This is a genomic window from Peribacillus sp. NPDC101480, assembly GCF_050277335.1.
Classification (GTDB): domain Bacteria; phylum Bacillota; class Bacilli; order Bacillales; family DSM-1321; genus Peribacillus.
This window is the reverse complement of the sequence record NZ_JBNNSB010000003.1, coordinates 1-220,254: the sequence shown is the minus strand read 5'-3', so window position 1 is coordinate 220,254 and position 220,254 is coordinate 1. Positions and strand designations below refer to the sequence as shown.

At 42.0% G+C, this 220,254-nt stretch carries 207 protein-coding genes, 5 tRNA genes, 1 rRNA gene, 5 pseudogenes and 1 riboswitch; of the genes and pseudogenes, 47 read left to right on the top strand and 171 right to left on the bottom strand.

All coding sequences use genetic code 11. The features are described from left to right. The 34 genes and pseudogenes from ACQKMF_RS12355 to ACQKMF_RS12190 all read right to left on the bottom strand — a co-directional run. Positions 1–502 (bottom strand): annotated as a pseudogene (locus ACQKMF_RS12355) (NADH-quinone oxidoreductase subunit C); the annotation flags it as partial. Further along, positions 503–979 (bottom strand): NuoB/complex I 20 kDa subunit family protein, encoded by a 477-nt coding sequence (locus tag ACQKMF_RS12350; protein ID WP_170946902.1) that lies wholly within the window; start codon positions 977–979, stop codon positions 503–505. 26 nt (positions 980–1,005) lie between these two features. Beyond that, complete coding sequence (locus tag ACQKMF_RS12345) at positions 1,006–1,380, bottom strand: NADH-quinone oxidoreductase subunit A (protein WP_427573431.1); 375 nt, start codon at positions 1,378–1,380, stop codon at positions 1,006–1,008. A 344-nt stretch (positions 1,381–1,724) separates the two neighbouring features. Next, positions 1,725–2,126 carry a F0F1 ATP synthase subunit epsilon gene (locus ACQKMF_RS12340; RefSeq protein WP_034315803.1) on the bottom strand — a complete coding sequence of 134 codons (402 nt, stop codon included), beginning with the start codon at positions 2,124–2,126 and terminating at the stop codon, positions 1,725–1,727. 25 nt (positions 2,127–2,151) lie between these two features. Then, positions 2,152–3,549, bottom strand: coding sequence for a F0F1 ATP synthase subunit beta (gene atpD / locus ACQKMF_RS12335; protein ID WP_352924052.1), 1,398 nt, complete (start codon positions 3,547–3,549; stop codon positions 2,152–2,154). An 87-nt stretch (positions 3,550–3,636) separates the two neighbouring features. Then, positions 3,637–4,497: a F0F1 ATP synthase subunit gamma gene (locus ACQKMF_RS12330; RefSeq protein ID WP_034315808.1), complete on the bottom strand. Its 861-nt coding sequence runs from the start codon at positions 4,495–4,497 to the stop codon at positions 3,637–3,639. A gap of 37 nt (positions 4,498–4,534) precedes the next feature. Beyond that, positions 4,535–6,043, bottom strand: a complete 1,509-nt coding sequence (gene atpA, locus ACQKMF_RS12325; RefSeq protein ID WP_034315812.1) for a F0F1 ATP synthase subunit alpha — start codon at positions 6,041–6,043, stop codon at positions 4,535–4,537. Between the two features lie 24 nt (positions 6,044–6,067). Then, complete coding sequence (locus ACQKMF_RS12320; protein ID WP_096339142.1) at positions 6,068–6,604, bottom strand: F0F1 ATP synthase subunit delta; 537 nt, start codon at positions 6,602–6,604, stop codon at positions 6,068–6,070. Beyond that, a complete protein-coding gene (atpF, locus tag ACQKMF_RS12315; RefSeq protein WP_057278186.1) occupies positions 6,601–7,119 on the bottom strand; it encodes a F0F1 ATP synthase subunit B in 519 nt (172 codons plus the stop codon). Before atpF ends, ACQKMF_RS12320 begins: the two co-directional genes overlap by 4 nt. 150 nt (positions 7,120–7,269) lie before the next feature. Continuing rightward, positions 7,270–7,494, bottom strand: a complete 225-nt coding sequence (atpE, locus tag ACQKMF_RS12310; RefSeq protein ID WP_034315818.1) for a F0F1 ATP synthase subunit C — start codon at positions 7,492–7,494, stop codon at positions 7,270–7,272. A gap of 73 nt (positions 7,495–7,567) precedes the next feature. Beyond that, complete coding sequence (atpB, locus tag ACQKMF_RS12305; RefSeq protein ID WP_402943338.1) at positions 7,568–8,284, bottom strand: F0F1 ATP synthase subunit A; 717 nt, start codon at positions 8,282–8,284, stop codon at positions 7,568–7,570. A gap of 22 nt (positions 8,285–8,306) precedes the next feature. Beyond that, a complete protein-coding gene (locus ACQKMF_RS12300) occupies positions 8,307–8,675 on the bottom strand; it encodes an ATP synthase subunit I (protein ID WP_402943335.1) in 369 nt (122 codons plus the stop codon). A gap of 286 nt (positions 8,676–8,961) precedes the next feature. Continuing rightward, positions 8,962–11,187 (bottom strand): S8 family serine peptidase, encoded by a 2,226-nt coding sequence (locus tag ACQKMF_RS12295; RefSeq protein ID WP_402943332.1) that lies wholly within the window; start codon positions 11,185–11,187, stop codon positions 8,962–8,964. An 86-nt stretch (positions 11,188–11,273) separates the two neighbouring features. After that, positions 11,274–12,416 carry a non-hydrolyzing UDP-N-acetylglucosamine 2-epimerase gene (gene wecB / locus ACQKMF_RS12290; RefSeq protein WP_427573423.1) on the bottom strand — a complete coding sequence of 381 codons (1,143 nt, stop codon included), beginning with the start codon at positions 12,414–12,416 and terminating at the stop codon, positions 11,274–11,276. Between the two features lie 23 nt (positions 12,417–12,439). Then, positions 12,440–13,069 (bottom strand): uracil phosphoribosyltransferase, encoded by a 630-nt coding sequence (gene upp, locus ACQKMF_RS12285; protein ID WP_101223839.1) that lies wholly within the window; start codon positions 13,067–13,069, stop codon positions 12,440–12,442. 237 nt (positions 13,070–13,306) lie between these two features. Further along, positions 13,307–14,548, bottom strand: a complete 1,242-nt coding sequence (glyA, locus tag ACQKMF_RS12280) for a serine hydroxymethyltransferase (protein ID WP_101223840.1) — start codon at positions 14,546–14,548, stop codon at positions 13,307–13,309. A gap of 370 nt (positions 14,549–14,918) precedes the next feature. Beyond that, positions 14,919–15,512: a TIGR01440 family protein gene (locus tag ACQKMF_RS12275; protein ID WP_427573418.1), complete on the bottom strand. Its 594-nt coding sequence runs from the start codon at positions 15,510–15,512 to the stop codon at positions 14,919–14,921. 69 nt (positions 15,513–15,581) lie between these two features. After that, positions 15,582–16,028 carry a ribose 5-phosphate isomerase B gene (gene rpiB, locus ACQKMF_RS12270; RefSeq protein ID WP_101223842.1) on the bottom strand — a complete coding sequence of 149 codons (447 nt, stop codon included), beginning with the start codon at positions 16,026–16,028 and terminating at the stop codon, positions 15,582–15,584. Positions 16,029–16,112: 84 nt separating this feature from the next. Then, entirely contained in the window at positions 16,113–16,238 is a 126-nt protein-coding gene (locus ACQKMF_RS12265; RefSeq protein WP_260358792.1) for a hypothetical protein, read from the bottom strand. Positions 16,239–16,403: 165 nt separating this feature from the next. Next, on the bottom strand, positions 16,404–16,847 hold the full coding sequence (locus ACQKMF_RS12260) for a low molecular weight protein arginine phosphatase (protein WP_260358793.1): 444 nt from the start codon (positions 16,845–16,847) through the stop codon (positions 16,404–16,406). 144 nt (positions 16,848–16,991) lie between these two features. Continuing rightward, entirely contained in the window at positions 16,992–17,558 is a 567-nt protein-coding gene (locus ACQKMF_RS12255; protein ID WP_101223844.1) for a manganese efflux pump MntP family protein, read from the bottom strand. 75 nt (positions 17,559–17,633) lie between these two features. Beyond that, positions 17,634–18,683: an L-threonylcarbamoyladenylate synthase gene (locus ACQKMF_RS12250; protein ID WP_427573413.1), complete on the bottom strand. Its 1,050-nt coding sequence runs from the start codon at positions 18,681–18,683 to the stop codon at positions 17,634–17,636. 290 nt (positions 18,684–18,973) lie between these two features. Continuing rightward, entirely contained in the window at positions 18,974–19,915 is a 942-nt protein-coding gene (spoIIR, locus tag ACQKMF_RS12245; protein ID WP_427573410.1) for a stage II sporulation protein R, read from the bottom strand. Positions 19,916–20,065: 150 nt separating this feature from the next. Beyond that, a complete protein-coding gene (gene prmC, locus ACQKMF_RS12240) occupies positions 20,066–20,935 on the bottom strand; it encodes a peptide chain release factor N(5)-glutamine methyltransferase (protein WP_402943319.1) in 870 nt (289 codons plus the stop codon). Then, the gene (gene prfA, locus ACQKMF_RS12235; protein WP_402943316.1) at positions 20,928–21,998 is read right to left on the bottom strand and encodes a peptide chain release factor 1; all 1,071 of its coding nucleotides are present in this window, start codon (positions 21,996–21,998) and stop codon (positions 20,928–20,930) included. Before prfA ends, prmC begins: the two co-directional genes overlap by 8 nt. Before the next feature lie 160 nt (positions 21,999–22,158). Further along, positions 22,159–22,614: a hypothetical protein gene (locus tag ACQKMF_RS12230; protein WP_101223847.1), complete on the bottom strand. Its 456-nt coding sequence runs from the start codon at positions 22,612–22,614 to the stop codon at positions 22,159–22,161. A 210-nt stretch (positions 22,615–22,824) separates the two neighbouring features. Further along, positions 22,825–23,430 (bottom strand): thymidine kinase, encoded by a 606-nt coding sequence (locus ACQKMF_RS12225; RefSeq protein ID WP_101223848.1) that lies wholly within the window; start codon positions 23,428–23,430, stop codon positions 22,825–22,827. Positions 23,431–23,568: 138 nt separating this feature from the next. Then, positions 23,569–23,769 (bottom strand): 50S ribosomal protein L31, encoded by a 201-nt coding sequence (gene rpmE / locus ACQKMF_RS12220; RefSeq protein WP_034315847.1) that lies wholly within the window; start codon positions 23,767–23,769, stop codon positions 23,569–23,571. Positions 23,770–23,918: 149 nt separating this feature from the next. Further along, positions 23,919–25,208, bottom strand: a complete 1,290-nt coding sequence (gene rho, locus ACQKMF_RS12215; protein WP_034315849.1) for a transcription termination factor Rho — start codon at positions 25,206–25,208, stop codon at positions 23,919–23,921. A gap of 318 nt (positions 25,209–25,526) precedes the next feature. Continuing rightward, entirely contained in the window at positions 25,527–26,489 is a 963-nt protein-coding gene (gene glpX, locus ACQKMF_RS12210) for a class II fructose-bisphosphatase (protein ID WP_101223849.1), read from the bottom strand. Positions 26,490–26,588: 99 nt separating this feature from the next. Next, positions 26,589–27,872, bottom strand: coding sequence for a UDP-N-acetylglucosamine 1-carboxyvinyltransferase (locus ACQKMF_RS12205; protein ID WP_101223850.1), 1,284 nt, complete (start codon positions 27,870–27,872; stop codon positions 26,589–26,591). A gap of 209 nt (positions 27,873–28,081) precedes the next feature. Then, positions 28,082–28,732, bottom strand: a complete 651-nt coding sequence (fsa, locus tag ACQKMF_RS12200; RefSeq protein WP_063234171.1) for a fructose-6-phosphate aldolase — start codon at positions 28,730–28,732, stop codon at positions 28,082–28,084. A gap of 172 nt (positions 28,733–28,904) precedes the next feature. Further along, entirely contained in the window at positions 28,905–29,762 is an 858-nt protein-coding gene (locus ACQKMF_RS12195; RefSeq protein ID WP_101223851.1) for a class II fructose-bisphosphate aldolase, read from the bottom strand. A 246-nt stretch (positions 29,763–30,008) separates the two neighbouring features. Then, the gene (locus ACQKMF_RS12190; RefSeq protein ID WP_101223852.1) at positions 30,009–30,380 is read right to left on the bottom strand and encodes a response regulator; all 372 of its coding nucleotides are present in this window, start codon (positions 30,378–30,380) and stop codon (positions 30,009–30,011) included. A gap of 300 nt (positions 30,381–30,680) precedes the next feature. Here ACQKMF_RS12190 and ACQKMF_RS12185 point away from each other — a divergent pair, with 300 nt between their 5' ends. Beyond that, entirely contained in the window at positions 30,681–31,208 is a 528-nt protein-coding gene (locus ACQKMF_RS12185; RefSeq protein WP_101223853.1) for a DUF2529 domain-containing protein, read from the top strand. 47 nt (positions 31,209–31,255) lie between these two features. On the opposite strand, the gene ACQKMF_RS12180 is transcribed toward ACQKMF_RS12185, so the two are convergent. The 10 genes from ACQKMF_RS12180 to ACQKMF_RS12135 form a co-directional block, all read right to left on the bottom strand. Further along, positions 31,256–32,863 carry a CTP synthase gene (locus tag ACQKMF_RS12180; RefSeq protein ID WP_101223854.1) on the bottom strand — a complete coding sequence of 536 codons (1,608 nt, stop codon included), beginning with the start codon at positions 32,861–32,863 and terminating at the stop codon, positions 31,256–31,258. Positions 32,864–33,265: 402 nt separating this feature from the next. Further along, a complete protein-coding gene (rpoE, locus tag ACQKMF_RS12175) occupies positions 33,266–33,856 on the bottom strand; it encodes a DNA-directed RNA polymerase subunit delta (RefSeq protein WP_402943309.1) in 591 nt (196 codons plus the stop codon). 210 nt (positions 33,857–34,066) lie between these two features. After that, the gene (locus ACQKMF_RS12170) at positions 34,067–34,228 is read right to left on the bottom strand and encodes a hypothetical protein (protein WP_157831069.1); all 162 of its coding nucleotides are present in this window, start codon (positions 34,226–34,228) and stop codon (positions 34,067–34,069) included. A 138-nt stretch (positions 34,229–34,366) separates the two neighbouring features. Next, on the bottom strand, positions 34,367–37,633 hold the full coding sequence (gene icmF / locus ACQKMF_RS12165) for a fused isobutyryl-CoA mutase/GTPase IcmF (RefSeq protein ID WP_402943305.1): 3,267 nt from the start codon (positions 37,631–37,633) through the stop codon (positions 34,367–34,369). Between the two features lie 11 nt (positions 37,634–37,644). Continuing rightward, positions 37,645–38,295, bottom strand: a complete 651-nt coding sequence (locus ACQKMF_RS12160; protein WP_101223857.1) for a TetR/AcrR family transcriptional regulator — start codon at positions 38,293–38,295, stop codon at positions 37,645–37,647. Between the two features lie 113 nt (positions 38,296–38,408). Further along, entirely contained in the window at positions 38,409–39,548 is a 1,140-nt protein-coding gene (locus ACQKMF_RS12155; protein ID WP_101223858.1) for an acyl-CoA dehydrogenase, read from the bottom strand. A gap of 27 nt (positions 39,549–39,575) precedes the next feature. Continuing rightward, a complete protein-coding gene (locus tag ACQKMF_RS12150) occupies positions 39,576–40,712 on the bottom strand; it encodes an acyl-CoA dehydrogenase (protein ID WP_402943301.1) in 1,137 nt (378 codons plus the stop codon). 35 nt (positions 40,713–40,747) lie between these two features. Further along, the gene (locus ACQKMF_RS12145; protein ID WP_427573397.1) at positions 40,748–41,599 is read right to left on the bottom strand and encodes a 3-hydroxybutyryl-CoA dehydrogenase; all 852 of its coding nucleotides are present in this window, start codon (positions 41,597–41,599) and stop codon (positions 40,748–40,750) included. A gap of 36 nt (positions 41,600–41,635) precedes the next feature. Then, positions 41,636–42,826 (bottom strand): acetyl-CoA C-acetyltransferase, encoded by a 1,191-nt coding sequence (locus ACQKMF_RS12140; RefSeq protein ID WP_402943295.1) that lies wholly within the window; start codon positions 42,824–42,826, stop codon positions 41,636–41,638. A gap of 200 nt (positions 42,827–43,026) precedes the next feature. Beyond that, entirely contained in the window at positions 43,027–45,156 is a 2,130-nt protein-coding gene (locus tag ACQKMF_RS12135) for a heterodisulfide reductase-related iron-sulfur binding cluster (protein WP_230176264.1), read from the bottom strand. Between the two features lie 293 nt (positions 45,157–45,449). On the opposite strand from ACQKMF_RS12135, the gene cls reads away from it, so the two are divergent. Both cls and uvsE read left to right on the top strand, forming a co-directional pair. Continuing rightward, a complete protein-coding gene (gene cls / locus ACQKMF_RS12130) occupies positions 45,450–46,652 on the top strand; it encodes a cardiolipin synthase (RefSeq protein ID WP_427573393.1) in 1,203 nt (400 codons plus the stop codon). 29 nt (positions 46,653–46,681) lie between these two features. Further along, positions 46,682–47,635, top strand: a complete 954-nt coding sequence (uvsE, locus tag ACQKMF_RS12125; RefSeq protein WP_101223862.1) for a UV DNA damage repair endonuclease UvsE — start codon at positions 46,682–46,684, stop codon at positions 47,633–47,635. Positions 47,636–47,685: 50 nt separating this feature from the next. Here the strand turns inward: uvsE and argS are convergent, their stop codons facing one another. The 4 genes from argS to speE all read right to left on the bottom strand — a co-directional run bounded on the left by argS (position 47,686) and on the right by speE (position 51,801). After that, entirely contained in the window at positions 47,686–49,356 is a 1,671-nt protein-coding gene (argS, locus tag ACQKMF_RS12120) for an arginine--tRNA ligase (protein ID WP_101223863.1), read from the bottom strand. Positions 49,357–49,359: 3 nt separating this feature from the next. Then, the gene (locus ACQKMF_RS12115; protein ID WP_402943286.1) at positions 49,360–49,800 is read right to left on the bottom strand and encodes a DUF1934 domain-containing protein; all 441 of its coding nucleotides are present in this window, start codon (positions 49,798–49,800) and stop codon (positions 49,360–49,362) included. Between the two features lie 280 nt (positions 49,801–50,080). Next, on the bottom strand, positions 50,081–50,959 hold the full coding sequence (gene speB / locus ACQKMF_RS12110; protein WP_101223865.1) for an agmatinase: 879 nt from the start codon (positions 50,957–50,959) through the stop codon (positions 50,081–50,083). A 14-nt stretch (positions 50,960–50,973) separates the two neighbouring features. Further along, positions 50,974–51,801: a spermidine synthase gene (gene speE / locus ACQKMF_RS12105; protein WP_101223866.1), complete on the bottom strand. Its 828-nt coding sequence runs from the start codon at positions 51,799–51,801 to the stop codon at positions 50,974–50,976. Between the two features lie 207 nt (positions 51,802–52,008). Here speE and ACQKMF_RS12100 point away from each other — a divergent pair, with 207 nt between their 5' ends. Beyond that, on the top strand, positions 52,009–54,078 hold the full coding sequence (locus tag ACQKMF_RS12100; protein ID WP_402943283.1) for a transglycosylase domain-containing protein: 2,070 nt from the start codon (positions 52,009–52,011) through the stop codon (positions 54,076–54,078). 150 nt (positions 54,079–54,228) lie between these two features. Here ACQKMF_RS12100 and ACQKMF_RS12095 read toward each other — a convergent pair whose 3' ends face one another. Together ACQKMF_RS12095 and ACQKMF_RS12090 are read right to left on the bottom strand one after the other, a co-directional pair. Continuing rightward, a complete protein-coding gene (locus ACQKMF_RS12095) occupies positions 54,229–54,738 on the bottom strand; it encodes a YwhD family protein (protein WP_230176101.1) in 510 nt (169 codons plus the stop codon). A gap of 38 nt (positions 54,739–54,776) precedes the next feature. After that, a complete protein-coding gene (locus ACQKMF_RS12090) occupies positions 54,777–55,451 on the bottom strand; it encodes a site-2 protease family protein (protein WP_230176100.1) in 675 nt (224 codons plus the stop codon). A 140-nt stretch (positions 55,452–55,591) separates the two neighbouring features. On the opposite strand from ACQKMF_RS12090, the gene ACQKMF_RS12085 reads away from it, so the two are divergent. Then, positions 55,592–55,777 (top strand): 2-hydroxymuconate tautomerase, encoded by a 186-nt coding sequence (locus tag ACQKMF_RS12085; RefSeq protein WP_061465772.1) that lies wholly within the window; start codon positions 55,592–55,594, stop codon positions 55,775–55,777. A 29-nt stretch (positions 55,778–55,806) separates the two neighbouring features. Here the strand turns inward: ACQKMF_RS12085 and ACQKMF_RS12080 are convergent, their stop codons facing one another. The 3 genes from ACQKMF_RS12080 to ACQKMF_RS12070 form a co-directional block, all read right to left on the bottom strand. Next, positions 55,807–56,316, bottom strand: coding sequence for a YwgA family protein (locus tag ACQKMF_RS12080; protein WP_098185024.1), 510 nt, complete (start codon positions 56,314–56,316; stop codon positions 55,807–55,809). Positions 56,317–56,348: 32 nt separating this feature from the next. After that, positions 56,349–57,656, bottom strand: coding sequence for an HD domain-containing protein (locus ACQKMF_RS12075; RefSeq protein WP_101223869.1), 1,308 nt, complete (start codon positions 57,654–57,656; stop codon positions 56,349–56,351). Between the two features lie 236 nt (positions 57,657–57,892). Then, complete coding sequence (locus ACQKMF_RS12070) at positions 57,893–58,114, bottom strand: DUF1450 domain-containing protein (RefSeq protein ID WP_048683566.1); 222 nt, start codon at positions 58,112–58,114, stop codon at positions 57,893–57,895. A 269-nt stretch (positions 58,115–58,383) separates the two neighbouring features. On the opposite strand from ACQKMF_RS12070, the pseudogene ACQKMF_RS12065 reads away from it, so the two are divergent. Continuing rightward, positions 58,384–58,663 (top strand): annotated as a pseudogene (locus ACQKMF_RS12065) (RsfA family transcriptional regulator); the annotation flags it as partial. Between the two features lie 167 nt (positions 58,664–58,830). Then, positions 58,831–59,130, top strand: a pseudogene (locus tag ACQKMF_RS12060) (hypothetical protein); the annotation flags it as partial. A gap of 237 nt (positions 59,131–59,367) precedes the next feature. Here ACQKMF_RS12060 and ACQKMF_RS12055 read toward each other — a convergent pair. Beyond that, complete coding sequence (locus ACQKMF_RS12055; RefSeq protein ID WP_402943277.1) at positions 59,368–60,216, bottom strand: lipoate--protein ligase family protein; 849 nt, start codon at positions 60,214–60,216, stop codon at positions 59,368–59,370. Positions 60,217–60,251: 35 nt separating this feature from the next. Further along, positions 60,252–61,238 (bottom strand): phosphate acetyltransferase, encoded by a 987-nt coding sequence (gene pta / locus ACQKMF_RS12050; protein WP_427573383.1) that lies wholly within the window; start codon positions 61,236–61,238, stop codon positions 60,252–60,254. A gap of 254 nt (positions 61,239–61,492) precedes the next feature. On the opposite strand from pta, the gene hemQ reads away from it, so the two are divergent. Then, on the top strand, positions 61,493–62,242 hold the full coding sequence (gene hemQ, locus ACQKMF_RS12045) for a hydrogen peroxide-dependent heme synthase (RefSeq protein ID WP_101223873.1): 750 nt from the start codon (positions 61,493–61,495) through the stop codon (positions 62,240–62,242). A gap of 409 nt (positions 62,243–62,651) precedes the next feature. Next, a complete protein-coding gene (gene gerQ, locus ACQKMF_RS12040; protein ID WP_230176097.1) occupies positions 62,652–63,182 on the top strand; it encodes a spore coat protein GerQ in 531 nt (176 codons plus the stop codon). A 110-nt stretch (positions 63,183–63,292) separates the two neighbouring features. On the opposite strand, the gene ACQKMF_RS12035 is transcribed toward gerQ, so the two are convergent. The 3 genes from ACQKMF_RS12035 to ACQKMF_RS12025 all read right to left on the bottom strand — a co-directional run bounded on the left by ACQKMF_RS12035 (position 63,293) and on the right by ACQKMF_RS12025 (position 64,893). After that, on the bottom strand, positions 63,293–63,661 hold the full coding sequence (locus ACQKMF_RS12035; RefSeq protein ID WP_137017372.1) for a DUF423 domain-containing protein: 369 nt from the start codon (positions 63,659–63,661) through the stop codon (positions 63,293–63,295). Positions 63,662–63,684: 23 nt separating this feature from the next. Then, on the bottom strand, positions 63,685–63,942 hold the full coding sequence (locus ACQKMF_RS12030) for a YwdI family protein (protein WP_427573378.1): 258 nt from the start codon (positions 63,940–63,942) through the stop codon (positions 63,685–63,687). A 273-nt stretch (positions 63,943–64,215) separates the two neighbouring features. Beyond that, positions 64,216–64,893 carry a uracil-DNA glycosylase gene (locus tag ACQKMF_RS12025; RefSeq protein ID WP_427573375.1) on the bottom strand — a complete coding sequence of 226 codons (678 nt, stop codon included), beginning with the start codon at positions 64,891–64,893 and terminating at the stop codon, positions 64,216–64,218. Between the two features lie 150 nt (positions 64,894–65,043). On the opposite strand from ACQKMF_RS12025, the gene ACQKMF_RS12020 reads away from it, so the two are divergent. After that, a complete protein-coding gene (locus ACQKMF_RS12020; RefSeq protein ID WP_402943263.1) occupies positions 65,044–66,477 on the top strand; it encodes a phospholipase D family protein in 1,434 nt (477 codons plus the stop codon). A 135-nt stretch (positions 66,478–66,612) separates the two neighbouring features. Further along, complete coding sequence (locus ACQKMF_RS12015; protein WP_053536921.1) at positions 66,613–66,960, top strand: general stress protein; 348 nt, start codon at positions 66,613–66,615, stop codon at positions 66,958–66,960. Between the two features lie 62 nt (positions 66,961–67,022). Here the strand turns inward: ACQKMF_RS12015 and ACQKMF_RS12010 are convergent, their stop codons facing one another. Genes ACQKMF_RS12010 through mobA form a run of 4 tightly spaced genes read right to left on the bottom strand, consistent with a single transcriptional unit; the run spans position 67,023 to position 69,382 of the window. After that, positions 67,023–68,042 carry a MoeB/ThiF family adenylyltransferase gene (locus ACQKMF_RS12010; protein ID WP_402943260.1) on the bottom strand — a complete coding sequence of 340 codons (1,020 nt, stop codon included), beginning with the start codon at positions 68,040–68,042 and terminating at the stop codon, positions 67,023–67,025. A gap of 24 nt (positions 68,043–68,066) precedes the next feature. Further along, positions 68,067–68,300 carry a molybdopterin converting factor subunit 1 gene (gene moaD, locus ACQKMF_RS12005; protein ID WP_402943257.1) on the bottom strand — a complete coding sequence of 78 codons (234 nt, stop codon included), beginning with the start codon at positions 68,298–68,300 and terminating at the stop codon, positions 68,067–68,069. After that, positions 68,293–68,757: a molybdenum cofactor biosynthesis protein MoaE gene (locus ACQKMF_RS12000; RefSeq protein WP_427573370.1), complete on the bottom strand. Its 465-nt coding sequence runs from the start codon at positions 68,755–68,757 to the stop codon at positions 68,293–68,295. Before ACQKMF_RS12000 ends, moaD begins: the two co-directional genes overlap by 8 nt. After that, positions 68,747–69,382 (bottom strand): molybdenum cofactor guanylyltransferase, encoded by a 636-nt coding sequence (mobA, locus tag ACQKMF_RS11995; protein ID WP_101223879.1) that lies wholly within the window; start codon positions 69,380–69,382, stop codon positions 68,747–68,749. The genes ACQKMF_RS12000 and mobA overlap by 11 nt, the downstream gene beginning before the upstream one ends. Before the next feature lie 371 nt (positions 69,383–69,753). Here mobA and pdxK point away from each other — a divergent pair, with 371 nt between their 5' ends. The 3 genes from pdxK (at position 69,754) to bshB2 (ending at position 71,816) form a co-directional block, all read left to right on the top strand. Beyond that, on the top strand, positions 69,754–70,581 hold the full coding sequence (pdxK, locus tag ACQKMF_RS11990; protein WP_230176092.1) for a pyridoxine/pyridoxal/pyridoxamine kinase: 828 nt from the start codon (positions 69,754–69,756) through the stop codon (positions 70,579–70,581). 124 nt (positions 70,582–70,705) lie between these two features. After that, complete coding sequence (locus ACQKMF_RS11985) at positions 70,706–71,053, top strand: YojF family protein (protein ID WP_096339115.1); 348 nt, start codon at positions 70,706–70,708, stop codon at positions 71,051–71,053. 97 nt (positions 71,054–71,150) lie between these two features. Beyond that, complete coding sequence (gene bshB2, locus ACQKMF_RS11980) at positions 71,151–71,816, top strand: bacillithiol biosynthesis deacetylase BshB2 (RefSeq protein WP_402943248.1); 666 nt, start codon at positions 71,151–71,153, stop codon at positions 71,814–71,816. Positions 71,817–71,967: 151 nt separating this feature from the next. On the opposite strand, the gene ACQKMF_RS11975 is transcribed toward bshB2, so the two are convergent. The 23 genes from ACQKMF_RS11975 to ACQKMF_RS11865 all read right to left on the bottom strand — a co-directional run bounded on the left by ACQKMF_RS11975 (position 71,968) and on the right by ACQKMF_RS11865 (position 90,980). Continuing rightward, positions 71,968–73,173, bottom strand: a complete 1,206-nt coding sequence (locus ACQKMF_RS11975) for an MFS transporter (protein ID WP_402943245.1) — start codon at positions 73,171–73,173, stop codon at positions 71,968–71,970. An 18-nt stretch (positions 73,174–73,191) separates the two neighbouring features. After that, entirely contained in the window at positions 73,192–73,611 is a 420-nt protein-coding gene (locus tag ACQKMF_RS11970; RefSeq protein WP_427573363.1) for a MarR family winged helix-turn-helix transcriptional regulator, read from the bottom strand. Positions 73,612–73,952: 341 nt separating this feature from the next. Then, entirely contained in the window at positions 73,953–75,041 is a 1,089-nt protein-coding gene (locus tag ACQKMF_RS11965) for a PQQ-dependent sugar dehydrogenase (protein ID WP_427573360.1), read from the bottom strand. 27 nt (positions 75,042–75,068) lie between these two features. After that, positions 75,069–75,935, bottom strand: a complete 867-nt coding sequence (locus ACQKMF_RS11960) for a Cof-type HAD-IIB family hydrolase (protein WP_101223882.1) — start codon at positions 75,933–75,935, stop codon at positions 75,069–75,071. Between the two features lie 166 nt (positions 75,936–76,101). After that, on the bottom strand, positions 76,102–77,220 hold the full coding sequence (locus tag ACQKMF_RS11955) for a PRK06851 family protein (RefSeq protein WP_101223883.1): 1,119 nt from the start codon (positions 77,218–77,220) through the stop codon (positions 76,102–76,104). Positions 77,221–77,309: 89 nt separating this feature from the next. Continuing rightward, positions 77,310–77,786 carry a Cys-tRNA(Pro) deacylase gene (gene ybaK / locus ACQKMF_RS11950; protein ID WP_101223884.1) on the bottom strand — a complete coding sequence of 159 codons (477 nt, stop codon included), beginning with the start codon at positions 77,784–77,786 and terminating at the stop codon, positions 77,310–77,312. 97 nt (positions 77,787–77,883) lie between these two features. Beyond that, entirely contained in the window at positions 77,884–79,428 is a 1,545-nt protein-coding gene (gntK, locus tag ACQKMF_RS11945; RefSeq protein ID WP_427573355.1) for a gluconokinase, read from the bottom strand. A gap of 22 nt (positions 79,429–79,450) precedes the next feature. Next, positions 79,451–79,549, bottom strand: coding sequence for a hypothetical protein (locus ACQKMF_RS11940; RefSeq protein WP_402943234.1), 99 nt, complete (start codon positions 79,547–79,549; stop codon positions 79,451–79,453). A 9-nt stretch (positions 79,550–79,558) separates the two neighbouring features. Continuing rightward, complete coding sequence (locus ACQKMF_RS11935) at positions 79,559–79,768, bottom strand: hypothetical protein (protein WP_427573755.1); 210 nt, start codon at positions 79,766–79,768, stop codon at positions 79,559–79,561. Between the two features lie 128 nt (positions 79,769–79,896). Then, positions 79,897–80,112 (bottom strand): hypothetical protein, encoded by a 216-nt coding sequence (locus tag ACQKMF_RS11930; RefSeq protein WP_427573352.1) that lies wholly within the window; start codon positions 80,110–80,112, stop codon positions 79,897–79,899. A gap of 39 nt (positions 80,113–80,151) precedes the next feature. Further along, positions 80,152–80,850 (bottom strand): ATP-binding protein, encoded by a 699-nt coding sequence (locus ACQKMF_RS11925; protein ID WP_427573350.1) that lies wholly within the window; start codon positions 80,848–80,850, stop codon positions 80,152–80,154. Beyond that, positions 80,847–81,341, bottom strand: a complete 495-nt coding sequence (locus ACQKMF_RS11920; RefSeq protein ID WP_427573347.1) for an ECF transporter S component — start codon at positions 81,339–81,341, stop codon at positions 80,847–80,849. Before ACQKMF_RS11920 ends, ACQKMF_RS11925 begins: the two co-directional genes overlap by 4 nt. Before the next feature lie 2 nt (positions 81,342–81,343). Next, a complete protein-coding gene (locus tag ACQKMF_RS11915) occupies positions 81,344–81,928 on the bottom strand; it encodes a cob(I)yrinic acid a,c-diamide adenosyltransferase (protein ID WP_101223890.1) in 585 nt (194 codons plus the stop codon). Between the two features lie 14 nt (positions 81,929–81,942). Further along, positions 81,943–82,317, bottom strand: a complete 375-nt coding sequence (locus ACQKMF_RS11910; RefSeq protein ID WP_230176086.1) for a bifunctional adenosylcobinamide kinase/adenosylcobinamide-phosphate guanylyltransferase — start codon at positions 82,315–82,317, stop codon at positions 81,943–81,945. Positions 82,318–82,322: 5 nt separating this feature from the next. Continuing rightward, complete coding sequence (locus ACQKMF_RS11905) at positions 82,323–82,940, bottom strand: histidine phosphatase family protein (RefSeq protein WP_427573338.1); 618 nt, start codon at positions 82,938–82,940, stop codon at positions 82,323–82,325. Then, complete coding sequence (cobS, locus tag ACQKMF_RS11900) at positions 82,898–83,689, bottom strand: adenosylcobinamide-GDP ribazoletransferase (RefSeq protein WP_427573335.1); 792 nt, start codon at positions 83,687–83,689, stop codon at positions 82,898–82,900. The genes ACQKMF_RS11905 and cobS overlap by 43 nt, the downstream gene beginning before the upstream one ends. Next, the gene (locus tag ACQKMF_RS11895; RefSeq protein ID WP_427573332.1) at positions 83,686–84,261 is read right to left on the bottom strand and encodes a bifunctional adenosylcobinamide kinase/adenosylcobinamide-phosphate guanylyltransferase; all 576 of its coding nucleotides are present in this window, start codon (positions 84,259–84,261) and stop codon (positions 83,686–83,688) included. Before ACQKMF_RS11895 ends, cobS begins: the two co-directional genes overlap by 4 nt. After that, positions 84,234–85,307 (bottom strand): threonine-phosphate decarboxylase CobD, encoded by a 1,074-nt coding sequence (gene cobD / locus ACQKMF_RS11890; RefSeq protein WP_101223894.1) that lies wholly within the window; start codon positions 85,305–85,307, stop codon positions 84,234–84,236. Before cobD ends, ACQKMF_RS11895 begins: the two co-directional genes overlap by 28 nt. Beyond that, positions 85,282–86,247: an adenosylcobinamide-phosphate synthase CbiB gene (gene cbiB / locus ACQKMF_RS11885; RefSeq protein WP_427573329.1), complete on the bottom strand. Its 966-nt coding sequence runs from the start codon at positions 86,245–86,247 to the stop codon at positions 85,282–85,284. The genes cobD and cbiB overlap by 26 nt, the downstream gene beginning before the upstream one ends. Next, the gene (locus tag ACQKMF_RS11880) at positions 86,244–87,716 is read right to left on the bottom strand and encodes a heme ABC transporter ATP-binding protein (RefSeq protein WP_427573326.1); all 1,473 of its coding nucleotides are present in this window, start codon (positions 87,714–87,716) and stop codon (positions 86,244–86,246) included. Before ACQKMF_RS11880 ends, cbiB begins: the two co-directional genes overlap by 4 nt. 6 nt (positions 87,717–87,722) lie before the next feature. Beyond that, positions 87,723–88,778 (bottom strand): FecCD family ABC transporter permease, encoded by a 1,056-nt coding sequence (locus tag ACQKMF_RS11875; RefSeq protein ID WP_402943207.1) that lies wholly within the window; start codon positions 88,776–88,778, stop codon positions 87,723–87,725. Continuing rightward, positions 88,741–89,712: an ABC transporter substrate-binding protein gene (locus tag ACQKMF_RS11870; protein WP_402943204.1), complete on the bottom strand. Its 972-nt coding sequence runs from the start codon at positions 89,710–89,712 to the stop codon at positions 88,741–88,743. Before ACQKMF_RS11870 ends, ACQKMF_RS11875 begins: the two co-directional genes overlap by 38 nt. Positions 89,713–89,870: 158 nt before the next feature. Beyond that, positions 89,871–90,045: riboswitch (cobalamin riboswitch) on the bottom strand. A gap of 86 nt (positions 90,046–90,131) precedes the next feature. After that, positions 90,132–90,980, bottom strand: coding sequence for a polysaccharide deacetylase family protein (locus ACQKMF_RS11865; RefSeq protein WP_402944029.1), 849 nt, complete (start codon positions 90,978–90,980; stop codon positions 90,132–90,134). A 227-nt stretch (positions 90,981–91,207) separates the two neighbouring features. Between ACQKMF_RS11865 and ACQKMF_RS11860 the strand changes: the two genes are divergently transcribed. Further along, positions 91,208–91,281 (top strand) — tRNA-Arg (locus tag ACQKMF_RS11860). A gap of 177 nt (positions 91,282–91,458) precedes the next feature. Here the strand turns inward: ACQKMF_RS11860 and ACQKMF_RS11855 are convergent. After that, positions 91,459–93,447, bottom strand: coding sequence for an acyltransferase family protein (locus ACQKMF_RS11855; RefSeq protein ID WP_427573321.1), 1,989 nt, complete (start codon positions 93,445–93,447; stop codon positions 91,459–91,461). 521 nt (positions 93,448–93,968) lie between these two features. On the opposite strand from ACQKMF_RS11855, the gene ACQKMF_RS11850 reads away from it, so the two are divergent. After that, on the top strand, positions 93,969–94,133 hold the full coding sequence (locus ACQKMF_RS11850; protein ID WP_156404392.1) for a hypothetical protein: 165 nt from the start codon (positions 93,969–93,971) through the stop codon (positions 94,131–94,133). 214 nt (positions 94,134–94,347) lie between these two features. On the opposite strand, the gene ACQKMF_RS11845 is transcribed toward ACQKMF_RS11850, so the two are convergent. Continuing rightward, positions 94,348–96,540 carry a DNA topoisomerase III gene (locus ACQKMF_RS11845; RefSeq protein WP_402943198.1) on the bottom strand — a complete coding sequence of 731 codons (2,193 nt, stop codon included), beginning with the start codon at positions 96,538–96,540 and terminating at the stop codon, positions 94,348–94,350. A gap of 232 nt (positions 96,541–96,772) precedes the next feature. Here ACQKMF_RS11845 and ACQKMF_RS11840 point away from each other — a divergent pair, with 232 nt between their 5' ends. Continuing rightward, positions 96,773–98,323 carry an ABC-F family ATP-binding cassette domain-containing protein gene (locus tag ACQKMF_RS11840; protein ID WP_034316019.1) on the top strand — a complete coding sequence of 517 codons (1,551 nt, stop codon included), beginning with the start codon at positions 96,773–96,775 and terminating at the stop codon, positions 98,321–98,323. Between the two features lie 106 nt (positions 98,324–98,429). On the opposite strand, the gene ACQKMF_RS11835 is transcribed toward ACQKMF_RS11840, so the two are convergent. From ACQKMF_RS11835 to ACQKMF_RS11825, 3 genes are read right to left on the bottom strand one after another with little or no spacing between them, the layout of a single operon-like run. Further along, positions 98,430–99,617, bottom strand: a complete 1,188-nt coding sequence (locus ACQKMF_RS11835) for a class I SAM-dependent methyltransferase (protein ID WP_427573317.1) — start codon at positions 99,615–99,617, stop codon at positions 98,430–98,432. A gap of 33 nt (positions 99,618–99,650) precedes the next feature. Further along, on the bottom strand, positions 99,651–100,559 hold the full coding sequence (locus ACQKMF_RS11830) for a phosphotransferase (RefSeq protein WP_402943192.1): 909 nt from the start codon (positions 100,557–100,559) through the stop codon (positions 99,651–99,653). 15 nt (positions 100,560–100,574) lie between these two features. Next, positions 100,575–102,176, bottom strand: a complete 1,602-nt coding sequence (locus ACQKMF_RS11825; protein ID WP_402943189.1) for a DEAD/DEAH box helicase — start codon at positions 102,174–102,176, stop codon at positions 100,575–100,577. Between the two features lie 295 nt (positions 102,177–102,471). Here ACQKMF_RS11825 and ACQKMF_RS11820 point away from each other — a divergent pair, with 295 nt between their 5' ends. Beyond that, on the top strand, positions 102,472–103,764 hold the full coding sequence (locus ACQKMF_RS11820; RefSeq protein WP_101223911.1) for an NCS2 family permease: 1,293 nt from the start codon (positions 102,472–102,474) through the stop codon (positions 103,762–103,764). 84 nt (positions 103,765–103,848) lie between these two features. Here the strand turns inward: ACQKMF_RS11820 and ACQKMF_RS11815 are convergent, their stop codons facing one another. The 12 genes from ACQKMF_RS11815 to ACQKMF_RS11760 all read right to left on the bottom strand — a co-directional run bounded on the left by ACQKMF_RS11815 (position 103,849) and on the right by ACQKMF_RS11760 (position 116,951). Beyond that, positions 103,849–104,385, bottom strand: a complete 537-nt coding sequence (locus ACQKMF_RS11815) for a serine O-acetyltransferase (RefSeq protein ID WP_427573312.1) — start codon at positions 104,383–104,385, stop codon at positions 103,849–103,851. A 10-nt stretch (positions 104,386–104,395) separates the two neighbouring features. Beyond that, positions 104,396–105,517 carry a glycosyltransferase family protein gene (locus tag ACQKMF_RS11810; RefSeq protein WP_427573309.1) on the bottom strand — a complete coding sequence of 374 codons (1,122 nt, stop codon included), beginning with the start codon at positions 105,515–105,517 and terminating at the stop codon, positions 104,396–104,398. Then, positions 105,514–106,797, bottom strand: a complete 1,284-nt coding sequence (locus ACQKMF_RS11805; protein WP_427573306.1) for a hypothetical protein — start codon at positions 106,795–106,797, stop codon at positions 105,514–105,516. The genes ACQKMF_RS11810 and ACQKMF_RS11805 overlap by 4 nt, the downstream gene beginning before the upstream one ends. Next, positions 106,794–108,065 (bottom strand): oligosaccharide flippase family protein, encoded by a 1,272-nt coding sequence (locus ACQKMF_RS11800; RefSeq protein ID WP_402943176.1) that lies wholly within the window; start codon positions 108,063–108,065, stop codon positions 106,794–106,796. Before ACQKMF_RS11800 ends, ACQKMF_RS11805 begins: the two co-directional genes overlap by 4 nt. 34 nt (positions 108,066–108,099) lie before the next feature. After that, positions 108,100–108,831: a WbqC family protein gene (locus tag ACQKMF_RS11795; protein WP_427573303.1), complete on the bottom strand. Its 732-nt coding sequence runs from the start codon at positions 108,829–108,831 to the stop codon at positions 108,100–108,102. Then, on the bottom strand, positions 108,832–109,458 hold the full coding sequence (locus ACQKMF_RS11790; protein ID WP_427573300.1) for a PIG-L deacetylase family protein: 627 nt from the start codon (positions 109,456–109,458) through the stop codon (positions 108,832–108,834). After that, positions 109,458–110,435 carry a Gfo/Idh/MocA family protein gene (locus ACQKMF_RS11785; RefSeq protein ID WP_427573297.1) on the bottom strand — a complete coding sequence of 326 codons (978 nt, stop codon included), beginning with the start codon at positions 110,433–110,435 and terminating at the stop codon, positions 109,458–109,460. The genes ACQKMF_RS11790 and ACQKMF_RS11785 overlap by 1 nt, the downstream gene beginning before the upstream one ends. Then, positions 110,425–111,549, bottom strand: a complete 1,125-nt coding sequence (locus ACQKMF_RS11780) for a DegT/DnrJ/EryC1/StrS family aminotransferase (protein WP_230176061.1) — start codon at positions 111,547–111,549, stop codon at positions 110,425–110,427. Before ACQKMF_RS11780 ends, ACQKMF_RS11785 begins: the two co-directional genes overlap by 11 nt. Positions 111,550–111,648: 99 nt before the next feature. After that, entirely contained in the window at positions 111,649–112,821 is a 1,173-nt protein-coding gene (locus ACQKMF_RS11775; RefSeq protein ID WP_427573293.1) for a glycosyltransferase family 4 protein, read from the bottom strand. Positions 112,822–112,994: 173 nt separating this feature from the next. Continuing rightward, the gene (locus ACQKMF_RS11770) at positions 112,995–114,713 is read right to left on the bottom strand and encodes a right-handed parallel beta-helix repeat-containing protein (protein ID WP_427573290.1); all 1,719 of its coding nucleotides are present in this window, start codon (positions 114,711–114,713) and stop codon (positions 112,995–112,997) included. A 493-nt stretch (positions 114,714–115,206) separates the two neighbouring features. Beyond that, positions 115,207–115,749: a hypothetical protein gene (locus ACQKMF_RS11765; RefSeq protein ID WP_427573287.1), complete on the bottom strand. Its 543-nt coding sequence runs from the start codon at positions 115,747–115,749 to the stop codon at positions 115,207–115,209. A gap of 8 nt (positions 115,750–115,757) precedes the next feature. Beyond that, on the bottom strand, positions 115,758–116,951 hold the full coding sequence (locus ACQKMF_RS11760) for a ParM/StbA family protein (protein WP_048680510.1): 1,194 nt from the start codon (positions 116,949–116,951) through the stop codon (positions 115,758–115,760). Positions 116,952–117,293: 342 nt separating this feature from the next. Here ACQKMF_RS11760 and ACQKMF_RS11755 point away from each other — a divergent pair, with 342 nt between their 5' ends. After that, positions 117,294–117,608 carry an FAD-dependent oxidoreductase gene (locus ACQKMF_RS11755; protein ID WP_427573284.1) on the top strand — a complete coding sequence of 105 codons (315 nt, stop codon included), beginning with the start codon at positions 117,294–117,296 and terminating at the stop codon, positions 117,606–117,608. Between the two features lie 94 nt (positions 117,609–117,702). Here ACQKMF_RS11755 and ACQKMF_RS11750 read toward each other — a convergent pair. After that, positions 117,703–118,016, bottom strand: a pseudogene (locus ACQKMF_RS11750) (ParM/StbA family protein); the annotation flags it as partial. A gap of 364 nt (positions 118,017–118,380) precedes the next feature. Here ACQKMF_RS11750 and ACQKMF_RS11745 point away from each other — a divergent pair. From ACQKMF_RS11745 to ACQKMF_RS11735, 3 genes are all read left to right on the top strand, one after another. After that, positions 118,381–119,901, top strand: a complete 1,521-nt coding sequence (locus ACQKMF_RS11745) for an FAD-dependent oxidoreductase (RefSeq protein ID WP_427573281.1) — start codon at positions 118,381–118,383, stop codon at positions 119,899–119,901. Between the two features lie 111 nt (positions 119,902–120,012). Further along, positions 120,013–120,207, top strand: coding sequence for a YwbE family protein (locus ACQKMF_RS11740; RefSeq protein ID WP_260358825.1), 195 nt, complete (start codon positions 120,013–120,015; stop codon positions 120,205–120,207). Between the two features lie 138 nt (positions 120,208–120,345). Next, the gene (locus ACQKMF_RS11735) at positions 120,346–121,005 is read left to right on the top strand and encodes an SIMPL domain-containing protein (protein ID WP_402943151.1); all 660 of its coding nucleotides are present in this window, start codon (positions 120,346–120,348) and stop codon (positions 121,003–121,005) included. 384 nt (positions 121,006–121,389) lie between these two features. Here the strand turns inward: ACQKMF_RS11735 and purU are convergent, their stop codons facing one another. The 3 genes and pseudogenes from purU to ACQKMF_RS11720 form a co-directional block, all read right to left on the bottom strand. Further along, the gene (purU, locus tag ACQKMF_RS11730) at positions 121,390–122,289 is read right to left on the bottom strand and encodes a formyltetrahydrofolate deformylase (protein WP_427573753.1); all 900 of its coding nucleotides are present in this window, start codon (positions 122,287–122,289) and stop codon (positions 121,390–121,392) included. A 170-nt stretch (positions 122,290–122,459) separates the two neighbouring features. Further along, complete coding sequence (locus tag ACQKMF_RS11725) at positions 122,460–122,789, bottom strand: hypothetical protein (RefSeq protein ID WP_427573277.1); 330 nt, start codon at positions 122,787–122,789, stop codon at positions 122,460–122,462. A 43-nt stretch (positions 122,790–122,832) separates the two neighbouring features. Continuing rightward, positions 122,833–122,931, bottom strand: a pseudogene (locus tag ACQKMF_RS11720) (DUF2599 domain-containing protein); the annotation flags it as partial. A 594-nt stretch (positions 122,932–123,525) separates the two neighbouring features. On the opposite strand from ACQKMF_RS11720, the gene ACQKMF_RS11715 reads away from it, so the two are divergent. From ACQKMF_RS11715 to ACQKMF_RS11700, 4 genes are all read left to right on the top strand, one after another. Then, the gene (locus tag ACQKMF_RS11715; protein ID WP_230176058.1) at positions 123,526–124,305 is read left to right on the top strand and encodes a transporter substrate-binding domain-containing protein; all 780 of its coding nucleotides are present in this window, start codon (positions 123,526–123,528) and stop codon (positions 124,303–124,305) included. Positions 124,306–124,331: 26 nt separating this feature from the next. Then, positions 124,332–124,997 (top strand): amino acid ABC transporter permease, encoded by a 666-nt coding sequence (locus ACQKMF_RS11710; protein ID WP_048685680.1) that lies wholly within the window; start codon positions 124,332–124,334, stop codon positions 124,995–124,997. An 11-nt stretch (positions 124,998–125,008) separates the two neighbouring features. Continuing rightward, entirely contained in the window at positions 125,009–125,749 is a 741-nt protein-coding gene (locus ACQKMF_RS11705) for an amino acid ABC transporter ATP-binding protein (protein WP_095390614.1), read from the top strand. A 299-nt stretch (positions 125,750–126,048) separates the two neighbouring features. Next, positions 126,049–127,701, top strand: a complete 1,653-nt coding sequence (locus ACQKMF_RS11700) for a glutamine--tRNA ligase/YqeY domain fusion protein (RefSeq protein ID WP_230176057.1) — start codon at positions 126,049–126,051, stop codon at positions 127,699–127,701. Positions 127,702–127,765: 64 nt separating this feature from the next. Here ACQKMF_RS11700 and ACQKMF_RS11695 read toward each other — a convergent pair whose 3' ends face one another. From ACQKMF_RS11695 to ACQKMF_RS11655, 9 genes are all read right to left on the bottom strand, one after another. Further along, positions 127,766–128,620 carry an STAS domain-containing protein gene (locus tag ACQKMF_RS11695; RefSeq protein ID WP_427573270.1) on the bottom strand — a complete coding sequence of 285 codons (855 nt, stop codon included), beginning with the start codon at positions 128,618–128,620 and terminating at the stop codon, positions 127,766–127,768. Between the two features lie 22 nt (positions 128,621–128,642). Next, a complete protein-coding gene (msrB, locus tag ACQKMF_RS11690) occupies positions 128,643–129,602 on the bottom strand; it encodes a peptide-methionine (R)-S-oxide reductase MsrB (protein ID WP_402943140.1) in 960 nt (319 codons plus the stop codon). Between the two features lie 146 nt (positions 129,603–129,748). Continuing rightward, complete coding sequence (locus ACQKMF_RS11685; protein WP_101223930.1) at positions 129,749–130,933, bottom strand: NupC/NupG family nucleoside CNT transporter; 1,185 nt, start codon at positions 130,931–130,933, stop codon at positions 129,749–129,751. 264 nt (positions 130,934–131,197) lie between these two features. Then, positions 131,198–131,647, bottom strand: coding sequence for a hypothetical protein (locus ACQKMF_RS11680; protein ID WP_427573265.1), 450 nt, complete (start codon positions 131,645–131,647; stop codon positions 131,198–131,200). A gap of 125 nt (positions 131,648–131,772) precedes the next feature. After that, positions 131,773–133,011, bottom strand: a complete 1,239-nt coding sequence (locus tag ACQKMF_RS11675; RefSeq protein WP_427573262.1) for a sensor histidine kinase — start codon at positions 133,009–133,011, stop codon at positions 131,773–131,775. A gap of 10 nt (positions 133,012–133,021) precedes the next feature. Beyond that, positions 133,022–133,693, bottom strand: a complete 672-nt coding sequence (locus tag ACQKMF_RS11670; RefSeq protein ID WP_101223933.1) for a response regulator transcription factor — start codon at positions 133,691–133,693, stop codon at positions 133,022–133,024. Positions 133,694–133,803: 110 nt separating this feature from the next. Continuing rightward, complete coding sequence (locus ACQKMF_RS11665) at positions 133,804–134,994, bottom strand: ABC transporter permease (protein ID WP_427573258.1); 1,191 nt, start codon at positions 134,992–134,994, stop codon at positions 133,804–133,806. Further along, a complete protein-coding gene (locus ACQKMF_RS11660) occupies positions 134,921–135,661 on the bottom strand; it encodes an ABC transporter ATP-binding protein (protein ID WP_101223934.1) in 741 nt (246 codons plus the stop codon). Before ACQKMF_RS11660 ends, ACQKMF_RS11665 begins: the two co-directional genes overlap by 74 nt. 1 nt (position 135,662) lies before the next feature. Then, positions 135,663–136,631, bottom strand: a complete 969-nt coding sequence (locus ACQKMF_RS11655; RefSeq protein ID WP_402943126.1) for an efflux RND transporter periplasmic adaptor subunit — start codon at positions 136,629–136,631, stop codon at positions 135,663–135,665. 273 nt (positions 136,632–136,904) lie between these two features. Here ACQKMF_RS11655 and ACQKMF_RS11650 point away from each other — a divergent pair, with 273 nt between their 5' ends. Next, on the top strand, positions 136,905–137,225 hold the full coding sequence (locus tag ACQKMF_RS11650; protein ID WP_402944024.1) for a DUF485 domain-containing protein: 321 nt from the start codon (positions 136,905–136,907) through the stop codon (positions 137,223–137,225). Positions 137,226–137,238: 13 nt separating this feature from the next. Then, on the top strand, positions 137,239–138,777 hold the full coding sequence (locus tag ACQKMF_RS11645; protein WP_101223936.1) for a solute symporter family protein: 1,539 nt from the start codon (positions 137,239–137,241) through the stop codon (positions 138,775–138,777). A 106-nt stretch (positions 138,778–138,883) separates the two neighbouring features. Here ACQKMF_RS11645 and ACQKMF_RS11640 read toward each other — a convergent pair whose 3' ends face one another. The 3 genes from ACQKMF_RS11640 to ACQKMF_RS11630 all read right to left on the bottom strand — a co-directional run bounded on the left by ACQKMF_RS11640 (position 138,884) and on the right by ACQKMF_RS11630 (position 141,188). Beyond that, positions 138,884–139,333, bottom strand: a complete 450-nt coding sequence (locus tag ACQKMF_RS11640) for a threonine/serine exporter family protein (RefSeq protein ID WP_170973997.1) — start codon at positions 139,331–139,333, stop codon at positions 138,884–138,886. Positions 139,334–139,349: 16 nt separating this feature from the next. Further along, complete coding sequence (locus ACQKMF_RS11635; protein ID WP_230176051.1) at positions 139,350–140,105, bottom strand: threonine/serine exporter family protein; 756 nt, start codon at positions 140,103–140,105, stop codon at positions 139,350–139,352. Between the two features lie 276 nt (positions 140,106–140,381). After that, positions 140,382–141,188 (bottom strand): alpha/beta fold hydrolase, encoded by an 807-nt coding sequence (locus ACQKMF_RS11630; protein ID WP_402943121.1) that lies wholly within the window; start codon positions 141,186–141,188, stop codon positions 140,382–140,384. 166 nt (positions 141,189–141,354) lie between these two features. On the opposite strand from ACQKMF_RS11630, the gene ACQKMF_RS11625 reads away from it, so the two are divergent. Beyond that, positions 141,355–142,617, top strand: a complete 1,263-nt coding sequence (locus ACQKMF_RS11625; RefSeq protein WP_230176049.1) for a dicarboxylate/amino acid:cation symporter — start codon at positions 141,355–141,357, stop codon at positions 142,615–142,617. 114 nt (positions 142,618–142,731) lie between these two features. Next, positions 142,732–143,403 carry a lysoplasmalogenase gene (locus tag ACQKMF_RS11620; protein WP_427573248.1) on the top strand — a complete coding sequence of 224 codons (672 nt, stop codon included), beginning with the start codon at positions 142,732–142,734 and terminating at the stop codon, positions 143,401–143,403. 82 nt (positions 143,404–143,485) lie between these two features. Here ACQKMF_RS11620 and ACQKMF_RS11615 read toward each other — a convergent pair whose 3' ends face one another. The 3 genes from ACQKMF_RS11615 to ACQKMF_RS11605 form a co-directional block, all read right to left on the bottom strand. After that, on the bottom strand, positions 143,486–144,685 hold the full coding sequence (locus ACQKMF_RS11615; protein WP_427573246.1) for a class I SAM-dependent rRNA methyltransferase: 1,200 nt from the start codon (positions 144,683–144,685) through the stop codon (positions 143,486–143,488). 110 nt (positions 144,686–144,795) lie between these two features. After that, entirely contained in the window at positions 144,796–145,788 is a 993-nt protein-coding gene (locus tag ACQKMF_RS11610; protein ID WP_101224027.1) for a PTS transporter subunit IIC, read from the bottom strand. A gap of 406 nt (positions 145,789–146,194) precedes the next feature. Next, a complete protein-coding gene (locus ACQKMF_RS11605; RefSeq protein WP_101223942.1) occupies positions 146,195–147,100 on the bottom strand; it encodes a LysR family transcriptional regulator in 906 nt (301 codons plus the stop codon). 160 nt (positions 147,101–147,260) lie between these two features. Here ACQKMF_RS11605 and gdhA point away from each other — a divergent pair, with 160 nt between their 5' ends. Then, positions 147,261–148,643, top strand: coding sequence for an NADP-specific glutamate dehydrogenase (gdhA, locus tag ACQKMF_RS11600; RefSeq protein WP_427573244.1), 1,383 nt, complete (start codon positions 147,261–147,263; stop codon positions 148,641–148,643). A gap of 183 nt (positions 148,644–148,826) precedes the next feature. On the opposite strand, the gene rbsB is transcribed toward gdhA, so the two are convergent. The 12 genes from rbsB to ACQKMF_RS11540 all read right to left on the bottom strand — a co-directional run bounded on the left by rbsB (position 148,827) and on the right by ACQKMF_RS11540 (position 163,169). Next, the gene (gene rbsB / locus ACQKMF_RS11595) at positions 148,827–149,747 is read right to left on the bottom strand and encodes a ribose ABC transporter substrate-binding protein RbsB (RefSeq protein ID WP_230176045.1); all 921 of its coding nucleotides are present in this window, start codon (positions 149,745–149,747) and stop codon (positions 148,827–148,829) included. A gap of 15 nt (positions 149,748–149,762) precedes the next feature. Beyond that, positions 149,763–150,707, bottom strand: coding sequence for an ABC transporter permease (locus ACQKMF_RS11590; RefSeq protein ID WP_101223945.1), 945 nt, complete (start codon positions 150,705–150,707; stop codon positions 149,763–149,765). 1 nt (position 150,708) lies between these two features. Next, positions 150,709–152,190: a sugar ABC transporter ATP-binding protein gene (locus ACQKMF_RS11585; protein ID WP_427573241.1), complete on the bottom strand. Its 1,482-nt coding sequence runs from the start codon at positions 152,188–152,190 to the stop codon at positions 150,709–150,711. Positions 152,191–152,208: 18 nt separating this feature from the next. After that, a complete protein-coding gene (rbsD, locus tag ACQKMF_RS11580) occupies positions 152,209–152,601 on the bottom strand; it encodes a D-ribose pyranase (protein ID WP_427573239.1) in 393 nt (130 codons plus the stop codon). Then, positions 152,598–153,482: a ribokinase gene (gene rbsK / locus ACQKMF_RS11575; RefSeq protein ID WP_101223947.1), complete on the bottom strand. Its 885-nt coding sequence runs from the start codon at positions 153,480–153,482 to the stop codon at positions 152,598–152,600. Before rbsK ends, rbsD begins: the two co-directional genes overlap by 4 nt. Then, positions 153,479–154,465 (bottom strand): LacI family DNA-binding transcriptional regulator, encoded by a 987-nt coding sequence (locus ACQKMF_RS11570; protein WP_402943110.1) that lies wholly within the window; start codon positions 154,463–154,465, stop codon positions 153,479–153,481. Before ACQKMF_RS11570 ends, rbsK begins: the two co-directional genes overlap by 4 nt. 319 nt (positions 154,466–154,784) lie before the next feature. Further along, positions 154,785–156,596, bottom strand: coding sequence for an IucA/IucC family protein (locus ACQKMF_RS11565; protein ID WP_427573236.1), 1,812 nt, complete (start codon positions 156,594–156,596; stop codon positions 154,785–154,787). 22 nt (positions 156,597–156,618) lie between these two features. Then, positions 156,619–157,947 carry a lysine N(6)-hydroxylase/L-ornithine N(5)-oxygenase family protein gene (locus ACQKMF_RS11560; protein ID WP_427573234.1) on the bottom strand — a complete coding sequence of 443 codons (1,329 nt, stop codon included), beginning with the start codon at positions 157,945–157,947 and terminating at the stop codon, positions 156,619–156,621. Then, positions 157,922–158,506, bottom strand: coding sequence for a GNAT family N-acetyltransferase (locus tag ACQKMF_RS11555; protein ID WP_230176039.1), 585 nt, complete (start codon positions 158,504–158,506; stop codon positions 157,922–157,924). Before ACQKMF_RS11555 ends, ACQKMF_RS11560 begins: the two co-directional genes overlap by 26 nt. Further along, positions 158,496–160,298 carry an IucA/IucC family protein gene (locus ACQKMF_RS11550; RefSeq protein ID WP_427573232.1) on the bottom strand — a complete coding sequence of 601 codons (1,803 nt, stop codon included), beginning with the start codon at positions 160,296–160,298 and terminating at the stop codon, positions 158,496–158,498. The genes ACQKMF_RS11555 and ACQKMF_RS11550 overlap by 11 nt, the downstream gene beginning before the upstream one ends. Positions 160,299–160,300: 2 nt before the next feature. Next, complete coding sequence (locus tag ACQKMF_RS11545) at positions 160,301–161,809, bottom strand: pyridoxal phosphate-dependent decarboxylase family protein (protein ID WP_427573230.1); 1,509 nt, start codon at positions 161,807–161,809, stop codon at positions 160,301–160,303. A gap of 7 nt (positions 161,810–161,816) precedes the next feature. After that, positions 161,817–163,169 (bottom strand): aspartate aminotransferase family protein, encoded by a 1,353-nt coding sequence (locus ACQKMF_RS11540; RefSeq protein ID WP_101223952.1) that lies wholly within the window; start codon positions 163,167–163,169, stop codon positions 161,817–161,819. Between the two features lie 256 nt (positions 163,170–163,425). Here ACQKMF_RS11540 and ACQKMF_RS11535 point away from each other — a divergent pair, with 256 nt between their 5' ends. The 5 genes from ACQKMF_RS11535 to pepT all read left to right on the top strand — a co-directional run bounded on the left by ACQKMF_RS11535 (position 163,426) and on the right by pepT (position 169,762). Continuing rightward, a complete protein-coding gene (locus ACQKMF_RS11535; RefSeq protein ID WP_230176037.1) occupies positions 163,426–164,109 on the top strand; it encodes a polyphosphate polymerase domain-containing protein in 684 nt (227 codons plus the stop codon). A 32-nt stretch (positions 164,110–164,141) separates the two neighbouring features. Beyond that, positions 164,142–164,837, top strand: a complete 696-nt coding sequence (locus tag ACQKMF_RS11530) for a DUF4956 domain-containing protein (RefSeq protein WP_260358844.1) — start codon at positions 164,142–164,144, stop codon at positions 164,835–164,837. 69 nt (positions 164,838–164,906) lie between these two features. Further along, positions 164,907–166,628 (top strand): CotH kinase family protein, encoded by a 1,722-nt coding sequence (locus ACQKMF_RS11525; protein WP_427573227.1) that lies wholly within the window; start codon positions 164,907–164,909, stop codon positions 166,626–166,628. A 293-nt stretch (positions 166,629–166,921) separates the two neighbouring features. Beyond that, the gene (locus tag ACQKMF_RS11520; RefSeq protein ID WP_101223956.1) at positions 166,922–168,385 is read left to right on the top strand and encodes an alpha-amylase; all 1,464 of its coding nucleotides are present in this window, start codon (positions 166,922–166,924) and stop codon (positions 168,383–168,385) included. Between the two features lie 141 nt (positions 168,386–168,526). Continuing rightward, positions 168,527–169,762 (top strand): peptidase T, encoded by a 1,236-nt coding sequence (gene pepT, locus ACQKMF_RS11515; protein ID WP_101224030.1) that lies wholly within the window; start codon positions 168,527–168,529, stop codon positions 169,760–169,762. A gap of 59 nt (positions 169,763–169,821) precedes the next feature. Here pepT and ACQKMF_RS11510 read toward each other — a convergent pair whose 3' ends face one another. Then, a complete protein-coding gene (locus tag ACQKMF_RS11510) occupies positions 169,822–171,891 on the bottom strand; it encodes a catalase (RefSeq protein WP_427573225.1) in 2,070 nt (689 codons plus the stop codon). A gap of 339 nt (positions 171,892–172,230) precedes the next feature. After that, complete coding sequence (locus ACQKMF_RS11505; RefSeq protein WP_402943082.1) at positions 172,231–173,679, bottom strand: DEAD/DEAH box helicase; 1,449 nt, start codon at positions 173,677–173,679, stop codon at positions 172,231–172,233. Between the two features lie 293 nt (positions 173,680–173,972). Here ACQKMF_RS11505 and ACQKMF_RS11500 point away from each other — a divergent pair, with 293 nt between their 5' ends. Continuing rightward, complete coding sequence (locus ACQKMF_RS11500) at positions 173,973–174,305, top strand: heme oxygenase (protein ID WP_230176032.1); 333 nt, start codon at positions 173,973–173,975, stop codon at positions 174,303–174,305. A gap of 61 nt (positions 174,306–174,366) precedes the next feature. Here the strand turns inward: ACQKMF_RS11500 and rlmN are convergent, their stop codons facing one another. The 25 genes from rlmN to ACQKMF_RS11375 form a co-directional block, all read right to left on the bottom strand. Continuing rightward, complete coding sequence (gene rlmN, locus ACQKMF_RS11495) at positions 174,367–175,434, bottom strand: 23S rRNA (adenine(2503)-C(2))-methyltransferase RlmN (RefSeq protein ID WP_101223960.1); 1,068 nt, start codon at positions 175,432–175,434, stop codon at positions 174,367–174,369. A 79-nt stretch (positions 175,435–175,513) separates the two neighbouring features. Then, positions 175,514–175,993 (bottom strand): 23S rRNA (pseudouridine(1915)-N(3))-methyltransferase RlmH, encoded by a 480-nt coding sequence (rlmH, locus tag ACQKMF_RS11490; protein WP_427573222.1) that lies wholly within the window; start codon positions 175,991–175,993, stop codon positions 175,514–175,516. 361 nt (positions 175,994–176,354) lie between these two features. After that, positions 176,355–176,516 carry a CxxH/CxxC protein gene (locus tag ACQKMF_RS11485; protein WP_101223962.1) on the bottom strand — a complete coding sequence of 54 codons (162 nt, stop codon included), beginning with the start codon at positions 176,514–176,516 and terminating at the stop codon, positions 176,355–176,357. A gap of 176 nt (positions 176,517–176,692) precedes the next feature. Further along, entirely contained in the window at positions 176,693–177,913 is a 1,221-nt protein-coding gene (locus ACQKMF_RS11480) for a S1C family serine protease (protein WP_230176031.1), read from the bottom strand. Between the two features lie 272 nt (positions 177,914–178,185). Next, positions 178,186–178,980, bottom strand: a complete 795-nt coding sequence (locus ACQKMF_RS11475) for an MBL fold metallo-hydrolase (RefSeq protein ID WP_402943075.1) — start codon at positions 178,978–178,980, stop codon at positions 178,186–178,188. A gap of 6 nt (positions 178,981–178,986) precedes the next feature. Then, on the bottom strand, positions 178,987–179,784 hold the full coding sequence (locus ACQKMF_RS11470; protein WP_427573219.1) for a two-component system regulatory protein YycI: 798 nt from the start codon (positions 179,782–179,784) through the stop codon (positions 178,987–178,989). Further along, positions 179,771–181,102, bottom strand: a complete 1,332-nt coding sequence (locus ACQKMF_RS11465) for a YycH family regulatory protein (RefSeq protein ID WP_427573217.1) — start codon at positions 181,100–181,102, stop codon at positions 179,771–179,773. The genes ACQKMF_RS11470 and ACQKMF_RS11465 overlap by 14 nt, the downstream gene beginning before the upstream one ends. Then, positions 181,099–182,931, bottom strand: a complete 1,833-nt coding sequence (walK, locus tag ACQKMF_RS11460) for a cell wall metabolism sensor histidine kinase WalK (RefSeq protein ID WP_427573215.1) — start codon at positions 182,929–182,931, stop codon at positions 181,099–181,101. The genes ACQKMF_RS11465 and walK overlap by 4 nt, the downstream gene beginning before the upstream one ends. Positions 182,932–182,936: 5 nt before the next feature. Continuing rightward, a complete protein-coding gene (gene yycF, locus ACQKMF_RS11455; protein ID WP_034316131.1) occupies positions 182,937–183,644 on the bottom strand; it encodes a response regulator YycF in 708 nt (235 codons plus the stop codon). A gap of 281 nt (positions 183,645–183,925) precedes the next feature. Next, complete coding sequence (locus ACQKMF_RS11450; protein ID WP_427573213.1) at positions 183,926–185,344, bottom strand: peptidoglycan DD-metalloendopeptidase family protein; 1,419 nt, start codon at positions 185,342–185,344, stop codon at positions 183,926–183,928. A gap of 412 nt (positions 185,345–185,756) precedes the next feature. Next, positions 185,757–185,829: transfer RNA gene (locus ACQKMF_RS11445), tRNA-Phe, on the bottom strand. Between the two features lie 29 nt (positions 185,830–185,858). Then, positions 185,859–185,934: transfer RNA gene (locus ACQKMF_RS11440), tRNA-Asp, on the bottom strand. Positions 185,935–185,957: 23 nt separating this feature from the next. Beyond that, positions 185,958–186,029 (bottom strand) — tRNA-Glu (locus ACQKMF_RS11435). Between the two features lie 8 nt (positions 186,030–186,037). Further along, positions 186,038–186,113, bottom strand: a tRNA-Lys gene (locus ACQKMF_RS11430). A 273-nt stretch (positions 186,114–186,386) separates the two neighbouring features. After that, entirely contained in the window at positions 186,387–187,679 is a 1,293-nt protein-coding gene (locus ACQKMF_RS11425) for an adenylosuccinate synthase (RefSeq protein WP_076368493.1), read from the bottom strand. Between the two features lie 279 nt (positions 187,680–187,958). Next, positions 187,959–189,323: a replicative DNA helicase gene (dnaB, locus tag ACQKMF_RS11420; protein ID WP_034316139.1), complete on the bottom strand. Its 1,365-nt coding sequence runs from the start codon at positions 189,321–189,323 to the stop codon at positions 187,959–187,961. A 140-nt stretch (positions 189,324–189,463) separates the two neighbouring features. After that, positions 189,464–189,913: a 50S ribosomal protein L9 gene (gene rplI, locus ACQKMF_RS11415; protein ID WP_352924327.1), complete on the bottom strand. Its 450-nt coding sequence runs from the start codon at positions 189,911–189,913 to the stop codon at positions 189,464–189,466. Further along, on the bottom strand, positions 189,910–191,880 hold the full coding sequence (locus ACQKMF_RS11410; protein WP_063595549.1) for a DHH family phosphoesterase: 1,971 nt from the start codon (positions 191,878–191,880) through the stop codon (positions 189,910–189,912). The genes rplI and ACQKMF_RS11410 overlap by 4 nt, the downstream gene beginning before the upstream one ends. 41 nt (positions 191,881–191,921) lie before the next feature. After that, positions 191,922–192,869 carry a YybS family protein gene (locus ACQKMF_RS11405; RefSeq protein WP_427573210.1) on the bottom strand — a complete coding sequence of 316 codons (948 nt, stop codon included), beginning with the start codon at positions 192,867–192,869 and terminating at the stop codon, positions 191,922–191,924. Positions 192,870–193,106: 237 nt separating this feature from the next. Beyond that, a complete protein-coding gene (rpsR, locus tag ACQKMF_RS11400; protein ID WP_053348323.1) occupies positions 193,107–193,346 on the bottom strand; it encodes a 30S ribosomal protein S18 in 240 nt (79 codons plus the stop codon). A 48-nt stretch (positions 193,347–193,394) separates the two neighbouring features. Beyond that, the gene (ssb, locus tag ACQKMF_RS11395) at positions 193,395–193,919 is read right to left on the bottom strand and encodes a single-stranded DNA-binding protein (protein WP_057278276.1); all 525 of its coding nucleotides are present in this window, start codon (positions 193,917–193,919) and stop codon (positions 193,395–193,397) included. Between the two features lie 68 nt (positions 193,920–193,987). Continuing rightward, a complete protein-coding gene (gene rpsF / locus ACQKMF_RS11390) occupies positions 193,988–194,272 on the bottom strand; it encodes a 30S ribosomal protein S6 (RefSeq protein ID WP_034316153.1) in 285 nt (94 codons plus the stop codon). Positions 194,273–194,466: 194 nt separating this feature from the next. After that, on the bottom strand, positions 194,467–195,567 hold the full coding sequence (ychF, locus tag ACQKMF_RS11385; RefSeq protein WP_034316156.1) for a redox-regulated ATPase YchF: 1,101 nt from the start codon (positions 195,565–195,567) through the stop codon (positions 194,467–194,469). A gap of 169 nt (positions 195,568–195,736) precedes the next feature. Beyond that, complete coding sequence (locus tag ACQKMF_RS11380; protein ID WP_034316158.1) at positions 195,737–195,934, bottom strand: DUF951 domain-containing protein; 198 nt, start codon at positions 195,932–195,934, stop codon at positions 195,737–195,739. A gap of 20 nt (positions 195,935–195,954) precedes the next feature. Next, complete coding sequence (locus ACQKMF_RS11375) at positions 195,955–196,791, bottom strand: mechanosensitive ion channel family protein (RefSeq protein ID WP_101223972.1); 837 nt, start codon at positions 196,789–196,791, stop codon at positions 195,955–195,957. A gap of 390 nt (positions 196,792–197,181) precedes the next feature. Between ACQKMF_RS11375 and yyaC the strand changes: the two genes are divergently transcribed. Beyond that, on the top strand, positions 197,182–197,817 hold the full coding sequence (yyaC, locus tag ACQKMF_RS11370) for a spore protease YyaC (RefSeq protein ID WP_101223973.1): 636 nt from the start codon (positions 197,182–197,184) through the stop codon (positions 197,815–197,817). A 54-nt stretch (positions 197,818–197,871) separates the two neighbouring features. On the opposite strand, the gene ACQKMF_RS11365 is transcribed toward yyaC, so the two are convergent. The 11 genes from ACQKMF_RS11365 to rpmH all read right to left on the bottom strand — a co-directional run bounded on the left by ACQKMF_RS11365 (position 197,872) and on the right by rpmH (position 208,269). Further along, entirely contained in the window at positions 197,872–198,573 is a 702-nt protein-coding gene (locus ACQKMF_RS11365) for a DUF554 domain-containing protein (RefSeq protein ID WP_427573207.1), read from the bottom strand. A 53-nt stretch (positions 198,574–198,626) separates the two neighbouring features. After that, complete coding sequence (locus ACQKMF_RS11360) at positions 198,627–199,487, bottom strand: ParB/RepB/Spo0J family partition protein (protein ID WP_101223975.1); 861 nt, start codon at positions 199,485–199,487, stop codon at positions 198,627–198,629. Continuing rightward, a complete protein-coding gene (locus tag ACQKMF_RS11355) occupies positions 199,480–200,241 on the bottom strand; it encodes a ParA family protein (protein WP_034316249.1) in 762 nt (253 codons plus the stop codon). The genes ACQKMF_RS11360 and ACQKMF_RS11355 overlap by 8 nt, the downstream gene beginning before the upstream one ends. A 263-nt stretch (positions 200,242–200,504) precedes the next feature. Further along, the gene (gene noc / locus ACQKMF_RS11350; protein ID WP_101223976.1) at positions 200,505–201,365 is read right to left on the bottom strand and encodes a nucleoid occlusion protein; all 861 of its coding nucleotides are present in this window, start codon (positions 201,363–201,365) and stop codon (positions 200,505–200,507) included. A gap of 378 nt (positions 201,366–201,743) precedes the next feature. Then, positions 201,744–202,460 (bottom strand): 16S rRNA (guanine(527)-N(7))-methyltransferase RsmG, encoded by a 717-nt coding sequence (gene rsmG / locus ACQKMF_RS11345; RefSeq protein WP_101223977.1) that lies wholly within the window; start codon positions 202,458–202,460, stop codon positions 201,744–201,746. 30 nt (positions 202,461–202,490) lie between these two features. Continuing rightward, a complete protein-coding gene (gene mnmG / locus ACQKMF_RS11340) occupies positions 202,491–204,377 on the bottom strand; it encodes a tRNA uridine-5-carboxymethylaminomethyl(34) synthesis enzyme MnmG (protein WP_402943051.1) in 1,887 nt (628 codons plus the stop codon). A gap of 21 nt (positions 204,378–204,398) precedes the next feature. Further along, positions 204,399–205,784, bottom strand: a complete 1,386-nt coding sequence (gene mnmE / locus ACQKMF_RS11335) for a tRNA uridine-5-carboxymethylaminomethyl(34) synthesis GTPase MnmE (protein WP_101223979.1) — start codon at positions 205,782–205,784, stop codon at positions 204,399–204,401. Between the two features lie 332 nt (positions 205,785–206,116). Then, positions 206,117–206,737 (bottom strand): RNA-binding cell elongation regulator Jag/EloR, encoded by a 621-nt coding sequence (gene jag, locus ACQKMF_RS11330; RefSeq protein WP_101223980.1) that lies wholly within the window; start codon positions 206,735–206,737, stop codon positions 206,117–206,119. After that, positions 206,734–207,522, bottom strand: coding sequence for a YidC family membrane integrase SpoIIIJ (gene spoIIIJ, locus ACQKMF_RS11325; RefSeq protein WP_098185086.1), 789 nt, complete (start codon positions 207,520–207,522; stop codon positions 206,734–206,736). The genes jag and spoIIIJ overlap by 4 nt, the downstream gene beginning before the upstream one ends. A 175-nt stretch (positions 207,523–207,697) precedes the next feature. Then, positions 207,698–208,054: a ribonuclease P protein component gene (gene rnpA / locus ACQKMF_RS11320; RefSeq protein ID WP_101223981.1), complete on the bottom strand. Its 357-nt coding sequence runs from the start codon at positions 208,052–208,054 to the stop codon at positions 207,698–207,700. A gap of 80 nt (positions 208,055–208,134) precedes the next feature. Then, entirely contained in the window at positions 208,135–208,269 is a 135-nt protein-coding gene (gene rpmH / locus ACQKMF_RS11315) for a 50S ribosomal protein L34 (protein WP_034316183.1), read from the bottom strand. Positions 208,270–209,200: 931 nt separating this feature from the next. Here rpmH and dnaA point away from each other — a divergent pair. The 9 genes from dnaA to ACQKMF_RS11270 all read left to right on the top strand — a co-directional run. Beyond that, the gene (gene dnaA, locus ACQKMF_RS11310) at positions 209,201–210,550 is read left to right on the top strand and encodes a chromosomal replication initiator protein DnaA (RefSeq protein ID WP_057914144.1); all 1,350 of its coding nucleotides are present in this window, start codon (positions 209,201–209,203) and stop codon (positions 210,548–210,550) included. Between the two features lie 192 nt (positions 210,551–210,742). Then, entirely contained in the window at positions 210,743–211,879 is a 1,137-nt protein-coding gene (gene dnaN / locus ACQKMF_RS11305) for a DNA polymerase III subunit beta (RefSeq protein WP_427573202.1), read from the top strand. A 220-nt stretch (positions 211,880–212,099) separates the two neighbouring features. Next, a complete protein-coding gene (yaaA, locus tag ACQKMF_RS11300) occupies positions 212,100–212,312 on the top strand; it encodes a S4 domain-containing protein YaaA (RefSeq protein WP_034316192.1) in 213 nt (70 codons plus the stop codon). Between the two features lie 21 nt (positions 212,313–212,333). Next, positions 212,334–213,452 (top strand): DNA replication/repair protein RecF, encoded by a 1,119-nt coding sequence (gene recF, locus ACQKMF_RS11295; RefSeq protein ID WP_048687943.1) that lies wholly within the window; start codon positions 212,334–212,336, stop codon positions 213,450–213,452. 12 nt (positions 213,453–213,464) lie between these two features. Further along, the gene (gene remB, locus ACQKMF_RS11290; protein ID WP_101223983.1) at positions 213,465–213,728 is read left to right on the top strand and encodes an extracellular matrix regulator RemB; all 264 of its coding nucleotides are present in this window, start codon (positions 213,465–213,467) and stop codon (positions 213,726–213,728) included. Positions 213,729–213,802: 74 nt separating this feature from the next. After that, positions 213,803–215,728 (top strand): DNA topoisomerase (ATP-hydrolyzing) subunit B, encoded by a 1,926-nt coding sequence (gyrB, locus tag ACQKMF_RS11285; protein ID WP_063577547.1) that lies wholly within the window; start codon positions 213,803–213,805, stop codon positions 215,726–215,728. Positions 215,729–215,823: 95 nt separating this feature from the next. Further along, positions 215,824–218,376, top strand: a complete 2,553-nt coding sequence (gene gyrA, locus ACQKMF_RS11280; protein WP_101223984.1) for a DNA gyrase subunit A — start codon at positions 215,824–215,826, stop codon at positions 218,374–218,376. Positions 218,377–218,767: 391 nt separating this feature from the next. Beyond that, the gene (locus ACQKMF_RS11275; protein ID WP_427573749.1) at positions 218,768–219,835 is read left to right on the top strand and encodes an HD-GYP domain-containing protein; all 1,068 of its coding nucleotides are present in this window, start codon (positions 218,768–218,770) and stop codon (positions 219,833–219,835) included. Positions 219,836–220,163: 328 nt separating this feature from the next. Then, positions 220,164–220,254 (top strand): 16S ribosomal RNA (locus ACQKMF_RS11270); the annotation flags it as partial.

Genomic DNA, 220,254 nt, shown 5'->3' with positions numbered 1-220,254 from the left:
TCGCCTGTTTTCGGGCCAATGCTGCCGCTTTCGCCTTGGCCGCTGCCGCCGCCTTTTGCTTCGCTATATCCGTTTCATCTTCCGGCTTCTCCGCACTTTCAGCTTTCGCCTGTTTTCGGGCCAATGCTGCCGCTTTCGCCTTGGCCGCTGCCGCCGCCTTTTGCTTCGCTATATCCATTTCATCTTCCGGCTTCTCCGCAGCTTCCTCTTTCGACCGTTTTCGGGCCAATGCCGCCGCTTTCGCCTTGGCCGCTGCCGCCGCCTTTTGCTTCGCTATATCCATTTCATCTTCCGGCTTCTCCGCAGCTTCCTCTTTCGCCCGTTTTCGGGCCAATGCCGCCGCTTTCGCCTTGGCCGCTGCCGCTGCCTTTTGCTTCGCTATATCCGTTTCACCTTCCGCATCCGCACTTTCAGCTTTCGCCTCTTTTCGGGCCAATGCTACAGCCTTCGCCTTGGCCGCTGCCGCTGCCTTTTGCTTCGCTAAGTCTTCCTTTTCACTCATCTATATCACCCGCTTTCCGGTTTTCGCCTCGTAACGGATTTTTTCTTTTAACTTATTGATCCCATAAATAAGTGCAGCTGGGTTTGGGGGACAACCCGGTATATATACATCGACAGGTACAATTTGATCTACCCCTTTGACCACTGAGTATGAGTGAACATAAGGCCCACCAGCGGTTGCACAGGATCCCATTGCAATTACCCATTTAGGTTCTGGCATTTGTTCATATAATCTACTTATTATTGGAGCCATTTTTTTCGTTACCGTTCCGGAAACAATCATGACATCCGATTGTCTGGGTGATGTACGAAAAAATGACCCGAATCTGTCCAAATCATAATGTGATGAGCCGACACCCATCATTTCAATTGCACAGCATGCCAAGCCGAAAGTCATTGGCCAGAGTGAGTTACTTCTAGCCCAGCCTTTTATTTGTTCAAGTGTGGATAAAAAAATACTGTGTCGCATTTCTTCCATTTCTGCGGGGGTAAGTTCATCCAATTTCAATTCCACTTTAACACCTTCTTTTTCCAAGCGTAGATTAACCCTAGCATAAGGATCAGGACAAAAAACAGCATTTCAATCAATGCAAACAGTCCGAGTTCATCATAAGCGACCGCCCATGGGTAAAGAAAAACCGTTTCCACGTCAAATATGACGAACATCAATCCGAATAGATAATACCTGACATTGAATTGAACCCTTGAATCCTGAAAAGGCTCGATTCCACTTTCATAAGTCGTATATTTCATATCTGTCGGTTTAAAAGGCCTTAGCAGTCTACCAAGATATAAAGCGATCACAGGCAATAAAATGCCGAGACAAAGGAAAACAAATACAATTAAATAATTATTTTGGTAAATATGCAGCTGTCCCATGTTCATCTCCTTTATGGATAAATCATGTTAAATGGGTTCAATTTAGATTTGCTTGTCTTCTTTTTGGATACCTTTTAAATATTATGCAGGGTGACATTCTTTTAGAAGCAACGTGAAAGGAGGGGTATGAAGCAATAATTGTAAGCGTATACATTATAGCATTAGGCTAAAAGCATGTCGACGAGTTGAGGATTAAAATGGAAAATACTTTACTCTATAATTCGACTTTTTTTTCATCCTACAACCTTTTTTATTAAATATTACTATCCTCAAAAACCTTTTGGTTTAAAAAAACACCTAATCATACCACGAATGGCTTGATCAGGTGTTTTCATCAATTAAAGTTATCGCATTTCTGCAATTTGGATTCGGTTGATTGCACGTTTAAGCGCTAAATCAGCTCTTTTGGCATCATTTGATCCATCATTGTTCTGCAATCTTTGTTCAGCACGGGCTTTTGCTGCTTGAGCACGTGCAAGATCGATAGTTTCAGCTCTTTCAGCAGATTGAGCCAAAATGGTTACCACATCAGGGCGAACTTCCAAGAAGCCACCATTTACAGCTACATAGTCTGTGTTGCTTCCATTTTTAAGACGGACAGCACCGATGGTAAGAGGAGCTACAGTTGGAACGTGTCCAGCCATAATTCCAAGCTCACCGCTTTTAGCTTTAGTGCTTACCATTTCAACTTCTGCATCATATACTGGGCCATCGGGAGTAACAACATTGACTTTAATGGTCTTCATTTCATTCCCTCCTAGGTCCCTTTAATTAAGCCATTTCTTTTGCTTTAGCAACAACTTCTTCGATGCGGCCAACTAGACGGAAAGCATCTTCAGGAAGTTCGTCATATTTTCCAGCTAGGATATCTTTGAATCCTTGGACTGTTTCTTTAACTGGTACGTAAGATCCTTTTTGACCAGTAAATTGTTCAGCCACGTGGAAGTTTTGTGACAAGAAGTTTTGAATTCTACGAGCACGGGCAACGATTACTTTTTCGTCCTCGCTTAATTCGTCCATACCCAAGATCGCAATAATATCTTGAAGTTCTTTATATTTCTGTAAAGTTGATTGAACTTGACGAGCCACTTTATAGTGCTCAGCTCCAACGACTTCTGGGCTAAGGGCACGAGAAGAAGAAGCCAATGGATCAACTGCAGGGTAAATACCCATTTCAGAAAGTTTACGCTCAAGGTTAGTTGTTGCATCCAAGTGAGCGAAAGTTGTAGCTGGAGCCGGATCCGTATAGTCATCGGCAGGTACATAGATCGCTTGAATGGATGTAACAGAACCTTTATTGGTAGATGTAATACGTTCTTGTAATTGACCCATTTCTGTAGCAAGGGTTGGTTGGTAACCTACCGCTGAAGGCATACGGCCTAGAAGGGCAGAAACCTCAGAACCTGCTTGTGTGAAACGGAAGATGTTATCGATGAAGAAAAGAACGTCTTGTCCTTGTTCGTCACGGAAATATTCAGCCATTGTCAAACCACTTAGAGCTACACGCATACGTGCACCTGGTGGCTCGTTCATTTGTCCGAATACCATCGCTGTTTTCTTAATAACACCAGAATCAGTCATCTCGTAGAAAAGGTCATTTCCTTCACGAGTACGCTCACCTACACCAGCGAATACAGAGATACCGCCGTGCTCTTGTGCGATGTTATTAATAAGTTCTTGGATAAGTACAGTTTTACCAACACCGGCTCCACCGAAGAGACCGATTTTACCACCTTTGATGTAAGGAGCAAGTAAATCTACTACTTTAATACCAGTTTCAAGAATTTCAACTGTTGTTGATAAATCCTCAAAAGTTGGTGCTTGTCTGTGAATTGGATCACGGCGCACCTCTGCTGTAAGTGGTTCAAATAGGTCAATGTTTTCCCCTAATACGTTGAAAACGCGGCCTAGTGTTACTTCACCTACAGGAACGGAAATTGGAGCTCCTGTATCAACAGTCTCTGCACCACGGGTTAAACCATCAGTGGAAGACATTGCTACAGTACGAACTGTATTATCACCTAGTTGAAGGGCTACTTCAAGAGTTAGTCCTGTACCAGACGCTGTATTTTCGATTCTTAACGCGTTATAGATCTTAGGAAGTTGTCCGTCTTCGAATTTCACGTCAACAACCGGACCCATAACTTGAGTAACGCGTCCTATATTCATCGTTTTCCCTCCTAACGTTGCTTATAACGACAATCTAGTTTATGGAACGGCCAAGCATCGTCCGGTCCGACCGTCCCTTTAATGATTTTATTCTAAAGCTGCTGCACCGCCGACAATCTCAGTAATTTCTTGAGTAATTGCGGCCTGACGTGCACGGTTATATTGCAATGAAAGTGAATCAATCAATTCTTTAGCATTATCGGTCGCATTTTTCATTGCAGTCATACGTGCAGAGTGCTCACTTGCTTTACCATCTAACAAAGCACCATAAATTAAACTTTCTGCGTACTGAGGCAGTAATACCTCAAGAATTTCTTCTGCATTCGGTTCAAATTCATAAGAAGTCATTGCTGCATTGGAAGTATTAAAGTCAGCTAACGGAAGGACTTGCGTTTCCGTTACATCCTGCTGGATTGGGCTGACATAATGGTTATAGTACATGTAAAGCTCATCACACAGTTCATTTAGATACAAATTCACTGTTGATTTAGCAAGGGAGCTAATGTCAGCGAAAGAAGGCTGATCAGGAACTCCAGTTACTTCAAGCTCTACGTGCATGTTACGGCTGACAAAGAAATCACGGCCAACCCTTCCGATTGCGATAATGACGAACTCATCATTGGATTTATGGCGTTCAAGAATGGTTTTATGAACGTGGCGAAGGATACTACTATTGTATGCTCCTGCCAATCCGCGGTCCGATGTGATTACCAGGTAACCGGTCTTCTTCACTGGACGCGAGACAAGCATTGGATGAGATGCACCCGTACTTCCGTTCGCAATACTTGATACTACTTCTTGAATTTTATCCATATATGGAACATATGCTTTAGCATTAGCTTCAGCACGGTTCATTTTAGAAGCAGATACCATCTGCATCGCTTTTGTAATTTGACTCGTCTTTTTCGTTGAAGTAATCCGAGACTTAATATCGCGTAAAGAGGCCATTCATTCTCACCACCCTTTATAAATTAGTTAGACCTTATTATTCAGAAATAACGAAGTTCTTTTTGAATTCGTTAATTGCAGCAACGATAGCAGCATCTTCAGGAAGACCTTTAGTTGTGCGAATGTGATCTAATAATTCCGGATGAGAACGATCTAGGAACACATAGTATTCTTCTTCAAAACGAAGGATATCCGATACTGGAATATCATCTAAATGACCTTTAGTCAATGCATAGAAAATCATGACTTGTTTTTCAACTTTGATCGGTTTGTTTAGATCTTGTTTTAGAACCTCAACTGTACGAGCACCACGGTTAAGTTTTGCTTGAGTTGCAGCATCAAGATCAGAACCGAATTGAGAGAATGCTTCCAATTCACGATAAGAAGCCAAGTCTAGACGTAAAGTACCAGCAACTTTCTTCATCGCTTTAATTTGTGCAGATCCACCAACACGGGATACGGATAGACCAGCGTTAATCGCAGGACGTACACCCGAGAAGAACAAATCGGATTGCAAGAAGATTTGTCCATCAGTGATGGAAATTACGTTTGTTGGAATGTAAGCAGAGATGTCGCCTGCTTGTGTTTCAACAAATGGAAGCGCAGTGATTGAACCGGCACCTAAAGTGTCATTCAATTTAGCTGCACGCTCAAGTAAACGGGAGTGCAAGTAGAATACATCCCCTGGGAATGCTTCACGACCTGGAGGACGGCGAAGTAGCAAGGAAAGTTCACGGTATGCAGATGCTTGTTTAGAAAGATCATCATATACCACAAGAACGTGCTTGCCAGCGAACATGAACTCTTCACCCATAGTCACACCAGCATATGGCGCTAAGTATAAAAGTGGTGCTGGTTGAGAAGCTGAAGCAGATACAACGATTGTGTAATCCAATGCACCATTTTTACGTAGTGTTTCAACAGTTCCACGAACAGTTGATTCTTTTTGACCGATAGCCACATAGATACAAATCATATCTTGGTCAGCTTGGTTAAGGATTGTATCGATCGCAACTGATGTTTTACCAGTTTGACGGTCACCGATGATTAACTCACGTTGTCCACGTCCGATAGGTACTAGCGCATCGATTGCTTTAATTCCTGTTTGTAATGGTTCATGAACAGATTTACGGTCCATAACACCTGTAGCAGGGCTTTCGATTGGACGAGTTTTTGTTGTAGCGATCGGACCAAGACCATCCAAAGGTTGTCCTAGCGGATTCACGACACGTCCGATTAATTCTTCTCCAACTGGTACTTCCATGATACGGCCAGTACGGCGTACTTCACTGCCTTCTTGAATGTCTCTGAATGGTCCAAGAATAACAACACCTACGTTATTTTGCTCAAGGTTTTGTGCTAATCCCATTGAACCATTAGAAAATTCTAAGAGCTCCCCAGCCATTGCATTGTCTAAACCATGAACGCGAGCGATACCATCACCAACAGTGATTACTGTACCTACATCGCTTACTTTAATTTCCGACTGATAGTTTTCAATCTGCTTTTTAATCAGCGCACTGATTTCTTCAGCTTTGATGCTCATGAATTTCACCCCTATCTGTGAATATTAACCTAATAGTTGTTTGCTAAGGCGATCAAGCTTCCCACGTATCGTTCCGTCATAAATACGGTTACCGATTTGAAGTTTGATACCGCCAAGAATATTGCTATCCGTAACATTAGTGATACGCAAATTACGTTTGCCGATCTTTGCAGCAAAAGCTGAAGACACAGCTTCCGCTTCAGCTTCAGTTAATGGATTTACTGTATAAACAGTCGCATCCGCAACTGAATTTTCTTCATTCGCAAGTTCAATGAACTCTTGTGCCATGGCAGTCACTTCACTTGTACGATGACGCTCCACCATTAACATTACAGTGTTTCGAACGGAAGACGAAAGACTTGCAAATGCATTTGCAAGCATTGTATTTTTTGCATCTCTAGTCATTTTAGGATGAGCCAAGAAGCTTAATAGATCTTTATCATTTGTGAAAACTTCATTCACTATGCGAAGCTCTTCTTCAAGTTGGTTAATGAGATTTTGCTCTTTCGCAATTTGGAAAAGAGCTACAGCATAACGTCCTGCTACAGTTATATCGCTCATTTACCTTCTCCTGCCTCTTGAATATATTCATTGATTAGTTTTTCTTGATCAGCTGATGAAAGTTCTTTCTCAATCACCTTAGAAGCGATCATGACAGATAATGAAGCTACTTGCTCGCGTAAGGCGGCAACTGCTTTTTCTCTCTCTTGAACGATTTCACGTTTTGCTGATTCTTTAACACGTTCAGCCTCTGCACGCGCTTGATTAATAATATCTTCGCGTTGTGCTTCGCCTTGTTGCTTAGCATTCTCTATAAGTTGTCCCGCTTCAGTGCGAGATTGTTTTACGATTTCACGCTGTTCTTCTAAATATTTCAGTGCTTCTTTTCTGCTAACTTCAGCTGCTTCAATTTCATTCGCAACATGCTCTTCACGTTCTTTCATGATGCCCATTAGCGGACCCCATGCAAACTTCTTAAGCAACGCTAACAAAATAATAAAGATTACAAGCTGGTATATGATATCCCCACCATTAAAGTGGACTGCTTGACCAAGAACAAAATTGCTTGTTAACACGCTCGGTTCACTCCCTTCATGAGATTCACTATTGAAGTTCTGTATTTTCGATTGACAGTATCACTGCCATAAATGTTCACTTTAACACAGAGCAATGGCGAAGGGTCTCCTTGGATCATCTTCGCCATTATTGAACTTTTTCAAGTTATCTTATTTACCCATTACAATAAACGCGATAACTACAGCGATGATTGGAAGTGCCTCAACTAATGCAATACCAACGAACATTGTAGTTTGAAGCATACCACGAGCTTCTGGCTGACGAGCCATTCCTTCAATTGTACGCCCAACGATAAGACCGTTACCAATACCCGCACCTAGTGCACCTAATCCAACTGCGATAGCAGCAGCTATAAGACCTAAAGAACCTGTCATGATAAATTTCCTCCTTGAAATGTTGTTTTATTTTTTTCATCAATATAATGTTCTAAATGAACAATATTTATAATTAATGGTCGTCACTTACTTTATGGGAAAGATAAACCATCGTTAACATAGTAAAGATAAAAGCTTGAATGGAGCCGACAAAGATACTAAATCCTTCCCAAGCTAACATCGGTAATGCAGCAGTGGCCGCACCCACAACACTACTTGTTCCTAGTCCAGCAAGTAAAGTTAATAGTAACTCACCCGCATAAATATTCCCGTAAAGCCGCAATCCTAGAGTTAACGTATTAGCGAACTCCTCAATAATCTTTAACGGAAACAAGAAACCCATTGGTTGGACATAAGTTTTGGCATAATTTTTCATGCCTCTCATCTTGATACCATAATAATGAGTTAAACCCATTACCATAACTGCCAAGGTTAAAGTTATTGCTGGATCTGATGTAGGTGATTTCCACCAAAGTTCATGCCCTATTACAATCGAGAACGGCAATCCTAACATGTTTGAAACAAATACGTACAATATTAATGTCATTCCTAACATAAGGAACTGACCACCCGTACGCCAATCCATATTGCTGTTGATGATGTTTTTCACAAAATCCATAACCCATTCGATAAAGTTTTGGATTCCTGTTGGCTTCATCGCAAGTTTTCGAGTTGCTGCTACAGCAATAATGAAGACAATGAGACTTGCGATAGTCATCATAAGAACATTAGCCAAGTTGAAATGTATTCCAGTATCCATAAATTCCCACATAGGAGCTTCATGATTCAACAGTATTCACCTCTCTTCTTTACTACCTACGTATGTTTTGCATAAAATAATCTATCATAATGACAAAGTAAACTGTCATTAATCCCATTACCACGCAGACCACTTGAAACTCGTCAGGATATCTCAATGCAATAATTGCAGCTAAACCCGCTACAGACATTCTAGTTAAACTACCAAGGGAGCGCGTTTTCTTACCTTCGGCAACCTCTTGAGCGAACTTTTTGTTTTTTTTGACCATTGACCAGAATATAAATAGGCTGAAGGCAGTTCCAAGCAATAATCCCTGGAAGACTGAATCATGTGAAGTGAAGCCCACCCCAAGTACATAAATACCCATTAAATACAACATGTATTTTAGCTGCCTATTGAACATTTTTTCCAATTCTAGCATTTTGTCATGTAATCTCCCTAGAAATATTGTAGTATCTGTGTTTAGCTAGGAGAATTTGCCCGTAACAAGTCCAAATAGAAGGTCAAAAACTCACTTCTATTTGACACGTTATTAACGTATGAAACCCCTCTCATTTTACATCCTTAGTTAGCATACAATAGGCTAGAATCAATGTCAATGAGTGGTTAGTGAAATTTGTCACAGGTTTGTAATTATTAACGAATTGTTCACAAATTATCTTTTTTCTTCTATTGACATCCGTTTTATTTTACTTATTGTCCTCTGTTCACTCAATAAGTAACGTCTTTTCTATCCGATCTTCCCTTCCGCCCCTTCTCGCAAATATTATCGCTTTATACACTCCTTTAGGCGGCAAGTCCTTTTTCAATACATCTTTTTTGATCAAACCGGAAGGTGCCGATCTCGACCAATCCAAATATCCAGCGAATTTCAAGGTATCCTCCTCATATAGGGCAATACCGAATTCTTCAGCCCCCAGCGGAAGGTACATTTCGTATCGATATGTGCCAGCCTGGTCCCCTTGGCCAAAATCAAATCCCATTACCCTTGGATAATCAGGCTCTTCTTTTACATATAAATAAGGAAGTGATATTCTTTTGGTTCCTTCCATTATTATGAGGTATCCATCAAAGACTCCCTTTTTAAGCTCGGCTGGGTTGACCTGCAGTCCCACTTTAATCTGTTTCTTTTCCTTTGGATTTAATGTAAGGGATTTCGGCAATTCCCAAGTGAGCCCTGTCTCTTTTAATGGGACCATAAAAGAGTACTTCCTCATTTTCGTTCCGGTATTTTCTATGACTATCGTTTCATGATGCTCTTCAATTCCTTCTTTCTTTGTGTACATTCCAAAGGACAATGAGCTAGGATTCAAGAGCGTGTCCGCTTTTAATGCTTCGTCGACCTGAATGCGTCCAGCCCCCTGTTCATATGTGTGATAAAATTGATTCGCAGATTTCCTCAATGGCTTTGAAGTGCTCATCAATGCAGATTTCACTTGATCAGGAGTCCAATCCGGGTGTTTTTGCAGGATTAACGCGACTGCTCCTGCAACATGCGGTGCGGACATACTTGTTCCATCCAAGGACATATATCCTTTAGGAACGGTGCTTTCAATTTCCACTCCCGGTGCCAATACGTCAGGCTTTATTCCCCATGATACAGTTACCGGTCCCCTTGAGCTAAAATCAGCGAGCCTATCCTGCTCGTTCTTATAAACAAATTGAACGGTTTTGCTTTGCCCTTGCTCCATGATTTGCTTAAGCTGCATTCCATCTCTTCTATTAATAGAAGCAGCTGGGATGTTCATTTCCTTTTCCAAGCTTCCAGTAAAGGTACCGCTCGTATTATTATAAACAATTACCCCCTTTGCACCTGCCTTTTCTGCATTGGATACTTTCTGCTGGAAGGTAAGTGTGCCTCGTTCCATCAAAACAATCTTATCCCGAACATGTTTCAGGTCCTTTTCATTACCCAGTCCCCCATATATGACATCCTCGGAAAACGTCAGGTTCCATTTTTTAGAGCCTTGAAACAAGGTTAAATGCGATTGATGCTTTTTCGATCCAAGTCCGTAAATCATATACGGAACCCTTAAGGGAGGAGTCGATGCCCCAACGGAAATCGCTTTTTCCGCTGTTCCGGGTGAGCCGACGGTCCATACAGCCGGACCGGAATTCCCATTTGATGTCACGGCAACTATTCCGCTTTCCACAGCCTTATTCAATGCAAGGGAGATAGGCAAATCAGGGCCATTGACGTTATTGCCAAGAGAGAGGTTCAATACATCCACCTTATCCTTCATGGCTGACTCAATAGCCGTCAAGACTTGATCCGTATCTCCTGCTCCACCTGGTCCCAAAGCTCGATATGCATATATCTCCGCCTCTGGTGCGACACCTTTCATTTTTCCATTGGCTGCAATGATGCCTGCCACATGAGTACCGTGTAATGTATTCAGGTCGCCTTGATTTTTGGTTTCCATCGGGTCTTCATCACCATCAACCAGATCCTTGCCACCTTTATATGCTCGTTGCAAATCTGGATGTGTATAATCAATGCCAGTATCGATTATCCCTACTTTTACCCCTTTCCCGGTTATCCGGTGATTCTCCTTATCAAAGAAACCCCTGACCCTGCCTCCTCCTATGTACGGGACACTTTCATCCAACACGGCTTGATAAACGGATACTTCCGTTACAGCCTGAATTTCGTCCTCCTTTTTAAGTTGTTCTATCTCATTCATCTTCCCATGAAGGGAAAATCCATTCAGGGCAACCGAATAAACATTCCGTAATTGAAGGGATGGGTATTTTTCAAGCAGTTTTTCGATCTTTTCCCGTTGAAACGCCTTATCCATCGTGACAACAACCGTTACTTCCTTAGATTCTGATAGTTTTGGTAAAGGCGGCAGAATGACGGATGCCAATCCCTTTTCATTTTGATAAATAAATACAAAAAGGAAAACAAACACTAGAAACGTTTTCTTTCCCAACATAATCATCCCCTTAGCAGTTATCTTTTCTCAACAACCTTGGAGTATGCAAATAAAAAAAGGAAAAGCGCATGGCTTTTCCTTTTTTATGAGTCAAATCTAGTTGGTGGCATATTTATTTGCTTAAAATAGTAACGGATGGCTTCAGCTATGCGGACCGAAGCGTTTCCGTCCCCATATGGATTTGAAGCTTTGGACATTTTTTCGTGCACCTCTTGATCCGTGAGCAATTCATGTGCCAAATTATAAATGGTTTGTTCATCAGTACCCGCCAACCTTAAGGTTCCAGCCGCAATCCCCTCAGGACGTTCCGTCGTATCCCTTAAAACCAGGACAGGTACACCAAGTGACGGTGCCTCTTCCTGGATTCCTCCAGAATCAGTCAAAATCAGATAGGCTCTTGAAGCGAAGTTATGGAAATCCAGAACATCCAGCGGCTCGATCAAATGAATCCGCGGATCGTCGCCGAGAATTTCGTTCGCCAATTCCTGAACAAGAGGATTTAAATGGACAGGATATACCACTTGAACATCATCATGCTCAGCAATGATTTTCTTCACGGCCCTGAAGATATTCCTCATGGGTTCACCTAGATTTTCCCTGCGATGGGCGGTAAGCAAAATGAGCCTGTCTTCTCCAAGTCCATTTAAAACCGGATGTGAATAAGTGGACCGTACAGTCGTTTTTAAAGCATCGGTTGCCGTATTTCCCGTCACGAAAATATTATCCTTCTTGTTTTCGTTAAGCAGATTCTCCTCCGCCTTCGAAGTCGGTGCAAAATGCAAATCCGCCAGCGTACCGGTAAGCTGTCGATTGATCTCTTCCGGATAAGGGGAATACTTATTCCAGGTGCGCAGCCCTGCTTCTACATGCCCAATGACAATCTGATTATAAAAGGCAGCCAGACTTGCGACGAACGTTGTGGTTGTATCTCCATGTACAAGAACAATATCAGGCTTAGCTTCCTTCATTACGGAATCAAGACCATTTAATGCTCTTGTTGTAATGTCAGCAAGCGTTTGCCTTTCCTTCATTATGTCCAAGTCATAATCCGGCTGAATGGAAAATAGTTCGAGAACTTGATCTAACATTTGACGATGCTGAGCCGTAACAGCAACGATCGGCTTGAAATGTTCTGGGTGTTTTTGAAATTCGAGTACTAAGGGAGCCATTTTGACAGCTTCTGGTCTCGTCCCGAAAATGGTCATGACTTTTATCGGTTTGTTCATTCGTGACACCTCAGCTTCTTTCCTTATTTTGTGCCGAATAAACGATCTCCTGCGTCTCCAAGACCTGGAACGATATAACCATGTTCATTCAGTTTTTCGTCAAGGCCAGCAATATAAATATCAACATCTGGATGGGCTTCTTTTAATGCGTCCACACCCTCTGGAGCTGCAATCAAACACATGAATTTAATATTCACTGCACCGCGCTTTTTAATGGAATGGATCGCTTCGATTGCTGATCCGCCAGTGGCTAACATCGGGTCAACAACAATGCATTCCCTTTCTGCCAAATCACTTGGCATTTTCGCATAATATTCAACAGGTTTCAAAGTTTCAGGATCACGGTAAAGGCCAACATGTCCGACCTTTGCAGCAGGAATCAGCTTAATGATTCCGTCCACCATCCCGATGCCTGCACGTAAAATCGGGACGATTCCCACTTTTTTACCAGAAAGCATTTTCACTTTCGCCGTGCTTACAGGCGTTTGGATTTCCACCTCTTCGAGCGGCATATCCCTCGTGATTTCAAATGCCATCAATGAAGCGACTTCATCCACTAGTTCACGGAATTCTTTTGTTCCTGTATTTATATCACGTATATAGGCTAATTTGTGTTGAATTAACGGGTGATCGAAAACATAAACTTTTCCCATTTAGCATCTCTCCAATTCCATTGCTTAGTTTTGCGCTTTTTTATGATTTCCCTAATCGAATAGAAAAATTTTCGTGTCTTTTTAAATTCACTTCAACCTATTTTACAGAAAAACGATTCAATCTTCAATAAAGGTTTAGATGTCAGACCTATTTTCACTATTCGGATTCTTCTCACATACTGACTCCCATAAGGTATAAAAAAACCGCTCCCTTTAGAAGGAAGCGGCTCAAGAATATTACAATGAAGGATATAATTCAAATTTGTTCGCTAATGTTTCAACACGCTGTTTTGCTTCTTCAAGTTTAGCTGCGTCCTCATTATTTTTCAAAACAAGTCCGATGATTGCAGCTATTTCATCCATGTCATCCAATCCGAAGCCACGTGATGTCACTGCCGCAGTCCCAATACGAATACCACTTGTAACGAATGGTTTTTCCGGGTCATAAGGAATCGCATTTTTGTTAACGGTAATACCGATTTCATCCAAAACATGCTCTGCGATTTTTCCCGTTAATCCAGTAGAGCGAACATCAAGAAGAATCAAGTGATTGTCCGTTCCATCAGAAACAAGTGTGAACCCTTCTTTCTTCAAACCTTCGCCCAAACGTTTAGCATTGTCGATGATTTGTTGTGCATACACTTTAAAATCATCTTGAAGCGCTTCTCCGAATGCAACAGCCTTAGCTGATATGACATGCATCAATGGACCGCCTTGAATTCCAGGGAAGATGGATTTATCGATCTTCTTACCGAATTCTTCTTTACAGATGATCATTCCGCCGCGTGGTCCGCGAAGTGTTTTATGAGTAGTTGTCGTTACAAAGTCAGCATAAGGAATTGGGCTTTGGTGTAAACCAGCCGCAACCAAACCTGCGATATGTGCCATATCGACCATTAAATAAGCACCGACTTCATCTGCAATTTCGCGGAATCGCTTGAAATCAATTTCCCGTGGGTATGCACTTGCACCCGCTACGATCAATTTCGGTTTGTGCTGACGAGCTTTTTCCAAAACATCATTGTAATCGATACGGTGATCTTTTTCGTCTACACCATATTCAACGAAGTTGTAGTTAACACCACTGAAGTTAACTGGGCTTCCATGTGTTAAATGACCTCCATGCGAAAGGTTCATTCCAAGCACTGTGTCGCCGGTTTGAAGCACTGTAAAGTAAACGGCCATATTGGCTTGAGCTCCAGAGTGCGGCTGTACGTTCACATACTCCCCGCCGAAAATTTCTTTCGCACGCTCACGTGCTAGATCTTCAACGATGTCTACATACTCACATCCGCCATAGTAACGTTTTCCAGGGTATCCTTCTGCATACTTATTAGTTAAGACCGACCCTTGTGCTTCCATGACAGCTTCACTCACGAAGTTTTCAGAAGCAATAAGCTCAATTTTACTTCTTTGACGCCCTAATTCCAGTTGAATTGCGTTAAACACTTGCTCATCTTGCTTTGCTAAACGATTCATTCCGTAATTCCTCCTCAAATTGTGCGTGATTCGCTTTTTAGTATTTATGTGCAACATGCCTTCAAAAAAGCATGAAAAAGCCTTACCAATAATTATTAGAAAATTCTACTCCATTTTAACATGTCTAATTTAGAAGTGATAGTCTAATTTTATCGAACATTAAATGTTTTTTTATTTAAAAATGTTCGTATTTGACATCAAAATCATGGTAAATAGCCCTTTCACCCTATATTTAACAAGCGAAAACTCCATTCTATTAGCACTCCCAAATAGAGATTTTTCTTGTGAACCTTAGCTTTAGCTTTACGATTTTGAACAGATTCTATTAAAAAACAGCATTCCCCATCCGAGAAATGCTGTCTCACTTACCTTAAGTACAACTCTTGTTTTCAGAGATGTCCTGATAAACGGCCCGTTCCCCGCCAATCAGTTTCGGGCGGGTTTTGGCCATGGTCACATGTGCATGTCCTATTTCTTTAATGGCAGAGCGGATTGGAACCGCCACATGCTTCAGATGCATGCCAATGAAGGTGTCCCCAATGTCTATCCCCGCATCCGCTTTAATATGTTCAACGACGACAGCATCTTTCCATTGCTGATAGGCGTACGTCGCCATCGATCCCCCAGCTGTCCTTACAGGTACAACCGAAACTTCTTCATAATCATATCGAATCGCGGTTTCCCTTTGCAAAACCAACGCCCTGTTAAGATGCTCACAACATTGATATGCAACCTGAACACCCGTTTTCACTTGAAAATCCCTCACTACGGAAAAAATCATCCCTGCAACATCGAGCGTCCCATCAGTACCGATCCTTTTCCCGATCACTTCACTTGTACTGCAGCCTATTACCAGTAGCTGTTTCTCTTTTAAAGCCGTCTGTTCTTGAAACTCATGTAAAAGCTCCCGAAACTGGTTTTCCCATATCTCAAGCTCATTTGAGAATGTAGCATCACTTATCATGAAAACGCATCCTTTCAAAAAGAAAACTTGCTATCAAAAGAAAAGGGGTCTCTCCAAAAACCATAAAAATTAGCTTTGTTTACCTTCATACTCCGCAATCTTCCCAATCCTGTTTTGATGACGTCCGCCTTCAAATTCCGAAGTCAGCCATGTTTGTGCAATTTCCCTGGCCAGACCCGGGCCAATGACACGTTCCCCCATCGCTAACATATTGGTATCATTATGCTGGCGGGTCAACTTCGCACTATAGACATCATGAACCAACGCACATCTAATTCCTTTAACCTTATTAGCAGCGATGCTCATTCCGATTCCAGTTCCACAGATTAAAATGCCCCGATCGAACTCACCGCGTGCCACTTTTTCAGCAACCGGCAAGGCATAATCAGGATAATCCACCGAAGTAGTGCATTCACAGCCAAAGTCCTCAAATGGAATCTGTAACTCATTCATTAAATTCTTTATTTCTTCACGGATATGTATACCACCATGATCAGAAGCAATCGCAACTTTCATCATAATCCTCCTCTAGCTTTTTCAATTGATTTTATTGTGTCACAAAATTATGAAAAGATAAAGGATGTCCATCCTTTTTCCCCCTCAAAGAAGCAGGAAACCGCCTTGGGTTTCCTGCTGTAAAATGTCAAGAGTGAAGCGGGTAATGATCCTGTTCAACTTTTCCGCTTGTACTTTAAGTTCCATTGCCGATTTTTCGACATTTCCCATGACTATGAGCTTGTTCGCTTGTCAGCTGTCACTTCTTCCGCTCCAGCAGATGTTTCTTCTGCAATAGCAGCAACTTCTTGTGCTGCCTTGATCGTACACTTTCCAATTGACGGTCAACAAGCTTAGTAATATCTTTTACTGCAGCGACCACATTATGTACCCTGTTTACTTTTTAAGCCTTAAGACTAATTCTTCAATTAATTCCTGCAGCTCCCTGAACGTTTCCCGATAAATGCCTTCAGAACCGCCAAACGGATCTATTATGTCCTTATCATAATTATCATCAATAATGAATTCTTTTAAAGTAAAAGTCTTATCGGCCATCTGGGGATATGCACGGGTAATGACCGATTTATGCCCTTCCGTCATGGTGAAAATATGAGTCGCCCATTCCATTTCCTTCTCGGATAAAGGCGTTGAATGATGATTATGCACTATATCATTTTCAACCAATACATTTTTTGCATGCGTTGAAGCATCCTGGCCTGATGAAGCATACACGCCAGCGGACTTCACTTCAACGCCCGCAATATTTTTATTTTTCAATATCGCTTCTGCCATCGGGCTTCTGCATGTGTTGCCTGTACATACAAATAATACACGGATCATTTATGACGCCTCCTTTTTTATTCATTATAAGCTATCGCCCGTTTATTATAGTCAAAAAAATCACTCTCAACATGTCTTAGGAAAAAATAAAACCGCCCCGGTAATCGGAACAGTTGAGGAAGGATAGATATGAAGTCAAGCGGCTCAAAAAGAGAACAATAATTTCAATCCAAACGCACATAGAATGCTTCCGCCAAGAATCTCACTATACACGCCTAGCAAACCCTGAATTTTTCTACCCAGCAAAAGCCCTGCCCACGTTAATAGGGTGGCAGCAAACCCAAAGCAGAGAATGGTTAAAATCGTTTTTGCACCGTAGATCCCCAGGGTCAATCCTACCGAGAAGCTGTCCAGGCTTACCCCTAAAGCAAAAATGAATAGACCTTTCCCGACAGGAGCCAGCATCTTATTTTCCCTGATACCAGCTCCATCCTTTTTACCAGGGATAAACATCTGTATACCAAGAATGATCAACAATAGACCGCCGGCGTATGTAGCGAAGGTCCCGAATTTTTCTGAAATGAAACGGCCTGCGCCCATTCCAAGCAAGGGCATCCAAATATGAAAAAAGCCAACTGTCAGCCCTATAAAAAGAATTTGCCTCAACCTTAGCTTAAACATTCCCATTCCAAGGCCGACTGAAAAGGCATCCATTCCCAACGCGAATGCCATTAGCAATAAGGTGATGATTTCTCCAGCAAATGTATTCATTCCAATCCTCCCTCGGACGTGCCTACTACATGTTATGCATGTCCGAAAAGAAATAGAAGAATAAATCAGTCCTTATTACAGATGTTCCTTGATGATTTGATGACCTGCAGCCTTCTCAAGCCGGTTCATGACCGCTGCTCCTATTCCATGGTCAGGAAACATTTCACTAAAAATGACATCGACCTCCAGCTCATCAAACTGTCTTAAAGCATCATATAAGCCTGTCGCAACAGTATGTAAATCAGCTAATGAACCTGGGACGACCACATAATCGGCCTCATAATCCTGTTGATGTTCATAAGCAGTTATGATGCCCACCTTTAACCCGTCACTTCTTTTCTCATCCACAAGCTTCTGAAGGAAAGCTTGATTACCCTTGACTAAATATAAAGGGGCCTTCGGAGCATAGTGGGTATATTTCATGCCCGGGGCTTTTGGCGCCGTTTCCTGATTCTTCAAAGCGACATCTTGCCGGACTTCCCCTATCACAGCTTCCAGCTGTTCCAGGGTCACTCCGCCGGGCCTTAATATAACAGGGATTTCAACAGTGCAATCAAGTACTGTGGATTCTACGCCCACACCGGTAGTCCCGCCATCGACTATGCCTGCAATCCGGCCCATTAAGTCAGCTTCAACATGTTTAGCTGAAGTGGGACTCGGTTTCCCAGAAGTATTTGCACTTGGAGCCGCAATGGGCAAATCACTCGCACGAATAAGGCCGAGGGCAACCTGGTGATCCGGCATCCTGACAGCCACCGTTTCCAATCCAGCTGTCACAAGATTTGATAGCTGGCCCGGTTTTCGTTTCATGATCAAAGTCAAAGGACCCGGCCAAAATTCTGCCATTAGCTTCCTGGCCTGTTCCGGAATCTCTTCTACAATACCTGACAGCTGTTCTTCAGAGGCTATATGAACGATTAAAGGATTATCACTCGGACGCCCCTTTGCTTCGAACACTTTTTTGACCGCATCGTCATTTTTGGCATTTGCACCTAGTCCATAAACAGTCTCTGTAGGAAAAGCAACCACTTGGTTAGCCTTTAATAATTCAGCTGATTGTGCAATCTGGGGATAACTTTGTAAATTATCCACATTTTTATCCACTGACCAAATTTTCGTTTTCATTTTGAACATCATCGCCTTTTAACATTTCTTATTTTATATAATCGCTTTAATATGAACGATATTTTCAATTTAACGTACTAATTTCACTTAAAAGATACTTTGAAAGTATAAAAGAAGTATACACATAATTCAAGTGTTATCCACAAATTGGGGATAACCATATCGAATCCGTGGATAAGTTTGTGGATATTAAAGATTAATGACAGATTTTTTTGATTTTTTGTTAATAACCCTGTGGATATGTTTTTATAATTATCTGAAAGTAAAAAAAAAGGGCCGCTGCCCCCTTTTTAAAATAGATCATTGAAGATTTCCGCAAACAAGGATTTCACTTCCACCTCAGGCTCCTTTTCCCCTTCATATAATTGCTGAGCTTGTTCATTGGATGCCGCAAGTTCAACCTTGTTATCTTCAACATTCCCATCATTGACTTCCTTCGCCACTTGTTCCTTATCTTTTACTGCCATCACTTCTTCTTTTACCTCTTGCTCAGCAACCTCGTCTTTTACCGTTTCTTCCGTTTCTTCCGTTTCTTCCTCTTTTACATTCTCCTCCATTACCTCTTCTTCAACTTCTTCCTCGGGCCCTTTTTCTTTTTCAGCCAACACTACTTCAGTTTCTCCCTCTGCAACAGGTTCACTCTCTTCATTCGTTGCTGCATACGCCTTCCCATCCGAAGTCAGGGATCCTTCATCTTCTTCCTCGACAATCGGACTTTGACTTACAGCCGTCCCATTTGAAAAATCCAAGAAACATAATGGCGGAAATAGAACACACCACCAATTAGCGCCTTCCCCTTCACCAAGTGTGATAATCACCGCTTCATAATCCCCTGCCGGATATAAATACTGCCCGTAGAGTTTTGTCGGAAATTCCGCTTGTCCAAAATCGACTTTTACTGACTGCTCCAAACCCTGTTCCTTTATAACTGCCTCAGCTGTCGCCTGGATATCCGGTAGATGCGAGGTGATCACATCCCTCGCTTCATCCAAAGAAGTAAGCTCCTCGACCCACTTTGTGATATCTTCATTTACCTCATCCCTAATAAGACGTTTAACCGCTTGATCCTTTTCTGCATCACTATTAGCAAGTATCCGCAGACGAATCGCCTCATCCGGGATCACCTTCGTATCTTCTGCACCGACCATCTCCGCTTTAGGCATATATATACTTACGATCGTTCCTATAGTTAAGATTAATAGATAGATAATGGCTAAATGTTTTGTTTTCATCGCCTTCGCCCCCTCACATGAATTAGTCTCACCATTTTCAAGCTATCTTAAACTAGTAAAAATAAAAAAAGTTGATAGCTGGAAATATAGATTCCAAAGGATAATGAGGGTGGTGCCCATAAAAAAATCCGTCTCACGGAAGGAGACGGATCACTTTAATGCAGCAAAGACCATTCGATCTTTTTCATTTATGTCATTTACAATGGATACTTCTGCGGCAGGAAAGGTTCGCTTCAATAAATCGGCAACCGCCTTACCCTGTCCAGTGCCCACTTCAAAACCGATCAGTCCAGGCACCTTCATGATCAAAGGTAACTGCTCCATAAAGCGGCGGTAAAAATCCAGCCCATCGATACCGGCAAATAATGCACGATGCGGTTCATGTCCTGTCACGACTACTGACATGGATTTATGATCATCATCTGGTATATATGGCGGATTCGATAAAAGGATGTCCACCTTCTGGTTCATGTTCACGAAAGGCAAAAGCAAATCACCTTGCATGAACTGCACTTCGGCACCAAGTGATTCTGCATTTTTCCTCGCCACCTCAAGTGACGTTTCCGCTATGTCCGTGGCCGTCACCAACAGGTTTGATTTTTCAAGTTTCATCGTTATGGCGATTGCGCCGCTGCCGGTCCCAATATCAGCTAAATGAAGCTTCTGTCCCTCCATAAAAATGGCTGGGAGTTTACGTAATGTATAATAAATCAATTCTTCTGTTTCAGGTCTCGGTATGAGCACTTCTTCATTAACAAAGAAGGTCCGTCCATAAAATTCTTCACTGCCGATTATATATTGGATTGGCATCCCCTCAGCATGCAGCTCAATAGCGGCCTTAAATTGCCCAAAATCCGCTTCACTAAGCTCATCATGAAGGTTGGCCAGCATTTGGGAACGGGTTTGGTTTAAAAAGTGCTGTAACAGGATTTCCCCAGCATTGGCATCACGATCATTTTCCTTTAAAAAAGAAGAAGCCCATTTAAGGGCTTCAAACACTTTCACGGCAGAATTACTCATCTGCATTTTCCAACCTTGAAGATTGGTCTTCCATGATTAATGCATCAACCACTTCATCCAGCTTACCTTCCATGATTTGATCCAGCTTTTGAATCGTTAAACCAATACGGTGATCGGTAACGCGGTTTTGCGGGAAGTTATAAGTGCGAATCCTTTCAGATCGATCGCCCGTTCCAACAGCAAGCTTCCTATTTTGATCATACTCCGCCTGTACTTCGCGTTGGATTTTATCGTACACCCTGGCACGCAAAACCTTCATTGCTTTTTCTTTGTTCTTGATTTGCGATTTCTCATCTTGACAGGATACAACCGTATTCGTCGGAATATGAGTCAAGCGCACCGCTGACATTGTCGTATTGACACTTTGCCCTCCAGGACCGCTCGATGCAAAGGTATCGACACGAATATCCTTATCATGAATTTCAACTTCCACTTCCTCAGCTTCGGGTAAAACAGCAACCGTGGCTGTAGATGTATGAATCCGTCCGCCTGATTCAGTTTCAGGTACTCGCTGAACGCGATGTGCCCCATTTTCGAACTTCAATTTTGAATAAGCGCCATTGCCATTAATCATGAATATGATTTCCTTATAGCCGCCAAGCCCTGTAGGACTTGCTTCAATGACTTCAGTCCGCCAACCCTGCACCTCGGCAAAACGACTATACATGCGGTATAGACTACCAGCAAATAAGGCTGCCTCATCTCCGCCTGCCGCTCCGCGGATCTCCATGATTACGTTTTTATCATCGTTAGGGTCCTTCGGAATAAGCAATATTTTCAGTTTATCCTCAAGGCCTTGTATGGTATCTTCAAGTTCATTGATCTCTTCTTTTACCATTTCACGCATTTCCGCATCAAGCTTCTCCTCAAGCATCGCCTTCGCTTCCTGGAGTTGCTCACGAACCTCTTTATATTCTTTATAAGTCGAAGCAGTCTCTTGTATGCTGGATTGCTCCTTAGAATATTCCCTTAGCTTCTTGGAGTCATTAATGATCTCCGGGTCACTTAATAGTTCATTCAATCTTTCATATCTATCTTCTACTGCTTGCAATCGATCAAACAAATTATTCACCTCATAAATTTCCCAAAACATCTGAAACGAATTGGAAGTAATCCATCTTTTCTAACTATAAATAAGTAGTTCAGTGCCCCAGCTCAGTTCACTTCTAGGTTAATTATAGTATAGGTGAATAATCAACGTCAAAGAGGATTCAAAAATGTCGTTATTTCTTTAATTTTACATCTATATTATATTGAGGCACAGCCCTGTTTATAATGCCTTGTATTCGCTGCATTTCCTTATGTCTCTCTTTTTCCGTCTTGATTTTGCCTTTATCATGGACCGTAACATGTATGGTATTTCCATTAAACCAAACGGAGCCCGCCTCATAATTGGTTTCCGATTCAATGGCCCCGCGGATATCATCAATTTGCTGCCCCATGGATGGTGAATTATTGGATGTATGATGCGGTGTATTGAGGATTTGATCTGATGGCCGTTCCGCTTCATTGTCCCAATCATTATTGGATACACGTTTTAAACCATTGCCAACAAAATCCTTGCCATCCCGGGATTGATCCCCATATTCCGAATCATTATTTATCGCATTGTCATTTTGACCGCATGCCGTTAGTGCAGCAAGTAAAAAGGCTGTCATGATAAGCAGTTTTGATTTCATATTTTTTCCCTCCATTTTGACTGGTTAAGAAGAACATTTCCTCGTTAGCCTGCCCAAAATGGGGCAATATTTATCTTTTATTTCGCTTCCATGTATTGGTCATACCACTTGAATAACTCCAGCAGTTTTTCCACCCTTATTATAATTCCCAACCATTTCTACATAAAAAAAAGCACCCTACGACCACATTGGATCATAGGGCACCATCATTCAAATACGTTCTTTAATCCCAACAGGCTGCTTACCCGGAACTTCGTGATGATGGCGGCAGCGGGGCTCGTATGATTCCGATGCACCCACAAGGATGATCGGCTCATCATAGGAGGCCGGCTCCCCATCTATCAAGCGCTGTGTCCTGCTTGCAGGTGATCCGCACACTTCACACACAGCCTGCAGCTTAGTCACCGATTCTGCCAGCGATAATAGAACAGGCATAGGACCGAATGGTTCACCTCGGAAATCTTGATCGAGTCCAGCCATAATCACTCGATAACCGCTGTCCGCAAGATGCTGGGCAACCCCGATAATTTCATGATCAAAAAATTGCACTTCATCTATTGCAATAATATCCAGGGGCTTGTCCAAATACTTAAAGATATCCGTTGAATGGGCAATCGGTTTTGCCATCACAGAAGAGCCATTGTGTGATACGACAGCCTCTTCCGCATAGCGATTATCAATAGCTGGTTTAAATACAGCTATTTGCTCTTTAGCAAATTGAGCACGGCTGACTCGTTTAATCAATTCCTCGGATTTACCCGAAAACATGCTTCCGCAAATAAGCTCGATCCAGCCTGTTTGTTTCATTACATACATGGAAACAGCTACTCCCTTCCACCTGTCGATCCCTTGGCCATAATTGAAGTCGACCCGGCTTTATATAAATTCTTACTTGTTTATGGAAAAGAAAAAACAGGCAAGAAAAATACTTGCCTGTTTTTTAAAAAGTCCGGCTTATTTAATACCGTATTTTTTGTTGAAACGATCAACACGTCCGCCAGCTTCAGCGAATTTTTGACGACCAGTGTAGAATGGATGGCATTCTGAACAAGTCTCAACTTTGATCTCTTCTTTAACTGAACCAGTTTCAAAAGTGTTTCCGCAAGAGCAAATTACTTTTGAAAGCTTATAATTTGGATGAATTCCAGTTTTCATTCTTTTCAGCTCCTTATGCCCTGAATCATTCGAAACAGAGTTATATACTTCAAGTTGAGGGAAAAACACCCTCACATTTATTGTAAAAACACATGAACTCATTATAACAACTTAAGACTAGTTGTGCAACTGTTTGTTTCTTACAGGGTTTAAGAACGTTTTACGCTCGCCGGCCCCTTTTTCATTTCTGACATCTCTTCATCCAGCTTACTGAAAAATTCTTCATTACCCTTTGTCTGTTTTAGACGGCGAAGGAATTTCTCCGAGAAATCAGGCGAATCCGACATTGTTTTCCTGATGGCCCATAGTTTATCCAGGCGATCTTTCGGAATTAACAATTCTTCTTTACGAGTGCCTGAGCGGCGAATATCGATTGCCGGGAAGATGCGTCTTTCGGCAAGGGCACGATCTAAATGCAGCTCCATATTACCCGTACCTTTAAATTCTTCATAAATGACATCGTCCATTCTTGAACCCGTATCTACCAATGCTGTAGCAAGGATCGTCAGGCTGCCGCCTTCCTCAATATTCCTCGCCGCACCGAAAAAGCGTTTTGGACGGTGGAATGCAGCCGGGTCAATCCCCCCTGATAGTGTACGTCCGCTCGGCGGAATGACAAGGTTGTAAGCTCGGGCAAGTCGAGTGATGCTGTCCATTAAAATGATGACATCACGTTTATGCTCCACAAGGCGCATGGCTCGTTCTAACACTAGCTCAGCCACCTTGATATGGTTTTCCGGCACTTCATCAAACGTTGAACTTACCACGTCCCCAGCAACGGACCGTTCAATGTCAGTCACTTCTTCCGGGCGTTCATCAATCAACAGCACGATCAATTCCGATTCGGGATGGTTTGTGGTTATTGCATTGGCAATTTCCTTGATGAGCATCGTTTTACCGGCTTTTGGCGGTGCGACGATTAGCCCACGCTGTCCAAAACCTACCGGTGCCAGGACATCCATAATCCTGGTTGATAAGTTCTTCGGTGTCGTTTCCAGTTTAATTTGCCTGTTTGGATACAGCGGTGTTAGACCTGGAAAGTGGACACGCTCTTTTGCTGATTCCGGATTATCGCCATTGACTGCTTCAACATGCAGCAATCCATAATAGCGCTCGTTTTCTTTTGGCGGCCTTACCTTACCGGACACTTTATCTCCATTCCGCAAATCGAATCTGCGGATCTGTGAAGCAGAAATATAAATATCCTCCGAGCTTGGAGAATAATTAATTGGACGCAGGAAACCGAAGCCCTCTGAAGGGATGATTTCTAAAACGCCCTCCATGAATAGGAGACCATCCTGCTCAGCTTGTGCTTTCAGGATAGCGAAAATAAGTTCCTTTTTTGAAAGTTTGCTGTAATAGGAAACTTTATATTCACGCGCGTGCTCATAGAGATCCTTTAGTTTCATGTTTTCTAAATTAGAAATAGTTAAATTCATTATGACACCACACTTTTATTAATTAAACGTTTTCACCCATACTGAAAAAGAAATGGTTTGTTAGATGGAAGAAAAACCGCAATCCATGTACCCGACCAGAGTTTTCTTAGAAAGGATGATACATTTTTACATGTAAAGAAGAAAATTAATTGAAGGCTTCTTGAAGTTTGGAGTGAAAGGGCAGATTCTAAATTATTAATAGTAGACCAAGCTTTATTTTACTTTTTTTATTTTAATTATTCAACTTAAATTTTTTAAAAGAGAAAGCGAGCGATGAAACCGCTCGCTTTTTAAAAGTGATTTTTCTAAAAAACGCTATCAGTCAATCAAACCATTCGGTTTAATCTTAAGACTGTGACGACCATCAATGAAACGAACTGTACCAGATTTAGCACGCATTACTACGGATTGTGTTTCGCCGTAATGCCCTTTGAATTGTACGCCGCGTAAAAGTTCTCCATCTGTCACACCTGTTGCTGCAAAAATTGCATCATCTCCGCGAACAAGGTCTTCCATTCTGAGGACTCTTCCTAATTCAAGGCCCATTTTTCCACAGCGCTCCACTTCTTCATCACTTTGAGGAATGAGCTTGCCTTGAATTTCCCCTCCAAGGCATTTCAGGGCAACGGCTGCAATAACTCCTTCTGGAGCTCCGCCAGATCCGAATAAGATGTCAACACCGGTAAGATCGAAGGCAGTATTTATGGCTCCCGCTACATCTCCATCGTTGATCAACTTGATACGTGCCCCTGCCTCACGAAGTTCATGAATGATCTTCGAATGACGATCGCGGTTCAATACTGTTGCAACCACGTCTTGGATATCTTTATTTTTTGCCTTGGCTACCGCTTTCAGGTTGTCCAACACAGAGGCATTGATATCAATCTGACCGACAGCCTCTGGTCCGACAGCTATTTTATCCATATACATATCCGGGGCATGAAGCAAGTTCCCCTTATCGGCTATCGCCAATACAGCCAATGCATTCCAGCCGCCGGATGCAACGATGTTCGTTCCTTCTAATGGATCAACCGCAACATCCACCATTGGCCCAAGACCGGTACCAAGTTTTTCGCCAATATAAAGCATTGGCGCTTCATCCATTTCCCCTTCACCGATTACAACCGTTCCTTGCATGGGAATAGTATTGAAAACATCCCGCATTGCAGTTGTTGCTGCATCATCTGCTTCGTCTTTCTTTCCTCTTCCCATCCAACGAGCTGAATTCAGTGCCGCCGCTTCTGTTACGCGGACAAGCTCCATCGATAAACTTCTTTCCATTTCCGGTTCCCCCTCATGTACACTAGCATGATTTATTTATATATTAGTATAACACATTATATCATATATAGTAACACAATGAGGTAACAAGAAAAGGGATCAGCTTTTAAGCTGCTCCACTTCTTCTTGCGTCATTTCTTCACGCCAAATCGTTGCTCCCAAACCTGAAAGTTTTTCAACAAGATGGCTATATCCGCGATCTATATGTTCAAGCCCGGTCACTTCTGTAATCCCTTCAGCCATTAAACCGGCTATTACAAGAGCCGCTCCGGCACGTAAATCGCTTGCCTTCACTTTTGCCCCATGAAGTTGGACAGGACCATCGACGATGCCCGCTCTGCCCTCGACCTTTATCTTCGCATTCATGCGTCGCAGTTCATCAATATGCTTAAAGCGGGCCCCGTATATCGTATCGGTGACCATGCTAGAACCGGTTGCTTTTGTTAAGAGGGAAGTGAAAGGTTGCTGAAGATCCGTTGGGAATCCAGGGTAAACCAATGTCTTGATATCAACGGATTTATATTGTTCTCCCGGTGAGACAAATATCTGGTCATCACCCGCTTCAATATTAATCCCCATTTCCCTCAACTTGGAAGTCAATGACTCCAAATGCTGGGGAATGACATTATCAATCAGAATTCCTTCTCCGACAGCAGCCGCTAGAATCATGAAAGTGCCGGCTTCAATCCGATCCGGTATGATCGTATGCTTGCACCCGTGCAAACTTTCCACACCATCAATACGAATGATATCCGTCCCTGCACCCTTTATTTTCGCTCCCATATTGGTCAACAATGTGGCAACATCGATGATTTCAGGTTCTTTCGCAGCATTTTCTATCACAGTGCGGCCTTTGGCCAAAACGGCGGCAAGCATGATATTGATCGTTGCCCCTACACTAACGACATCCAAATATATGCGTGCTCCCCTTAGCTCGTCCGCCCTAAGGTAAATGGCTCCTTGTTCATTCGTCACCTGTGCGCCCAGTGCTTCAAACCCCTTAATATGCTGATCTATCGGGCGAGGTCCTAAATGGCAGCCACCAGGCAAGCCGATCACTGCCTTTTTGAATTTACCAAGCATTGCCCCCATTAAATAATAAGAGGCACGTAACTTCTTGACCCTTCCATTGGGAAGAGGCATTGAAATCATCCTGCTGGGGTTGACTGTCATTTCTCCTTCATCAAAGGATACCTCGCCGCCAATCTCCTCCATTAACGCTTTCAGCATCTGTACATCCGAGATATCAGGCAGGCCTTCAATCGTTACGGGAGAGTCCGCTAAAATTGTTGCAGGAATAAGGGCGACCGCACTATTTTTTGCTCCACTGACACGAATGCTTCCCTTTAGAGGATAGCCACCGGCAATTTTAAGTTTTTCCATAATAAACTCCCTTCCACGCTAAGCACTTAGAAGCTACTTCCAAAAAGTAATATTTTACCACAAGAAAATTGCATAATCCGACAACATTTACTATCTAGTTCTTTAGTTTACACAAAAGTAGAAAATTCATGTAAAAAAAAGAGAAAAATTTCTAATTTATGTTAATTTTATTTAAACGGTGCAATCTATAGCGACTTAGCGGCAAGGCATTATGCTTCAGTACGTGAATTCCAATCGTTCAAAAAAGCTTCAATTCCTTTATCCGTTAATGGGTGGTGGAATAATTGTATTAAAACTTTATAAGGGATCGTTGCAATATGCGCCCCTTTAAGAGCCGCTTCAGTAATATGCATCGGATGGCGGATGGAAGCTGCGATGATTTCGGCATTGATATCATGGATCGCAAAAATGTCAGCAATATCCGAAATTAGATCCAAACCATTTTGGCCGATGTCATCCAAGCGACCTAAAAATGGCGATACATAAGTTGCTCCTGCCCTAGCTGCCAATAATGCTTGGTTTGCACTGAAAATAAGGGTGACGTTTGTTTTGACACCTTGTTTTGTAAGTGCTGAAACAGCCTTCAGGCCGTCCGGAGTCATTGGCACTTTAATCGTGATATTCGGTGCAATCGCAACTAGTTCCTTGGCTTCAGCCATCATTCCTTCAAAATCAAGCGCAATGACTTCAGCAGAAACGGATTCCTTAACAAGGCTTGTGATTTCTTTTAGCCGATCATGGAAAGAAACTCCCTTTTCCCTAGCAACAAGGGATGGGTTAGTCGTAACACCTGCTAAAACGCCAAGTTCATGCGCTTGTTTGATTTCTTCCATGTTTGCTGTATCTATAAAGAATTTCATAAAATAGCCTCCGTATGTAATCGATTTTTATTTTCCTATATGCATCTGAATTCTAATTGTTCTAAAAATAGAGCCCGGATTCAGCCCTGCATCTAAAAGAAACCATTAGGGGGGAGCCCCCCAATGGGAATATTGCCTTTATCATCTTACATTTAAAGGGATGGAACCCTTATTATGCTTTGCCGTTTGAACCGAATTCACGTATTTTGCCGATGACAGTTTCTTTAATCGCTTCACGGCCAGGAACGATGTATTTACGAGGATCGTACACTTCAGTATCGTTATTCAGAATTTCACGAACCGCTTTTGTGAATACAATTTGATTTTCCGTATTCACATTGATTTTTGATGTTCCAAGCGAAATCGCTTTTTGGATATCTTTCGTAGGGATGCCTGTACCACCATGAAGAACAAGAGGTTTTTTCGTTAAATCACGCACTTCTTCCATTTCTTTATACCCAAGGTTAGGTTCACCTTTGTATGGTCCGTGAACGGATCCCAAAGCTGGAGCAAAGCAGTCGACATTTGTTTCTTTAACCAACTGTTCACATTCTTGAGGGTCTGCATATACGACTCCATCAGCAATTACATCATCTTCTTGTCCGCCAACCGTGCCCACTTCCGCTTCAACAGAAACATTCCGTGCGTGAGCGAATTCGACAACCTTCTTGGTTGTTTCGATATTTTCTTCGATCGGATGATGTGAAGCATCGATCATTACTGAAGTGAATCCGGCTTCGATAGCTTCCTTACATTTATCATAACTTGAACCATGGTCAAGGTGAATGGCCACAGGAACAGTGATTTTCATGTCTTCCAACAATCCTTGAACCATCATCACAGTCGTTTTAAAACCACCCATATGGCGGGCAGCACCTTCGGAAACACCAAGGATGACTGGAGATTTTTCTTGTTCTGCAGCAGCTAGAATAGCTTGAGTCCATTCAAGGTTGTTGATATTGAATTGACCTACTGCATATTTTTCATCAAGGGCTTTATTCAGCATATCTTTCATAGAAACTAAAGGCATTTGATTTCCTCCTACTAGTGGATGTTATTATTTTAAAGTTAATTCTTTCTAGATATTCCCTAAAACGAAAGTAGCATACGCTTATAAATCAGAATATCTCTCCTCTTTTAGCATATCAATACATCAAAAAAACAGCAACAAATACACTATACCGAGCCTCAAATTTTATTCCAAAAAAACACGGCCCATCTAAAAAAAGATAGCCGCAGCAATTACTCCATCAGTAATATTAAATTTTCAAGACATTTAACTTGATTGAATCGGTAAGTATTCACGAACCGCTTTTCTAATATCATCAATATCAAACGGCTTTGCAAAGTGTGTCATGGCACCTAAATCCTTTGCTTCTTGAATCATATCAAGTTCACCATATGCCGTCATGATTATGACCCGGATGTCCGGATCGACGACTTTCATTCTTTTCAAGATCTCAATGCCATCCATTCCCGGAATCTTCATATCCAGCAATACAAGATCAGGTGAATGATTATTCAGCACATCCAAGGCTTGAATTCCATTAGCGGCTTGAAATGTTTCATACCCTTCTTTATGTAAAACCTCGTTCAATAAAATACGAATCCCGAACTGATCATCAACAATCAATATTTTCCCTGGCATTTTATCACCTCTCCCCTTCCCGATTCATCCATTAAATATACTGGCCTATACGGCCATATTACCCGAAAAAGGGTAGTTACATAGATTGCGTCATATGACTTTTAGGTCCAACGCATTTATTGTTCATATTCGATAATTGTAACAAAATTCCTGCTGTATGGCTAAGAGGAATTTTAATTTTTTTGTTTTTTCGACCGATTTAGTAAATTCGAACCTTCCGGATCAAAATCCCAGAAACCTGTCATTGCAAAGGAAAGTCCTTTATAATGGGTATATTATTTTTTAAAGGAGTCCCTGACCATGTTAAAAATTTTTTCGACACAGATAAGCGGTTTATTTAAGAAAATGATTGAAAATGAAGCCTTTGAAATGGAGGATGCCGGACGCTTGCTGGCTCAGGCTGCGGTTGGGGACGGTGCGGTGTACATTCACGGTTTTGGTGAAATGCAGGGTGTCACTGCCGAGGCTTTGGATGGGGCAGAACCCTTTCCGAAGGTAAAAAGATATGAATCAGGAGAAACTATTTCCAGGGAAGATCGGTTTCTAATATTCAGCCGCCATTCGGATGATGCAGAAGCATTGTTGCTGGCAAAACAACTCAAGGAAAAGGATATCCCATTTGTTGCGGTTTCTACATCCGTCCCTTCTGAAGGGGATTCTCTTTTGGAGTTGGCAGACGTTCATATTGATTTACGTATCCAACGGGGCTTGATTCCTGATGAAACCGGAAATCGATATGGGTATCCTACCCTCATTGCCGCTCTTTTCGCTTATTATGGGATTAAATTCACTCTTGAAGAAATCATAAAAGAGTATGAAGAAGAATGATTATTCATCTAAAAAAAAACAGCCACATTGGGCTGTTTTTTTGTTTATTAAAGTTTTTCGCTGCGCTTTAAAGACATGCCGACAAAATCACGGAATAGTGGCTGCGGACGGTTAGGACGTGACGTGAATTCCGGATGGAATTGAGAAGCCACAAACCAAGGATGATCCTTCAATTCAACGATTTCAACTAGACGGCCATCCGGACTAGTACCAGAGAAGATGAATCCTGCCTCTTCCATTGCTTGACGGTAGTGGTTATTGAATTCATAACGGTGACGGTGACGCTCATAAACAACCTCGTCATTATACGCTTCGTATGCTTTAGTTCCTTCGATAAGCTTACATGGATACAGACCAAGACGCAGTGTACCGCCCAAATCTTCTACATCCTTCTGTTCAGGAAGAAGATCGATGATTGGATCTGGAGTATCTTCATTAATTTCAGCTGAATGAGCTTCTGGCAATCCCAGGACGTTGCGAGCATACTCAATTGACGCCAACTGCATGCCTAAGCAAATTCCGAAGAATGGTTTTTTCGTAGTGCGGGCAAATTCGGTAGCAGCAATTTTCCCTTCGATTCCACGATCTCCAAAACCGCCTGGAACAAGGATTCCATCTGCATCTTGCAGAAGTTCAGCAACATTTTCTTTTGTTACATCTTCGGAATTCACCCAGTCGATTTCTACATCTGCATCAAATGCGTAACCTGCATGCTTAAGTGCTTCCACTACAGAAAGATAAGCATCTTGCAATTCAACATATTTTCCGACTAAAGCGATTTTTGTTTTCTTTGATAAAGAAGTAACCTTTTTGACTAGTTCCTTCCAATCTTCCATATCCGCTTCGCCGCAGTCCAATTGCAAGTGATCACAAACGATTTGGTCCATATTTTGTGCTTGAAGCGCAAGTGGGATGGAGTAAAGAGTATCCGCATCAAGACATTCGATAACGGAATTTTTATCGATATCGCAGAATAAAGCGATTTTATCCTTCATATCTTGTGAAATTGGACTTTCTGTACGTGCAACGATGATATTCGGCTGAATGCCTAGACTGCGTAATTCTTTTACACTATGCTGTGTCGGTTTTGTTTTCATTTCACCAGCAGCTTTGATGTAAGGAACCAGTGTACAGTGGATATACATAACATTATTGATGCCGATATCACTCTTGATTTGGCGAATCGCCTCAAGGAATGGAAGAGACTCGATATCCCCTACAGTACCGCCGATTTCAGTAATGACTATATCGGCATTCGTTTCATTTCCTGAACGGAAAACCCGTTCTTTAATTTCATTCGTGATGTGCGGAATGACTTGAACTGTTCCACCTAGATAATCGCCACGGCGTTCTTTTCTCAGGACCGTTGAATAAATTCTGCCCGTAGTCACATTGCTGTGTTTGCCAAGGTTGATATCAATGAAACGCTCATAGTGCCCCAAATCCAAATCCGTTTCAGCACCATCATCCGTTACAAACACTTCACCGTGTTGGTATGGACTCATCGTACCTGGATCCAAGTTAATATAAGGGTCAAACTTCTGGATCGTAACATTCAATCCCCTATTTTTTAATAATCTACCTAAAGAAGCGGCCGTTATCCCTTTTCCCAAGGAAGAAACTACTCCACCTGTCACAAAAATATATTTTGTCATTTTATATCCTCCTATAGAATGTTTTCTTCCAATTCTGTTCTTAATCGGAACTGAATCAAATCTTCCGCCACATGAGCGGTTAAAAGCTAAAAAATCGTAAACCAGTACAAACCATTAATCACTTAAAGGTCTTTAGTGAGAGTCATGCAGGATACATGAACAAGAATAAATTTCCTTAAATGACAGTAAACAAAAATATGTTCTCTATAGTTTTTACAATTCTACGAGAAATCATTTTTAAAAATAAAAAAATGATGTCATTTATTCATTCCATCATTAAAAACAAAAACGCTCCGCTTACAATAAAAGTAAGGGAGCGATATAATTTAATCATTGTGTCCTTTTTTAAGGAGCCCAAAAATGATTCTACAAATTTCGCCTCAAAAAGTCAAGGGCGATTATTTATTTCTCAGCCTCTTCATCCAAGTCATCCAAGTCATCTTCATCTTCGTCTTCGTCCTCATCATCTTCCAGGACAAATGCATCATCTTCGATTATTTCTTCTTCCAGATCATCGTCATCATCCACGTCATCATCCAAAAGCACTTCGTCGATGACTGGAGAACCTAGAATATCATCATCGTCATCATCTTCATCCTCGTCCAGATCATCGATATCTTCTTCAAAGTCAAGATCTTCGTCTTCAAGTTCATCGAAATCGTCGATAACTGCAGCAGCCTTTTTGGCTTTCTTTTTCTTTTTAGGTTTTACAACATGTACGACTTCTTCCTCGATTTGGTCAACCGGGTACCATGTTTTCAATCCCCAGCGGTTGTCCCCAAGTGAAGTGAAGCGGCCATCCACATTTAAATCCGTATAGAATTGTGCAATTTTCTTTTCCACTTCCGCTTTAGATAAATGGTGCAGCGAAGCTAATTCACTTATTAAGTCTTTAAATGGAATCGGTTCATTTCTTTCCACTAACAAATCATATGCCATCTCTATTAAGGACATTTCCAATAACTGCTCTTTTGAGTATTGTTTTAAACTCAAATTCCGCACTTCCCTTCTCTATTCAAACACTGAATTCCGTGTTTTTTCACATAAAAAAATAATCTAAAACAGTAGTTCGATAAAATAACGACAATTCCTGCTAGACATATACTCCATTATAAACAATCTAAATGGGTTTATGCTAGTTCTATCTGATACTTTCACAGATTTACCTTATTGTCTATCATTCAGGAAACCAAAAGCTAAAAATCATTCACTTTCCTTTTTCGATTTCTGTCGATAGGCTGCCGTAAAAAAGACAATAGTCAGGATAAAAAAAGAGATGGCACCCAATTGATGCTCATACAGCTCAAATAAAATAATGATGGCAAGAATGTACCCTATGATCGATCCAATCATTTTCAGGTTCATTTTCTCAACTCCAATAGGGCTGATTCTTCATTTTTGCCCCTTTTCCAAATAATTATAAGGTAAAATCTTCATTTTGTTAAAAAATGCGGAAATTATTTTAAAAAGGGGCCCCTAAACGTTCGGAGCCCCCTTCTCAGTTTACATATTCCTTCGATATTGACCGCCTACATCATATAGCGCCCTCGTTATCTGACCAAGACTGGCCACTCTGACGCAGTTCATGAGTTCAGCAAAGATATTTTCCCCATTCATGGCTGCCAATTTCAGTTTAGTTAGCGCCTCATCCGTGAACTCCTTATTTCTTTCTTGGAATGCCCGGAGATTTATGATTTGCCCTTCCTTTTCTTCCTTTGTTGCACGGGCAATTTCCATGCTGTTCACCGCTTCTTCGGAAGGAGGATTTGGATTCAAATACGTGTTGACACCAATGATCGGCAATTCTCCCGTATGCTTTTTCATTTCGTAATGCATCGATTCATCCTGGATTTTCCCGCGCTGATACTGCGTCTCCATTGCACCCAGCACACCGCCCCGATCATTGATGCGATCGAACTCTTGCAGTACGGCCTCTTCAACGAGATCCGTCAATTCCTCTACGATGAAGGCTCCTTGCATCGGGTTTTCATTTTTTGAGAGCCCATGCTCCTTTGTAATGATCATTTGTATGGCCATTGCCCGGCGCACGGATTCTTCAGTAGGCGTCGTGATGGCTTCATCGTACGCATTAGTATGCAAGGAATTACAGTTGTCCTGCAGCGCCATTAAAGCCTGAAGTGTCGTTCTGATATCATTGAAATCAATTTCTTGCGCATGAAGTGAGCGCCCTGAAGTCTGTATATGGTATTTGAGCTTCTGGCTGCGGTCGTTCGCACCATATTTATCCCGCATGACCGTAGCCCAAATCCTTCTTGCCACTCTCCCGATAACCGTATATTCCGGGTCGAGCCCATTTGAGAAGAAGAACGACAAATTCGGGGCAAAGTCATCAATATTCATTCCGCGACTTAAATAATATTCGATGTAAGTAAAGCCATTCGCTAATGTAAAAGCAAGCTGTGAAATGGGATTGGCACCCGCTTCTGCAATGTGATAGCCGGAAATGGATACAGAGTAGTAGTTCCTGACTTTTCGATCGATGAAATATGCTTGAATGTCCCCCATTAGCCTTAAAGCAAATTCCGTAGAGAAGATGCAAGTATTCTGGCCTTGGTCCTCTTTCAGAATATCCGCTTGAACAGTTCCGCGTACCGTTTGAAGGGTATAAGCCTGCACTTCTTCAGCTTCTGCGTCCGTAAGGGGACGGCCTAACTCTTCTTCTTTCCGTTGAATCTGCTGATCGACTGCCGTATTCATGTACATGGCCAAAATGATTGGTGCCGGTCCATTGATGGTCATCGATACAGAGGTTGAGGGGTGGCAAAGGTCAAAGCCTGCATACAGCTTTTTCATGTCATCCAACGTACAGATGCTGACTCCGCTTTCCCCTACCTTTCCATAGATATCAGGCCGGTGATCGGGATCCTCGCCATATAAAGTTACCGAATCGAAAGCCGTACTTAGCCGTTTTGCATTATCATCCTTTGACAAATAATGAAAACGCCTGTTGGTTCGGTCGGGTGATCCTTCACCGGCAAATTGCCGCTTCGGGTCCTCTCCTTCACGCTTGAATGGAAAGACTCCCGCTGTGTAAGGAAAGAAGCCCGGAACGTTCTCTCGGAATACCCATCCTAAGATCTCTCCATAATCCACATATTTAGGCAGTGACACTCTCGGAATCATTAAACCTGATAAACTTTTAGTTTTCAGCTTTGTGACGATTTCCTTATCCCTGACTTTCGTTACAAACTGCTCTCCTGCATACTTTTCTTTTAATTCCATCCATCCAGAAAGTATTTTTTTAGATTCAGGTGATAAATTCGAAGCGGTTTCCTTTTTCAGTTTTTCTAAAGAAGCCACCATATCTTCGTTGTTATCATTTTCCTTAATTGCATCAATTGCTCCTTCAAGCTGGAAAAGCCTGCGGGCAATACGTACTTGTTCAGCCGCACGCTTATGATAAGATCTGACCGTATCACTGATTTCACGTAAATAATACCGACGGTCAGTAGGGATGATGACATTTTGCTTGTAAACATCCGCTTCCTTCGAAAAGGCGGTACTCCAAACCGTCCCTGATTTTTCATTAAGCTTTTCAATCAGTGCAGCGAATAATGCATTGGTGCCTGGATCATTGAATTGAGAAGCGATGGTACCGTATACCGGCATTTCAGATGGATCTTGATCAAAAAGTGTACGGCTTCTTTGGTATTGCTTTTGAACTTGGTTTTTTGCATCCTCTGAGCCTTTGCGCTCGTATTTGTTAATGACTATCAAGTCTGCATAATCAATCATATCGATTTTTTCAAGTTGCGAAGGTGCTCCGAATTCACTCGTCATTACATACATGGATACATCGCATATCTCAGCAATTTCTGCATCTCCCTGACCAATTCCGCTCGTTTCAACGATGATTAAATCGAAGCCAGCTGCCTTCACGACTGAAATGGCATCTTTTATCGCCAAAGACAACTCACTTTTTGAATGACGCGTGGCCAGGCTCCGCATATAAACACGCTCTGAAAAAATCGAGTTCATTCTAATCCTGTCACCAAGCAGGGCACCGCCCGTTTTCTGTTTGGTCGGGTCTACAGATAAAATGGCGACTCTCTCGTCTGGTATTTCGTTAATGAACCTTCGTATCAATTCATCAGTCAATGAACTTTTTCCAGCACCGCCAGTTCCCGTAATCCCTAGAACAGGAACCTTCTTTTCGGAAGTCTTGATCTGCTCAAAAAGACTCTCAACCGCTGCCGCTGATTCCTGTGAAGCATCGAGTCTGTTTTCGGCAAAGGTAATGAATTGGGCAATGGCATTTGTTCCCCCAGCAACCAATTCATCAAAACGTTCCTGTAAAGATGGTTTGACTGTCGAGAAATCACACTCCTCCATCAATACGTTTATCATTCCTTGAAGCCCATATTCCCGCCCTTCATCAGGAGAAAAGATCCGGGCTATCCCATAATCATGGAGTTCTTTAATTTCCCTTGGGATGATGACCCCGCCGCCGCCGGCAAAAATACGAATGTGCCCGGCTCCCTTTTCCTTCAGCAGGTCATACATATATTTAAAATATTCCACATGTCCGCCTTGGTAAGATGACATGGCTATGCCTTGAACATCTTCCTGGATGGCCGCATTCACGATCTCTTCCACCGAACGATTATGACCTAGATGAATGACTTCTGCACCGCTGGACTGAAGGATTCTCCTCATAATATTGATAGATGCATCATGTCCATCAAATAAACTCGAAGCAGTAACGAATCTAATATGGTTCTTCGGTTTATACACCTCAACTGTACCCATTGAGCTCCTCCTTATTGAAACGAATTTAACTCAGTATTTTTCTGAAGCGATATATTTTGAATCAATAATTGCGTCTGCAGTTCAACATATTCTTGAAGCGTATACTCTTTGTGTAAAGCCCATCTTCTAAAACTCCACATTTGTCCCTGAACGAAAATATTATGAGAAACAAGGCTTATTTGTTTTGCCGTCAACGATAGCTCCCCATTCTCAACACATTTCGTAATCACCTTTTCAAACATGCCGACCATCCGAAGTTCTTTATTCAATACATAAGGTAAAGCATCTTTCGTCAGTGCCTTCACCTCTTGATACATGACCAGCACTTCGTCCTGCATATCATCCATCACTTTATAAAAATAGGCGATCGTAAGCTTCAAGCTTTCAAGTGTCCCATCGCTCTGATCTATTTCTTTCTGAAGCTTTTCCTGTACTTCATCGTAGATAAAGTCGCAAACGAGATATAATATATCTTCCTTTGTTCGGATATACTCGTATAACGTGCCGATACTAAAGCCGGCCGCTTTGGCAATTTCCCTGGTAGTCGTACGATGAAATCCCTTTTCCTTAAAAAGGGTCACCGCCCCTTTAATCATTTGTGTACGCCTTTTTTCAACCAGGCGTTCATCCTTTACAGATGCAAGAACCTCTCTTTTTTCCATTTTTCAAACTCCTTTTAAAAAGCCCATCATTTAATTGCCAAAGACATTCTAAAGAAATTGAAAAGGGAATTCCGGTAAAGGCAATGCCTCATCGGAAAACCACAATTTCAATCCTATTTAGTAATCATCCGTGAGATGACCAGCTTTTGAATTTCCTGTGTACCTTCATAGATTTGGGTGATTTTCGCATCACGCATATACCGTTCTACAGGATAATCCTTTGTATATCCATAACCTCCAAAGACCTGCACGGCTTCTGTCGTCACTTTCATGGCTGTATCTCCAGCAAAAAGTTTGGACATGGCCGACTCTTTTCCATAAGGAAGGCCCACTGATTCCAACCAGGCAGCCTGATAGGTTAATAGCCTTGATGCTTCAACACCCGTTGCCATATCCGCCAATTTAAAACCGATTCCTTGCTGTGCAGAAATCGGCTTGCCGAATTGGACGCGCTCTTTTGCATAATCAACTGCGGCATCCAATGCACCTTGGGCTATGCCCACTGCCTGGGCTGCAATCCCATTACGGCCGCCATCTAGCGTCATCATCGCTATTTTAAAGCCCTCTCCTTCTTTTCCAAGGAGATTTTCTTTAGGCACTCGGCATTCATCAAAAATGATTTCCGTGGTCGGTGATGAACGGATTCCAAGCTTCTTCTCTTTTTTGCCGACACTAAAACCCGGGAAGTCCTTTTCAACGATAAAGGCACTCGTTCCTTTTTGTTTGGATTCTGGATCCGTCAATGCAAAGACGACATATGTATCCGCAATCCCGCCGTTCGTAATGAAGATTTTTGAACCGCTGATAATATATTCATCACCTACAAGCTTAGCAGTCGTTCTCATACCGCCTGCATCAGAGCCTGAGCTAGGCTCGGTCAGCCCATATGCACCGATTTTTTCACCCTGTGCCATTGGACGAAGGTATTTTTGTTTTTGCTCTTCAGATCCAAACTTATATATTGGCCATCCTGCAAGGGAAGTATGGGCTGATAAAGTCACCCCAGTGGAAGCGCAAACGCGGGAAAGTTCCTCAATCGCTATGCAATACGCTAAATAATCACTTCCAATACCGCCGTATTCCTCAGGCCAAGGAATCCCAGTCAATCCAAGTTCGGCCATTTTATCGAAGATTTCACGGTCGAATCGTTCTTCTTCATCCCTCTCGGCAGCTGTCGGAGCCACTTCATTCTGGGCAAAATCGCGCACCATTTTCCTGATCATTTCATGTTCTTCCGTTAGTTTAAATTGCATGTCTATGCCTCCTAAGCATTTCGTGAATTAGAGATTCTTACTGATGACCATCCTCTGTATTTCGCTGGTACCCTCATAAATTTCAGTTACTTTTGCATCCCTGAAATAGCGTTCGACAGGATATTCCGTCGTGTATCCATAGCCTCCGAACACCTGGACTGCTTCTATCGCCACATCAACAGCCGTCCTCGAAGCGAATAGCTTAGCCATTGCCGCCTCTTTACCGCACTTCAATCCCTGTGAGCGTAAATACGCCGCTCGATAGACAAGTAACCTTGAAGCTTCTATACTCGTTGCCATTTCAGCAAGCTTGAAACCAATCCCCTGTTGTGCTGCAATAGGTTTGCCGAATTGAACTCTGTCTTTTGCATATTTGACAGCATGTTCCATGGCGCCTTCTGCAATTCCCAGCGCTTGAGCAGCAATGCCTATCCTTCCAGCATCCAAGTTGGCCATTGCGATCTTAAAGCCTTCTCCTTCTTTTCCAAGGAGATTGGCTGCAGGCACTTTCATATCCTCGAACGTCACCTGTACGGTGCTCGAGCCATGAAGGCCCATTTTACGTTCATCTTTACCGATGATTAAGCCTGGCGTCCCTTTTTCTACAATAAAAGCAGAGATTCCCTTGCTTCCCTTCTGAGGGTCGGTTGAAGCAAAAACAATGAATACATCCGCTTCCCCGCCATTGGTGATAAAAACCTTGGACCCATTTATTCGATATCTTCCGTCTTCCTTTACTGCCACTGCCTTCGATTTCAAACTCGCAGCATCGGAACCTGAGCTTTGCTCAGTCAAGCAAAAGGCGCCTAAATATATACCAGCGGCTAACTTAGGCACATACTTCCGCTTCTGCTCTTCCGTTCCAAAATAAACGATTGGATTTGTTCCAACAGAAGTATGAACGGAAAGTATGACACCGAGAGTTGGACTAACTTTGGAAATCTCATTAATGGCGATTATATAAGACATGAAGTCCATACCCGCGCCACCGTATTCTTCTGAAATCGGGATTCCCATCAAACCAAGCTTACCCATTTTTTGCAGAATCTTTTTTGGAAACACGCCTGTTTCCATTGCCTCGATATGAGGGGTAATCTCATTCTCCGCAAAAGCGCTTACCATTTTCCGCATCATTCCCTGTTCTTCTGTAAACTTGAAATCCATCCTTCATCCCTCCCTAGCTGCACATCTTTCTAAGATTAGTTATATTCGTAAAAGCCCCGTCCTGATTTCTTGCCTAGCCATCCAGCCTTTACATATTTCCTTAACAGCGGACACGGTCGGTATTTATCGTCTCCGAGACCTTGGTGAAGCGTTTCCATTATATACAGGCATGTGTCCAGTCCAATGAAGTCAGCTAGCGTAAGCGGGCCCATCGGATGGTTCATTCCCAGCTTCATCACGTCGTCAATCGCCTCTTTAGTGGCGACGCCTTCATAAAGGGTATAGATGGCCTCATTGATCATCGGCATCAAAATCCGGTTCGCTACAAAACCTGGAAAATCATTAACTTCCACCGGTACCTTGTTCAAGGATTCAGCCATCTCTTCAACTTCTTTATAAACCTCATCCGCTGTAGCCAGGCCACGGATGATCTCAACCAGCTTCATGACTGGAACGGGGTTCATAAAGTGCATGCCAATTACCTTTTCCGGCCTTTTCGTGGCAGCGGCTATCTCGGTAATCGGAAGCGAAGAAGTATTGGATGCAAGAATGACGTGTTGTAGCGTGATTTCATCCAAATTGGCGAATATTTTTGTTTTTATTTCCATGTTTTCCACTGCAGCTTCAATCACTAAATCCACCGCAGCCGCATTATTTAAATCCGTCGATGAAGTCAGCCGGGAAAGGATTGCACCTTTTTCTTCAGCTTCCATTTTTCCTTTTTCAACCTGCCGGGAAAGGTTCTTGGTAATTGTCCCTAACCCCTTTTCTACATATTCATCTTTTAAATCATGTAAAAGAACTTCATAACCGCTCATTGCACAGACCTGGGCAATGCCAGATCCCATCTGTCCAGCACCAATGACCATCACTTTTTGAATGCCCATGAAAAATCCCTCCTCATGTATCTATCTATGAAACTATTATCCTTGCTTAGGCACTTCAATTAAAATGGCATCTCCCTGACCGCCGCCACTGCAGATCGCTGCGATGCCCAATCCCCCTCCGCGGCGTTTCAGTTCATGCATCAGCGTAATGATGATGCGGGCACCACTCGCCCCGATCGGGTGACCTAATGCTACAGCCCCTCCGTTTACATTCACTTTTCCCGGCTCGATGTTGGCAATTTTCCCACTGGCCAGCGCAACCGCAGCAAATGCTTCGTTCACTTCAAACAAATCAATTTCCTCTATCGATTTACCTGTCTTCTTCAGGAGTTCATTTATGACCAAACCTGGCGTTTTAGGGAAGTCCTTTGCTTCCACTGCCACTTCTGCATGAGCTAAAATATAGGCAAAAGGCGTTTTCCCTTCCTTTTCCGCACGTTCCTCACTCATCAATACGAGTGCACCTGCCCCATCATTGACACCTGGTGCATTACCTGCCGTAATGGTCCCCTCATTACTGAAAGCTGGACCTAATTTAGCTAACTTCCCGGCAGAGGTATCTTTTCTTGGGGCTTCATCATGTTCAACGGTAATTGGCTCGCCTTTCCGCACAGGCACCTGTACGGAAATGATTTCTTCTGCAAGGATACCGCCATCGATTGCTTTTATCGCTTTTTGATGACTTTCGTAAGCCCAGCTATCCTGTTCCTCACGGGTGATTTCAAGGTCCTCGGCAGTACTGTTTCCGTAAGTCCCCATATGCACGCCCGTAAAGCTGCAGCTAAGTCCATCCGAAATCATCGTATCCTTAAGCTCTCCATCACCCATCCTTAGGCCCCACCTTGCTTTCGGAAGGATATAAGGAGCATTGCTCATCGATTCCATTCCGCCTGCAACAATGATTTCTTCTTCACCTAAACGAATGATCTGATCAGCCAATGTCACACTGCGAAGTCCTGATGCGCATACTTTATTAATGGTTTCCGTTTTCACTTCCCATGGCAATCCAGCATGGCGGGCTGCCTGGCGGGACGGTATTTGGCCTTGGCCAGCCTGAAGCACATTCCCCATGATGACCTCATCTACTTGGCTGCCTTCAATCCCTGCCCGAACAAGTGCCTCTTTGATTGCTATTCCACCAAGTTGTGATGCCGTCAAACTGCTAAGGCCACCGCCAAATTTACCAAAAGGTGTTCTCACACCGCTAATAATCACTGTTTTCGCCATCATTATTTCCCCCTATAAGTAACATTGATTGAACGCTCGCTCAATTTGGAGTTAAAAAAATAGTGTTGTAAGCGCTTAATATTATAATATATTACACATTTTTCTCAAAAATGAAAATATTTAGTTTATAAATATTGAAAAAAATTGCCTGCTCCCTTTTGTTTCATCTTTTATAAAAGAAGCAGGCAATTCAATTTAAATTAAGAGGCAATCGATTTGTTTTCACCAATGACCGCTTTTTCGAGCAGTTCTGCTACATCATACGTTTTAACATTTTCCTCAACCTCTTTTGCTTTCGTCCCATCGGATAGCATGGTCAGGCAATAAGGACATCCTGAACTGATCACTGTTGGACTGACGGCCAAAGCTTGTTCGGTACGGGCCACATTAATGCGATTTCCTGTTTCCTCTTCCATCCACATCAAACCGCCTCCTGCTCCACAGCACATACCCTTTTCACGGTTACGCTCCATTTCAATAAGTTTCACACCAGCAATGGATTGCAAGATTTCACGCGGCGGGCTGTAAACTTCATTGTACCTTCCCAAGTAACAGGAGTCGTGGAATGTAATCGTCTCATTAACAGGATACTGAGGGACCAACCTGCCTTCACTGACAAGTTTGGCTAACAATTCAGTATGGTGATACACTTCAGCTTCCAAGCCAAAATCCGGATACTCATTCTTAAAGATATTGTATGCATGCGGATCGATGGTAACGATTTTCCTGATTTCATTCTTCTGGAATTCTTCTATATTTTTCATTGCAAGCTCCTGGAAAACAAACTCATTACCCAATCGACGCGGAGTATCCCCTGAGTTTTTCTCCTTATTTCCGAGAATTGCAAATTTAACGCCTGCTTCATTCAACAATTTAGCAAAGGAAAGGGCAATCTTCTGGCTCCGGTTATCATACGACCCCATTGAACCCACCCAAAATAAATACTCGAATTCTTCGTCTGCCTTTTTTAATTCCTTTACGGTTGGGACGCTGACATCTTCCCGAAGGCTTCGCCAATCTTCTCTCTCTTTACGATTCAGTCCCCACGGGTTCCCTTGACGCTCAATATTCGTCATGGCACGTTGCGCATCAGGATCAAGTCTGCCTTCCGTCAACACTAGATAACGGCGCATATCGATGATTTTGTCAACATGTTCATTCATTACCGGGCATTGATCTTCACAGTTCCGGCATGTGGTACAAGCCCAAAGTTCTTCTTCCGTAATGACTTCGCCAATCAGGCTCGGACTGTAAGCTTCTGTTGCTGCAGCTGATTCCTGCGCCCCCTGCGCGGCACCAGCCAAAGCGATCTTATTTCCTTTCGTATTCCCAAAAACAAAAGATGGCACCCATGGCTGCTTCGTAGTAACGGCAGCGCCTGTATTTGTTAAATGGTCACGCATCTTGATTATGATATCCATCGGTGACAGCATTTTACCGGTACCTGTAGCAGGGCACATATTCGTACAGCGTCCGCACTCCACACAGGCATAGAGGTCCACCATTTGATATTGCGTCAAGTCTTCGATATATTTGGCACCATAATATTGATTTCCTTCTTTGTCGAGAATCTCTTCTTCCAAATCTACCGGTTTCAATTTCCCGGGATTGTCCAGGCGATTCAGGAATACATTTACCGGACCGGCAATCAAGTGAGCGTGCTTAGATTGCGGGATATAAACAAGGAAAGATAATATGATCAGTAAATGCAGCCACCAAGCTACATAAAAAACGACGGTCGCCGCTGTTGTCCCCATCCAGCCGAATAGGAAAGCGATGCTTGATGCGACTGGCTCCGACCAAGTTGCATCGTGTCCATGCCAGATCATTCCCATTCCATTCCCCAGCAATACGGTAATCATGATTCCGGTAATGAAGATGACAACCAGGCCTGCTTTGAAATCCCTTTTCAAGCGAACGAGCTTTTCGACATAACGACGGTATGCCGCCCATAGGATTGCAACAAGAACGGTAAGCGTCACAATTTCCTGGAAGAAAGTAAAGGCCGGATAAACAGGGCCAAACGGTAAATGCCACCCCGGTCTTAAGCCTTTAACGAAAAAGTCAAGTGCGCCAAATTGCACTAAGATGAAACCATAAAATAACAAGGCATGAATGATCCCGCTCTTTTTATCTTTAAAGAGCTTCTTCTGTCCAAATACATAAACCCCAATTTTAACAAGACGATCCTTCACACGGTTATCGAATTCCACTTTTTTGCCAAGTTTTATATAAGCTATACGAGTCTTTATCAAATAGACAAATAAACCGGCGGCGTAAGCGGTTACAAGCAGGAATGCAACTAAGTTGATCCACAGTAGGCCATTCATTTCCATGCAGTCTTTCCCCCTCTTTAGTAATTTGTAAAATGCCAGGAACCATTATGGGAAATTTGGCATTTTTCTGAAATTTGATTAACTCCATTATATAATGAATGAGCATTCAGTCAACTTTTTTCTTTCTAAATCAATTTAATTTTTCGGTTACTTGATTATATAATTCGACAATTCTGTGTATTACCCTTCTTCATTCTGAAAAAATGAGGACCCTTTCTCCGCTTTTTAATGGTTACTGACAGGGAATTAGAGCCAAACTAAATATAATCATTTAGGGGGGATTTTTTTTGAAGATAATCACTACGATTGCCTCTATATTTTTATTGATCTTCTCTTGGTGCTGGGTTGATCTTAAGGTAGGGCATAAGCGTTATTTGAAGCACACAACCAACATTAAATATCCGCCTCGGAAAAGCGAAATGACTGTATTCACATCAGGGAAAATCCTGTTTGAAGATTATATTGAGGAAGTCAGGCAAGCTCAGGATTCCATCCATATCCTTTTTTATATAGTAAAAAATGATAAATTCAGCAAGGACTTTTTGAAGTTACTGCAGTCAAAAGCGGAAGCGGGCGTGGAAGTGCGGCTTTTAGTCGATTGGATAGGAAGTAAAAAGATGTCCCGTCAAACCATTCAGGAGCTGACTGAAAGCGGTGTTCATTTTTCTTTCAGCTTTAAACCGAAGCTCCCCTTCCTTTTCTATACAATACAAAAAAGAAACCACCGTAAGATTACGGTGATAGACGGAAAAATTGGCTATCTTGGCGGCTTTAATATCGGTAAGGAGTATATAAACCAGGGGGAGAAGCTGAACCCATGGAGAGATTACCATTTAAAAATGACCGGTGAGGGTGTAAAGGACCTTCAGGAAGTCTTTCTTTCGGATTGGTTCTATGATACAAATGAGGATTACAGAGGAGCACCTGCCTATTTCCCGACATTGACTCCCGGGACGCAGGCACATCAGGTTTTCGTCACGAATGGCAGTGATCTTGAACAGTCACTGACACACATGATTCGTCAAGCCACTAAGAAAATCATTATCGGGACTCCATACTTCATTCCCAGTGAAACTTTATTTCAAGAATTAAGGGAAGCACTTGCACGCAATGTTTCCGTTACGGTCATCGTACCTGAAATTTCAGACCACTCCCTTGTCAAGGAAGCTTCTTTTCCCTATTTCCGGGTACTAATAAAAGACGGGGCTGAAATCATGCAATTTCAAAGAGGGTTCTACCATTCTAAAGTGATACTGATCGATGATATAATGTGTGATATCGGTACGGCTAATTTTGATAAACGCAGTTGTTTTTTAAATAGTGAAATAAACTGCCTCATATTTGACCGGACATTTATAAAAGGTGTAGAAAAGGAATTGGCAGTGGACCTGGCCGAATCCAAGCCGCTAAACGGGGAAGAGCTTTCCAGCATGAATGTAGTCCGTTCTGCAAAAGAATCGCTGGCTTCCATCCTTTCTCCTTTTCTTTGACAACCTGTTGCTCAAGGAGAAAAAATATAATGAAAATTAGATTTGGATTCGTATCCAATGCCACCTGTTTATGGGAAGCTTCTCCGGCTAAGACACTTACTTTCAAGAGATATAGCACACTTGGCCCAGAAAAAGGAAAGGAAAAACTCCTGGATGTGACCAGGCAGAACATTGAAAATACCTTAAGGGTCCTTCAATATAACACGGCACACCAAATTGAAATATACCGGATGTCCAGTTCCATTGTTCCTTTAGCCACACATCCCGAAATAGAATGGGATTTCGTTACTCCTTTTAAAAAAGAGTGGAAACAGCTTGGCGATTGGGCCACTGCACACAAGATGAGGCTCAGCTTTCATCCGAATCAGTTTACGCTATTTACCAGCCCAAAACCCGAGATTACACAAAATGCCGTAAAAGATATGGAGTTCCATTATAAAATGCTTGATGCAATGGGCATAGCGGACACCTCTTTCATCAATATCCATGTCGGTGGAGCTTATGGTGATAAAGAGTCCGCCCTTGTAAGGGTTCATGACAACCTTAAATCGCTGCCTATGCACGTCAAGGAAAGAATGACTTTGGAGAATGATGATAAAACCTATACAGCATCTGAAACCCTGGGTGTATGTAAGAGGGAGGGCATCCCACTTGTATTCGATTACCACCATCATCTCGCAAACCTTTCAGATGAGCCGCTTAACGAGCTGCTCACCGAGGTGTTCACCACTTGGAGTCAGGCAGGGGCGGTACCAAAGATTCATATTTCCTCCCCAAAATCGGCAGGTGAATTTCGCTCACATGCAGATTATATCGATTTGGAGTTCATCATGCCCCTCTTTAAAGTGCTTAAGGATCTTGGACAGGACGTTGATTTCATGATCGAGGCCAAGATGAAGGACCGGGCGATGCTGCAGCTGATTGAAGATATAGCTAAGGTTCGTGGTGTAAAAAGGGTGAGCGGCGGTGCCGTCGAGTGTTAATTAACCTAAAAAAAAAGCGGCTGTTTCGCAAGAAACAGCCGCTTTTTCCATTACATTTTTTCCGGTGCCGAAACCCCGATGATGGCCAATGCATTCTTTAAAGTAATTTGGACGGATTTGACCAGTCCTAGACGTGCCTTACTTCTTTCCATCTCTTCAACATCCAGAACCTTATCTGCATTATAGAAACTGTGGAATGTAGAAGCCAGGTCATATATATAATTCGTCATGCGGTGAGGCATCCTTTTTTCAGCTGCTTCCGCTATAGCCTGCGGGAATTCTCCTAATTTCTTCAAAAGTTCCACTTCTTTTTCAGTAGATAGGGCAGAGAAATCAGTTACTCCTTCATAGCTGATCCCTTGTTCCACACCTTGGCGCAAAATGCTGGAAATACGGGCGTGGGCATACTGTGCATAATAAACCGGGTTTTCATTGGATTGTGAGACCGCAAGATCCAAGTCGAAGTCCATATGAGTATCCGCACTTCTCATCGCAAAGAAATACCGTGTTGCATCCAGACCTACTTCATCAATAAGGTCACGCATCGTAACTGCTTTACCTGTACGCTTGCTCATCTTCATTTTCTCGCCATCCTTGTACAGGTGTACAAGCTGGATGATTTCGACTTCAAGCTGCTCGCGATTGTACCCTAATGCTTCGATAGCCGCTTTCATACGCGGGATATAGCCGTGGTGATCTGCACCCCAGATATTGATCAGTGTTTCAAAGCCACGTTCCAATTTATTACGGTGATAAGCAATATCCGGTGTCAGATATGTGTAAGACCCATCCTGTTTAATAAGCACCCGGTCTTTATCATCGCCTAATTCCGTAGAGCGGAACCATGTGGCACCATCTTCCTCGTAAACATGGCCCCTTTCCCTCAACACTTTAAGTGCTTCATCAATTTTACCGTCTTGATAGAGGGATGTTTCGGAGTACCATACATCAAAACCGACACGGAAATTACCCAAGTCCGTTTTCAGTTTTTCCATTTCATATTTCAAGCCGTACTCACGGAAAAATTCAAAACGTTCCTTCTCATCGGCATTTACATATTTATCCCCATATTCACTTGCAAGCGTCTTACCGATGCCAATGATATCTTCGCCATGATAACCGCCCTCAGGCATATCCTTTTCGAGGCCAAGTGCCTGGAAATAGCGGGCTTCTATGGAAATGGCCAAATTATTGATTTGGTTTCCTGCATCATTGATATAGTATTCACGTGAAACATCGTAACCTGCTTTAGAGAGGATATTACATAGCGTATCACCTACTGCTGCACCACGTGCATGACCAAGATGGAGATCACCGGTTGGATTCGCGGAAACGAACTCCACTTGGATTTTTTCCCCTTTTCCAAAATCACTTTCCCCATATGCTTCATCCACTTTCAAAATGACCGGAACCAATTCTGTCAAATAGGCATTATTCATGTAGAAGTTGATGAAACCTGGTCCTGCAATTTCAATTTTTTCGATGGATGCTTTTGAGTTGTCAAAGTTTTCGATGATTGCCTCTGCTATCATCTTTGGTGCTTTCCTTGCAATCTTCGTTAATTGCATGGCCATATTCGTGGAATAATCTCCATGTGTCTTATCTCTTGGCAGCTCCAATACAACATTTGGAATCTGCTCTTCCGTTGCTAAACCAGCTTTAATGACTGCCGCTTTAATCTCTTCTTTCAGTTTTTCCTGTACCTCTTTTACTATATTCATTCGCTATGCTTCCTCCTTGTAGGAAATCGTCATCTCATATTGACCGGGTTCGCTTCCCTGCATATGTAACGTATATTTAAGGACGAGTTTCCCTTGTTTGGTCTGCTCATCCCATTGATGATGTATCTTCTTCGCTGTCGTCCGTAACCCTAACCTGCCATATATACTTTCGTAATGTCCATTTGTCGCTTCCTTCAGGCGGAAAAGCTGCCTCATTTTAATGGCACCATTTCTAAGCAGGATCGTTTCATCCAGTTTGTGCTTGATGGTCGTTTGTATTTGACCGGCTTCATTTTCCTCTTTATATTGCAAATATAAATCTGCACCTTTATACATTTTTGTACCAAATGTGACCAGCTCATACGTTTCCGTTTCTGAGCCGTGCTTGATTTTTGTCTGTAAAGTCACTTTAATCGCTTGCTTATCTATATCATGAAGAGTCAAAGCTACACTTCCTTCATCATGTCGTTCTTAACTTTATAAGTATAAATATTCTTCAAGGAAGTTTCAACTTGGAGCGGAAAATAAAGTGTAAATCAAAAAAAGTGAGGATAAACTTTCGAAATCATGTTGTTGCAATTCATTTGAATTTAACACAATAATGACTCATCGGGGCGGAATTATTCAAATAGAGTCCATCAAATGTAAAATTCTTTCCCTGAATGGATAAAAAAAGACCATTCCCGCCAAAAAACAGGAACAGTCAAGTCAAGTCTTACATCAATTAACCTTTTTGAACCCAACCTAAAATCATTTCGCGAATCAGCTTACTCGCAGTGTTCGCAGTTTGCTCGGATGGATCATAAATCGGTGCCACTTCTACTAAATCGCAGCCGACTACATTAATTTCAGACCGTGCTATCTCATGAATCGAAGCTAAAAGCTCTTTGGAGGTGATGCCTCCACAATCTACGGTGCCTGTTCCCGGCGCGTGCGCAGGATCAAGAACATCGATGTCGATCGTCACATATACAGGACGGCCAGCTAACTGCGGCAGTACTTCTTTCAGAGGTTCAAGAACTTCAAATTTAGAGATGTGCATGCCATTTTCTTTCGCCCATTGGAATTCTTCCTTCAAACCGGAACGAATGCCGAAAGAGTATACATTTTTCGGGCCGATAAGTTCTGCGGATTTACGGATGATGGACGCATGGGAAAGCGGCTCTCCTTCATAATCCTCACGTAAATCTGTATGGGCATCCATATGGATGATGGCCATATCGGGATACTTTTTGAACATGGCTTTGATGACAGGCCATGTTACAAGATGTTCCCCGCCCATACCTATTGGGAACTTACCTGCATCCAACAAGCTGTCGACATATTTTTCAATCATATCGATACTGCGCTGCGGATTGCCGAATGGTAATGGTATATCCCCGGCATCAAAGAATTTAACTTCTTCTAATTCACGATCTAAATACGGGCTGTACTCTTCCAAACCAATCGAAACTTCACGAATTCGGGTAGGGCCGAAGCGGGAACCCGGACGGAAGCTTACCGTCCAGTCCATCGGCATGCCGTATAGCACAGCTTCCGATTCCTCAAAAACAGGATGGCTTTTAATGAATACATTGCCTGAATAGGCTTCATCGAATTTCATGCTCCATGCCTCCCTTATTTCACTAAATCTTGAACGAATTTAGGCAGAACGAAAGCTGCTTTATGAAGTTCTTTTGTATAATATTTCGTTTCTAATTCATGGAAACGATCTTCAGTCACTTCTAATGGATTATATTTTTTCGATCCGATCGTGAACGCCCAAAGGCCGCTTGGGTACGTCGGGATATTCGCTAAATACAAGCTGGTGATTGGAAATATTTCTTTTACATCACGTTGTACATCACGAATTAAGTCCGCTTTAAACCAAGGATTGTCGGATTGTGCCACAAAAATCCCGTCTTCTTTCAAAGCCTTGGAAATCCCGGCATAAAAACCTTTAGTGAATAAATTGACAGCAGGTCCGACTGGTTCAGTCGAGTCAACCATGATCACGTCATATTCATTTTCACTTTTGGCGATGTGCATGAAGCCATCCCCAACTTGTACGTCTACACGCGGATCTTCAAGCATGCCTGCGATTTCAGGCAGGAATTTCTTTGAGTATTCGATAACTTTCCCATCGATATCCACCAATGTAGCTTTTTTTACGCTTGGGTGTTTTAGGATTTCACGGATAACTCCTCCGTCCCCTCCTCCTACAACCAAAACGTTTTCTGGATTAGGATGGGTAAATAAAGGAACATGGGCTACCATTTCATGGTACACGAATTCATCACGCTGTGAAGTCATTACCATGTCATCCAGCAACAGCATATTGCCCCACTCTTCCGTTTCAATCATATCCAGCTTTTGAAACTCAGTTTGCTCCGTATGTAAAGTACGATTCACTTTCATCGTAATACCAAAATTCTCTGTTTGTTTTTCAGTAAACCAAATGCTCATTTATTAACGCTCCTTTTCCATTTCATATTGTCAGTCACCTTATAGGTTCCCCAAAATCGGTATAGTCATTAGCTAGAAAAATTATAGACGAATCTAGCAGAATTGCAAGATAAATTTCTTAAATGCAGTTCTTATGTTTAAAATTTTCTTTTTTTTCCATAATAGTAATAGATACTAGATTCTTACGTGATAAGAGAGGTGAAAGCAATGGAATTGATTCCAAGCGAACGATTTAAAAGGACAACTAAATATGTACGGGCCTTCATTATCCTTGCCACAATCGGGCTCACAATACTCTTTGTATTGCTTCTCTCTTTACTGATTTATGCAAAAATATTAGGTCCGCCTCCTTTGGTCGTGCCACAGTCCACTCTCTATTATAGTGATAATGGAAATGTGATCGGTGAAACCGATAATGGCCAGAAACGTTATTGGGCCGGAATGGAGTCGATTTCACCAGAGCTCATCAAAGCGACTGTAGCCGTTGAGGACCGTCAATTTTACACACATAATGGATTTGATATAAAGCGTATCGGCGGAGCCATCCTTGCTGATATTAAGGCAATGTCCAAAGTCCAGGGTGCGAGCACCATTACCCAGCAGTATGCCAGGAACCTGTTTCTTGGGCATGACAAAACGTGGTCGCGTAAATTTAATGAGGCCTTTTATACGATACGTTTAGAAATGAACTACTCCAAAAAGGAAATTCTAGAAGGCTATTTAAATACGATTTACTATGGCCATGGTGCCTATGGAGCTCAAGCTGCAAGCCAATATTACTTTGGCAAGGATGCCAAGGATTTGACTCTTCCTGAAGCGAGCATGCTGGCCGGAATACCAAAAGGGCCGTCAAACTATTCTCCATTGGATAACTTTGAAAAAGCCAAATCAAGGCAGAGAATCGTCCTGCAATCCATGAAAAGCAAAAACTACGTTTCAGAAAAGGATATCGCGGAAGCGCTGCGAACATCCCTTACATTAAAAGGGGAACACGGAACGGTCACCAAGAAGACCGCTCCCTATTTCCAGGATGCCGTCAAGCAGGCTTTAAAAACTCAGCTTCATTTAGATGACAGGACGATCGAGCTTGGCGGGCTTAAGGTCTATACAACACTGGACGAAACCCAGCAGGACGCTGCCGAAGAAGTTCTTTCCAATACCATACCCAAGTCATCAGGCATTCAAGCCTCGATAGTGGCAATGGATCCGGATACAGGGGAGGTCCGTGCGCTGGTAGGAGGGAAAGATTACTCCGAGTCGCCATTCAATCGGGCAACACAGGCCGTTCGCCAGCCTGGTTCAACCATGAAGCCCTTGCTATACTATTCAGCTCTGGAGAATGGTTTCACACCGTCCACCACCTTAAAAAGCGAGACAACTACATTTTCTTTCGATGATGGTCACTCATCTTACACACCGCATAATTACAACCATCAATATGCGGAGGGCGAAATCACGATGGCTCAGGCCATTGCTCTTTCCGATAATATCTTCGCCGTAAAAACGCACTTGTTCCTTGGGGAACAGACATTGGTCGATACCGCGCACCGTTTCGGCATCACGGCAAAGATGGATGCGGTTCCTTCCCTGGCACTCGGTACGTCAGGTGTAAGGGCGATTGAAATGGTGAACGCATACAGCATTCTGGCTAACGGCGGCAAGAAGGTTGAACCCGTGTTTATCAAAAAGGTTGAAAATCAAAAAGGTGAAGTGATTTTTGATGAAAATGATAAACCGGAACAGATTTTGGATGAGGATAAGGCATTTGTCATGACCCAGATGCTTACAGGGGTTTTCGATGAAACCTTAAATGGCTATACGAAAGTGACCGGCAGCACCATCAGTTCCCAGCTGTCCCGCCCATATGCCGGCAAATCAGGCTCCACTCCGACTGATAGCTGGATGATCGGATACACACCGGAGCTTGTAGCAGGGGTATGGACTGGATATGATCAAGGCAAAAAAATCGAGATCCCTGCTGAAAAAGGCTATGCAAAGAAAATCTGGGCTTCCTATATGGAAAGGGGCCTGCAAGGAAAACCGGCAAAATCGTTTAAGGAAACCAAAAACGTAATCGGGGTAAACGTGAACCCCGTTAGCGGAAAATTGGCCACAAAGGACTGTCCTGCATCAAGATTGACTTATTATGTTAAAGGGACCGAACCTGTCGAATACTGTGCCGAGCACTTTAAGGGCGAGAATCCGAAACATGCCCCAAAAGAAGAAGAACATAAAAAGGCCCCATGGTACAAAAAAGTCTTAAAACCTTGGGGATAACGAAAAACCCCCGAAGCCGGCATCGGCTTCGGGGGTTTTTCTGTCCTAGTTCCACAGTGACTAAACTGCTGTCTTTAAGTTTACTGATTTTATCGCTTTCCTACAAGTGCATTTTTCACTAAACTTAACATTTCACCCATTAATCGAGTTTCAAACCGTCAATGACTCCTTCAGCAGATCTGAAGAACGCTCCCACATTCCTGCATCATGATTTTTCAGGAAGTCTGCAAGCACACGCTTCGATTTATCGTCCATGTCCTCGACGATGATTTTTCGCTTTAGCGATTTATCCATCCGGTTAACATGCTCCGGGAGCGATTTGTAACCGCGTCTAATTGACCTGTCAACCATCATTTCACATGCTGTCACACCTGCATAGTGCGGGCCATTTTGAGTGGCTTCAATGGTCACCCAAACAAGCCAGTAAGGTTTGGCATTCGGGACCTCTTCTTTAGTCTTTAAAAACTTGATCCCTTTTTCCACTGCACTTCTTGCATGCATCGCGCCGATATCGACCTCTGCTTCACCTGCATCCACATCGATGATGACCGGGGAAATATTATCGAGCGTTAATACCCCTGCTCCATATCCGCCATGACCTTCTGTTGGGTCGTTTTTTATAATATTGAAGCCTACCTTTTTCTTTGGTTGTTCATCCATGCTTATATCCCCCTTAATGGTTTGTCATTTCCTATCGTTTAAAAAAGCAAAAGTGTAAAGAACCGACTCAGGACGTCGCCTACCAATGGTACAACATTGTTCAAAATCGGGCCAATTGTATACTTGCTCAGCGGTGTGATGATCAGAATCAAAAAAATCAGTGAGCCATATTGTTCATACTGGGTCATTTTTGCCCGCAAGTCAGCTGAAACAAGATCCTGTACGATCCTATAACCATCGAGCGGCGGCAGCGGTAACAGATTAAATACAAACAGAAGGATATTCAAGTTGATGAGCACCTCGAAGAATGGCTGAACGAAGAACGGTAAATCAGGTCCAACGCCTGCCGCCAGCAACCCATAAAAAATCAAGTACCCCAAAATTGCAACAAGCAAATTACTGAACGGACCGGCAAAAGAGACGAGCACCCCTGCCAATTTTGGATTCTTGAAATGAAAACGATTAACCGGTACGGGTCTCGCCCAACCAAATCCGGCTATCAATATCAACAGAGTTCCGATTGGATCCAAATGCGAAATCGGATTCAATGTGACTCTTCCTTCATTCTTTGCAGTCGGGTCACCGAACTTATAGGCCACATAGGCATGGGAAAATTCATGAACCGTAAATGCGATTAACAGTGACACAATGACATATGGAAGCTGTTCCAAAGGATAAGCCAAAAACCTTCCTATTTGATCAAAGAATTCCATCGATAGCTTCTCCCCCATTGTTTATTACCGTTAGTATACATCAAAAGAGCAAGAAGTGAAAAAACTCTGACTTCCGTGTCTTGCATTTCTCTTTCCATTGTGAAACACTACAAGATAAGAGAGGAAGGGGGGAAAAATAGATGCCATATGTAACAGTCAAAATGCTTGAAGGCCGTACAGACGAACAAAAAAAGGCTTTAGTCGAAAAGGTGACTGCAGCCGTTACGGAAACAACTGGAGCACCAGCTGAAGCCGTGACGATTTTCATTGAAGAAATGTCAAAAAATCATTTAGCAGTAGCCGGTGTCCGTAAAAGCGATCAATAAGTTTTACATAATGGGGAAAAGCTAAGCCATCAATTCGGCTTAGCTTTTGTTTTTAGCTGCTCAATATATTCATATGCCTCATCAATTTCTTCAAGCGTATATTTTTGTTTGCTTTTCAGCGTGAAAATTTTCTCGGTGACTTCCTCTTTTTCAAGCGTGTCGAAGTATAATACCGTTGAAACCAGCTCCAAAAACCTGGCATTCTGTTCGTTCATATCCTGTAAGCATGCCTCAAGCGCCGGCATCTCCACTTCCTGTATGGATAGGAAATCCCGGCCTGCATCCGTTATCGAATAACAATATTGATAATAGCCTGCTTTTTTTTCCCTCACTTCATTCAAGTAGCCCATTTCGCAGAGCTCTTCAATCCGTAAGGTCAACTCCTCCGAATACGGTCCATAAAAGTGAAACTGAAACTTTTCATGAAATGGGAAGGACAGCTTCTTCGCGATATAAACGATCTTTTGTAATTTTTTCCGACCCGAGATTTCACCGGCAGTAGAAATTGCATTGATAATGTTTGCATGATCCTTAAACAAGGCTCGTCACTCCTCACCAAAAATGTACCACTTTAATCCGATAGCTCCAGAAGCTTACGAATCTGTTTTTTTATATTTTTCTTCGTAGATTCATCACGCAATAAATCCGCAGGATAATACAACTTATGATCCGTTCTTCTTTTCCCTGAAATTGCATCGACAATTTCGGATTCACGCGATAATTCACGAATTTCGCCATTATTTTTCAGCAAGTGAATCGGCAGTCTCTCCTCTTCCTCACCTGGCCGGTAAAAATCATACGGCAGATCTGATGAAGAATCGACGACGAGATAATAATCCGGATCAATGCCCGCCTTCTTGAATAGCGTCCTTAACTCCATCAACCTGTTCATTTGACTGTTCGATGGATGGAATTCCACATATTTAAATAGTTTACGGTTAACGAAGCGAGTGCATAAATCTTTTAAAATCGCATCGTTTTCGTCTTCCCATGCTTCGAAATAATAGAGCATCACCGATTCATCCATTTTCAAGTAGTCCGTTAAAGTCACTTCTCCCCTGAACAATGAATAAAAATGGTGTGGTTCTTGTGCAAACTCATAACCGGATTCATATAAATGTTTCGCTCTATGTAGAATCTTGGTAAGTATGACCTCCGCACTTCTCGTAACTGGATGGAAATAAACCTGCCAATACATTTGGTATCGACTCATGATATAATCCTCAACCGCATGCATCCCGCTTTGTTTTATGACGGCATGTTCTTCCCTTGGCCTCATTACACGCAAAAGCCTTTCCATATCGAAATGTCCATAACTCACGCCAGTGAAGTAAGCATCACGCTGTAAATAGTCCATTCTATCAGCATCGATCTGACTTGAAATCAGGCTGACTACTAATTTGCCTTTATAGGTTTTCGCTATGACTTCTGCCACTTTCTTAGGAAAATCACGTCCAACCCTAAGGAGGATCCTATTAACTTCCGTATCGCCGAGGATTATCTGCCTCGTGAATTGCTCATGATCCAGGTCAAACACTTTTTCAAAAGAATGAGAGAAAGGACCATGACCCAAATCATGCAGAAGTGCTGCGCACAAGGATAGTAACCGTTCCTCAGGTTTCCATTCGGGTCTGCCCTCGAAAACATCATCCACGATTCTCCGAACAATCTCGTATACTCCAAGCGAATGGCTAAGCCGACTATGTTCCGCACCATGAAAGGTTAAATAAGTCGTTCCCAGCTGTTTGATCCTTCGAAGACGCTGAAATTCCTTCGTCCCTATTAAATCCCATATAACCCGGTCGCGAACATGTATATATCGGTGCACCGGGTCCTTGAATACTTTTTCTTCTTGTAATTTTTCACCGGAATATTCCATGAACTACCCTCTTTTTCGTAATCTCGATGCACTCATTATAGCGTGTTTTGACAAAAAACCCTAACTTCCACCTTGCTAGTAAGAGGGGTCATTTTGTAAGAAAACGGAAGTTTCAGTCCGATTTTGTCTTGAAATTAAAGAAATAAAAAATCACCGCAGTGTGTCGAATCTGGGTGATGATTACTTGTTTCATTTATCATAAGCAAACAATCCACTCTAACTATATATCATGGATCCTACTTTAGTTTTTTATTGATTTTATCTAGTAACTCGTCTTCTGTCGGTGCAGCAACTGGACGGTTATTGACAAAGGCAAAAGACTTCTTTCTGCCAGGACCGCAATAGGATTGACAGCCCACTTCAATTTTCGCGTCGGGATCAAGCTTTTCAAGACGCGGGATCAACGTTTTAATGTTTACCGCCAAGCAGTCATCGCACACTCTGAATTCATTGGACATCCTCCGGTCACCATCCTTTCCATGACAAACTATTTTTCATCCATTTATACGACTAAAGGGTATTTTACCGTTTCTACTTATGAATATCAAGAGGGCTGGATGATGTGAAAAGCATGTAAATAATCAAAAAACTAGTATCCTTTTAACCTTTTTGTATAAAAAATCCATATTTTGTCCAAAATGCTAGTAGAACACTCCATAAATCACTGCCACACGATATTTTATATAGTTATTTATTTTAAAAATTACCAGAAAGGGAGTATGTAGAAATGAAGGTTCGTCAAGACGCCTGGACAGAAGAAGATGATTTGCTTTTGGCAGAAACGGTATTGCGCCATGTGCGGGAAGGCAGCACTCAGCTCAATGCTTTTGAAGAGGTAGGAGATAAGTTGAATCGCACCTCTGCAGCATGCGGATTCCGCTGGAATGCAGTTGTCCGCCATAATTATGATAAAGCGCTTTCCCTTGCCAAGAAACAGCGTAAGCAGCGGCAAAGGATCCTTGGAAAAGATCAAGGAGGAAAAAAACGACTTCTTTATACACCGCCGTCCCCAACGATATCCGACATAATGGTTCCCCATGTACAAGAAGAGGAACTAGAGTTGAAATCCGAAGTCGATATTACCAATTATGAAGCAGCAGAGGAATTCGTTGTGGCAGAAGCCCTCGCTCCTAAGACACAGCACACACCAGTAACCTTGGAAACGGCCATGAGCCTTGATACCGTCATCGCCTATTTGGAATCTATGAACGGCCGCATGCTCCAAGCCGAAGTATTAAAAACCGAAAATGAAAGATTGAAGCTTGAAATTAAAGGGCTGAAAAAGCGAAATGAAGAATTGGAGAATAAAATCAGCCACCTAGAGCAAAACAGCGGCTTGATGCAGGAAGATTATGAAACTTTGATGAATATCATGAATCGAGCAAGAAAGCTGGTATTGTTAGAGGAAGAGGAACGTCCGGCAACTAAATTCAAGATGGACCGGAATGGCAATTTGGAAAAAATGGCCGAGTAATAAGATAATGTGGGGATAAGTTACATAGATCAACCACATGATAAAGGCCGTTTCACCCACGTTTATCCGAAAAAGGGAGCCAATAAGGCTCTTTTTTTCATTGTTTCAAGAAAGAAGGAATAATATCTCCCTGGACGCCGCCGCCTATCATCCAGTCCTTTTACAGTTTCAGTGAATGCTAAAGTCGTATTAAATGAACGAAGCCGTTCCTGACTTAATGGAACGGCTTCGTTCATTTTAATCCTTTAATGCATCAAATACTTTATCATTGCGTTCCACCACTCTTGTCAAGTATGCCTCATACATCGGCCATTCCTGAACGGAAAGAGTGTCAGAGAATATCCTTTCGCTATGTTCCTTCAATACATGCAGGAATCTGAGCATCACGTCCTGAACACTCAATTGCACACCCAACAATTCAGTTAGGGACGCCATCACCGAAGGGACGATATCAGGATAAACGAATTTGGTTGCTGCATTTCCTTTAGCTGCATCATAAAAACCCTTCACGAGACTGGCACGTTCAGCTCCGCTTCCATTGACACACAAATAGATTTGCACCGCTACGCCATTGCGGATCCTACGTTGGGAAATACCGGCAAATTTTTGCCCATTTATACTTAAATCATAACTTCCAGGACAATAGGAACCGACGATTTCCCTTGCTTCCATCGTGACTGGGAAATCGGAAAACATCAATTGGACAAGCTCCCACATCGCATCATATCCACGATTGATTTCAATTTTCCGCTCGTTTTCAGGAAAAATGAGCGACAAATTAAGGACACCCTCATCCAGCACGACTGCCAGCCCTCCGGAATTCCTCACGATGGCCTGAAAGCCATGTTCTTCTAAATGATCCAAACCCTTTTTAAGAAAAGGCAACTTCGTATCCTGTATACCCATGACGATGGTTCGGTGGTGTACCCACGCTCTGGCTACGGCCGCTGATTCACCTGACCCTACAGAAGCACAAAATGTATCATCCATCGCAAAGGACTCCAGAGCAGGAAACTGAGGTCCGACGGAAGATTGATCAATAATCCTCCACTCTTGCTGCATTAATAATGAATCTATTTCACCCATACGAATCTCCCTCTAACATTTAATCCTCAAGCTGCCTATTGATACTGCGCCACAAACCCCTGTGCCGCTGTAATGACAGCCAGTTTATATACATCCTCTTCACTGCATCCCCTCGAAAGGTCATTCACCGGACGATTCAGGCCCTGAAGGATCGGACCGACCGCTTCGAAGCCGCCCAAGCGCTGTACCATCTTATAGCTGATGTTCCCTGCTTCGAGACTTGGAAAAATAAAAACATTCGCATCCCCCTGAATAAGGGAATCCGGTGCTTTTTTTCTTGCTACTGAAGGAACGAAGGCCGCGTCAAACTGAAATTCCCCATCAAGGATGATTTCAGGGTCCATTTCTTTTGCCAAATCGACAGCATCAACCACTTTTAAGGTCTCGGGGGATGTTGCGGATCCCTTCGTCGAAAAGCTCAGCATCGCCACACGCGGTTCGATATCGAACATTAGTGCAGTCTTCGCACTTTCTATAGCAATTTCAGCCAGGTCCTGGGAATCGGGGTCTATATTGATGGCACAATCCGCGAACACATATTTTTCTTCATCCCGGACCATGATGAATACTCCCGATGTTTTTTGGACGCCTGGCTTTGTTTTAATGATCCTTAGGGCGGGCCGAACCGTATCGGCAGTCGAATGAGTTGCGCCGCTGACCATTCCATGTGCCAGTTTCATTTGGACGAGCATGGTACCGAAATAGTTCTCATCCATTAAGATTTCACGCGCTTGTACATCGGTCGCTTTACCATCACGGACCTTAACGAATGCTTCTACCATTTCATCCATCATGATATAATTCTTCGGATCATATATTTCGATTGCATCAAGGGAGATCTTTAAATCTTTTGCCTTCTCTTGAATCAACCCGATATCCCCGATCAATACAGGTGTCACCAGTTTAGCTTTGGCAAGCCTGCCTGCCGCTCCCAAAATCCGTTCATCCAACCCTTCTGGAAAAACGATCTTTAAATTATGCCCCATAATTTTCGATTCCAATATTTCAAATAAATCACCCATTGGCTATTCCTCCTTTTTAGATACGTTTCCCCCATTTTTTTTATATTTAACCATTCGATGAAAATCATTGCCGTCTTCTTTTAAGAATACTCTAGGAGCCAGGTAAATTCCAGCCACTTCGGTCCCTTCCAATCCGCAAATCTGAAATTTGCAGAACGCCGGAAAACAGTGATGGTGTTTGCGGGTTGATATAAATTTCCTTATACTGAAACTATGTTATATTAAAGTTATAATAAGACTTAGGAGTGATCGTAATGAGTGAAGCAGCACAAACACTGGACGGCTGGTATTGTTTACATGATTTCCGTCTAATTGACTGGTCTTCTTGGAAAACGTTATCAAGTGACGAACGCCAATTAGCCATCTCAGAGTTCCAAGGTTTACTGGATAAATGGAATATGACACAAAGCGACAATGAAGGCAGCCATGCCCTATATTCAATCGTTGGTCAGAAAGCGGACTTCATGCTTATGTTTGCCCGCCCAACCATGGAAGAATTGAATGCAATTGAAAACGAATTCAACAAAACGAAGCTTGCCGAATATACAATTCCCGCTTATTCATACGTTTCCGTCGTGGAATTAAGCAATTACTTAGCTGGCGGAGATGATGAGGATCCATACCAGAACCCTCATGTCCGTTCCAGACTTTATCCGATACTTCCAAAAGCGAAACATGTATGCTTCTATCCAATGGACAAGCGTCGTGATGGCGATGATAACTGGTATATGCTTTCCATGGAAGAGCGCAAAGGCTTAATGCGTTCCCACGGCTTGATTGGCCGCAGTTATGCAGGTAAAGTGAAACAAATCATTTCGGGTTCTGTCGGTTTTGACGATTATGAATGGGGCGTAACACTATTCGCAGATGATGTCCTTCAATTTAAAAAATTAATCTATGAAATGCGTTTTGATGAAGTGAGTGCACGTTACGCTGCATTTGGTTCTTTCTTTGTAGGCAATATCCTGCCGGAAGAAAACGTACCTTCATTCCTATACGTATAAGACGATGAGCTTCCGGTTTCCGGAGGCTTTTTTTGCGTCCCCTCCTTATTTTTTCCCGGCTTTGGAATAAATTCAATCCATATCCCATACATTTTCAATAGTGATGAATTCATTTTTTCACAGTCCCATTCAGCTTCAGGAAAATTGATCAAGGCAATTCCTGACTCCAGCGAGGTGAAGGAACGTTACTTCTATTAATTAGCCGACAAGAGGATATGGCTTATCATGAACGGCAGCCGTTATGTATCGCTTAACATTCATTGTGGTTTTTTAAGCCACCCGGGGATTGTCCAGAAAACATATACAATACTACCGGTCGCTATAAATCGCACTGTTTCTTCCAGTCCACTCTCTCGGATTGTCCAAATTCCACAGCATCAACTAAACCTTGAATTTAGGAGGGAATGCAATGTCACAAAATAATCCTTATGGTAATTATCCGTACGGAGGAAGCCCTTATTACCCCTATGAAAATAATGAGCCTGAACTAAGGCAGCAAAATCCTAACCAGCAACAAGGTTACCCGCAACAAGGTTACCAACAGCAAGGATACCAACAGCCATCATACCAGCCACAACAGCCCACTATGGCAGGCACGCCACAACAAGTGCCGATGACGATGGGTCAACCCCCTTCCGGACCACAGATACCTGGCATGCTTCCGGTCGAACAGTCGTACATCGAGAACATCTTGCGTTTGAATAAAGGGAAATTGGCCACTGTTTATACAACGTTTGAAAACAACAAGGAATGGAATGCCAAGATCTTCAAAGGAATCATCGAGGCTGCAGGACGCGATCACTTAATCATAAGCGATCCTCAAACGGGAAAACGATACTTAATCCCGATGGTATACTTAGATTATATAACGTTTGATGAAGAAATCGAATATGAATATCCATTTGGAGGCACTGGGCTTACCACCTATTCGCCAAGGTAAAAAAATCCTATATAGAAGAGCCTCAGAATCTATTTGATTCTGAGGCTCTTCTTATATTGGAATGACTTTTTCCCAAAAAAGAGCTGACCGAAGAAGATCAGCTACCTTCATTACAAGTATTTATATGCAGCAACGATCATTAAGACCCAAGCAACCAAGAAGGAAACTCCGCCAAGCGGTGTGATGGCCCCTAGGACTTTGATTTGCGTAACGCTTAGAACGAATAGACTTCCGGAAAACAGGATAATTCCTATTAACATAAGCCAGCCGGACCAGTTGATCAGCGGACTTGAAATTTTCCCGGCCAATAAACCGAGTACCAATAAACCCACCGCATGGAACATTTGATATTGAACAGCGGTTTGCCAGGTTTCTAAATATTTATCGGGAATTTTCCCTTCCAGTCCATGTGCACCGAATGCACCTAGTGCCACAGCAATAAACCCATTCAATGCACCTAAAATGATGAACAGTTTCAATTATTTCGCTCCCCTTCCCTAATTTAAAAATCGAACAAGGACTCCCCATTGGCCTCATCCATTTTAACCGGTTCTACATTCGGTGTAGCCGACATAACGGGCTGGGTCAATGTGATTGGCTTCGGTATGCTGATGTTCACCGCGTTTTCATCCACCATTACTTCACAAAGGGACTTAATGGCGATTACATACCCCTGCACCTTATCCTCTGCATTTGCCTGTTTCGCTTTTAAAACAAGCTCTTCGATTTTATCTAACATTTGTCTTGATGAAATATCCAACTTTACCACCTCGTCTATATACAGGTCAAAACTATCATAACTAGCATAGCAAAAATCAGAGAAGAAAACACCTTGCATATTTCCTACCTTTTCATTGGCTTGGCTTGAAATTTCAAGCATGGCTGTCCTGAAGAATGAAAGACATCAAGAGAAGGCTGGTTTGATGTTTTGAATTGAAAAGCACGGCAGCCCTTTGGAAAACTGGGATCCCAAGTTATATAGAAATGACTGCACGCCATACAATTCACCCGTTTCGTTTTCCTGCCCATATCATCAGTTCGTGATTTTCCAATCAATTGGGGATTCCCCCATTTCCAACAGCAATTGATTTGTTTTGGAAAAAGGTTTTGTGCCAAAGAAACCACGGGAAGCCGACAGCGGACTTGGATGTACGGACTTAATGATTTTATGGCGGGTTTCATCAATTAAAGGGATTTTGGTTTGAGCAGGTTTTCCCCACAGGATGAATACAACCGGTTTCGGACGGTCATTCAATAGGCGAATAACTTGATTCGTAAAGATTTCCCATCCTTTTCCGCGGTGTGAGTGCGCCTCTCCCTCACGCACAGTCAAGACGGTATTCAATAGAAGCACTCCCCGTTTTGCCCATTCAACAAGGTAACCATTATCCGGAACCTCATAGCCTAGATCGGTGTTTAACTCTTTAAAGATATTTCTTAAAGAGGGTGGGATGCGAACTTCCGGCTTAACTGAAAAACTAAGGCCATGCGCTTGACCAGGGCCATGGTAAGGGTCCTGTCCAAGGATGACAACCTTTACGTCTTCATAAGGAGTATAATGAAGCGCATTGAAAATATCGTCCTGATCAGGATGAATAACTTGCTGGCTGTACTCTTGCTTTATAAATTCCCTTAGCTCCTGGTAATATTCTTTTTTGAATTCCTCTTTCAATAGAGGCCACCAATCATTTGTCAATAACTGCTTTTCCATCTGCCACAGCCCCTTTCCACTTTTTGAAACTATATTATATCAAACTTAATCGCCTTGCCTTTTCCATAGATTACGATGTATGTTTCTATATACCCCAAAGTGGGAAAATAGAAAGTTAGCAAGCAATTTAACCATGTTGGAGGATTCCCTATGAAAAAATGGTACAAAAGAAAACGATTTTATCTGCTTGTCAGCATTTTGATCGTCATTGCAATCGTAATCGTCTATAACAGCTACAAGCCTCTCCCCGATGGTATTTCTTATGAAGGAAAAGTTCATCATGTCGAGGATATCGATTTCATCTATGACCTTTCCTATCACGATGAACAAGGGAATCTGCAACATGAGCAGCGAATTTTCCAAACCATAAATCAAGCGATAGAAGAGGCTGATTCTTATATCGTAATCGATATGTTTTTGTTTAATGCTTTTTATGATGAAAAGATAAACTTCCCGAAGTTAACCGAGACTCTGAAGGATAATCTGGTGAAACAGAAGAAAAGGAAACCTGATCTCCAGGTTATATTCATTACAGATGAAGTGAATACTTCCTATAATGCCTACCAATTAGAGGCATTGGAAACGATGAAGAAAAATGGAATTGATGTCATTGTTACCAACTTAGACCGCCTCCGGGATCCGAATCCTCTCTATTCAGGTGTGTATCGGACCTTTTTCCAATGGTTCGGTGAAAGCGGAAAAGGCTGGATTGTGAATCCAATGGCCAAAAGCGCACCAAAGGTCACCTTGCGTTCTTACCTTAGACTGATGAATATCAAAGCCAATCACAGAAAAGTGGTCGCTACTGAAAAAACGGCCATCATCTCATCTGCCAATCCTCATGACGCAAGTGGATTCCATTCCAATATCGCGTTCCAGATGGATGGGAATATCATCGGCGATTTTCTTAAAGCCGAAGAAGCCGCTTCGAAATTCTCGGGAGGACCAAAGTCATTTCCTGAGTTCAAAGGGACATCGGCAGATAAAGGACCGATATCGGTACAACTGCTAACGGAAGGAAAAATCAATAAACATGTCCTTAAGGCAATTAAGGATGCAAAAAAGGGGGACAAGATCCATCTTGCCATGTTCTACATTGCCGATCGCGAGGTTGTCGAGGCATTAACGGATGCAGCTGAACGGGGTGTGAAGATTCAAATGATATTGGATCCGAATCAAAACGCTTTCGGAAGTGAGAAAATCGGGCTTCCCAACCTTCCGGTTGCCGCCGAATTTGAAAAACTGGGGGATGAAAACATCTCGATCCGCTGGTACAAAACAGATAAAGAACAGTTCCATACAAAATTGATGATGATCCAAAAGGCTAATGAAACGGTTATCCTTGGAGGATCGGCTAATTATACCTCCCGCAATCTAGATGACTATAATCTTGAAGCGAATGTTGAAATCCATGCTTCAAATGATGCCGGCGTTTCCAAGGATGTCGATAGCTACTTTCAAAGACTTTGGACAAATCAAAACGGAACCTACACGGTGGATTACAGTGAATACCAAAAGAAACTGCCTGTCTTCAAATACTTGACCTACCGCATTCAAAAGGTATTCCGCTTCACCACTTACTAAATATTCTTCGATAAAAATGTTTATCTGTGCCCAAACAAGGTTATATACTACTATAGCCAATCAACAACTGTAATAAGCAAGATTCCATTTACCTATTTTCAAGAGAATCTCACTGAAATTCAAGGAGGAGTTTATATGTATCAAGTACATGTAGTAGAAAACGGTTTACAAGCAAAGGAAAAAATCGATGAATTAGTTACATCAGGTTATACGAAAGACGATGTATATTTGTTTGCCCATGATAAAACCCGTTCAAAACACCTTACCGAGAATACAAATACAGAAGGTGTAGGCATGAAGGAACAAGGTTTCCTTGATACCGTCGGAAATCTCTTTAAATCACGCGGAGATGAACTTCGTAATCGAATGAGCAACCTTGGCCTTAGTGATATGGAGGCAGAACGTTACGAGGAAGTTCTTGACGAAGGAAAAGTAGTCATCGTCGCTTCCAAACAAGACAATAAAGACGGGGTTACACACTAAAACCCTATATGAATTCATAAAAAACGAGGCTCCTTAACCGGGGGCCTCGTTTTTTATAATCATTATCCCAGGATTCTTTGGTACGTGGCCTTTGCATGGACCATGTCCTTCGTACCGTGTATCAACGCCCGTCCATCCTTGAAAATGACGATACGCTCCCCAGCTTTTTCACAAGAGAGAAGAAATGGATTGAATTTCACCAAATAGCCGCTGCCGTCCAGATCCTTGGCTAATTTCTCGAGTTGCAGTTTCAAAGGTTTTGGCGGTCTTACCTGTACAGTATCCCTCCCGCAAAGAACAGCCGTTTTCGTTGCATTCTCCATTGTTAAAAAGGGATATGTCCTCTGCTCCCCGCATGAGAGACAATCTTTCTTTTTCGCTTTTGTCAATTTAACGGTTTGGTATTGATTTCTCCACAGATCAAAAGAAACAAGTGCAGGCCGTACAGATTCCCAATCTTCTACAAGGATTTTCAAAGCTTCGGCAGTTTGGTGTGCCACTACCATCGTTACTGCTGGTGATATGATTCCTCCTGTGTCACAGGTCATACCTTGAATGGGGATCGCTTTCAGCAAACAGTGCAAACATGGTGTCTGTCCGGGAAGGATCGTCAAAGTCATCCCCACACTCCCCACACATGCCCCATAAATCCATGGTATATGAAGCTTTTGTGATAAATCATTAATTATCATCCGTGTCTCAAAATTATCGGTTGCATCCATGATCAAATCAACATCACCAAGCAGCTGCTCGAGGTTCTGGGCAGTTGCGTCCATGATGATGGCATTCACTTCAACTTCATGATTGATATCAAATAAATGACGCTTTGCCGCTTCTGCCTTTGGCAGTTTCTCCTCGACATCCCGTTCCGTATACATTTGTTGGCGCTGTAAATTACTGGTCTCGACATAATCCCTGTCGACAATGGTAAGCTTCCCTACTCCTGCACGAGTAAGGGCCTCGGCATTAGCAGATCCCAAAGCCCCTGCACCAAGAAGCAATACATGCTTCTTCATAATTTTCAATTGGCCCCCTTCACCAATGGGGGCGAATAAAGTCTGCCTTGAAAATCGCTCTTTCACCGTGAACCCTCCCTTCCAAATGCTTTAGCCTCCACTTACTGGCGGAATGAAAGCTACAGTATCTCCATCAGATAGAATTGTGTCATCATCGGCAAATTCTTCATTGACAGCTGTCATCACGGTTTCAAGACCTTCCAATTGAAAATCCACCTTCAGTTTTCCTTTTAGCTGGGCCACACTCATTCCATTTCCTTCTATAGTAACAGTCTCTTTACCTAGCTCATCTTTCAATTGGGCAAATAAAAGTACATTAATCATCAATATCCTCCTCTTCAGGCTTCCCCGTTGGATATGGAACGGTTTCCAACTGGTTTCCGACCCATGTCTCCCCATCTTCCCAGTGTTCCTTTTTCCAAATCGGGACGATTTCTTTAATTCTTTCAATCGCATACCTGTTTGCCTCATATGCATCATTCCGATGTGGCGTACTAACGGCAATAACCACTGCGATATCCGTGATTTCAAGTTTACCTACACGATGGGTGATAGCCGCTTCTGCATCAGGCCAACGCTCCTTGATCTCTGATCCGATTTGCTCCAATTTCTTGATGGCCATCGGTTCATACGCTTCGTATATTAGGAAGAGAGTCTTTTTTCCTTTCGTCATTTCCCTCACCGTACCAATAAAGGTCGTGACGGCACCCGCATTTCGACTGACTACTTTATCAATCACTTCCTGGATGACAATCGGCTCTTTTGAAATATTATAATTCATGTCTACCATCCTTTATATATAATTCAGTTCGATCAATATAACCTGCCTCTTGATAATCTTCCATCGTATTCATATTGAAAAAAAGGTAGTGAAAATGTTCAGGATTCTCGCGATATAACTTAAATTCGGTTTCTTTCATGATTTTCACCGAAATCTTTTCCAAAAATAGTCTCATTTTCAATTCATGTTTTAATAAACAGTCCGTCAGTACAGGAAGACATCTTTTATGGTAAACAGCAAAAAGCGGCTGGAGCCTGCCATTTATTTCTGGAATGACTGCGTCGAATTCAGGTTCATAATTGGATATGATATCCTTTATGGCATCTGCACTCACAAACGGCATATCACAGGCTGCAAGGAATTGAAGCTCCGTTTCCGATGAGGTCAACCCTGCATGCAATCCGCCAAGAGGTCCTTGATCTTTATGTAAATCCGGAATTAGCGGCAGCTGCAGAAAACGATATTCTTCAACTGTATTCGTAATGACCATAATGTTTTCTGACACCTTTTTCAATTCGGATGCCACTCTTGAAATGTTCACAATGCCACCTATGGACAACAGGGCCTTATTCACGCCCATACGGCTTGATTTCCCACCAGCTAAAAGCAACATTGTCCATTCCATAGAAATCTCCCTCCCTTTTTTGGGTTTAATCCAGCATCGAACGGTAAAGCTATACTAAATGTATCCCACTATATTTAAATATTTTAAATCAACTTTGAAAATAATGACACCTTTACAAACTTTGCTTTGCATATCAAAAGATGGAAAGTAGGATCAAAAGCTAAAAAGCAGGCCACCCACCCATTTTATTTTCTGAATTCCATGTCCGAAAAAATGACTCATGCGTGGCCATTTCATTACCTTTCTTAAGGTACTCATATTAAGGTGAAAACTAAGTTTTACATAAAAGAAATTTTGGTATATTCTAAAAATAGGATATTAACTGGTATGCTGATAATATCGAAATCTAATTCTCCTGAGGAGGTCACATAATGACTATGAAAAGAGCTATGACAGTTGCCGGATCGGATTCGAGCGGCGGTGCGGGTCTTCAAGCAGATTTAAAGACATTCCAAGAATTCGGCGTTTACGGTATGTCCGCTTTAACGACAATCGTGACGATGGATCCAAAGAATGGCTGGTCCCATAATGTATTCCCTACACCGGTCGAGGTTTTAGAAGCCCAAATCGAAACGATTCTATCAATCGGCATCGATGCCATGAAAACGGGAATGCTTGGATCAGTGGAAATCATTGAACTTGTTGCCCGTAAAATAGACGAGTTGAAGCTGGACAAGGTCGTAATCGATCCAGTTATGGTATGTAAAGGTGAAGATGAAGTATTGCACCCTGAAACGGCTGTAGCTCTGCGCGAACTGCTTGTTCCACGTGCAACTGTAGTCACGCCAAACCTGTTCGAGGCCGCTCAGTTAGCGGGAACTGCGCCTATCAAGACGATTGACGATATGAGGGCTGCAGCCAAAAAGATTCATGAACTTGGTGCAAAATATGTCTTGATCAAAGGCGGTAATAAGCTGGATCATGATAAAGCCATTGACCTTTTATATGACGGAACTGAATTTGAAATCCTAGAATCAGAAAAAATCGAAACGACCAATACACATGGTGCCGGCTGTTCATCTTCAGCAGCCATTGCAGCTCAATTGGCTGAAGGTAAAAGCCCGCGTGAGGCTATCCTCATCGCTAAAGACTTCATCACCGAGGCCGTTCGCCATTCTTGGAAGATGAATGACTATGTTGGACCTGTCAATCATGGTGCATACCATAAATATGGAATCGCTGAAAAAACACAAAAATAAAACATCAAGTTTAATGGCCGCTCAAATTCATCGAGCGGCCTTTTTCGCTTTTTTCGTTTTTATTTAGTAAAATAGAAAGAAGGAAAAGCTTATCTAGCCGCCCAGTTAAGGAGGAAATTATAGTATGAAACCTATAGACCGTACAGAGGTGCAAAATGCCATTGATTCTTTCGCAGGACAAGATGTATATCTTCACCTTGAAACGACAAATGGTGCCTATGCCACTCATGTAGATGAAGCTTTCTTTTCGGCAGGCGCTTATATTCGTAATGCTCTTATACAGTATGAACATGGGAAGATAGTTGGGGATGGACCCTACCGCATCGGCTTGAAGCTCAATATTGGCTGGGTATATGCAGAAGGCGTTAACCACTTCGAAATGGATGAACAAGGAAGATTGCTATTGGCAGGCCTTGATTTTTCCGGAAAGCTTGCTGTCTCCATGCAGCTCAGTCCCACTCCTTTTGAATGATGGCAACTTGCTTGAAATATATCATATAATTCCGATGAAAACTCCCATTTACCGATAACAATACTCACTGTAAGTAGAACGGAAGGAGAAATATACCTTGGAAAAAGAACGCCATGTATTAGTTATATTCCCACATCCCGATGATGAAGCCTTCTCGGTCTCCGGAACGCTTGCCCTTCATAGAGAAGCGGGCACTCCTGTCACCTATTTATGCTTAACTTTAGGAGAAATGGGACGTAATTTAGGAAACCCTCCATTTGCAACAAGGGAATCGCTCCCTAAAATTCGTAAAAAGGAATTAATCGATGCAGCAAATGCGATTGGCATCCAAGATTTACGCATGCTTGGATTGCGTGATAAGACAATTGAATTCGAAGATGATGAAAAGCTGACTTCATTATTTACCGATGCCATCAATGAATTGAACCCTTCATTGATCATTACGTTTTACCCAGGATACAGTGTCCATCCTGACCATGAAGCGACAGCACGGGCTGTGGTGCGGGCCGTTGAAAGAATGGAAGTGAAAGAGAGGCCTAAACTTCATTGTGTCGCCTTCTCGAATAACTGCATTGACGAATTAGGGCAACCTGACATCATTCATGATATCTCTGCCGTCGAAGAAAAAAAGGTAGCCACATTCACTGCCCACCGTTCGCAAACTCAGGCAATGGTGATCGATTGGAAAGAAAAATTCGAAAATCAGGATGCCGATTTTCTAGACTGGATCCGCAAAGAAAGATTATGGACCTATAAGTTTTAAAGAAACCGCCAATATGGCGGTTTTCTTTGTTTATGGCATAAAAAAAAACGCCTGTGGGATACAGGCGGAGAAAAGGGGGATACTTTTGGAAAATCAATCATAATATAAGCATCCCCAAAATTCTTCATTTTATACAATCATATTCAAAAAATTAAGCAGACAAGCGTTCCTCATGCTGCATTTTCACTCTTGCCGAGGCTTTTTTTCCATGCGCCAAGTAATAAATGCCAATAAGTATGAACGCAAAGATAGACATTCCTATGAATAACCCTTTGAACCCTGTATATGGAATAAGGAATCCCAATAGGAACGGGCCCACACCAATACCGAAGTCATACATTGTAAAAAATGTGGATGTGGCTAATCCCATCCGATTTGAGGGGGCTTCCTTGATGGAAATCGCTTGACTGCTAGATTGGAACGTACCATAACCCACTCCGATAAAGGCGCCGGCAATCAGAAGCGTGATACCATGATGGGATTGGCTCAGGATGACCATACCGATGGCAAATAGCAAGAGCGATGGGTAAATAACTGCATTTTCCCCCTTCACATCAAACATCCGGCCTGTAAACGGACGGGACGCCAAAAGGAATACAGCAAATACGACAAAGAAAAAGCTCGCCGCATCCATTAAATCCATTTCCTTTGCAAAAGACGTTAAATAGGACAAGATGCTCGAATAGGTAAATCCGGCAAATCCGATAAAAACGGCAATGGGAAGTGCCCTTTTTTCAAAGTAATCACTGATTTTAAATCCTTTTTGTGGTGAAGCTCCGACCTTTTCCCCTTCAGGCACATTCATGAATAACGATGCAACTAAAGAAAACGCGGCAAATAAAGAGGCTGCATAGAAAATGATGGAATAACTGAAATGCTGTGTTATCAGCAATCCAATAAACGGACCGAAAGCCATTGCCAAGTTTGTACTCATGGCAAAGTAACCTGTGCCTTCCCCGCGTCTTTCATTCGGAATGATATCTGCAGCAATCGTTCCAGTTGCCGTAGTGGCAAGGCCAAAAGCAAAACCGTGAATAAGCCGATCAATCAATAAGAGGGATAAACCATTCACCAGGAAATAGCCAATGGATGCAATCAGGAATAGCACCAACGAGCCAAGCAACATCTTTCTGCGGCCGATCTTGTCAATTTTTTTCCCTGCAATCGGTCTGACAAGCACAGCACCGAGAACAAAGATACTTGAAGCAAGCCCTGCCTGTGCTTGCGAAGCATGAAAATTATCTATCGTATAAATGGTCAATGTCACCATCAAGACATAAAAAGTTAAAAATAGAAAAAAGTTCGCAGACGAAACAATCAGAAAGTCTTTCGTCCACAATTTCGGTTTTTGATTCATTTCAATCCTTCTTCCTTACTAATGTTTTAATTTTTCCTTCAGGAAAATCAACGTTCGTAACGTTGCCTCCCGGTCTTCTTCAGCCAAACCGCTCATTAATTGAAGTTCAAATTCCTCAACTACCTTTTTGGCCTCTTGATAAGTCCTTAAACCTGACTCCGTTAACTGTATTCTCCGTTCCCGTTTATCTTTTCCAGGAACTTGTTCAATCAACTCAAGTTCTTCCAATCGGTTTACCGTCCTGGTTACCGTCGGTTTCTCCACATCTAAATAAGTGCTTATTTCAACAAGCGTAGAACAGCCGAACTGACTCAGATAATATACAATCGACCATTGGGAATGATAAAGATCAACCTTGGCCAATTGTTCATTTAACTTTTTCGTAAATGACCTTGAAAATTGTAAGTTATGATGAAAAAAACCATTTTGAAAGGACAAAGGTATTCCTCCTGTAAAGTAGTTACCTAGGTAACTATACACCTATTCAGTAAAAATGTCTAGCCTTCGGATGAACGAAAATAATCGTAGACACACTGTTTCCTAAGCTTCTCCATCACTTCCTACACAACAAGAAAAAACCTCTTTTCAGGAGGTTGGGGCTATTATTTGAGAGTTTGGAGGAAATACTCGTGAATTCGGGGCTTTTACTCGTGAATTCCACGCAAATACTCGTGAGTTTGGGGCTTTTACTCGTGATTTTAAAGGACATAAACCAAAAAGGAAACCCCGCTATTAGCGAGGTTTCCTTTTATATGCTTCTTTTCTCCTGATTGATTACATCAAGGCATATTTAACTGAGATAGCGGCAAACGATAAAGCTTATCATCCTTTTCATCAGGATTTCCTCGGCCGTCCGTATTGTTGCTTATGAAATAAAGAAATTTTTCATCAACGAATACATCGCGTATCCTTCCTGAGCCCGTAATGATATTAGTCAGTTTTCCGTTTTTTTCATCATAACTTTTAAGCGCTTCGCCCCTTAAGGCTGCAAAATAGAGCTTTCCGTCAAAATAGGCCATGCCAGAAGGAGCCCATGTATTTTCACCGGAATGAATCAATGGTTTTACCATATCAGCTTTTTGCTCATCGCCCTGTATCTCTGGCCAGCCATAGTTCTTACCCGGATCAATTTTATTTAATTCATCGTGAGCCGAATCTCCATGCTCACTTTCATACAACTGTCCTGCTTCATCCCAAGCAAGGCCTTGTGGATTGCGGTGACCGTATGAATAGACGTATGAATTCGCGAAAGGATTATCGTTCGGAATGGTGCCATCCAGGTTCATGCGCAGAATTTTCCCGCCTAAAGAATCTGTGTCCTGTGCGATCTCAGCCCTTCTTGCATCACCTGTCGTTGCATATAGCTTATCATCCGGACCAATCTTGATCCTGCCGCCATGGTGGAAGTCCCCGCTTGGTATTCCGTCGATTAAGGTCTCCATCTCATGCCACTCATCATCATTTTTTTCTAAAATGACGATTCGATTGATGAGATTCCCGCCTTCTTCATACGTATAATAAGCGAAAGCTTTCCCTCTCTTAGAGAAATCGGGAGCTAATAAAAATCCAAGCAACCCAGCTTCCGCTTTTGACGACAATGTCTTTTTTAGGTTGACCTTTTGCCGTGTCATCTTACCCTTGTCCCATTCAACGATAGTTCCTGTCCGCTCCGAAACATACATTGTGTCCCCATTCTTCTGAATCGACCATGGGGCATGCAAGTTCGTTACCAGCACATCCGGATCTTCGCCTAAAGTGCCCGTCACTTCCTTGTCAGGATTCGGCTCGGTTTCAGTGTCATCATCATTCATGTTACAACCAGTTAAAATCAATGCAGCCATAAGGAAAAATAAGAGCAATTTTTTCAAAAGTCTTTCTCCCTTCGATTCATGAGTTTAATAGGCTGACTGTTTAAGTACCTTTAAAATGGCCTCCGCTACACCGGATTCATCATTCTTGCCTGTTACTTCATCACACAGTTTTTTTATTTCGAGCGGGGCATTTCCCATTGCGACAGACAAACCTACCCGTTCAAACATGGATACATCATTATAATTATCCCCAATAGCCATCGTTTCCTGCATCGATCCGGATTTTCCATTCACATATGTTTCAAGTGCCGTACCTTTTTGAGCTGTTTCACTCATGATTTCCACATTTTCACGTCCCGATGAAGTGACTGTAACTCCCTGTCCTTCCAATTTCGAAGCAATTTCATTTAATAAATTTAAATCCTTTGAGAAGCTGAGAATTTTATAATATTCCTCATTCGAACGGCTGAATAACTCGGAATAATCGGAAATGGAAGTTACCTGTCCAAGCTGTAAACGCTCCTCCGCATATTTCCGCATATTCTCAGGGTCAATGTCCGGATTGGCTGTAACGAATACATCAACCAAAACAGATATTGCGTTTTCATAGTCTTTAGAATAAATTCCCTGACTCGTATATATTTCGAAATAAATCCCTTGTTCTTCGAGGAATCCAGCGACCATTTTAGCAGTGGCAGCTGACATTGGATTGGAAGCGGCAATATTTCCATCCTCCGTGAAGAGTGCAGCACCATTTACACAAATGACAGGGCATACGATGCCTGCTTCATCTAAAGCGAACCTTGCTTCCACATAAGATCTTCCAGTAGCAATGATCACTTCCACTCCCTCACTTTGCGCCCTCTGGATAGCGTGTTTATTTTCCTCACTGACCTTTTGCATTTTGTTTAACAATGTTCCGTCCATATCAATCGCAATCGTCTTTATCAATTCAACCGGCTCCTTTTTTTCAATATAATCCCTATTTTAACCGAAAGGACGTGGATAAACACGTTTAACAAACCCGTCTCTATTCTTGTGTGACTTCCGTCGTTAAAAAATAGTCTTATGTATATAAATAAACTGCACCTAATTAAAATAGGTGCAGTTTGTTTTCTTAATGCAGAATCGTTTGGCTATCGACATCTTGTGCCCGTTCAATGATCTGTTCTTGGATGTCTCTTTGAATGTCATCGATGGCTGTAAAGTCCATTGCTTTTACATAAATCTTTTCAAGTTCGTCATGCAGCTCTTTCGCCTTAGCCAGATTTGCTGTCGCTTCATTCATTTTTGTCCGGTACCTGGTGGAAACATCCTTTATCTGATCGGCATAAATTTCATCTGTTCCAGGCAGGATAGCTGTTTTATATATATCTATGATTTCATCACCTTCACAACTCGGGAAATATTCATGCGGTGATGTGCTGTCAAAAATGGCGATTCCTACCTCCCGGACGATTACCATGTCCAAGCTATGAGGATCGAATCCGCAATGATATACTTCCACATCAAAGCCCCTTTGCTCCGCAGCCTTTGCAATCTTCTTCAGCATCGTTGATTTACCGGATCCTGGACGTCCCTTTAAAAAGTACCGTTTTTGTATTCCCTCAGTAATATTGGGGATGAAATCAACTGCACCTTTTGGTGTAGCTGCCCCTAAGAATCGGTGACGAACATCCGACTTCTTATTAAGGGTTATATCTCTATAAAAGCCTTCTATCAATTTATTGGTCAACCCATTCAATTTAGCGAAATCAATATTTGCTTTATAAATGTCTTCCCATTCATCATGTATCTTCAATGCTTCAGCAAATAGGGCATATGCCTTCTCGAAACTCTTGCTTCTCGCATTCGTCAATCTTATGATGGCCGCTCTTTCAGAAGCCAGCTGCTGGGAATTCCAGGCAGCCCCTAGATTGACATATTCCTCAATGGCCCCAGGTGCCTTCGGCTCAATCACATGCGGCGCGGTCCCATCCACGAGTCCGATTTTCAAAGCGGGAATGATCACTCCATCAATGGAATCATTATCGGACGAACAATGTAAATACTCGATGTCATAGTCTTTATCCAGCCATTCTTGGCCGATTTTTTTCATAATGGTCGATTTACCGGAACCAGGTCCGCCTTTTAAAATGAACAATCTTTCCAGACCTGCCAAATTGGAATCATATAAACTATAAAAACCTTTAGCCGTATTGCCTCCTGCGAAATAATGCATCTCTTTTCCTGTCACTTTCACACTCTCCCTCACAATACAGATGTGATCTTCAAGACAGCGTATGCAGAAATGAACTAATAGGTGAATGCCTACAGGTTAACAGTCTATTTTATTAGGGCAGCAGATTCCGCTTGTGTGACCTCCAGGAATTCTGACGGTTTTAACACGATCTGTGTACCGATCTTTCCTCCGCTTACGATGATTTCAGGCAGGTTTGCTGCACTTTCGTCAATAAAGGTCGGGTATTGCTTTTTCATTCCGATCGGGGAACAGCCTCCCCGAATGTACCCTGTGTATTTTTGCAGATCTTTAACCGCAAGCATTTCAATTTTTTTTGCACCTGCGGCCTTGGCTGCTTTTTTCAAGTCCAGTTCGGTGGCTACAGGAATGACAAATACGTAAAGCTGCTGCGGTCCGTTATGGGTAACAAGCGTTTTAAAAACGGTTTCTGGCGCTTTTCCAATTTTGTCCGCAACAGTGATCCCATCGATTTTTCCGTCGCGGGCATCATAACTCATCATGCCATACTCTATACGTTTGTTATCAAGAATTCGCATTGCATTCGTTTTACTGGCTCCCATTGAAAATTCCCCTTATCGTTTTCTTCCATCTTACCATTTTAATTACCAGGCAAAAAGAAAAGCACAGTGCCTGATGCATCTGTGCTTTCCCTAAAGATCATTCTAAATGACGTCTTTGGAAATCAGCGATTCTCTTGTAGTCGCCTTCCAATTGCCTGCTCACGGATAAATAAATCGACATTAATTCTTCATATACTTTAACGTTCTCTTCGATCGGGATAAGTTCATTCGTTTCACCAACCATACCTTCAACCTCATCAAGGCTTTGGATTTCGCCTAAAGCATATAATCCAAGAACGGCTGCACCTAAGCTTGAACTCTCGAAGCTTTCAGGAATTGTCACGTTTTGATTGAATATGTCAGCCATGATTTGGCGCCAGAGCTTTGAGCGGACAAATCCGCCGCTTGCATGGATCTTCTCGGGGGCACCCGTCAATTCCTTAACAGCAAGAAGGACACTGTACAAGTTATACATCACACCCTCCAGCACTGCCCGGACCATATGGTCACGAGTGTGATGAAGCGCCAGTCCGAAGAAGGAGCCCCTTGCATCGGCACTCCATAATGGTGCCCGTTCCCCTGCCATATACGGATGGAATATCAACCCATCAGAACCAGGTGCAATATTGGAAGCCATATCCGTCAGAATCTCATAGGAGTCCTGTCCTGAAGCCTTCGCTTTTTCGATTTCCACACGGCCCAATTGATCGCGTGCCCATCGGAAGGTGATTCCCCCATTGTTGACCGGTCCGCCGATTACCCAATGATTCTCAGTAAGGGCATAGCAGAATGTCCTGCCTTTCGGATCGGTAAGCGGTCGGTCACTGACGGTCCTTACCGCACCGCTCGTTCCGATTGTCACTGCCAGTACGCCTGGCTTGATTGCGTTTTGCCCTAAGTTGGCAAGCACACCATCACTCGCGCCAATCACAAACGGGGTACCAGCCTGAATATTCATTTTTGCAGCTAATTCCTCACTTATGCCTGAGAGGATATGCGTTGTAGGGACAAGCATCGGCAGCTTTTCAGCCCCAATTCCAGCAATGGTGAGTGCCTCTTCATCCCACTTCAGGTCATTCATGTTGAACATGCCCGTTGCAGAAGCGAGTGAATAATCCATCACATACTCATTGAAGAATTTATAGATGATGTATTCTTTAATTCCTATAAATTTGTCCGTTTCGTTAAAAATCCCGGGATGCTCATTTTTTAACCACATTATTTTCGTGATTGGGGACATCGGGTGAATGGGTGTTCCGGTCCTGTGATACAATTGCACCCCCTGTTCCGAAGCCTTCAGTTTCTTCGCATAGGCAACACTTCGATTATCAGCCCATGTAATGCTATTTGTCAGCGGTCTGCCGTCTTTACCCATGGCGATCAAGCTATGCATCGCCGAACTGAACGATATCAAGCCCAGTTCTTGCTTTTCTATCCCGCTTGCAATCATAACCTCGCCTATAGCAATGATGACCGCTTTATAAATTTCTTCGGGATCTTGTTCCGCAACGGAAGGGGTTGGACTGTGTAGAGGATATCCCCTCGAACAAGATTGGACAACCTCCCCCCCTTTTGAAAAAAGAACAACCTTCGTACTCGTCGTACCAATATCTATCCCCATCATATAACCTGGATGCCCCATATTTACAACATGCTCCTTTCTCTTAAACAATTGAATTCAATAGTAAGATTAGGATAAGTGAAACGACTGATATAATCGTTTCCATAACCGTACAAGACTTTAACCTTTGTGCGACTGTCAAATTAAATCTTTAGCGACATGGATCATAAGCTGCAACGGCTTCATCCACCCCGCTCGTGATCAATACAATTTTAAATGCACTGCACGCCCCGATAACCAAGATGATGGACGCAGTTGGGACAAGGCAGGCGGACATGAATTGGATTAGTTCTTCTTTATTAAAACCTCTAGCGCATCCTAATGCCACAGAAATCATGGGGGCGATGATTGCCTTTCCAATGAAGGCATTCCAATCAATTCATATGAATCTTTTGCAAACAAAGCACCAAAAGCCTCGATCAACAATAAAAAGACCGGCATTGCCATCATCTTTCCAAGCATGTTACCTAAACAGAAAATGAGTGCCAACTAACGAAGAGTATTACCTATCCCTATCTGAACAGCATCTGCAACATCCGGAATATCCATACCTGCGATAATCCCTAAAATGATGGAAGCGAGAAGTAACGCAATAAGTGGGGACCATTTCGCCTTGGCTATGATAACGATCAAGAGCAAACCATTGTTATGGCTAACAATCAATAAAAGTAAGATCTTAATGAAAAAAGCATCGAACCCGTTCATTGAGAACTAAACTCGATGCCTGATTCAGTCATGAGAACATCATTCTCCAATGAAAAGAGGACCGGATATGTGCTTGATTTCTTTCTCCAGATGTTCAGGATAGGCAATGAGGAAGCAGGTGGATGGTCCTGATGATTTTTCGATATCGACTTTATCACTTATATGCACAGAAACACCTTCACCACTTTGATCCAGGTGCTTCCATTCATATGCTATCCCTTTTGAGCCGACCGGAAGTGCCTGAACGTCTTCCATTTCACATAGGCTTTTATATAAAGATAATGGCGCGACCCAATCTTGCTGTTCCATTACTTCTTCTCCAACGAGCGGCCTGCCGATCAAAGCGATTTTCCGTGAAGGATGCTGCTTTTTAACTCGTTCGTTCACTCGCTTTCCAATCACCATAAGACCAAGTGCTGATTGAAGAAGCGGCATATTACTTTCTGTGCTGCCAGTAATCGGAAGGTCCTCCATTCCCAATTCACCCAGCCCCTTTTTGACACCCCTGGTCAAGTCCCCCCAGGCTTCATCACCGCAGAAATTATTTAGAACGACGGATACGGGTCTTCCGCCAACTCCCAAACACTCCATGACGGCAACCCGAAAGGAATAATAGCCAACGACCTCATAAGGGATATGGACAAGGTCCTTTTCCTTCAGCCCGATACCGCCGCTATTATCACTAGAAACAATCAATGAATCTGATTCTGAAAATGGCAAAATCAACGAATCACTCATTCTACGAATCCATCTTTAAAAAGCATCTTTTTCAAAACAGGCTCCAAGCGTGGCAGTAAAAGGGCAGCCAATACTACATTTACCGCAGTCGCTGCCGTTAATCCCGGAACCAATAACGCGTAAAAACCAGGGCTGATCAGAAATGCGAAAGGCAGGGCTAAAACGAAGGCATTACCGATAAAGAAGAGGAAAAATGCGCCTACTTTTTTTCCGTGTATATATAAAATGCCAAACATCCATACCAGGACTGCCATTTCGACCATGATCAAAAAGTGGAATGGCCCAAGCGGCATTCCGCCGATGAACGCTGAAATGATATGACCAAGCCCAGCTACTATAGCACCCGATACCGGGCCAAGTATGACAGCAGCCAAAAGGGCCGGAAAACTATCCAAAGCGATGCTCCCTATCGGTGAAGGGATTTTAATCATTGCCCCTACTGCCGATAAGGCAATGAATATAGCGGTTGCACTAATTTTTCTTACGTCCATGTTTACTCTTTTTCCTTTCTTTTCCCTCCACGGAACACATTTGCGCTGCGGATATATTCCACATCTTTCACACCAACACGGAAATTGATCACACGTGCAACAGCAAAGAAGTAATCCGACAAACGATTTAAATATTGAAGTGATAATGGTGAAACAGCCGCACCCGACTTGATCAATGAAACGACCAATCGTTCTGCCCTTCTTGTAACGGTTCGGGCAATATGAATGGTTGCAGCCGCTTTTGAGCCGCCAGGCAGGATAAACTTTTCCAATTCCGGCGCTTCAAGTATGAAGGCATCTATCCGTTCTTCCAAATAGGTAATGGCCTCATCCGTCAGCTTTTGTGGGGCTTTCTCGGAAACGGTTGCCAAATCACCGCCGCAGTCAAACAACTCATGCTGGATTTTCTCTAGGTCGGCCAGTATATCCTTAAATATCGCTGGATCCAATTCTGTCACCGCAAGACCGATATAGCTATTAACTTCATCAACCGTACCATAAGACTCGACACGGATGTCATCCTTGTCAAGCCGACCTCCGATTACGCTTGTTTGTCCCTTATCCCCTGTACGTGTATAAATTTTCATCCCAATTACCTCCTCTACTTTATTCGCTGGTCAATTCCATACCAGATGATATCAACGCGCCTTGATATGGATGCTACATCTTGAAAGACCCATCCGCAGGCATCGCGCCATCTGCGATCTCTTGCTTCCATCGGCACTATGCCTTTGGTGATATCTGAACCGATCACAATGCAGTTACGGTCATCTCTTTCTTTCTCCCATATTCGCCAATCAGCCATGATTTCCTTCCATTTTTTTCGAATCGAATTTGAATCCATCTTTTCTGCATCTTGTTGAATCCATGCATCCAACCCTTGCAATACAACAGTCTTGCCTTGAAAATCAATCATTTCCGGCTCTTCTTTTCGATAACCGGATAGCCAAAGGACATCATTTTCCAAACCATACAATTGCTTTACCCATTTAGTTTTGCCATTATAGGCGCCTCCTGTAACAAAGTGCAGCGTTCTCCCCTCCTTAAGCTGTTCCGGTCTTCCCATATCAGCTCATATCCCCTGCCATGGGAAATCCTCCAATCAAAAAAAGACTTCTCCTGCGGGGCATAGCGAACCAATAAATCACGGATTACCCCTCCATGCGTCAATATGGCAAACCGGCTCTCCTTACAGGCAATCAATTCGTTCCAGCCCTTATTAACACGCTCGGAAAATGCCGGATAACTTTCACCCCCAGGCACCAGTGCCTCCATGGGACGTTCCAGCCAATTAAGATAATCTCCATCTGCCTTCAACTCATGATACGTCCGTCCTTCCCAATAGCCGAAGTTCATCTCACGGAACGAAGGGTTTTTGATCGGAACTGCATCTGGAAACAGAAGTCGTGCAGTTTCCACACAGCGGGGCAAATCGCTGCTGTGAATTTTTTCATACTGTGGGTAAGAACCCCTTAAGTCCAATATTTCCTTTTCTCCTTCGGTACTTAATGGAGAATCCGTCCAGCCTAAATAGGCCCTTCGCTCATTTGCTACTGTCAGCCCATGGCGAAGTAGTGTAATAGCCACAATATCAGCCATAACCAAAGCTCAACCCCTTCCACGGACGCCCCCAGCACATCCCCCGTTATCCCACCGAACCAACTGATGACTTTACGTTTTATATAAACCAGGAAAATCATTGCAGCCAGGCACATGATGAAAAATAAGGTGACAAGCTTAAAATCGATTGTCCAGGCAATCGCCAGACTTACAAGGAGATATAGCCAATAAATGGGCAAACTGCTTTTCGTTACTGCACTTTGAAAAAAAGCGCCGAGCCCCTCTTTTTTAGCCAGCGGCATCTGGATGAGTAAATAACCCATCACACATTTACTTAAGAGCGGAAGGGCTATGATCAAGAAGTATGTCCATTCATTTACCCTTTCGACAATTTCATAGATAAATAGAAACCGGGCGGCCAATAGGACTATGACGGAGATGACACCGAAGGCACCTGTCCTGGAATCCTTCATGATTTCCAAACGCCGCTCTTTATCCTGATAGGAAAAAAAAGCATCACTTGCATCGATCCAGCCATCAAGATGCAAACCACCCGTTAATGCCATCGTCAAAAACCAGAGGAAAAAGGCAATCGCAAGCGATGACAATGGGGTCCATTCCACTAGTGCATACAAAACACCGCCCAATATCAAGCCTAGCAAAAGACCTACTAATGGAAAGGTTTGAATGGCACGGTGAATATATTTCTTCTCCATCGGAAGCTGCTTCTTTATTGGAAAGACCGTAAAGAACTGCAGGTTAATTAAAAATCCGACCACTCCGCTCATTCCTGCATGCACCCTTTCTTCCGCAATGGAATTCCCGCTTCGACAAGATAGGCTTCATCGGCCTGCCCGACGATCGTTTGATGAAGCAGGCCCAGTGTTTTTCCGTATAAATGGAGGAAATCATCCCGGAAAATCGACTCCTGCACCAATTCATTGCTCACGACTATTAAACAATTGGATTGTTTTCTAATCTCATTGATTCCGGTTATTATTTTTGAAAAAACGCTATTTAAGAATTCTTCTTCAAGCGGAATGCCAGGGCCGAATAGCTCGTTATCAAGCAGGGTTGTCAGACAATCGAGCAGAATTATGGAATCATGATCAATGTGAGCCCCTATTCTTGTAATATCCGTTGCGTATTCGGAGGTCTTCCAAGCAATCGGGCTGCTTTCTCTATCTTTCCGATGCCTAAGGATCCGTTCACCCATCTCAGAGTCACTGACTCGGCCGCAGGCGAGGTAATGCAAGTTTCCATTCGTTTGGCGCGCAAACTCCAGTGCTTTTCTTTCTGCGAAGCTGCTTTTTCCTGAACGGACACCCCCGGTTATAAAACAGAGCCTTGCTTTCTCCACTGTCTTACCCCCTCCATCAGTGCTTCGTTATCATGTTCACTCTTCACTGCAAACCGAAGCCACACTCCGTCCAAACCCGGAAAATTATTGGTATGGCGCGGTACGATTCCTTTTTTCAGCAAAAAGGGGAAAAGGGATAGAGATTCATCCTTCACCAAATAAAAATTGACTGTGCTAGCGGAGACATTCAACCCTTGCTCCTCATAAAACCGGAATAGTTTTTGCTTTTGCCATGCAATATAGTCTCTTGTTTTTCTCATATAGGCTTCTTCCGCAAGACAGATTTTCCCCACTTCAAGCGCCACGTGGTTGACGCTCCAATGCGGCTTATAGTTTCTTACGCGTTTTATGATGTCAGGCGCCGCAAGCAAGTAGCCTAGTCTCAAACCCGGGATTGCAAAGATTTTAGTCATTGATCTTAGAATGAGTAAATGTGGAAATGCATTGATTAAAGAAGCGTAACTAAAGGCATCTTCCGTAAAATCATAAAAAGCCTCATCCAATACTACCAGGCAATCCGCTTTTTGGCATTCCATGATCAATTCCCTGACTGCATCCCGATTAAATGAAACACCCGTCGGATTATTAGGCGTACATAAGAAAATTGCATCATATTCGGGTAATCGGGGAATCAATCGCTCCAAGTCCAATTGCCACTCAGGAGCATCAAGCTGGTGAAAATCGACCTTACAACCTGCCGCCAAACAAGCTTCAGCATATTCCGCAAATGCCGGCTGAATGATCAGCACCCTTTGATTTGCTAATCCGTTCGCTACCAGCATGATTATTTCAGCACCACCGTTCCCCACCAAAACGGATTGCTCAGGAAGAGCTTCTTTTTTTGCAATGGATTTTGTCAGTTCAATGGCATGCGGATCTGGGTATTGAAGGATTCCTTCGAAAAATCCAGCCCACTGTTCCTTTATGCGTAAAGGCGGACCCAATGGGTTGATGTTAGCACTGAAGTCGAGAACCCCTTCAGGCATCTCGATTTTCAGCGCTTCATAAAGATAATGAGGATTAGAGCCATGAGAAGGTAATGTCAAGAATAAGCCCCCCTAGCCATAGCATCAGCAGAAATAGAAAAGATGACCGATGCATGATGGTAATCGTTTTTGGTATATGTTTTGCTTCCAATCGAACAAGCGGAACTCCCATCCTCGCACGGTCGGAAACAATTCCTTTGTACATATTACGGCCTCCAAGCTGTATTCCCAAAATCGCAGCAACGCCTGCTTCACACCACCCGCTATTCGGGCTTGGATGTTTTTTTGCGTCATTGAATAATATCTTCCATCTAGCACCAAATCCATGATAGCGGGACTTTGAGCTCAGTAACATCAGGAAACCGGTGAGGCGGCTGGGAATCCAATTCACGATATCATCGAGCTTGGCTGAAGCCCAGCCGAATTGCCCATATTTATCATTTTTGTACCCTACCATGGAATCGCATGTATTAATCGCCCTATACACCATTGCGAGCGGCGCACCGCCAATAGCTGCCCAAAACATCGGGGCTGTAATCCCATCGCTGGTATTTTCCGCTACAGTTTCCACGGTGCCCCTGACGATTTCGGATTCATCAAGATCAGCCGTATCACGGCCCACGATATAGGAAAGCTTTAGTCTCGCTTCAGGAAAATCGCGTTCATTAAGCGGAAGGCGAACATCCATCCCAGCTTGCTTCAAGCCCTTCTGAGCTATCGTAGTAGAAATGACAGCAGCTTCCCAAAGGATACCTGCAAGCGGATGGATTAGATAAGCCAAATAGACGGTAAGACCCGTAATCAATAACACCGCCGATAAGACGATGATCAACATGAAGAGTCCATTCCGTTTCTTATATGCCCCTTTATTGAATGCCAGATCCAGCTTGCTTATCATCGTTCCTATCCATTTGACTGGATGCGGCCAATTTGGCGGATCACCGATTAATAGATCAAGGAAAAATGCCAGCGTAACCGCAAAAAGATGATGATAGATCATAAATCCTCAATCCGTTTCCGATTATTCTTTAATGCTTCCACTGTACAATCATATACACCGCGACTGATCAGCTTCCCTAACGGAGTAATGGTGCCTGCATATTGAAGCTTTGCCCCTCTTTGCGCAGCCGCAATTAAAATGCTGTCAGTCGACGTTCCTGTTGCACATGTATTTGTCAGCTTATCCAGTACATGCAAATCATGAAGGGCTTTTACTTTTGCCTCGGTAGCAGTAACTATGCTGTGGATGAAAGCCTCTTCTGCCAAATGACCATTTACGAATATCCATGTATTTATCGTTCCCGGAGCGGAACTCCAAGAGTGCCGGTCAGCTAAGGAAGCGTCGATGGCATTTCCTACACCAGCCGTCACGATAATGAAAACAGAGAAATCTTCAGCTCTTAAAAGCTTGAAAGCAACCGTATCGAGAAAGACAGCTGTCATCATCCCTACCGTCTCCTGAGGTTCAAAACCATGAGCCTTTAAATACTCGGCCATTTCAACATGATGATCCTCGCAGTCATAGCCATGATGTACGTGCCTATTCACAAAATATTTATGCCAGCCCGTCCCCGAACCAGTCACTCCGGAAGACATCGTTCTAAGCGGGATCGGCGAATCCAATTGAATCATCTCAGGTCCGACTGTCAGATAGGATTCATCAATTTCCAATGGAATAGTATCATGGCCATGCTTTTCCGGAACGATGAACATCTGCGGTTTCGGAAGGGCGGGATGTGGATGTTTTTCGATCGTCGTATGATATACACCCTGAATCCGTTCCTGTTGAAGCACTTCATTCGGCACATCAACAACCTGAATTTTCCCTTTCTCAAGCAACATCAGCCGATCACAATATAACCCAGCCAAATTCAGGTCATGGAAAATTGAAATAACGGTCAAGTTCTGCTCTTTTGCCATTTTCCTCATTAAATCAAGAAGGTCTTTTTGATAGGAAAGATCCAAGTGATTCGTAGGTTCATCCAAAAAAAGGATTTCGGGTTCTTGGGCTAGTGCCTGTGCCAGCAGTACCCGCTGCCTCTCCCCTCCTGATAATCGTTCAAAATGCAGATCCTGAAAATCGGCTACGCCCGTTTGTTCCATAACCCATTGGACAATCGCTTCATCATCTGCGGACCAACTATGGAACCAACCTGATTGATGGGCATATCGCCCAAGCGAGACCGTCTCTTTTACTGTATAGGAGAAAGCTAATGAGGAATGTTGAGGGAGCACAGCAATGACCTGTGCAAGTTGTTTTGACGAATAATCCTTCAAATCCCTACCTCTTATCCGTACGCTTCCGCCCTTATAATCGAGCACCCCGCTAAGCATACCTAAGAGCGTCGTTTTTCCGCTGCCATTAGGCCCAAGAATCCCGAATAATTCTCCTTTATGTACATCAAAAGAGACAGAGTCCAAAACAGCTTTGTTGTCATATCCACCTGTTAACCCTTTAACTTCAAGCATTCGTTTTTACCCTTCTCTCCGTCTCTTTAATAAAATCAGCGCAAATGCAGGTGCCCCGATAAGTGAGGTGATAACCCCGATCGGCAGTTCCGATGGGGCAATGACCGTCCGTGCTACAAAGTCTGCCAAAATTAAAAATCCGCTTCCTATCAGCAATGACAGCGGAAGCAAATGTTTATGATCAGGTCCCCATATCTTTCGGACAAAATGAGGAATGACCAATCCTACAAAGCCAATCGCCCCTGAAACGGCTACCGCTGCCCCTGTCAATGTCGAACCGGCTATCAAGATCCACATTTTCCGCCGCTTAACATTCACACCTAAGTGTTTTGCCCGGTCTTCCCCGAAAGTCATCGCATTCAATTCGCTTGTATTCATGATCAAGATCAACGAACCAATGATAAAAAACGGCAAAATGATTGCAATATAATTCCATCCGCGCATTGAAACGCTTCCCATCAGCCAGCCGATGATTTGTCTTAATTCATCACCCGTCAGCGCAATCATCAATGAAATGAAGGCACTTAAAAACGAGCTGAAAATGATTCCCGTTAAAATGATCGTTTCCACTTTCATCGATCGATCCATTTTTTTTGCAAAAGTCAATACGCAGAGCATCGTGAGCACTGAGCATAAAATGCTCAATGCCGGAAGAGTGTATAAACCGATGAACGGCAGTGATATATTCAAGAATATTGTCAATACGGCGCCGACCGATGCTCCTGATGAAATACCTAATGTGTAAGGATCAGCGAGCGGGTTCCGGAGCAGTCCCTGAAATGCCGCACCCGCAATCGCCAGCGATGCCCCGACCAACCCCGCAAGCAACACACGCGGCAAGCGGATGTTCATCACGATATTCGTCAGCATCACATCCGGATCAGCGGAAATCGGCAAATGAAAGATCTCCTTGCCGATTATTTGTAAAAGTACGGGAATCGGTACTGACACCGAACCAAAGGAAATGCCTACCGTCATTGCGAATAACAAAATTAAAAACGCAATCAAATAGGCAAACGTCCATTTAGTTGTTAAATTGGTTCGGATAGACTGATTTGGCAAGTTCCTCTACTCCCTCTATCAAGCGTGGACCGGAACGGGTCACCAAGTCAGAATGGACATCAAAGACTTGGCCATTCTTAACAGCATTTACGTCTTGCCATCCTTTTCGGCCCTTCACTTCATTTGCTGAATCTTTCGTATAATAACCATAAGTTGTAATGATGACATCAGGATTTGCAGCAATCATCGACTCTTCATCAATCTTTGCCCAACCGTCCAAGTCAGCAGCAGCATTATCCGCTGAAATAATAGTAAGCATCTCATTCATGAAAGTATTTTTTCCCGGTGTGTATATTTCCGGTGAAGGCGAAACTTCCACTAAAACGGTCTTCCTATCCTCTTCCTTTACGGATTTGGCTTTTTCCTCGATATCCTTAAGCTTCGTTTTCATATCCGCAACGATTTCGTTTGCCTTGTCATGTTCACCCGTTGCCTGTCCAATCATTTCAATAGACTCATAGACTTGGTCAAAGCTTTGTGCATCATTGACTACGAGGACATCTATTCCAGCATCCTTAAGCTGCTGTAAACCCTCATTCGAATTATGGGCACTTGATGCATGGGCAAGAACAAGGTCAGGCTTCATGGAGACAATCAGCTCCGTGTTCATTTCCATTCCGCCAACTTTTTCAATTTCTTTCGTTTCTTCCGGGTAATTATCATTATCGGAAACACCAATGACCTTTTTACCCAAACCAAGTGCAAAGACCACTTCCGTATTACTTGGTATTAACGAAACGATTTTCTTCGGTTTTTCTTCTATCGTTACTTTTTCCCCAGTTGCATCTTTAATCGTAATCGGGAAAGCTTCGTGTTGAGCATGTTTCGTTTGCTGCTGTTCTTTTCCTTCATCAGTAGCTCCACTGCAGCCGACCATCATGCCTGCAGTAAGCAACATCAACAATATCAGACCAAAAATTTTCTTCATTTTCATTCCCCACAATCTTTTTATTTAATTTCTTTCACCCAATAATCCCGGAAGATGCACCCAAAACAAAAAGCACCTCCCGTTAAACGGAAGGTACTTGTATGGCAACAATATCATTACGGACTTCTTAGGGTCTGCCACACACCTTCCCATCCGCGTAGGTTACAGGTGTACGAATTTTGGCAGGTCTCCTGGCTCATGGTCATCGTCAACGGCACCTTCCCATATTTCATACAGTGGTACACAGCCGTCAGCTCCCATATACAGTGGCGGGACCGCGCTGGCATTTCACCAGCTTCCCTTTTAAGTCATTACGACACCAAATCGTTCATATGTATATAATTTTCATTGCCTTCATTATACACCATGTAAGAATCTATTATTATATGATTTTTCTGAACAGGTTCGAAATGACCCTTCCACACTCAATGATTTGAAGCATTTTCAATCAATGTCGCAAACCCATCGACTGATAAACCGGGTGAAATCCGAACTCGATGCAGGGCATGCATCCCTTGTTCCCTTGAAGCTCCCCCAGGTTCGGTAGTGACTGCCATCTTGTATCCGGCTTCATCTGACAGCCTGAGAGTCTCTTCGTTATACCGGCCAACCGGATAGGAAAGCACTGTCGTGTCCTGGTCGAGAATACGGTCGAATAGCTTCTTAGACTGGACCATTTCAGCTTCTTGCTGCTCTGCCGTCATGCGGTTCAGCTCCAAATGGTTGATAGTATGGCTTTCAATCGAAATCCCATTCCTGCTCATCTCCATCATTTGATTTTCAGTCAGGTGATGACCTTTATCAATGGACTTCCCGATCATGAAGACAGTTGCTTTCATATCATTTTCTTTTAATATCGGGAAAGCCTCCGTGAAGTTATCTGTATAGCCATCATCAAAAGTAAGCCAGACACACTTCTCACTTGGTATCCGATTCTCGGTTAAAACGAGGAATGCCTCTTCAGGAGATAATGTATAGTAGCCATTCTCCCGAAGCCAAGCCATCTGTGACCGGAATTCCTCACTTGGAACCCGAAGGCGATTACCTTCAGAAATGCTGTGATACATCAAGATTGGAAGCTGGACGGCGGGCTCGGCCGTTATCCAGTCTCCCGTATCGATCTGGCCCTCCAATTCCTGCCCTGCCCCATTATCCGCCGCTTCGACCACTTCGATGTCATCTTCCGCAATCGGTGCAGCTGTCTTTGTGCCTATACCTTCTAAAATCTCTTGTGAGCATGCAGGTAAAATCAAAATCCCCAGCAATGCAACCATCCTTAATACTCTATATTTCCCCACTATCATTCTCCTAATTTTTTATAGTAAAATAGTACCAGAAAACTAGTGATTAATAAAGTATTCCATTAAATGAAAAAAAGGGAAAGACGAGAGCTTAGTGACCTGTTAAGCATTTATGAGGATTTTTTTTAATAAGTATGTGCTATTAGCTTGAAAAGTTTGCCTATAAGAAATATAATAAATAAGTCGTCGACTTTTTATATGTCCCAGTAGCTCAGCAGGATAGAGCGACAGCCTCCTAAGCTGTAGGTCGTAGGTTCGATTCCTATCTGGGACGCTAACTAAAAACCCTGTTACAATGCGGTTCTTCCGCGTAGTAGCAGGGTTTTTTTCTGTGATTTATGGGGCGGTTAAACAAATTCATAAAAAAAATCCGAGCCCTGTGAAACACAGAACTCAGATTTTTTATATACAGATAACCAATAGACCCAAACAAAACTCCCTTTAGCTATACTTACTTTCTATCTAAGCCTATCTCGTTGATTTTTTCATCAAAAATAGGTCCGAAACTTTCAGAATAAGTATTCGTTAAATGCCTATTGTCCCGGTAAATTATAACATTACCAATAATGGGCTGAAATTCACCGTTCACTTTAAAGTAATCTGTTAAGTCAATTTTATGCAATGATTTATTCTCTTTTTCAAATTGTCTCCAAAAGCTTTCGTCTTTCTGATTATCTACTGAATTCATTTTTTTTGTTGTTTCTTCTATTCCATGTGTTTCTAATGATTCCAGTACATTAAAACTATATCTTGGATCATCACGAACCGCTAACACTTCAATACCATATTCATCTTTAACATACTGCAGCTGATCAACCATCTGTTGTTGTATTTTATTATTGGGCGTATCAGAAGCTGTGGCGTGAGAAATGACAAGATCTACATCTGCATCCTTTAGATAATCGAGAACATTATTGACCCAGATACCTTTCAAATCATCATCCGTATAACCTGTTGAAAAACGTGTACCTGAACGGGTCATATTCAATACACGATAATTATCATCTTTTGTAGCTTTTAATATGGCACCTAACCAATGCTCTGAATGGGAACTGCCGATCAGGGCAATTGTAGCATCGTAATTTTCAGTTTCGCCATATTCCCCAATTTTCAAGTCACTTTCCTTCAACCCTTGGTTACTGCCGTCCAAATGCGATTGTGGTAAATCATCAAAGACTTCAGAATATGATGGAATTGGTTCCTGATCAGGTATATCATCAGGGTTTTTTACAGCTAACGCTCCTGGATAATTTTTATCGTTTATATTATTTTCCAGCCTATTTTTATCTATATATACTCCAATTAAAAGCGATGCAATCAAGAGTACATTCACACTGCCCATTATCCCGAGTCTCTTGAATGAGAATTTGTTGTCCTTTGAGCTTCGGATTGGTTCTTCTATATATCGAGTCATAAAAAAAGAAAGGGCAATTGATGAAATGATAATAAGAGTTCCGACGATGAATCCTGGAGTTTCTTGGACATTATAACGATAGAACTCCAATAAAACCCAATGCCACAAGTAGATTCCAAAAGCGATTCCACCTAGCTTCACCATTACGGGTGAACCTAAAAAGCGTTTGACACCATATTTTGTATCGCGTGTACCAGACAAAACAATGAATAATGCGCAGGTCATTGGCCATAAGGCAATATACCCCGGAAACATTTCAGATACATTGAAAACTATTCCCGTTAAAATTAAACCGATTAATCCAAGCCACCCTATCACTGTTGCTATATATTTATTTACCTTAATTGATGATAAATTGATACAGAGCAAACTGCCTAAAGCAAATTCCCACACACGTGTCATCGTTATGAAATAAGCCCATGGCTGATTGACAGAGGTTAAATATATGGAATATATAAAAGAAGAAACAAATAATATTCCTAAAATCGTATTAATTAATGTTTTAACTTTAGTTAATTTATATTTTTTTATTAAAAATAAAATCAAAGTGAATAATAAAAACCAAATTATATAAAATTGTCCCTGTATAGACAAAGCCCAAAAGTGTTCAACAGGTGTTTTCATTTGACTGGAATCTAAATAATCCGTGCTCGAAAAAGCAAGTTGCCAGTTTTGATAGAAAAACATGGAGGCAAATACTTCATGTATAGTTTTATCTAAAATTGATTTAGGTAATAAAAACCAACTTAAAACCAGAACAATTGCAAGAATAAAAAATACAGAAGGAAGTAATCTTTTTATTAATTTGGTGACATATGGAAGAAAACGAAATTCCCCTGTTCGATTAATTGTGGAAACAATTGAAGTAGTAATAAGAAAACCTGAAATTACAAAGAATACATCAACCCCGCCAGAAACACGATTAAGCCATATATGATAAACCGCCACCAGCAGTGCGGCAACAACACGTAACCCTTCGATTTCGGGTCTGAATTTACTCTCAGTATTAATTAATTTTTGATTCATTCGATTCTATCTCCTACCTTTTGTCATGCATACAATTTAAAATTATATCACTTTACAATAATGATTTGTCAACATAGTAGAAAAGGTTCTTTAATTTTCACAAGTACGGATTTTTTTCCAACTTTTCAACCAAGGCCCCTTACAGAAAATGTCGTTGCCTGGGCACGAAGCCTACAGCAGAACGTTACTTTATGAAAAAACGTCAGTCCACCATGGGGCATTATGAATATTTGGAAGCAGACGCAAACTCGGCATGTTACAACTTGTTATTCAGAAACATAATCATGTTTTTTTTAAAATATATGTTTTATCCTGTCCCATCCGGGTATATGAATACTGTAAGACATTCTCACCAAAGGAGATGATAGTGCATGATGAGTACAATCAGAAGCCAATGGAACAAAGAGAATGACGCAGCGGTGTTTAGTCCCGGTGATCAGCGTTAGAGTCAATTGAAGAGATGGATGATAATCAAATATGGGAATTACTAGTCTTCTCATCCAAAGGAGGAGGATACGATCATGAGTATTTACAGCCTATGGAATCCAGAGAATGATGAAGCAATTTTCAGTCCGGGTGATCAGAAGCCATTCAGTACACTCATACGAGTAGATTCGGATAAACACACACACACTGACAAAACACTTGAATATGAATTACATGGCACCGTACTGAATGAAATTTAACAGATGCAGGATATATGGAAAGGGATGGAGCGAGCGCTCCATCCCTTTCTGCCGTCTTTTTCTTTTATACTAATTTTGCGTTCATAAAGCTGCAACCTTGTTGTCTGGAAAGACGGGCCTGCCGACAAGGAAATTTCCCCATACCTGCTCCATTTAATTAACTCCATAAAAAAGAGCCCTTCACCTTGGAACTAAAAGTGAAGGACTCTTTCCTTTATTTATCGAATTTCAGTTTTGCCAAGGCATCTGCCAATGCAGTATTGATCGGCTCTTCTTTATTTTGCTTTTTCATATAATTGGAAACTTCATTTTTGGATAATTTTTGATTTTTATTTTGCCCTCTACGTTTATTGTAAGAAGAAAGTTTTTCGTGGAAACCACATTTACAGGTGAATGTCTGTGCTTCTCCTTGACCGCGCATTTCCATCTTTTTATGACATTGCGGGCATCTGGCATTTGTTACACGTGAAACACTTTTTTTGTGGCCGCAATCACGATCTTGACAGACAAGCATTTTTCCCTTTTTACTATTCACTTCTAGCATCAGCTTGCCGCAATCAGGACATTTCGTACCTGACACGTTATCATGCTTGAATTTTTGGTCACTATTTTTGATTTCAAGGACGATATTTTTGGCATAAGTGCGCATATCGCCGATAAAGGCCTGCTTTGGCAGCTTTCCTTTTGCTATCGCAGTTAACTTTTGCTCCCATTGGGCTGTCAAAGCTGGAGATCTCAAGTCTTCAGGCGCCAATTGTAGAAGTTGTTTTCCTTTCGAGGTAACATGAAGGCCCTTTCCCCTCTTCTCGATCAGGAAGCTATTGAACAGCTTTTCAATAACGTCAGCACGCGTTGCCACAGTTCCAATCCCGCCAGTTTCACCAAGAGTCTTGATGAGCTCTTTGCTTTCCCCTGCCATGAAACGAGCAGGATTCTCCATCGCCGAAAGAAGCGACCCTTCATTGAATGGTTCCGGCGGTTTCGTTTCACCCTCTGTTTGTTTCACAGTCGAAATGGTTAAACTGTCACCTTTTTGAACATTCGGAAGCAGTTGCTCAGCAAGGCCATCCTTAGCTTCTTCCTCATCGAATTGGTGATCATAGACTTCCTTCCATCCCGATTTCAGGACGACCTTCCCTTTTGCCATGAACGTTTCCTGCCCCATTTTTGCGGTGATGGTCGTTTGTTCATATTCAAAAGGCGGCATCAATACAGCAAGGAACCTTTTAACGACCAAATCATAGATTTTCGATTCTTTGTCGCTCAGTTTTCCCGGCAGCGGCGTTTGCTCAGTGGGGATGATTGCATGGTGATCAGAAACCTTGCTATCGTCCACGAACGATTTATTGGTTTTAATTGGGCTGCGCAGGATCCTTGATGCATACTGGGCATATGGTTTAATGCTTACAGCCTGTAATCTTTCTTTTAGCGTATCAACCAAATCCGTTGATAAAAAGCGTGAATCCGTCCTTGGATAAGTCAAGACCTTATGGCTTTCATATAAGCGCTGCATGATCGATAACGTCTCTTTCGCCGAATAGCCGAATTTCTTATTGGCGTCCCGTTGAAGTTCTGTTAAATCATATAAAGAAGGGGCAAAATTTTTCTTATGGGACTTGTTTACTTCAACCACTTCTGCACTTTTCCCCTTAACGGCTGCAAGAACCTTTTCTGCCTTGGTTTTATCGAATGTGCGGATATCTTTTGATTGGGCATCTTGCCAGACGAGGCGCAAATTGGGTTCTGCAATTGCCGAAACGCCATAATATTTCTTAGGTTGGAATTGTTTTATTTCCTCTTCTTTTTTTGCAATCATCGCAAGTGTCGGCGTTTGGACCCTCCCGCAGGATAATTGGGCATTGTGCTTCGTTGTTAGGGCACGTGTCGCGTTCATCCCAACGATCCAGTCCGCTTCCGCCCTTGCTACAGCAGAGGCAAATAGGTTTTCATACTCCTTGCCATCCTTCAGATTTCTGAATCCATCTTTGATCGCTTTATCCGTTACAGAGGAAATCCAAAGCCGCTTGACCGGCTTCTTCACATTCGCTTTTTCGAGAATCCAGCGTGCAACAAGTTCCCCTTCACGTCCTGCATCCGTTGCAATGATGACATCCTTGACATCATTGCGATTTAATTGTGTTTTAACCGATTGAAATTGTTTGCCTGATTGCTTGATCACGACCAATTTCAAAGCAGGCGGCAGCATGGGCAGGTCCTCAAGGCGCCAAGTTTTATATTTTTCATCATAAGATTCCGGATCTGCATGGGTGACCAAATGACCTAGTGCCCAAGTGACGATATACTGATCGCCTTCAAAAAAGCCATTACCCTTTTTCCCGCAATTCAGCACTTTTGCTATATCTCTGCCGACCGAGGGTTTCTCGGCCAGTACGACTGTTTTACTCATAATAACATCCTTTCGCTTTTAAACTGGTTCCTCCATTATCTCATATAATTTAAGACAGGGCGATAATGCACGGCATGGCATTGGATCCATTGGTTCACATTAAGGATTACCCTTCGAGGGGCTCCCTGTACCCACATATATGTAAATTAATAGATTAGATAGCAATCCCGTGCAGATTTTAGTATGATGAAACGTAGGGATTTTTTCAAATTAATTGGGAGGTTCAATATAAATGAGCTTACTTTCTATAGATAAATTAGCACACAGCTTTGGCGACCGTACCTTATTCAAGGATGTTTCCTTCCGCCTGATGGCCGGCGAACATGTTGGTCTGGTCGGGGCAAATGGTGTCGGGAAATCAACGATGATGAATATCATTACAGGGCAACTTATCCATGATGATGGCCGGGTCGAATGGACACCTGGTGTCGAATATGGCTATCTTGATCAACATACGATACTTTCAAAGGGTAAATCGATTCGCGACGTCTTGAGGGATGCATACTTACCTTTATTCGAGCAGGAAAAAGCTCTGAATGAAGTTACAGAGAAAATGGGTACTGCCACTCCGGAGGAACTTGAAGAACTCTTGGAACAAATGGGTGAAATCCAGGACAAGCTGGAAGCCGGCGGTTTTTACAATCTGGATATTAAAATTGAAGAAGCAGCACGCGGTTTAGGGTTGGATGCAATCGGTTTGGACCGTGATGTCTCTGCCCTAAGCGGCGGACAACGGACAAAGGTTTTACTAGCCAAGCTACTTTTGGAACAGCCTGAAGTACTGCTCCTTGATGAACCGACGAACTACTTGGATGTAGAGCATATCCGCTGGCTGAGCAGCTACTTAAAGGAATATCCTAATGCATTCTTATTAATTTCGCATGATACCGAGTTCATGAACGGCGTCGTCGACGTCATCTTCCATCTTGAATTTTCTAAATTGACCCGTTACACGGCAACTTATGAAAAATTCCTTGAGCTGGCTGAATTGAATAAAAACCAACATATTAACGCATATGAAAAACAGCGCGAATTCATTAAAAAGCAGGAAGATTTCATTGCAAAGAATAAAGCACGCTATTCAACGACCGGACGGGCAAAGAGCCGTCAAAAGCAATTGAATCGCATGGAACGCATCGATCGTCCCGAAACTGCAATGAAACCTACCTTTGACTTTAAAGAGTCACGTGCGAGCAGCCGTTATGTCTTTGAAGGTGAAGATCTGGAAATCGGATATGACCGCCCATTGCTTCCGAAGTTGTCCATGACCATCGAGCGGGGAGAAAAAATTGCCGTGGTCGGCTGTAACGGAGTTGGTAAATCCACTCTATTAAAAACGATTTTGGGTAAAATCGATCCTCTAGGCGGTAAAAGATCACTTGGCGATTTCCTTTTTTCTTCGTATTTTGAACAAGAAGTGAAAGCAGGCGATACGACGCCGATCGATGAAGTATGGAATGCTTTTCCGCATCTGGACCAACCGCAGGTACGTGCGATTCTTGCCCGTGTCGGTTTGAAAAACGAGCACATTACACGTCCGATGAGCCATTTAAGCGGTGGAGAACAAGCTAAAGTGCGCCTATGTAAACTCATGCTTACCGAAAGCAATTGGCTGTTATTCGATGAACCGACGAACCATTTGGATGTCGTTGCAAAAGAAGAACTGAAACGTGCATTGAAAGAGTATAAAGGAACGATTGTCCTCGTATGCCATGAACCTGATTTCTATGAAGATTGGGTTACCAAGGTATGGGATGTAGAGGAATGGTCGGCACAAAATTAATTTTTTCGGGGATGTCGCAGAAGCGGCATCCCCTTTATTATGGAATAAATAAAAAAGCTGACTGAAAGGGCTCCTTCAGTCAGCTTTCATTTCCTCATCATGCAGCTTAAACACGTTCCGCCACCAAGGTATATGTTTTTGGAAGCCCAATATCATAGATTTTATGATTCGGTTCTTCCTCGAGCACTTTAATAACGAGCCCTGATTGACCTATTGACGTTATAAGTTCCCCGATTGTCCATTTACGCTGTACAACTCTTGAAAGGCTCCCTTTTTCCTCATCCGGCATATGCTTCGAAAAAGCGACCTCATTATTTTCGATTGCCGGAGCGAAATAGTTGCCTGTGACTTTGTGTTTTTTACCATTTGAAGTAATGAGCTTTGTTGAAATCGGGTGAAATTCATGCAGTACGAATCGGCCTCCAGGTTTCAGCATCATTTTAATTTTTTCAAATAACGGCTGCAGATCTATTAAGTAATGAAGTACACCGAGCTCCATTAAAACCAGATCCTGCTTCCCCGATTCATGGTCGGATGATAGCGAAAGGACATCCGAAACTATATACTCGATGGAGACTTTGGCGCCACTTGCCAGCTCATTTGCAAACATTGCGTTTTCCTGGGAAAAATCAACGACTTTCACTTCTGCTCCCAATATGGCCAGTGCAACTGCCTTGACACCGTTCGATCCCATCAAATGAGTGATTTTTTTGCCGGATATTTCCCCCATATATTTATAAAAAGGGTGCAGTCTCCATTTTGGGTTCTGTTTGATTTTTGATGCCAATTCAACGGGATCTCCATAACGATTGACAAGCGCTAAATAATTATTCTGGTTCCACGCCTGTTCATTTTCCGCTGTGAACCCCTTCTGCTCGGCTGATAAGTAAGCATGAATCTCGGCACTGAACTTTCTCATTTCTTCTTCGTATAAATAACTGTATAACGACCTGCACCAAACCTCCATATCCCCCATCTTTATGGATAAACGATAAGGGTCCGTTTTAATGGTCGTGTTAAACCGGCAGCGAACAGTGACAGAAATCCCCTCGACATCCATTAGAAAGAATGCAGTCTCAGGACTTCTTTCAGGCTTTGTTGGCGCGTATTCGGAAAAAAGATCCAAAGCCTCATTAAAGACATCCCATTGTACATCCATTTCGATTTTCTGATATTCATCGATATCCACTCCTTGTACGAAAAGAGCAGATCGACCTGAATATTGGTAGGGAATATTAGCTTGATCCAATATGTTCGCCATTAATGTGATTGTTTGATAATAACTTGCCTTCATATGTACCTCCTAAACATCAAAAGAGCATGACGATTATTCTTCTATAGCAAATTCCAAACCGGTACTCGTAATGGCAATCAGCTCTTCATCGTGGCGATCTATGCCATAAACGAGTAATGTAACAAGCATATATATGGCTCTGAACCGGGCTAGGCTCTCTGTTTCCTTTTCGATTTCACCATAGATTTCGAAAAAAAACCTGCGCGCCTCTTTCGGGAAATAACTGTATAAAAAGGAGAAATCAATGGCTGGATTCCCGATATGAACATCTCCCCAATCAATGATACCTGCGAGAACGCCTTCGTCATCAAGTAAAACATTCCGGATATGAATGTCTCCGTGAACGAGTGAAATCGGATGCTGAACGTCCAATTCGCCTAAGGCTTCAACAAAATCCTTAACCGCATGCGCCTGTTCAAAGTATCCTAGGTTTATTAGATTCGAGACATTTTCCATAAGTGATTTCTTTCGATAGGGTACATCAAGCCTCATCATCCCATCAGGCTGCACACCCAAACACATAGCCCTTTCGACAGGGAAACTGTGAAGAACCTTCAAAAAGCGGGCAAATCTTTTTGCCGATTCGACCTTATTTGCTTTTGTTCCTTCTACAGGCAAGTGTCCCTTCACCATTTTATAACCGGTAAAAGGATAAGGATACAAAGTGCTTGGTTTCCCAAAAAAGATTGGTTCAGGGATAGCAAGCGGAAAAGTGCCTGCAATGGATGGCAAAAGCTGATTTTCCACTTGAATCAACGTAACTGCAATAGGGCGGCGGGGAAAACGGAATACAAATTGCCCATTGATTTGTATGACCGTGTTATCGAAACCCTCCCCAAGTTGCTTGATCTCATTCAACTCAATTTCCGGAAACTGCAGCATGATCAATTTCCCTGCCAGATCCAGAGAAACTGGATATTCTGCCAACCAAGGCTTGTTCACTCCCGTCTCCCCCTTTTACCGGTTTCTCCCTCTATTGGGGCTGCTGCCAGATCCACCTCTGCGATTACTCGCCCCTTGTGTACTAGTTGATCTACGGCTGTCTCTTTGACCTCCTCGTGGATTGTCACGCTTTTGTCCACGGCTGTCTTCCGAGCGGCCACTCCGCGGATTCTCTCGCCTTGGTCCACGGCTGTTTTCCGAACGGCCTCCCCGTGAATCCTCACGTATAGGTCCGCGGCCGTTTTCCGAACGAACTCCCCGTGAATCCTCACGTATAGGCCCGCGGCTGTTTTCCATCCGGCCTCCACGTGGTTTCTCCCTCTCGACTTCACGATTGTCCGCTTGATTTACAGAACGGTGACTGCCCCGATTCGGTCCTCTCGTATCTATCCGTTCCCGATGTTTCCTTCCCCCTCCCGAACGCGGGCGGCGGGTACCCTCATCGGAAGAGTCATCATGACGCTTCCTTTTTTGCCTCACCTCATCGGGTTGGAACATTTTCACTCCTTCAATCGTCCTTCTTTCGATTTTCATGGATATCCCTTTTTCAATATCGCTTAAAAGCTGAAGATCCTTCGTTGCTATGAAGGTTACAGCCAAGCCGTTCTCACCCGCTCTGCCCGTCCGGCCAATTCGGTGGATGTAACTTTCTGCATCCTCGGGAACATCATAATTAAACACATGGGTCACGCCTTCTACATCAAGCCCTCGTGCAGCAACGTCCGTTGCCACTAAATATTGAAGCTTTGCGTCTCTGAAGTTTTTCATCACACGTTCCCGCTTTGCCTGTGAAAGGTCACCATGAAGCTCTTCAGAATTGAATCCAGCTGCCTTCAGGGCATCATTCAAAACCGAAACACGCCGTTTTGTACGGCAAAATATGATCGCAAGGTATGGCTGTTCTTCTTTGATCATGTTGATTAATGAAGATTGTTTGGCACGATCGGTCGTCTCGATGACAAGCTGCCTGATTTTCTCGACCGTTACTTGCTCTGCCTTCACAGCGGCAGTTAATGGTTTAGTCATGTAGCGTTTTGCCAATTGATGCACCTGTTCAGGCATCGTTGCTGAAAAGAGCAGCGTTTGGCGCTCATCTGGAAGCTGTCCCATGATCTCTTCCACTTCTGGTAAAAACCCAATATGAAGCATTTGATCAGCTTCATCAAGCACAAGTGTTTGAGTTTGTGAGAGATCAATGGTGCCTCTTCGTAAATGATCTAATAACCTTCCTGGCGTGGCGACCACCACGGAGATGTTTCTTGTCAGCTTTTTCATTTGCTGCTCGACATCCTGTCCGCCATAAACTGCAAGCACTTGAAGTCCCTCGATTTCATCAGCGAATTTTTTCAATTCAGCAGTGATTTGCAAAGCCAATTCCCTGGTTGGCGTGACGATCAATGATTGTATGTGGGATGCGGCGGGATCGACCTTTTCCAAGATTGGCAGCAAAAATGCCAAAGTCTTCCCCGTTCCCGTCTGCGCCTTCGCGATGACATCCCTTCCAGCAAGGATATCTGGTATCGATTTCTCCTGAATCGGGGTAGGGGCGGATATTCCTATTTGCTTTAATATGTTATTAATCGCCGGGCTGACGCCAAGGTCGATGAATTCTGTCATGTATGGGCCTACTTTCTGAATTTCTTCATTTAATTGACTGATAAATCCACTTTAATGGTAACAGCTTCGTTCACTTCATGTCATTATCCTTAGTCTAAGCTATTTGTTAGTATATCATTATCTATTTTCGAGAAAACCTGTACCTTAAAATTTTTCATGCTATTGTACTTTAGTTATTTTTCTAATATAATTTATAAGATTTATTATCATCGAGCTACTTACTTGAAAAAGGGTAAGCATCTCCTCCTTGTAGATTTTTGCAAGGATTTTTTGTATAGAAAAAAGGAGTGACCGCATGTTTAAATTAAAAGAACGGAATTCAAATATTAAGACGGAAGTACTTGCGGGGCTTACAACCTTTTTAACACTGGCTTATATCATCGTTGTAAACCCCATGATCCTTTCTGATGCCGGTGTTCCATTCGACCAGGCATTCACAGCAACCATAATCGCAATAATAGTCGGTACCCTATGCATGGCCCTTTTAGCCAATTACCCAATTGTCATAGCACCGGCAATGGGATTGAATGCTTATTTTGCATACTCGGTATTGGGAACCCATGATATCTCATATACAGTTGCTTTCTCTGCAGTCTTTGTTACGGGCATCATCTTTATCCTTTTATCCCTAACCTCTTTCCGTTCAAAATTGATCGAGGCCATACCTAATAACTTGAAACATGCTATCAGTGCCGGAATCGGGCTTTTCATCACCTTCATCGGACTGCGTTTGTCAGGTGTCGTCACACAGCATGAATCCAACCTGGTTACCCTTGGAAGCTTCAGGGATCCCAGCGTGGCGCTTACATTGGTTGGTTTGGTCATAACGATCGTTCTGATCGTTCGCAATGTGCAGGGAGCGATATTCATCGGAATGATCGTGACTGCCATAATCGCTTTCTTTACAGGCCAATTGGAAATTAACGGCCTGGTTTCCACCCCTTCATTACCTGAAGGCATTATAGTCGCCAATCCCATCACATCTATCGCCGATGTCATTAACTACGGGCTATATGGCGTCGTCTTCTCCATTTTGCTTGTAATGCTATTCGATACGACCGGTGCTTTATTAGGAATTGTCCGCCAAGCTGGATTGCTGAAGGAGAACAAGCTTGAAAAATCCGGCAGTGCCTTCTTTGCAGATTCCGTCGGCACTACTGTCGGTGCCATGTTCGGTACAAGCCCGACCGCTGCCTCGGTTGAATCATCAGCTGGTGTAGGAGCGGGCGGCAAGACAGGTTTAACCGCTTTGGTAGTGGCCATCCTTTTCTTGATAACAGCCTTCTTCAGTCCATTGATAGGAGCTGTCTCAAATGTAGCGGCAATCACGGCACCTAGCTTGATCATCGTGGGAAGCATGATGATTAAGAGCATTAATGAAATTGACTGGACACACTTTGATGAATCATTCCCAGCCTTTTTGGTCATTGTCGCCATGCCTTTGACATCAAGCATCGCCAACGGGATAGCACTCGGATTCATCGCCTACCCCATTTTAAAAATGGCAAGAGGCAAATTCCGTGAAGTGCATCCGTTCGTGTACATGTTTGCTGCCCTATTTCTTTATCAACTGATTTTCCTGGCTTGATCATCTCATGAAGGGCACCATGGGATAATAAAAAGGAGTGTTCAATTAGGCTAATTGAACACTCCTTTATTTGTTTACGTGCAATTATTTTATAACGGTTTCTTTCTGTTTACCTTTAATCACACTTGGCACCCCAACCGCCGTGCAATTATCGGGAACGGATGTCAAAACAACTGCATTTGCCCCCACTTTCGAATTCGTGCCAATTCGGATGCCGCCCAATATTTTAGCGCCCACTCCAATATATGCATAATCACAAACCTCAGGAGCTTTTCTGATTTCTTTACTTTGCCCGAACGTTACTTGATGCAATATTGTAACATGATCGCCTATTTTAGTAAACGGATTGATTATAATGCCTTTAGCTCCATGTGGGAGGTGCAATTTTTTTCCTATTTGAGATTGTGCAGGAAATTCACAGTTCATGAAGAGTCTTATAATTAACAAATCAATCATGCGGTACAAAATCCATAATACTTGTTTTAAGATTGGAACGTTCACTTTATAGTAAATTATATTGCCTATCCGGTAAACAAACATGACGATTATTCCGTGGATTCCGCCCAACCTCCCCCAGTTACTAATAAATGCCAATTTATTTATCCATTTAAATAATCCCATAGCAAACCTCCTAGGAACATGAATTTAATTCATCTAACAGAGATAGTAGTTTTTCCTCTTCATTCTCCCAATTATATTCTTGTCTATATGCAGCTTTTCCTCGTTCCCCCATGTTTGCTGCTTCCTCAGGGGATTCCAGTAAATAAACCGCTTTTTGAACCATATCATCCATGTTTGCTACATCGGCCGATACTCCACAGCTCCATTTATCCATTACATCTTGAATAAGAAAATCAGAAACCATAAATGGAATGCCAGCGGCCATATATTCAAAACACTTTGTTGTTTTACCACCCATGAAATTAGGATCAGGAACTAAAAATGCCATACCTGCATGTGCTTTCTGGATGGATTCGAATGCTTTATCAAAGGCCATTACACCCTCTAGACTGATATAATCTTCCAAGCTGTTGTCCAGGATGAAGGTTTTCAATTTTTCGATGTAGCCTTCACTGCCCGTTCCAATGATCTTCATATGAAACACTTTCTTTAATTCTACTAATCTTTTTGCAAGAATCAGCATGGTTTCCCCGCCACGTATATCAGAGATGCTTCCTAGGTAGATAAAGGTGAAAACATCTTCTTTTCCTTTATTTTCCTTCATTTTGGGAATTTTCGGGTAATTGTAAACATCTGTTGTTGGACAAGTTAAGAACTGATAATCCTCTTTATACGTTATTTCTGCAAACACGACCCCGCTGCATGCACTTAGCAATCGTTTCTCCAAATGACGATATATACTCAATGCAATTCCGGGTATTTTTTTTCTCATAAGGACCTTTGGTACATTTTCATGCATGTCATAAACAATGACTGGATGATAACGGGGAATTCTCCTTATGAAGCTCATTAAAATCAGCAGCTCCGGATCATGAAACTGAATCACATCAGGTTTATCCTTCTTAATCTTCCGGTACAGGGCAGTCCAATTTAACATACGCCCTTTCCTGGATTTCTTAGGCAACAGTTCAACTTCTATATTTGCAGGTATATGATCAGGGATTAGGTTACTTTCAATCGCTATATGCTTCACCTTGTACATTCCCGTTTCTCCAAAAGAAAAGGCTTGCCGAAAATAAATCCTCGTATCATTCCATGGGTGCACCGAACTAATATTATAAAATAACTTCATCTGTTATCTCCCTTTTGTAAATCTGACCCTAACAATAAATACATGATAACGAAAGTAAAAAACATCCCGCCTGTCACAAACGTTGTTGTAAGCGCAGTATCCGCTAAACACCATGCAGGTACAACAAACAGGATTATGCCGACACCTTGCCACTTTTCATTTTGCGTCAAGCTATCATAAAACCATAATATCGCTGCCAAGATCACTGTATAAACCAAGAATCCAATATAACCGAAATTAGCAAAAGCATCGGCGAACATATTGGCATTGGCAGCCATTTCAGGTCGGCCAAAGTACTCTGTACCGATAATGTATGGCGGACTCTTGTCATAAACAGGATCTATGAATTTTTCTAAAATACTATACGACAGCAAGGCTTTTGGATGAGTTGAAAAGAAGTCTACATAATAGGTTGTCAGCAAGCCCGGTGTGATGATCATCCTTCTGGCAAATAAATTAGAAAAATATGCCTGATCAAGGATAAAATCAAGAAAAATGCTGATGCCTAACAGCGAACAAAGACTTATACAAAAAAGTATGGAAAAATCCCTTCCCTTCTTCCGAAAAGCAATGAATACAATGATTAATAATCCAGTCGATAAAAGAGTGGACTTCAAGCCATTGACGGTGTACAAAAGGTATTGCAGCCCTAGTCCGATAACCACATAGGTATATTTTTTTTTGCATAAGCCAATGGTCACGATTAATGGATTACATACTTTTGCAAGCCACTGTATAATATAGCCTGCAAGAGGGGTTAGTTTCGTTCGGAAGGCCATTCGCTTATCATAGATATCCTCGGAATTTATAGGAGGCTTTAGACTAATTCCGCCCGAAACTTTGAAGATGTAAAGAAAAAAAATCAATAATGTTATAACAAAAATGATTTTTAATAGACCGAGATTAACATTAGGAGGTGTAATCTTCATGGCTGGCAATCTATTTACATTTCCAATGATAAGTAAACAAAAAAACAAAAGAACATTCGCATATATAAAATCAGGCTGCAGCGTAAATAAATAGTTCGGAACCCATACTACCGGTATATAGACAATAAAATACAAAATCCAGAAAACGAGTTCCGACGGCTTATCCAGTTCCTTTTTTATGAATATGGATGGCAATATAATAAAAAACATGGAAATTACTATCATGACTGCACTTGGATGTTGCCGATATATATACCCCATATAAGCATATTCAGGGGAAATAAAGTAAACGTAGGATATATCCAGTAACCAGACGTATAATCCTACCAGACCCAGTTGAATCAGCTTCATTTTTTTAGATTATCCTCTCGATCTATGGAATGTATCGCCCTATAGCCAAGGAGAGCAAAAAAGTAGTAGCTGGCCCCCATACAAATGCTAAAGTATAAAATGGCTGTTTCAGCTGAACCCCCTGAAATGAATATGACCAGTACTCCAATAGAAGACAGTAACAGCCTTGAAACATCCCATAAGAGCTGAGTCCGTTGTTTTTTGATTAAAAACAATATTTGGGAAACTGGCATGACAATCACTTGACTTAAAAACATAAAAGACATCAATGTCACATATTCACCGGAAACACGCCACTCTCCTCCAAAAACAAAGCTGAAGAGACCGGGTGCCATCCATGCCAAAATTACCATTATCGGCACACCTAACATGGCCGTTTTAGTAATAATGCTCTTATACAAATGTAAAACTCTTCCCGGTTCATTTGAAATGCTTTTTGCCACTTCGGCATAGAATACTGTCGAAATACTCGCTCCCAACAAACTAATGGGTAAACCGATCGTTTTTGTAGCCATGGAAAAATGCCCTGTCACGTCAGGTCCGTATAGACGCATCAATAACAAAAATATGATTTGCATAGATAAGGAACTTAAGAGGGTTGACCATGTGGAGTATTTGGCGAATTTCTCATATTTTTTAAGTAAGTAACCGATTCTCCTATAGTTCACTTTTGGCCAATGCATTCGCTTTAAGAAATATCGCCAAATGTACACAAGGGTTATTCCCCGTCCAATCATATCTCCCGCTATTAAACCTATTCCTTGATGATTAATGGAAATAAGTGAGAACTGACTTATTACATTGCTAATCGATTGAAGCAGTTTAGAGTGAGTTAACCCTTTAAACTTATCTTCTTTTAACATCCAGTAACTCATCACTTGATAGATTCCAGCAAAAAACAGGCCAACTGAAAGCAAAAAGTCATTCATTATCGAAGTTTCTATACCGTATAATCGAAATAATGATAGATTAAGGAAGCCTAAACCTATATTCAGGATACAAACGACGGCAATCGTAAACATGCTAATGTACATCAAGTGAACCGTATTACTATGGTTTTTTTCTAAAGGAATCGCCTTTTCTAAACAAAGAGATGCAAATGACATGAGAATGGCCAAAAGTGACGTATAGGTTGAAAACACACCAAAATCTTCTGGTGTATATATTCTTGTCAGTATGGGGGAACTTGCGAATAGAATAAGCTGTGCAAGTGAATTCCCTGTTAATAATAAAAGGATTTTATTCATAAATTCATTTTTTATTTTCATATTTTCAACCACGCCACATCTCTATTTTATATACTCATTTACATTGTTCTGATTTGCCTACATTATCTTCCGTAAACGTTTCTTTTATTTGATCCGCCGGATAGTGCATGATCCAATCTAGAATCGATAAATTTTTTACACATTCTTTTTCATTTTTCACATAATACACGGGATGTATGAACTTTTGATAAACGACTTCAATACCTTCATTATGAAACAATTCTTCTTCCAAATAATCCTTTCCGCTTTTCCCGCTTAAATAGCATGTACCTCTGGTTTGCTTAACTAAGCTGACTAATCTCTCTGTTTTTCCAAAGGAAGTGTTAAAATCATTGGAAAGATGTGTTTCTCCTTCATAATTTAAATATTTTAAAATCAATTCAAATAAATGAATATTTAAATCGACTAACAAAGCGTGTTCTTTTTGATATGCTTCTTCCAACAACGGGAAGAAATCTTGAAAGTGCCGAGTTTTTTTATAAACTTCGGATATTTGCTTCAAATGATTCCTTTTCCATTTTTGATTCGGGGAATGATAACTGATTAATTTTTCATGTAACATTTCAGGCTTTTTTTGAAGCGGTACAGTTAGCCTTGACTCTTTTCCATCAGCACCTAGAATATATGTTTTATTTTGAAAATTACTTGAAGAGTATTTCACATCGGCCAAATATATAAAAACGTCCGATTGGAAAACCTTATGAATCAAACCAATCCAGGGCAGGAAATTCGGCTGGTGAATTGTGACTATCTTCTTTTTTCCCACCTACAAAACCTCTTTTGAAAAAATTAATAGGAATGTCTCCGCGTATTTACAATTCACTTGGGAACCCCTCCAACTGCCGATATGCTCCGCATTCACTAAATAATGCCCCATATACCCGGTTAGCTGTGATTGGAACACGGTAATCATACGTTTTTTATCTTCCATGAACTCTGTAATATCACTATAAATATTCGGGTGAAATTGATTGGCAGCGATGTTATTATTTTGGTTGATTTGTTCGAATTCATATAGTGTAAATTGTTTTTTCCTGAAACAGCTTCTTACCACCTTTGATAACTTTTGATGATCTTGATGACTATCATTCATCCAATGTGTGTAGACTTCGTCTGGTTCCATCTTTTCGATGATATCGTCGAGCTCTTTTATTAATTTATGGAGAGGGATATCCTCAACGTTATTACCCTCACAGTACTTAGAAAACTGTACCTCATATCCGAAATTCTTTGATGACTCCATTGCCTCTTTTTTCCTGACCTCGATATTCGAAGGGATGGAAAATATGATGTTGATAATGTAATGTCCTTGGTTCAGCAGCTTACGAACGGTACCGCCCATACTAATTTCCGCATCATCCGGGTGTGCTGTTACTAGCAATATTTTTTTCATCATGTTCCTCCATTTAAAGCTTGTTCAATGATAGATATCGCTTTAAGCGTAATGTTCTTTTGTTCCATGTAGGCCGTTACATTTTTCTTTAAAATCCATTCTGAAAATTCAGTGATTTCATAAAGCAAACTGTTATCACTGATAGGTTCACTTATCGTTTCTTCAATGTCATTAATGATACTGCGGTAACTTATTGTGCGGATATCGTATAACGAGTGAAAACGCAAGGTTCCGTTCTCTCCGTAAATTTCCGATATTGAATCATTCGTTAAGTTAATTTTTGAAATCAACATCGTTATTTTAAAATCTTCATATTCAAAGATGCACGTACCGCCTAAATCAATGTTTTTTACGATCAATTGTTTAAAATAATAACTTTTAACGGGAACACCAAATAATTGGATGGCCGCATAAATAGGATAAATTCCAATCGTTCTTAATGTCCCGCCACCATGATTATCATCGAAAAGTGGAGCTTTCTCCCCTTTTAATAAGGCCGAATACTGCTTGGAATAGTTTTGGTACTTTAGGGTTGCCCCATGGATCTTCCCTAACTTTTTAATAGCTTTCTTTAAAATTTGAAAGTTGGGTTCATAAATGGATCTAACTGCCTCAAACACAAAAACATTTTGTTTTTCTGCAGCATCGAAAACTCGGTTGGCCTGATCGGCTGTCATGAATGCCGTTTTCTCCACAATAACGTTCTTTCCATGCTCAATGGCTGCCATCGCTTGATCATAATGGGAAGCATTTGGAGTGGCTATATAAACAGTATCCAGCTCATCATCTTCAAACACTTCAATCAGGGATCCAAAAACTTTAGGAACTCCTTTTTCTTTTGCAAGCTCCTTGGCATAATGAAATCTTCTCCCCCAAATTCCCATCACCTCTCCATTTGAACTTTCATTAATGGCATCAATCATGGCACAGCTTATTGGACCTGACCCCACCACTCCAATCCTATTTTTAATCGCCATGTTCCACTGCCTGTTTACATTTCGCTACAATGTATTTCAGATCCTCATCTGACAAATCCAAGTGACATGGCAACGTGAAATGAGATTCACGAAATCTATCGGCATTCGGGAGAGACGCAAGGGGATATTCCTCTAGCAATGTGGGCTGTAAATGTAATGGGACCCCATAACAATGCCCGGTGCTTATATGACACTCGTTTAAATGCTTTTTAAATGTTTCGCATTGCTCTTTGCTTTTAGACATGACGATTATTTTATAAAATGAAGATATATTGTGGTCAGATGAAGCTTGGAAGTAAAGACCGTGTTCATGAAAAATCTCGTTCAAGTTTTCTTGATAGAAACTGAAGATTTCCTGCCTGACCTGGATCATCCCATAAGCTTCCTGAACTTGCAGATAACCAAGCAATGCATTAAATTCACTAAGAAGCATGTCACCGGATAATACTTGATTGACTGCACCATTTTCATTCCCATGGTGCCTTAACAACTCACAGTATTTGATTAAATCTATATCATCCGATGTAATGACACCGCCTGTTGCACTTGTAACAATTTTAGTGGGGTACATTGAAAAAACCCCAGCAAATCCAATTGTGCCTGCTTTATATCCATTTATAGTGGCACCAAAAGCATGTGAAGCATCTTCGATTAGATAAAGATCATTCTCATCACAAAACTCTTTAATCTCAAAGATGTTATCAGGAATCCTTCCGGCAATATACGTAATTAGGACAACTTTCGTTTTAGGAGTCACGGCGTTCTTCAGGCTATTTAAATCCAAATTGAAATCCTCTAAATTAATGTCACAAAGAACGACCCTTCCTTTCGCATTTTTCACCGCATATACTGGAGAAATGAACGTATTGCTTGGCATGATCACTTCTTTGCCTTCAACATCTAGATATTTTAAAATAATTTCAATGGCGGCCGTTGCACTGGAAAGTGCGACAGCATACTTAGAATCACTGTATTGTCTGACGCTTTCTTCAAATTTCCGAGTATACTCACCTAAAATTAACCTGCCAGAATCCAAAATCCGCTCGATGTTCTTAAGGTATTCCCGTTTTACCCAACCTGTTATCACTGGCTTTGTATTTACGATAGTCTCCATGGAACTCCATCCTTTTTCCAAAATTAGATCTTTCAATAGACCTTAAGTGAGATGCAGACAAATATATCAAATTCTGTATGACCCATTGTTCATGAATATTCAATGATCATTAACAACCAATTCCGACAGTGTTCGCTCCAGTTTTGAAATCAATTTGGTTTTCTCATAATTCAGGGTTAAACGCTTTATATTTTCTTGTATTTTCAGATACATTCGTTTGTCATTTTTCATTGCTTTTACATACTCTATCATCTGTGATTCTTCACTATATTCAAAACCGTGACCTGCATCATATTTTGTCATGACCTCATGCTGCCAGCCTTTATAGTTTATTAATGTTGGTTTTCCGGCTGCCCAAAAATCAAAAAGTTTATTTTGACTATTCCTATCCAATATTTCATTATCACGTACAAAACACAGACCTATATGAGATATGGCCATTAATAAGTACGCTTCTTTTTTAGATACCTGATCCAAGAAAATGACGTTGTTTAATCTTTTGCTCTCTTTCACTTGAATTAAGCGTTCTTTTTCCTTTCCATCACCTACAATTAGATAGACAATATCGGGGTCATCCGTCTTTTCGGCAAGCTGTAAAATATAATCGATATTATTGATAAATCCTAATGTGCCTGCATATAAACAGATAAACTTCGCTTTTAAACCTAATTTATTCAATGCTTCTTCTTTATCTTCGGAACGAATTCGAGAAAAATAGTTTATATCCGCAAAGTTAGTAACCGTAGCAATTTTTTCCCGTTTGACTCCTTTTCTCAATAAATCCTCTTTCATTCCAGGCGAAAGCACGATGATTTTATCCGCTGAAGAATAAATCATGCTTTCTAGCTTCAATAAAATTCCCTTTAACCATTCATGTCTGATGATTCCCAGCTCAATAGGTATATCTGGCCATAAATCCCTTACTTCAAAAACAAATTCGCTGCGCTTCACCTTTGCAAGAAGCATACCTATCAATCCAATTGTCAAAGGGGTCGAGGAAGCATAAACAACGTCTACCTCCTTCTCCTTCGCCCCAATGAAAAAACTTTTATACATATAATGAACAAACGATAATAATCTTTTCAGGTAACCATATTCTTGTTTATATTTAGTTTTGGTTGATAGGATCTTTATTCCCTCACGCGAATCTATGGAATTCCCGGTGATGATGGTGACTTTATTATTTTTAGAGACTAAAAATTTAGCTATTTCATAAGATCGGGTACTGCCTTTATCGGTATTGAAATATTGATGCAAATAAAGAATCTTCACTTTTTCACTTCCTCTTTTACCCACTGTGATTCAATTTGACTTACAGAGTAATGCTTTGCCTATTGCTTCACCCCAGAAAACAAATGTAACACTTAATATAGGTGGCGCATGTCCCTTTTTTAGAATGGGGCGTTTTAACTTTGAAACCCACTAGCATCTTGTACAGCACTCCCTTACTCTTGATAATTCGGATGGGCTTCACCATCTTCAATGATGTTTTTCACATTAGGTTTGTTCCAATCAAGGAATGCCGAGATGGCAATCCAGTCATCCAGGCGGTTATAAACCGTTTTGTCTTGTACATGGATTTCATGCCCAACTTCGGTAAATCTGTTATCCCCTTCAATGACGTTGCTTTTCATGTTCAAAGAGGTGATGGCATAGTCATTTGTAGGGCTGCCGTTATTATGCGACCCTCTGATGCCAATGCCCGCTGAAATGAACTTTTCATCGGATTTATGAATTTGGTTTATGATGTTTCCTTTGATTTTGGTGAACTTGTTGGAGCTAAGCATCGCGATCCCATTGTTGAGGCCATTTTCAATGATATTGCTTTCAATAAGGGCATTTTTGGTCACATGAATACTGATGCCTCCCCATTCCTCGACATTAGCCCGGACATCATTCACATAATTGCCTTTAATCACGACCTTTTGCAGGAAGCCCATCTTTGTTTCAGTAAGATCATGGTATTGCGTTCCGTTGACTGTAATGCCCCGTTCGCTGACTGTTGCATTTTTACCTATATCGTAATACGCATAATCATTAAAAGAATTGATTCTATTCCCCTCAATCGTAATATTGCCGGGTGGGTAAGCTGAGATAGATCCTCCCTTGTAATCCATTCCTCCGACAATGATTGGAAAACGCGTGTTTAAGATGACATTATTCGTGAAGGAAACATTTTGGCCTGAATGGGTGTCAATCCCTTCCCATCGAGGGTTATTCGCCACCACATTCCCCTCGACTGCGATTGTGTCACTTCGCTGGAACTTTGATTGAGTCATTGCATCTCCGGCACTGTCTTTCCGGTGACTAAAGGCGATGCCATAGCTTTGTTTGGTATTGCCCACCGTCTCCCCAGGCCCAAGGTTTCTCACCGTCGCATGCCTTACAGTCACGTTACTCGCGGAATAACCGCCGATGCCTGCATATCCAATATCCTTTATGGCCATTTTGTTTCTTTTTCTTGAATCAGACCCTTTAATCATGACTCCATTCACATGTTCTAAGTAAATGCCATATCCCTCATACCCGGAAATTTGAACATCCTCGATCAGGATATTTTGAAGCCTGTGCAAATCATTCACAGCCGAATAAACAGACACCAAATCCGCCGTGGATTTGGATTGATCGATTGCAGTGACCTCAATGCCCCTGTTCCTTGCTTCAAAATAGTTTCTCGGTTTCCCAGTTTTGGGGTCTTCCGTCCTTCGTTTTCCTTCTAGTATCAGGTTTTTGACACCAGTATGGCTCACCATGATTTTAATCGTGACAGAATTGCTTGAGGGCTGGGTACACATTGTCGTGACGGGGCGATCGTTCTCAACCGTCCCTTCTAAAATGACCCCTTCTTTCATTGCAATAAAGGCACTCGCCGTAAACTGGCCTTTTGACAAACGGACCGTTCCCCTTTTCCCATTCGATACATCTTGCGGATAGGCGGAAACCTTTGTAATGGCATTATTAAGGATCGTCCGGATCGATGTCGCGGAATGGTTTGCGTCTAGTGACAGCGTTTGTTTTAACTCCCCTTTATTGTCCAATAACTGAATCGCGGTGCCCGTTGTGGGACTGCAGATCTCGTTTGCCCCGACTGCAGTTGACTGAAGGGAGAAGAGCGCCACGATAAACACAGTAAATATTCCTGTCATTTCATATAATCGTTTCATCTGAATACTCCCATGTCTTTTATTCATTTTTTCTACAGTTGTTTTGCATTTTCCAGGGCAGAAACCGGACACGACATCCTAGTCGACCTAGAAAAGAGTGGTGCCTATCTAATGTTACAAGGGATTTGAAATGTGAGTTTCTCAAAATCAACATAAGATGTTTTAATCTTGGAACAGTCGCTTAAACGTATAGTTCATTCGACAATTTTCACAAAAAAACTTCAATCGATCATAAAAGGTATAAACCGAATTGTGTTTGAGGAAAGCTTCACTATTGAAAAGTGACGGCCGTTTGATGTGTGTTTTATTCTAAGGAGGAATGTGTCCGGCGATTACAAGAGGGACTCGTCATCGACAGAAAAAGCCTTTCCCCTATGTTGGCCGGGAAAGGCTGCAGCTTGATATACTCTTTTTTATGTGTCATTCCTCATAACCCCCGCAAAGAAAAAGGAGGATATCCAACTTGTAGTCAGATATCCTCCTATATGTTCACTCACTGGTTCATTTGATCGAGAAAATCACCAAGAAGATCATCAAGATTTTCCTCTTCAGGTTTTGGTTCCTCCACTTGTTGTGTGGTTTTTTCCAAACTCCAATCAAAGTCATCCAAATCTTTCTTAGATATTTCTGCCTGCACCACTTCATTATCCTGTTCTTCGGGCTCATCCTGCAAATAAATCTCCTCATTAATTACATTGCTGTCTAATGAGGCTAGCAAGGCTGTTGCGCGTAAAGGATCGGATAAAAGATGGTACATAATCGTTCCAAGCATAGCTTCTGAGTGGGAATGCTTGAGCCAGTCACGCTGAGATTTGCTAAGCTTGTTCGGCATGGGCAGGGCAATCATTTCCCGTTCCTGATGGGTCGATTGTCCGATTCCATCGAGAACATACTCGGCAATTTTACTGGAAAAATTCCTTCTTTCCGTTTCCTTCAATTTCTGCAGCTGCCTTAACGTATAATCTGATACATCTGAAGGGATACGAAAAGTGATGGCTTGTCCTCTTTTGATTTCAGAAGAAGCTGTTTTTTTCATTCTCTCACCTATTTAACAGCACCTGATCTTTGTTCTTTCTTCTTTTGGTGGGATTGCTGCTGTTCCTTTGAATTCCGGCGATTAAAATCCGAAATCAATTTATAATAGGCGTTGGCCATCATCCAAACGCTTTCCCGTTCATCTTCAAAAAAGTCGATATTGTAGCCATCAAAATTCTGATTGAGCGTTTTCAGGTAATCTTTCAAGACAATCGAACCTCCGCCAACAAAATAGCAGATTTCCGTTTGCGAGTTTTTCTGCCATACGTTGCGCAGATGGCGATATTGCTTTTTGGCAAGTTCTCCTAAAATCCGGTCGACGATATCATGGACGCTTGTCCGGCTTCCGCGAACCATAATATGGTTACGATCGTTTTTCTTCGTGATGATTTCAACGACATCTCGCCTGCTATCCAGCTCGACACCGTGTTTTTTTCTGATTTCTTCACGAATAGATTCAAGAGCCTCAGCTACTCCTAGATTGAACCCTTGCGCCTTATCATCGTCAACTTTACGGTTTTTAATGACCGCGATATCTGTCGATAGTCCGCCAATATCTTGAATGAGAATTCTTCTATCTATTAATTCACGGTTAATGATATTCAAATCATTGTCCATGACTAAATTAATGTATGCGGCGAAGCCCTCTGGATAGACTTTCACTTCATCAAATTTGATATTAACCTTAATACCTTGGTATTTAGGTGTAATTAAAAATTCTACTTGGTGAACGGATCCCAGTAGCTTCGAACGGTACCCAACATCTTTCCCTTCCTTAACTTCCCGAAGAGGTAGACCTGTTCCAAGCGTATAATTCGCTTCGACAACGTTATTTACTTTTTTGAACTTATCATTATTCCCTTGCTTGGCAGCATCCAATGCAATAGCCGCAAAAAGCATGACTAATGTTTGGTCTTCCTCTGATTTACTGCTCCCCAAATCTAGTTCTGTTGGGTTATCACTTTTTGTCGCTAAATTTCCGACACGATAAATGGCATTATTGTCTTGCAATGCTGGTGAATGGACTCTAATATGTAACCCTTCCAATGGGTTTTTTTCATCGAGTTCTTCGATTCCTATGACCGGACGATCTTCAATGTCTTTTGCAATGACATTTGGTATATATAGTTCAGACTCTAGCTTTCCAAAAATAGCTTTAATTGCATCATTTCCTACGTCTATTGCTGCGATTCTAGAACTCATCTAAAAACATCCCCTTTTTCATAAAAAAATTTAGGTGGAGCACTCTATTAAGCATAGAAAAGGTTTCTATATTAGTCAATGCTTCATAAGTTGTAGCTTTATTTGTCGAATTGTATTCATTTGTGTACACATTAGGAACAAATATGTACACACGTTATATATAGCCATGTGTACTCATTTGTAAACATGTTTACTTTTTTGCGTACAAACCAACTGTTTTTGTTTACATGTATACGATATTGCAAACAAACAAAAAAAACTAACTTTTAATAATCTTCTTCATATAAAAGAAAGTGTAAAAAAGGAGAATTTGGTCATGGTAATAAATTGGACAAACCACTAATGAAACGTAGAAAGATATTAAAATCACCGAAAAAACACAGAACTTCCTCAATATCCGTAGCCATATTGGCGCAGCACTTTATCCTTCCTTCGTTTTCTAAGCTAGAAACAGATATAACAACTGATGTCTTAATTGTTGGTGGCGGAATTACGGGTATCACTTCAGCTTATCTATTAGCCAAGCAAGGTGTGAAAGCCACATTCATTGAGGCAGATGAGACCCTTAATGGAACAACAGGCCACACAACCGCAAAAATCACGGTCCAGCACGGCTTGATTTACGACCAATTTATTACTGATCACAGTGAGGAATAGGCCAGACTATACTATATGAGGCCAACACTGAAGGAACGGAGCTATCAAAGGATTGATAGAAGAACATTCTATTGAATGTACAAGATGCTTATGTATACGCAAATACTAATGTTTGGTCCTCCTCTGATTTACTGCTCCCCAAATCTAGTTCTGTTGGGTTATCACTTTTTGTCGCTAAATTTCCGACACGATTAATGGCATTATTGTCTTGCAAGGCTGGTGAATGGACTCTAATATGGAACCCTTCCAATGGGTTTTTTTACATCGAGTTCTTCGATTCCTATGACTGGCCGATCTTCATGTCTTTTGGTAATGAGATTTGGTATATATAGTTTTAGGCTCTAGCTTTCCAAAAATAGTTTTAATTGCATCATTTCCTACGTCTACTGCTGCGATTCTAGAACTCATCTAAAAACACCCCCTTTTTCATAGAAAAAATTAGGTGGAGCACTCTCGATAGAAGAGATTTCTATATTAGTCGATGCTTCATAAGCTGTAGCTTTATTTTCATTTGTCGAATTGTATTCATTTTTGTATACATTAGGAACAAACATGTATACACCTTATATATAGCTATGTGTACGTATTTGTAAACATATATACATATTTGTGTACAAATCATCTATTTTTGTTTACATGTATACATAATTGTAAACAAACCAAATAATGTATTTTTTTAGTCTTTCTTCTTACAAAAATAAGCGTATAAATAGCGGATTTGGGTATGGTAATAAATGGACGATTCACTAATGAACTGTATGGAGGTATTCAAATGACTGAAAAAAATACAGACCTTCCCCGATTTCCGGAACCTTATTGGCGCAGTGCGTTGACATTCCCTACTTTTTCTAAATTAGATACAGATTTAACCACTGATGTCTTAATAGTAGGCGGCGGAATTACCGGAATCACATCTGCTTACCTACTAGCTAAACAAGGTGTTAAAGTCACACTGATTGAAGCAGGCGAAATCCTTACTGGAACGACAGGACACACTACAGCAAAAATCACGGCCCAACATGGCCTGATTTACGACCAGCTGATCACTGACCATGGTGAAGAGAATGCCAAACTTTATTATGAAGCCAATATAGATGGAATGAAGCTGATTAAAGACTTGGTAGAAGAACAATCCATTGAATGTAATTTGACTGCACAGGATGCCTATGTGTACGCAAATACGGACGAATATATAAGCAAAATCCAAAAAGAACTGAGAGCCTATCAAAAACTTGGCATTCGGGGGGATTATGCGGAGAATATCCCTTTCTCCATTCCATGTAAAGCTGCTGTGATAATGAAAGATCAAGCACAGTTTCACCCATTAAAATATTTAACGGCCCTCATTTCGACAATTCTCGATGCAGGAGGCACCATTTATGAACGTACAACGGCAATGAAAATTGAAGACGGCGATCCACCGACCGTTATGACCGATACTGGACATACAATCAAAAGCAATCAGGTTATCGTGGCCTCCCACTTCCCTTTCAATGATGAAAAGGGCTTATACTTTGCCCGTGTTCATGTAAGTAGGTCCTATGTGCTTGGCATCAGGACTGAACAGGAATATCCAGGCGGGATGTATTACAGTGCAGACAGCCCTAGCCGCTCCCTTCGCTATACGGAATTGGACAATGGGGAAAAACTTATACTTGTTGGCGGAGATGGCCATAAAACAGGCCAGGGAATCTCGACGATCGAGCATTATGAAGCACTGAAGGACTTCAGTTCCCAGTATTTCGATGTGAAGGACATTCCCTACCGCTGGTCGGCACAGGATATCGTGACACCGGATAATATCCCCTTCGTCGGTCCAGTGACAGCCAACCAACAAAACGTCCTGATAGCTACCGGCTATGCGAAATGGGGAATGACGAATGGATCGATTGCCGCCAAAATCTTAACTGACCGGATTTTGCAAATAGATAACAGGTATGCGGAATTGTATGATCCTGCCCGTTTAAAAGGCGTGAAGAATATAGTCCAAGATAATGCTGATGTGGCGAAGCATCTGATTAAAGGCAAATTGGCCGTCAATCATAAAACCCCGGAAGACTTAGGAATTGATGAAGGAGCAATCGTGAAGGTGGATGGAGACAAAGCTGGGTGTTACCGTGACCATGATGGCCAGCTTCATATCGTGGATTCCACATGTACACACATGGGGTGTGAAGTTGCCTGGAATAGCGGCGACCGTACTTGGGATTGCCCATGTCATGGCTCCCGCTACTCTATCGCTGGTGAAGTGTTGAATGGCCCTGCTGTCGAACCATTGAAAAAAATTCGCTAAGTGCCAATTGTGATTTTATCTAAAAGTCGACTGGGCCCGCCGTTTTCCTTATACTGAAGTTACTGCATGATTGAATGGTTGCAAATAACTCTGAAAAGGATTGAATTGAACATGAACGGTAAAAACCGGAAAGATGTTACCCCAGGTGCCTCTGTGGACATTGTACTTAAAGCAGATCAACGCACCGGAAAACTGACAAGCGGCACTGTAAAGGATATTTTAACCAACTCCAGCACTCACCCTCATGGAATTAAAGTAAGGTTGACTGATGGGCAGGTTGGCAGGGTTCAAGTCATTCATAAGTAATGCGCACTCGGTCTTGGCCGAGTGTTTTTTTATGATCATTCGAATGAATTAATGACGATGGGGATATTTCAATCATGTTTCCCGTTCATAATTCGTACAATAGGGGTGAGATTATCTCTTATAAAGGCTGGTGTCAAAATGAATCAAGAATACAATGCCCCCGAAAGGGATTATTACCGCAATGATGATCATATATTGAAAGTTTCCGGCTCAGAGACGCTATCTGCTGCTCCGGATCAAGCCACGATCACCCTTGGAGTCATAACAGAGGATAAGGACCCGCAAAAGGCCCAGCAAGCCAATTCCCAAGCTATCGCAAATGTCATCGCATCACTTAAATCCGCAGGCATTCCCGAAGAGCAATTGAAAACGAGTGATTACAGAATCGATCCACAATATGATTATATTGACGGAAAGGAATTGTTCAAGAACTATAAAGTCCAGCACATCATACAAGCCCAAACGTCCGACATCGAGAAAATAGGCAGCATAATCGACACGGCCGTCAGAAGCGGCGCCAATTCAATCACCAGCATCCGCTTCTCTTTATCAAATCCAGATGCATACTATAACCAGGCACTTTCTCTCGCCTTAAAAAATGCATATGAAAAAGCACTCTCCATGGCTCGAACACTGGGAATCTCATTGAACCCAGTCCCTAATAAGGTTGAAGAGCTATCCGAAACGGCAACCCCAATGCTTTATCAAACAAGTACCTTTTCAAAAATGGCGACTACCCCGATTCAGCCTGGTGAACTGAACATCACTGCCTCGGTAAGGGTGGAATACACGTACTAGCACTCACTAAATTCCATCCTAAAACCCCCCCTTGGCAACCCAAAGGGGGGGTTCTGACTGTAGACAATTTAGAGAAGAACTAGTTTACTTTCAATTCGTTTAAAAAAGTTCCAGCTGATTTCAGAAATCCGCTCCCTTTCCGCCGACTGTCTGCCAAGCCTCCTCGCCAGCAAGCGTCTCCGGGGTCTCGGCTAGCCAGTTATTCGGCAGGAGTGTCGCAAATTTCTTCAATCTAGTAAGGGTATCATTCCTATAATCAAGTTAAAAAACATGACTGATAATTCAGTATTATGCTAAAATCATGCTTCTAGGATGGGAGCAATCCGAACCTCCTTTTGTCGCAAACGGACCCCCCCTCGGCAACCCAAAGGGGGGATTTTCATTTTAAAAGACTACCGTTTTATTTTCATGAACAATGACGCGGTCCTCCAAATGCCATTTAACGGCACGGGCCAGCACCCTGCGTTCAGCTGAACGACCGATTTTCTTCATATCCGCGGCAGAATCACGATGGTCCACACGTTCAATATCCTGCTCGATGATTGGACCTTCATCCAAATCATTCGTCACATAATGGGATGTCGCTCCAATCAGCTTAACACCTCTGTCATAAGCCCGTTCATAAGGCCGGGCTCCAATGAAGGCAGGTAAAAATGAATGATGGATATTGATGATTCTGTTCGGATGGGCCGCTACGAAGTCCGGCGTCAATATCTGCATATACCTGGCCAATACAATAAGGTCCACCTTGAATTCTTCCAGAAGTCCAAGCTGTTTAGTCTCCACTTCCTTGCGTATATCCTTATTGGCAGGAATGTAATAAAACGGGATGCCCATCGATTCGACAATTTCCCTCGTATCTTCATGGTTGCTGATGACTAGCACAATGTCAGCCAATAAATCCCCGCTTTGCCACTCCCATAGCAATTCCAAAAGGCAATGAGGTTCCTTGGAAACGAAGATGGCCGTTCTCTTCAAATCACTGACATGGTTAAATGTCCATTGCATCGAGAATGCTGTCGAAACTTCCTGAAATGCCAGTTGCATATCCGCTGCCTTATCCTTCAATCCTGGACAATCGAACTCGATCCTGGTGAAAAAGGTACCGCCCTCAGGATTCATCGAATACTGACTCAATTCAACAATATTTGCATCATATTCTTTAAGAAAAGCCGTAACTGTCGAAACAATTCCCGGCTGGTCCGGACATTTTATAATCAAACGGCCTCTATCTTGATTTCTTTCGCGAAATTCCTGTAACTGCTCTTGCACAAAGTTGCTCACCATTTTCCCAACTGCCCTTCTTCTATTTTGCTATATTATACTTCAATTCATGGCAAAAATTAAAGTCAGTCAATCAATTCGGGATTGAATGCAAAGACCCCCCTACTTTAACAGGGGGGCAGTATCATATTGAAACGCGCTGTCTCAGTTTAGAGATGATTTTTTATTTATTATTTATTTTGTTTTTTTTCACCTAAACTTGCCGCTAGAGATAAAAAGATATAAGGGAACGCCAATAAAATTAAATCCGGGAATCCGTAGCCAATAAACACTAAGTTATAATCTGAATGTTCATCCATATAATAACCAGCTCCCGCCATATATGATCCAACAATCAAATAAGTAATGAAAGATATAGTTAAAGTACTTATAGTTAGAGCGTTTAATTTTATAGTAACTACAATTAACGCAAAGTAAATTAAATAGACAATCCCTAAAATAATTAACAGTAAAAAAATATAACCTGGATCAAATATCGCTTGATTGGAACTGCTAAACATATGAAATCACCTCTTATTTCAAATAAAAATTAATGTAGCCCTACTACTCTGGGTTACATTTGTTTTTATAGGTTAATGCTAGCGATAAATCTGGTCGCCAAGGTTCTAAGTTCCAAGGTGACTTGTAAATTGTTAATGGATTTACAGCATGACATTAAATCAATATAGTTCCTTTGAATTGTAATAATTTAATCGTATATAAAAGGAATTTGTTATACATTCCTACTTTGGAACAATGGGTTTCATTTTTGAGTAAATAAAGAGAAAGTGATGATATGAAATGAGGGTCTTTTATTCCAAGAGTCACTAGTTCTACTTTAGTAACACTTACAAAATCAAATGGAGTTTCCATTTGATAAACCTATCCTCTAGTCATATTTCATAGGTTTTAATCGCGGAAAAGTCGGCCTGATCACGGTCGGCTGTTTTAAATTGAAATAGAAATTACCTATATGGAATTATGGAATTGAAAAGATACCATTAGTTCCCACCCTCTATTAATAGGCACTATCATTCTTCCAATAAATAACTGGTGAATTTAAAGGAAATGAAGGCAAAGGCCGAGAACCTTTATGAAATGCATAGTTAAGGGGGATTCTTGAATGAAATGTCGGCATGATCTGGACAACCATTTTTATTTCAGTTTTTATTTTCCCTAGTTAATAAGGTTATTCACTGCCTTATAAGGGTATAGACCATTCTATTAGTTTTTTTCAAAGGGGGAAATGAAATTATCATGAAATCATCAGTTACATTCATTGTATCCATTCTGGCTGTTCTTGGTCTTCTGTCCGGCTGTGCTGAAAAGGACCAGCTGGAGGACGGGAGTAAGCTGATCAATGAGGACCAGTTTGTTTTCGCTGCTTCAGGTGAATTCAAGCCATTCAGTTATGTCAATGATGACATGACCGTAACCGGGTTCGATATTGAAGTTGGCGATGCAATTGCAAAGGAACTCGACCTAGAGCCAGTGCCTAAACGGATAAAGTTCAAAGGTATCGTGGAAGGTGTTAAAACCGGTCGGGCAGATGCCGCGGTTGCCAGTCATACAATCAATGAACAACGAAGTAAACATGTTGCCTTCTCTACCCCTTATTACTATTCAGGTCCTCAAATTTTTGTCCGTTCGGATAGTGATATTAAAACGGTTGAAGATTTAAAGGGTAAGGAAGTTGCGGCTTCTAAAGGCTCTACGTACGCAACCACAGCAGAAAAATATACAACCAATGTAAAAACCTATGACAGTGATATCACCGCCCTGAAAGCATTGAGCGGAGGGCGTCATGATGCCGTCATCACCGACTTCGTAACCGGCAAGGAAGCGACCAAGGAAGGTTTCGACATCGAAGGAAGGCAATTGATCGAACGAAGCGAGCAAGCCATCGTACTGCCTAACGACAACCCTCAGCTGCTTGCACGCATCAACGAAGCACTTGAAAACCTCCGGGAAGATGGAACTCTTGCGAAAATCAGCAAAAAATACTTCGGTGAGGACATCACAACTAAGCCTGAATAAAGATTGATAGAAAGGGAGTCATTACATTGCCAAGTTTTTCACATTTTTTTGATACATTATTTAGCTCCTCGGACGTATTCATCCGAGCCATGCTCCTCACATTGGAACTGACGGTAGTCTCCATATTGGTAGGTATCGTCATCGGTTTGCTATTTGCACTTTTAAAAATATCCAATATAAAAATTCTTGCATGGATTTCAGATACATATGTATTCCTGGTACGTGGAACACCTTTAATCGTACAGATATTCATACTCTATTTCGGTATCAGCAATCTCTTCTTACTGCCGGACTTCTGGGCGGCGTCACTTGCCCTGGCCTTCCATAATGGAGCGTATATCTCAGAGATTTTACGTGGGACGATTCAATCCATCGACAAAGGCCAAATGGAGGCCGGACGCTCCCTTGGCATGAGCAATTCGCTCACCTTAAGGAGGATCATCTTGCCTCAAGCCTTCCGCCGCGCATTGCCGCCGCTTGGCAACCAATTCATCATCGGACTGAAGGATTCATCACTTGCAGCCTTCATATCCATGAATGAGCTGTTTAATGTGGCGACTACGTTAGGCTCGAATAATTTCGATGAAATGACTTATTTATTGATTGTAGCGGTCTACTACTTGATTCTAGTGGCATTCCTGACCATTATCGTCAATTTATTCGAAAAGAAACTGTCCATTAGTGATCGATAGGGGGAATTGAAATGGAACAAAAAGAAATGATTCGGATAAGGAATTTAAATAAATCGTATGGAAATCTGCATGTACTTAAAGATATTGATATGAAGGTACTCGATAGCGATGTTGTCTGTCTGATCGGACCAAGCGGTTCCGGAAAAAGCACCCTGCTCCGCTGTTTGAATTATTTAGAGAAGAAAGACAGCGGCCAAATCCTCATTGAAGGAACGGAAATCAATCCGGGTACCCATGATATTAATAAAATCCGCGAAAAAGTCGGAATGGTATTTCAGCATTTCTACCTCTTTCCTCATATGACCGTACTGGAAAATGTCATCGAAGCACCGACACACGTCAAAAAGGTCCCTAAGGCCCAAGCGATTGAAGAAGCAAAGGCATTGCTTGCAAAAGTCGGTTTATCAGATAAAGCGGATGTCTATCCAAGCAAGCTCTCAGGTGGCCAGAAACAGCGTGTTGCCATAGCCCGCGCCCTTGCCATGAAACCTGATATCCTGCTCTTTGATGAGCCCACCTCGGCTCTGGATCCCGAACTTGTCGGTGAAGTTCTTGCCACGATGAAGGAACTTGCCTTGGAAGGGATGACAATGGTAGTCGTTACACATGAAATGAGCTTTGCACGTGAAGTCGGGGATTGGATTGTCTTCATGCATAATGGTAGGGTTGTCGAAAGCGGACCGCCAAAAGAATTCTTCACCAATCCAAAGGAAGAGCGTACAAAAGAATTTTTGCAAACGACAGTCTTTTGATTTCAATTCTAAAATCTGTCTGCTAGCGAGATTATAAGCAATACAGGCGTGAATTCCTGTATTGCTTTTTTTGAATGAAAAAGGATTTATTGGTTTCCTTAATATCCAGTTAGGTAGTTCCCTAAATTACCTGATTAAAGTTTCAGGGATATTTCGGCTCCGATTGTACAAACTAAATACTTGATGAATTGTTTCAGATAAACCCTGATTCCGGCTTGAACATGGAAAAATATCTGTATTTATGGTATATATACAGGTAAAATTAAAAGAAGTATATAAATGAAAGAGGTCGAATTCAGTTGGAAAATAACTCTTCGAATTTTATTAAAAATATTATAAAAGATGACCTAGAGTCCGGAAAACATGATCATGTCATCACCCGCTTCCCTCCCGAGCCGAACGGATATTTACATATCGGACATGCCAAATCAATCATTTTGAATTTTGGGGTGGCTGATGATTTCAATGGGAAAACTAACCTTCGTTTCGATGATACGAATCCGTTGAAAGAGGATATTGAGTTTGTTAACTCCATAAAGGAAGATGTAAAATGGCTCGGTTACGACTGGGATAACCTTTTCTTCGCTTCCGACTATTTTGATGAAATGTATAAAAGAGCTGTGCTGCTCATCAATAAAGGACTGGCATATGTGGACGACCTTAATGCCGACCAAATCCGTGAATATCGCGGAACGCTGACAGAGCCGGGGAAAGACAGCCCCTACCGAAATAGAACCGTCGAGGAAAATCTTGAACTATTTGAAAAGATGCGCAGCGGCGAATTCGAAAACGGCAAAAAAGTATTGCGTGCAAAAATCGATATGAGCTCACCTAACATTAATTTGCGTGATCCCGTCATATACCGTATCTCCCATACTGAACACCATAATACCGGCAACAAATGGTGCATCTACCCAATGTATGCCTTTGCCCACCCAATTGAAGATGCCATCGAGGGAGTCACACACTCCATTTGTACCCTTGAGTTCGAAGATCAACGCCCTCTTTATGACTGGATCGTTGAGAATTGTGAAATGGAAAGCAAACCAAAACAATATGAATTTGGCCGTCTTAACCTAACCAATACAGTAATGAGCAAGCGAAAACTGAAGCAGCTTGTCGATGAGGGCTTCGTGGACGGCTGGGACGACCCGCGGATGCCTACTGTTTCAGGCTTGCGGAGACGCGGGTATACACCAGAAGCGATTCGTGCATTCTGCCAAGAGATAGGCGTCGCCAAAACAAGCGGTGTCGTGGACTCTCAAATGCTTGATCATTTCGTGCGGGAAGACTTGAAGCTGAAGGCTCCACGGACTATGGCCATCCTGAACCCGCTTAAAGTGGTCATCACCAACTATCCGGAAGGCGAGATAGAATGGCTGGATGCTGAGGTCAATCCGGAAGTTCCGGAAATGGGCACACGCCAAATCCCGTTTTCACGTGAAATATATATCGAACAGGACGATTTCATGGAAAACCCGCCGAAAAAGTATTTCCGACTTTTCCCGGGCAATGAAGTTCGTTTGAAACATGCTTATTTCATTAAATGTGAAGAAGTGATAAAAGACGATGCCGGTAACGTCATCGAACTTCGCTGCACATACGATATTGAAACGAAAAGCGGATCGGGTTTCACTGGCCGTAAAGTAAAAGGTACATTGCACTGGGTAGAAGCTTCACAAGCCGTTTCAGCGGAATTCCGCAACTATCAGCCTTTAATCCTGGATAAGGAAAATGATGAAGAGGAAGAAAAATCATTCCTGGACCGGGTAAACCCTGATTCTATAGAAATTTTACAAGGATTTGTCGAGCCTAACATGAAAGATGTTAAGCCTCAGGATAAATTCCAATTCTTCAGGCATGGCTATTATAATGTTGATTCAAAACTCACTGCGGCCGATCACTTGGTCTTCAACCAAATCGTCGGGTTGAAAAGTTCATTCAAGTTATAGAATCACGAAAAAGAACCAGATTCCTAGCGGGATCTGGTTCTTTTTCATTTTCTGCACCCTTATATCATTTTTTCTCGTAAAGTTTGATCCCTTGCTTGGAAAGAGCCTGTTTAAGAGTACTATGTGTCGAAACCTGACTAAAATCAAGACCTAACTGAATCGATGTCTGGGCCACTTCAGGACGAATCCCGGAAATGGTCGATTGAATTCCTAACAGGTTCAGGGTACTTATCAATTGATAGATCTGTTGGGCAACCATCGTATCCAAAAGGGAGACCCCCGATAAATCGATGAATAAGTGTGTGATATTTTTGCTAATGCATTTGTTTGGAGTCCCATTCAATATTTCCTTTGCCCGATAGGTATCGATTTCACCGATTAACGGCAATACCGCAATGGCATCAACAATGGGAATGACAGGTGCGCCCAGTTCATTAATCAGCTCCTGTTGAACAAGGAGTCGTTCTTTTGTCAAAAGGTAATACTGCTCTGTGAACTCACGGTTCAATTGATCGAAGGCATGATTAATAAGCCGGCTCCACCGGATAATTGTATCCTTCGTTATCTTCGTATCCATGAGCATATAATCAGTGATGAAGGCCCAATATATTTCGCGAACCTTATTAAGCGCTTCCAACACTTCGTAAATAGGGGTGTCAGATTCAACCCTGCTCTTCGCGACAAGTGTGGCCCACTGCTCCATCGTTTCAATAAAAGCAGTTTTATCTTCAAGCAAAGCACTGGTCACTGTCTTGATCGTCAATGTATTCTGTTCCCTAAGAAGCTTTTCGATTTCCTCATTAGAATCCATTGAATAGATGGATCCAGACTGCTTTTCCCTTAAAGCCAGCCAGTTTTCCGTAATCTTCGACGAGTTATCAAGGATATATTGATATAAATTTTCATCTATTTTATCCATTTGTGTTCCCCTATCTCCCTAGTTATTTCATTTTAAAAAGTAATAATAAGTCACCATATCCCTCTTTCTCCATTTCATTTCTAGGAATGAATCGAAGGGCCGCAGAGTTTATGCAATATCTTGTGCCTTTAGGGCTTGGGCCATCAGGAAAAACATGTCCAAGGTGGGAATCGGCGTCCCTGCTGCGCACCTCAGTCCGGGTCATTCGGTGGCTGAGATCGATTTTTTCATTGACACTTGCCGACATGATGGGCTTCGTGAAGCTAGGCCACCCACAGCCGCTATCATACTTATTCCGCGAACTGAATAGAGGCTCCCCAGAAACGACATCCACATAGATGCCTTCTTCAAAGTGATCCCAATAGGCATTATCGAAAGGCGGCTCCGTGCCATTTTCCTGGGTGACATGAAACTGACTCTCCGTTAAGGTTTTTCTAAGGTGTGCATTATCCTTAGGCCAATTTTCTTTAATGAAAGCATCCCGTCCTGAGCCTTTACGATATAATGCATAGCGAAATTGATTTTTTCGATAGAACTCTTGATGATATTCCTCAGCGGCGTAAAAATTCCCCGATGGTAGAATACCCGTAACAATAGGTTTCTTAAACCGCCCGCTCATAATTAAGTCTTCCTTCGATTGTTCTGCCTCCTGTTTCTGACGTTCATTAAGATAGAAAATGGCTGCTTTGTATTGCTTTCCCCTATCCGAGAACTGCCCCTCGTCATCCGTAGGATCGATTTGATGCCAGAATATCTCCAATAAGGTTTTATAGGAAATGATTGATGGATCGAATACCACTTGAACCGCTTCAACATGATCGGTCGAACCGGTAATCACTTGTTTATAACTAGGTGCGGCAAATTCACCGCCTGTATAACCCGATGTCACTGAAATAATACCATCCATTTCATCAAAGGGAGCAACCATGCACCAAAAGCAGCCTCCTGCAAAGATAGCCGTTTCTTTTCCATCCATCGTCATGCTAAAACTCCCCTTTCACGCCTGTCATTTTATGTATTATATACCAGCAGGCCAAACACCTTCAAAATATTGTATCTTTGCTGCACACAAATATAAAAGAGGCACTTAGGAGTAAACCCAAGTGCCTTTTATGTTAGATTCGTTATTTAAAGTATCACACTTACAATGATCGCTGATAGGATGCTGACAAGAGTCGCACCGTAAAGCAGCTTCAAGCCGAAACGGGCTACAACATTTCCCTGTTTTTCATGAAGTCCTTTGACTGCACCGGCAATGATTCCAATTGATGAGAAATTGGCGAATGAAACCAAGAAAACCGAAACGATCCCTATCGTTCTTTCACTCAAGGCTGCTGATGCGTCCCCTAAGCTCAGCATGGCAACGAATTCATTGGTTACCAGTTTCGTCGCCATGATTCCGCCAGCAGTCACGGTTTCGGAAATCGGTATACCCATGATAAAGGCAAACGGTGCAAAGATATACCCCATAATGTCTTGGAAGCTGATGCCGAAAATCATGTCGAATAAGCTATTGATCCCTGCGATTAATGCAACGAAACCAATTAACATCGCTGCTACAGTGATAGCCACCTTAAATCCATCCATGATATATTCCCCAAGCATTTCGAAGAAAGACTGCTTCTCTGCCCCTTCTTCAACAGGGAGAATATCCTCTTCATCCGTTACGGTATAAGGATTGATAATGGATGCGATGATAAATCCACCAAACATGTTAATAACAATTGCCGTCACAACGTACTTTGGTTCAATCATCGTCATATATGCGCCGACGATCGACATCGAAACAGTTGACATCGCTGATGCACAAAGCGTATACATGCGAGATGGCGGAATGGCACCGAGTTGTTTTTTCAAGGTTATGAAAACCTCGGATTGGCCCACTATTGCTGATGCTACCGCATTGTAAGATTCCAATTTACCCATTCCATTCACCTTACTTAGAAGGAATCCAATCCACTTCATGATGAACGGAAGGATCTTGAAGTGCTGTAAAATCCCGATTAATGCTGAGATGAATACGATAGGAAGAAGGACATTTAAAAAGAAAGGCGACGCTCCTTCGTTCACAATCCCGCCAAATACAAAGGTTATCCCTTCATTTGCCCATTCTAAGAGTTTTCCGAAACCATCGGCAATCGAATTGATGATCACTAAGCCAAACTTCGTGTTTAATAATAAATAAGTTAAAATAAGCTGAATGACCACCATGAGGATGATCGGTTTAATTTTAACTTTCTTCCGGTCACTGCTGGCTAAGATAGCTAGTCCAAAAACAATAAGCAGTCCTAAAATTGCAATCAGAAATTTCATATATTCTGCCTCCACTAAGGGTGAATTTAATGTTCGTGCATTAATAGTAGGATACCCTCAAAAAATTTATGCAAACGTTTTCTCTTTCATCCAAAATACATGTACGTACCTCTCCAGAAGTCTATATTAAACTAATATTTTTTTAAGTGCAATTATTATTTCCCTTTTTAAAATAACAATTAGTGACAATAAGCGTTTCGTGAATTAAAAAAGAAGGCTCCCCATCGAAGGGAACCTTCGCTTTCCTTAAATAGTTTCGACTATTTAGGCAGCTGTTTTTCTGGATATCATCGTTGTCGCTAATGTAGCACCTCCAATTACAAAGATGATGATGGATACGGCCAAGCCACCTGCCCCTTGATAAAAGTCGATGAATTTCCCTGCTAAAGAGTCTCTGCCTTGGAAACCGCCACCGCTTGGCATCTCCCCTGGAGTCCCGGAACCATTTGGCCCTCCTTGTGGAGTGCCCTGCGTATCATTAGATGCCGTTTCCGTAGATGAATCATCGGTCGCCGTACTGCTATTAGCCGATTCTTCCGTATCATCCGTTTCTGTTGTGTTGCGATCGGCAGGCTGACCCATCACCGCCTGTCGGTTCATGGGTTCAGTGCCGCTGCCATCCACATACATCATGATCCCGATGACTGCTTGGGCCATTAAAAGGATCGAAGCCAATATTCCAACCAAAAAGTGTAACTTACCAAGTCTTTTCATTAATGATTCCCCTCCGAAAATAACTGTATTTATAAGATGATTATCTAAAAAGACCCTTAACTTTTCCTTAAGCAACAAGGTAGAAAGTAAGGGTCTTTTACTATTGGATGACTTCTTAAGGCGGATTAATTTTTCCTTTGATTTCTCGGAAAAGTGATTTCGAAACGGGTGCGTTCATTCAGTTCACTCGTAACCTTGATGTTCCCTTGATGTGTGTTTACAATCCATTTGGCTATGGATAGACCTAAGCCTGAGCCTTCATTTGCTGAACGGGATTGCTCCACTTGATAAAAACGGTTAAAAATCAAGGGGAGATCTTCCTGCGGAATGCCTTTTCCATTATCCTCCACAGTAAGAATGATGGATGAAGCATTCTTGATGCAGGATAGGGAAATCCTCCCGCCTTCCTCGGTGAATTTCATGGCATTATCCACCAATATCACCAACAGCTGATGAATTCTCTCTTTATCACCATGAAACACCACCTGTTCGGGAGCATGGCTAATGATTGATTTTTCTTGAAAAGATGCTATATCCGTATACTGTTCCACGATATCCATAAGTAAGTCATCAAGGAAAAAGTTTGATTTCTTAACCTCCATTTGATTTGAATCCGTTCTGGTCAAGGTCAAAAGTCCGTTTACAAGCTTATTCAATCGCCGGACTTCTTTCGAAATGATGGATATATCAACGGCTTTTTCCTCGATTGTCGCGTTCGGTGATTGAAACAGCAAATCAGCCCGCGATTGAATGACAGCAAGAGGCGTTCTAATTTCATGCGAAGCATCCGAGACAAACTGCTGCTGCTGATCCCAGGATTTCTTGACCGGGATCAAAGCCCGTCCTGCCAGAAGATAGCCTGCGCCAACCGCCACTAGACTTCCAATTCCTCCACCAACAAACAATATGAGCAGTAAGCGATCGAGCATTTCCTTTTCTGTATCCACATTCCTGATGAATTGTACGGCCATCTCTCCATACCCTGTATCGACCTGGGTGGAAAGGGCCCGATACGTGTATCCATTCACTGATATTTCTTCAATGTCATCAAATGTTTTAGGGGAAAATTGTTGTTCATTGACCTTAAAAAAATTGTCTACACTCAGTCTTGGCTCAATGATCGTATCATCCGGTCCCCAAACGATGACACTTGGCCCCGGACCTAAGAGAAACTCACCTTGCGGACGTCCGCCTGGCATGCCGCCATTATTGAAATCCCTGTAATCCTTTATAAGTGAATCATTTACATCCTTATAGATCTGGTCTTCCGTATAGAAATAAATCGTTCTGCTTAATATGGCTATTAAGACAATAAAGACGATAGAATTCAATAATGTTAGTTGAAGCCGTGTTTTTTGGAACATAATGATCCCCTTATGGTTGTTTTAGCATATAACCAATACCGCGTACGGTTTGAATATCTTTATGATAATTGAAAGGTTCCAATTTTTTTCTAAGGTGATGGATGAACACTTCGACAATGGCAATCGTCGTATCTGAATCAAACCCCCAAATACGGTCGAAAATTTGCTCACGGGTCAATATTTTCCCATTATTTTGAATTAGGTACTCCAGTAATTCAAACTGTTTCAAGGTCATTTTAATGACCTTTCCATCAACTAAAATATCCTTTTCCTTTTCCAGCAGTTCAATACCACGGTATTTTACATGCTGCGCAAGCGATATAATGCCGCTCCTTCGAAGCAGGGCACGAATCCTGGCCTTAAGTTCCGGTGCCTGGAACGGCTTGACTAAATAATCATCGCCACCCATTTCCAATCCTTTGACACGATCCTCAAGAGCATCTTTTGCCGTCAAAAACAAGACACTTGTATCGATTTTTGCGTCCCTGATTTTCCGTACGATTTCAAATCCATCGATTCCCGGAAGCATTACATCCAAAATGATGATATCGTATATACTTTGCTGAGCCATGAATAGCCCATCTTCCCCATTGTCTGCTGTATCGACTTCATATTCATCAGTCAGAATCTGTCGGATCGATTCTAATAATGAAACATTATCCTCTACCACCAAAACCTTCATTCAGGGTACCTCCCAGCCGCTTCAATTGTGATATATATGTTGATTTTATCCTTTTTCATATGCAAAAGAAAGCGGGCTTTTAATCGCCTGCTTTCTCTCAAATTGTATGTTCATTCGTGACGCAGTGCTTGAATTGGATTTAATCTGGATGCTTTATTGGCAGGAAATACGCCAAATATTATCCCGATTAAAATGGAGAATAAGAAGGCAAACAATGTCACCGACCATGAATAACTAATCGTTAAGCTTGAAAAAACTGAAATCAATTTTGCGATTCCCAAGCCAATTCCAACTCCCAACAGTCCTCCGAAGCAGCTCAAGACCATCGCTTCAATTAAAAACTGAAGAAGGATCGATTTCCGATTTGCCCCAATTGCTTTTCTAATCCCGATTTCCTTCGTCCTCTCCGAGACGGAAACCAGCATGATATTCATGATCCCGATTCCGCCTACCAGTAACGAAATACTCGCAATACCGCCAAGCATGAGTGTGAACGTGTCCGACACGGAGCTCATTGTATCCATCAGATCTTCTTGATTGGACACCGAATAGTTATCACTCTGTTCTGGGAATGATGTGGTCATCGTACCTTGTACCTGGTACATCGCCCTATCTATGATATTCTCGTTCTTCGCTTTTAAATAGACGGTTCCGATTGTCGTGCTGCCTGTAGCCCTTTCGGCAGTGGTGATCGGGGCAATGATTACATCATCCCCGCTCGATCCCATTGAGGTGCCTACCGATTTCAGCACACCGATCACGCGATAGGAAACGCCGCCGATGAGAACGTTCTGGTCCACGGCTTTTTGATTTTCAAAAAGCGTGGTGGCTGTATCTGATCCAAGGACAACGACCTTGGAGCGTAATTCCGTTTCCATATCCGTCAAAAACCGGCCTTGACTGAGCTCCAGATCCCTGACTGATAAGTAGGATGAAGTTGCACCGGTCATTGAAACCTGTTCCGTAGCTTCTCCATTCTTAGCATAAACGCGTCCAGTGACCACAGGCGCCACTTCCGATATCCCGTTCAGCTCTTTAAACTGTTCAATTGTATCATCCGTCAGCTCCACGGAGTCGGTATCCGTGACACTAACCGTTATCAGGTTCGTTCCCAGGCTATTGATCTCATCCTGAACGGACTGTGAGGAACCCTGTCCAATCGAAACAAGGACGATTACGGAGGCAACTCCAATTATGATCCCAAGCATGGTTAAAAATGCTCTGACTTTATTGGTTTTGATACTGCGTATAGCCATCTTCATAGATTCGCTCAGGTTCAATCCAATCACCTCCGTTTTCAAATAGCTGACCATCCTGTATCCGGACGACACGAGTCGCTTCTTTAGCAACTTCCAAGTCATGGGTTATAAGAATGATTGTTTGTCCCTTTCCGTTCAATTCTTTCAGCATCTGCAGCACTTCTTTACTCGTTTTACTATCAAGTGCCCCCGTCGGCTCATCCGCCAATAAAACGGGAGGGTTACCGGCAAGTGCCCTTGCAATCGCAACTCTTTGCTGCTGTCCGCCCGACAGTTGGGTCGGCAGGTGATTCTTCCGGTCACTCAGGCCGACCATATCAAGGCATGCATTGGCCACTTCTCTTCTTTCCTTCACGCTTGCCCCTCTATAAACCAGGGGAAGTTCGACATTCTCCAACGCTGTCAGTTTTGCCAACAGGTTGAAATTTTGAAAGATAAATCCGATTTTAATATTACGAATGGCAGCCAGCTCATTATCCTTCATCTTTTCCACTTCTTTTCCATCGAGAAGATATTCACCTATGTCAGGCTTGTCAAGGCAGCCAATCATATTCATGAACGTCGATTTCCCTGATCCGGAAGGACCGATGATCGAAATGAAATCGCCTTTATCGATTGTAAGACAGACATCTTGAAGGGCGTTGACCGTTTCACCGCCTAATTCATAAGATTTAGACATGTTCTTAATTTTTATGATGGGTTTCGCCATTTTACTGACCTCCCTTGCCACTCGGCATTCCGCCACCGCTTGGCATCCCGCCGCTCGGAACTCCGCTGCCGCTCTGCATTCTTATTTCGCCTCCTTGCCCACCCCTCATTCCTTCGCCGCCACTGCCAGTGGAGCTCTCATTGATGGTGATAGGCAAGGAAACGAACTGTCCCTCTTCAAGACCCGAAGTTATTTCAATATACTTATCGTTGCTGATCCCAGTCTCAACCACTTTTTTTGTACTGGCAGCTTTTTCAGTTGTACCGGATTGTTGTATATTCACATATTTCTCTTCACCTTCAATTTGGACTGCTTCAATCGGAACATATAAAGCATCTTTTACACTATTCGTCAAAATGCTCACCTCAGTCGACATCCCAATTTTTATATCGCCGGGTTTGTCAATTTTGATAGTGACATCGAACGTAGAAACTCCATTCTCATATGTACCTTCCTTTGCTACACTGGTCACTTCACCCGTAAACGTTTCATCTTCAAAAGCACTGGCTTTAATTTCAACTGTTTGTCCTTTTTTAACACTTGGGACATCCAATTCATCAACACTGATCGTGGTTTTCAATTTTTTATAATCCGTAACATGTGCCACCACTTCACTGCTTGATACACGATCTCCTTCTTCTACATCCAATGTTGTCACGGTACCATCGAATGGTGCCGTTATCGGGTCACTTCCATCCGTGAAGGTAATGAGTTCATCGCCTTTCTCAACCAATTCATTCTTCGCTACAAGGACTTCATCCACTTCATCCGTTACCGAGGAAGTGATGTCCTCACTATTGATTGCGGCGACCGATCCGGAACCGCTTATTTGAACTTCAAGATCTCCCTTTTCAACTGTAGCCGTCACCGACTTTGCAATTACAGGCTCAGCATTGTCCTTCATGAAAAACCAAACGCATCCACCAATCGCAAGAACTAAAACCGTGCCTATCATTATCAACTTTTTCATCACTTTTCTCCTTTCAGATTTCCTTCATTGAAACCAGTATCGTGAAAGAAGCTTAACTTTTCCTTAATGGCCATGTGTTTGATATCAATCAGCAAGCAGCTTTTGCTTGTACGTAACAATAAAAAACTATGTCGAACGAAAAATGGTTTATTTTCAGCATTTAAATTTACAATATATTCTGAAAAATATATACTGATACTGTTATCGGAAATTGGTAATGAAAACCAAATCAATGATGATGAAGGGGGAACCAACTTGGCATCAAACGATTCAATCGCTAAGGAAACCGAGGTAAGCGCTTCCACGGACTACACCAAGATCGTCCAATCACAATCTTTTCAAGAACTCTTAAGGAAAAAACGCAATTTCATCGTCCCGCTATCCATCTTTTTCATGGTCTTTTATTTCACCCTACCCATACTAACTTCCTATTCTAAAGTTCTTAACTCAATTGCCTTCGGGGCAATCAGCTGGGCCTGGATCTTTGCCTTCGCTCAATTTATCATGACCTGGACATTATGCATCCTCTATTCCAAAAAAGCTGCGACATTTGACCGGTTAGTAGAAAAAATCGTTAAAGAAGCGAAAGGATAAAGGTGAATTCACAATGAATATACTTGCTTTTATTTTATTTCTAATCATTGTCGGACTAACATTGGTCATTACCTATTTTGCTTCACGGCGCACCAAAACGACCGCGGACTTTTATACGGCTGACAGCAGCCTTACTGGCTGGCAGAATGGCTGGGCCATTGCGGGAGATTATATGTCCGCTGCCTCATTTTTGGGGATAGCCGGCATGGTCGCACTCTCCGGATTTGATGGTTTTTTCTATAGCATAGGTTTTCTCGTTGCGTATCTGGTCGTTCTTTATATCGTGGCCGAACCGCTCCGTAACCTTGGCAAGTATACATTGGCGGACATGATCGCTGCCCGTTTCAATGAAAAGAAAGTACGCGGGGTTGCTGCCCTTAACACCATTTCGATTTCAACCTTTTATATGATCGCCCAATTAGTCGGTGCAGGTGCACTTATAAAACTCTTACTTGGAATTGATTATCTTTACTCCGTCATCATTGTAGGTATTTTAATGACCGTCTATGTCGTATTTGGCGGTATGACGGCCACCAGTTGGGTCCAAATCGTCAAAGCCGTTTTATTGATGGCAGGTACATTCATCATCTCCATCATCGTGTTGGCGAAATTCGACTTTAGCGTGATCGAGATGTTCAAGCAAATGAAAACAGCCACTCCTTTGGGCGGGGATTTCCTCAACCCAGGTAACAAATTCAAGGATCCTTTGGATACTTTATCCCTTAATTTAGCGCTTGTACTCGGTACAGCTGGACTGCCTCACATTCTCATCCGTTTCTTTACGGTGAAAGACGCCATCACAGCCCGTAAGTCCGTAGTATATGCCACGTGGATCATTGGCATCTTTTATATAATGACCATTTTCCTCGGCTTTGGAGCGGCAGCTTTTGTTGGATACGACAAAATCATAGCCGCGAATGCAGCCGGTAATATGGCTGCTCCGCTGCTTGCCGAAGCTATTGGGGGTGACTTCCTGTTCGCCTTCGTCTCTGCTGTTGCTTTCGCAACCATTTTAGCGGTTGTAGCAGGTCTCGTCCTATCGGCAGCATCTGCTTTTGCCCATGACTTCTATGGCCACATCATCCGGAAAGGCCAAGCCACTGACAAGGAACAAGTCGTTGCAGCTCGTTGGGCATCCATCGGAGTATCCGTCCTTTCAATCATCCTTGCCTTATTTGCCCAAAACATGAATGTCGCCTTCCTTGTTTCACTTGCCTTTGCCGTCGCTGCCAGTGCCAATCTGCCAATTATTGTCTTCACGGTATTCTGGAAACGTTTTAACACTGCCGGGGCTGTCACGGGCATGATAGTTGGACTGGTCAGTTCTTTATTGCTTGTATTCCTAAGTCCCAATGTCTGGTCACCGGTAGAGGGAGCGGCAATATTCGTTGGGGAGCCATTATTCCCGCTTGCCAATCCAGGCATCATCTCCATCCCGATTGGTTTTATCGCAGCCATCGCCGGAACACTTCTGTCAAGCAAGAAAGCTGATGCCAAAAAATACGACGAAATCTTGGTCACTGCTAACACTGGGATGAAAGATCCCATATAAGCTAGATTTATTATTATTTTAAAATATCAAAAAAAGAAAGGAGATCAGGGTGTTCGACCTGCTCTCCTTTCTTTTTATTCAGATATATTCATCAGGAATATTCCCGCTAGCTTCTCAATCTTAACTTCCTTCTATTGTACTTAGTTACTAACTGGTTCATGACTTCTGCAAAGATCAGCCCCATCGCAATGGCACCAGCCAGCATGAAGACCTTGGCCGCCAGCTGAACGGCGACATAAAAATCATTTCCGACAAAATGCTTCATCGCATCATATGACAAACCTCCAGGCACGAGGGGGATGATTCCCGATACATTGAAAATCGTAATCGGCGTTTTATACCTTTTAGCAAAATACTGGCTGATGACCGCAACGATAAATGCAGCCGCTAAAGTTGCAATGATGCTGTTTATCTCATTTTCAACCAAAGCAAAGTATAAGATCCACCCCAACATCCCTACGAAACCACATTGAAACAATGAATTTTTTGGTACATTGAAGATGACTCCAAAGGCGGCTGAGGCAATGAAACTGGTAATAAGCTGTGCAATCATCATTCTTCCTCCCCTAAAATCATAAGAAAACAAACGCAGCCGATATTCCTGCCCCAATGGCTAAAGCAGTTAATCCTGCATCCGCACCCTTGGATAGACCCGAAACCAAATGCCCTGCAATTAAATCCCTGGCTGCATTCGTAATTAACAGCCCTGGCACAAGCGGCATCACCGCTCCAATGATTATCGTGTCCAGATGACTTCCAACTCCAATCTGGACAAAGAACATAGCTACTAATCCTACGACTAAAGAGGCGATGAATTCAGCAAAGAAACGAACTTCCAGTAACCAGTGCAAATAAAGCAGGCAAGAGAATCCCATTCCTCCAGCTATACAGGACCAGATGAAATCACTCCACTGTCCTTGGAACATGATTAAAAAGCAGCCGCTCGCTATAAATGCAGCAAAGACCTGTACCCACATGGGATACCCCATCCCGGCCTTTTCGATTTGTTTTAACCGTAAATATGCTTCCTCGGGTGTCATTTCCTTGCTGGAAATGCTTCGGGATATACTGTTAACCAGCGTTACCTTATGTAAATCTGTAGATCGTTGGGAAACCCGGATCAATTTTGAAGCTGGATGCATGCCATCCAGCGAAAAAATAATTCCAGTAGGGGTCGAAAAACTGTGTGATTCACCGCACCCAAACGCTGCAGCGATCCTAACCATCGTATCTTCCACCCTTGATGTTTCCGCTCCGTTCTGAAGCATGATTTTTCCCGCAAGTAAACATACATCTATAATTTCATTGTATGGTAAACGATCATCCATTTTATCCTCTCCATCACTTTCTGCATGAGTTTCTCTCAATAACAGATAACGATCACACCAATTTAAATCCACCTCATAATAGCCCAATTCCTGTGAAAAGGATATAAAAATATTACCTATTTAATTTATCAATTCCATTAACCTTCACTACTATCTTTCTTAGTACCAGTATTCCCTTTATTTCCTGCCAAAACCGTTTAGTTAAAAGAAAATTCAATTATATTCATAATTAAAAGGAATGCAGGCACTGCATCCCCCTTTTCCTATCCTGTACGTCTATACTCCCTTTTGAATGAAGCAATTCACTGTTTCATTAAACAAATCGCTTTCTTCCATAAATGGACAATGACAACTATCTTCAAAGATTACTAGTTTGGAGTTAGGAATGTTTTTATGCAAATGTTCGCCTGCAGCTACAGGAATGACTTTTTCATGCCTTCCAAAACAGAGAAGTGTCGGAATATTGATTTCTGGCAAGAATTCACGATAGTCCACAATCGATTGGTCAAATAGAATGCTACTGGCGATGGATTCCGGCATTTTGGTCACTTCCTTAAGCATCCAGCTTGCATCCTCTGCAGTTAATTCATTGTTGAACATGGAAGCAAGGAAGCTTTGCAAAAACGAGGAACGATTCGTTTGTATTTCAGTCATGAAGGCAATCAACGTATCCATATCAAATGCGCCGATATTAAAATCGGGCCACTTGAAATCAGATGCCAATTCATCCACAATCACGGTTGAATGAATATTTTCCTCACCGAATTGCTTAAGATACTCCCAGACGACAAATGCCCCCATCGACCAGCCTACAAGTATGACATCCCTTAATCCCAGTTCAACTATGAACGCATGAAGATCTTTTGCATAAACGGAGACCGTATTTCCGTAATGTACATGATTTGACTGGCCATGGCTTCTTAAATCAAGTAAGATCGTTCTATATTTTTCTGAAAAGTACGGAAGCTGCCTTTTAAAGAACCGGCTGCTCATCCACACACCATGGATAAAGATGATCGGTTTCCCCTGGCCCTTTTCTTCATAAAATAACCGAACCCCTTCTTCCACCTCAATAAATGCCATTCTATCCCTCCTTCTTGATATTTTCACCATTCATTCCCCATTATTATTTATTGCATTTCTTCTTTTAACATTCCTTCCTATAAAAATATATTGTCAAACCTGATTTTAGAGTTGATAATGAAGTATATTTTTATTGATATCTTCATCCTGAAAGGACGGAATTTTAATGAAGAGTTTTATCAAAAACTATCGATCCTCTTTAATACTGCTCACTGCCATTATTATCGGCGGGATAGCGGGTGTAGTTTTCGGGGATAAAACCTCGATCATACAGCCTCTAGGGGACTTATTCTTAAATCTGATGTTCACGATCATCGTGCCATTGGTATTTTTCAGCATTGCTTCAGCGATTGCCAATATGAGCGGAATGAAGCGTCTCGGAAAAATCATGGGAAGTATCGTTCTCGTATTCCTGACAACAGCCGCTTTGGCTGCCGTCATTGGATTTATTGGGACAACCATTGTCAATCCGTTGGAAGGCACAGATACGACAGCCATTAAAGAACTGATGGAAAACAGTTCCCCTGAAGAGACCATAGAAGAAGTATCTTTCTTCAGTCAACTGGTCAACACGGTAACCGTTTCCGATTTCCCAGAACTGTTCTCCAGAAGCAATATGCTTCAGCTTATCGTTTTCTCAGTACTAATCGGACTTTCCACTGCACTGGTCGGTGAGAAAGCAAGACCGATTACTGAGTTTTTGACAGCGGGTACAGCTGTCATGATGAAGGTCGTCAAAATTGTGATGTACTATGCTCCAATTGGACTTGGTGCTTATTTTGCGGCGATTATCGGGCAGCTTGGGCCGCAGATTTTAGAAGGCTATGCTCGCACTTTCATTCTTTATCTAGTCTTGGCCTTGATTTATTATTTTGGCTTCTTCACTTTGTATGCCTTTATCGCAGGCGGGAAAGATGGAGTTAAATTATTTTGGAAAAATGCCCTGACACCATCCATTACAGCCATCGCCACTTGTTCTAGTGCCGCTTCCATTCCAGTCAATCTGGAATCGGTCAAGAAAATGGGCGTGCCAAAGGATATAGCGGAGACTGTCATCCCACTCGGAGCCAACACTCATAAAGATGGTTCGGTATTCGGCGGGGTATTGAAAATCGTTTTCCTATTCAGCTTATTTGGAAAGGATATGACAAGTATTTCAAGCATTTTAAGTATACTTGCTGTTGCCTTTTTGGTTGGAGCTGTTATGGGTGCCATTCCTGGAGGCGGCATGATTGGGGAAATGCTGATTCTTAGTGTATTCGGCTTCCCTGTGGAAGTCCTGCCTATCATTGCCGTTATATCAACAATCATCGATGCTCCCGCTACACTGCTTAACTCAACAGGAAACACGGTTTGTGCCATGCTTGTCACAAGGCTTGTTGAGGGGAAAAACTGGTTAAAACAAGCTTTCGTTAAAGAAGCCGTATGATTCTTATAACTGACTGGCTCCTGGTTAAACAGGAGCCAGTTTTTTCATTTTCACGACTTTTGACAAGGGGTTCCTTCCCCTTACATAGAATTAAAGATTGAAGGAGGGAATGGAATGTTAATGAAATGCCTACCTGCCGCAATCCTTATCACGGGACTAGCATATATTTTTCTTATACCGGAAGAGCCTTTGATCATCAAAATACTGTTCAAGATACTCCCCATGTTATTGATTTTGCTCTACGCCCGGACAAATGTGAGAAGACGGGATCGTTACCAATCCTTAATCTTTCTTGGTTTATTCTTTTGCATGCTTGGAGATGGTTTGTTGATTTGGTTCGTCATCGGGCTTTCCGCCTTCTTGATCGGCCACCTTTTCTATATTACGGCATTCCTTGGACTATGGAACTTTTCATGGCTCCGATTTGCGACGATTGTTCCGATTAGCATTTACTCCACTTGGATTAGCCGTGAAATTGTACATTCGTTAATCGAAAGAGGTGAACATAACCTCATCATCCCTGTGATCTGTTATGTAACGGTCATCTCCCTCATGGGCTGGGCGGCATTTATGACCGGAAATACGGCCGCAATCATCGGCGGGGTCCTATTCGTGATTTCCGACTCCATTTTATCTTGGAACAAATTTATCGATGATGTTGCCTATTCTGGCCCAATGATCATGCTTACCTACTATGCAGCCCAGTTTTGCATCGCTAACAGCATTCGCATGAAACCTTCCTTTCATTTATCGAAAGGTTTGAAAAGTGAACGGCCTATCCATTGAATCTGAATGTCCAATCGTTCCACATGAAACATTTATATTAAAAAAGGCGTTCACAGCCCTGCTTGAACTGTGACGCCCTTACTTAACCTTTAATTTTCTTAATGAAGACTACTTTTAAATAATCCCCTTCCTTATATTCCCTTATCGTTTTAAAATCAGCCGGTAATGAGAATTCTTCCATGATCTCATATTTTCCATTCATTTCCTTAAAAGCAACATCAATGAAGCTCCTGAATTTTTTCATGTCAAACGTACTGCAATTAGTTGAGGCGATAATGATCCCATTGTCTTCCGTAATGGAAATGGTATCCTTCAATAGATTGACATAGTCTTTCCCGGCACTGAAAGTAAACTTCTTCGATTTGGCAAAGCTGGGCGGATCGAGGATGACCATTTCAAATTTCAAAGCCTTCTTCACTGCATATTTAAAATACTTGAAAACATCCATCACCACGATATTTTGAGCTTCGGGATCTATTCCATTCACACTGAACTGCTCGATCGTCTTTGGTAAACTGCGATTCGCCAGGTCGACACTAGTTGTTTTAACAGCACCTCCTAAAGCGGCAAACACGGAGAATGCCCCCGTATAGGAGAACATATTCAACACGGTTTTCCCTTTTGCATATTCATCCCGGATTTTCCTTCTGACATCGCGTTGATCAAGGAAGACACCGACCATTGCCCCATCATTCAGATAAACAGCAAAATGGACTCCATTCTCCTTTACAAGAAGCGGAAATGCCGGCTGTTCGCCCATGACAAAATCGTCTTCATCCACGTACTGCCCCTTTGTATCAAAGCGTTTCTTCTGATAAATCGATTTGACCTCGACCGTTTCCTGCAATGCCTTAATGATGTAGTCCTTAAAGGAATATATCCCTTTGCTATACCAGCTAATGACATAGTGACCATCATAATGATCAATGATTAAACCGCCAATTCCATCACCTTCCCCATTAAACAAGCGGAAAGCTGTAGTCTCCCCATCTTCAAAAAAAGACTTTCGGAATTCATATGCTGCCTGGATTTTGCCGTTGAAGAAGGATTGATCGATCTTTTCATTTTCTCTTCGGGTCAATACCCAGCCATAGCCCTTATTCTGTTTACCATAATAACCTTTTGCCAGAAAGCGGTTGTTTTCATCCACCAAACGCACCAAGGACCCCTCTTCCTGAAGGTCATTAAGGTTGGCTATCGACTCTTTAACAATCAAGGGAAAACCCTTGGCGATTTTACTCACGAACTTAGCTTTCACTTTTATATCAATTTCTTTTCCCATCTATATCATCCTATCTATGCAATTGCTTTCCTCCCCATTTTACCCTAATCCCTTTATAAATAAAAACCAGCCCGGTTCCTTAACCAGGCTGGTTTCCAAGAAAACTTTGATTATGAAACTTCCAAATGAAGATCGCCTGGCTTAACTTTACCCATCATCTTCAATACCCGATGCAAGGCAAGTGTGATTACAGCTGGCAATACCATACCAACTGCCACATAAACCAAAAACGTGTACAGCCCCTGACCAGTTATGATGGCAATCGGGGCAATCATTGAACTTAACCCCATGCCTCCAAGCTCATACGGCACTTGAAAATCGAATGCCAGGGTAGCGATAGGCGCACAGATGATTGCCGCCACAAAAGGAGGAATTACATATAATGGCTTTTTGATCAAGTTAGGAAATTGGACTTTTGGTGTAACGACCATCTGTGCCAGGAACCCGCCCATATCATTATCTTTATAAGACATGACAGTGAACCCGACAAACTGAACGGTACATCCAATTAGAGCTGCAGCACTGGAAACGGGATCTAATTGCAGGGCGATCGCCAGTGCAGCGGAAGACGCCGGTGTCATCAATAAAATGCTCCATACCAAGGCTATGACCATGGAACCGATTAAGGGAGAACCCTCGACCGCAGCGGTGGTTTGACTGCTTATCCATGTTAGGAGCGGAGTGGTGACAAGAGCCAGGCCATATCCAGAAACTCCACCGACCAGAACAGCGCCCATTGGGATGGCCATGATGTCCAACTTCGTTTTGCCGATTAGGCGCTTACCTATATATGTTGCAATCACTGCCGCCAAGACAGCACTTAGTGGCTGACCCGTTACAATCGTGAAGGCACCCTCAGCAGTTCTGTGAATGGCAGCACCTCCAACAGCACTTGAAGCCATGGCGCTAAAGATAATTAATGAATTTCCTCCGAGCTGATATGCGATACCTGCTCCTAAAGCTGGCGCTAGCAAGACCTTGGCAGCCCCGCCTATTGCCATGAAGACCTCCCAGCCTAAATAGCCCCCTATGGATTCAAACAATAACCCGATCCCTAATGTAACCAAGACTGCGTTGGCTATCCCTGTTGATGCCTTGTACATTCGATCGCTGATGTATTCTTTCCTGCTCACTTTATCTCCACTCCTTATCTATTATCTGAATATTCAATTTAGGAAAATCGAAAAAAAAATAAAGGTCTTCATTAAAAAAGCCTATCAAGTATATCGTACCGCTGCCTAAATGTCTGCTAATGTCTGTTCGTATAATAACATGAATTTTCTGATAATGTAAGTGGTATTTTTATTCTAAAAAAATAAAAGCGCTTTCAAAAATAAAGATTTAACACATTACTATTCAATAAAAACTAATAAATTATTATTCCAAAATAATTTATACCCATTTTAAGATGTCTATATGGAGATATTTCGGTACATTTGCAACAAAAAAAAGAACCCGATTAAGGATTCTCCCATTAGCTGGATTTATGACTTTACTAATATACCCATCCTATTTTTGAAAACCTTCCAATTTTGCAAAAGTGTCCTTCAAATATTGGTAAAACAATTTCTCCGTGGGCATCAGTTCCCTATCAGTTGGAACGATGACACCTACAGCCCTGGTAACAGAAGGTTCCTCCAGCGGCAATTTAACCGTAAAACGCGGCAAGCTATCGACTAAGGAAATCTCAGGTATCAAGGTTATACCCAGGCCTGCTGCCACCAGGCCTTTTATGGCATCAGTATCTTTTCCTTCAAATGCCACTTCCGGTTCAAAGCCATGCAGTTTGCAAGCTTTCATAACGAGATCCCTTAATACATAACCCTTTGGAGATAGGATGAACGGGTTTCCTTGAAGCTCATTCAAGTGTAGTGATTTCTTTAAGGCCAAAGGATGACTTTCTGGTAAAAGGGCAACTAACTTCTCAATAAATAGCGTTTCACCTTTGATTTTCTTTTCATTCATCGGCAGAGGACCGATCAAGGCCATGTTAATGTTACCTTTTATTACCGAATCTATCAGGTATCGATATGAACCTTGTTTCAATGTGAATTTTGCCTGCGGATAACTTTCCCTGAAGTCGGAAATGACCCTTGGCAATACATAAGAAGCTAAACTGCTGGGAAAGCCAATCCGGATTGTCCCCTTTTCTGGGTGCAGGCTTTCAGCCATCTCACGTTTGGCACGATCGATTATATCCATAGCTTGCTCCATATTCGCTAAAAAGGTATGTCCGATAGGCGTCAATCTAATCTTTCGGCCATCCCTGATAAATAGTGGCACGCCTAATTCTTCTTCTAAATTGTAGATTTGACGACTGACAGCTGACTGGGCAACATGCAAGTTCACTGCTGCTTCCGTCATATGTTCACGCTTTGCCACTTCAATGAAATATTCGATTTGCCTTAATTCCACTCTAAGCTCCCTCTTCCATATCAAAACAGCATGCTACTTATCTAATATTCAGATTGTTTGTTTTATTTTTAAATTATATCATGAAAGTATCATATAAAAACCGATATCTTATTCAATTAGTATTTTAAAACTACTATATTACCTTAAGGGAGAGAGAACAATGACCACTTCACAAGAAGTCGAGCATGAGGAATTACAAGTTGCCAAAGAGTTTGTAAGTCAAGTATACGCACAGGTAAAGGAGCGTAATCCTCACGAAAATGAGTTCCATCAAGCCGTAAAGGAGATATTCCTTTCACTGATCCCTGTTTTTGCAAAACATCCTGAATATATGAAAAGCGGGATATTGGAGAGGCTGGTTGAACCCGAAAGAATGATCACCTTCCGTGTTTCTTGGGTTGATGACCTGGGAAATGTTCAAGTAAACCGTGGTTTTCGTGTGCAATTCAACAGTGCAATCGGACCATTCAAAGGCGGTCTCCGATTCCACTCCACTGTCAATTCCAGCATCATAAAGTTTCTTGGTTTCGAGCAAATCTTTAAAAACTCTCTTACTGGCCAGCCGATCGGCGGGGGAAAAGGCGGGTCGGACTTCGATCCAAAAGGAAAATCGGACGCAGAAATCATGCGTTTTTGCCAAAGCTTCATGTCGGAATTATCTCGCTATATCGGCCCTGATACAGACGTACCAGCTGGTGACATCGGAGTCGGTGCAAGAGAGATTGGATACCTGTTCGGTCAATATAAAAAGATGCAAGGCAGCTACCATGCCGGTGTTCTAACTGGTAAAGGTATAAGTTACGGAGGAAGCTTGGCCCGTACAGAAGCGACTGGATACGGAACGGTTTACTTCGTCGAGGAGATGCTCAATGACAAAGGGTTACAATTCCATGGCAGCACTGCCGTTATTTCCGGATCTGGCAATGTATCCATTTATGCCATTGAAAAAGCTACACAGCTAGGCGCAAAAGTGGTTGCATGCAGCGATTCAAATGGCTACATATATGATGAAAATGGTCTTAACCTGGATACAGTTAAACGGTTAAAAGAAGTGGAACGAAAACGCTTGAGCGAATATGTCGATGCGCACCCGGAAGCTGTATATCATGAAGGGAGCTACGGTATTTGGTCTGTACCATGCGACATCGCACTGCCTTGTGCCACACAAAATGAAATCGATGAAGAAGCAGCAAAACTACTGGTCAAAAATAATGTGAAGGCAGTCGGTGAGGGTGCTAATATGCCTTCAACCCTTGAGGCCATTGAAGTATTCCTTAATAACGGCATCCTTTTTGGACCAGCAAAAGCGGCCAATGCTGGCGGTGTAGCCGTGTCTGCACTCGAAATGGCCCAAAACAGCGCCAGGATGCCTTGGACTTTCGAAGAAGTCGATGCCAAGCTGCATGAAATCATGAAAAACATCTATAAAAACAGTGTAGAGGCTGCAGAAGCATATGGTGAGCCTGGCAACTTAGTTGTTGGGGCCAATATTGCCGGATTCCTTAAAGTGGCGGATGCGATGCTGACTCAAGGTATACTCTAGCAATCAGTTGATTTAGGAGGCGGTCCGACATGGGCCGCCTTACTTTTGTAAAAGAAGGATCTCACTTTCTTATACTCTCTCATTCATATCAATTCAAGCCGAATATCCACAATCAGATAACATCAATGGAATTAAAAAAGGAGTGCCGGAAAAGTTCCGGCACCCTCATTGTTTGTTTGACAATCATTCTTTGGTGACCAATTTCAATGGAACGGATATTGTGTCATCCACTTTGTCGCCTTTTAAGATTTTTTCAGCCGCATTAACCGCTTCTTCACCGATAAGTGCCGGTTGTTGGGCGATTGTAGCTTTTAGTTCACCGTTTTCAACTGCTTTCAATGCATCATCATTTCCGTCAAAACCAACCACGATGATGTCTTTTCCAGCTGCCTTGATTGCTTCAATGGCTCCTAGTGCCATTTCATCATTATGGGCGAATACCGCTTGGATGTCTTTATTGCCTTGCAGGATATTTTCCATGACGTTAAGCCCTTTTGTCCGGTCGAATTCCGCCGTTTGGCTTGTCTGGACATCTAACTGCTTGTCCGCAATATTGTGGAAACCTTTCCCGCGTTCACGAGTTGCAGATGCACCGGATACCCCTTCAAGTTCCACTACTTTCGCTTTTTCGCCAAGCTCCTTAACTAGATATTCTGCAGCCATTTCCCCGCCAGCCACATTGTCGGAAGCGATGAACGTTTCAATATCCCCTTCGTCTGAAGAGCGGTCAATCGTGATAACGGGAATGCCCGCTTCATTAGCTGATTGAACGGCTGAAGATATTGCCGCAGAGTCAGTAGGATTCACAAGAAGGACATCAACCTTTTGAAGGATTAGATCTTCAATTCCGCTGATTTGTTTTGCCGTATCATCTTGGGCGTCAACAACTGTGACTTTCATGCCTTTTTCTTTTGCTTCTTTTTCAATACCATCTTTTAAGGAAACGAAGAATGGATTGTTTAAAGTAGAGATGCTGACTCCGACTTTCACGTCTTTCATGGAGTCTTTCTTTTCCTTTTTATCATCTGTTAGACCAGAATCCATTGAACAGGCAGCCAAGACCATTAAAGAAAGAACCATGATGATCGATACTAATTTTTTCATTGATTACACCTCTTCTTATGATTTTTTACGGTCAAGTAAGACCGCGATTAATATAACTGCACCTTTCACCACTTGCTGGTAAAAAGAGGATACACCAAGTAAATTCATGCCGTTATTCAAGGTACCGATGATCAGGACACCGACCAGCGTTCCGAACAACCGCCCTTTACCGCCTGAAAGGCTCGTTCCGCCCAGCACCACGGCTGCGATGGCATCCATTTCATAGGATTGGCCTGCCGTCGGCTGTGCCGAATTCAGACGGGATGTCAAAATGGCACCGGCAATGGCCGCCATCGTACCGGCCAGACCATAGATGGCCACCTTGACTCGGTCAACTTTAATCCCCGAAATACGGGAAGCCCTTTCATTTCCTCCAATGGCATAAGTTTTACGGCCAAAGGATGTTTTATGAAGCAGGAACCATAGGATTAAAAAAGCGATGACCATCACAACGGCCGGTACTGGCACTCCAAGGAAGTAACCTCTCCCAAGCATCTGGAACATAACGGAATCGCCAATTCCGGTAATCGGCTTTCCATCCGTATACACAAGCGTTAATCCCCGGAAAATCGTCATGGTGGCCAGTGTCACGATGAATGGTGCCATTTTTCCCTTTGAAACGAGTATCCCATTGATTACACCCATTATTGCACCTAGTAGAATGCCTACTAATATTGCTAAAATCGGATCTAATCCCGAGACCATCATACCAGCCATAAGTGCGCTGGATAGAGCTAAAATGGAACCGACGGACAAGTCGATGCCACCTGTCAATATGATAAAGGTCATTCCAAATGCAATAAGTGCATTGATGGAGGTTTGACGCAATAAATTCAATATATTATTCGGTTCCATGAATGATGGATTTAAAACGGTTATTACGATAAATAAAAGTACCAGGGCGAGTAAAGGACCGAATTTCTGCCAAATCCCGCTTTTCCCTGTAGCCTCAAGTTTCATCCTAGTTCCCTCCTGTCGCCAATGCCATAATTTTTTCTTGCGTCGCTTCCTGCTTTAACAATTCCCCAGCTATCTCACCTTCGTGAACGACAAGGATTCTATCACTCATTCCAATGACTTCCGGAAGCTCTGACGAAACCATGATGATGGCGATGCCTCGCTCCGTCAATTCATTCATCAACTCGTAAATTTCACGTTTTGCGCCAACATCTATGCCTCTGGTCGGTTCATCCATAATTAAAACTTTAGGGGAAGTCCCGATCCATTTGGCTATTACCACCTTCTGTTGATTTCCTCCGGATAGATTGCCGATTACCGTTTCAGCAGAAGATGTCTTTACATGAAGCCGCTTAATCATCATTTCGGCAAAGTTCATCTCATCTTCCGTTTTTACGATTCCGTTAGGAGCAAAACTTTTGAGATTCGGCAAGCCGATATTTTCCCTTACGGAAAAGTCCAGGATCAATCCCTCTTCTTTACGATTTTCCGTAATGAAAGCCAGGCCGTGTCGAACTGCATCCGTTGGTTTTCGTATGGAAACCTTCTTGCCTTCAATGGCGATTTCACCCCTGTCTATTTGGTCGACACCAAAAAGGGCACGCATTATTTCTGTTCTTCCTGCTCCCATCAATCCGGCGACACCGACAATCTCACCTTGGCGAACCGCGAAATGGATATCTTCAAAAAGCCCCTTTTTAGTTAAACCTTTTACATCAAGGACTATGTCGCCGAGGTTCGCTTCACGATGAGGAAAACGATCCTCCAGCTCCCGCCCTACCATTTTTTGAACGACTTCATCGAAATTTGTATCTGCAATTCTTTTCGTATCGACGGTTTTTCCGTCACGCATTACGGTGATCCTGTCACAAATGGCGAATATTTCTTCCATCCGATGAGAAATATAAACAAGCGATACACCCTTTTTGGTAAGACCCTTCATCACTTCAAAGAGCTTCTCTATTTCCCTATCAGTTAAAGCTGCTGTGGGCTCGTCCATGATGATGACTTCGGCATCCGTCATGAGCGCCTTGGCAATTTCAATCATTTGCTGTTCCCCGACAGAACAAAATCCGGCTTCCTTATCAAAAGGAAGGGAAATATTAAGTGTTTTAAAAATCTCGTTTGCACGCGCTTTCATTTGTTTCGTCTTCAGGACACCGAAGGCATTCACCATTTCCCTGCCGATAAATAGATTCTCCAGCACGGTCATTTCTGGCCAAATATTCAATTCCTGACGGATGAAGGCCATTCCCGCCTCTTCCGCTTCCTTTGAATCCCTGAATGAGGTTTCTTTACCGTTAATCTCGATCGTTCCTTGATCTTGTTTATGCAGCCCGGTCAAAATGTTCATCAAGGTTGATTTCCCCGCACCATTTTCTCCCATTAGCGCATGTACTTCCCCAGACTCTAAAGAAAAATGAACACCTTCCAATACCTTGTTTTGACCAAATGCTTTATAAATATTGTGCATTTCGATTTGCATGCTCATCATCTCATTTCTTTAAAAGAATACTCCAGACTGCAATATGCAATTTGAATATGGCGTCGTCTCCCCGGTCCGGATTATTGCTTTCGCGTTGCTTGTCAGCCTTTTAAAATCCTCATGGGAAACATATTCAATCGCCGCTCCGAATTGCTGCTCTATATATTGATGCTGTTCCGGGTTTTTAACCTTCACTTCTGTGGCAGCGATAACTTTTTCAACAACCATATCTTCGTGAATTGCCCGGACGACATCTTGAAATGATGGTGTTCCAGGCGTCAATGCTAAGTCTATCTTACAAACTCCAGGTGGCACCGGCAGCCCGGCATCACCTACGACAATATAATCGGTATGACCAAGGTCAACCAGGACCTTGGCTATTGAACTATTGATGATTCCTTGACGTTTCATGCTTCAAAGCCCCTCTCGACCTCTATCCTTTGCGGCATGCCGCCTTGGGCTCCTAACTTCGTCACGGAAATGGATGCTGCCCGGTTCGCGAATACCAAACATTCGTCAAAACTTTTTCCTTCTGCAACAGCCACGGCAAAGGCAGCATTGAATGTATCCCCTGCGCCTGTCGTATCCACCGCTTCCACTTCAAAGCTTGGAACAACCTTTTCTTCATGTCCGTCAAAATAACGGACGCCATTTTTTCCTTCGGTAATGAATAATTTATTGGGATGCTCAGTCAAGACTTCCGTTCTATCTCTCCCATTGAATAGTATTTCGAATTCATGTTCATTTGGAGTAAGGAATGATGCCTGTTGAATGACAGCCTCACTTAGCTTGCGGGCGGGAGCTGGGTTCAAAAGTAATCTCTTTTGAAGCGTGCTGCACAACTCAGCCAGATATTCCACCGTTTCCTCAGGTATTTCCTGCTGAACCAACACGATATCCGATTCCTCTATTACCTTTTTCGCCTTTTGTACATATTCAGGAGTAATGAAATCATTCGCACCCTTTACGACAATAATGCTGTTATCACCTTCCGAAAGGGTAATGTGTGCTGTCCCTGAAGCGGAACCTGTAACCGGTTCCACATACTTCGTGTTTACATGATTTTTTTTCAGGTTATCTAAGATGATCTCTCCATACACATCATCTCCTACACATCCAACCATCGACACTTCTGCACCAAGACGTGCCGCTGCAACAGCCTGGTTGGCTCCCTTTCCTCCAGGAACCGTGATAAATGACTCCCCTAAAACCGTTTCACCAGCCATTGGCCGCTTGGCTGATGTCACAACTAAGTCCATTGAGGAACTTCCCACTACAGCAATTCTAATCATGTCTTCTCCGCCTTCCTTCTCGTTGTTTGTCTCTCCACAAAAGAAACAGGGAGCTTTTCATGTGTTACTTCCAATTTTTCTTGATTGATCCTTTTAATTAGCATTTCCGCGGCTTGTGCCCCCATCTCATAGGCTGGCTGCCTAATTGTAGATAACGGCGGGTGCAATAACGCTGTGAAGGCGATATCATCATAGCCGATCAATTGTATGTCTTCCGGTATCCGTATTCCCCGTTTTAAAATCTCTTGAAGTGCGGCGGCTGCAACAATATCATTACAAGCTATAATTCCATCCGTTTCCGGATATTGCTCGAACAGCTGCTTCACGCAAGTTTGGCCGCCTTGAAGAGTTAGGGATGAATCCATGACTTGCACGTTAACTTTTGCTTGTTTCAATTCTTCGTATGCTGCCATGTACCGTTCATAAACAGGCTTTATTTCGACTGGCCCCCTAATGAGGACGATATTCGTACTGCCTCTATCCAGCAATACGCGTGCTGCCAGCTTACCGCCTGTCTTTTGATCGGAATAAACAGCTGGTAATTTCTCTGCTGTACGGTCGAGAAGGACAACTGGAATATCCAGATTATCGAAATTTTCATTGGCTTCTTCACTAGTTGAAGCAATCATGCCCACTACATTATTTTGCAGGAATGTGTCGATATATTCTATTTCTTTATCTCTCTTTTCATCACTATTTCCAAAAATTAACCGAAAACCAAATTGCTGAAGATAATCCTCCACACCTCTAGCCATTTCTGGGAAGAAAGGATTCGTAATGTCCGGCAAAATCAAACCAACCAATTTGGATTTACGTTTGTAGAGGGATCTTGCCACTTCATTCGGTTTATAATTTAATTTCTCAACAGCTGCCATGACCACCTTTTTTGTGTCCTCATGTGCATAACCACTGCCATTCATAACTCTGGAAACCGTTGCCACAGAAACCCCAGCTTCCTTTGCCACATCCCGAATAGTTGCCAATATATCACCCTCAATAATTTTGTGTAACCGTTTACACATAGCTTATCACCAATTTAAATGCACGGCAAGCCCTCTTCCAAAGATATTTTTTTGGGAATTTGACCCAAACTCGAAGTTCTACCTAACCGGTAAAGCTAAGTTGATTGGAGTGGAAGGTACGAGACTCCTGCGGGAAAAGCGTGTCTAGGGAGACCCCACAGGCGCAAGCCGAGGAGGCTCCCTGACCGCCCACGGAAAGCGAGTGCCTGGAGCGGAAATCAACGGTCAAATTGATAAACCCCATAAGAAAACTGGCTCAAAAGTCTGAGCCAGTTTAACTTTATAGCGTTTTTGCAGGTAACTTTTCATAAAGGGCATTATTCACATACCCAAACTCAGATGCATGCGGACGGTCTTCACCATCGCTATACCCATATTGAAGCATCCGATTTCTATTCAGGCAGAGTTTTGTTAATTTTGGCGCAAAGAAATTGAATGTATCGAAACGATCCTGTAACATAGGGAATTTTTTCTGATGTGTCAGGATTGTTAGGGCGACGCCTTCCCAGAAAGCATTCTCATCCAAAAGGGACCTCTTCATCAGAAGTGTTGACAAGTATCGGAAATGACAGATGAATAGTCCCGTGAAAATGAATTGAACAAGCCCCTCGGGAGTCTCACTTCTTAGTACTTTCCTTAAATCATCAGGAAGGCTGCTTAATTCAGGAAGCGGCTGATCACTGACGTTTACATCATCTACAAAATCCTTGATGGCCAAACGGTGAGGCTTGTAATCCTTCAAAACTAATATGGTATTTTGACCATGCGGTGAGAAGACCAATCCATATTGATAGATAAAATGTAGTAATGGTGATAGGATGACGTCGAATAATTGAGCTGTCCAGGCTTCTGCAGTCAATCCCGATTTTTCAATAAGGCTTTCCACATATGGTTTACCTTTGCTGTCCACATGTAAAAGGGATGCAAGCGTAATGGGCTTTTCGCCTTCCTCCATATAACTGTAAATACTTTCTCTCCAAATCCCCCCCAGCATCTCTAAATATTGATACGGTACATTCTCTAGCTTGGAATAATACGGGTGATCAACATTTAGACTGGCCACTTCACCAGGAAGCACTACTTTGCATTGTTCTTTCAAGAATGAGTCATTTTCATAAATGTTCTTTATATACGCTGTGATTTTTGGGGCAATGACTGTGCGTTCAGCTGGCAATCCACGGTAGACTAGCGTATTTAAAATGCTCATTGGCAGCTTGACATGGTTTTTATCCTTGTTCGATACATTAACAAATGTCCGGATGGATTGTTGCGGCAAATACTTATCGGGACCATTTCCCAAAGCTACGATCAGCCCTTTAGCCAGGTCATCGGTAAAGTTCTGGATGATTACATTTTTCCACTGCCATTCATGAACAGGGAGGTAGTAATAGTTTTCTGCGTTCAGCCCTTTTTCCGTCAATATCTTTGCAAATGATTTTTGGGTTTCCCCATCCAGTTCATTCTCCATCAATTGCTTATAAGATAACGTTTCGACTGAATTGAATTCACCCCTCGTTTTATGGACGGCAATCCAAGATAACTGAACTTCCTTCTGGTTTTCTGGAGCGAACTGCAAATAATCATCATAACCGAAACCGATTCTTCCCTTATTATAAGCAATCCAAGGGTGACCGCTCATTTCTCCTTCAAGTAATGCATAATCCAGTTCGACTAAATCATCCGCATCCTGTTCAGGTTTGGAAAGCAGTTGGAGATCCGCAAGCAGCGTATGATGGAATTCTTTGATTAAATGTCCTGTTGTTTCTGCAGTCATCCCAATTAACGGCTGGATGTCCAAAATGAATTGAATGGCATCCTTGGCCTGTGTAAAGCCTTCCGTTTCACATACCTGGATCGACTCAGCCTGTACTTCGTAGCTGTCAAAAAGACGGGGCCTCGCCAAAAACCGATAAGATTTCCCCTTATTTATCTTTAACTCATATAAGTTTCCTGCTGTATTTTCGTTCAGGACAGCTGGATGGATCATATCTTCATACATATACTCAGAAATCATCTTGGCCAGCAGGTTTTGGTTTACTATCGACCAATTTTTTTCTGAAACTGCCTGTTCCACTTCATTTATGAACTGCATATAAATTCTCCCTTCCCTTCTCTTAGTAAGCCATGACGGGTGTTTTTACACGGAATGACTGAAATGCACCCTTTGGCTCGGATGGATAAACTTCTTTACCTGCCAATTGATTGATGATAATAGAATTTCGGAATGCTCCTAAGCCTAAATCCGGTGCACCTACACCATGTGTATGTATCTCGCCATTTTGAATAAAAAGATGATTCGGTGTAGAGATGGCCATTCCTACCCGATAGTCTTTCGTTATTGCAAGTCGGCCCAAGTCATCGCGGACTAAATGGTCCTCCATGGTTTCAAGGAATGCCGGAAGGGTTGATTTATAGCCCGTCCCAAAAACGATCGCCTCTGTACCCACATCAAATTCGCTATCTTCTACCCACTGTCGGCATTTCAATTCCCAGCCATTTTCAGCAGGGGTAACCGCTGCAACTTCGGTCATTGCCCGAAGTTCAATGGACAGTTCCGCATTTCCAATCGATTTTTCATACATCTTGTCAAAAATTGCTGCGATTGTAGTGGCGCTGATGCCTTTATACAATAAATCCTGTTTTGGCAGGATTTCATCCTTTTTTTCCTGAGGCAGCCGATAAAAGAAATCAAGGTAATCCGGCGTGAAATATTCCAATCCGAGTTTTGAATATTCCATAGGGAAAAATCCCTTGGATCTTGTATACCAGTTTAGCTGGTAGCCATTTTCCTCCTGCTCATTAAGCAGATCCAGAAAGACCTCGGCTGCACTCTGTCCAGATCCGACAACCGTTACGGATTTTTTCTTTAAGATATTTTCTTTATTCCGTAAATAATCGGCCGAATGCAGGATGCTCTCTCCCATATATGGATGAAAAGCCGATGGAACAGTCGGGGCGCTGCCAATTCCCATGACTACATGACGGCTATAATAGACTTCGATCTTTTGTGATTGTGCATCCCTTACACTGATTTGATAGCAGGGTTCATCTTGATCCCCTATATATTCAACCGCCTCCACCGCTTTTCCAAAACGGCAGCTATCAAGTTGATGGGCAGCCCAGCGGCAATAATCGTTATATTCTTTTCGTGGAATCAAGAATTTTTCAAGGAAGTAGAAATGATAAAGCCGATCATGCTGCTGTAAATAATTCAGGTAACTATATGGACTTGTCACATCTGCCATGCTAACCAGATCGGCAAAGAACGGTACCTGCAGAGTTGTCCCTTCCAACAGCATCCCTTCATGCCAATTAAATTCCCGCTTTTTCTCAAAAAAGACGGCATTCACCTCCGGGGTTTTCTCCAAAAGGGCCGCAAGTCCAAGATTAAAGGGACCTATCCCTATCCCTACCAGGTCATAGATAGATTGTTGCTTCTCCATAGTTCCACTTCCTCTCGAAATTCTCCCGTGTACATGACATTAGCAATGCCGTTTTATCTGGGAGCTTAATTTCTTTAATTGGGGTAAACCCGCATTTTTCAAATAAATGAATCATCTTTGCATTCCTGATATCCGGTTCTGCCATCACTTTGTTTGTTGTTGAAGTCAGTAGTTGGAATTTCACCATTGCACGTAAAAACGGCAAAGCCAGTCCTTTTCCAAGGTAATCCGAATCACCAATGAGTAAATGAATGCCTTGATCTCCCTCTTCGGTTTCATAATAATCTTCGATGATATCGCCTTTTACCCAATACGATTCCCAATAGCTCATGGGAATGGAGTCCAGACAGCCTAAATAGAGTGTTTGGTGTGTATCAGCCAATGCCTTTTTTAAATGAACAGTGAATTTTTCTTTTGTGAAATTCAAATTCCAGTAGGGTATCACATGATCTTCATGCATCCATTTATGCAATGTATCCAAATCCCTCTCAAATTCAACTTTGACAAATGAAAGCTGCTGATTACAGTCCTTAAGCATTTCTTCATAACTATTTTTCATGGACGGCCATAACCCCCTGTGCGAACGGATTATCAATCGTTGTATAAACGGACTGTGTCTCAAGTGAACCGACAAGCTCATCCATATCATGAAAACGTGTCAGTAAATTAGCCTTACAAGATAATTCCCGGGCATGAAGCAATTTTGAAACAACTCGATTCAAACCTTCATCTCCGCTTTCCGTGCTGCATGTTTCCAGTTGTTCCTGAACGAGCTGTAACAGTGTTTTTTCTGATACTAATCCTTCCGTACCAAAATTATTGATCAGGCCTAATAAGTGATTAAAGAAGAAATAGTATTGAAGTCTTTCTTCAGCGACTTCATCAGAACAAATCGTGAAGCTTTTTTCACTTAGTTCAGGCAAGATCTTCAGCAGCCTGTCCACTTTGGACTCACAGTAGTAATACCCTTGATTATCACGATAATAAAAAGTGGCTGGATACCCATCTTGAAGCTGAATGATGGAATTTTGTTGATGGGCCTCCAAAACAATTCCATACTCTTCAAATAGCCAAAGCATCGGTTTCAATGTCGTTGACAGATAGGTTTTGAACCAATCCTTACTCACTTCTTCAGTACTGCGGTTTTCATCAGCTGATAATTTGCGGATGATCGCTCCAAGTCTTGATGGGGCACCATAGGCATTATCCTGACATAAGCCGGCAATCAGGATTGCTTGTTTATCGTTTTCATAAAAAGGGTTTTCCCGAATATCAACATCGAATCCTGATTCTTCCTCGGTTGTTTTGATCGTTAGGTAAGCAGGGTCCTTGATGATACGGAAGGAGGGGTGCCGTTCTTTTAGATCGTCGCCCACTTTAGAATCTATTAATTTTGCAATTTCGACACCACGATCCAATTCTTTTTGCAGATTTGCACGTAAAGAATTCGTGATTTTAACCGGAACGGAAAATTTGTACATATATTTCGATGTGGGACTATATACCGTTCTAAATGAAGAGGTGGCCGTGAATTTTTTCCCAAGCGGTCCGGCATAAACTAGTGTCCCTTGCTCGAGTAGCCTCTTTACCTCTTCTTTTTCGATAAGCACTTTTGCCTGGAGCGGGTGTGCCGGGATGATGATATATTGGCTTTCCTTTTGGCAATAAGTTCTTCGGAATTCACTGGAAATCTCTAGGTCACCGGCTAATTCCTGTTTAATGATCTCACTTGCCGATGTGACTTCACTGGAATCCTGGATGACAATTGAAGGTTCTGCCAGGAAGTAGTGCAGCTGAAACTCCCCTTTTAATTCGGGTGAATAGATCCATTCATCTTTTTCTGAAATTCCCTGCTTACTTTTCGGTGTCGGGTGGAACAGGTGCCCGAATAATAGCGACTGCTCTGCTTCGATGTAGGTGAAATCAGGACTTTGAAGTGCATCAACGTCTTCTGTCCTGGCTTCAACATACCGTTGAATATTTTGGCTGCTTAGGATGACGCGCAGCATCAACTCATCTTCACTATCCGTCCGGCCCTGCTCATTCAATAATTCTTTAGAAACAATCGAGACCATTGTCACGTAATCTAATTCATGCACTTGTTTGGATGCAGTTTGATAGTAAATCGGGAAGTTAAAAATATGACGCCCCGTTTCCGACCAATATTTAAGCGGAACAAGCAATTCAATATCTTGGGATATGAGCTTACTGACCATTAATGAATCCGAAATGGATCCCTCCAAACTCGGCCAGTTTTTCGTTTCTTCTAAACTGCAATTTCCGGTTTCCCGGAAATAACAATTCAGAAAGCTTTGCATCGTCGCCCTTTCAGCTATTTGCTTACCATTCATATTCATTCCTCCATCATCTTGAACATTTCACCTAATACTCGAATTTCGTCTAAAATTTCCTCTATGTGTTCAAGCCTCGTCATTGGATTCAATAGTGTCATTTTTAAATATACCTGGCCTTCAAAACGTGTTTTTGCTAAAAATGCACGTCCGCTTTTCAGTAATTCTTGCTGAATCTGTTTATTTAATAGATTTACTAACTGATCACTTTCTCCTTCGGGATTATAACGGAATACAACCGCATTCAATTCAGGTTCTTTATTCAATACTGTGAACCCTTCCTCTTTATCGATCTTCACAGCCACTTCACGTGCAAGGTGACAAGTATAGTCGATCATTTCGGCAAAGGCATCCAGTCCAACGACCTTCAATGACATCCAGAGTTTCAGTGCGTCGAACCTTCTCGTCGTTTGAACCGATTTATTGACTAAGTGAACCATGCCCTCCGCTTCATCTTCCTGTGGATTCAAGTAATCGGCGTGATGCTGGATATATTGAAATGAGTTGCTGTCAGAGACAAGAAAAGCACCGCAACTGATGGGTTGATAGAATAATTTGTGAAAATCGACCGTAATCGAGTCCGCCCGTTCAATTCCGCTGATTAACTCTTTATAATCCTTACTTAAAATCATCGCGCCTCCATATGCGGCATCGACATGCAGCCATATCCCATTCTTCCTTGCAGCTTCGGACAATTCGTGTAACGGATCGATTGAACCAAAATCCGTTGTTCCACAAGTTGCAACGATGGCAAAGGGAAGTAAACCCTGTTCCTCTAAATGCAGCAGTTGTTGATTTAATTCAGCTACGGACAGACGGTGATTTGAATCCGTTTTAATCGTGATTACAGCCTGTTCACCCAGCCCCAACTGTGCCGCTGATTTACGAACCGTAAAGTGGGCAGCCTCGGAGCACAAGATCCGCAATTTTTTCGCCTCGACCGGCAAGCCATGCTGTTGAACGTCAACACCCCAGAATTTCTTACAATAAGCGTCCCTAGCCAATAGCAGGCCCATATAATTAGATTGGGTTCCACCGCTTGTGAAAATCCCATCTGCTTGTTCCGGCAACCCTACCTGACTGCAAAGCCAATCTATTAAACGCTCTTCAACGAAGGTTGCCGCCGAGCTTTGGTCCCATGAATCCATGGATTGATTCAACGTACCGATAATCATTTCAGCAGCCACCGCAGGTATTAATGTCGGGCAATGCAAATGTCCGATACAAGCAGGGCTATGTACATTGATGCTGTCATTAATAACAAACTCTGCCAGCTCATCCGCTACCGCTTCAAGTGTCTTCCCTTTTGGAGAAGCGAGTGTCAGCTCGTTTAATCTTGCTTCGATTTCATACGGTTTTTTCCCAGAGTATGGTGAATTATTCCCTTTTAAAAAGCTGGTCAGCTTTTTTTCAATGATGTTTAATGACTGGCTGTAGTTATTGAAGCCTTCTTCGTTATTCAGGAAAAATCGAGAATAGGCAAAATCCGTTTTATTTATCATTTCGATCATTGATCATTCACCCTCTTGCAACAGCTGCACGAACAGCTTGTTCAAAAATTGCAGTGGCCTCGCGAAGCTGGGATTCCGTAACGATCAATGGAGGCAAGAACCTCACTACACTTCCATGTCTGCCGCCAACTTCGAGAATCAACCCTCTTTGAAAACATTCCTGTTGAATGGCACTGGCAAGTTGCGAATCAGCAGGATGGCTCCCATTCGCATTTTGCGGTTCTTCATGATTGATCATTTCCACACCGATCATTAATCCCCGGCCCCTGACATCCCCGATCTGCGGAATATCTTTTTGCAAATCTTTTAAAATATCCTTTAAGATTTCTCCCATTTTAGCGGCATGCTCCACAAGATTCGTCTCTTTCATGTATTTTAAAGTTGCTGTTCCCGCTGCCATTGCCATTTGATTTCCGCGGAATGTACCGATATGGGCACCTGGAGACCATAAATCCAGCTCTTTGTTATAAATAACCACCGATAATGGAAGACTTCCGCCTATTGCTTTGGATAGTACAAGAACATCCGGAACGATACCTGCATGTTCAAACGCAAACATTTTCCCTGTACGGCCGATACCTGATTGAACTTCGTCGATAATTAGCGGAATGCCCTTCTCTTTCGTTATTCTCCTGATTTCCTTAAGCCATGGAATTGGAGCTGGAATGGAACCTCCCTCGCCTTGTACTGCCTCCAAAATCATTCCGGCAGGCGCCAATAATCCTGATTCGGGATCGTTCAATAGATTTTCGATATACTGGCTGCTGATTTTATGGCTTTCTTCTCCGCCTATTCCAAAGGGACAGCGATATTGATAGGGATATGGCAGGAATTGTACATCCGGCATCAACCCTTGTATTTTTTCCTTTGGCTTTGTATTGCCGCTGATTGACATCGTTGCATGCGTTGCCCCGTGGTAAGCTCCTTGGAAGGATAATATGCTTCTATTGCCTGTCGCTGTTTTAACCAGTTTAAGTGCTGCCTCAATAGCATCTCCGCCAGTAGGACCACAGAATTGAATTTTTGCATTTTTCCTGAATTCCTCAGGCAGGCATTCAAAAATTTCATCGACGAACTGCTCTTTGATCGGCGTCGTAAAGTCCAATGTATGTAAAGGACGTTTATCCTTAAGAACTTTTTCCATTGCTTCAAGCACAGCCGGATGATTGTGTCCGAGCGCTAATGTTCCAGCCCCGGCAAGAAAATCAATATATCGTTTTCCATCCATGTCCGTTAGGTAAATTCCCTCCGCTTGATCGATCGCCATGGGTAATCTTCTAGGGTAAGATCGGGCATTTGATTCCCTTGTATTTTGTTGTTCCAGTAGTTGATCATTTTTTGTAAGCATATTCGTTACCATAGTGAACCTCCATGTATTGAATTAATTGAGAATAATTATCATTATCATGGACCTTATTCTACTGATAATGATAATTATTCTCAATGAGTAAATTAACTCATTTTTCTTCTAGTAAATTCCAATAAAATTAAGAAAAGGTTAAAACTGGGGCCTATTCTCTATTAATCTATTGAATATAAAAATGTTGTTAAGGTTTTATTAAGATTCTGTTTATAAGCTGAATGCAGTCAAAAATCAAGGAAAGTGAGGAACAACAATGAATGGTTTAAAGGGAAGGCGGGAGCTCAAACATGCAATCTCCAAGGCGGATTGTCATTTATTAAGAAAAAATCTGCAAAACTTCATGAGGCTTGATCCGCATGGGCTGGATGGGAAATATTTAATTCGAAGTGTCTATTTCGATAACTTTGACAATAAAATCCTGCGGCAAAAAACAGAAGGATTCTATCACAGGGATAAGTTCAGGGCTAGACTTTATGATCACAATACCGATTTCATCAATCTAGAAAAAAAGAGTAAGCGGAATAACCTTACCTATAAACAGAAGTGCAGGCTTTCTGCCGAGGAATACGAACGGATCCGTTCTGGGGATATAGATTGGATGTCCGAAGATTCAAGGGATATACTCAGGGACTTATACGTTCAAATGACCCTTTTCCAAATCAAGCCTACAACCGTCGTTGACTATGAAAGGGAGGTATTCATCTATGAGTACGGAAATGTGCGGGTCACCTTTGACAGTAATGTGAAAACGAGCTATCGGGATACGGACTTCCTGAATCCCGAATTAATCGTGGTTGATGCTTTAGACCCGAATTGTGTCATCCTGGAAATAAAGTTTGACGAATTTCTTCCGGATATCATCAAACAATTGTTATCCATCATCGATACTAGAAAAACGGCCTTTTCAAAATACCAACTAAGCAGAAGATACGGCTGATTGAGCAAACATAATATTTGGAGGAATAGTAAATGGATACGACGACAACTAGCACCACCTTTAATGATATTTTCAAATCAAGCTTTTTGGACAAGACCGGGAGCTTTTCAATCATTGACTCCCTAATTGGATTACTGTTGGCATTTGCCATCGGGTTGTTCATTTACGTCATTTATAAGAAGACCTTTTCAGGTGTGATGTACTCACACAATTTCAATATATCCCTCATCATCATGACAATGGCCACGGCTTTGATCATCATGGGCATATCAACGAATATCGTTATCTCCCTTGGTATGGTCGGTGCACTCTCAATCGTACGATTCAGAACGCCTATCAAAGATCCCATGGATTTGGTCTTCCTATTCTGGGCAGCGGCCTCCGGGATTTTATGCGGGGCAGGACTAATTCCGCTGGTTATTATCGGTGCCATCTTAATAGGTATCGTCATGCTCATATTTGCCAATCGGATCACTGTTGAAAATCCATTTTTATTAATCGTTAAATATTCAGATGCTTCAATTGAAAAAACGTTGGAAGAAATGATATCCAACAAGGTGAAAAAGCATTCCGTCAAATCGAAATCCGTCATGGCGGATAATAACCTCGAAGTGACATATGAAATTCGATTAAAAGATAATAATGCCGAATTCATTAATCAAGTCAAGGACATGAACAGCGTTCACTCTGCCATCATGTTAAGTTATGATGGCAACTTCACAGCTTAAGATAGATGGCGGACATAAATATCCATGCCCACCCCTCTATATAAGACTACAGGAGGAAGGAGCCAAGGCATGTTAAAAACAAGATATGTTGTAGCGACCATTGGATTATTGATAATGATTTTTATAGCAGTGATGTTCTTCCTTCCCAATCTTCAAGTTGAAAAAGCCACTAAAGGAAATACCTATACAGAATCTGTATTTGATCAAAGTAAGGTGACAACCGTGGATATAACATTGGCTGATGAGGAATTGGATTCCATCCTGGATAACCCCACTGAAAAGGAAATCGTTAATGCCGATGTAACGATAGATGGAGAGACGGTTAAAAACGTGGGATTTCGCACCAAGGGAAACCTTTCCTTGAATTCCGTTGTTCAAATGGGAGATTCCGATCGTTACAGCTGGAAGATAGACTTTGATTATTATCAGGAAGATCAAGATTTACACGGCCTGAAGAAGTTGGCCCTAAACAATAATTACAGTGATCCAACCTATATGAGAGAATACCTTTCCTATGAATTAATGGATAAGATGGGCATAGCGACTCCAGGACATTCCTATATGTACGTGACCATCAACGGAAAGGAATGGGGCCTTTATCTAGGGGTGGAAGCTATAGAAGAAACCTTTCTAAATACCAACTTCACTGATGGCACAGGCGATCTCTATTATCCGGATGGTACGGGAAGCGATTTAAAGTGGATCAGCGAAGACATTGATGACTACACAGGATTAAACTTGAAAACAAACGATAATTCGGACCAATCCTCCATGATCAAAATGCTCGATGCCATCAATAATGGCGGGAATCTGGAGGAAGTCCTGGATGTCGATGAGATGCTGCGCTATTTCGCAGCCAATACTGCCCTTGTCAACCTCGATCACTATCAAGGAGATAAAAAGCACAATTACTACCTGTATGAAGAGAACGGGGTCTTTTCGATATTGCCTTGGGACTATAATATGTCATTTGGCGGTTATTCCGGAGGAGGCGGGCGACTGGCGGGCGACTCTGATCAAGAAACCGCTGACCAAAAAAATGGAACGGCTGCTGAGGGTAACGCCGATGTCGCTAAGCAGGATGACAAGGAACCCCTTGGAGGGGCACCGAATATGAACGGTGGCGGAATGATGGATATGAGCTCAAATTTCATGAATGAAAGTAATATCAACTTCAGCATTACCGAGCCTGTTTCAGGTACAACCCTTGAAGAGCGCCCTTTATTGAATGCCCTGCTTTCCAACGACGAGTACCGTGAAAAATATTATGATTATCTAAATGACATTGCCACAGATTTTTTCTCTGAAGAAAATATGACAGCAATGACCACTGAAATTACTAAATTGATCACATCATATGTGAAAAAGGACCCGACCAAGTTTTATACAATGGACGAGTATACAGAAGCAACGTCAGGCGAGGAAACCCTGGTTGACTTCGCTGTCAAACGTGCTGAATCAATATTGGCACAGCTTTCAGGAGATCTGGTCGTGAAAGCCGAGACAGAAAGCAGTATGGGCGGCGGAGCTCCTAATATCGGCGATGACGCAAATGCAGGCCAGCAACCGCCAAACATGGGCGGCGAGAATGGGGCTGCGATGCAGCCACCGGACATGGACCGGGGCGGGAATGGTGCACCTCCTGGTTTAACCGGGAACATGGCCCAAAAGGGGGCAGGTAACAGCGTCTCATCAAAAGATACGATCATTCTATCTTCCGTGCTTCTAATCTTACTATTAGGTGCAATGGCTTTCGCCCACTTCTTTAAACGAAGAGGTAAAAAAGGATAATAGACTTACGAAAAACTGAGGTATCCCTAAAATTCGGGATACCTTTTTTGAATGGCGTATAGGCATTCTCCGGGCTATTCCTACACATTTGAATTATTTTTAGCTGCTAATCAATATAAAATACCCTTATTTGGTATAAAATAGTAAAATAGAGAGGTAGATGAACCTCTATCCTGAGGATTGTTCACTTGTTTATCATTTGATTATAGTGGGTAAAGATTTCCATCATTACTTTATCCGATCGCATTAGTTTCACTTTTGTTAAAAACAGGTCGGTGTCAGGGGGGGAACGGATGAAAAGAAATCATACGATGATGCAATTTTTTGAGTGGCATCTTGAGGCAGATGGTTCTCATTGGGAAAGATTGAAATATTCAGCCTCAAAGTTGAAGGATATAGGAATTGACTGCGTTTGGCTTCCGCCAGTCACCAAAGGGCAATCCGTTGGGGATAATGGATATGGAATATATGACGGTTACGATTTGGGGGAATTTGACCAAAAAGGAACCGTTCGTACCAAATACGGAACCAAAGATGAATTGCTGCAAGCAATAGCCACCTGTCATAACTACGGACTTTGCGTTTATATCGATTTAGTCATGAACCATAAGGCAGGAGCTGACGGAACCGAAAAATTTGAGGTGATTGAAGTCAATCCAGACAACCGTATGGAAGATATTTCAGAACCATTCGAAATGGAAGGCTGGACCAAATTCGATTTTCCTGGACGTAAAAATAAATACTCTGACTTTAAGTGGAACCATACTCATTTCAATGGTACAGACTATGATGCAGAAAACGACAAAATGGGTGTATTTCGCATCACAGGCGAAAATAAGCACTGGAATAAGCATGTCATCGATGAATTCGGAAACTACGATTATTTAATGTTTGCCAACATCGATTACAGCCTGCCGGAAGTTCGCAAGGAAATGATTAGCTGGGGAAAATGGATGGTTGATACGTTAAAGTGTGATGGTTTTCGTTTGGACGCCGTTAAACATATCGATTATGAATTCATCAACGAATTTCTCCAAGAACTCATTCCTTATACAAAGGAACATTTTTTCATGGTCGGCGAATTTTGGAAGGCGGATGTTAAAGCCTGTCAAACTTACTTAGAGCAAACCAATCATGACCTCAACTTGTTCGATGTTTCCCTGCATTATAAATTTCATGAGGCCTCAAACGCAGGAACAGACTTCGACCTCTCAACCATCTTTGATGATACCCTCGTCCAAACCAATCCAGCAGAGGCTGTCACTTTTGTCGATAACCATGACTCCCAGCCTCATGAATCCCTGGAGTCTTGGGTAAAGGACTGGTTCAAGCCATCGGCATATGCACTTACCTTGCTTAGACTTTGCGGTTATCCGTGTGTCTTTTACGGAGACTATTATGGAATCGGCGGACCTTCTCCGGTGCCTGGGAAAAAGGATATCCTGGATCGCCTATTATTCGCTAGGTATGAAAAAGCTTACGGAGAACAAACCGATTACTTTGATGATCCAAATACGATAGGCTGGGTCCGGCACGGAGTTGAAGAGCTAGAAGGCTCGGGGTGTGCGGTCATTATCTCTAATGGAGATCACAACAGTGAAAAAAGGATGTTCGTCGGTGAACATCGGGCTGGTGAAATCTGGAGTGATTTAACCTATCATAGAGATGACCACATCACCATTGAAGAAGATGGGTTCGCAACATTCCCCGTTCATGGAAAAAGCGTATCCGTATGGGCCTTGAATAATCCACTCTAAAAAGAGATAGCAAGGAACGGCATGTCTTTTGCAGATATGCTGTTCTTTGCTGATTACACCACCCAAGAAGATTTGGAAAAAGATAATTTTTCCATCCCGGTCAATCATGGTAAGATAAGGGAAAAAGGAGTTGAAGGAAAAGTGAAAAATGAAATCATTGAAAGATTCACTTCTTATGTGAAAGTGGATACCCAATCGAATGAGGAAAATCCCTCATGCCCTTCTACACCCGGACAGCTGACCTTGGCAAATGCATTGGTCAAGGAACTTCAATCCATTGGGATGAAAGATGTGACAATTGATGGGAACGGCTATGTCATGGCAACCTTGCCAGCCAATTCAAATAAGGATGTCCCGACAATCGGTTTCTTGGCCCATGTCGATACAGCAACGGATTTCACTGGAAAAGATGTAAAACCGCAAATCGTTGACAACTATGATGGCAAAGATCTTACTTTACATGAAAAATTGGATGTCATTCTTTCACCTGATGATTTTCCTTCGCTTAAGAACTATAAAGGGCATACCTTGATTACGACGGATGGGACAACCCTGTTGGGAGCAGATAATAAGGCTGGAATTGCCGAAATCATGACTGCCATGGATTACTTGATTCAGCATCCGGAAATCAAGCATGGAAAAATCCGTGTTGCTTTTACTCCCGATGAGGAAATCGGAAGGGGACCCCATAAGTTTGATGTAGATGCTTTTGGTGCCCAATTTGCCTACACCGTGGACGGCGGCCCACTTGGAGAACTTGAATATGAAAGCTTCAATGCAGCATCGGCCAAAATCCTGATCAAAGGGACGAATATTCACCCTGGTACGGCTAAAGGAAAAATGGTCAATTCAGCCAAAATCGCAATGGAATTCCATAATAGGCTCCCAGTGGCGGAAGCACCGGAATATACGGAGGGTTACGAAGGATTTTATCATCTGCTTTCATTTCACGGTGATGTGGAAGAGACCAAGCTTTCTTACATCATCAGGGATTTCGACCGCCAAAAATTTAATGACCGCAAGGAATATATAACAAAAGTAAGCGAGGATTTAAAAGAAAAATATGGACAAAACCGGATCCAGCTTGAATTACACGACCAATACTTCAACATGAAGGAAAAAATTGAGCCCGTTAAGGAAATCGTGGATATTGCCCATGAAGCAATGGAGAAACTCGATATAAAACCGAAAATCTCACCAATACGCGGTGGTACGGACGGTTCTCAATTATCTTATATGGGACTGCCAACACCCAACATCTTTACGGGCGGGGAGAACTTTCATGGCAAATATGAATTTATTTCCGTCGATAATATGCTACTGGCCACTAAGGTTATCGTTGGCATTGCATCGCTTTTTGAAGAAAAGGCAAAGTAGCATGATACCTGTTTATTGAAAAACCCCCAGACTCCAAGTCTGGGGGTTTTGATTCAATATTAAGCACGTGTCCAGTGACGGTGCTTGGCAATTGCCTCGATAAAGGCATAACCACTATTTTTATCCGTAATAGCTACAATGCCTCCGGCTGGATCATTGGAAACGATGCCTGCCTTCGATAAGATCTCGGCTCCTTCTTTTCCCGCTCCAATCGCTTTGAAATGATTGTAGGCTTCATCAACAAAGTAAATGGGTTCCTTGGACGCCTTTAAGGCATCGACACTCTCCTGGCCTCCTGCCACATATACAGCATCGAAAAGTACCGAATCGGCTGTCAGGAATGTCTGATTCACCTCGACCTGCTGTCCTTCAGAACTTGTAATCAACCCACGATTAATGCTGATGATTTCAGCCGTTATACCTGCAGATTTAAATGATTCCAAGACTTGATCAACCTCCGGCCCGTTGAAACCATCTGCGGCCAGGATTGCCACTTTTCTTGTTGCGGCCGTGTTCACTTTCATTTGCTCCTGGCTTAAAGCTGGAGAAGCCAAGTCCATTTTGACCTCACTTTTGTTGGATGGAGGCTTCACGCCCACTCCAATAGCGATCGTTTTGGCCAGTTCGCCATCTACATTGCTGAACATCTCGACAATTTGCTGCTGAACGTCCTTATTTTTCACTTTTCCCACTTCAAAGTGGAAAGCCTGTATAATATGCTCCTTCTCCACTTCCGTCATGCTATTCCAAAATAGTTTAGCCTGGCTGTAATGATCCTTGAAGCTTTCACTGCGCTGCCGGACCTTTCTGCCATCGACTTTTTCCTGGTAATGTGCATAGCCGCCTTCCTCTTCCGAAGCAGGTTCAGGAGAGTTGCCTGCAAGGGAATTTTTGTGGTAGCTGACCGGCCCTGGATTTATTGACATTCTGTGCATGCCATCGCGCTGATTATTATGGACGGGGGCAACCGACCTATTAATCGGAAGCTCATGGAAGTTCGGTCCTCCCAATCGGGATAGCTGGGTATCGGTGTATGAGAATAAACGTCCCTGAAGCAGCGGATCATTTGAAAAGTCAATACCAGGCACAACATGCCCCGGATGGAAAGCTATCTGTTCCGTCTCTGCAAAAAAGTTATCCGTATTTTGGTTCAAAACCATTTTTCCGATTATTTTAACCGGGATTTGTTCTTCCGGCCATAGTTTAGTAGGATCAAGGATATCAAAGTCGAATTTGAATTCATCTTCTTCCTTAATCATTTGAACGCCAAATTCAAATTCAGGATAATTTCCGGTATCTATCGCTTCCCACAAATCTTGGCGGTGAAAATCAGGATTCTTCCCTGCAATTTTCTGTGCCTCATCCCAGACAAGGGATTTAACTCCCAGTACAGGCTTCCAATGGAATTTAACGAAATGGGCCACGCCCTGCTCATTTACAAAACGGAATGTGTGGACACCAAACCCTTCCATCATCCGGAAACTTCTCGGTATGGCCCTATCAGATAGATGCCACATGACCATATGTGCCGTTTCTTCATTGTTGGCTACGAAATCCCAAAAAGTATCATGGGCAGACGCGGCCTGAGGTATTTCATTATGAGGCTCCGGTTTAACCGCATGAATTAAATCCGGGAACTTAATGGCATCCTGGATAAAAAATACCGGAATATTATTTCCGACCAAATCATAGTTTCCTTCCTCCGTATAAAACTTTGTGGAGAATCCCCTTACATCACGGACCGAGTCTGCCGAACCTCGGGAACCTGCCACAGTGGAGTAACGAACGAATACTGGTGTCTTGACTGAAGGGTCTTGAAGAAACTTGGCTTTTGTATATTCGGTCATCGGTTCATATACCTGGAAATATCCATGTGCACCAGATCCCCGCGCATGGACAATCCGCTCAGGAATACGCTCATGGTCAAAATGAGTCATTTTTTCACGAAAATGAAAATCCTCCATCAAAGTTGGACCACGGGTTCCCGCTTTCAAAGAATGCTCATCCTCAGAAACACGCAAACCTTGGTTAGTCGTCATCTTTTCACCATTATCGTCCACTCGATATTGATCCAACTGCCGCTGCTTACTTTGCTCATCGATTCTTCCGCTTTCATTTGCTTTCGTCATCCCACTCAATCCCTCCATGTCTATGAATTCAGATTAAATCGTGTTGTATGTATTTATTGATTCATAATAACTGCATTATCCTTCCTCATATACCACTCTGTTTTGATGGATAAACAGAATTCAGAAAAAGAATCTTAACGACCTCATTAAACAAAGGTTATTATTCCTGGACGGATCATTTTGGCGTGGGTCGGATTATTCTGGAGGTAGGTCGAATTCTTCCCGGGGTAGGTCGAATTATGTCTTAGATAGGTCGAATTCTTCCTGTCCCCAGTTTTGAATAAAAAGAAGCGGGAAGACCGATTTTCGGTCTTCCCGCTTCTTACATTCCAACACCCTTTAGTTCTTAAAGGCCTCTGAAACCTTCAGAAGTTTGCCTTTTACTTTCGTATTTTTCATTACTTTCAAGACAAGCGGTCCCTTTTCATTCAATATTTCCACATAAGAAACATTGTCCTGAATCGTAATGATCCCGATGTCCTCTGCATTCACTCCATCAATCTTAGCGATGGTTCCGACAAAATCCACAGCCCTGAGTTTCTTTTTCTTGCCGCCATTAAAATACAGCTTCATGATTTGTTTATTCAATTGTTCGCTTTTATCTTTTTTGATCTTTGGACGAGCTTCCAGTTTCGCTTCGAATTCCATTTTTTTATTGGAGACTTCCTCTTTTGAAGGAACAGCCATCTTAGGGATTTCAAAACCGATATATCCTTGGATTTCAGCAAGGAATTTATCTTCATACGGCGTCACAAAAGTAATGGCCTTTCCTTTTTTGCCGGCACGGCCCGTTCTTCCAGTCCGATGTACGTAACTTTCCTTTTCCAATGGCAGGTCATAGTTAATCACATGGGTTATATTGTCGATGTCAATTCCACGTGCAGCAACATCTGTCGCAACCAAATAGCGGAATTCACCTCTTCTGAATTCATTCATCACTGCAAGGCGATCTTCCTGAAGCATGCCGCCGTGAATCATATCACACGGATATTCCAGCTCCAGCAGCTGTTCACATATTTGGTCCACCCTGTCTTTTGTCCGGCAGAAAATGATGCAGCTATCGGGGTTTTCCGTGATGGTGACGTCCCTAAGCAGGGAAAACTTATCATCTTCCTTCACTTCAATAAGAGCATGTTCAATTTTCTCCGTCGTTAATCCCTTTGCTTTGATTTCAATATCCAAAGGATCTTTCATATATTGCTTGCATAGCTTTTTTATACTCTCAGGTAACGTAGCAGAGAACAGCATGGTTACTCTATCTTTCGGAAGCTCTTTAATAATGGCTTCCACTTGTTCAATGAAGCCCATATTCAGCATTTCATCCGCTTCATCAATAACTAAATGAGTTAAGCGTTCCAAGGCGAATGTCCCTTTTTCGATATGATCCAGAACACGCCCCGGAGTTCCAACGACTACATGGCTTTTTTGTTTCAATTCCGCTTTTTGGAGTGCGAATGGATGTTTTCCATAAACCGCAGTAGCCTTTATCCTCTTAAATCTGCCAATATTCGTAATATCCTCTTTAACCTGCACGGCAAGCTCACGTGTCGGTGTTAAAATAAGCGCCTGAGGCTTATTCTCCTCCCAATCGACCATTTCGCAGATCGGTATGCCGAATGAAGCGGTCTTGCCGCTTCCCGTTTGTGATTTAACGACCAGATCACGCCTTTTCAGCGCCACTGGAATCACTTCACGCTGCACCTCGGTTGGATGTTGATATCCCAAGCTTTCTAATGCCCTTACAATTTCATCGCTTAATGTATAATCAGTAAAACTCAATTCATTCATATAACAGCCTCTTTTGTTGTTTAGTATGTTGCCTTATTGTTTCCATAATCGTAATTTCCTTATACAGAGTTCTATTATACGCGATATGCATCGATAAACCTTGTAATATCCAAATCCAATTACCTTATTTCAATATAATGTAGCGTCCGTCTTCATTAAAACAAGGGTCATCAGGATCTCATGATCCGAGTTAATCAAAATGGACCCTGCTTCTTTCAATATGCTAAAATATGTATGAAATTGCCGAAAATAGGGTGTAGATTCTAACCGAAGTCCAAAAGGAGAGCTGATTTATGATAATCGTAACGAATAGAATCAGAGTCAAAAAAGGGATGGGCGCAGTCATGGCCCCAGGATTTACTGCACCAGGTCCACTTGATACTATGGAAGGCTTCGTAAAAGTTGAAGTTTTATTAACGCAGAATTTGTCGGATTACGATGAACTGAGCGTTAATATGTATTGGGAAAACCTTGATAACTTTACTGCTTGGAGAAATAGCGATGCATTCAAAGCTGCACATAAACGGCCTGAACCTGGTTCCGGTGATGCAAAAAAAGAATCTCCAATTCTAGGCAGCGAGCTTACAACGTATGAAGTCGCCTCGGTAAAGGAAATAGCCAAATAATGAAATCACGCCAAAAGAGGCCGCAAAATATGCGGCCTCTTTTTGTTTTATCTTAATGGATTTACTTAGCTTCAGCCTTCTTGATTTGTTTGCTTCTAAGCTGACCGCAAGCCGCATCAATATCCGTTCCATGTTCTTGGCGAATTTTACAATTTACGCCTCTCTTTTTCAGCGTATCATAAAACGAGAGAACGGACTCTTTTTCACTTCTTTGGTATTGACTATGCTCATCTACAGGATTATATGGGATCAGATTGACATAGAGGCGATGTTTTTTGTCCTCAAGTAGATTGGCGAGTTGCTCGGCTTCTTCTTGGTGGTCATTGACATCTTTCAATAGGATATATTCAATCGTAATTCTCCTATTCGTTTTCTCTAAATAATAATCAAGAGATTTCATCAACTTTTCTATCGGAATACCTCGATTTATTTTCATGATTCGTGTCCTGAGTTCATTGTTCGGCGCATGCAATGAGATGGCCAGATTCACCTGTAATTGGGTATCGGTGAATTCATAAATCTTATTGGCAAGACCGCTCGTCGAAACAGTAATGCGCCTAGCCGCGATGGCAAGACCCTTATGGTCCATGAGCACCTTCAAAAAGTCTATCATATTTTCAAAGTTATCGAACGGTTCGCCAATACCCATTACAACAACATGGCTTACAACATCCCCTTGTTCCAATTTATCCAGATGCAGTTGAACGTTCATGATTTGTTCCACTATTTCCCCGCTGGATAAATCACGGCTTTTGGCCAATAATCCACTGGCACAGAAACTGCAGCCAATATTGCAGCCCACTTGGGTGGTGACACAAACTGAAATTCCGTATTTATGTCTCATCATAACCGTTTCGATAAGGTTTCCATCCTGTAATTTAAACAGAAACTTGATCGTACCATCTGCTGATTCTTGCTTAACGTGCTCAGTCAAAGTCTGGATGACAAAGTGCTCTTCAAGTAATTTTATGCAGTCTTTATTAACATCCGTCATCTCAGAGAAATTCGTCACACGTGTTCTATAAAGCCACTCCCAGACTTGGGAAGCTCTGAATTTTTTATGGCCATGGTCCAAAAGCCATGCTGTCAATTGTTCGAATGTTAAACCATAAATGGACTCTTTATTCATTCGTTACCCTCTTTTCATTACATTAAAATTTAAAATGTTAACTCTTTAACCTTACGGGGAATTCCCCCGGAATCAGTTCTTATTTATGATACGGTTCATTTCTATTTATCCGAAAAGCCCGATATATCTGCTCCACTAGAACCAGTTTCATTAATTGATGAGGAAAGGTCATTTTCGAGAAGGAAAGGGCATAATCACTTCTTAATAACACCTCGGTGCCAAGCCCAAGCGACCCGCCAATGATAAAAGCAATTTTGCTCTTTCCATAGGTGGCAAGCTGATCCATATGAGTGGCCAGCTGTTCTGAAGTAAGCTGTTTTCCACTGATCTCAAGCGTTATTACGTAGGTGTCCGGGCTGACTTTCGCCAGGATTCGTTCACCCTCCTTTTGCTTTACAATGTCCATGTCCGCTGCACTCAGGTTCTCCGGAGCTTTTTCATCCGGTACTTCGACAAGTTCTATATTAGCATAGGCGCTTAACCTTTTTGTATATTCAGCAATTCCTTGCTTTAAGTATTTTTCCTTTAGCTTGCCAACAGTAATAATCGTTATTTTCATATATATCCTCTAGCTTTCATTAATGTTTTTACTATCAATTGTTGGATTTGCCTACCTATTATCATACCTTACAGTGACCTATAAGCAAAACAAGCATATCCTTTCCAATTTTTTAAAAATAAAAACCGCTGCCCCTGAAAGCGGCAACGGTAACTTTCATTATTTTTTAATGTATATTGAAGAAATTGGGCTGGACTTAGTTTGGATTTATGGTTGATTATTCGTACAACCAAAAGCTTGATTTAAACAATTCAACCCTCCAGTTTATTCTTCGGAAAATGTTAAGAACAGGTTACAAACATGTTATCCACAAAAGTTATCCACATATCCACAAAATCTATCCACATCTTGTATGGGAATATTAGTTCCCTACTAGATATATTGCCACGTTTCGACAATATTCACAGGTTGTTGATAACTGATTTTCTTCGGAAACCAGCGTTAAAACAGGATAGGTTTCACATTCGTATACCACTTCATCCAGCGCCATGTCAACGTGTTCCTGACAGCAATATAATTTCATCTTTCATGTCTCCTTTCCTCTTCATTATTCCCAGTACTTCCATTCCCAATTATCCACAAGTTACTTGAGATTCTTAATTTCAGGTTATATCCACAGGTAATCGTAACAAAAAATAAGAAAAGCGCAAGGAAATAGAAAGGACAGCAGGCATTTTCTGCCCCCTGTCCTTTTATGCTTTAAATTTCGCTGCTTGAAAGCGTGACTTCCGTAGTCTCTTTCTTTCCGTCACGGTAATAAGTGATTTTAACTTTATCACCGACTTGTTTTTCATTGTAAAGGTATTTTCTTAATTCCACGACATCATGGATTTTTTCATTATCCATTCCAACTACGACGTCAAATTCCTTCAATCCTGCTTTGGATGCTGGTGAGTTGCTTTGAACGCCTGTTATCGCAACGCCAAATGTAACTTTCCTTGGCAGCTTTAAAGTATTTTGTTGATGGTATTGGGAAATTTCTTCTACAGATGCCAAGTTCACACCCAAGAAAGCACGTTTCACTTCACCAAATTCCTCTATATCATTAATAATCGGGATAACTGAATCGATTGGGATGGAAAGACCGATTCCTTCCACTGCATTTTCTGCAATCTTCATCGAATTTATTCCGATGACCTGCCCTGACATATTAACGAGTGCCCCCCCGCTGTTACCTGGATTAATCGCTGCATCGGTCTGAATGACCTCCGCATTCCAATCCACTTGGCCGTCCTCATTGATATCCACCTCTATCGTGCGCTCCAAACCGGAGATGATCCCTTGTGTGATCGATCCAGAGAATTGTAGGCCTAATGGGTTACCAATGGCAATTACGGGCTCACCAGGTTTCAATTTGCCGGATTTTCCGAATTCTGCAATGGTTTTGATTTTATCACCATTCACGACAATGACGGCTAAATCTGTCCATGGGTCACTGCCTTGTAATTCAGCTGGCAATTTAGTGCCATCACTTAATGTCACTTCCAGTTCATTAGCGCCTTCAATGACGTGATTATTCGTGACGATATAGGCCTTGCCGCCATCTTTTTTGTAGACGACTCCCGAACCTGTGCCGGCTTCTGCCGAACTGTCCTCGGCGTTGCTCCCTTGACCCCAGAAGTTCGTTTCCTGAATGTTAGTGATGCCGACCACTGCGTCGCTGGCTTTATCAACGGCATTGGTGACGGCACTTGTTACATCAACAGTAAGGTTTTGCTGAGCCTGCTCCGTGGACTCACTTCCCGTTGATTTTTCCGTTGTAATTTCGTTATCATCGTTATTTAACAGTCCACTTCCCGGAAAGGCTAATAAAATAAGTAAGGCCCCGATAATGGCGCCCCCCAAGCCTGCTAGAAAATAGCTCGTATGGCTCTTTTTCCGTTTATTTTGGTTCTCATCATTCTGATCATAATAACCCAAGACCGCCCCATCCTCTCATTTTAGGAATGAATTATAGCAATTCTATTGTTTGGTATCCTCCCTCAATTATACTCAATTACCGAAATTTTTCTAAAAAAATGCATGCTTTTATTTAAGGGAAACTTAAAATTGACTAATGTACAGCCATTCATCTTTTACCTATACAGTTCTAACCAAACGATACCCCTTTTAATCCGATTCGTAACTTACGATTCGAAATTATTAAAAATAAAAAGGAATGAACAAGGTATCCCTCATCCATTCCTTATATTTTATAATGTAACAAGTTCCGTTGGTCTTTTCGGGTCAGTATCATATAAGGAAAACTGTTCCCCGACAATGATCCCCTTTGTCTTTAACGTTTGTTCCACCGACATTCTTGCTAGATCCTTCATATTGTTATCAAGGCTTAAGTGGGCCAAGTAAATCCGCTTGGTCTTATCACCTGCTACTTCACTCATGGCTAGGGCGGCGTCTTCATTACAAACATGTCCGACATCACTTAAAATTCGGCGCTTGATGCTCCATGGATATTTTCCCATCCTCAGCATGGACACATCATGGTTACTTTCAAATACATATGCATCGGCATTAGAAATGATTCCTTTCATCCGATCACTTACGTACCCTGTATCGGTAATGACCACAAGTTTCTTATCTTCATGATGAAAGACGTAAAACATCGGCTCTGCCGCATCGTGTGAAACCCCAAAAGATTCTATATCAAGGCTGCCGAATGTTTTGACCTGTTCCATTTCAAATGTGAATTTTTGTGCGGTTGCAATTTCACCGATTGATCGATCCATGGCATTCCATGTTTTTGCATTCGCATATATCGGGAGTTTATGTTTTCTGGCAACCACGCCAAGACCTTTAATATGGTCGCTGTGTTCATGGGTAACAAGGATACCGGATAGCTTTGACATATCACGGCCTATATCCTGAAACAACGCTTCCAGGGCTTTACCGCTTAAGCCGGCATCGACAAGGAATGATTGATCCTCCGTTTCCACGAAAAAGGCATTTCCTGTACTCCCGCTTGCGAGAACACTAAAATGCATTGTCATCTATACTCACTCCAGTATTTTTTCTTCTGTATTCAATTCAATGACCTCTCCATCAAAAGCGTTCACGAAGAGATCCGTTTCGTCATCAATGACCACCCACCATGTTGGCACAAGTAAATGTGACACAGATGTCGTCTGCAGCGAATTGTAAAAACCTAATTTTACATTCGTGACTTTGCTTTTGGGGGCGATATCGCCATTATCATACAATTCTCCAATAGCAGTTAAAGCAGATACCAATTCTTTAGGTTTGTTGAATTTTTCGATCCCCTCTAAATACATCTGTTCATAGGAGACGATTTCACCCTTCTTGTTCAGATATAAAGTGACCTTACCCTTACTATTATTATAAAACATCTTTTTATCTGCCACCTGATAGCAGATTATGGTCTGGCTGATTTCATCATAGCTCCAAAAATGATACTCACTTCCATTTAATATATACTCCTTCAGGAATATATCCACGTCTGCAGCATTAATTTCCGCTTTCATGCCAACCGGTATCTTAAATGTACCCACAAGGTTCTTATCATCGATGATTTTTGCTTTTTGATTCTTTAGGTGCTGTATATCTTTCTTCTCGAAGGTCTTGCTTTTGGCTATCAGGAATTGATCCTTCAACTTTTGTTTCGGAAGTGGGGTTTCTATTGAAATCTCATCTTCTTTCAAAAGTTCATCCGTAAGAGGCTCCGTAAAGCTTTCTAATTGGGAGTCATTAATCTTTTCCAGGAATTGATAAAGAAGAAAAATATTCAAAATGAAGAAAACCATGATGAATATCGACTTTGTATTATTCCAATCCACTTTGATCGCCTCCTTCTTCAAAAGGCACAATAAACCATTTATCGCCTACACGATAATACCAAGTGGGTTCTAGTGTAACTAGAGTCACAAGTTTGGAATCGAGGGATTTATTCAATCTATAACCAATCGAGATGTCCTCCACGCTTTTGAAATCGATATTATCTTTCGATTTCAGCTGTTTCAATACTTCTTTTCCGCTTGCTAAGGTCACTGCGGCTCCTTCTGACGGGAGGACTGAGTCAAGTGAAAAGTACGGGCGGTCATAGCTATAAATTTCTTCTTTCCCCCAAATTTGCTCGATTTCAGTCATTCCGTAATCATTGAAGGTCGGATAACCATTCACGAATAAGCGGAATACCACTCGTTGTTCATTCTCAGACATGTAGGCAAAGCGGTAATTGTTATCTTCCCAACCAGCATGATCATTGATGAAATCGATGCTTTTTTGCAGAAGGTCACTGGAACGCCCGATAAACTTGCTCTTTTGTGCCGGATTGATATAAGAAATTAAGTAATTCTCTTTATTGACCGTCATTAGTCTTGTTCCATCCGTGTATTCCTCACCGACCGAAACGGACTCCTGGCGTACGAACTTCGGATAATTAAATAATGCATTTTTCAAGTTTCCAATATCCAAATAGTCAATATAATACTCAAGTCTGTTGATCTCCACTGGATTTTCCGGGACGAACAGCGTCCTTTTGCTGTTTATCGTTTCGGCCGTGTATTCAGGGTGCTTATCGTAGGAATCCCTATAAAATGAATCCATGAAATTCCTAAGTTTTTTAGAGTTCACCATGCCTTGATAAATCTTCTCTTGATCGTAGGAAACAAAATAAACGGCTGATTCATTTCCGCTGATATCCTTTTGTTTAATGATGATTCGGTCAAATGAAAATTCAGGCACTTCCTTATCCGTAATTTTCAATACCGTTTTATAAAGGGCGATGGGTATATCATCGGAAAATTCGATTTCAATCGACCCATCTTCATGGACAAAATCATCAAATTTCCTTTGCAGCCTGTTTACGGATACCTCTTTTAAGCCTCTGAAACGCCATTGCGTAAATTCTTTTTCCATTTCATTCATTTCTGCCGGATTGGAAGTCTGGAAATGCTGCCCATTGCCATGGAAAAGGATACTGACTGGTTTAATGACATCACTGACAATCTGGACATCGCTTTTAATCTTTATAAATTCCGACGATTGTTCAAATGGATCATATTCAGGCTCGTAAGTCCAAATGCTCCATGTCAAAAAAATGCTTGTCCCAACCAAAATAATCAGTATGATACTTTTTGCACGTTCAAAATTCATGACCAATCATCCTCTTCTTCCTGTTCGTAAGGAAGTGTAAAGAACACGGTAGTTCCTTTTCCATCCACACTTTCCGCCCATATTTTCCCGCCATGCGCCACGACCATCTCTTTTGCAATCGCTAAACCAAGCCCTGTCCCGCCTAAGTTACGGGCCCTTGCTTTATCCACACGGTAGAAGCGGTCGAAAATTTTATCAATGACGTTTTTCGGGATACCCACTCCTTGATCTGTAATGCTCACAATGATAAAGCCATCAGATGCCCTGACGCGGAAAGTCACTTGACCCCCTTCAGGTGAGTACTTTAATGAGTTGGAGATTACATTATAGAGAACCTGGGTAATTTTATCTTCATCAATATCCACAAAATAAGCTTCCTTCGGCAAATCACGCTTAAACGTGATGTCATCATTTTTCGTCATTTCAAAACGATCGATGATGTGGTCATAGAATTTATTGAAATTCACCCAGCCTGTTTTAAGCCTGTAATCTTTACTGTCCATTTTTGAAAGCTGTAACAGATCATTAACAAGCCTGATCATCCGCTCCGTTTCATTTTGGGTAACACTTAAAAAGGATGGAGCGATCTCCTCGTCCTTCCATGCACCTTCAGCCAATGCCTCCAGGTAACTTCTCATCGTCGTTAGAGGAGTTCGCAATTCATGTGATACATTGGCAACAAATTCCCTGCGTTCACTCTCGATTTTTTCCTGCTCTGTTATATCATGCAAAACAGTAATCAAACCATTAACGAATCCCGTTTCCTTTTGAATGACCGAAAAGTTCCCCCTCAAAATGAAAGGCCGGTTTTTTTTGCTGTAATCAAGTATTACGGACTCTCGCTCTTCCAGTAAATCCTCAAATTTATACTCTTCTTCAAGACCCAAAACCTCAATGATCGGTTGATTCATGACGGTTTCACGCGAGACATTCAATAATTGTGCCGCCGGTTCATTAATCAAGTTCACCCGACCGCGCCTGTCCGTTGAAATTACGCCATCCGTCATATTGGCAAGTACAGATGATAGCTTACGCCGCTCTCCTTCTGTACTTGATTGCGACTCTTGAAGCTTTTTGGTCAAATTATTGAAAGTGACGGCAAGCTGGCCAATTTCATCATCGCCATATACCCTGACTTTTCTGGAGAAATTCCCTTTCGCCATCACCAGTGCCTGTTTTCTCATATCAGACATTGGCCTAGTGATCGTTCGTGCGAGCAGGATCCCCAAGATGGCCGTAATGACTAAGGCGATGGCCGTACCCGTCATGAAGATGCTATTGATTTCATCCATCTGCTCAAAGACATTTTCCATCTCAGCTATTACATAGACGGCGCCAATGACCTCCTCATTTGCTTCAACGGGTGTCGAAAGGACCCAGAGCCGCCTGCCTGTTTTCTTATCCCGGAATATATCATTATCTTCTTTTCCATAAATGAGCGTATTCTTAATAAGGACCTCTGTTGTCTTCTTCCCTACAATATCCTGGTTACCTCGGGCTGAAGTTCCGATCACGCGTCTGCTGCGGGTGTCGATGACACGTACTTCCGAAATATCATTCGATGAATTATCCCGGTCTTTCAATATCGTATCAATCGCTTCTTCGAGGGTTGGATCTTCCTCTCCCCTCTCTTTTTCCATTTCTTCACCAATGCTGTAGGTAAGCAGGTTAACGTGGCCTTTTATTGATTTCGTAAAGTTCCCAACAAGATTTTCTTCCAATTCCCCAACAAAATATACCCCGATTATTTGCATTGCTACGAAAATGAGCAAAACATAAATCAGAACAAATTTAAAATGGATTGAGCGAAAAAAACCAACCTTTTTCATAGAAACTACTCCTGTTCAGGGTTACGCAGGTAATAACCGACCCCTCTTCTAGTTACAATCCAGCCAGGATGGCTTGGATTGTCTTCAATCTTCTCACGAAGACGTCTGACCGTTACATCGACCGTCCTCACATCCCCGAAATAATCATAGCCCCACACGGTTTGCAATAAATGCTCCCTTGTCATGACCTGACCGATGTGCTTCGCTAAGTAATGAAGCAACTCAAATTCGCGATGCGTCAATTCAATCGTATCGCCCCGTTTGGAAACCACATAGGCATCCGGATGGATTGTGAGCGTTCCTATCGTAATTTCCTTCGGTTCATTTTCTTGATCGGGAACCGGAACAGCTTGCTGACGTCTTAGGTTCGCCTTAACGCGGGCAATTATTTCCCGGGTACTAAATGGCTTTGTCACATAGTCGTCTGCACCAAGCTCCAATCCTAAGACCTTATCTATCTCTGAATCTTTTGCCGTTAACATGATGATCGGCGTTTCATACTTCTTCCTTACTTCCCTGCAAACTTCCATCCCATCGCGCTGCGGCAGCATGATATCAAGTAAAATCAAATCAGGTTGCCGTTCCTCTACCATTTTGAGGGCTTCATTGCCATCATAAGCACAAAAAACTTCATAGCCTTCTTTTTTTAGATTGAATTGTAATATATCAGCAATTGGCTTTTCGTCATCCACTACCAGAATCTTTTTATCCATGTACTTATCTCCTTTTTAATAACTGAACTGAATCTATTAAAAACCGTGTCCTTATCCGGGACCTTATTCACTTTTCCTTCTGCTTGCACCAATCTTCGCAACCTAGTTCAGCAAACTTACATATATATACCCAATAAAAGGGGCTGAACACCGGAAATGAAAGCAAATTGTCTCTATTCTACTTTATCATTTTATAGGCATTAAATCACCTTTTTCCTATTATTCTCATCTATGTATGAAGCAGAAGAAGTCTTCGAATATTTTTCGAAGACTTCCACCGGTTACTGACTTATAAAGTTTAGCGGATTTACGAGAGACCCATTTTTATATATTTCAAAATGGAGGTGGACACCAGTCGAGTGCCCTGTTGAACCCATCATGCCGATTTTCATGCCTTTTTCAATCTTTTGTCCTGCTTTTACATCTATTGAATCCAAATGGGCATACACTGTCTTATATCCATTATTATGATTGATCGTTATCTTATTTCCATATCCTCCGGAGTTTCCTGCAGTTTCGATTATCCCATGATCTGCTGCCGTTATTGTCCTGGTGGCTGGCCGGGCAATATCAATACCTTTATGAAGTTTCCCCCATCGCTGGCCCTGCTTACTGGAAATATAGCCCCCATCTGCAGGCCATGAATATGTACCGCTTCCCTGTGAAGGAATGACTTTGGTGCCTTTTCTGGTGATTTCTGTTTTGGCTTTTTCCGTGACTTCTTTTTTTACGATCGTTTCACTGATTTTCTTTCCGTTTGTTTCAGATACATTATAGGTGAACGCAAGAATCCCCTCATTCCCTATTTGTTCAGTAATGATCTCGCCCTTAAGGAGTTCGTCATCCTCCTTCACTTTCTTCTGAAAAGGAATTCTCTCTTCCTTAAACACTTCTCTTTCTACCATTACGTTCACATAGGGGGTACGCTGGGTCACATAGAGACGTTCGCCCTCTTTAACATCTTTGTTCTCATCCTGTCCCGGATTCAGCTCCAGCAGTTGATCCAGGTCCATATCATGCCTAGTGGCAATGGCTTCAAGATCTTCATCTTCCTTAGCCTCATAGATCGTCGTTTCTTCCTTTCTTTCTTCTATCATGGAGAGGGTTTCATCGACGCTCTTGATTTCATCTGGATATACCATTGTCTTTATAGACGTAACTGGAAGTGAAAATTCGATGTCCAGAATTCTACTTCCTGACTCTTTTAACGCATCCAAATCTTTTTCACTTTCTTTTTTACCTGATTCGTATTCAGCGTATTCCTCTTCATCTACATATAATAAAGTGATTTTCTCCAGAACGTCCTCGGCATCTTCCTTTGACGCAACATAAGCGACCGCCTGATTATCTATGTCGATTTCATACGCCTCTGCCTTCACATTCAACTGATCTTGAATTCCCTTAACAGCCTGATCCTCTTTTACCTCTTCATCGAATACCTCTTCAGGTACAAAAGTCAGCTGTGTCTCCTTATCGAATGTAAAGTCAGGATAGTCTTCCTGTGCTTCTTCTACTTTATCGGCTACGATCTTTTCGATCTCCGTTTCATCCGTGACACTTCCGACGAACTCATCGTTAAGATAAACATGCTGTATGGTTGCAGTTTCCGATAGCCCAGCAGCAGTTGCCCGATTTCCTGCAAGCACTAAAATGACGGAAACCATCAACAGGATGATCCCCTTACCTTTTGAGCTAAACATATATTGTCCTCCTTAACGGCTCAGTCACCAATTAAGAAACTAATCAAATTTATTTCGAGTTTTATTAGTCCATTTTAAATATCAACATGCTCATGACTGATTGCTATAATGATTTTTTATCACTCATAACTCTACCATATTAAGAAAAAAAACAAGAAACAGACTTCATAATGTAATAGAACTGTATAAATGGTGACAACATGTACCAATAAATATGGTAATAGGAAAGTTTCAATAAACTGCGGAAAAGGGAGTGGACCTAAGCCCAGCAAGGCTAAAAGCGGTTTATATGCCGAATTGGTCTAAATTGGAATGTTACAAAACGTTAACAATCCATTAACAGTATTTCATTCAAAATACATCTGAATGCAAAACAAAAAAACGCCCTAAAGGAGAGGCGTTTATTAAAGGATGGCTCAGGACGGAATCGAACCGCCGACACAAGGATTTTCAGTCCTTTGCTCTACCGACTGAGCTACTGAGCCAAATATTCTATTTTAGTATAAAAATAAAATGGCGGTCCCGACGGGAATCGAACCCGCGATCTCCTGCGTGACAGGCAGGCATGTTAACCGCTACACCACGGGACCAGTAAAGCATTTATATAAAGAAGTGACCCATACGGGATTCGAACCCGTGTTACCGCCGTGAAAGGGCGGTGTCTTAACCGCTTGACCAATGGGCCGGAAAAAATGGTGAGCCATGAAGGATTCGAACCTTCGACCCTCTGATTAAAAGTCAGATGCTCTACCAACTGAGCTAATGGCTCGTTCTAATGAAATGTTTCTTTGCATGATGTGAACTTAAATCTGCAGCTTGTTAATCGCTTGTTCTATTGTGACGACGCTTTTGATAATATCATGGTTAGTATAGTTTAGGCAATAGTTTTTTGAAATAAAATTATTTTTTTTTATTTTTTTCATTTTCCCTACAGTTTAATTCATTCATTCGGTATCCTGGACCTCCCGAACGTGACAGATGATGCATTGATCTTAATAATGAAAGAAGAGCCGGCAAAAAAAGCCAGCTCCTTTTTCATGAATTACGCTAGACGCCAAGGGCTTCTCACGACATTAGTTTGGTTGCGGTCAGGACCGACAGAGAAAGTGGTCAAAGGAATGCCTACCAATTGAGATACGCGCTCTACATAATGGCGAGCGTTCTCTGGAAGCTCATCCAATGATTTGCAGCCTGTGATGTCTTCTGACCAGCCTGGCAGCTCTTCATAGACTGGTTTACATTCGCCAATCGCTTTCAAAGTCGCTGGAACCTCATGAATGATCTCGCCTTTGTAGTCATAAGCCACACAAATTTTGACCGTATCAAGACCTGATAATACGTCAATAGAGTTCAATGATAAATCGGTAATCCCGCTGACACGGCGAGCATGGCGAACGACAACAGCGTCAAACCAGCCTACACGGCGTGGTCTGCCTGTAGTTGTACCATATTCCCGGCCAATTTCCCGGATTTGGTTGCCGACTTCATCATGTAATTCTGTAGGGAAAGGACCATCGCCCACACGGCTTGTATATGCTTTACATACTCCAACCACATGGTTGATTTTCGTAGGACCTACACCAGAACCGATCGTAACTCCACCTGCAACCGGGTTAGATGAAGTGACAAATGGGTATGTTCCTTGATCGATATCAAGCATAACACCTTGTGCGCCTTCGAATAATACCCGTTTTCCTTCATCAAGTGCGTCATTCAATACAACGGATGTATCACAAACATATTTCTGCACTTGTTGTCCGTACTCATAGTATTCTTCCAAGATATCTTCGATTTTGAAACCTTCCGTTTCATAGAAACGTTCAAACATACGGTTTTTTTCGACAAGATTTTGAGACAATTTTTCCTCGAAAATTTCACGGTCCAAAAGGTCTGCCATGCGGATTCCGTTACGAGCAGCTTTGTCCATATATGCAGGGCCGATTCCCTTTTTAGTCGTTCCAATTTTGTTGGCGCCTTTACGGTCTTCTTCGACTTCATCCAATTTGATATGGTAAGGAAGAATGACATGTGCACGGTTCGAAATACGAAGATTATCCGTACTCACCCCATGGCTATGTAAATAAGCAAGCTCCTCTACAAGAGCTTTTGGATCAACCACCATACCATTTCCAATGACACAAATCTTATCACTATAAAAAATCCCTGACGGAATTAAATGCAGTTTATAGGTAACGCCGTTAAATTTTATTGTATGTCCTGCATTATTCCCACCTTGATAACGAGCGATGGCTTCCGCATTCTGGGATAGAAAATCTGTTATTTTACCTTTACCTTCGTCTCCCCATTGTGTACCGACTACTACAACTGATGACATCTGAATAAAGCACCTCCAAAGGTTCACGTAATACCGATCATTAACCGGTTCTTATCAAACAAACCTATTTTATCAATAATCCAAACTGGAAGTCAATACAAAATCCGAACAATACACTTTTTAAAAAATTCTTTGTTCGTAAATATGAGAAATTTCTTTCCGTTTTTTTTGGATTGTCAAACATTATTGTACCCTCTGATTTCTTTTTCTATTATCATAACGCACTTTCTTTTTCCCGAAACAGAGAAAGCCCGCCATTGCATAATGGCAGGCAGTTTTCTATGCGCCGGGAGACATCGAATCATCATCGAAGCGGCGTTCAAGGTTAACGAATTTATTATATTCTTTCACGAATGCAAGCGAAACCGTGCCTACTGGACCATTACGCTGTTTCGCTATAATGATTTCAATGATATTTTTGTTCTCGGATTCTTTATCATAATAATCATCACGGTATAAGAATGCGACGATATCTGCATCTTGCTCGATACTCCCGGATTCCCGGATATCAGACATCATCGGGCGCTTATCCTGACGCTGCTCCACTCCCCGCGATAGCTGGGAAAGGGCGATGACGGGCACTTTAAGTTCACGAGCGAGCGCTTTGAGTGAACGTGAAATCTCGGATACCTCTTGCTGACGATTGTCGCCTGAACGACCGTCTCCTTGAATTAATTGCAGGTAATCGATCAATATCATGCCAAGGCCATGTTCCTGCTTCAAACGACGGCATTTTGAACGGATTTCACCAATCCTCACACCTGGCGTATCATCGATATAAATGCCGGCATTCGACAAGCTTCCCATCGCCATCGTCAGTTTACGCCAATCCTCATCAGTTAAGGAACCTGTCCGTAAATTCTGAGCGTTGATATTCCCTTCAGCACAGAGCATACGCATAACGAGCTGCTCTGCACCCATTTCAAGACTGAAAATCGCTACATTCTCCTCCGTTTTGGTCGCAACGTTTTGAGCGATATTCAATGCAAAAGCGGTTTTACCAACCGAAGGACGGGCACCCACTATAATGAGGTCATTACGTTGGAACCCTGCTGTCATTCGATCCAGTTCAGCAAACCCTGTCGGTATTCCCGTGACATCCCCTTTACGGGTAGTCAAAATTTCTATGTTATCGTAAGTCGCAACCAATACATCTTTAATATTTTGAAAAGACCCGGAATTTTTACGCTGGGCCACTTCCATGATCGTTTTTTCTGCTTCCCCGAGCAGCTCCTCGACCTCGTCCTCGCGACTGTAGCCTTCCTGAGCGATGTTGGTCGCTGTCCTGATCAAACGACGCAGCAATGACTTCTCCTCGACGATGCGGGCATAATATTCAATATTGGCGGCGGTAGGCACCGATCCGGCCAATTCACTTAAATAAGAAACACCGCCAACTTCTTCAAGGTTTTTTGTCGCAGCCAGTTCCTCTGTCACCGTAATCAAATCGACAGCTTTTCCTTCGTCATTCAATTTAAGCATCACATTAAAAATCTTTTGATGAGAGCTTCTGTAAAAGTCTTCCGGAATCAAAACTTCCGATGTAACGGTCAATGAAGAGGGCTCTAGAAAAATGGCTCCCAGTACAGCCTGTTCGGCTTCTATATTTTGAGGGGGAATCCTATCCTGAAATTGTTCTATCATATCTTAAAACCTCCCAATCTAAGAGGATACCTTTTATATGTTTCTAGTAAAAAAGAAAAAAGTGAAAGGACAACGTGCCCAATCACATTTTTCGTCTATCTCTATTTTATCAATTTTTCACAGATATGAAACAGCTAAAATTAGTTAATTTCTTTCACATGCACAGTCAGTGTCGCAGTGACCTCAGGATGAAGCTTGACTGGAAGCTTTGTATGCCCTAAAGAACGGATGCCATCAGCAAGCTCCATTTTACGTTTATCAATCTTGATACCGTGTTTTTTCTGAAGCTCCGAGGCAATTTGTTTAGTCGTGATTGAACCGAATAAACGCCCGCCCTCACCGGCTTTGGCTGATAGTTCAACCGTTAACTTCTCCAGCTGCACTTTCAATTCTTCAGCTTGCTGCAGCTCTTCTGCTGCAAGTGATTCTTCTTTATTTTTCTGGGCTTCCAAAGTTTTTACATTTGTATTATTTGCTTCAACCGCCAATCCTTGTTTAAGCAGGAAATTATGTGCATAACCATCTGCAACATTTTTAACTTCCCCTTTTTTCCCTTTACCTTTTACGTCTTTAAGAAATATCACTTTCATTCTTTATGTCCCCCTTCTAAATATTCATCAATAGCTGCTTTCAATCGACTTTCGGCCTCATCAATGGAGCATACCTGCTGGGTGGCGGCATTTGTTAGATGTCCGCCTCCATTCAACATTTCCATGATCACCTGTACATTGATATCACCGAGAGAGCGCGCACTTATGCCAACTGTATCATCAGATCGCTTAGCCATTACAAAGGAAGCGACAACGCCATCCATGGTCAATAGGGTATCCGCAGCCTGAGCGATGAGCACCTGATTATGAACCTGATCGGTTTTTGCCGCTGCAATGGCAATTCCCTTTTTATAAAAGATGACTTCTTCAATGAGCTTCGAACGTTTGATATAAGTGTCCACGTCTTCTTTTAAGAATTTCTGGACAAGTACCGTATCAGCCCCATGCGCCCTTAGATAAGAGGCGGCATCGAAAGTGCGTGAACCCGTTCTCAAGGTGAAGCTTTTCGTATCGACGATGATACCCGCAAGAAGCGCCGTCGACTCCAGCATATCAATCTTTGAGCGTTTCGGCTGATATTCAAGCAGTTCGGTCACAAGTTCTGCCGTTGATGACGCATATGGCTCCATATAGACGAGCAATGAGTTCTTGATGAACTCCTCACCCCGGCGATGATGATCGATGACCACAACCTTATCGATCCTATTCAATAGCCGCTCTTCAATTACCATGGAAGGTTTATGCGTATCAACCACAACCAGCAGCGTCTCATCCGTAATCATTTCAAATGCATCATCAGGTGTTATGAACCGGGCATACAGCTCTTCTTTATTTTTGATCTCTTCCATTAAACGAAGGACGCTGCTATCGAGCTGCTGGGTGTTGATGACAATATAGCCTTCACGTTCATTCATTTGGGCAACCTTCAAGATGCCGATCGCTGAACCGATTGCGTCCATATCCGGGTTTTTATGGCCCATGACAATGACTTTATCGCTATCAAGTACTATATCCTTCAATGCATGCGAAATAACACGGGCACGGACCCTCGTGCGTTTTTCCATCGGATTGGTTTTGCCGCCATAGAATTTCACTTTTCCATTCGCTTGCTTTATGGCTACCTGGTCACCGCCACGTCCTAAAGCGAGATCCAAGCTGGACTGTGCAAGCGTACCTAGTTCCGGCAAGGATGACACGGCCGAGCCGACACCGATGCTCAAGGTCAATGGCACATTTTGCTTGGCCGTCGTTTCCCTGATTTCATCCAAAATCGAGAATTTCCCCTTTTCAAGCTGCTGAAGGATATGCTCATTAAAGACAGCGATGAATCGTTCCGAGGAAACCCGTTTAAAGAAAACGCCATTATCCCTTGCCCATTTATCAAGAAGAGAGGTAACCAAGCTATTTATACTGCTTTTACGCTGATCATCCATACCCTGGGTCAAGTCATCATAGTTATCAAGAAGAATGATCGCAATTGCCGTTCGCTCATCTTCATATAATTTCTCGATTTCCACCTGCTCCGTCACATCAAAAAAGTAAAGAAGCCTTTCATCACGCTTATGGACCACCTTGAATTTCCGATCGTGGAGCGTAAGTGTCTCTGTCTCGATCTCTTGCTTGATTAACGGTACTATCGAGTCCGCAACATCGTATAGCGATCTTCCTGCCAAGGAGTCTTCACTAAAACAGGAAGCCAGGAATGGATTGGTCCATTCAATGTAATAATCCTCATTAAAGAGCATGATCCCAATCGGCATTTCCAATAACGCTTCTTCGCCTACCTTCTTTAAACGGTAAGATAAAGTCGTTATATACTCTTCTGTCTTCCGTTGCTTTTTTTCTACCATTCTTAATGTTAAATAAAATAAACCAGCAAGAATCAATAATCCAACAAGTGCAATAACCCAATTATAATAAGCCAGGACGCCCAAAAGTAAAACGACCGCGGCGAGCACCCCATACAATGGGGACTTAATCGAGTATTCTTTCAAATAAGATGGCATAGTTTCAGCTCCTAAAAGCATCTGTTTTACAAAAAAGTCTTCTATTCCTTTTTCTTGATTGTCTCCCTAAATGGAAATCCTAAATCTATTATACCTAAAAACCGGACGGCCGTCGTAATAATCGGATTCGGCAGAAGCAAAGAAAAAACCACGATTAAAACAGGTATGGCCTTCACCCATGACTTAACATGAGCAATATAGAATATCAGGGAATACCCTTGTAATAATATGAAGAACTGCAGTATGAAAAATAGGTTCGTTATGGCCATATATACAAAACTGTTCTTGTCCGTATTCACAAAAAGAGCAAGAAGCATCGTAATTAAATAATACCATAAAAGGCTTTTCGGGAGTCGCAGATCTCGAAAATGTGGCCATTTTAACGCCTTATCACTGAATCTCTTCACAATGGGGTGCGCCGCAAGGAAAATCAATAAAACCATGATGACGGACATCAAGACGAACAAACTTGGCATCAGGGTGTTCATCATATCGATTGATTCATACACCCGCTTTTTGACTTGTTCCGTCGGTGCCTGTCCAAAAGAATCCATGATGCCGATTGAATTTTCAATGGACCCCTCAAGAATGTTCATCGATTCTTCTATGTAATTAACATCCGTTATCAAAACTGAAGCTGCATACATTAATAAAATGCCCCCCAGAAAGACAAGGACTGCGCTTATGAACATAGGTGCCATCGGTTTGTCCTTTTTCAAAAAATAGCCGATCGCAATTCCCGTCGCCCCCAAGAGCAAGGTCAGCGGAACAGACAATATCGTCCCGATGAGGATCGACAATAGCGAGGCTACAAATAAGTAACCAAGGCTCCACGATAACTCTTGTTTGATTGTGACCAGTATGAACGGAATGGGTAAAAAGAAAGTAGTGAAAATACCCAATGGTGGGATTTGAATGGTGATGAACAATAAAATGCAATATAGTGCCAGAAGTGCTCCGCCCTCGGCAATTCGTCTCCCGCTATTCATCTTTATTTCACCCCCTGTTATTATTGATGTCTTTATCTCCATCTTTATATTGTATCCGTTACGGCCAGGATATTTCAAACATCACATTCTTTTTTAGGATATGATTATTTTTTCTGAGGAAAACGCGCGGATAACTTCCTTCTGAAATAAAAAAAACCGCAATTCAGCAGTTTTCAGGCATAAGCGATAACTTATAAAAAAAGCACATTAAGGATAACTCCTCAATGTGCCAATTTATTATTCACCAGATACGTATGGTAGTAATGCCATAGTACGTGAGCGTTTAATAGCAATCGTTAATTTACGTTGATATTTAGCGCTTGTGCCAGTTACACGACGTGGTAAAATTTTACCGCGTTCTGAGACGAATTTTTTAAGAAGATCTGTATCTTTGTAATCAATTTTAGTGATTCCGTTAGATGTGAAATAACAAACCTTTTTACGCTTACCGCGTCCTTTACGTCCACCCATTGCCATAATATATTTCCCTCCCTGCTTTTTTGAATTTTCATTTTAAACGGCTGTTTAAAACGGAAGATCGTCATCTGAAATGTCGATTGTCTTACCGTCATTTGCAAATGGATCATCATCTACACGAGTGTAGTTGTTATTGCTCCGTTGATTCTGATTAGGATTTTGTCCATACGAATTGTTGTCATTTCCGTTATTACCATAACTTCTTTGACCTCCACCGTAAGAACCGCCTTCATTTCTTTCACCCGCTGAACTGCTTCGTGGTTCAAGGAATTGAACGCTCTCAGCCAGAATCTCCGTCACATATACGCGTTTGCCGTCTTGTCCTTCATAATTACGTGTTTGGACACGTCCATCCACGCCAGCTAAACTGCCCTTTTTCAAGAAGTTAGCTACATTTTCTGCCGGTTTACGCCAAACTACACAGTTAATGAAATCCGCTTCACGTTCACCCTGCTGATTCGTAAAACTACGGTTCACAGCCAAAGTAAAGGTAGCTACGGGAACCCCATTAGGTGTATATCGTAATTCAGGATCTTTAGTTAAGCGTCCTACCAAAACTACGCGATTCATCATCAGAATCAACCCCTAGGTTTCAAGCTTGTTTCATGTGAAACAAGATTAGAATTTATATAAATATTGAATTAAACTTCTTCTCTAGTAGCCATGTGGCGAATAATGTCTTCACTGATTTTAGCAAGACGATCGAATTCTTGAATCGCAGCACTTTCAGCGTTAACTTTAAGAAGCATGTAGTAACCATCACGGAAATCATTGATTTCGTATGCAAGACGGCGTTTACCCCATTCTTTTGCTTCTACTTCCGCACCATTATCAGAAAGGATTGTGTTGAAACGTTCAACTAAAGCTTTTTTAGCTTCTTCCTCAATGTTTGGACGGATGATATACATAATTTCGTATTTTCTCATCACTGTCACCTCCTTTTGGTCTAAGCGGCCCAATTGGGCAAGGAGCAATTATTTATAATTACTCACAAGATAAAATTATAGCATAGTTAAAGAAGCTTTGCAATGAACGGTTCGACTTATTACAATTAATTGTAATCTGATGATTCAAATCGCAAAAAAAGACCCTACATATGGAACGGTAGGGTCTTTGAATCTTAAACGTTAAAACGGAAATGGATAACATCGCCATCGTTAACGATGTATTCTTTTCCTTCCAAACGGACTTTACCCGCTTCTTTTGCAGCACCATGACTGCCCGCTTCAAGTAAATCGGTATAAGAAACCGTTTCGGCACGGATGAAACCACGTTCGAAGTCCGTGTGAATGACGCCTGCACATTGAGGGGCCTTCATTCCTTTTCGGAATGTCCAAGCACGCACTTCCTGTACACCAGCTGTAAAGTATGTTGCCAATCCAAGCAGATTATAAGAAGCACGGATCAACTGATCAAGACCTGACTCCTCGATGCCAAGTTCAGATAGGAACATTTCCTTTTCTTCACCTTCAAGCTCTGCAATTTCCTCTTCGATTTTGGCACAAATCACGATTACTTCGGCATTTTCCTTCGCAGCATATTCACGAACTTGCTGTACATATTCATTATCGTCAGCATTCGCCACTTCATCTTCGCTCACGTTCGCTACGTAAAGCGTCGGCTTCGCCGTAAGTAAATGCATGCCCTTCACGATTTTTTGCTGCTCTTCAGTAAACTCAACGGAACGTGCAGGCTTTTCATCTTCCAGTGCTTCTTTTAAAGCCACAAGGATTTCATGTTCTGCAACAGCGGCTTTATCTTTTTGCTTGGCCATTTTTCCGACACGGTCGATGCGTTTGACAACAGATTCCAAATCGGCAAGGATCAATTCAAGGTTGATGACTTCAATATCATCGATTGGATTTACTTTTCCGGAAACATGGGTAATGTTATCGTCTGCAAAACAACGGACGACTTGACAAATGGCATCAACTTGACGGATATGGGAAAGGAATTTATTACCCAATCCTTCTCCTTTACTTGCCCCTTTTACAATCCCGGCGATATCCGTGAATTCAAATGCTGTCGGAACCGTTTTTTTCGGTTTAACCAATTCAGTCAATTTTTGCAGACGGTGATCTGGGACTTCCACGATCCCGACATTAGGGTCGATCGTACAGAAAGGATAGTTGGCAGATTCCGCACCTGCCTGAGTAATTGCATTAAATAAAGTGGATTTACCTACGTTAGGCAAACCGACTATACCAGCTGTTAAAGCCATTTATATTTCACTCCTTCAAGATGATTCGTACATATGGGAAAAGAACCGATCTTCTATAAAGACCATCCAATTACCTAAACCTTTCCCAATTATAGATTTCGCTTCCTAAAAAGACAAGTAAATCATGAGAAACGCAGGACTACTTTCACTCCAAAAAAAAAAAGCATGATCACTCCTCATGCTTTTGCAGAACTTTTTTCATTTTCTTTGCGAATTCACGTCGGGGCAGCATCACGCTATGACCGCACCCTTCACATTTTATCCGGATATCCATACCGAGCCGTATAATTCTCCACTTATTCACTCCACACGGATGTGGTTTCTTCATTTCCACAATATCCTTAAGTGCAAATTCCTTTTCTTCCATAACCATGAGCCCCCTAACTCCTATGACTCGCTGCCATTGTACGTAGATTTAATCCCACTTGAATCAAGCGCAGCACTTATTTCATTTCTTAATATCCTGCTGATTTCGATGTGATGCATCGGCTTCGTTTCCGCTTTAACCCGAAAGACGATTTCTTCAGGACTGATTTTTTCAATTCCCAAAAATTCTGGTGCTTTGACCAGGGCTTCGTATCTGCCTTCCATACTGTTTAAAAGATCAATCAGCACCTTCTCGGCACGCTCGACCGATCCATCATTAGGTATGGTCACATCAACAACAGCCATACTGTTTAAAATCGAATAATTCGTGACCTGGATGATGCTGCCGTTAGGTATGAAGTGCAATTCACCTGCACTGCTTTTGATTTTTGTTGTACGAAGCCCGATTTCAATGACTTCCCCTTCAAAAGTATTGATTTTAATATAATCCCCAACCGAGAAATGATCTTCAAAAATAACGAAAAACCCGGTAATTATATCCTTGACCAAACTTTGTGCGCCAAATCCAATGGCCAAACCGAGAACACCAGCACCAGCGAGTAATGGCATCACATGAAGTCCAAAAATCTCCAGAATCATCAACAAGGCAATGAAATTGATGACATAAGTAATGATATTTTCCAGCAATTTAATGAGTGTCGCTTCCCTGCGCTCCGATACCCGAATTGGACTTCTTAAACGAGCTTTGAAAAATTTATTCAGAATAGTCTTTCCTATTGTAATAATAATACGCGATAACAACAGAACAAGGAAGATTTTAATAATGCCCTCGCCCATCAGCAGCCATATCTTTTCATCCAATATCTCTTTTGTAACGCTATCATAAATGCGATCCATATTTTCCTCCTGCTTAATGCAAATAACTGCAAAACTATTATATCTTATATATGATTTTTCCCATATAGACGTATTCCTCTACCCTTCATGCATGGAGATAACCATGAATTAGAGAGTTTTTCTCTATTTTATCAATAAATAATGGTTTCTGTACAAAAAAATTATGGGTATATAGGTAAAAGAATTAGAAGTTTTTTCCCAAATATTCAAGTAATTATTTACTAGAAAGTATAAATGAAAGCAATTGGTAGAGGATAACGTCGATTCATATCCCCTTCACCTGTTTGCATGTTCTACAAAAAATTCCCTCATCCATTATGTTAAATACCGTATATTTTCCCTTTTTTATCCGTATACTGTAATACCAAATAAAGTAAAGGAGTTGAGCCGATGAATCTGAATTCTAGTCTATTTAATAATAATAAAAATAGATTGAGTCGCATCCTGCATGAAGATACGGATGCATCCAAACAAATTTCCCAGGAATTGATCAACCTCCTACCTACCGGAAAGCTTCAACCAATCGTCATCGTCTGTATAGGCACAGACCGTTCCACAGGCGATTCACTCGGACCACTTGTCGGCACTCTGCTTAGTGAAAAAGCTGAAAACAGCTCTTCTTCATTCCATGTTTATGGTACTCTGGATGACCCTATACATGCGATGAATTTACAGGAAAAATTAAATGAAATCAAAAAGATGCATACCAATCCATTTATAGTCGGAATCGATGCTTGCTTAGGGAAAATGAAAAGCGTCGGCATAGTCCAAATCGGCCAGGGACCAGTGAAGCCAGGTGCTGGGGTCAATAAAGATCTTCCTTCCGTTGGAAATGCCCATATTACAGGAATCGTGAATGTAAGTGGATTCATGGAGTTCATGGTCTTGCAGAACACTCGTCTTAATCTTGTGCTAAAAATGGCCAAAACCATTGCCGAGGGAATTCATGAAGCACAAAATCATTATCCAATAAAACCTACCATCACTCCTTTCACATGGTCATTCAAGCAAGAAAAAACCCTTTGATCGATTTTTGCTTATGATAAAAAAGAAGGAAGGGGTCATCCCCTTCCTTCTTTTTTATACATAATACATGAAAGTAACCAGAATGGCGGTGATCATTATGCCTGGAAGCAGATTCGCCACCCTTATTTTGGTGACACCGATAATATTCAAACCAATTGCCAAAATCATGACTCCCCCAGTTGCCGTCATTTCCAATATGAAGGAATCCATTAAAGCAGTTGGGACCATCGTATTGATCTGCCTTGAAAAAATCGCCATTAACCCCTCATATAGAATGATCGGAAATGCTGAAAAAAGTACACCTATGCCGAGCGTGCTGGCGAGGACCAATGCTGTAAATCCATCGATGATCGCTTTTGTTATCAAAACGTCATGATCATTCCGGATGCCGCTATCCAGGGCACCAATAATGGCCATCGCCCCAATGCCAAATATGAGTGTAGCCGTTACAAACCCCTGGGATATCGAAGTTCCTTCCTTCGCTTTCATCCTGCGTTCAAGCCAATTGCCTAAAGAATTAAGCCTACCCTCAAGATTCAACCATTCACCAAGGACAGCCCCTCCGACAATACTTAAAATGACAACAAGGAAATTATCGCTTTTAAACCCCATCTGTAAACCTAAGACCATGACAGCCAAACCAATGCCGCTCATGACCGTTTCTTTTATCTTTTCAGGTATATGTTGTAAAAACCTTCCTAAAATCGAACCGATTAAAATGCAGGCACCATTCACCAAGGCCCCTAATAATACCATCTCATCCACCTAATTTTCTGCATAAGTCGTCACGATCTTTTCATAAAGGCAATCTAAGAGGAAAGGTTCTCTTGATCGATCAAGTTCAAAATTCTCTCTAAATCTTCTTTTGAAAAGAATTCTATTTCTATTTTTCCTTTTTTCTTGCTTTGTTTTATCGTTACGCTCGTTCCTAGTCTTTCACGCAGACTTGTCTCCCGTTGCTTTATGAATATATCTTTTTTCTCTTGTTTCTTAGTTTTGGTTTCACGTGAAACGGTATCATTCAATTGATGTATATATTGCTCTAGCTGTCTGACATTCATACCTTCTTTGAGGATTTTATCCACTACCGGCTTAAGCAACTCTTTTTTCTTTAAACCTAGCAATGCCCGTCCATGGCCCATGGAAATTTCCCCATCGGAGATATATCTCCTAATCCCTTCAGGCAAAGAAAGTAATCTAACATGGTTTGCTATATGGGGCCTGCTTTTACCCAGCCGATTGGCCAACTGCTCCTGGGTAAATTCCAATTTTTCAAGAAGTGTTTGGTAAGCGACGGCTTCCTCGATCGGATTCAAATCCTCCCGTTGCAGGTTTTCCAAAATCGCCAGTTCCATCATCTGCTGTTCGCTCAATTTCCTCACAACGACCGGAACTGTCTTTAAACCTGCTTCCTTGGCAGCACGGTAACGCCTTTCCCCAGCCACGATTTCATAGCCCTTAATGCTTTCCCGGGCAATAATCGGCTGTAATATCCCGTGTTCCATGATGGATTGCTTTAATTCCTCTATAGCTTCAAGCCGAAAGCTCTTTCGGGGCTGATAAGGATTTGGCCTTAATTCCCTTACTTTGATTTCGCGCACGATTTCATCTTTACTTATCTCCCCACTGTTGAAAAGTGCGTTAAGTCCTTTGCCAAGTCCTTTAGCCATTTGATACCACTTCCTTTGCCAGTTCTAGATAGACCTCCGCCCCACGTGACTTTGGATCATATATAATTATCGGTTCTCCATGGCTCGGTGCCTCACTCAAACGGACATTGCGGGGAATGATGGTTTGATAGACTTTATCCTGAAAGTATTTTTTTACTTCTTCTATGACCTGGAGACCTAGATTTGTTCTTGCATCCAACATCGTCAAAAGCACACCCTCGATTTTCAAATCATGGTTCAAATGTTTTTGGACGAGGCGGACCGTATTCAACAGCTGACTCAAACCTTCCAATGCATAATATTCACATTGTACCGGAATCAAAACTGCATCAGCAGCCGTTAAGGCATTAAGCGTAAGCAACCCCAATGACGGAGGGCAGTCAATCACAATGTAATCATATTGGCTTTGCACCTCTTCTAATGCCCTTTTTAATCGGACTTCCCTTGAGATGGTTGGAACAAGTTCAATTTCCGCACCTGCAAGTTGAATTGTCGCAGGTATGGCATATAGGTTTTCTACCTTTGTTTCCATGATAACGGTACTGGCCTCGACATCATCAACCAATACATCATAAATACATTGTTCCACATCTGCCTTGTCGATACCTGCACCGCTTGTCGCATTTCCCTGCGGGTCAATATCAACCATTAAGACTTTCTGTCCTATATATGCAAGACAAGCACTTAGACTGACAGAAGTTGTCGTTTTTCCAACACCGCCCTTTTGATTGGCAATGGCGAGAATCTTCCCCACGAATTCACCTGCTTTCAACTATCTTCATCACGCTATATAAATCTATTGATTTGTACCGTAAATCCATTTATTTCTTTCTATTTTATCATGAATGTTACTTTAAGAAATCGTTTTCTGAAATTCCTCTTAAAATTTCAAACACACTTAAAAGCATTAAAAATCCGGGGAAAGTTGAATGTTTTCAAGGAGGAAAATGCCAGTTTTGGAGTGAAAATAAAAAAGCTTGGTAATCGAAGACTACCAAGCGGGCTAAGGATAGGGAATCAAGTTTTTTTCTTGGGTATTTTAATCGTGAACTGATAATACTCCTCGAATTCTTCTTCCTCTGCATCCAAATTTATTCCATTGTCTGTAACCATATTGAGTGATTGGCGTATGGTATTCACGGCAATCCTCATGTCTTTACTAAACGCTTTTCGCTTAGGTTTCGGCTTCTGCACAGTACCCGTCAGGAGCTTGACGACCTGCTCTTCGGTCTGCTTGACGTTCAACCCTTTTTCGATGATTTCCACAAGCAGTTTAAGCTGCTTTTCAGGACTCTTTAACGGTATCAACGAGCGGGCATGGCGTTCCGTAATTTGCTTTTGAAGAAGTGCATCCTGAACCTCCTGTGGCAGCTTAAGCAGCCGAAGCTTATTCGCCACGGTAGACTGACCTATTCCCAGTCTTTGTGCCAGAGCTTCTTGGGTTAAACTATGCAGCTCCAATAGTTTTCCGTAAGCCAAAGCTTCTTCAATCGGTGTCAGTTCTTCACGCTGAAGGTTTTCTATCAGCGCGACGGAAGCCGTTTCTGTATCGGTGAAATCCTTGATTATAGCAGGTGCCAATTCCCAGCCAAGCTTTTGCATGGCCCGGAAACGTCGCTCACCTGCAATGATTTCATATTTTCCCTGACCATAAGCCCTTACTACAATTGGTTGAATGATCCCATGAGTATGAATCGTTTGAGCCAATTCAGCAATTTTATCGTCATTAAAAACGGTCCTTGGTTGAAATCGATTAGGCACAATATCAGAAATGGAAATTTTTCTTATCTCTTCATTATTATTGCTAGGTGTCTCCATCTCTAGTTGCTCTTCTTCTTTTTCGCCAAACCCAAAGAACCGCGAAAAAGGATGCTTCATCTTCCTACACCACCTTTTAAAACTCCCAAATAACATATTCTCTATTTAAAGGACAAGTCCTGCATACATTTCCCGACATGGTTATACATATGGCCCTTCACTGTAAAAAACATGTCGACTGGCGCCATCAAGGCAATAATGAGGAATGGAAGGCCGGTTATTATGAATATCGGCCGGCATGCCCTAGACTATTTCCCTGAATCAGCCAGCACAGGGCACACGTTTTAACATGTACCTAAATGTCTTTTTGCTAGCAAATGCAGTATTGAGTGAAAATAATAAGTTCATACATTTATAGTAAAAGAAAATAAGGGCAAGTACCAGCCATATATCTGAATCATCTGCGCTTACTATGAAAACATACTCCTCTTTCAAGGATTATTCAATAGGCTGTTTATTTGGTGTCCCTGGTTTTCTCGGGTACTTTTTAGGAGTCTTCTTCACTTTTTTTACAGTAATGATGTTTCTTTCACTATTTTCCTCTGGCAATGTGAAAGGATGAATTTCTTCGATTTCTCCGCCTAACGTAAAAATGGCCTTCTTCCCAGTGTCCATTTCATCTTGTGCACTAGCCGCTTTCATGGCAATGAAAGTCCCATCCGGTTTAACAAGCGGCAAACATAGTTCACTTAAAACGGACATCCTGGCTACCGCCCTCGCCATGACGATATCATAGGATTCGCGATGCTCCGGTTTTTGGGCGAAGGTTTCAGCCCGGTCATGATAGAAGGAAACTCCCTTTAATTGCAAGGAATCCGCAAGGTGATTCAAAAAAGAAATCCGCTTATTCAAGGAATCCACAATCGAGACGTGGATATCAGGGAAACAAATCTTCAATGGAATACTCGGAAATCCAGCTCCAGCCCCAACATCGCAAATTCGATATGATTTATTAAAGTCAAAATAGAAGGCTGCACTGATTGAATCATAAAAATGCTTCAGATAAACTTCTTCTTTATCAGTGATGGCTGTTAAGTTCATCTTTTCGTTCCATTCCACCAATAATCGATAATAAGTGTCAAACTGATCAAGCTGTTGAGGAGAAAGCTCGATTCCTTTCTCCAGCAGTGCTTGTTGGAACTGTTCAATATTCATGTCTGCTTCAATCCTTTTCGGGTATTTCCATTACTGAGATACTCTGGCGATCTTACCTTGTTCCAAATAAACAAGCAAAATGGAAACATCAGCGGGATTCACACCTGAAATTCTTGAAGCCTGAGCTACTGATAGCGGGTGGACCTGCTTTAATTTTTGACGTGCTTCCGTTGCAAGACCAGAAATTGCATCATAATCGATATTCTCTGGAATCTTTTTATTCTCCATTTTTTTCAGGCGATCGACTTGCTGCAAGGATTTTTCGATATATCCTTCATACTTGATCTGGATTTCGACCTGTTCCGTCACTTCATCGCTCAGTTCGACATCACTTGGCGCCAACTTCTGAATGTGGGAATAATCCATTTCAGGCCGTTTCAATAAATCGGAGGCACGGATTCCATCCTTCAACTCACTGCCGCCGCTTGCAGTAATGACTTCTTGAACCTCTTTGGTCGGTTTGATGAAGTTTGTTTTCAGTCGTTCCTTTTCCATTTCAACCGCTTCTTTTTTCATAAGGAAACGATTGTAGCGTTCTTCTTTGATCATCCCGATATTGAATCCAATTTCCGTTAAGCGTAAATCGGCATTATCATGGCGCAATAATAAACGGTATTCTGCACGTGAAGTCAGCAAACGGTATGGTTCATTCGTACCTTTCGTCACAAGGTCATCAATGAGAACACCAATATAGGCATCCGAACGGCTTAAAATCAGTTCTTCTTTACCCATTGCATTCAATCCTGCATTAATACCGGCCATCAACCCTTGTCCTGCTGCTTCCTCGTAGCCGGATGTCCCGTTAATTTGGCCAGCAGTATACAGATTTTTGATTTTCTTCGTTTCAAGTGTGGGCCATAGCTGCGTAGGAACGATAGCATCATATTCAATTGCATATCCAGCACGCATCATTTCCGCCTTTTCAAGTCCTGGAATTGTTTGCAGGATTTTCACTTGTACATCTTCAGGCAGACTGGTGGATAAACCTTGCACATAAACTTCCTTTGTATTACGGCCTTCAGGCTCCAGGAAGATCTGATGCCGTGGTTTATCATTAAAACGAACGACTTTATCTTCTATCGATGGACAATAACGCGGTCCGGTTCCTTTTATCATTCCGGAATACATTGGCGAACGGTGCAGATTTTCATCAATGAGCTGATGTGTCCCCTCATTCGTGTACGTTAACCAGCATGGCAATTGATCCGTTATGAACTTTGTCGTTTCATAAGAAAATGCGCGTGGCACTTCATCGCCAGGCTGAATTTCCGTTTTGCTGTAATCTATGGAAGAGCTATTCACACGTGGCGGCGTTCCTGTTTTAAAACGGACCAAGTCAAATCCTAACTGCTCTAAATGCTCAGAAAGCCTGATGGAAGGCTGCTGGTTATTTGGGCCGCTTGAATATTTCAATTCCCCTAAAATGATTTCACCGCGTAAATATGTTCCCGTCGTGATTACGACTGTTTTCGCACGGTAAACCGCGCCTGTTTTAGTGATGACACCCGTACATACGTCGTTTTCAACAATTAATTCCTCTACCATTCCTTGAATCAATGTCAAATTTTCTTGGTCTTCTATCGTCTTTTTCATTTCTTGTTGATAAAGAAATTTATCTGCCTGCGCCCGCAGCGCACGAACAGCCGGACCTTTTGCCGTATTGAGCATCCTCATTTGAATATGGGTCTTGTCGATATTTTTTCCCATTTCACCGCCTAAAGCGTCAATTTCCCTAACGACTATCCCTTTTGCCGGCCCGCCAACGGAGGGATTGCATGGCATAAAGGCGACCATATCCAAGTTAATGGTGATCATCAACGTTTTAGCTCCTACTCTTGCAGCTGCAAGGCCTGCCTCACTGCCAGCATGACCGGCACCAATAACAATGACATCATAGCTACCTGCTTCGTATTGCATATCCTTTTCCTCCTTTTACACTTATTTTCCTAAACAAAATTGAGAGAACAATTGGTTGATCAAATTATCCTGAACGCTTTCGCCAATGATTTCTCCAAGTAGCTCCCAGGCTTTCGTGAAATCGATTTGAACCAAATCAACCGGCGTACCCATTTCAATAGCATCGATTGCATCTTCAATAGACTGTAATGCCTGTCCAAGCAAAGCTATATGCCTGGCATTGGAAACATACGTCAGGTCTCCCGTTTCTAAAGAACCTTCAAAAAATAAAGAAGCGATGGCTTCTTCCAATTCATCGACTCCTCGATCCTCCAGTAATGAGGTGGAAACAACTTTATGGGATGCCGCCTTTTCCTTAACCTTTGCCATATCGATTTTTTGTGGAAGGTCGGTTTTATTGATGATAACGATAACATCCATACCCTCAACCGCTTGAAACAGTTTCTCATCTTCGGCAGTGAAATCATCCGAATAGTTCAATACAAGCAATATTAAATCAGCCTCTTTTAATACTGCACGAGACCGTTCAACTCCAATTCGTTCAACAATATCTTCCGTTTCGCGAATTCCTGCTGTATCGACAAGTTTAAGCGGTACACCGCGAACATTGACATACTCCTCAATTACGTCACGTGTTGTACCTGGAATATCAGTGACAATCGCTTTATTTTCATGAACTAAGCTGTTAAGCAAAGAAGATTTTCCGACATTAGGGCGCCCTATGATAACGGTCGCAAGCCCATCCCTAAGTATCTTGCCCTGTTGGGCCGTGTGAAGCAGCTTCTCTATTTCATTCTTCACATAACTGCCCTTTTCCAAAAATAAACGATGCGTCATTTCTTCGACATCATCATATTCAGGATAATCTATATTAACCTCGACTTGTGCGAGGGTCTGTAAAATTTCTTGTCGCAGGTTTTGGATTAATTTCGAAAGCCGGCCTTCCATTTGACCTAATGCAACATTCATCGCTTTATCCGTTTTAGCGCGGATTAAATCCATAACGGCCTCAGCTTGCGAAAGATCGATCCTGCCATTCAAAAAAGCCCGTTTCGTGAATTCACCAGGTTCCGCTAAACGAGCACCTTGTGAGAGAATGAGCTGCAATACCCGATTGACCGAAACGATTCCACCGTGACAATTTATTTCAACTACATCTTCCCTTGTAAATGTCTTTGGACCCATCATGACCGAAACCATGACTTCCTCTATGATTTCACCTGTTTTAGGCTGGATAAGATGGCCATAATGAATCGTGTGTGATTTCACATCAAGCAATCCTTTTCCACCTGGCCCTTTAAAGATCCTGTCGGCTATTTCTATGGCCTCATCACCGCTGATCCTAACGATGGCGATTGCCCCTTCCCCTAAGGGAGTAGAGATAGCGGTGATTGTATCGAATTCCATGCTTTCACCTCTTATATATTGATGTTTCTATTTTTTATTCTGATAACAAAATCGTCGAATCCCTAAATTACTACAATACCATAGTATATAGATGAAAAAAAGTAGATACTCCTTCCTCTCGAGAGTTATCCACATGCCATTAATCCATATTCTGTAACATTCATTTTAACTTATCCACATGTGAATAACAAATATCGTCCGCATCCCTTTACGGATCAAGAATATATAGAGAAATATGTCACTTATTGTTGAATTGATACTTTGTAAAAAAATATTCGACACACATTGATAGCAGCCCTAAAAAAAAGAACCCCTGCTTAAAAGCAGAAGGTTCATTTAAGTGGAGTAATGACTAAGTGGCGATATGGTTCCGTCCCACTCGAAGTCGTTTTTATTTTTGGATAATCCAAGAGAGCATTATGGATGACCTTTCGTTCGTAGGATGGCATCGGCTCAAGTGAAACAGCTTTACCTGTTTTCAAGGCTTTATTTGCCATTCTTTCGGCCAATTGGATTAAAGTGTCATTGCGGCGATTTCGATAATCTTCTGCATCTACAGTAATATTCAAAAACTGCTTCGAATATCGATTTGCTACCAGCTGTGCTAAATACTGAAGTGAATTTAGTGTTTGACCCCTTTTTCCAATCAATAAGGCAATTTTATCACCTGATAAATGGAATGTTACGTTCTTCCCTTTACGGGTGACATCAATTTGTGCATTGACTCCCATTTCCACGCTGACATTCTTCAAAAATCCAAGTGTCTCTTCAATGGGATCCGGAGGCAATGTCACATGGACGATTGCCTTCCTTGCACCAAATAAACCAAAAAATCCTTTTTTGCCTTCATCTTCTATTTCAATCTCCACGCGATCCTTAGTGCTGTTCAATTGAGCTAAAGCTAAATTTACTGCTTCTTCGACAGATTGTCCTGTAGCAGTCACTTTTTTCACTTTTTCTTTGCCCCTCCCGCGTTTTCCGCAGCTGCTTTTCTAAGATCCGGACCTTTGATGAAATATGTTTGAACGATACCAAAAATGTTACCAACTACCCAGTAAAGAGAAAGAGCAGCGGGGAAATTAATAGCAAATACAACAATCATGATTGGCATGATGTAAAGCATCATCGTCATTTGTGCCGCCATTTGTGGATTCGAATTCATTCCAGCCATGGACATCTTTTGCTGGATGAAAGTCGTGATACCTGCAACGACCGGTAAAATATAATAAGGATCCGGGGAACCTAAATCAAACCAAAGAAAACTATGTAAAGCAATTTCTTCCGTACGGCTGATTGCATGGTAAAATCCGATCAAAATTGGCATTTGCACCAATATCGGCAAACATCCCGCCAATGGATTCACATTATATTTTGAAAATAGAGCCATTGTTTCTTGCTGTAGTTTTTGTTGTGTGGCAGCATCTTTTGAGCTGTATTTTGCTTGAAGTTCTTTCATTTCAGGCTGAATGGCCTGCATGGCTTTCGAGCTTTTCACCTGTTTAATCATTAATGGAAGTAATGCTAAGCGAATGATTAGTGTAACACCGATGATTCCCAAACCATAGTTCTCGCCAAATGCTTCAGAAAGCCAGATGATCAGGGCTGATAATGGATAGACAATGTATGAATTCCAAAAACCTTCACTATCCGCAGTAATAGGTTCTTTAATTTCCGTACACCCTGCTAACAACATCATTATCGAGGCTAGTCCAATAATGAGTAATATTCGTTTTTTCAACCGTAATTTCCTCCTAACTTCAATCAATCTTTTTTGAAACAATTGTGAACTGTTTGATAGAAGATTTCAAGGAAAAACAATCCACTTTTTCCACAGTTACAATCGGGATTTTCTATGTCATCTTTCTCAAGTAACCACATGATCCGAGGAGTGCTTATTCGATATTAAGGGGACTTTATTGTTTTTTCATTTTAAAGTTTAGTGATTTAGAACGTTTAAGGACATGGATCAAGCTGCTTTTCACCTGGCTAAAGTCCATCTCCGCCGCTGGTTTTCGAGCAATCACAATATAATCCTTACCCTCTTCTATATCTTCTTTCAATTCCAAAAACGCTTGCCGTATGTATCTTTTGATTTGGTTCCTAACAACGGCGTTCCCGATTTTTTTACTGACTGAAAGGCCGATCCTAAAATAATCCTGACCTGGCTTTTCAAGGACATAGACAACGAATTGCCGATTAGCAGAAGATTCACCTTTTTTAAACACAAGCTGAAATTCGTCCTCTTTCTTAATCCTTAACTTTTTTTTCATTTTTACACCTTCATTACATGAATTGAGTCTCAGTAAATCCCTTATTTTGCGAAAAAAGACCACTGAGACTTTTCAGTGGTCTATGCAGATAATACTTTTCTGCCCTTACGGCGACGTGCAGCGATTACTCTACGTCCGTTTTTCGTGCTCATACGTGCACGGAAACCGTGAACTTTACTATGTTTGCGGTTATTCGGTTGATAAGTTCTTTTCATTATATGACACCTCCCTGAGGAATAACAGTTAAAGACAGTCTTTACAATTATATAGATGGAGGTTTCTACTTGTCAACCTCATCCATAAAAATATTTCTTTTTTAATGCTCAATGTCCAGTTGGCCTTTTTTTACTACCTAGCCTATTGTAAATGATTTTGCTCCGAACTGATATAGAAATTTTTGGGGAAAGGCAAATTTCCATCATTTTATCCATGAGCACAAATATGAGATTCGCAATGAATCCTTCCTTGATCGAAACAACATTCGACAAATAATAAGAATGGACGTGAATCATCTTTCGATCTGTCCCATGCAGTACTTTCGGCTTGAACAACTTCGTTCAAAACAAATTAGTTCAGCCGATAATCACGGTCTGTGGATAAATTTCGACATGTTTTTTTCTATCCACATCCCATTTCATGGACTTTTGCACATAACAATGGCCTGTGGAAAAGTTTTTCCCACAAGCTCGGTAAGTTGTGGATAAAGTTTTCTAACCCATTGCAAGACGCCTGAATTTCTGATATTATATTTGTGTTTTCACTCTGAATAACTTTATCAACAGGTAAGGTTTATCCACAGACTGTGAATAACTTGTGGATAGTTTATCCGACCTGTGTATATTAATCTGTCCACAGATGGTGGATATTGTCGAAAACCCTTTTTTCTTCTTTATTATATATTTCTTAAAATACCTGTTGATGAATAAACATTCAAATCTACACTGGTTCACCAGATGTAGTCTGTACAAAGGTTGTACAGCGCAAGATATAGTTTTTAGGCACTTCATACACAACACAAAAATCCCTTAATACAGCTCACCGAACCTTTGCTGTCAAAATTAATATAAAGACGGCAATCGATGAGTTTATTTGTGCCTATACATTTAGATACAATTATTAAAAATATTTTGCAAAGGAGGGATAAGTTTGGATAACATCGATAGCCTCTGGAACCAGGCGCTCGGAAAAATCGAAAAAAAAATCAGTAAACCAAGCTTTGAGACTTGGCTTAAATCAACCAAGGCCTATTTACTGCAAGGTGATACTTTAACAGTCACCGCTCCCAATGAATTTGCCAGGGATTGGCTTGAAGAACGCTATTCCCATCTTATTTCCGATGTATTGTTTGAACTTACCGGTGAGGAATTGGAAGCAAAATTCATCATTCCCCCCAATCAAGAAGATGATGATTTTACCGTTCCTGTTCAGCCTAAAAAGATAAAAAAGCAGGATAAAGAGCATGCTGCATTTCCACAGCATATGCTTAATGCGAAAAATACATTCGATACATTTGTCATCGGCTCCGGCAATCGTTTTGCCCATGCCGCGTCTCTCGCTGTCGCAGAAGCTCCGGCCAAAGCCTATAATCCCTTATTCATTTACGGGGGCGTCGGCCTTGGAAAAACTCATTTAATGCATGCAATCGGGCATTATGTTCTAGAGCATAATCCGAATGCGAAGGTCGTTTATTTATCGTCTGAAAAGTTCACGAATGAATTCATCAACTCGATCCGGGACAATAAAGCTGGGGAATTCCGTGATAGATATCGAAGCGTGGATGTTTTATTAATTGATGATATTCAATTCCTTGCGGGAAAAGAACAAACTCAAGAAGAGTTTTTCCATACATTCAATGCATTGCATGAAGAAAGCAAACAAATCGTCATCTCGAGTGACCGCCCGCCAAAAGAGATACCTACACTAGAGGATCGCCTCCGTTCAAGGTTTGAGTGGGGCTTGATCACGGATATCACGCCACCTGATCTAGAAACGCGGATTGCCATATTGCGTAAAAAGGCAAAAGCTGAGGGTCTTGATATCCCGAACGAAGTCATGCTCTATATCGCCAATCAAATCGATTCCAATATTCGTGAGCTTGAGGGTGCACTTATTCGTGTCGTCGCTTATTCTTCATTGATTAATAAGGATATAAATGCCGATTTGGCAGCTGAAGCATTAAAAGATATCATCCCTAGCTCAAAACCTAAAATAATCACCATTTTGGAAATCCAGAAAACGGTCGGTGAACATTATAGTGTCAAACTTGAGGATTTCAAGGCGAAAAAACGGACTAAATCCGTGGCCTTTCCGAGACAGATCGCCATGTATCTTTCCAGGGAGTTGACGGACTCATCCCTGCCCAAGATAGGTGATGAATTTGGAGGTCGCGATCATACGACCGTTATCCATGCGCATGAAAAAATCTCCAAACTCATGCAAACGGACACCCAGCTTCAACGTCAGGTTAAAGAAATCCAGGACCAGCTGAGGGTATAATGGATTCTGGATAATGTGAATAACTGACGACTACTTACACACAGTCTGTCCACATGTGGATAGACTGTTTTTCCTTAGGTTGAGTGGACTTATCCACATATCAACAGGCCCTACTACTATTACTACTATCTTTTTTAATAAAAATTATTAATAAATATGCCTATTCGGCAATAAAAAATTGGAGGATGAAACATGAGATTTATAATCCAAAGAGATCGATTAGTTCATAGTGTCCAAGAAGTAATGAAAGCAGTCACATCAAGGACGACGATTCCGATTCTAACGGGGATAAAAATAAGCGTTACTAGTGAGGGTGTCACTCTAACAGGAAGTGATTCTGATATCTCCATCCAATCATTCATTCCGGCTGAGGTTGACGGAGATGAAATCGTTGAAGTTAAAAGCAGCGGCGGTATTGTCCTGAATGCCCGTTTTTTCAGTGAAATTGTCAAAAAGCTGCCGATGGATACTGTAGAAATTGAAGTGGAGAACAACTTCCAAACGATTATTCGCTCTGGAAAAGCTGAGTTTAATCTAAATGGACTGGATCCTGAGGAATATCCACATCTTCCGATCATTGAAGAAGAAAATATTTTCAAACTTCCAACGGACCTTTTAAAGACCCTTATCAGACAAACTGGCTTTGCAGTGTCCACGTCAGAAACACGCCCCATCTTAACAGGTGTAAACTTGAAGGTTCAAGATGACGAATTGACCTGTATTGCAACAGATAGTCATAGGCTTGCAATGAGGACAGCCAAAATAGAAAATAAAATTAACGGGACCTATAGCGTTGTCATCCCAGGTAAAAGTTTGAATGAGTTAAGTAAGATCCTTGATGATACAAACGAACTCATTGAAATCGTCATTACCGAAAACCAAGTACTTTTCAAAGCTGAAAATTTATTATTCTTCTCAAGACTTCTTGAAGGGAATTACCCTGATACATCACGCTTGATTCCATCAGATAGCAAAACCGATGTGACTGTTCACACCAAGGATTTCCTGCAAGCGATCGACAGGGCTTCTTTATTGGCGAGAGAAGGAAGAAATAATGTCGTCAAATTGACAACCCTGGAAGGGCGTATCATCGAAGTCTCTTCCAATACTCCTGAAATTGGTAAAGTAATTGAAGAGGTTCAGGCAGAAGCCATTGAAGGTGAAGAACTGAAAATCTCATTCAGTGCCAAATTTGTAATGGATGCTCTAAAGGCATTGGAAGGTTCCGATATAAAAATTAATTTCACAGGGGCAATGCGTCCGTTTGTCATTCGTCCGCTACATGATGATTCCATGCTGCAATTAATTCTCCCAGTAAGAACTTATTAAGCTAAAATAATATTTCAAAAAAATTAAAGGCTTGTATAGCAGGTCTTTAATTTTTTTATATTTAAACATAGGTTTCCAAAGGGTTCTTGGCGTTTTTTTAATACTGTACGGAACGGTGAATCGCTAAAAATAAGAACTGAAAAAGCTATACTTTGTCTTAATGGGATTAATTTAGTAAAATGAAATATTAAAGACTACTTAGAAATGAGTGAGGCATGAAATGGACTCCATAAAAATCAATACTGAATATATTACGCTTGGACAATTCCTGAAATTGGCCGATTTAATCCAAAGCGGCGGAATGGCGAAATGGTTCTTAAGTGAATACGAGGTTTACATTAATGGCGAATTAGACGTGAGAAGAGGCAGAAAATTAAGATCAGGTGATAAAATAGAGATTCCTGGATTTGGCACCTACACAATTACAAGCTAAAACATAAGGGAAGAGCGGAATATGTATATTGAAAATATAAGTTTGAAAAATTACCGCAACTATACCGAATTGAATCTGACTTTTGAGAATAAAGTCAATGTAATCCTCGGCGAAAATGCTCAAGGAAAAACAAATGTCATGGAATCTATTTTTGTTTTAGCAATGGCAAAATCTCATCGCACCTCAAATGATAAAGAACTTATTCGCTGGGATGAAGAGTATGCTAAAATAGAGGGAAGAGTTAGAAAGAGAAATACCTCAATACCACTTGAGCTGACCATTTCAAAAAAAGGGAAAAAGGCGAAGTGCAACCATATTGAACAAAGAAAGTTAAGTCAATATGTCGGAAATATGAATGTGGTCATGTTTGCGCCTGAGGATCTAAACCTTGTAAAGGGAAGTCCTCTAGTCAGACGCCGTTTTATAGATATGGAAATTGGCCAGGTTTCTCCCGTATACCTTCATGATATGAGCCAATATCATAAAATACTTCAACAAAGAAATCATTACTTAAAGCTTCTGCAGACCCGAAAACAAACGGATACGACGATGCTTGACGTGCTGACCGATCAATTTATTCAGTATGCAGCGAAAATTGTCGAAAGAAGATACGAGTTTCTTTTAAAGCTCCAGCAATGGGCAGAGCCGATTCATTCGGGGATCTCCAGAAATCTAGAAGTATTGAAAATCCAATATAAACCGTCGCTTGATGTATCAGAATCTATGGATTTGACGAAAATGATAGAAGTATACACAGAAAAATTTGATAAAATAAAAACAAGGGAAATTGAACGGGGTGTAACACTGGTAGGTCCTCATCGTGACGACCTGGTTTTTTTTGTGAATGACCGGGATGTCCAGACATACGGTTCACAAGGACAACAGCGAACGACGGCCCTGTCTTTGAAACTTGCCGAAATTGAGCTGATCCATGAAGAAATCGGCGAGTATCCCATTTTATTATTGGATGATGTGTTATCGGAACTTGACGATTTCCGCCAATCCCATTTACTGAATACAATACAAGGGAAAGTGCAAACATTCGTGACGACACCCTCCGTTGATGGAATCGATCATCAAACCCTAAGAGAAGCGTCCACCTTTTATGTTAGTCAAGGAAGTATAAAAAAGGTTAAATGATGAGGTGAATGTATGTATCTCCATATTGGTGAAGACATTCTTGTGAAAACGGACGATGTCATAGCCATTTTAGATAAGAAGCTGCTTCAGGCCTCTCCAATCATGAGTGAATTTTTGGAGAAAAAGTCTGATGTAACTTACCATTTAGCAAAAAACTCGGTTAAATCGATTGTAGTGACGGACAAACAGGTATATTATTCACCGCTTGCGTCGTCCACCTTGAAAAAGCGTTCACTGCAGCCATCGCTCTTAATCGATGATATAGATATTCTTTGAATTGTAGCTAAACGTATAATTACTCCTGAAAATTGATAAATGCCAAAAGAAAAGTGTAGGTGATACGTATGACAATGGAACAAAAAGAAGTACAAGCTCAGGCATACGATGAGAATCAGATACAGGTTTTAGAAGGCTTAGAAGCAGTTCGTAAACGTCCGGGGATGTATATCGGCACTACCTCTGCAAAAGGACTTCACCATCTTGTTTGGGAAATTGTCGATAATAGTATTGATGAGGCACTGGCTGGTTTCTGTACGGAAATCAAAGTGACGATCGAAGAAGACAATAGCATAACCGTAGTCGATAATGGTCGGGGAATTCCAGTGGGGATCCATGAAAAAATGGGACGCCCAGCTGTAGAAGTAATCATGACGGTCCTTCATGCGGGCGGTAAATTTGGCGGCGGAGGTTATAAGGTCTCCGGCGGTCTGCATGGTGTGGGGGCATCAGTAGTTAATGCCTTATCCACGGTATTGGAAGTTTACGTTCATCGTGAAGGTAAAATCCATTATCAGCAATTTAACCGCGGTATCCCAAAGGAAGATTTGAAAATCATCGGGGAAACCGATCATACCGGAACGACTGTACACTTCATTCCTGATGGTGAAATCTTCACGGATACCTTGGAATATGACTTTGATACATTAGCCACACGAATCCGTGAGCTTGCATTCCTGAATAAAGGGTTGAAGCTGATCATTGAAGATAAACGTGAAGAAGAAGAAAAAATCAGGGAGTTCCACTATGAGGGCGGTATCAAATCTTATGTTGAGCATTTGAACCGTTCTAAAGAGGTATTGCATGAGGAACCGATTTTCATGGAAGGCGAGAAAGATGGAATTTCCGTTGAATTGGCTTTGCAATATAATGACAGCTATATCAGCAATGTCTTTTCTTTTGCCAATAATATTCATACCTATGAAGGCGGTACACATGAATCGGGATTCAAGACTGCTTTGACCCGTGTCATCAATGATTATGCACGGAAAAATGGTCTTTTAAAAGAAGCGGATGCCAATTTCTCAGGTGAAGATGTCCGGGAAGGTTTAACGGCAATCATTTCGATTAAGCATCCTGATCCGCAATTTGAAGGTCAGACGAAAACCAAACTCGGAAACTCTGAGGTAAGAACGGTTACTGATTCCATTCTTTCGGAACGACTTGATGCCTTCTTATACGAAAATCCTGCCGTGGCCCGAAAAATAGTAGATAAAGGGCAAATGGCAGCGAGAGCCCGAATGGCTGCGAAGAAAGCACGTGAATTGACCCGGAGGAAAAGTGCTTTGGAAGTATCCAATCTACCAGGTAAATTGGCAGATTGTTCTTCTAAGGACCCGAGTATCAGCGAATTATACATCGTTGAAGGAAACTCTGCGGGAGGATCGGCAAAACAAGGGCGGGACCGCCATTTCCAAGCTATCTTGCCGCTAAGGGGTAAAATCCTGAATGTTGAAAAAGCGCGATTGGACAGAATCCTGCATAATGAAGAAATAGGTACGATCATCACAGCACTTGGAACAGGCATTGGTGATGAATTCAATACTGAAAAAGCCAGATACCATAAAATTGTTATCATGACCGATGCGGATGTGGATGGTGCCCATATCAGAACACTGATGTTGACATTCTTCTACCGGTATATGCGAAAAATCATCGAGTATGGATATATATATATTGCTCAGCCGCCACTTTTCAAGATTCAGCAAGGGAAAAAAGTGGATTATGCTTATAATGACCGCGAGCTTGAAGAAATCATGGCAAGTTTGCCAAGTACTCCAAAGCCTAACCTGCAGCGTTATAAAGGGCTGGGGGAAATGAATCCGGAGCAATTGTGGGAAACGACCATGAACCCAGAAACGAGAACGCTGCTTCAAGTCAGTTTGAAAGATGCCGCCGAGGCAGATGAAACTTTCGAGATGCTGATGGGCGACAAGGTGGAACCGCGACGTAACTTCATTGAAGAAAATGCAATTTATGTAAAAAATCTCGATATCTGATTTTTGACAGGATGCTTTTTACATCCTGTTCTTTACATAGTGCACGAACAGTTAAACTTAAATGAGATATAAGCTTTTAATAGGAGGTTGGCTCCATGTCAGAAAATGAAAGATCAGGTGTTAAAGAAATAAATATAAGTACCGAGATGCGGACATCGTTTTTGGATTATGCGATGAGCGTTATCGTGTCGCGGGCTTTGCCTGATGTAAGGGACGGTTTGAAACCGGTACACCGAAGAATTCTTTATGCAATGAACGATCTTGGAATGACTTCGGATAAACCATTTAAGAAATCAGCCCGTATTGTCGGGGAAGTCATCGGTAAATATCACCCGCATGGTGATTCGGCAGTATATGAAACGATGGTACGGATGGCGCAGCCTTTTAACTATCGCTATATGCTTGTAGATGGACATGGGAATTTCGGTTCGGTCGATGGTGACCAAGCTGCCGCAATGAGGTACACCGAAGCGAGAATGTCGAAAATCTCGATGGAGTTACTCCGGGACTTAAATAAAGATACGGTCAATTTCCAGGATAACTACGATGGTTCAGAAAGAGAACCAGCCGTCATGCCTGCCCGTTTCCCGAACTTGTTGGTGAATGGTTCATCAGGAATAGCGGTAGGAATGGCAACCAATATTCCGCCCCATCAATTAGGTGAGGTAATTGACGGCGTATTGGCTTTAAGCAAGAATCCTGAGATTACAATTCCAGAGTTGATGGAATATATTCCTGGTCCGGACTTTCCGACAGCCGGTTTGATTTTAGGGAGAAGCGGAATCAGAAAGGCCTATGAAACCGGTAAAGGGTCAATCATTCAACGGGCGAAAGTCGAGATTGAAGAGAAACCGAATGGTAAGCAGGTAATCCTTGTTAAGGAAATCCCTTATCAAGTGAATAAAGCAAGATTGATTGAAAAAATTGCAGAACTTGCCCGAGATAAGAAAATCGAAGGCATCACCGACTTACGGGATGAATCGGATCGCAATGGCATGCGTATTGTCATGGAGCTTCGAAAGGATGTTAATGCGAATGTCCTTTTAAACAACCTGTATAAGCATACTGCGATGCAGACCACCTTCGGAATCAATCTGCTTGCTTTGGTGGACGGTCAGCCAAAGGTGCTGAATTTAAAACAATGCCTACGCTACTACTTGGAGCATCAGCAGGTAGTCATACGGCGCAGGACTGAATTTGAACTGCGGAAAGCGGAGGCCCGTGCCCATATTTTAGAAGGTTTGCGTATTGCACTTGATAATTTGGATGCAGTCATCTCGTTGATCCGCAGTTCCCAAACGACAGATATTGCCCGTGAAGGCTTAATGACACAATTCTCACTTTCCGAAAAACAGGCGCAAGCTATCCTGGATATGCGTTTACAGCGCTTGACAGGTCTGGAACGTGAAAAAATTGAAGATGAATACCAGGCATTAATGGCTATAATTGCAGAATATAAAGCGATTCTTGCTGATGAGGAAAAGGTTCTTGAAATTATTCGTGAAGAACTTCTTGAAATTAAAGAACGTTTTGATGATAAACGGAGAACTGAAATCACATTAGCCGGGTTTGAAAGCCTGGAAGATGAAGATTTAATCCCAGAGGAAAATATAATCGTGACACTTACGCATAACGGTTATATTAAACGCTTGCCTGCAACCACATACCGCAGTCAAAAACGCGGGGGGCGCGGAATACAGGGTATGGGCACGAATACAGATGACTTTGTCGGTCACTTGTTAACCACTTCGACTCATGACACTCTATTATTCTTCACCAACAAAGGTAAGGTCTATCGTTCCAAAGGTTATGAAATACCTGAATATGGAAGGACAGCAAAAGGATTGCCGCTTATCAACCTGTTGGAAGTCGATAAAGGCGAGTGGGTCAATGCAATCATACCTGTGAAGGAATTTGCGGACGATTGGTATTTATTCTTCACGACCAGACATGGGATATCGAAGCGTACACCTTTATCGTCTTTTGCAAATATCCGTAATAATGGTTTAATTGCCCTAGGCTTACGTGAAGATGATGAATTGATTTCTGTCCGTCTTACGAATGGAGAGAAACAGATCATAATTGGAACGAAAGCCGGGATGATGATCCGTTTCCCTGAGACGGATGTACGGACAATGGGACGTACTGCGGCGGGAGTGAAAGGGATTTCCTTAGGGACGAATGATGAAGTTGTCGGAATGGAAATTCTTGAAGATGATGAAGAAGTCCTGATCGTTACGAAAAACGGCTATGGAAAACGGACCTCTGCGGAAGAATACCGTATTCAAAGCCGTGGAGGAAAAGGAATAAAAACATGTAATGTCACTGAGAAAAATGGTGAACTTATAGCTGTGAAAACAGTTACGGGAGTAGAGGAAGATTTAATGCTGATTACAGCAGCTGGTGTATTGATCCGAATGGAAGTCGAAGGCATTTCTAAAACGGGCCGTAATACACAGGGTGTTAAGCTCATCCGACTCGAATCCGCAGATAATGAATATGTTTCGACGGTTGCCATCGTAGGAAGGGAAGAAGAAGAAGAAAAAGACCTGGATATAGAAACGGTCACGACTCTAGATCCGGATTCTGATCCTGAACCTACCGTAATTGAAGAAAATGATGAAACTGAAAAAGATACGGAAGAATAATCTTTTCATAAAAAAAGGGGTTCGGAATTTTAATTCTGAACCCCTTTTGAAATTCCCTTTGAATTTTAAGGCAAAGGGTTCTATCAAAAGTTAAAACAAAGTTGATTGGAGCGGGACTCCTGCGGGAAAGCGAGTACCTGTAGAGGAAATCAATGCTCAAATTGTATAGACCGTAAAAAAACTGTAGACCCAGCAATTAAGCTGGGTCTTTTTTTTTTGCGCATTAGCGTATTTCAAAATGATAATGTGGGTAAAAAGACTCGTTAGTTTTGCATAAGTTTGCTAATAAATTGAATTTTTTTAGGTATTTAATCATAATAAAGATAGTTTTTACCATGTTTTTTAAGTAAAATGATACTCATTAATACTACCGAGGTGAAACGTTTTGCTAGTGAAAACTCGCTATTTAATTGAAGGCTGCATCCTCTCGAAAGAGATTAGAGGTCTTTCGAACCACCCCATTATGTATGAAAAAACAATATTGACCAAGCGATTGATTGAGGCTTTGCAAGCCTTTTTAATAACAGAGGTAAGCGTTGAAAAAACTTTGATTGATGGAAAGAAATTTCTGCCGAAAGAAGTAATGGATCCAGAATTGGATGAAATCGAAGAGTCATTGGATTTTACGGATTTGTATCTTAAGTCAGTAGAAACATATAAACGATTATTTAAAAATTGGCAGGCGGGCAGTAAAGTCGAGGTGGCCATGATTCGTTTAATCATGATTCCCCTTATGGATAAGGCTTTAGAGGAACCAGGAAACATTTTGATGCTGCACCACTATTGCACTAAAGAAGAATATGTATATCATCATGCCATTTCCATTGGATTGATAGGAGGATATATTGCATATAAAATGAAATGCAATAGGGCTGATGTCTACCAAGCGGCAATTGGCGGATGTCTGGCAGATTGCGGGATGGCAAAGCTGTCACCAAGGTTATTAAATAAAACGGAAAGCCTGACAGCGGATGATTATGAGGAGATACATGCTCATCCTATTTTCAGCTATAAGATGATTAAAGATAGTTCAAGCATAAAGGATAGTGTGAAGTTAGCCGTTCTAGAGCATCATGGAAGGTTAGATGGAACGGGTTATCCCAAAAGATTGAAAACAAAGCCCATGAATCTATTCTCAAAAATCATTGCCGTTGCAGATGTATTTCACGCCATGACTTCCGAAAGGACATATAGAAAGAAACAATCACCGTTTAAGGTATTGGAGATGATCTTACATGATGACTTTGGTAAATTCGATATTGGGGTAGTTAAAACCTTGTTATCAAGCTTCGCTAATTTTTCCATGGGAAGCATGGTCAAACTGAACAATGGATTCATTGCTGAAATCATTTTCATTGATGCCGTCTCGCAAACAAGACCGGTCATAAAGGTGATGGATAGTGGACAAATTATCAATTTAGGGATTAATCGTGAATTATATATAGAAGAAATACTATAAAGTTCAAAGAAAAAGTTTACTCTTAAAAATGTATGCTTTTTCTTCTTGATTAGGTGTACAGTCATAGGATTTGAAATCTATGAATTCATGTATATTATTTATTTTAAAATAACTATTGCTTTTATTTCTGATACTAGATATAATAACTAAGTCGACAGCGAAAGAAAAAAAGTTGTTGACAAAAAATAATATAGTTGATATATTATTAAAGTCGTTTCCAAACGAACGACGATAAATTGCTCTTTGAAAACTGAACAAAACAAAGCGCCAACGTTAAATTTTAAGTGAGCACACACTATCAAAAAAGCAAATGAGCAAGTCAAACATTTCTTCGGAGAGTTTGATCCTGGCTCAGGACGAACGCTGGCGGCGTGCCTAATACATGCAAGTCGAGCGAATCGATGGGAGCTTGCTCCCTG

Excerpts from the sequence above, each read along its gene's own strand:
- ACQKMF_RS12350 (WP_170946902.1), bottom strand. The coding sequence starts at position 979 with ATGGAAGAAATGCGACACAGTATTTTTTTATCCACACTTGAACAAATA.
- ACQKMF_RS12345 (WP_427573431.1), bottom strand. The coding sequence starts at position 1,380 with ATGGGACAGCTGCATATTTACCAAAATAATTATTTAATTGTATTTGTT.
- ACQKMF_RS12340 (WP_034315803.1), bottom strand. The coding sequence starts at position 2,126 with ATGAAGACCATTAAAGTCAATGTTGTTACTCCCGATGGCCCAGTATAT.
- atpD (WP_352924052.1), bottom strand. The coding sequence starts at position 3,549 with ATGAATATAGGACGCGTTACTCAAGTTATGGGTCCGGTTGTTGACGTG.
- ACQKMF_RS12330 (WP_034315808.1), bottom strand. The coding sequence starts at position 4,497 with ATGGCCTCTTTACGCGATATTAAGTCTCGGATTACTTCAACGAAAAAG.
- atpA (WP_034315812.1), bottom strand. The coding sequence starts at position 6,043 with ATGAGCATCAAAGCTGAAGAAATCAGTGCGCTGATTAAAAAGCAGATT.
- ACQKMF_RS12320 (WP_096339142.1), bottom strand. The coding sequence starts at position 6,604 with ATGAGCGATATAACTGTAGCAGGACGTTATGCTGTAGCTCTTTTCCAA.
- atpE (WP_034315818.1), bottom strand. The coding sequence starts at position 7,494 with ATGACAGGTTCTTTAGGTCTTATAGCTGCTGCTATCGCAGTTGGATTA.
- ACQKMF_RS12300 (WP_402943335.1), bottom strand. The coding sequence starts at position 8,675 with ATGCTAGAATTGGAAAAAATGTTCAATAGGCAGCTAAAATACATGTTG.
- wecB (WP_427573423.1), bottom strand. The coding sequence starts at position 12,416 with ATGAACAAACCGATAAAAGTCATGACCATTTTCGGGACGAGACCAGAA.
- upp (WP_101223839.1), bottom strand. The coding sequence starts at position 13,069 with ATGGGAAAAGTTTATGTTTTCGATCACCCGTTAATTCAACACAAATTA.
- glyA (WP_101223840.1), bottom strand. The coding sequence starts at position 14,548 with ATGAATCGTTTAGCAAAGCAAGATGAGCAAGTGTTTAACGCAATTCAA.
- ACQKMF_RS12275 (WP_427573418.1), bottom strand. The coding sequence starts at position 15,512 with ATGATAAGTGATGCTACATTCTCAAATGAGCTTGAGATATGGGAAAAC.
- rpiB (WP_101223842.1), bottom strand. The coding sequence starts at position 16,028 with ATGAAAGTTGCGATTGCTTCTGATCATGGTGGTATACATATCCGTGAA.
- ACQKMF_RS12265 (WP_260358792.1), bottom strand. The coding sequence starts at position 16,238 with ATGGGAAATGTCGAAAAATCGGCAATGGAACTTAAAGTACAAGCGGAA.
- ACQKMF_RS12260 (WP_260358793.1), bottom strand. The coding sequence starts at position 16,847 with ATGATCCGTGTATTATTTGTATGTACAGGCAACACATGCAGAAGCCCG.
- ACQKMF_RS12255 (WP_101223844.1), bottom strand. The coding sequence starts at position 17,558 with ATGAATACATTTGCTGGAGAAATCATCACCTTATTGCTAATGGCATTC.
- ACQKMF_RS12250 (WP_427573413.1), bottom strand. The coding sequence starts at position 18,683 with ATGAAAACGAAAATTTGGTCAGTGGATAAAAATGTGGATAATTTACAA.
- spoIIR (WP_427573410.1), bottom strand. The coding sequence starts at position 19,915 with ATGAAAACAAAACATTTAGCCATTATCTATCTATTAATCTTAACTATA.
- prmC (WP_402943319.1), bottom strand. The coding sequence starts at position 20,935 with ATGAGTAATTCTGCCGTGAAAGTGTTTGAAGCCCTTAAATGGGCTTCT.
- ACQKMF_RS12230 (WP_101223847.1), bottom strand. The coding sequence starts at position 22,614 with ATGAAATCAAAACTGCTTATCATGACAGCCTTTTTACTTGCTGCACTA.
- ACQKMF_RS12225 (WP_101223848.1), bottom strand. The coding sequence starts at position 23,430 with ATGTATGTAATGAAACAAACAGGCTGGATCGAGCTTATTTGCGGAAGC.
- rpmE (WP_034315847.1), bottom strand. The coding sequence starts at position 23,769 with ATGAAAACTGGAATTCATCCAAATTATAAGCTTTCAAAAGTAATTTGC.
- rho (WP_034315849.1), bottom strand. The coding sequence starts at position 25,208 with ATGAATTTAACTATTTCTAATTTAGAAAACATGAAACTAAAGGATCTC.
- glpX (WP_101223849.1), bottom strand. The coding sequence starts at position 26,489 with ATGGAAAGAAGTTTATCGATGGAGCTTGTCCGCGTAACAGAAGCGGCG.
- ACQKMF_RS12205 (WP_101223850.1), bottom strand. The coding sequence starts at position 27,872 with ATGGAAAAACTTAAAATTGCCGGTGGCTATCCTCTAAAGGGAAGCATT.
- fsa (WP_063234171.1), bottom strand. The coding sequence starts at position 28,732 with ATGAAATTCTTTATAGATACAGCAAACATGGAAGAAATCAAACAAGCG.
- ACQKMF_RS12195 (WP_101223851.1), bottom strand. The coding sequence starts at position 29,762 with ATGCCTTTAGTTTCTATGAAAGATATGCTGAATAAAGCCCTTGATGAA.
- ACQKMF_RS12190 (WP_101223852.1), bottom strand. The coding sequence starts at position 30,380 with ATGCCAGGGAAAATATTGATTGTTGATGATCAGTTCGGGATTCGTATT.
- ACQKMF_RS12185 (WP_101223853.1), top strand. The coding sequence starts at position 30,681 with ATGTTAAAAATTTTTTCGACACAGATAAGCGGTTTATTTAAGAAAATG.
- ACQKMF_RS12180 (WP_101223854.1), bottom strand. The coding sequence starts at position 32,863 with ATGACAAAATATATTTTTGTGACAGGTGGAGTAGTTTCTTCCTTGGGA.
- ACQKMF_RS12170 (WP_157831069.1), bottom strand. The coding sequence starts at position 34,228 with ATGAACCTGAAAATGATTGGATCGATCATAGGGTACATTCTTGCCATC.
- icmF (WP_402943305.1), bottom strand. The coding sequence starts at position 37,633 with ATGGGTACAGTTGAGGTGTATAAACCGAAGAACCATATTAGATTCGTT.
- ACQKMF_RS12160 (WP_101223857.1), bottom strand. The coding sequence starts at position 38,295 with ATGGAAAAAAGAGAGGTTCTTGCATCTGTAAAGGATGAACGCCTGGTT.
- ACQKMF_RS12155 (WP_101223858.1), bottom strand. The coding sequence starts at position 39,548 with ATGCAATTTAAACTAACGGAAGAACATGAAATGATCAGGAAAATGGTG.
- ACQKMF_RS12150 (WP_402943301.1), bottom strand. The coding sequence starts at position 40,712 with ATGGATTTCAAGTTTACAGAAGAACAGGGAATGATGCGGAAAATGGTA.
- ACQKMF_RS12145 (WP_427573397.1), bottom strand. The coding sequence starts at position 41,599 with ATGGGCATTCAAAAAGTGATGGTCATTGGTGCTGGACAGATGGGATCT.
- ACQKMF_RS12140 (WP_402943295.1), bottom strand. The coding sequence starts at position 42,826 with ATGGCGAAAACAGTGATTATTAGCGGTGTGAGAACACCTTTTGGTAAA.
- ACQKMF_RS12135 (WP_230176264.1), bottom strand. The coding sequence starts at position 45,156 with ATGAATGGCCTACTGTGGATCAACTTAGTTGCATTCCTGCTTGTAACC.
- uvsE (WP_101223862.1), top strand. The coding sequence starts at position 46,682 with ATGAAAATTAGATTTGGATTCGTATCCAATGCCACCTGTTTATGGGAA.
- argS (WP_101223863.1), bottom strand. The coding sequence starts at position 49,356 with ATGAATATAGTAAAAGAGGTACAGGAAAAACTGAAAGAAGAGATTAAA.
- speB (WP_101223865.1), bottom strand. The coding sequence starts at position 50,959 with ATGAAATTCGATGAAGCCTATTCAGGCAATGTATTCATTAAAAGCCAT.
- speE (WP_101223866.1), bottom strand. The coding sequence starts at position 51,801 with ATGAGCATTTGGTTTACTGAAAAACAAACAGAGAATTTTGGTATTACG.
- ACQKMF_RS12100 (WP_402943283.1), top strand. The coding sequence starts at position 52,009 with ATGGAATTGATTCCAAGCGAACGATTTAAAAGGACAACTAAATATGTA.
- ACQKMF_RS12095 (WP_230176101.1), bottom strand. The coding sequence starts at position 54,738 with ATGGATGAACAACCAAAGAAAAAGGTAGGCTTCAATATTATAAAAAAC.
- ACQKMF_RS12090 (WP_230176100.1), bottom strand. The coding sequence starts at position 55,451 with ATGGAATTCTTTGATCAAATAGGAAGGTTTTTGGCTTATCCTTTGGAA.
- ACQKMF_RS12085 (WP_061465772.1), top strand. The coding sequence starts at position 55,592 with ATGCCATATGTAACAGTCAAAATGCTTGAAGGCCGTACAGACGAACAA.
- ACQKMF_RS12075 (WP_101223869.1), bottom strand. The coding sequence starts at position 57,656 with ATGGAATATTCCGGTGAAAAATTACAAGAAGAAAAAGTATTCAAGGAC.
- ACQKMF_RS12070 (WP_048683566.1), bottom strand. The coding sequence starts at position 58,114 with ATGTCCAATGAATTCAGAGTGTGCGATGACTGCTTGGCGGTAAACATT.
- ACQKMF_RS12055 (WP_402943277.1), bottom strand. The coding sequence starts at position 60,216 with ATGGGTGAAATAGATTCATTATTAATGCAGCAAGAGTGGAGGATTATT.
- pta (WP_427573383.1), bottom strand. The coding sequence starts at position 61,238 with ATGGGTGATTTATTTGAAATATTGGAATCGAAAATTATGGGGCATAAT.
- hemQ (WP_101223873.1), top strand. The coding sequence starts at position 61,493 with ATGAGTGAAGCAGCACAAACACTGGACGGCTGGTATTGTTTACATGAT.
- gerQ (WP_230176097.1), top strand. The coding sequence starts at position 62,652 with ATGTCACAAAATAATCCTTATGGTAATTATCCGTACGGAGGAAGCCCT.
- ACQKMF_RS12025 (WP_427573375.1), bottom strand. The coding sequence starts at position 64,893 with ATGGAAAAGCAGTTATTGACAAATGATTGGTGGCCTCTATTGAAAGAG.
- ACQKMF_RS12020 (WP_402943263.1), top strand. The coding sequence starts at position 65,044 with ATGAAAAAATGGTACAAAAGAAAACGATTTTATCTGCTTGTCAGCATT.
- ACQKMF_RS12015 (WP_053536921.1), top strand. The coding sequence starts at position 66,613 with ATGTATCAAGTACATGTAGTAGAAAACGGTTTACAAGCAAAGGAAAAA.
- moaD (WP_402943257.1), bottom strand. The coding sequence starts at position 68,300 with ATGATTAATGTACTTTTATTTGCCCAATTGAAAGATGAGCTAGGTAAA.
- ACQKMF_RS12000 (WP_427573370.1), bottom strand. The coding sequence starts at position 68,757 with ATGAATTATAATATTTCAAAAGAGCCGATTGTCATCCAGGAAGTGATT.
- mobA (WP_101223879.1), bottom strand. The coding sequence starts at position 69,382 with ATGGAATGGACAATGTTGCTTTTAGCTGGTGGGAAATCAAGCCGTATG.
- pdxK (WP_230176092.1), top strand. The coding sequence starts at position 69,754 with ATGACTATGAAAAGAGCTATGACAGTTGCCGGATCGGATTCGAGCGGC.
- ACQKMF_RS11985 (WP_096339115.1), top strand. The coding sequence starts at position 70,706 with ATGAAACCTATAGACCGTACAGAGGTGCAAAATGCCATTGATTCTTTC.
- ACQKMF_RS11975 (WP_402943245.1), bottom strand. The coding sequence starts at position 73,173 with ATGAATCAAAAACCGAAATTGTGGACGAAAGACTTTCTGATTGTTTCG.
- ybaK (WP_101223884.1), bottom strand. The coding sequence starts at position 77,786 with ATGGGAGCCAGTAAAACGAATGCAATGCGAATTCTTGATAACAAACGT.
- gntK (WP_427573355.1), bottom strand. The coding sequence starts at position 79,428 with ATGGGGCATCCAGGTTATATGATGGGGATAGATATTGGTACGACGAGT.
- ACQKMF_RS11930 (WP_427573352.1), bottom strand. The coding sequence starts at position 80,112 with ATGAACGGGTTCGATGCTTTTTTCATTAAGATCTTACTTTTATTGATT.
- ACQKMF_RS11925 (WP_427573350.1), bottom strand. The coding sequence starts at position 80,850 with ATGAGTGATTCGTTGATTTTGCCATTTTCAGAATCAGATTCATTGATT.
- ACQKMF_RS11920 (WP_427573347.1), bottom strand. The coding sequence starts at position 81,341 with ATGGACGTAAGAAAAATTAGTGCAACCGCTATATTCATTGCCTTATCG.
- ACQKMF_RS11915 (WP_101223890.1), bottom strand. The coding sequence starts at position 81,928 with ATGAAAATTTATACACGTACAGGGGATAAGGGACAAACAAGCGTAATC.
- ACQKMF_RS11905 (WP_427573338.1), bottom strand. The coding sequence starts at position 82,940 with ATGGCTGATATTGTGGCTATTACACTACTTCGCCATGGGCTGACAGTA.
- cobS (WP_427573335.1), bottom strand. The coding sequence starts at position 83,689 with ATGAGCGGAGTGGTCGGATTTTTAATTAACCTGCAGTTCTTTACGGTC.
- cbiB (WP_427573329.1), bottom strand. The coding sequence starts at position 86,247 with ATGATCTATCATCATCTTTTTGCGGTTACGCTGGCATTTTTCCTTGAT.
- ACQKMF_RS11880 (WP_427573326.1), bottom strand. The coding sequence starts at position 87,716 with ATGCTTGAAGTTAAAGGGTTAACAGGTGGATATGACAACAAAGCTGTT.
- ACQKMF_RS11870 (WP_402943204.1), bottom strand. The coding sequence starts at position 89,712 with ATGAAAATGAAGAAAATTTTTGGTCTGATATTGTTGATGTTGCTTACT.
- ACQKMF_RS11865 (WP_402944029.1), bottom strand. The coding sequence starts at position 90,980 with ATGGTTGCATTGCTGGGGATTTTGATTTTACCTGCATGCTCACAAGAG.
- ACQKMF_RS11855 (WP_427573321.1), bottom strand. The coding sequence starts at position 93,447 with ATGAATCAAAAATTAATTAATACTGAGAGTAAATTCAGACCCGAAATC.
- ACQKMF_RS11850 (WP_156404392.1), top strand. The coding sequence starts at position 93,969 with ATGAGTATTTACAGCCTATGGAATCCAGAGAATGATGAAGCAATTTTC.
- ACQKMF_RS11845 (WP_402943198.1), bottom strand. The coding sequence starts at position 96,540 with ATGAGTAAAACAGTCGTACTGGCCGAGAAACCCTCGGTCGGCAGAGAT.
- ACQKMF_RS11840 (WP_034316019.1), top strand. The coding sequence starts at position 96,773 with ATGAGCTTACTTTCTATAGATAAATTAGCACACAGCTTTGGCGACCGT.
- ACQKMF_RS11835 (WP_427573317.1), bottom strand. The coding sequence starts at position 99,617 with ATGAAGGCAAGTTATTATCAAACAATCACATTAATGGCGAACATATTG.
- ACQKMF_RS11825 (WP_402943189.1), bottom strand. The coding sequence starts at position 102,176 with ATGACAGAATTCATCGACCTTGGCGTCAGCCCGGCGATTAATAACATA.
- ACQKMF_RS11820 (WP_101223911.1), top strand. The coding sequence starts at position 102,472 with ATGTTTAAATTAAAAGAACGGAATTCAAATATTAAGACGGAAGTACTT.
- ACQKMF_RS11815 (WP_427573312.1), bottom strand. The coding sequence starts at position 104,385 with ATGGGATTATTTAAATGGATAAATAAATTGGCATTTATTAGTAACTGG.
- ACQKMF_RS11810 (WP_427573309.1), bottom strand. The coding sequence starts at position 105,517 with ATGAAGTTATTTTATAATATTAGTTCGGTGCACCCATGGAATGATACG.
- ACQKMF_RS11805 (WP_427573306.1), bottom strand. The coding sequence starts at position 106,797 with ATGAAGCTGATTCAACTGGGTCTGGTAGGATTATACGTCTGGTTACTG.
- ACQKMF_RS11800 (WP_402943176.1), bottom strand. The coding sequence starts at position 108,065 with ATGAAAATAAAAAATGAATTTATGAATAAAATCCTTTTATTATTAACA.
- ACQKMF_RS11790 (WP_427573300.1), bottom strand. The coding sequence starts at position 109,458 with ATGAAAAAAATATTGCTAGTAACAGCACACCCGGATGATGCGGAAATT.
- ACQKMF_RS11785 (WP_427573297.1), bottom strand. The coding sequence starts at position 110,435 with ATGGCGATTAAAAATAGGATTGGAGTGGTGGGGTCAGGTCCAATAAGC.
- ACQKMF_RS11780 (WP_230176061.1), bottom strand. The coding sequence starts at position 111,549 with ATGGAGACTATCGTAAATACAAAGCCAGTGATAACAGGTTGGGTAAAA.
- ACQKMF_RS11770 (WP_427573290.1), bottom strand. The coding sequence starts at position 114,713 with ATGAAACGATTATATGAAATGACAGGAATATTTACTGTGTTTATCGTG.
- ACQKMF_RS11765 (WP_427573287.1), bottom strand. The coding sequence starts at position 115,749 with ATGAAAAAAACAGCTTCTTCTGAAATCAAAAGAGGACAAGCCATCACT.
- ACQKMF_RS11760 (WP_048680510.1), bottom strand. The coding sequence starts at position 116,951 with ATGAGTTCTAGAATCGCAGCAATAGACGTAGGAAATGATGCAATTAAA.
- ACQKMF_RS11755 (WP_427573284.1), top strand. The coding sequence starts at position 117,294 with ATGAAACGTAGAAAGATATTAAAATCACCGAAAAAACACAGAACTTCC.
- ACQKMF_RS11745 (WP_427573281.1), top strand. The coding sequence starts at position 118,381 with ATGACTGAAAAAAATACAGACCTTCCCCGATTTCCGGAACCTTATTGG.
- ACQKMF_RS11740 (WP_260358825.1), top strand. The coding sequence starts at position 120,013 with ATGAACGGTAAAAACCGGAAAGATGTTACCCCAGGTGCCTCTGTGGAC.
- ACQKMF_RS11735 (WP_402943151.1), top strand. The coding sequence starts at position 120,346 with ATGAATCAAGAATACAATGCCCCCGAAAGGGATTATTACCGCAATGAT.
- ACQKMF_RS11725 (WP_427573277.1), bottom strand. The coding sequence starts at position 122,789 with ATGTTTAGCAGTTCCAATCAAGCGATATTTGATCCAGGTTATATTTTT.
- ACQKMF_RS11715 (WP_230176058.1), top strand. The coding sequence starts at position 123,526 with ATGAAATCATCAGTTACATTCATTGTATCCATTCTGGCTGTTCTTGGT.
- ACQKMF_RS11705 (WP_095390614.1), top strand. The coding sequence starts at position 125,009 with ATGGAACAAAAAGAAATGATTCGGATAAGGAATTTAAATAAATCGTAT.
- ACQKMF_RS11695 (WP_427573270.1), bottom strand. The coding sequence starts at position 128,620 with ATGGATAAAATAGATGAAAATTTATATCAATATATCCTTGATAACTCG.
- msrB (WP_402943140.1), bottom strand. The coding sequence starts at position 129,602 with ATGACGATGGATGGAAAAGAAACGGCTATCTTTGCAGGAGGCTGCTTT.
- ACQKMF_RS11685 (WP_101223930.1), bottom strand. The coding sequence starts at position 130,933 with ATGAAATTTCTGATTGCAATTTTAGGACTGCTTATTGTTTTTGGACTA.
- ACQKMF_RS11680 (WP_427573265.1), bottom strand. The coding sequence starts at position 131,647 with ATGAAAAGACTTGGTAAGTTACACTTTTTGGTTGGAATATTGGCTTCG.
- ACQKMF_RS11675 (WP_427573262.1), bottom strand. The coding sequence starts at position 133,011 with ATGTTCCAAAAAACACGGCTTCAACTAACATTATTGAATTCTATCGTC.
- ACQKMF_RS11670 (WP_101223933.1), bottom strand. The coding sequence starts at position 133,693 with ATGAAGGTTTTGGTGGTAGAGGATAATGTTTCATTATTAGAATCGATC.
- ACQKMF_RS11660 (WP_101223934.1), bottom strand. The coding sequence starts at position 135,661 with ATGGCGAAACCCATCATAAAAATTAAGAACATGTCTAAATCTTATGAA.
- ACQKMF_RS11655 (WP_402943126.1), bottom strand. The coding sequence starts at position 136,631 with ATGAAAAAGTTGATAATGATAGGCACGGTTTTAGTTCTTGCGATTGGT.
- ACQKMF_RS11645 (WP_101223936.1), top strand. The coding sequence starts at position 137,239 with ATGAATATACTTGCTTTTATTTTATTTCTAATCATTGTCGGACTAACA.
- ACQKMF_RS11640 (WP_170973997.1), bottom strand. The coding sequence starts at position 139,333 with ATGATGATTGCACAGCTTATTACCAGTTTCATTGCCTCAGCCGCCTTT.
- ACQKMF_RS11635 (WP_230176051.1), bottom strand. The coding sequence starts at position 140,105 with ATGGATGATCGTTTACCATACAATGAAATTATAGATGTATGTTTACTT.
- ACQKMF_RS11630 (WP_402943121.1), bottom strand. The coding sequence starts at position 141,188 with ATGGCATTTATTGAGGTGGAAGAAGGGGTTCGGTTATTTTATGAAGAA.
- ACQKMF_RS11625 (WP_230176049.1), top strand. The coding sequence starts at position 141,355 with ATGAAGAGTTTTATCAAAAACTATCGATCCTCTTTAATACTGCTCACT.
- ACQKMF_RS11620 (WP_427573248.1), top strand. The coding sequence starts at position 142,732 with ATGTTAATGAAATGCCTACCTGCCGCAATCCTTATCACGGGACTAGCA.
- ACQKMF_RS11615 (WP_427573246.1), bottom strand. The coding sequence starts at position 144,685 with ATGGGAAAAGAAATTGATATAAAAGTGAAAGCTAAGTTCGTGAGTAAA.
- ACQKMF_RS11610 (WP_101224027.1), bottom strand. The coding sequence starts at position 145,788 with ATGTACAAGGCATCAACAGGGATAGCCAACGCAGTCTTGGTTACATTA.
- gdhA (WP_427573244.1), top strand. The coding sequence starts at position 147,261 with ATGACCACTTCACAAGAAGTCGAGCATGAGGAATTACAAGTTGCCAAA.
- rbsB (WP_230176045.1), bottom strand. The coding sequence starts at position 149,747 with ATGAAAAAATTAGTATCGATCATCATGGTTCTTTCTTTAATGGTCTTG.
- ACQKMF_RS11590 (WP_101223945.1), bottom strand. The coding sequence starts at position 150,707 with ATGAAACTTGAGGCTACAGGGAAAAGCGGGATTTGGCAGAAATTCGGT.
- ACQKMF_RS11585 (WP_427573241.1), bottom strand. The coding sequence starts at position 152,190 with ATGCAAATCGAAATGCACAATATTTATAAAGCATTTGGTCAAAACAAG.
- rbsD (WP_427573239.1), bottom strand. The coding sequence starts at position 152,601 with ATGAAACGTCAAGGAATCATCAATAGTTCAATAGCCAAGGTCCTGGTT.
- rbsK (WP_101223947.1), bottom strand. The coding sequence starts at position 153,482 with ATGATTAGAATTGCTGTAGTGGGAAGTTCCTCAATGGACTTAGTTGTG.
- ACQKMF_RS11565 (WP_427573236.1), bottom strand. The coding sequence starts at position 156,596 with ATGCAGTTCATAAATGAAGTGGAACAGGCAGTTTCAGAAAAAAATTGG.
- ACQKMF_RS11560 (WP_427573234.1), bottom strand. The coding sequence starts at position 157,947 with ATGGAGAAGCAACAATCTATCTATGACCTGGTAGGGATAGGGATAGGT.
- ACQKMF_RS11555 (WP_230176039.1), bottom strand. The coding sequence starts at position 158,506 with ATGAAAAATAGTTATGAAGAAATGCTTAAGGACTGTAATCAGCAGCTT.
- ACQKMF_RS11550 (WP_427573232.1), bottom strand. The coding sequence starts at position 160,298 with ATGAATGGTAAGCAAATAGCTGAAAGGGCGACGATGCAAAGCTTTCTG.
- ACQKMF_RS11545 (WP_427573230.1), bottom strand. The coding sequence starts at position 161,809 with ATGATCGAAATGATAAATAAAACGGATTTTGCCTATTCTCGATTTTTC.
- ACQKMF_RS11540 (WP_101223952.1), bottom strand. The coding sequence starts at position 163,169 with ATGGTAACGAATATGCTTACAAAAAATGATCAACTACTGGAACAACAA.
- ACQKMF_RS11535 (WP_230176037.1), top strand. The coding sequence starts at position 163,426 with ATGAATGGTTTAAAGGGAAGGCGGGAGCTCAAACATGCAATCTCCAAG.
- ACQKMF_RS11530 (WP_260358844.1), top strand. The coding sequence starts at position 164,142 with ATGGATACGACGACAACTAGCACCACCTTTAATGATATTTTCAAATCA.
- ACQKMF_RS11525 (WP_427573227.1), top strand. The coding sequence starts at position 164,907 with ATGTTAAAAACAAGATATGTTGTAGCGACCATTGGATTATTGATAATG.
- ACQKMF_RS11520 (WP_101223956.1), top strand. The coding sequence starts at position 166,922 with ATGAAAAGAAATCATACGATGATGCAATTTTTTGAGTGGCATCTTGAG.
- ACQKMF_RS11510 (WP_427573225.1), bottom strand. The coding sequence starts at position 171,891 with ATGACGAAAGCAAATGAAAGCGGAAGAATCGATGAGCAAAGTAAGCAG.
- ACQKMF_RS11505 (WP_402943082.1), bottom strand. The coding sequence starts at position 173,679 with ATGAATGAATTGAGTTTTACTGATTATACATTAAGCGATGAAATTGTA.
- ACQKMF_RS11500 (WP_230176032.1), top strand. The coding sequence starts at position 173,973 with ATGATAATCGTAACGAATAGAATCAGAGTCAAAAAAGGGATGGGCGCA.
- rlmN (WP_101223960.1), bottom strand. The coding sequence starts at position 175,434 with ATGAATAAAGAGTCCATTTATGGTTTAACATTCGAACAATTGACAGCA.
- rlmH (WP_427573222.1), bottom strand. The coding sequence starts at position 175,993 with ATGAAAATAACGATTATTACTGTTGGCAAGCTAAAGGAAAAATACTTA.
- ACQKMF_RS11485 (WP_101223962.1), bottom strand. The coding sequence starts at position 176,516 with ATGAAATTATATTGCTGTCAGGAACACGTTGACATGGCGCTGGATGAA.
- ACQKMF_RS11475 (WP_402943075.1), bottom strand. The coding sequence starts at position 178,980 with ATGACAATGCATTTTAGTGTTCTCGCAAGCGGGAGTACAGGAAATGCC.
- ACQKMF_RS11465 (WP_427573217.1), bottom strand. The coding sequence starts at position 181,102 with ATGAATTTTGAACGTGCAAAAAGTATCATACTGATTATTTTGGTTGGG.
- walK (WP_427573215.1), bottom strand. The coding sequence starts at position 182,931 with ATGAAAAAGGTTGGTTTTTTTCGCTCAATCCATTTTAAATTTGTTCTG.
- yycF (WP_034316131.1), bottom strand. The coding sequence starts at position 183,644 with ATGGATAAAAAGATTCTGGTAGTGGATGACGAAAAGCCAATTGCTGAT.
- ACQKMF_RS11450 (WP_427573213.1), bottom strand. The coding sequence starts at position 185,344 with ATGTTTAGCTCAAAAGGTAAGGGGATCATCCTGTTGATGGTTTCCGTC.
- ACQKMF_RS11425 (WP_076368493.1), bottom strand. The coding sequence starts at position 187,679 with ATGTCATCAGTTGTAGTAGTCGGTACACAATGGGGAGACGAAGGTAAA.
- dnaB (WP_034316139.1), bottom strand. The coding sequence starts at position 189,323 with ATGATAGAACAATTTCAGGATAGGATTCCCCCTCAAAATATAGAAGCC.
- rplI (WP_352924327.1), bottom strand. The coding sequence starts at position 189,913 with ATGAAAGTGATATTTCTTAAAGACGTAAAAGGTAAAGGGAAAAAAGGG.
- ACQKMF_RS11410 (WP_063595549.1), bottom strand. The coding sequence starts at position 191,880 with ATGCCATCTTATTTGAAAGAATACTCGATTAAGTCCCCATTGTATGGG.
- ACQKMF_RS11405 (WP_427573210.1), bottom strand. The coding sequence starts at position 192,869 with ATGAATAGCGGGAGACGAATTGCCGAGGGCGGAGCACTTCTGGCACTA.
- rpsR (WP_053348323.1), bottom strand. The coding sequence starts at position 193,346 with ATGGCAATGGGTGGACGTAAAGGACGCGGTAAGCGTAAAAAGGTTTGT.
- ssb (WP_057278276.1), bottom strand. The coding sequence starts at position 193,919 with ATGATGAATCGCGTAGTTTTGGTAGGACGCTTAACTAAAGATCCTGAA.
- rpsF (WP_034316153.1), bottom strand. The coding sequence starts at position 194,272 with ATGAGAAAATACGAAATTATGTATATCATCCGTCCAAACATTGAGGAA.
- ychF (WP_034316156.1), bottom strand. The coding sequence starts at position 195,567 with ATGGCTTTAACAGCTGGTATAGTCGGTTTGCCTAACGTAGGTAAATCC.
- ACQKMF_RS11380 (WP_034316158.1), bottom strand. The coding sequence starts at position 195,934 with ATGGAAGAAAAGGAATTTGCACTTAAGGATATTGTGGAAATGAAGAAA.
- ACQKMF_RS11375 (WP_101223972.1), bottom strand. The coding sequence starts at position 196,791 with ATGGATCGCATTTATGATAGCGTTACAAAAGAGATATTGGATGAAAAG.
- yyaC (WP_101223973.1), top strand. The coding sequence starts at position 197,182 with ATGAATCTGAATTCTAGTCTATTTAATAATAATAAAAATAGATTGAGT.
- ACQKMF_RS11365 (WP_427573207.1), bottom strand. The coding sequence starts at position 198,573 with ATGGTATTATTAGGGGCCTTGGTGAATGGTGCCTGCATTTTAATCGGT.
- ACQKMF_RS11360 (WP_101223975.1), bottom strand. The coding sequence starts at position 199,487 with ATGGCTAAAGGACTTGGCAAAGGACTTAACGCACTTTTCAACAGTGGG.
- noc (WP_101223976.1), bottom strand. The coding sequence starts at position 201,365 with ATGAAGCATCCTTTTTCGCGGTTCTTTGGGTTTGGCGAAAAAGAAGAA.
- rsmG (WP_101223977.1), bottom strand. The coding sequence starts at position 202,460 with ATGAATATTGAACAGTTCCAACAAGCACTGCTGGAGAAAGGAATCGAG.
- mnmG (WP_402943051.1), bottom strand. The coding sequence starts at position 204,377 with ATGCAATACGAAGCAGGTAGCTATGATGTCATTGTTATTGGTGCCGGT.
- mnmE (WP_101223979.1), bottom strand. The coding sequence starts at position 205,784 with ATGGAATTCGATACAATCACCGCTATCTCTACTCCCTTAGGGGAAGGG.
- rnpA (WP_101223981.1), bottom strand. The coding sequence starts at position 208,054 with ATGAAAAAAAAGTTAAGGATTAAGAAAGAGGACGAATTTCAGCTTGTG.
- rpmH (WP_034316183.1), bottom strand. The coding sequence starts at position 208,269 with ATGAAAAGAACTTATCAACCGAATAACCGCAAACATAGTAAAGTTCAC.
- dnaN (WP_427573202.1), top strand. The coding sequence starts at position 210,743 with ATGAGATTTATAATCCAAAGAGATCGATTAGTTCATAGTGTCCAAGAA.
- yaaA (WP_034316192.1), top strand. The coding sequence starts at position 212,100 with ATGGACTCCATAAAAATCAATACTGAATATATTACGCTTGGACAATTC.
- recF (WP_048687943.1), top strand. The coding sequence starts at position 212,334 with ATGTATATTGAAAATATAAGTTTGAAAAATTACCGCAACTATACCGAA.
- remB (WP_101223983.1), top strand. The coding sequence starts at position 213,465 with ATGTATCTCCATATTGGTGAAGACATTCTTGTGAAAACGGACGATGTC.
- gyrB (WP_063577547.1), top strand. The coding sequence starts at position 213,803 with ATGGAACAAAAAGAAGTACAAGCTCAGGCATACGATGAGAATCAGATA.
- gyrA (WP_101223984.1), top strand. The coding sequence starts at position 215,824 with ATGTCAGAAAATGAAAGATCAGGTGTTAAAGAAATAAATATAAGTACC.